Source organism: Lysobacter panacisoli (genome assembly GCF_009765165.1).
Lineage (GTDB): Bacteria > Pseudomonadota > Gammaproteobacteria > Xanthomonadales > Xanthomonadaceae > Lysobacter_J > Lysobacter_J panacisoli.
Window position 1 is genome coordinate 950,984 of the sequence record NZ_VLNU01000001.1, and the last position, 230,686, is coordinate 1,181,669.

A 230,686-nucleotide genomic window follows, 5' to 3' on the forward strand; every position below is an offset into this window, starting at 1 on the left:
TGCTCTTCCTCGTTCGATCAGCAGGGTCGCGGCCATCGCGACCGCATCGGGTTGTTCGACCAGCGACATGTGCCCGCAACCGTCGAGCATCACGCGCGTGGCCTGCGGAATCTTCTGCGCATACAGCGCCAGCGCACTGGCGTCGATCACCGCGTCCTGCCGGCACCACAACAGCAGCGCAGGCTGGCGGATGTCCGCTGCGACTTCGCCCGGAAGGAAGCGTTCGTCGCTGCGACCGATGCGGTCGAGCACGCGCTGCTCGAACGCCGCGTCCGCCTTTCGTCGCGCGATGTAGATGCGGTCCACCGGCCACGGAATCGTCGGCTTCGCCTTCGCGTCGTAGAACACCGTGTCGAGGTAGCGCGCGAGCGTCGCTTCGTCGCTCACGCCGAAGGGATTGCGTCCGGCCAGCACCTCGATGCCGAAGCGGTTGTCGCGGAAACGCACGCCGGCGGCATCGATCAGGCCCACGCGCGCGACGTCATCGGGATGGCGCGCCGCAGTCAGCGCGGTGATACCGCCCCCCATCGAATGGCCGAGCAGGACGACGCTGCGCCCCGGCGCGACAGTGCGGATGAAGTGGGCCACGCGCTCGCTCTGTGCGAGGAATCCGTAATCGGCGCCGGCGATGCGCTCGCTCTCGCCCCAGCCGGGAAGGTCGGGAATCACTAGCCGGTATCGCCCGCGCAGCTGGCGCGCGACGGGATACCAGTTCTCCTTGCTGCCGGTGAAGCCGTGCAGCATCACCACGACCGGTGCGTCGGCGGGCGCGTCGTCGTTGAAGGCGTACACCCATCGGTGATCGCCGACCTGCACGCTCGCCTTCGACAGATGCGCGGCGATGCGCTGGCGGGTGAAGTCGCCGGAGATGATCGCGTAGGGGTTGTGCCACAACAGTGCCGCGCCCGACAGCAACGCGGCCGCCACGAGGGCGGCCGCGAGCCTGGAACGCGTGATGCGCATGCGCGCTTACTTCGCCGGCGCAGGTCCGGTGGCGGCCTGCTTCGCCTTGGCGATGGTCTCCTCGACCGAGGCGGTGGTGATCGGGTGGTAGCCCGGTCGCGCCTTGGCGAAGGTCGTCTCGGCCAGCTTCAGACCGTCCGGCGTTTTCACCAGTTCGGCGTAGGTCGGCATGATCAGCTTGCGACGGCCGACGCGCGAGATGAACTCGGCCGCGGCAGTGTTGGCCTGCCCGTAACCGCTGCGCACCGCCAGCGGATACCAGCGCTGTGCGATCTCGCCGTTCGGCGTACCGGTGAAGTGGTAGGCCTTGTCGAGCGCGGCGAGCTGTTCGCTGCTCAGCTTCTCCGGCATGCCATCGATGAAGTGCACCCATTCCTGCGTGCTCCACTTCGCCGTGGCATCGGCGGCGGGCAGCGTGCCGTTGTCGAGCCACGCCTTGCGCGCGGCATCGACCGCGTCGAAACGCGGCGACAGGGTCTTCGGCGCGCTGGCCGGCACGCCCGGCTGGTAGATCCACTCGTCCAGCTCGGCCTCGGTGACCTTGCCCGGATGCTTGTCGAGCAGGTTGGCCTTGGCGTACTCGATGAACTTCGTCGTCGGGATCGACTGGAACGCGAAGTGGTTGAAGTATTCCTTCAGGAACGGATCGAACACGTCGCGGCCGTAGCGCTCCTCGAGGAACTGCAGGAACCATGCGCCCTTGGTGTAGACCGTCGAGCTGCTCGCGCCATCCGGATCGGCCAGCGTGCCCGGGCGCAGCGCCAACACCTGCAGCTTGGGATCGATTTCCTTGTACTCGGCGGCCAGCTCGTTGCGCGAGATGACCTTCTCCATGTCGGCCGCTTCCTTGCCGTACAGGTCCTCGACGATGCGGTTCTCGACGTAGCTGGTGAAGCCCTCGTTGAGCCAGCCGTCCTTCGGCGTGGAGAACGTCACCAGGTTGCCCGACCAGCTGTGCGCCAGTTCATGCGCCACCAGTGAGACCAGCGACTTGTCGCCCACGATCACCGTCGGTGTGGCGAAGGTCAGGCGCGGGTTCTCCATGCCGCCGTACGGGAACGACGGCGGCAGCACGAGGATGTCGTAGCGCTCCCAGCGATACGGACCGTACAGGCGCTCGGCCGTCTGCATCATCTTGTCGGTGTCGGCGAACTCGTCGGTGGCCTTCTTGACCATGCCCGGCTCGGCCCACACGCCGGCGCGATCGCTGATCGGCTGGAAGGTGAGGTCGCCCGCGGCGATCGCCAGCAGGTACGACGGGATCTTCTGCGGCATCTTGAACGTGTAGTCGCCGTCGCGCGCCGCCTTGGGATCGTTGTCGGCGCTCATCAGCACCATCGCGTCCTGCGGCGAGGTGACGTGCGCGGTGTAGGTGAAGCGCACCTGCGGCGTGTCCTGCAGCGGCACCCACGAACGCGCGTGGATCTGCTGCGACTGGCTGAACATGAAGGGCGTCTTCTTGCCCTGGGTCATCTCCGGCGTCAGCCACTGCAGGCCCGAAGCGTCGGGCGAGGTGTGGTAGGTGACGCGGATGCGCGGATTGCGCTGCGGCGTCTCGATGGTGAGCTTGCTGCCCAGCACCTTGTCCTTGTCGGCCAGCGCGAACTTCAGGTCGTCCCACTTGCCGTCGGCGCGCTCGCCCACGACTTTCTCGATCGTGATGTCGCGGGTGTCGAGGATCAGCTGGGTGGCCTTCGGATCGGTCCAGTCGAGCGTGTAGGTCGCGCTGCCGGCGAGTTCCTTCTTGTCGAAGTCGACCTTCAGCTCCAGCGCCAGGTCGTTGATGCGGACCTTGGCCGGCTCGGAGTACGAATACTCGTCGACTTCGGCGACGGCCTTCTGGTCGGCGGCGGCCACGGCGGCCTCCTTGGTGGCGGTGTCGGCCGGAGCCGTCGCGTCGCGCGAGCAGCCGGCGGCGGCCAGGGCAGCGACGAGGCAGAGGGACAGGATCGAAGGACGCATGCGGTAGACCAGGTCTGACGGGTGAGCGGCCGAGTTTAGCGCCTCCGCCGCGCCCGTTCTCGGGGGCCTGGCTCACAGTCCCGCAGGAGCCGGTGCCGGTCGTCGGCTCGCCGCGAAGTGCCGGATCGCGCCACACGTAGCCCGGGTAAGCGCAGCGCACCCGGGGCTTCGGCCGGCATGGAACAAGCCGGGTGCGGCGTGCCGCCTTACCCGGGCTACGAACCTGCCAGACGAGGGAAAGCTTGCCTGCGCTTACACCTTGTAGCCGGTATGGATCGCCACGATCCCCGCCGACAGGTTGCGGTAGTCGCAGCGCGCGAAGCCCGCCGCCTGCATCATCGACTTCAGTTCGTCCTGCGGCGGGTGCTTGCGGATGCTCTCGGCCAGGTACTGGTAGCTGTCGGCGTCGTTCGCGAACAGCTTGCCCAGGCGCGGCAGCACCTTGAAGGAATGGAAGTCGTAGATCGGCTTGAACCACTCCGCCTTCACTTCCGAGAACTCCAGCACGCGCGCCTGCCCGCCGACCTTGAGCACGCGATGCATCTCGCGCAGCGCGGCGTCCTTGTCGGTGACGTTGCGCAGGCCGAAGGCGATGGTCACGAGATCGAACGAGCCATCCGGGAACGGCAGCTTCTCGGCATTCATCTGCACGTATTCGAAGCCGCCGACCTTGCCCATGTCGGTCATGCGGTCGCGGCCGACGCGCAGCATCGCGCCGTTGATGTCGCCCAGTACGATGCTGCCCGCCCCGCCCACGCGGTCGCGCAGCAGCAGTGCGATGTCGCCGGTGCCGCCGGCGAGGTCGAGCACGCGATCGCCACGCTTCACCTGGCAGGTGCCGACGAAGTAACGCTTCCACACGCGGTGGACGCCCATCGACATCAGGTCGTTCATCAGGTCGTACTTGCCTGCGACCGATGAAAACACTTCGGCGACGAGCTTCTGCTTCTCGCCGGTGGGCACGTCGCGGAAGCCGAAATGGGTGGTGCCGGACGTGTTGCCGGAGTTGGCGTCTGACTTCGGGCTGGGGGCGTTCATGCGGCGATTATCGCACCCCGTGCGAGAATTCACCGCCGCCGGCCGCGGGCATTGCGCCGGAGCTTCATGCCCCAGGAGGTCCCCGCGCCGATGAGCCGCTACGCGCCGCGCGAATGGCAGCCGCACGAGCGGCCCGCCCTGCCGGGATCGCCCTCGACCCCGCTGCACTCGCCCTCGCGCCGCCTGGCGTTCTTCGTGGTCGGCGTGCTGGTGGGCATCACCGGCGGCCTCGGCAATGCGCTGGTCACCGCCAACCTGATCAACCTGCAGGGCTCGCTCGGCGCGACCCAGGCCGAGGTCGCGTGGCTTCCGGCCGCATACGTGATGACCAACGTGTCGGCGAACCTGATCCTGGTGAAGTTCCGCCAGCAGTTCGGATTGCGCGCGTTCACGGAGTTCTTCCTCACTCTGTACGCGCTGGTCGCGTTCGCGCACCTGTTCGTGCATGGACTGGGCTCGGCGATCGCGGCGCGCGCCGCGCATGGCGTCGCCGCCGCGGCGCTGAGCACGCTCGGCCTGTACTACACGATGCAGGCGTTCCCGGCTGCACACCGACTGCGCGGACTGGTGATCGGCATCGGCGTGTCGCAGCTTGCCTTGCCGCTGGCGCGCATCTTCTCGGCGGAGCTGCTCGAGTTCGGCGAATGGCGCGGGCTCTACCTCTTCGAGCTGGGCCTGGCGCTGCTGTCGCTGGCCGGTGTGCTGATGCTGCGGTTGCCACCGAGCGATCGCATGCGCGTGTTCGAGAAGCTCGACTTCGCCACCTTCGCCCTGTTCGCGCCCGGCATCGCCCTGTTGTGCGCGGTGTTGTCGCTCGGCCGCATCGACTGGTGGTTCGACGCACCGTGGCTGGGCTGGTCGCTGGCCGGCTCGATCGTGCTGCTCACCGGCGCGTTCGCGGTCGAACACTTCCGCGCCAATCCGCTGATCAACACGCGCTGGCTCGCGAGCGGGACGATGGTGCGGCTGGTCGTGTCGGTGGTCCTCATCCGCATCGCGCTGTCGGAGCAGAGCACGGGCGCGGTGGGCTTCCTGCAGGCGTTGGGCCTCACCAACGACCAGATGCACGGGATGTTCGCGATGGTGTTCCTGGGCTGCCTGATGGGCATCGTCGCCAGTGCGCTGACCATCCGTCCCAACCGCATGATCATTCCTTCGACGATCGCCCTTGGCTGCATCGCGGTCGGCGCGCTGCTCGACACGCATTCCACCAGCCTCACGCGCCCGGCGGACATGTACCTGAGCCAGTTCCTGATCGGCTTCGGCAGCACGTATTTCCTCGGCCCGGCGATGGTGCTGGGCATGGGCCAGGTGATCGGCCAGCCGCGCAACCTGATCACGTTCGTGGTGCTGTTCGGCATGGCGCAGAACCTCGGCGGCCTGTTCGGCAGCGCGGCGCTGGGCACGTTCCAGACCGTGCGCGAGAAGTTCCACTCCAGCCAGCTGGTCGAACACCTGACCCTGATGGACCCGCAGGTCGCCGCGCACGTGCAGTCGGGCGCGAACGCCTACGCGCCGGCGATCGTCGATCCCGCGCTGCGCAACGCGCAGGGAGTGCGCGCGCTCGGCGCGGCGGCTTCACGCGAAGCCAACGTGCTGGCCTACAACGATGTCTTCATGGCGATCGCCGCGGTCGCGCTGCTCACGATGGCGTGGATGCTCGTGCATCGACTGAGCCTGGCGCGCCGCGACCGGCTCGCCGCACGCGCGGCTGCCGCCGCTTCCCCAACGCCTTCGCCTGCCGCATGAACACAACGACGACCGACCCCGCCACTCCCGCTTCGCAAGCCCGCCAACGCCGACGGCGCTGGCAGATGGCGGGCTTCGCGGCGATCGCGGTGGTCGGCGCATTGGTGGTGCTGTACGCGTGGCACCTGCCGCCGTTCCGCACCACGATCCAGAGCACCGAGAACGCTACCGTGCGCGGGCAGGTGACGATCATCTCGCCGCAGCTCGGCGGCTACATCACCGCCGTGCCCGTGCAGGATTTCCAGCACGTGAAGAAGGGCCAGCTGCTGGTGCAGATCGACGACCGCATCTACCGGCAGCGACTGGAGCAGGCACAGGCGCAGCTGCAGAGCCAACAGGCCGCGCTCGCCAACGCGCAGCAGCAGCGACGCAGTGCTCAAGCGGGCGTGCTGCAGAGCGAGGCGTCGATCCGCGATGCACAGGCGCAGGCGCAAAAGACCCGCGCCGACCTCGCCCGCGTCGAGCCGTTGGTGACGCAACAGCTGCTGTCGCAGGCCGATCGCGACCAGGCGCGCGCGGCCAGCACGCAGGCGCAGGCGGGCGTCGCGCAGGCGCAGGCCGGGCTGGAGATCGCTCGCCAGAACGTGCAGAGCGTCGAGGTGAACATGGGCGCGCTGGACGCCGCGGTCGCCAATGCGCAGGCCGCGATACGGCTGGCCCGCATCGACCTCGACAACACCCGCGTGCGCGCGCCACGCGACGGCCAGCTGGGACAGGTGCCGGTGCGCCTGGGCGCCTACGTCAATCCGGGCACGCAGTTGATGGCGCTGGTGCCCGAACGCCTGTGGGTGGTGGCGAACATGAAGGAAACGCAGATGGCGCGCGTGCGCATCGGCCAGCCCGTCCGCTTCACCGTCGACGCGCTCGCCAACGCGGCATTGCGCGGACGCGTGGAGGAGATCTCGCCCGCGACCGGTTCGGAGTTCAGCGTGTTGCCGCCGGACAACGCGACCGGCAACTTCGTCAAGATCGCGCAGCGCATTCCGGTGAAGGTGTCGATCGACGCGGGACAACCGCTCAGCGCGCGGCTGAGCCCGGGCATGTCGGTGGTGGTGAGCATCGACACCGCGGGTGCGGACGATCCGTGATCCGTTGCCGGTGTCCGGCTGGCATGATGCGCGGATGAGCGCACCGCTTCCCACCATACGCTGGCAGGCCGTGCCCTTCCGCGAACTCGACATCGACACGCTGTACGCGCTGCTGCGCGTGCGCTCGGAGGTGTTCGTGGTCGAGCAGCAGTGCGTGTACCTCGATCCCGACGGCAAGGACCGCCATCCGGACACGCTGCACGTGCTCGGCTTCGCCGACGACGGTGCGATCGCCGGATACCTGCGCATCCTCGCGCCGGGACTGAGCTACCCGCAGGTGAGCTTCGGCCGCGTGCTGACCGCGCCGGCGTATCGCGGACGTGGCCTCGGCGATCCGATGATTGCCGCGGCACTCACGCACATCGACGCGCGCTGGCCCGGCGCCGATGTGCAGATCGGCGCGCAGGCGCATCTGCAGCCGTTCTACGCGCGCCACGGCTTCGCCCCGTCGTCTGAGCCCTACGTCGAGGACGGCATTCCCCACATCGACATGCTGCGCGCAGGCGCATCGACGGAGAACCCCGCATGATCGCCACGCCCGACTATCGCGCCCTGCTCGCCACCGCCGTCGAGGAAGCCCGCCAGGGACTCGCGGAGGGCGGCATCCCGATCGGCGCGGCGCTGTACCACGACGACGGACGCCTGCTCGGCTGCGGCCACAACCGCCGCATCCAGGAGAACGATCCGTCCGTGCACGGCGAGACCGACGCGTTCCGCAAGGCCGGACGCCAGCGCCGCTACCGCGACACGATCATGGTCACCACGCTCGCGCCGTGCTGGTACTGCAGCGGGCTGGTGCGGCAGTTCAACATCGGCACGGTGGTGGTGGGCGAATCGGTGAATTTCCGCGGCGGCATCGACTGGCTGCGCGAGAACGGTGTCAAGGTGATCGACCTGGAAGACGCGTCGTGCATCCGCATGCTCGGCGACTGGATCGCGACCAATCCAGAGGTCTGGAACGAGGACATCGGCGAGGATTGAGCCGCGCCGACGCCATGCCCGCCTGGACCTGCCCGGACTGCGGTCGCGTCTTCAACCGCGCCAACACGAAGCACCGCTGCGGCACGGGCGACCGCGCGGCGATGCTCGCACACAGGCCACCGCAGCTGGTGGCGCTGTACGAAGCGCTGGAGGACGCGGTGCGCGCGTTCGGCGGCGTCGAAGTGGTCACCCACGACCGCTACGCGCTTTTCCGCACCACGCGGGTCTTCGCCGACGTGGTGTTCATGAAGGACGCACTGCGGCTGGCGCTGCAGCTCGACCGCGCCTTCGACGACCCGCGCTTCTTCAAGACCGTGCAGGACGCGCGCGGGCGGGTCCAGCAGGTAACACTGCTGCGCGACGGGGCGGACCTGGCGGCCGTGTTGCCCTGCCTGTGCGCGGCGCACACGTTCGCGGGCGGCTGATTCAACCCGGGCCACGCGCGGCGCATCCATCGTTGCAGGCCCGACTTCCGTCACTGGCCCGCCCGCCCCTTCCGCGCGACGATCCCGCCATGCATCCCGCCTCCGGCTACCAGACCCGCCACGACGCCTGCGACGTGCTGGACACACACCGCCACGACGCCGCGTACGCGGCGCTGGTGCTCGACGGCAGCCACGTCGAGGCCAGTGCCGACGGCCCGATCGCCTGCACGCCCGGGACGCTCGTGCTGCACCCGCGCTGGCACGCGCATGGCAACCGGTTCGGCCGGCAGGGCGCGAAGGTGGTCAACGTCGAACTCGACACCGCGCCCGCAAGGCTGCACGTGTTGCGCGTGCCCGACCTGCGCGAGGCCGCGGAGGTGTTCGTGCGCGCGCCGCAACGACTGGCCGAACTGCTCGCCGCATGCGAGGTCGCATCCGCGCCGTCGTTGCCGGCGTGGCAGGTGGAATTCCTGTCCGCGCTGGAACACGACGAACTGGCGATGACCGAACTGGCACGCCGCGCGGGTGTCTCGCTGGCGCACGCCTCGCGCAGTTTCCTGAAGTCGCACGGCATGCCGCCGCAACTGCTGCGCCGCGAACTGCGCTGCCGGCGTGCGCTGGCGCTGCTCGGCGGCGACGCGTCGCTGGCACAGATCGCCGCCGATTCGGGCTTCGCCGACCAGAGCCACCTCAGCCGCAGCCTGCGCGAGGCTACCGGCAACACGCCTTCACGCCTTCGCCGGCAGATCAAATGCGTTCAAGACGCGAACCCGCGCGCGGCCGTCCAATAGCGGCAACGGTGGCATTCCGCCCGCCGAACGGAAGGATCCCGATGCGCTTCCCCCGCCTGAATTCCCTCGCCCTCGGCCTTGCGCTCGCCGCCACCGGCGCGCACGCCGCCACGCCCACCGAACCCGCCTCTTCGACCGAGGCGACCAAGGCCATCGCCGAATCGACCAGCGCCATCCTGCGCGGCGACAGCAGCGCTGCGGTGAAGGCGCTGGCGGCCGCGCCGGCCGACGGCTTCGTCGGCAAGGACGCGGACTATCGCGCCTGCATGGTGAAGCGCCTCGATGCCGCCGCGCCGGTGCACGCCACCGCCGACATCACCGATCCGTTCGCGCGCGGCGTGCTGGAGGACTACCAGGACTATTGGTGGCGTGCGATGGCCGTGCCGGCGCAGCGCGCGATGTTCGAGGCGATGCTGCTGCAGTCGCTACGCAAGCGGCTGGGCGTGTCCGCCGAGGCGGCGAAGGACATGGACGCGGTCGAACCGCTGCTGCAGCAGCGACTGCTCGATCGCGGCTACCACGCGCAACTCGGCCGTACGATGCCGCTGCGCGAACTGATGATGTGGCGCAAGCAGGAAACGAAGCCCTGGCGCGTTGAGCTGCCCGATGGTCCGTACACGGTGAAGGTCGAGCTACTCGACGATTTCGTCAGCCGCGGCTGGACCTCGTACGGACGTTGCGAGCGTGGCTCGGCCGGCGGCTGGGCCACGGCCGAGGCGCTGTACGCCGTGGTGCCGAGCTACACCGAGGGCCTGGACAGCGAAGCATTCCGCGTCGTGTTCCTCGGCCACGAGACGCAGCACTTCGCCGACCAGAATGCGTTTCCCGGCCTCGCGCCGTGGGAACTGGAATACCGGGCCAAGCTGGTCGAACTGGCGCAGGCGCGCGAGGTCAGCGCGAAGCGTCTGGGCTACATGGTCACGGCGCAGAGCGACGACATCGAATCGCCGCACACGTACGCCAACAAGCGCGTGGTCGCCGACCTGACCGCGCGACTGGGCGCGGCGCCGGACACGGTGGCGGTCGAGCGGTTGCAGCAGGCCGCTCGCGAGTTGCTGCTCGAGGACACGGCGCGACGCAAGGGCACGACTGCGCACGCGGATCCTGTCGCGCGATAAGGCGCTATGGCATGGTGGCGGCCCCACACCGCGAGCCGCCGCCATGTCCGAACACATCGCTTCGATCCGCTGGAACCGCAACGGCCAGGCGTTCGATTACGAACACTACCCGCGCGACCACGACATCCGCTTCGAACGCGGGCAGACGCTCAAGGGTTCAGCCGCTCCGGCCTACTTCGGTAGCGCCGATGGCGTGGACCCGGAGGAAATGCTGGTGGCGGCGCTGTCGTCCTGCCACATGCTCACGCTGCTCGCGGTCGCGGCGAAGAAGGGCTGGACGGTCGACACCTACGAGGACGATGCGGTCGGCACGCTCGGCAAGAACGCGGAGGGCCGCATGGCGGTCACGCACGTCACGCTGCGTCCGCGCATCGTGTTCGCCGACAAGGTGCCCGATGCACAGGAGCTGGAGAAGCTGCATGAATCCGCGCACCGCAACTGTTTCATTGCAAGCTCGGTGAAGACGGAAGTGGTGGTGGAGCCGCGCTGAGGCGCGCCCCCTCTCCCTGGCCGCTTCGCGGCCTGTCCCTCTCAGCTCTGCACTCCCTGCGGTCGCCGCAAGGGGAGAGGGACACACACATGCGTGTCGCTGCTGATCTGCTTTTCCTTCTCCCCTCGCGGGAGAAGGTGCCCGAAGGGCGGAAGAGGGGGACGCGCGAAACGCGTACTCAGCCCGTGCGCTTACAGAATGTACCGGCTCAGATCCGGATCCTGCACCAGCTCGCCCAGGTGCGTGTCCACGTAAGCGCGATCGATGGCGAGCGTCTGCCCGTCGCGGTCCGGCGCTTCGTAGCTCAGGGTGTCGAGCAGGCGTTCGAGCACCGTGTGCAGTCGACGCGCGCCGATGTTCTCCTGCCGCTCGTTGACCTGCGCGGCGATCTCGGCGAGGCGCTCCACCGCATCGGCGGTGAACGTCAACCCCACGCCTTCGGTGCGCAGCAGTTCGATGTACTGCGTGGTCAGCGCGGCCTTGGGTTCGGTAAGGATGCGCACGAAATCGTCCTTGCTCAGCGCCGTCAGCTCCACTCGGATCGGGAATCGGCCCTGCAGTTCCGGGATCAGGTCGCTGGGCTTGGCCAGGTGGAACGCGCCCGATGCGATGAACAGGATGTGGTCGGTCTTCACCGGGCCGTACTTGGTGCTCACGGTGGAACCCTCGACCAGCGGCAGCAGGTCGCGCTGCACGCCTTCGCGGCTCACGTCGCCACCGGTCATACCGGTCTCGCTGCGCTTGGCGACCTTGTCGATCTCGTCGATGAACACGATGCCGTGCTGCTCGCACGCTTCGATCGCGGCCTCGCGCACATCGTCCTCGTTGACCAGCTTGCCGGCTTCCTCTTCGGTCAGCTGCGAGCGTGCGGCGCGGATCGCGAGCGTCTTCTTGTGCGTCTTGGCACCGGCGACCTGCGAGAACATCTGGCGCAGCTGCTGGCCCATTTCCTCCATGCCGGGCGGCGCCATGATGTCGACGCCGACGTTCAACGCCGTCTCGATCTCGATCTCGCGGTCGTCCAGCGCGCCGCTGCGCAGCTGCTTGCGCAGCTTGGCGCGGGTCTCGTTGTCCTGCGAGGACGGCTCGTCCTTCGCCGCTTCGTGGGGATTGAACCCGAACACGCTCGGCGCATCGCCCTGGCGGCGTGGCAGCAGCGCATCGAGGATGCGCTCTTCCGCGCGTTCCTCGGCCTGCGTGCGCACGCGCTGCTTGGCCTGCTCGCGGTAGAGCTTGACCGCGGTGTCGGCGAGGTCGCGCACGATCTGCTCGACGTCCTTTCCGACGTAGCCGACCTCGGTGAAGCGCGTCGCTTCGACCTTCACGAACGGCGCGTTCGCCAGCGTGGCGAGGCGACGCGCGATCTCGGTCTTGCCGACGCCGGTCGGGCCGATCATCAGGATGTTCTTCGGCATCACTTCGTTGCGCAGGTCGGCGGGCAGCTGCATGCGCCGCCAGCGATTGCGCAGCGCGATGGCGACCGCGCGCTTGGCCGAATGCTGGCCCACGATGTGGCGGTCGAGCTCCTGCACGATCTCGCGCGGAGTCATGGTGGCGTTGGAGGTATCGGGCTTGATGGGCATGTCGTGGTTTGTCCGGTTCGCTTGCGTCTCAAGCATGCCTCGCGGCGGCGGAGTCGAAAGCGATGGGGATGGAATTCGGGTCCTTCGACGTCGCGCCTGTGGCGCCACGCACAGGACGAACGTGGCGGTCAGAGTTCCTCGACCACCACGTTCCGGTTCGTGTAGATGCAGACGTCGCCTGCGATGTTGATCGCTTCGGTCGCGATGGTGCGCGCGTCGAGCTGCGTGTGCGCGATCAATGCGCGCGCGGCGGACAGCGCATACATGCCGCCGGAACCGATCGCGATGATGCCGTCCTCAGGCTCGATCACGTCGCCGGTGCCGCTGATGATCAGCGATGTTTCCCGGTCGGCGACGGCAAGCAGTGCTTCGAGCTTGCCCAGGCGGCGTTCGGTCCGCCAGTCCTTGGCGAGTTCGACGGCGGCGCGGGTGAGCTGGCCGTGTTTTTCGAGCTTGGCTTCGAACAGCTCGAACAGCGTGAACGCATCGGCGGCGGCACCGGCGAAACCGGCCAGCACCTGGCCGTCGCGGCCGAGGCGTCGCACCTTGCGCGCGTTGGCCTTCATCACCGTGTGGCCGAGCGTGACCTGGCCGTCGCCGGCCACGGCCACGCGGCCATCGCGGCGCACCGACACGATCGTGGTGGCGTGGAAAACGTTGGGGTTCTGGCTCGGGTCCATGCGACCTCCGGGGGAATGCCCATTGGGGTGGGGGCGCGCGTGGACGGGTTCAAGCACCGCTGTCGCGAGCGAGGCGACGGCAGGCCGATGGGCGGTCAGAGCCGGGCGTTCTTCGGGCTGTCGGGCTCGGGTTCGATGCCCCAGTCGAGATACCAGTCCTCGCCCTGCGTCTCGACCGGATGCATCACGCGGCCGGAGCCGTTGCCGCAGGCGAGCGAATCGCCCGGGCAATAGCGGTCGCAGCCCCAGCAGATCCGCTCGGGGTGCTTCGGGTTCAAGGGAAACTTCTTCGCCATCGCCGCAACCTCCGGCCGTCTTTGCGATGAAGGCTAGCGAGCCGCAGCGGCATGGCCTTGATGCGCGTCAACCAGCGCCGTGCAGGCGGTGGCGAGGCCGCGTACGCGCGCTCGCGCGGCGGCGATGTTCAGTCGCGCGTCAGCCCTTGCGCTTCGCGCGCGGGTGCGCGGCGTCGTACACCTTGGCCAGGTGCTGGTAGTCCAGGTGCGTATAGATCTGCGTGGTGGCGATGTCGGCATGGCCGAGCAGTTCCTGCACGCCGCGCAGGTCGCCGGAAGATTCGAGGATGTGGCTGGCGAAGGAATGTCGCAGCAGGTGCGGATGCACGCGCTTGAACAATCCCTGCTGTTGCGCGAGATGGCGCAGGCGCAGCTGCACCGCGCGCGGCGTGATCGGCGTGCCGCCACGACCGGGGAACACCGGCGCATCGCTGGCGGCGCCGGTCGATGCACGCCATTCCGCCAGTGCGGCGCGCGCGTGCGAACCGACCGGCACGCTGCGCTGCTTGCTGCCCTTGCCGAGCACGCTGACGAGCGCGTCGGCCAGGTCGATGTCGCGCCAGCGCAGCGCGCACAGTTCCGACAGGCGCAGCCCGGAGGAATAGAACAGTTCGAGCAGCGCGCGATCGCGCAGTCCCAGCGGCGCGTCGGTCGGCACTTCGACCAGCGCCTTGGCTTCGTCGGGATCGAGCACCTGCGGCAGCTTGCGCGGTGCCTTGGGCGAGCGGATCGATGCGGCGGGACTTGCCGCAATGCGACCCTGCTTCACCAGCCATCCATAGAAGCTGCGACACGCGGACAGGCGACGCTGCAGGCTCTTGGGCGACAGGCCGCGACGATGTTCCGCGGCGACGAAACCACGCAGTTGTTCGACGTGCAGGCTCGCGACCTCACCGCCCTGCACCTGCGCCCAGCCTTCCAGCGCGACCAGATCGCGCTGGTACGCATCGAGCGTGTGCGCGGACATGCGCCGCTCGACCTTCAGGTGCGCGAGGAACGCAGCGACGTTCACGTCGCGCACGCTCGTTGCGTCGTCGGCGGGTGTGCTGGCAGCGTTCGCGGGCATGATCGCCGTGCGCAGGATCAGCCGAAGCGTTTGAGCGCCGTCGCCAGCGACTCGCCCATCATGCGCAGGAACAGCGTGCCCATGCCGGGGAAGAAACGGTTCGTGTCGCGACTGCCGACAGCGACCAGGCCCACCCCGCGCAGCGGCAACAGCGCGGTGGACTGCACTTCCTCGGCGCGCTCGCCGTACAGCAGTTCGTGCTTCTGCGGTTGCAGGCGGCCACACAAGGGTTCGCCATCGGTGAGGCAATCGCGGAACGGTTGCAGGCGCGCATCGTCCTGCGCGACGACCTGCAGCCAGTCGGCGTCCAGGCCTTCCACTGGATGGAACATCACCAGCCGCACCAGATCGCCATTGAAATCCTCCGCCAGGCTCGCGGCCATCGCGCGCAGCGTGTCGGCCGCACTGCCCTGGCGCATCAGCGCCAGCGTGAGCTGGTGCGTGCGCACGGACAGACGTTCGTTCTCCTGCGCGTTGGCGTACAGCTCCTGCAGGCGACGCGAGAGTTCGCGGTTCTTGTCGCGCAGCACTTCGAGCTGGTAACTCGCGAGCGAGGACGCCGACCCTTCCTCGCGCGGCACGACCAGGCTCAGCGCCAGGTCGGGGAACTGCTGCAGGAAGCGCGGGTGCCGGCGCAGCCAGGCTGCGACTTCGTGCGCGCCCAGCTTCTCCGTCGTCTCAGTCATGGGTCCATTCCCCTTCGAATACGAATGCAGTCGGCCCCGACATGGTCAGCGGTGCGTCATCGGCGGGCCACGCGATGCGCAGGTCGCCGCCCGGCAGTGCGACGGTGACTTCGCGATCGATGCGACCGCGTCGCATCAGCACCGCAGCCGCCGCACACGCGCCGCTGCCGCAGGCCAGCGTCTCACCGACGCCGCGTTCGTACACGCGCAGGCGGATGCGGTCGCGCGATTCCACGCGGGCGAAACCGACGTTCACCGATTCGGGGAACGCCGGATGCGACTGCAGCATCGGCGCGACGATCTCGACCGGTGCATTGTCGATGTCGTCGACCTCGATCACCGCGTGCGGGTTGCCCATCGACACCGCGCCGAAAGTGAACACCGCATCGTCGCGGTACAGCACGTACTCGTCCTGCGCGCCTTCGAAACCGTGCAACGGGATGCTGGCCGGCGAGAAGCGTGGCAGTCCCATCACGATGCGGTACGCACCGCCGCCGAGATGGGTCACCGCATGTGCGCCGACCGGACTGTCGAGGGTGAATTCCGCCGGCAGCGGCGCGTTGCGGCGGCGCGCATCGCGCACCACCCACGCGGCGATGCAGCGCGCGCCGTTGCCGCATTGCTGCGACGAGGAGCCGTCGGCGTTCCAGATGCGATAGCGCGCGACCGCGGTGCCGCCTTGAGCGTCCTCGACGGTGAGGATCTGGTCGCAGCCGACGCCAGTGTGCCGGTTGGCCAGCGCGCGGCACAGATCGGGCGAAGGCGCGCTCACGCCACCGCGCAGGTCCAGCACGACGAAGTCGTTACCGGCGCCGTGCATCTTGCTGAAGCGCACGCTCGCGCGCGGCGCCGGCGAGGAATCAACCGCGGCCGCCATCGTCATCACCCTTGGACGGTTCGTCCGTCGGTTCGGTCGGCACCGGCGTGGCCGGGGTGTCGCTCTCCGGTTCGGCGTCGCTGTCCGTCGCCTCGGCCGGCGGCATCGCGACGTTGGGGTTGTCGCCGGGCGGCAGCGTCGACGGATCGACCGGGATGTCCTTCGGCGGCAGGATCAACGGGCCCTTGTTGCCGCAACCGGCCAGCAACAGCGGCAGGGCGAGCAGCGAGAGGACGGCGACCGTGATTCTCTTGGCGGGGCGTGCATTCATGCCCGCAGTGTAGCCCGCACGGATGAACGATTCGACGCCGTCAGCCTTTCGGCGGCGGTTCCGGGCGTGCCCACAGCCAGATCGCGACGACGGTCATGATCGCGGTGCCGGTCGCGGCCATCCACCAGCGCGGCGCGGTGAGGAACATGATCACGGCGCACAGGGCCATCATCGTCACGGCCAGGCCCTTGGCGCGGCGGCTGACCGCACCGTGCGCTTCCCAGTCGCGGATGATCGGCCCGAACTGGCGGTGCGCCAGCAGCCAGTCATGCAGCTTGCGCGATCCGCGCGCGGCGGCGAACGCGGACAGCAGCACGAATGGCACGGTCGGCAAACCCGGCACGACGATGCCGATCAGGCCCAGCGCGAGGGCAGCGTAGGCGAGCAGCCACCAGGCCCAGCGGAAGCGGACCTTGGGTTGCGACGTCGTGGGTGGCGGGGAATTCGTGTTCACGTCAGATCGGATCGAAGTCTCCCTCCCCTGCTGCTGGGGAGGGTTGAGGACGGGAGCCGCATCGCGGCGAGCTCGGGCGCCGGCGCCTTCGTACCCCCTCCCAACCTCCCCCTGCGAGCAGGGGGAGGAGCGGATCACGCTTACTTCGCCGCCGCCGCGGCAGCGGGCGCGCCGGCCAGTCCAAGCTGGTCGAGCATGAAGGCGTACATCTCCGACAACTCGCGGTAGCGGCGGAAGCGGCCCGACTTGCCGCCGTGGCCGGCGTCCATGTTGGTGCGGAACACGACCGGCCCGGTACCCTGGTCCAGATCGCGCAGGCGCGCGACGTACTTGGCGGGCTCCCAGTACTGCACCTGCGAATCCCACAGGCCCGTGCCGACGAACATCGCCGGATAGGCCTGCTTCGACAGGTTGTCGTACGGCGAGTACGACAGCATGTAGTCGTAGTAGTCCTTCTTCTCCGGATTGCCCCACTCGTCGTATTCGTTGGTGGTGAGCGGGATGGTCGGATCGAGCATCGTCGTGACGACGTCGACGAACGGCACCTGCGAGAGGATCACGCGGTACCGGTCCGGCGCCATGTTGGCGATCGCGCCCATCAGCAGGCCGCCGGCGCTGCCTCCGTACGCGGCGACACGGTCCTTCGCGGCATAGCCCTGCTTCACCAGGTCGTCGGTGACGTCGATGAAATCGGTGAAGGTGTTCTTCTTGTGGAACAGCTTGCCGTCGTCGTACCACTTGCGGCCCATTTCCTGGCCGCCGCGGATGTGGGCGATGGCGTAGACCATGCCGCGATCGAGCAGGCTCACCACCGGCCCGTTGAAGCGCGGATCGGTCGAGGAACCGTAGCTGCCGTACGCGTACTGCAGCATCGCGGCCTTGCCGTTCTTCTCGAAGCCCTTCTTGTAGACCAGCGACACCGGCACCTTCACGCCATCGCGCGCGGTCGCCCACACGCGTTCGGTGACGTACTTTTCCGGGTCGTAGCCGATCACCGGCTCGCGCTTGAGCAGCTTGCGCTCGCCGGTGAGCACGTTCACTTCGTACGTCGTGCCCGGCGTGGTCAGCGAGGTGTAGCTGTAACGCAGCCACGGCGTGTCGTGCTCGGAGTTGACCGACAGGCCCATCGCGTAGGCCGGTTCGTCGGCCTTCACGTACTCGTCGCTGCCGTCCGCGCGCAGCACGCGCAGGCGCTCCAGGCCGTCGGAACGCTCGGCGACCACGTTGAAGCCGTCGAACAGTTCGAAGCCTTCGACGAACACGTCGTCGCGGTGCGCCACCCAGTCCTTCCACTGCTTGCGCGAGGTGGCGTCGCTCGGCGCGGTCATCAGCTTGAAGTTCTTCGCGCCGCCTTCGTTGGTGCGGATCACCCAGCGGCCGTCGAGATGGTCGGCCTGGTACTCGACGTCGCGCTCACGCGGGGCGAGCACGGTGAACTTGTCCGGGTTCGCGGCGGGCGCGCAGCGCATCTCGCTCGACACGGTGCTCTCCACGCCGATGCAGATGTACTTGTCGTCGCGCGAGCGGTCGATGCCCATGTAGAAGCTGTCGTCCTTCTCCTCGTACACCAGCACGTCCTGCGAGGACGGCGTGCCGAGCACGTGCTTCTTCACGCGCACGGTGAGCAGCGTTTCCGGGTCGTTCTCGACGTAGAACAGGGTGCGGTTGTCGTCGGCCCAGACCAGGTTGGGCGAGACGCCCTTGACCTCGTCAGCGTAGACCTCGCCGGTCTTCAGGTTCTTGAAGCGGATCGTGTACTGGCGGCGGCCGATGTCGTCCTCGGCCCAGGCCAGGATCGCGTTGTCCTGGCTGACCTCCCAGTCGCCGACGTTGAAGTAGTTCTTGCCCTTCGCCATCACGTTGACGTCGAGCAGGACCTGCTCGGGCGCCTCCATGCTGCCGGCGCGACGGCCGTAGATCGGGTAATCCTGGCCGGTTTCGAAGCGGCTGTAGTACCAGTGGCCGCGCTCGCGGTACGGCACCGAGCTGTCGTCCTGCTTGATGCGGCTGACGATTTCCTCGTACAGCTTGTTTTCCAGCGGCTTGAGCGGCGCCATCACTGCGTCGGCGTAGGCGTTCTCGGCGTTGAGGTAGCCGAGCATTTCCTTGTTCTCGCGCTTGTCGTCGCGCAGCCAGTAGTACTCGTCGTTGCGCTGCGCGCCGTGCGGCGCCTTCACGACGTGCGGCTTGCGCGCGGCGTCGGGCGGAGTGGCGGTGGAAGCAGCGAGGGAGGTAGCGGAGGTGCTCATCAAAAGGGCCGAAAGCAGCAGTTGGGTCGGTTTCATGGATGGGGTCCGGGTCGGGACAGCGCAATGCCTCGTTTCCCCTCTCCCTGGCCGCTTCGCGGCCTGTCCCTCTCCCGCAAGGGGAGAGGGAAGGCACCCACCTCTCCCCTTGCGGGAGAGGTCGACGCGCAACGCGCGGCGGGAGAGGGCGCTCTTACTCGCTCAACTCATTCCACAGGAACGTGAACGCCAGCGCGCTCATGTGCGCGGCCTGGGCATTGTTGGCCGAACCGCCGTGGCCGCCCTCGATGTTCTCGTAATAGCGCACGTCCTTGCCGGCGTCGAGCATCCGCGCCGCCATCTTGCGGGCATGGCCCGGATGGACGCGGTCGTCGCGGGTGGAGGTCATGAAGATGACCGGCGGATAGGTGCGCTTCGCGTCGAACAGGTGGTACGGCGAGAAGGTGCGGATGTAATCCCAGTCGGCGGTGTCGGGATCGCCGTATTCGGCCATCCACGACGCACCGGCCAACAGGTGGCTGTAGCGCTTCATGTCCAGCAGCGGCACCTGCACGACGACGGCGCCGAACAGGTCCGGGTACTGGGTCAGCATGTTGCCGGTGAGCAGGCCGCCGTTGCTGCCGCCCTGGATGCCCAGGTGCGGGGTCGAGGTGACCTTGCGCGCGATCAGGTCCTGCGCGACCGCGGCGAAGTCCTCGTAGGCCTTGTGGCGGTTGGCCTTGAGCGCGGCCTGGTGCCAGCGCGGGCCGTACTCGCCGCCGCCTCGGATGTTGGCGACCGCGTACACGCCGCCCTTCTCCAGCCAGCCCTTGCCGACGCTGCCCGAGTACGCCGGCGTCAGCGAGATCTCGAAACCGCCGTAGCCGTACAGCAGCGTCGGCGCGGTGCCGTCGAGCTTCAGGTTCTTCGGACGCACGAGGAAGTACGGCACGCGCGTGCCGTCCTTCGACGTGGCGAAGTGCTGTTCGATCGCGTTCTTCGTGGCATCGAAGAACACCGGCATGGTCTTGAGCACTTCCGGCTTCGAGCCGATCTGCGCCAGCGACAGCGTGGTCGGCGTCAGGTAGTCGGTGGCGGTGAGCCAAACCGCATCGCTTTCGTCGGCATCCACCGCCGACACGCCCAGCGTGCCGAAGGTCGGCGCGCCGGTGAACTCGCTGCGCTTCCACTCGCCCGGGCCCGGCGTGAGCACGCTCAGGCGGTTCTTGACGTCATCGAGCACGTTGAGCACCAGGTGCGACTTGGTCCAGGCGTAGCTCGACAGCGAGGTGCGTTCGGTCGGCGTGAACAGCGCGGTGAAGTCGCGCTTGCCGGCCATGAAGTCGTCGAAGTTGGTGGCGATGAGGCTACCGGCGGGCCAGGTCTTGCCGCCGGCCTCATACGGTTCGCGCAGTTCCAGCAGCAGCCATTCGCGATGCGTGTTCTTGCTGGCGGAGTTGGGCACGTCGATCTTCGCCAGCGTGCCGTCAGCCTTCCGCAGGTACAGCTCGTCGTTGTAGAAGGCCAGCGAACGGCTGACGAGATCGCGCACGTAGCCCGGCGTGTGGTCGCGCGCCGCGGCGATGTACATGTCGGTCGCCTGGCCTTCGTAGACCACGCGCGCCTGTTCGATTGGCGTGCCGCGCTTCCATTCCTTGACGATGCGCGGATAACCCGAGCTGGTCATCGAGCCCGCGCCGAAGTCGGTGTAGACGTAGACGGTGTCGCGGTCGATCCAGCCCAGCGCGCCCTTGGCTTCGGCACGGAAGAAACCATCCTTGACCCAGGTCTTCGTCGACAGGTCGAACTCGCGCGTGACGTCGGCGTCGGCGCCGCCGCGCGAGAGCGCGATCAGGCAGCGCGAATAGTCGGGTCGCAGGCAATCCACGCCATGCCACACCCAGTTCTCGTTCTCGGCCTGGTTCAGCGCGTCGAGGTCGATCACCGTTTCCCACTGCGGCTTGTCCTTGCGGTACTCCGCCAGCGTGGTGCGGCGCCACAGGCCGCGCTGGTGCTGCTTGTCCTTCCAGAAGTTGTAGTAGTACTCGCCGATCTTCTCCACGCCCGGGATCTTGGCGTCGGAATCGAGGATGCCGCGGATGTCGGATTCGAGCTGTTTGAACTGCGGCGTGGCGGCGAGTTCGCCCTCGGACTTCGCGTTCTGCTCGCGCACCCAGCCCAGCGGCTTGTCGCCGGTGACGTCTTCAAGCCAGGCGTAGGGATCGGTGGATGCATCGGCGGACACGGCGGTGGACTCCTTGGCGGGTGCGGCACCGGCCACGGATGCGGCCGCGAGGCCTGCGGAGATCAGCAAGGTCTGGCAGGCATGCGACAGCTTCGGCATGGGTGCTCCGGGCACGTTGGAAACGGACCCGAACGCTAGCACAGGGCACGGCGTCCCCCGCCGTGCCGGAGGTCCTCCGGCTGTGCCGGATGCGGGCGCTCAGGCCGCCTGCGAATGGCGGCGGCGCAGTACCGGCATGCGCCGGCGGCGGGCCTGGACGCCGGCGCGACGGCGCGTGCGCTGCGCGGACCCGGCTTCGTCGGCCTCGCGTCCCGGCAGGCGGAACCGGTGCAGCGCCCACCACGCGCAGGCCGGCATGGCCAGCAGCCACAGCGGCATCCAGCCGAAGGTCGGGCTGAAACCGCGCGCGGCGGGCAGCAGGACGATGAGCACCGCGCCGATGGCGACGGCATGGCGCAACAGGTGTTCGAGGCCGGGATCGATGTCGTGGCGGGTCGGCTTCATGGCGCGGCTCCAGTGGCGATGGAGCGAGCGTGCCGGCGGGGCATCTCATGGGCTGCGACGGCCCTGCCCCTCTCCCCTCTCCCGACGCGCTACGCGCGTCGACCTCTCCCGCAAGGGGAGAGGTGGAAGAACACCACCCGCCTCCCTGATTCACCCTCTCCCCTTGTGGGAGAGGGTCGGCCAGCGCAGCTGGCCGGGGAGAGGGGCCGAGCGGATCAGCGGTCGTAATTGCTCAACGCCAGCTGCAGCAGCGCGCGCGCCTGCTCGCGCAGCACCGGCGGCTCGATGATCTCCGCGTCGCTGCCGTAATGCATCACGTCCATCAGCAGTTCGCGGCCGGCGCTGTAGGGAATCTTCAGCTCGTAACGTCCGTCCGGCAGGAACCGCCCCTGCTGCTGCGAATGCCAGTGTTCGTCGGCGACCCAGCGCGCGGCCTTGGGAGTGAACACGATCGTCGCCCAGCCCTTCGGCGTGCCCGAGAAGATGCCGTAGCTCGAGGCCAGGTGCTTGTCGAGTTCCTCGTCGGGCACGTCGCGCGCGGCGTCCTCGCCGATCTTCGCCGCACTGATGCGGTCCACGGCGAAGCTGCGCAGCGCGTCGCGGTTGTGGTCCCAGGCGTCGAGGTACCAGTTCTCGCGGTAATGGGTCAGGCGCTGCGGCGACACATGCCGGCGCGTCTGTTCGTCGGTGGACCGCGCGCGGTACTCGAAGCTCAGCTGCTTGCGGTCGAGCACCGCGGTGGCGACCGTGCGGAACGCGGTTTCGTCCAGGCGACGGGTGCGGTGCGGGATCACACGCACGCGCTCGACCGGCACGCGGCGACCGCCTGCGTGTTCGTCGAGCAGCTTCTCGATCCGATGCTGCAACGGCGCCAGCGCGTTCGACAGCACACCGCCGCCGCTGCGTACCAGCAACTGCTGCGCGGCAAGCAGCGAATGCAGTTCTTCCGAACTCAGCCACAGGCCGGGCAGCTCGAAGCGTTCGCCCTCGCTGTGGTCGTAACGGAAACCGGCTTCGCCATTGCCGACCACCGGCGCCATCAGGTAATCGCGCAGGTAGGCCAGGTCTCGATAGACCGTGGCGCGGGAGCATTCCAGGTCTTCCTGAAGACGCTGCACCGTCACCGGATAGCGCGCAGCGCTGAGGATGCGGTGGAGAGCGTGGATGCGTTCGATGCGTTCCATGGCACGCGGGTCGGGAGAATCGGCAGGACAGCATCGCACTGCGACCTGAAGGCCGCCAGTCTCGGACGTGGGGTAACCGTTGTTTAACCCCCCGCACACGATACTGCCGCACCGGATCGGGGGGCTGTGATGGATTGCACGCAAGGATCGCGTTGGGACGCCGTGCTGGCGGCGGCCGTGGCAGTAGCGAGCACGACTGGGCTGATCTGGGGACTTTCCAAGGCGATGCGGCCGATCTGGCCGACACTGGCCGAAGAACCCGCGCGACCGATCCAGGTCGTGTGGCTGCCGCGCGAGGAACCGCAGGTTCCACGCGTTGAAACGGCGCCGGCTCGCACGCGGGCACGCGTCGCGCGCGACACCCCGTCGCCACGCCCGAGCGTGGCGTCGCCTTCCACGAGCAGCACGGCCACGACCGCCGCGCCCGAGCCCACGCGCGCGCTTTCAGCGGTGTACGTGATGCAGGGACGCGATGCGCTGAAGGACGCGGCGGCGCCCCCGGATCCCTTCGCCAATCGCAGCGTGCGCCTGCCCGGCGAGGGCAGCGAGCGCTTCCGCATGCGCAAACCCACGAGCGCCGCGAGCGTGGTCGCCGGCATCGGTCGCATGTTCGGTGCGCGCGATCCGGACGAACCCTGCCGAGAACACCGTCGCAACATCGGCGACCTGGCGCTCGACGGCGACAGCCGCGAGCTGCAGCAGCAGCTGGAATACGAACGCCGCTACTGCCGTCCCTGACCGGCGGCACGGCGCTTCGCATGCGCCGCCCGCGCAGGGCACAATGCCCGGATGCGCGCGCCCGCCGAGCCAGCCATCGATACCTCGCCCGTGATCGGCGACGAGGTCAAGACCACCACGTGCTACATGTGCGCGTGCCGATGCGGCATCAAGGTGTGGCTCAAGGACGGGCAGATCCGCTACATCCAGGGCAATCCCGACCACCCGGTGAACCGCGGCGTGCTGTGCGCCAAGGGTTCGGCGGGGATCATGCAGCACTACTCCCCGGCGCGACTGGACAAGCCGCTGCTGCGCGTGGGCGAGCGCGGCTCGGGCGAATTCCGCGAGATCGAATGGGACGAGGCGCTGCAGATCGCCACGTCCTGGCTGCGGCCGATCCGCGATCGCAATCCGGATGAACTCGCGTTCTTCACTGGACGCGACCAGTCGCAGGCACTGACGGGCTGGTGGGCGCAGCAGTTCGGCACCGTCAACTACGCTGCGCACGGCGGATTCTGCTCGGTGAACATGGCCGCGGGCGGGCTGTACACGCTCGGCGGCAGCTTCTGGGAGTTCGGCGAGCCCGACTGGGAGCATTCGCAGTACCTGATGCTGTGGGGCGTGGCCGAAGACCACGACTCCAATCCGATCAAGCTCGGGCTGGGCAAGCTCAAGGCGCGCGGGGCGAAGATCGTCGCGGTGAACCCGGTGCGCTCGGGCTACGGCGCGATCGCCGACGAATGGATCGGCATCCGTCCCGGCACCGACGGCCTGTTCGCGTTCGCGCTGATCCACGAGCTCCTCAAGGCCGACCGAATCGACCTGGATTACCTGGTGCGCTACACCAACGCGCACTGGCTGGTCGTGCGCAATCCGGGCGGTGCGGATGACGGCCTGTTCGCGCGCGACGCCGAGGGCCATCCGCTGTGCGCCACGCGCCACGACGCCGATGACACGCACTTCGCCCGCGCCGACGCCATCGAAGTCTCGCCGCGCGTCGTCGGCGAGTACGTGCTCGATGACGGGCGTCGTGCCATGCCCGTGTTCCACCTCGTCGTCGAACGCTACCTCGACCCGCAGTACTCACCCGACGCGGTGAGCGAACGCTGCGGCATTCCCGCCGACACGATCCGCCGCATCGCGCATGAACTCGCGGAAGCCGCGTTCGACCGCGCGTTCTCGCTGCCGGTCGCGTGGACGGACGCGTGGGGCCGTGAACACGCGCAGATGCAGGGACGTCCGGTGTCGATGCACGCGATGCGCGGCATCAGCGCGCACAGCAACGGTTTCCATACCTGCCGCGCACTGCATTTGCTGCAGTTGCTGCTCGGCGCGGTGGACGCGCCGGGTTCGTTCCGCTACCAGCCGCCGTTTCCCAAGCCGTTGCCGCCACCGAACCGTCCCGGCAAGGCGCGTCAGGCCAACGGCGTGCTCGACGCCGCGCCGCTGGGGTTCGTGCACGGGCCTGAGGATCTGGTCGTCGATGCCGACGGCGCGCCGCGCCGCATCGACCACGCGTTCTCGTGGGCCTACCCCCTGTCCGCGCACGGCATGATGCACACCGTGATCCGCAACGCCTGGGCCGGCGATCCGTACCGCATCGACACGCTGATGATGTTCATGGCGAACATGAGCTGGAACTCGTCGATGAACACCACGCAGACGATCGGATGGCTGACCGATCGCGGCGAGGACGGCGAGTACCGCATCCCGCGCATCATCTACGCCGATGCGTACGCGTCGGAGATGGTGGCCTACGCCGACCTCGTGCTGCCCGACACCACCTACCTCGAACGCTTCGATGCGATCAGCCTGCTCGACCGGCCGATTTCCGATGCCGACGGCGCGGCGGATGCGATCCGGCATCCGGTGCTGGACGCGGCGACGCAGTCGCCGGGCCGCGACGTGCGCGGCTTCCAGTCGGTACTGATCGACCTCGGCGCGCGCCTCGGCCTGCCCGGGCTGGTCAATGAGGACGGTTCGGCGAAGTACCACGACTACGCCGATTACATCGTGCGGCACGAACGCGCGCCGGGCGTGGGCCTGCTTGCAGGATGGCGCGGCGCGCACGGCGAGATCGAGGCCAAGGGCCAGCCGAACCCGGAGCAGTTGCAGCGCTACATCGAACACGGCGGTTTCTGGCGCAGCGAGATTCCCGAGGACGCGCGTTATTTCAAGATGGCCAACCGTGGCTATCTCGACTGGGCGCAGCGCATGGGATTCCTCGGCCACGCGGATCCGATCGTGCTGCAGCTGTATTCGGAGACGATGCAGAAGTTCCGTCTCGCTGCGCAGGGACACGGTGCGACGCAACCGCCGCCAGTGCATCGCGAGCGCGTCGCGACGTATTTCGATCCGTTGCCCATCTGGTATGAGCCCTTTGAAGGCGCGCAGATCGAACGCGACAACGCGGACGATCGCAGCGACGTTGACGCAAGTCAGACCCGCACGGCCATCACTCCCCCTCTCCCGCTTGCGGGAGAGGGATGGGGAGAAGGCAAAGCGCCCGCGTCGTTTGTCGATAAGGCTTCACCCCTCCCCAACCCTCCCCTGCAAGCAGGGGAGGGAGCAGGGCGGCGAGAGGGCGAAGCTCGCGACAGCGCGCCCGCACACCCCTACCCCCTCAGCGCCGTCACCCAGCGTCCGATGTTCATGTACCACGCGTGGGGTTCCCAAAACGCGTGGCTGCGGCAGATCGCCACGCGGAACTGGCTGTACCTGCATCCGGACACCGCGACGCGCTTCGGCATTGGCGACGAGGATTGGATCGAAGTGACCTCGCACCACGGCACCATCACCGTGCAGGCGAAGTTCGCCGCCAACGTGCAACCCGACACCGTGTGGACATGGAACGCCATCGGCAAACGCCGTGGCGCTTGGCGCCTGAGCAAGGACGCACCGGAAGGCCGCGAGGGCTTCCTGCTCAACCACCTGATCTCCGACATCACGCCGCGCGGCGATTACGCCAACGCCGATCCCGTCACCGGGCAGGCCGCATGGTTCGACCTGCGCGTGCGCATCGCCAAAGTCACGCAGGCGACGGAGACATCGCCGCAGTTCGCGCCACTGGAGCTGGGCACCGCCGACGACCAGCCGTTGCGCTACGGCGCGCAGTTCCGGAATTCCAAGGACACCAGGACCCGATGAAATCCATTCGACTCCTCGCCGGCTGGCTGTGCATCGTGCTCGGTTTCGCGGTGATGATCCTGATCAGCTTCGGTGCGTTCGATCCGGCCGCCACGCCCGGCACGACGACCACGCTGCTGCCGGTGCTGGTGAGCATGCTGCCGAGCGTGAGCCTCGGCATCGCGATCTTCGCGCTGGGCGTGTGGCTGATCAGCACCGGCCGACGCCGTTGAGCCGCGCATGACCGACCTGCCACCGCCCTCGAAGAAGAAGCTCGGCCTGGTGATCGACCTGGACACCTGCGTGGGCTGCCATGCCTGCGCGGTGAGCTGCAAAGAGTGGAACGCCGGCGGTTTCGCCGCGCCATTGACCGACGAGCAGCCGTACGGCAAGGATCCGTCCGGCGTGTGGTTCAACCGCGTGCACAGCTATGAAGTCGCTGCCGCGCCCGCGTGCGGCGACACACCCGCGCAGCCGGCGATGACGCTGCACTTCCCGCGTTCGTGCCTGCACTGCGAGCAGCCCGCATGCGTGACCGTGTGCCCGACCGGCGCAAGCTACAAGCGCGCCGAAGACGGCATCGTGCTGGTCGACGAGGACAAGTGCATCGGCTGCAAGCTGTGTTCGTGGGCGTGCCCGTACGGCGCGCGCGAGTACAGCCCGGTCGAAGGCGTGATGAAGAAATGCACGCTTTGCATCGACCGCATCTACAACGACAACCTCGACGAATCCGAACGCCAGCCCGCCTGCGTGCAGGCCTGCCCGACGCGCGCGCGTCATTTCGGCGACCTCGGCGATCCGGAGTCGGATGTGTCGAAGCTGGTCGCCGAACGCGGCGGCGTCGAACTATTGCCGCAGCTGGGCTACCAGCCGGTGAACCGGTACCTGCCGCCGCGTCCGCGTCGCGCCGGCGAAACCACCGCGCCCGTCGAACCGGGCGAATCCCTCGACACCGCCGCGCTGCCGCCCGTGCTGCGCTGGCTCGATCGCATCCTCAGCCGCTGACCGCATGCATCCCGCCTTCTCCGTCCTGTTGTTCACGACCCTCTCCGGTGCGGGCTACGGCCTGTTGATGTGGACGTCCGCGATCGTCCTGCTGCCGTACCTGCAGGGCCGCCCGCCGGCGCAGGCCGTGACCGCGCTGTTGTGGGCGACGTTGCTGCTGGTCGGCCTGCTGCTCACCACGGCCGGGTTGATCAGTTCGGTGTTCCATCTCGGCAAGCCCGCGCGCGCATGGCGTGCGTTCTCGCAATGGCGAAGCTCATGGCTGTCGCGCGAAGGCGTGTTCGCGGTGGCGACGGCGCTGCCGGCGCTCGCGCTGCTGGGCATGATCGCGGCGGTGTTCGTCACCGGCTCCTACGCGCCGCTTGCCGGCATCGCGGCGCCGCTGCTCGCCGGCGCGATGCTGCTGCTGTCGGTGGCCACGGTGGTGTGCACGGCGATGATCTACGCCTCGCTCAAGCCGATTCCCGCGTGGCGGCAAGTGCTGGTGGTGCCCGTGTACCTGATGTTCGCGGTGCTGACCGGCTGGCTGGTGCTGATGGCGCTGGCGAACTGGGCGACGCTGACCGACGAGGCGCTGGGCGTGATCGTGCTGGTGACCTTCGCGCTCGCGCTGACAGCGGCGGTGCTGAAGCTGGTGTACTGGCATCGCATCGATCGCATGCAGATGGGTGCGACGCGTGGCGATGCGGTCGGCATGCCGGGCCGCGAGGTCGAGGTCTTCGAACGTCCGAACACGCAGGACAATTACGTCAACCGCGAGATGGGCTTCGTGGTGGCGCGCAAGCATGCGCGCGCGCTGCGGGCGATCTCGCTGCTGCTGTTCGCAGTGGTGCCCGCGCTGGCCGCGTGGCTGGGCTGGGCGCAGCCGGATTGGGCCGGGCCGATCTTCACCGTCGCCGCGCTGCTGGCGCTGGTCGGAGTACTGGTCGAACGCTGGCTGTTCTTCGCCCAGGCCCGGCACGTCGTCACGCTTTACTACTGATGCCGGGCCGGCGACGGGCCGGTTCGCTGCCAATTCATCGATGATCTGGCAAACTGCCGCGGCTCGTCTGAAACCGTTTTCAGGCGCCCTTTTCCCGGATTCATCAACCTGACCATGCTCGGTGCACTTGGGCTCGCCCTTGGCGGTGCCTTCCTCACCCTGCCCTCGCCAGCGTTGAATGGCGACCCGACGTTGATCGCCATCGCGAGCGATCCGGCGAAGATGCGGCTGTACTGTTTTTCCACGCGTTGCGGCGATGCGGAGTGGCAGATGGCGATGTCGGCGCCCGCGCCGGTCGAACCGGTGGATCCGCGCCGCCGTACCCTGCGCCTCCCCGGCAGCCAGCGTTTCGCCTCATTGAGCGCGCCGGCCACTCCGCGCGACAGCAAGGCGCTGTACTCCAACGATTTCCGCATCGGCACGCGCTACAACGTGCAGGCGATGCGCGATGGCCCGACCCAGCTCGGCCTCTCGCTCGGCGCGGGTTATCGCCTCGCGCCGCTCTACGACGACGGCATCAACCAGGCTGGCCCGGTGCTGCGCGGCGAGCTCAATTTCGGCCAGCAGATCGGCGAACGCGCGACGTGGACGCAGCGCGTGCAGTTCGAAAGCGGCCGCGGCGAAGCCTTCGTCAAGCAGTCGCTGAGCCTGGACGTGAACCTGTGGCCGAACTGGACGCTGGAGAGCGATTTCGCGATCCGCCACGACAACCAGAACGGCGGCGGCAGCGAAACGGCCGAGAGCAAGATCGAACTGCGCCGACGCTTCTGAGGGCGTCGATCAGGCAGGCGGGAACGCCGCGTCAGTGCGATCCGGCGATGAGCTCACCCGCGCCCTGTTCCAGCAGCTTCTGCGCCACATCCAGCCCGAGCGCATCCGGCGCGTCGCCACGACCTTCGCCTTCGGCGCGCACGAGTCGGCCGTCGGCAGCCGAGCCCACCAGCCCGGACAGGTGCAGGTGCTCGCCGTCCAGTCGCGCGAAAGCCGCCACCGGTACGTGGCAGCTGCCGTGCAACGCGCGGTTCATCGCACGCTCGGCTTCCGCGCAGGTACGCGTGGCGCTGTCGTCCAGACGCGCGCACAGCTCGCGCGTGGCGAGATCGTCCTCGCGGCATTCGATCGCCACGGCGCCCTGTGCCGGCGCCGGCAACCAGTGCGGCGCCTGCATGCGCGAACGGATCCGCGCATCGAAGCCCAGTCGCTGCAAGCCCGCGCACGCCAGCACGATCGCGTCGTACTCTCCCGCATCGAGCTTGGCCAGGCGCGTGTTGACGTTGCCGCGCAGGTCGAGCAACTGCAGGTCCGGACGCAGCGCGCGCAGTTGCGCCTGCCGGCGCAGCGACGACGTGCCCACACGCGCGCCATGCGGCAGCGAAGCGACGTCGTCGTGGTGGTTGCTGACGAACGCGTCGGCGTAATCGGCGCGCGCCAGGATCGCGGGAAGCGCGAAGCCTGGTTCCAGTTCCATCGGCACGTCCTTGAGCGAGTGCACCGCGCAATCGGCCTCGCCGCGCAGCATCGCCAGCTCCAGCTCCTTCAGGAACAGACCCTTGCCACCGATCGCGGCCAGCGAGCGGTCGAGCACTTCGTCGCCACGCGTGCTCATCGGCACCAGTTCGACGACCAGACCGGGGAACGCCTCGCGGAGGCGATCGGCGACATGCTCGCTCTGCCACAGGGCGAGCGGACTCTTGCGGGTGGCGATGCGCAGCGTGTTCATCCGCGCATTATCGCCGATGCAGGCGCCTTCCCGGGATGCGGACGCCCCGGGGCATCACAGGTGCTTGAGCGTTTCCTTCAGGCCCGCCACGCAGCGGCGGCTGACTTCCAGCGGCTGCTTGCCGTGGCGCAGGACTGCCTGCACGTGGCCGTCGGGCGCGCGGCGCAGTTCGACGATTTCGTGGCGCGCGACCAGGCAGTTGCGGTGGATGCGCACGAAACGCTCGCCGAATTCGTCCTCGAGCGACTTCAGCGATTCCTCGATCAGGTCTTCGCCGCGCGCGTGGTGCACGACCACGTACTTCTCTTCGGCGTGCAGGTAGTGCACGTCCTCGATCGGGATCAGGCGCAGGCTGCCACGCAGTCGGGCGCACAAATGGCTGCGGCGCTGTCCGCTGCTTGGGACCACGCCGTCGCCACCGGTGCGTTCGCGGCCGGCAGCGAAGGTGCGTACGCGTTCCAGTGCGGCGGCGAGCCGTTCGGCGCGCACCGGCTTGACCAGATAGTCGATGGCCTCGGCTTCGAACGCCGACAGTGCGTGCGCATCGTAGGCCGTGCAGAACACCACCGCGGGGCGCGGCTCGAAGGCGGCGAGATGGCGCGCGGCCTCGAGCCCGTCGATGCCCGGCATGGCGATGTCGAGCAGGACCAGGTCCGGCCGGTGCTCGGCGCAGGCGTGCAGCGCATGCTGCCCGTCCGCAGCTTCGGCGACGACTTCGACGCCGCGCTGCTCGGCCAGCAATCCGCGCAGACGCTCGCGCGCCAGCGGTTCGTCATCGGCGATCACTACCCTCATCGGCGTCTCCATCCCCGGTGGGCTCGGCCAATGGGCTGATGGTAGCCCCGGGCCGGGCTGGCTACCAATCGTCGGCTGGACCGGGGTCAGCCGACGAACCGGGCGGCCAGCCAGTCGCCCAGGTCGCGGATCTCCTCGGCACAGACCTGGTGCGCCATCGGGTAGCGGTGCCATTCGACCCCGAAACCCAGCTGTTTCATGGTTTCGGCGCTGCGCTCGCCGACCGGGGCGGGCACCACCGGGTCGAACTGGCCGTGGGCCATGAACAGGGGCTGGGCGGTCGCCCCCGGCTGCAGGCTGGCGGCGGCGCGCTGCGGGTCCAGCGGCAGGTAGGTCGACAGCCCGGCCAGTCCGGCCAGGGGCCGGTCCCGGCGCAGGCCGGCCGCCAGGGCGATGGCGCCGCCCTGCGAGAACCCGACCAGCACGATCTTCTCCGGCGGAATCCCGCGCTCGCCCTCGCGCGCGATCAACGCCTCGACCTGCGCCACCGATTCGTCGACGCCGGCCGCATCGGCGCGGTTGCCGGCGTGCAGCGCGTCGAAGTCGAAGCTGACGATGTCGTACCAGGCGCGCATGCGCATACCGTTGTTGATCGTCACCGCGCGCACCGGCGCATGCGGGAACACGAAGCGCAGCGCCGGCCATTCGCGGCGCACCAGCTCCGGCACGATCGGCGCGAAGTCGTGTCCGTCCGCACCCAGGCCATGCAGCCACAGCACGGTCCAGGCCGGCTGCGGTGCGGTTTCGAATTCGACGGTTTCCAGCAACGAGGAGGCGGATGCGTTCATGCCGGCATTGTCGCCGCTGCATCGCGCGGCCGCCAGCAAGGACGATCGATCAGCCGCGCGACTCCGGCGGCAGGCGGAACGTCAGCGTGCGCGTGGTGGCGACACGGCGTCCCGTGGCCTCGAAGCGCCAGCGTGCGGCCGCGGCAAGCGCGGCTTCCTCGAACACGCCCGACGGTTGCGCCAGGAGCAGGCGCGCATCGCTGACGCTGCCATCGGGCTGGATGGTGAAAGCGAGCTGCACGCTGCCTTCGATGCGGCGGTTCTGCGCTTTCGCCGGATAGCGCGGCTGCGCATCGACGAGCAGGCGCGGCATGGCGTTCGCCACTTCCGGCGCGGGCGCGATCGGCGGTGCGATCTGTGCGACCACGGGTGTCGGCGCGGCTTCGTTCGCCTGCGTGGGCGGCGCGGGCGGTGGAGCGATGTTGGCTTGAACCGCGATCGCCGGCTTCTCCGGTGCGCGTTCCGCGACGCGCGGCGCGGGAGGCGGCAGGATCGACGGCGCCACGGCGGGCTTGGTTTCGACGACGCGCGCACCTTCGGCGCGATCGGCCGCCGCCTGTGCGATGCGCAGGGTGTCGCGCAGTCGCGGCAGTGCGGGCGCGTTCGCATCCATCCGCGCGAGCAGGGCCAGCAGGCGCTGCGATTCGTCCAGATCCTCGCGCGCCAACGCCTGCTCAGCGGCGATCAGCACGTAAGGCTGCAGCTCGCCGAGCGCCGTCGCGACACCCTCGGCCGCCGGTTCGCGTTCGCGCAGCGCGAGGTAATAGTCGACCGCGCAGTCGCCCGCAGGCGAATGGATGCGCTGTCGGCGCAGCGCATCCTCGGCACGCGCGCGCAGGTCGTTGCCATCGAGCGCATCGAGCACCGGCTCCGGCAGCGCCTGCGCGACATCCACCGCCGGCTCCGCCTCGCGCGAACCGGAACCGCACGCCGCCAGCGCCAGCACGCACGCCACCAGTGCCACCGTTCCCGTCCTGCGCATTGCCGTCCCCCTGAATGACGCGGCACAGGCTAGGCATGCTGTATGACGGGCGTGCGGCAGCCGCGCGAAAGGGGCGCAATTGTGTATCGCCGCCCGCGTTGCGTACCCTAGCGGCCATGTCGGCCTCCTCCGCCCTCGCCCTCGCCTTCCGGCTGCTCGTGCTCGGCCTGCTCCTGGCCGGCATCGTGCTCAAGCCGTCGCTGACGATCGCCGAGGAAATGCACGAACTGGTCTCGCACGCGCTCGTCGCCGGCGACGGCCACACGCACGAGGAAGGCCACGCGGTCGTGCAGCCGCCCGCACCCGACGGCGGCCAGCCACCGCACGACGACAACCACTTCCATCTGACCCATTGCTGCGGCCAGCAGGCCGCGGTGCTGCCGCGAATGGCGCTGACGATGGCCGTCGCGCCGACGACCTCGCCGATCCCGCTGCACGTGGTCGCCTTCGTGCCCGCACCGCGCGGCGCGCCGTTCCGTCCTCCGATCTCGGCCTGACGTCCGCCGGCGCTGCCGGCCCTTCGTTCGTCCACTCGGAGTCTTTTCATGTCCATGCGACCCGCGGCCTGTGCCGCGCTGGTCGCCGTGCTCGTGGCCTTGCCCGCGCGAGCCGGCGATCGTTTGACCCTGGACGACGCGTTCGCGCGCGTCGCCACCACCCATCCCGACCTGCGCCTGCCGGCCCTGCGCGAACAGGCGCTGTCGGCCGAACGCGACGCCGCCGCGCAACGTCCCGCGCTGCAGGGCACGCTCGACATCGAGAACGTGCTCGGCAGCGGCGATTACGCTGGCCTCGACGAAGCCGAAACGACGCTGAGCCTTGCCTCGATCCTCGAACGCGGCGGCAAGCGCGATGCACGCATCGCCCTCGCTCAGAGCCGGATCGACGCCAACGCGCTGCAGTCCGAAGCCGCCCGCCTGGACCTGCTGGCCGACGTCGCGCGGCGCTACCTCGCGGTCGTCGCCGCGCGCAGCGAGCGAGCGCTCGCCCAAGCCGACATCGAACAGCGCACGCGCACCGTGGCCGCGGCACGGCAACGCCTCCACGCCGGCGCGTCGCCCGAGTCGGTGGTGCTGACCGCGCAGGCCGCACTGGCGCGCTCGCAGCTCGACCAGCGCCGCAGCGCACAGGCGGAAGTCGCGGCGCGCCAGCATCTGGCCGCGCTCTGGGGTGAACGCGAACCGGCGTTCGACATCGTCGACGCCAACCCGCTTGCACTACCGGCCATCGCGGATTTCGACGCGCTCGCCGCATCGCTGGAACGCACACCGGAGCTGCTGCGCTTCGCCGATGAGCGCCGCATCGCCGAGGCACGCCTGCGCCTGGAGCGCACGCAGGCGACGCCCGATCTCGAATGGCAGATCGGCGCGCGCGCGTTCAATGCCAGCAACGACGTCGCGCTGGTCGGCAGCCTGTCCATGCCATTGGGCAGCGCGCGCCGCGCGCAACCGACGATCCGCGCGGCGGAGATCGAAGTCGCACAGGTCGAAGTCGAACGCGAGGCGCAGGGCCTGTCGCTGTACGCAACTCTGGTCGAGGCACACGGACGCTATCGCGTCGCGCAGCTGGAGGTCGAACGCCTGCGCAGCGACGTGCTGCCGATGCACGCGCGCGCCGAGGCGGCGGCCGAACGCGCGTTCCGCGCCGGCGCGATCAGTTACCTCGAATGGGCGCAACTGCAATCCGAGCGCAGCGCGATGCGCCGCCAGCAACTCGACGCCGCGCTGGACGCCCAGCGCGCGCTCATCGAAATCCAGCGCCTGACCGGCCACGCCTTCGTCGTGCCGGCACGCACCACGGAAAAGGAAGCCACACCGTGAACCGCAATCTCCTCCTCATCCCGCTCCTCGCTCTCGGCCTGGCCGCCTGCGGCGACGCATCGACGCCCGCCGAAGAAGACCACGACCACGCCGAAGGCGCGCACGCCGAAGAGCCCGCGCGCGGTGAACACGGCGGCCGACTGCTGCAACAGGACGGCTATACGGTCGAGCTCGCCATCGCCGAGGACGGCACGCCGCCGAAGTACCAGGCGTGGCTGTACCGCGGCGACAAGCCGCTGCCGGCCACCGCCGGAACGGTCGCCGTTGCGCTGACACGGTTGGGAGGCATCGCCGAACGCCACGTCCTCGCGCCGCGTCCCGACGGCAGCCTGATGGCGAACACCGTGGTCGGCGAGCCGCATTCGTTCGACGTCGTGGTCAGTGCGCGCATCGATGGGCGCGACCTGCGCTGGTCGTATCCGAGCTATGAAGGTCGCACCACGATCCCCGCGCACATCGCGCAGCAGTCGGGATTGCGTGTCGCGCCCGCCGGCCCCGGCACCATCGCCGACGAACACGAAGTGCAGGGCCTGCTGACGCCGGTCGAAGGCCGCGTCGCCAACGTCGCCGCACGCTTCCCGGGCCCCATCCGCGCGTTGCGCGCGAACGTCGGCGACACGGTCCGCGCAGGCCAGCCGCTGGCGACCGTCGAAAGCAACCTGAGCCTGACGACGTACACCGTGAACGCCCCCATCTCCGGCGTGGTGCTCGCGCGCAACGCGTCGGTCGGTTCGGTGGCGAGCGAGAACTCGACACTGTTCGAGATCGCCGACCTGTCGACGTTGTGGGTCGACCTGCACGTGTTCGGCGCGGACGCGCAGCACATCCGCGCCGGCGTGCCGGTGCAGGTGACGCGCCTGAGCGACGGCGTGGTCGCGCACACGACGCTGGAGCGCGTGCTGCCCGGCACCGCCACCGCCAGCCAGAGCACGGTCGCGCGCGCGAGCCTGTCCAACGCGGATGGATTGTGGCGTCCCGGTTCGGCGGTGAAGGCGCGCATCACCGTGGAGCAGCAGCCGGCCCGGTTGGTGGTGCCGCTGTCGGCGCTGCAGACGTTCCGCGACTGGGAAGCGGTGTTCGTTCGTGTCGGCGACGACTACGAAGTGCGTCCGCTCGAACTGGGCAAGCGCGACGCGCAACGCGTCGAAGTGCTGTCGGGCCTCTCCCCCGGTGACCAGGTCGTCGTCGAGCAGAGCTACGTGGTGAAGGCGGACATCGAGAAGTCCGGCGCTTCGCACGACCACTAAGGAGGCGGCCATGCTCGAGAAAATCATCCGATTCGCCATCGCGCACCGCTGGCTGATGCTGGTTCTGACGCTGGCCCTCGTCGCCGTCGGCGCGTGGAGTTTCACCAAGCTCCCGATCGACGCCACGCCGGACATCACCAACGTCCAGGTGCAGATCAACACGCACGCACCAGGCTATTCGCCTCTGGAAGCCGAACAGCGCGTGACCTTCCCGCTGGAAACCGGCCTGGCCGGGCTGCCGGGGCTGGACTACACGCGTTCGATCTCGCGCTACGGTCTGTCGCAGGTGACCGTCGTGTTCAAGGACGGCACCGATCTGTACTTCGCACGGCAACAGGTTGCCGAGCGGCTCGCTCAGGCGCGCTCGCAGATGCCGCCGGGACTGGAGCCGGAGATGGGCCCCATCGCCACCGGCATGGGCGAGATCTTCATGTACACCGTCGATGCGAAAGCCGATGCACGCAAACCCGACGGCACGCCGTACACGTCCACCGACCTGCGCACGCTGCAGGACTGGGTGGTGCGGCCGCAGCTGCGCGGCACGCCGGGCGTGACCGAGGTCAACACCATCGGCGGCTTCGCGCGGCAGATACACATCACGCCCGATCCCGCGCGGCTGGTCGCGCTCGGCTTCACCCTGCACGACGTCGTGACGGCCGTCGCGGCCAACAACCGCAACGTCGGCGCGGGCTACATCGAGCGCAACGGCCAGCAGTTCCTGGTGCGCGCGCCGGGACAGGTGGCCGACCTCGACGCCATCGGCGACATCGTGCTCGATCGCCGCGACGGCGTGCCGATCCGCGTGCGCGATGTCGCCACGGTCGGTGAGGGCCCGGAACTGCGCACCGGCGCGGCCACGCAGAACGGGCGTGAAGTGGTGCTCGGCACGGTCTTCATGCTGATCGGCTCGAACAGCCGCGAAGTCGCGCAGGCCGCGGCGGCGCGCCTGCAGGAAGCCAACCGCAGCCTTCCGCCCGGCGTGTCGGCGACGCCCGTGTACGACCGCACCGCGCTGGTCGATCGCACCATCGGCACCGTGGCGAAGAACCTCGCCGAGGGCGCGCTGCTGGTGATCGCGGTGCTGTTCCTGCTGCTCGGCAATTTCCGCGCGGCGCTGATCACCGCCGCGGTGATCCCGCTGGCGATGCTGTTCACTCTCACCGGCATGGTACGCGGCGGCGTGTCGGGCAACCTGATGAGCCTGGGTGCGCTCGACTTCGGCCTGATCGTGGACGGCGCGGTGATCATCATCGAGAACTGCCTGCGCCGCTTCGCCGAATTGCAGCACCGTCTGGGTCGATTGCCCACCGAGGAGGAACGCCTCGACGCCACCGCGACAGCCGCGGCGGAAGTGATCCGCCCGAGTCTGTTCGGGCTCGGCATCATCACCGCCGTGTACCTGCCGATCTTCGCGCTGACCGGAGTGGAAGGCCGCATGTTCCATCCGATGGCGATCACGGTGGTACTCGCGCTGACGGGCGCGATGGTGCTGTCGCTGACCTTCGTGCCGGCCAGCCTCGCGCTGTTCCTGCGCGGTCGCGTGGAGGAGAAGGAAACACGCCTGATGCAGTGGGCGCGTCGCGCCTATGCGCCGCTGCTGTCGCGCGCGATGACGCGTTCGCGCTGGGTGGTGGGCGGTGCGCTGGTGCTGGCGGTGGGTTGCGGGCTGCTGGCCACGCGACTGGGTTCGGAGTTCGTGCCGAGCCTGGACGAGGGCGACATCGCGCTGCACGCCATGCGCATCCCCGGCACCGGACTGGACCAGGCCGCGACGATGCAGTCGACGCTGGAGGCGCGCATCCAGCAGTTCCCGGAAGTCGAGCGCGTGTTCGGCAAGCTCGGTACCGCTGAAGTCGCCACCGATCCCATGCCACCGTCAGTGACCGACACCTTCGTGATGCTCAAGCCGCGCGAACAATGGCCCGATCCGCGCAAACCCAAGGCGGAGCTGGTCGCGCAGATGGAAGCCGCAGTGAAGGAGCTGCCCGGCAACAACTACGAGTTCAGCCAGCCGATCCAGATGCGCATGAACGAGCTGATTTCCGGCGTTCGCGCGGACGTCGCCATCAAGCTCAACGGCGACGACCTGGAAACGCTGCAGGAGGTCGGTGCGAAGATCGAGGAAGTCGCGCGGGCCATACCCGGCGCGGCCGACGTTCGACTGGAATCGACGACCGGCCTGCCGCTGCTGACGGTGACGCCGGATCGCGAGGCGCTGATGCGGTACGGCCTCAATCCGATCACGGTGCAGGATACGGTGGCGACGGCGGTCGGCGGCGAAACCGCCGGCCAGCTGTTCGAGGGCGACCGCCGTTTCGACATCGTCGTGCGCCTGCCCGAGCACCTGCGCAGCGATCCCGCCGCACTCGCCGACCTGCCGATCCCGCTCGACGACGACGACAACGCGGACGAGTCCAGTCGCGCGGCAGCGTGGATGTCGGGTGCGCCGCAGACGGTGCCGCTGCGCGAGGTAGCGCGGATCGAAACCACGCTCGGCCCGAACCAGATCAACCGCGAGAACGGCAAGCGGCGTGTCGTGATCACCGCCAACGTGCGCGGTCGCGACCTCGGTGGCTTCGTCGACGAGCTGCGCGAACGCGTCCGGTCGCAGGTGCCGCTGCCGCCGGGCTACTGGATCGACTACGGTGGCACGTTCGAGCAGCTGGTGTCGGCGAGCCGGCGACTGTCGCTGGTGGTGCCGGCGACGCTTGCGATCATCTTCGCGCTGCTGTTCTGGGCCTTCGGCTCCGGGCGCGATGCGGCGATCGTGTTCACCGGCGTGCCGCTCGCGCTCACCGGTGGCGTGATCGCGCTCGCCCTTCGCGGTATTCCGCTGTCGATCTCCGCCGGCGTCGGCTTCATCGCGTTGTCGGGCGTGGCGGTGCTCAACGGACTGGTGATGATCGCGTTCATCCGCAAGCTGCGCGAACAGGGCATGCCGCTGGAGCAGGCGGTGTTCGATGGCGCGCTGGGACGCCTGCGCCCGGTGCTGACGACGGCGCTGGTGGCTTCGCTCGGCTTCGTGCCGATGGCGTTCAACGTCGGCGCGGGCTCGGAAGTGCAGCGGCCGCTGGCGACGGTGGTGATCGGCGGCATCGTGTCGTCGACGCTGCTCACCTTGTTCGTGCTACCACTGCTGTATCGACGCCTGCACCGACCACGCGCCGCATAACAGGTGTCAGCCGCGCGCCGCCGCCTTCGGGCACGGCGCGCCGGCATCCATCCAGGTGCGGAACGCGGCGACGAACTGGTCGTGCGGCACCGGCACCGGCGCGCGACTGCCGCCGGGCGCCCAGCCCCAGAGCACCAGCTTGTCCTCGGCGACGTGCTTGAACATCGCGTCGAGGTCGCGATCGCCGTTGCGCTTGCGGTCCTGGATCATCGCGCACAGCTCGCTCGCGGGCACGCCGATCCACGCCATCTTCTGGTCCGGCGGCGGCAGCGACCAGTGCGGCGCGCCGGGCGGCGCGTTCGGTCCGTAGCTTGCGGGAAGATTCGCTTCGCCGTGGCAGGACGAACACGGCAATCCCGCCGCGCCCTCGCCCTTCGGCCCGCGCACCACGCCCATCATGTGCGCCGTCTGCGTGTCGAACTGCAACGGCTGGTCGCCGGGAATGTGGCAGTTGCTGCAGCGCGGATGCTGGAACACCTTCTCCACGGTGGCGAAGGCCTGCAGGCCCTGCGCTTCCTGTTGCGGGTCGACGCGCGGGGAGCAGGCGGCGAGCAGCACGGTGAGCGTCGCGATCGCTAGGCGCATGTGCGGGTCCTCAGGCGGTGGCGTCGGTGAGGCGCAGCGGCAGTTCGCGCAGGCGCTGTCCGGTGAGCGCGAACACGGCGTTCGCCACGGCCGGCGCGATCGGCGCGGTGCCGGGTTCGCCGGCGCCGCCCATCTTCTCGGTGCTGGGCACGATGTGAACTTCGATGTGCGGCATCTCGTCCAGGCGCAGCACCTGGTAGTCGTGATAGTTGGACTGCTGCACCTGCCCGTCGCGGAAAGTGACTGCGCTGTGCAGCGCCGCACCAAGGCCGAACGCGATGCCCGACTCCATCTGCGCGCGCACGCCTTCCGGATTCACCGCCAGTCCGCAATCGATCGCGCAGACCACGCGGTGCACGCGGATCGCCGGAGCGCCACCGGCCTTGTTGTCCACCGACACTTCCGCGATCTGTGCGAGGAAGCTGCCGAAGGATTCATGCACGGCGACGCCACGCGCGCGGCCCTGCGGCAACGGCGATCCCCAGCCGGCCTTTTCGGCGGCCAAGTTCAGTGCGGCCAGATGACGCGGATGCTTCTGCAGCAGCGCGCGGCGGTACTCGACCGGGTCCTGCTTCGCCGCATGCGCGAGTTCGTCGATCAGGCCTTCCATCACGAACGCGTTGTAGCTGTGGCCGACGGAGCGCCACCACAGCACCGGGATGCCGGTGCGCGGCGAATGCAGTTCGACACGATGGTCCGGGATGTCGGCCAGGTACGGCGAATCGGCGACGCCTTCGACGGACGTCGCGTCGATACCGTTCTTGACCATCGCCGCCTCGAACGGCGAACCGGCGAGGATCGACTGGCCGACCAGCACGTGCTGCCACGCCACCGGATGTCCCTGCGCATCCACGCCGATGCGCGCGCGCTGCAGGTACATCGGCCGGTAGTAGCCGCCGCGGATGTCGTCCTCGCGCGACCACACCGTCTTGACCGGCGCACCCGCGGCCTTGGCGACCTGCACCGCTTCGCTGACGAAATCGGAGGTCGGCGTGGCGCGACGGCCGAAACCGCCGCCAAGGAAGGTGGTGTGGATCAGCACTTGCTCGGGCTTGAGCCCGGTGATCTTCGCGGCGACCTGCTGGTCGAGCGTCTGGAACTGCGTGCCGGTCCAGATCTCGCAGCGGTCGGCGTCGATCTTCACCGTGCAGTTCAACGGTTCCATCGGTGCGTGCGCGAGGTACGGCACGTGGTACTCGGCTTCCAGCGTACTCGCGGCCTTCTCCAGCCCGCCCTTCACGTTGCCGGCCTGGCGGGCGACGGCGCCGTCGGTGACGGTCAGCGTGCGGAACTGCTCGCGCAGCGTTGCGGTGTCGAGCGTCGCCGCATTCGGTCCGGCGTCCCATTCGATCTTCAGCGCGTCGCGGCCGAGCTTCGCGGCCCAGTAGTGGTCCGCGATCACGGCGACACCGCTGGGCACCTGCACGACGTTGCGCACGCCGGGCACGGCCTTCGCCGCGGCGGCATCGAAGGATTTGACCGAACCGCCGAACACCGGCGCGCGCGCGACGACGGCGGTGAGCAGGCCGTCGAACTGCACGTCCATGCCGAACTGCGCGCGGCCGCTGATCTTCTCCGGCGTGTCCAGGCGTTTGGTCGGCTTCCCGATCAGCTTCCAGTCCTTCGGATCCTTCAACGCCACTTTCGTCGGCGCTGGCAATTTGGCCGCAGCATCGACGAGTTCGCCATAACGCGCACGACGATCGCCGGCGACGACGAAGCCATTCTCGGTATGCACCTGCGACACCGGAACGCCGAACTTCTGCGCAGCGGCGGCGACCAGCAGCGCGCGCGCAGTCGCGCCGGCCTGGCGATAGCGGTCGAACTCCGACCAGGTCGTAGTCGAGCCGCCGGTCATCTGCATGCCGAACGCGGTGTGCGCGTACGCGGGCGCGGCGGGTGCGTGCTCGACGCGGACCTTCGTCCAGTCGGCGTCGAGTTCATCGGCGACCAGCATCGCCAGCGTGGTCCAGATGCCCTGTCCCATTTCCGAATGCGCGATCAGCACGCTCACGCTGTCGTCGTTGGCGAGGCGCAGGAACGCGTTGGGCGCGAGGGCGGCCGATGCCGCGGCTGCAGCCTCCGGCGCGGCATGGGCGAAACGCCGCGCGCCGGGCACGATGAAGGCCACGACCAGTCCGGCACCAACGGTGGCGCCGGCCTGGAGGAAGCGACGGCGGGACGCGAGCTGTGGAGCGTTCACGTGGACCTCCGGAATGGGATGCGTGCGCAGGCGAGGCGTCAGGCCTTCGTCAGTTCCGCCGCGCGATGCACGGCGGCGCGGATGCGCTGGTAAGTGCCGCAGCGGCAGAGGTTGCCGGACAGCGCCTGGTCGATGTCGGTGTCGCTGGGCGCAGGCACCTTCGCCAGCAGTGCGGCGGCAGACATGATCTGGCCCGATTGGCAGTAGCCGCACTGGACCACGTCGAGTTCGGCCCAGGCGCGCTGCACCGGATGCGAAGCGTCCTTCGACAGGCCTTCGATGGTGGTGATCGCCTTGCCTTCGACGCTCGCCACCGGCGTCACGCAACTGCGTCGCGGCGCGCCGTCCACGTGCACGGTGCACGCACCGCACTGGGCGATGCCGCAACCGAACTTGGTGCCGGTGAGATGGAGCAGATCGCGCAGCACCCAGAGCAGGGGCATGTCGGGTGGCGCGGCCACGTCGTGCTCGGTGCCGTTCACAAGCAGCTTCATGGATTCCCTCGCGGCGGCTGGGGTGGGGTGAGCCTACTCCCGGGCGTGTGGTGCCGGCATCACGTCACGACGGATGGCGGCAAGGCCCGGTCGCTCCACGATAGGACCGTCGGGTGGCGACGGGCTCGCCCGTTCCTCGCCGATCCTTGCCCGATCCTCCGCGTCGTCCGCAACGCCGCGCTGGCACGCGCCGGGCATCGATTGCGCAACGCCATAATGGCCGCGACACAGCGGATGTGCTTCGATCTTCCCGTTCCGATCGCCCTCCGCCACCGGATCGCCATGAACCGAGCCCCGGCCATCGTCTCCCCGCTCGCCACCGTCCCGCCCGGCGCGACGCGCGCGGTGCTCGAAGCGTCCGCGCGCACGCTGCGCGATGGCGCCCCCGCGACGCTGGCGGTGGTGCTGGAAACCGACGGCTCGACCTATGTCGGTCCCGGCGCGCTCGCGCTGTTCGAAGCCGACGGCGCGCAGACCGGCTGGCTCAGCGGCGGTTGCCTGGAACCGGAGATCGCGCAGCGCGCCGAACAGGCCGCCCGCCTCATGCGGATCGAATGGATGGAAGTCGACACCCGCGGCGACGAAGACCTGCTGGCCGGTTCGGCGCTGGGTTGTCGCGGACGCCTGCGCATCGCGCTGTTGCCGTTGGCCGCGCTGGACGGCTGGCCGGTACAGGTGGACGCATGGTGCGAAGGGAATGCGCCGCTGCGCATTGCGGTGGAGGCGGATGGCGCGATCGCCGTATCGACGTCGACGACGGCCCTCGCGCAGCGACTGCCTGCGGACGCCGTGCCGTGGGCGCCGGCGCAAGCGCGCTGGACGATCGATGTCGCACCGCCACCGTCGATCCTCGTGCTCGGTGCCGGTCCCGAAAGCACGGTGCTGTTGCCGCTGCTGCGCGCGCTCGGCGCGGTCACGACGCTGGCCGAACGCCGCCCGCGCTGGCGCGACGCGGGCGTATTCGCCGATCGCGCACTGGATCTCACGCCCACGCAGGCCTTGCGCGAAGACACGCGCCGCCACGACATCGCGCTGGTCATGCACCACCATTTCGAACTCGACCGCGAGGCGCTGGAAGCGCTGGCCTCGTCGCCGATCGCGTTCATCGGCCTGCTCGGACCGACGCGGCGGCGCGACGACCTGTTCCGCGTGCTGCCCGCATCCGCGCGCGAATCGCTGCTGCCGCGCCTGCATTCGCCAGTCGGCCTGCATCTGGGCGGACGCGGCCCGGAGGCGATCGCGCTGAGCATCGCCGCGCAGTTGCAACGCCACCTGCACGGCGCGTCGGCGTGAGTTTCGAGCACGTCGCGGTGGTGCTCGCCGCCGGTGGCAGCCGCCGGCTCGGACGACCCAAGCAGCTGCTCACGCGCGACGGCGAGACGCTGGTGCATCGCGCTGCGCGGCTGGCCGCGATGACGAAACCGCGCCGCCTGCTGGTGGTGACGGGCGCGCACGCGCCGGCGATCGAGAGCGCGCTCGCGGACCTGCGCGCGACCGCGCCGCTGGAGTGCGTGCACAACGCACGCTGGAACGAAGGACTTTCGTCGAGCCTGCGCCTGGCCGCGCACGCGTTGCGCGACGGCACGGAGCCGGTGCTGGTCCTGGCCTGCGACCAGCCCGCGCTGGCTTTCGATCACCTCGACGCGCTGCTGCGCGGCGCGGCTTCATCGCCGTCGCACTGCGCCGCAACGCTGCACGCAGGACGACCCGGGGTTCCCGCGGTGATCGCGCCCACGCTGCTGGCAAGCGCATCACGCCTGCAAGGCGATCGCGGGTTCGGCGCGGCGCTGGCGACGCTACACGGCGTGTGGACGTTGCACGCGCCCGCACTCGCGCACGACCTCGACACGCCGAAGGACGTCGCCGATGCGGTGTCGCGGGGATGGCTGGATCGCTGAGCGCATCCGCGGCAATCGCGGAATGGCCTGTCTAGATGGGATTGGATAGCGACAAGCGCCTGTCCGGGTGCACACACCGGAGCGTTTCGCGGAAGACGGTGGCGTCCGCGGCGCCGGAAGGGATGCGGTGGCTTGCGCGCACCGCATCCCCGGCGGTCATCAGGCCGCAGCGTCCTTCAGCTTCTTCAGCGGACGGACCTTGACCTTCACCGAAGCCGGCTTGGCGGCGAACCAGACCTCTTCCTTGGTGAACGGGTTGATGCCCTTGCGGCGCGGCTTGGCCGGCACGCTGACGGCGGTGATCTTCAGCAGACCCGGCAGCGTGAAGGCGCCAGCGCCCTTCTTGCTGACCGAACCGTGCACGGCGCCTTCCAGCGCGGCCAGGACGGAACGCACGTCGCGGGCGACGACGCCCGTGGCCTCGGCGATGTGAGCGACCAGGCCCGACTTCGACAGCGCTTCCTTGATCGGCTTCGGAGCGGCCGGCTTGGCAGCGGCCTTCTTCGGCGCGGCTTTCTTTGCCACTTTCTTCGTCTTCGCCATATGTGTCTCGTAGTACTCGATGGTTGATGGGTGCCCGGTAACCGCAGCTAGGCAAGCGGAATGTAGGGCAAGGAATTCGCGCCGCCAAGTGGGTTTCGGCAAAAAACCCGGGGAAATTGCCTATTCGCGACAAAGAGACGGCGTGGAACGTGTTTTTCAGGCGTCCCGGGCGTCAATCGGCGGCGAGTGCGACCGCCTCGCGCGCGAGGTGCTGGATGCGCGCGAAGTCGCCCGCACGCACCGCATCGGCCGGCGTCAGCCACGATCCGCCCAGGCAGGCGACGTTGGATTGGCGCAGGTAGTCGCGGGCCAGGGCCGCATCTATACCGCCCGTCGGACAGAAGCGCGCATGCGCGAACGGACCGCGCCAGGCGGCGAGCAGTTCGAGCGCATTGATCGCCTGCGCAGGAAACAGCTTGAGCAGGCGATGGCCCGCGGCGAGCGCGGCCATGACTTCGCTGCCGGTGGCGACTCCGGGCAGATAGGCGATGCCCAGGTCGACCGCGCCGTGCAGGAGCTCCGCCGAACTGCCCGGCGACACCGCGAACGACGCGCCGGCGCGCTGCACATCGCGCAGCTGGGCGAGGTCGAGCACCGTGCCCGCACCGACCTTCATGCCGGGCACGTCGCGCGCGATCGCGGCGATGGCGTCCATCGCCACGGCGGTGCGCAGCGTGACTTCGATCGCGCCGATGCCGCCAGCGAGCAGCGCGCGCGCCACCGCGACCGCTTCCTCGACGCCGCCCGGCGTGTAGACCGGGACGATGCGGTGTCCCCGCAGCAGCGCCTGCGCGTCAACGGCGGACATGGAACCCCGCCTGCGAGGTGACGTCGGCGACCTCGGCCGCACTGGCCAGGCAGAAATCGCCCGGAATCGAGTGCTTCAGGCACGCTGCGCCCAGGCCGAAGTGCAGGCCGTCGGCCGGTGTCATGCCGGTCATCAGTCCGTGCAGCACGCCGGCGGCGAACGCATCGCCGGTACCGATGCGGTCGACGATGGCCTCCAGTTCGTAGGACGGCGTGCGATGGCGCGCGCCGTCGCGTTCGACCATCACCGCCGACAGCGTGTGGTGGTCGACGCTGTGCTGGGTGCGCAACGTGCAGGCCAGCGCGCGCAGGTGCGGGAAGGCACGGAGCGCATGCGCGGCGGCCTCGGCGACGGCGTCCTCGCCCTGCGCGGACGTCTCCTCGCCCAGGACCACGGCGATGTCGCGATGGTCGGCGAAGACGATGTCGGCCTCGGTGAAGATCTGCCGCAGCAGGCCGGCGGCATCGCCGTTCCATGCCTGCCACAGCTTGCCGCGGAAGTTGCCGTCGAAGGACACGCGCACGCCGCGGCGGCGCGCGGCGCGGGCGGCGTCGATGGTCGCCTGCGCGGTCGCCTCGCCCAGCGCCGGGCTGACGCCGGACAAGTGCAGCCACTCGGCGCCGTCGAGCAGCGCGTCCCAGTCGTAACCGGCATGGCGGACGAAGGCCGAGTCGGCGCGGTCGTACAGCACCTCGCTGGGGCGCTGCATCGCGCCGTGGGACAGGAAGTACAGGCCCATGCGGCCGGCCGCGGCGCGCACGCCGCGCGTGTCGACGCCGTGCCGGCGCAGTTCGCCAACCGCCGCTTCGCCCAGACCGTTGTCGGCCACGGTCGATACCACCGCCGCGTCGTGACCCATCCGGGCCAGCATCACCGCGACGTTCGCCTCGGCACCACCGACGTGGACATCCAGGCGATGGCTCTGCAGCAGGCGCTCCCGGCCGGGCGCCGACAGGCGCAGCAGCAGCTCTCCGAAACACACGATCCGTCGACTCACACCTAATTCCCCGAAAAGTGGAACACACCTATTGAAACAGCACCGCCCACAGGCGTCTGACCCCCAATGGCGCACCGCAGCATGCCATCGGCCATTCCATTTGCTAGGGTTTTGACCATCGGTGTCATTAGACCCGCGGGACCACCTTAGCAAGCGCCGCAACCCAGTCAACAAGCACCTTACAAGCTGTATATGTCATATGGGAGGGGAACCTATGCAATTTCAGCGTGCCACTAAAAAGACACCGGTTACCTTGCTCGCCGCGTCCATCGGCCTCGCACTGCAGCTGAGCGCGTACAGCGCGCTGGCGCAGGAGGCAACGACGTCGGCGACGAGTGCACCGGCCGCCGACAACGCGCAGTCGAGTCCGCAGACGCGTGAGGCAACCGACCTCGATACCGTCGTGGTGACCGGATTCCGGGGAAGCCTGCAGAAGGCACTGGAACTCAAGCGAAGCGAAACCGGCGTGGTCGACGCCATCGTCGCCGAGGATATCGCCGATTTCCCGGACCTGAACCTCGCCGAGTCGTTGCAGCGCATTCCGGGCGTGTCGATCGCCCGCGATGCCGGTGAAGGACGGCAGATCTCCGTTCGTGGTCTGGACAGCCAGTTCACCCGCGTGCGCATCAACGGCATGGAGGCGCTGACCACCACGGGCGGCACCGACAGCTCGGGCGGCGCGAACCGCGGCCGCGGCTTCGACTTCAACGTCTTCGCCTCGGAGCTGTTCAACAACATCACCGTGCGCAAGACCGCTTCGGCGGAAGTCGAGGAAGGCTCGCTCGGCGCGACGGTCGATCTGAACACCGCGCGTCCGTTCGACTACGACGGCTTCACCTTCGTCACCGGCGCGCAGCTGGGCTACAACGACCTGGCCGGCGACCTCGACCCGCGCGCAACGATGCTGGTCAGCAACACCTGGGCCGACAACAAGTTCGGCGCCCTGCTCTCGGTGGCCTACACCAAGCGCCGCCTGATCGAGGAAGGCCACAGCACGGTGCGCTGGGATACCGGCGCCAGCAACGGTGGCTTCTCCGGGACGCCGGCGGCGGAAAGCGCCAGCGTCTTCCACCCGCGCATTCCCCGCTACGGCGTGCTCGAGCACGAGCAAGAGCGCCTGGGCGTCACCGCGTCGTTCCAGTTCGATCCCACCGACAAGACCTCGATGGGCCTGGACGTGATGTACGCGGACCTCGATGCCACCCGCACCGAGAACTTCCTCAACGGCCTGTCCTTCAGTCGTGCGGCCTGTGTCGCGGGCACCAACGGCAACGCCTGCCGCGCCGCCGGCGCTGGCGGCAAGGCGGAGACGGTGGTGCTGGACAGCGTCATCGACGATCGCAACAACCTGGTCTACGGCCGCTTCAACAACGTCGACGTGCGGTCCGAAGCACGCTACGACGAGCTGGAGACCAAGTTCACCCAGTTCAACTTCTACGCCGACCACGAGCTGACCGAAGACTTCAAGCTCAACTTCCAGGCCGGCCGCGCCAAGTCCGAGTTCGCCAATCCGATCCAGACCACGATCACGATCGACCGGCTCAACGCGCAGGGCTACAGCTACGACTACCGCGGCGACGATCGCCTGCCGGTGATCATCAACGGCTTCGACGTCAACGACCCGTCGCAGTGGGCCTTCATCAGCGGCACCACCCAGAACCCGGGTTCGGAAATCCGTCTGCGTCCGCAGTACGCCGACAACACCGTCGACAACGGCCAGATCGGTTTCTCCTGGCAGCTGACCGACGCGTTCCGCCTGAAGGGCGGCGGCCAGTTCAAGGAGTACACGTTCGAGACGAGTGAGGAACGTCGCGCGTCCGAAGTCACGGTGCCGGTGCTGCCGGCCGGCGTGACCCTGGCCGACCTGACCAAGCAGATGAGCCTGGAGGACATCGGCGGCGTCGGCGACAGCAAGTGGCTGATCCCGGACATCGACGCCTTCAACCGCGTGTTCAACATCTACAGCGACAGCGGCCAGTTCGCGGTGAGCCAGGTGGCCGCGGTGCTGGGCAACAACCGCTCCGTGAAGGAACGCGACCAGGGCTTCTGGCTGCAGGCCGACTTCACCACGCAGATCGGCACCATGCCGCTGAGCGGCAACGTCGGCGTGCGCCAAGTGGATACGCAGCAGACCTCGACCGGTTACTCCACCGTCGGCACGACCACGCCGCAGCTGACCACGGTCACGCGCAGCTACGACGACACGCTGCCGTCGTTCAGCCTGGTCGCCGACGTGACGCCGGACTTCCTGATCCGCTTCGCCGCGGCCAAGGTGATGGCGCGCCCGGGCCTGGGCAACCTCACGCCCGGCGTGACGGTCAACGTCAGCGGCGGCAACCGCGTCGTGACCGGCGGCAACCCGCTGCTGGAACCGTTCCGCGCCAAGACCGCCGACCTGAGTTTCGAGTGGTACTTCGCCGAGGAATCGCTGCTGGCGCTGGGTCTGTTCTACAAGGACATCAACACCTTCGTCCTGACCTCTCGCGAAACCCGTCCGTACTTCACCTCGGGCCTTCCGGCCGAACTGCTGGCGGGCACCACGGCCACCGTCACCGACGAGTTCCAGTTCAACATCCCGGTCAACTCCAAGGGCGGTCCGCTCAAGGGTCTGGAATTCACCTACCAGCAGCCTTTCAGCTTCCTGCCGGGCTTCTGGAGCGACTTCGGCGTGCAGCTGAACTACACCTACGTCGATTCGCAGATCCAGTACGTGACCGCGACCGGCCTTCCGTCGCTGAACACCGACCTGACCGGCCTGTCGAAGAACGCCTACAACGCGACGCTCTACTACGAAGGCGACAAGTTCAGCGCGCGCGTGTCGGCCGCCTACCGCGACGACTACCTGACCACGGTGCCGGGTCGCAACGGCAACGACGTGGAAGGCACGGCCGAAACGCTGACCTTCGACATGTCGGCCTCGTACAAGATCAACGACCACTTCGAACTCACACTGGAAGGCCTGAACCTCACGGACGAGTTCCAGGACCAGTGGGTCGATTCGATCGGCGATCGCGCGTCGGTCTACCACCACACCGGGCGCCAGTACTTCCTCGGCGCACGTTACAAGTTCTGACCCTCGACCGCGGCGAGGCGGGCGCACGACGCGCCCGCCCGCCGCGGCTCCTTTTTTTGCAGTCCCGCAATACCCGGCCCGAGCCGGTTCCATCCGCAGTCGCAAGTCGTGATCGAGCCCCCGCGGGCGCCGCCTTCGCCGACGTCCGCTTCGTCCATACCACGAAGGAGCGGCACCGATGAGCACACGCAACCCCACGCATTACGCCCACGTCCTCACCGCACTGCTGCTGACTGCGCCCCTGTGCGCGCAGGCCGGCATCGCGCCGGAACGACAGACCATCGCCGAGAACGACGGCTGGGCCGCGATGCCCACCGCCGCGCTGCCGCAGGGCACCACCGGCGGTTCGGCGGCCGACGCCGCGCACGTTTTCACCGTCTCCGACCGCAACGCGCTGATCGCGGCGCTGGCCTTTCCCGATGCGACGCCGAAGATCGTGCGCATCGAGGGCATGATCGACGCCAACGTCGATGCCGAAGGAAATCCGTTGTCGTGCGACAACTACGCGCGTCCGGACCCGCAGACCGGCGAGATGTACTCGCTCGACGCCTTCCTGGCCGCATACGACCCCGCGACGTGGGGACGCGTGAACCCGAGCGGTCCGCAGGAGCGCGCGCGTGTCGCCTCGGCCGCGGCGCAGCAGGCGCGCGTGCGCATCCGTGTGCCGGCGAACACGACGATCATCGGCGCCGGCCACGGCGCAGGCCTGCGCGGCGCGTGGCTCGACATCCGGCCTTCGTCCACCAGCGGCAACCAGCCGATGAACGTGATCGTGCGCAACCTGTTGCTGATCGACAGCTACGACTGCTTTCCGCAATGGGCGCCGACCGACGGTGCGGAAGGCAACTGGAATTCACTCTACGACGCGATCTCGGTGCGCAACGCCACGCACGTGTGGATCGACCACAACGCCATGCTCGACGTCGCCACCGACGACGCGGATGCGCCGACGTACTTCGGTCGCCTCTACCAGCGCCATGACGGCCTCGTCGATGTGACCAACGAATCCGACAACGTGACCGTCTCGTGGAACCTGATGGCCAACCACGACAAGGCGATGCTGATCGGCTCGTCCGACGGCGCGACGGCGGATCGCAACAAGCTTCGCGTGACGCTGCACCACAACCTGTTCCACGACCTCGGCCAGCGCGTGCCACGTGTGCGCTTCGGCCAGGTGCACGTCTTCAACAACCAGTACAGCCTCACCAACGAAGGCGCGACGACCTACGGCTACCACTGGGGCGCCGGCATCGAGTCGCAGATCTTCGCGCAGAACAACCACTTCCTCGTGCCCGAAGTGGTCACACCGGACCTGTTCGTCGAACGCTTCAACGGCACCGCGTTGCACGCCGAAGGCACGATGCGCAACGGTATCAGCCGACACGCGCGGGTGGACGTGGTCGCCGCGTACAACGCGGTCAACGCGACGCCGCTGGACCCGAACGTGAGCTGGACACCGACGCTGTATCGGCGCCTCGACCCGACGCAGGCCGTGCCGATCCTCGTCATCCTCGGAGCCGGACCGTTCAAGTGATCGACGACATCGAACAGCTCCAACGGCGACGCCTGCTGCAGGCGTCGCTGTCCGCCGCGCTGCTGGCAGTGCCCGTGGCGCGCGCGGCGACCCCGTCGCGCTTCGATGCAGTCGTCGCCACCTCGCCCCGCGAGGGATTGCCGACATTCGCGACGATCGGCGAAGCCATCGCCACCGCCCCCACGCAAGGCACGCGACCGTTCCGCATCCTCATCACGCGCGGACGCTGGCGGGAGAAGCTGGTGGTCGATCGCCCGAACATCCGCCTGATCGGTGAAGACCGCGCCGGCAGCGTGCTGACCTACGACGCAGCGGCGGGCATGGCGCGACCGGATGGCGAGGCGTGGGGCACGTGGGGCTGTGCCAGCGTGATCGTGCGCGCGACGGACTTCCGTGCGGAGAACCTGACCATCGAGAACGCCTTCGACTACGTCGGCAACCTCGCCGCACCGAAGTTCGAACCCATCGGTCCGAACGGTGCGCAGGCGGTAGCGCTGATGCTGGACGCGGGCGCGGACCGTTGCGCGTTCGAGCGTGTGGACCTGATCGGTCATCAGGACACGCTGTTCACCGATGCGGGTCGCAGCTACTTCCGCGACTGCCGCATCAGCGGCAGCGTGGACTTCATCTTCGGCGGCGGCAATGCACTGTTCGAACGCTGCGAGCTGCATTCGCGTTTCCGCCCCGGCAAGGAACGACAGGGTTACGTGGCCGTGCCGTGCACGCCGTCCGCGCAGGCCTTCGGCCTGACGTTCCTCGAGTGCCGATTGACGCGCGACGCGGAGATTCCCGACGCCAGCGTGGCGCTGGGCCGCGCGTGGAAGCCCGGGCGCACGTTCCCCGACGGCAAGTACGGCGATCCCGATGCGGTCGGCGCGGCGACCTATCTCTCTTGCTGGATGGACGCGCACATCGATGCGCACGGCTGGGACGAGATGGGTTACACCGCGCGCAACGGCCAGCGGGCGATGTTCCAGCCGCTCGACGCGCGCCTGTACGAACACGACAGTCGCGGCCCCGGCGGGCGCCGATCATCGTCGCGCCGCACGCTCGACCGCGCCCAGCGCGCGCGTTACACCCGCGACGCGATCCTGGCCGGCTGGTCGCCGCGCTGATCGTCGCGACCCTTCTTCCTCATCTCTCGCATACGAACATGCCCAGGACGCTGCTCTCGCTGCTGCTCGCCCTCGTCGTACTGCCCGCCTTCGCCAGTGACGCAGCCGTGCCCACGATCCACCTCGCCGGCGATTCGACGATGGCGGAGAAGCTTCCAGAGAAGCGCCCCGAGACCGGATGGGGCGAGCTCCTCGCCGCGCGGTTCCGCGACGGCAGCGTGCGCATCGACAACCGCGCGAAAAACGGACGTAGCACGCGCACCTTCATCGAGGAAGGACGCTGGAGGGACCTGCTCGATGCGACCGTGCCGGGCGATGTCGTGCTGATCCAGTTCGGCCATAACGACCAGTCGATCGAGAAGCCGGACCGCTATACGCCGCCGGCCGACTACGTTCGCAACCTGCAGCGCTTCGTCGCCGACGTGCGCGCGAAGGACGCAACGCCGGTGCTACTGACGCCGGTGGCGCGGCGGCGCTTCGACGAGGCGGGCCACGTCCTGCCAAGCCACGGGGAATATCCCGACCTGGTGCGCGCGTTGGCTGCGCGCGAGAACGTGGTACTGATCGACATGGAACGGCGCAGCTCGGCGGTGTTGCAGGAACGCGGCGCGGAAGGATCGAAGGCGCTGTTCCTGTGGATCGCGGCGGGTGCGAATTCGAACTACCCGAAGGGTGCGGAAGACAACACGCACTTCTCGCCACTCGGCGCGGCGCGGATGGCGCGGGAGTTTGCGTTTGCGTTGCGGGAATCTGGGTTGCCGATCGCGGCGCGGCTACGAGAGGCCGAGGGCGCGCGCTGAGCGCGCGTCACCCCTCTTCCGCCCTTTGGGCACCTTCTCCCGCAAGGGGAGAAGGGAAGCGAAAAGCAACAACAGCAGCAACGACGCGCGTTGTGACAGCGACCACCGAGACGTCCCTCTCCCCTTGCGGCGACCGAGGGGAGTGCAGAGCTGAGAGGGACAGGCCGCGAAGCGGCCAGGGAGAGGGGTAGAGCCGCCTACTTCAACGGCTCGCGCCGCGGCAGCGGCTTCAGCGGCTCCATCGTGTCCAGATCCCAGTCGGCCGGTACGAACGCCTGCTGTGTTTCCTTCTGTTTCGGATAGCCACCGACCTGCTCCTGGCTGTCGATGATGCGGCCGCGACCCTCGATGGCGTCGGCGAGGATGCGGCGATCCACGTCGTCGCGATCCCACGGCCGTGCACCGGCGTTGGCGATCACCGCGTCCTGCACCTTCGCCGACGACAGCAGCGCCACGCCGGGCGGCAGCGCGGGCGCGCGCTTCATCGCGTCGATGTGGATCGGCGTGGTGGTGTAGCGGCCCTGCTGCGGCAACGGATTGCCGAGCCTGTCGACGGCGAGGTTGTCGTCGAGGAAGACATCGAGATCGCCCGAACCGCCGACACTGAAGAACGCGACCTCTTCCGTCGAGATGCCCGCGCGCATCACGTTGCCGCGCGCTACCACTTGGCCGCGTGAGTACGGATGGCCCAGCCATTCCTCGGCGATGAGGTTGTAGTGCACGCCGCGCTGGCCGGGGTCGTAGATCAGGTTGTTGAGCACCTGCCCACGCGCGCCGCCCTTGAACAGCGGATTGCGCTCGTAGTTGTGCGCGTAGAGATTGCCGACGATGAGCACGTCGTTGACGTGGTCGTGGATCAGCGTGCCCTTGGAGTGCTCGCCCTTCGCATGCGTGGCGTTGGCGAGCCCCTCGGCGATGATGTTGTTGCTGTAGGTGATGCGGCGCGAGGCCGCTTCCATCCACTGCTTCTCGCTCTCACCGTGGAAGCGCGTGCTCGATGCGGACAGGTTCTCGTCGGTGGCCCAGGTCAGCGAGCAATGGTCGACGATCACGTCGTGCGCGCCGCGCACGGTGGTGATCGCGTCGATGTCGCCGGACCACTTCGGCCTGTTGCCGTCGCCCGGACGCACACGCACGTGGCGGATCACCACGTCGTGCGTGGCGATGGTCAGTCCACCCTTGATGAAGGTGATGCCCGGCTGCGGGGCGGTCTGGCCGGCGATGGTGAGGAAGGGCTCGGTGATGCGCAGCTCCTTCATGTCCAGGTCGATTACGCCACCGACTTCGAACACGACGATGCGCGGCCCAGGCGTGTTGAGTGCTTCGGCGAACGAACCCGGGCCGCTGGCCGCGAGCGTGGTCACGCGCAGGATCTTGCCGCCGCGGCCGCCCGGCGTCCGCGCCGCCCAGCCCTCCGCGCCGGGGAACGCCAATGGGCCTGTCTCCCGGGACATCCCGGTCTGGGCGGCTTGGACCGCCAAGCTCCCGGTGCCGACCAGCGCACCGGCCAGCAATGCGCCGGTCGTGGCACGGATTACCCGCGAAAAAACGCCCCTTGTGTAACGCCTGGCCATCCGTCCCCTCCCCGAGTCGCGTGCCGAGTGTAGACCCCGATTGTCAATGACACCGGTTTCCTATACAACACCACGAACGAGTCAATATCACCAGGGGAAAGCCGCCGCATGGACAAAAACGCTCCCGACACGGGCGCCGACAGTGCAGCCATCGCCCGGCAGCTGGTGACGGCGCGTCGCCGCGCGCAGGCCCTGCCGGAGTATCCGGGTTCGTTGCCGCGGACGCTCGAAGAGGGCTACGCGTGCCAGGACGAAGCCATCGCGCTGTGGGGACGGCCGGTGGTGGGATGGAAGGTCGGGAAGATTCCCGCCGACTGGGAAGCGCGACTGGGGGAGGAGCGTCTGGTCGGTCCGATCTTCGAAGGCGCGGTGCAGGCGCCCGCGGCGAATGGCGTGGGTTCGTTCGCGGTGATTCCGGGGGGATTCGCCGCGGTCGAGGCGGAGTTCGTGTTCCGCATCGGCGCCGATGCGCCGGCGGACAAGACCGCCTACACGGCCGACGAGGCCGCCGCGCTCGTCGATGCGCTGATGGTCGGCGTCGAACTCGCCGGCAGTCCGCTGCCACTGATCAACGTGCTCGGTCCACCGATCGTGGTGTCGGACTTCGGCAACAACACCGGCCTGATCCTCGGTCAGAACGTGCCGGGCTGGCGCCGCCTCGCCGCCGAAGACCTGACCTGCGAGACCTTCATCGACGGCCATCTGGTCGGCGAAGGTGGCGCAGCGTCGATCAGCGGCGGCCTGCTCGCGGCGCTGGCGTTCGCGCTCGCGCGTTGCGCCAGTCGCGGCTATCCGCTGAAGAAGGGCATGCTGGTGACCACCGGCGCGGCGACCGGCATCCACGACATCGTCGCGGGACAGCGTTCGCGGATCAGCTTCGGTCCGTGGGGCGAGATCCAGTGCAATACCGTGGCCGCACAGGGGGAGTCCGCATGACCGATCGCCGACGCTTCCTCGCCGGACTCGCCGGCGTGTGTGCGGCGAGCGCGTTGCCCGTGTCGCGCGCCGACGATGGCATGCGCGTCCTCACCGCGACCGACGTGCACGTCAAGGATTATCCGACCGTGCAGGCGGTGCAGTGGATCGGCGAGCAGCTTGAGCGCCGCACCGACGGCCGCCTGCGCCTGCGCCTGTACCACGCCGGCCAGCTGGGTCGCGAGTCGGAAGCCATCGACATGGCCCGTTTCGGCGCGATCGACATCACGCGCGTGTATTCGGGCGCGCTGAACAACGCGTTCCCGCTGACCCAGGCGCTGTGCCTGCCGTACGTGTTCGATTCGGTGGCGCACCTGCGTCGTGCGCTGGACGGCGACGTCGGCGCGCAGGTGCTGCAGGGTTTCCAGGCGCGCGGACTGGTCGGGCTGGCGATCTACGACAGCGGCCCGCGCTGCTTCTACAACATCAAGCATCCGATCGTCGAACCCGGCGACCTGCACGGCCTGAAGATCCGCGTGCCGATGTCTGACATCTTCATCCGGATGCTGCGCCTGTTCGGCGCCAACCCGACGCCGCTGCCGCTGGGCGAAGTGTTCTCCGGCATGGAGACGCACATGATCGACGGCGCCGAGAACAACATCCGCAGTTTCCAGTCCAGCCGCCATTTCGAGGCCGCGCGCTACTGGTCGCACAGCGATCATTCCTACGCGCCGGACGTGCTGCTGATGTCGCAGCGCAGCCTGGAATCGCTGGCGCCGCGCGATCGCACGCTGGTGATCGAGCTGGCGCGCGAGTCGGTGCAGGTGATGCGCGGCCTGTGGGCGCACCAGGAAGAAGCCGCGCGCCGCACGGTGATGGAATCGGGCGTGCGCTCCAACGAATGCGACATCGCGGCGTTCCGCGCCGCCGCCCAGCCGCTGCTGGAACACTATCGCCGCGATCCGGCGATCGACCGGCTGCATCGCCGCATTCGCGAACTTGCCTGAGGACCTCATGGCGGATACAGGAATCGCGTACTCCCCTTCCCTCCTGCAGCGCGTAAGCGAACGCGTCGCCGGATGGACCATCGCCGTCGCCGCGGTCGCACTGCTCGGGCTGGTCGTGGTGCAAGGCTGGCAGGTCATCGCGCGCTACGTGCTCAACGATTCGCCGAGCTGGACCGAGCCGGTCACGCTGTTGTTGCTGAGCACGGCGATGAGCCTGGGCGCGGCGGCCGGCGTGCACACGCGCCGGCACTTCAGCTTCGCGCTGCTCGCCGAAGCGCTGTCGCCGCGCCTGCGCCACGCGGCACACCTGTTCCAGTCGGCCGTGGTCGTGCTGATCGGCCTGGTGTTGCTGTACTGGGGCGCGGTGCTGTTCGTCGATGGCGTGCACATCCCCACTGCCGGCGCGCCGCTGCCGGAGAGCATCGAGTACCTGCCGCTGGCGATCAGCGGCGCGCTGATGGCGCTGTTCGCCATCACGCAGATGACCGTCCACCCGGACGTGCCCGCCGCACCGGAGAGCGACTGACATGGCCATTGCGATCCTCTTCAGCCTCTTCGCGGTGCTGCTGGTCCTGGGCGTGCCGGTCGCGTATGCGCTGGCCGCCGCGTCGCTGGCGACGCTGGTATTCCTCGACGTTCCGTCGATCGTGATGGTGCAGCAGGTCTCGGCCGGCGCCGGTTCGGCCAGCCTGATCGCGATCCCACTCTTCATCTTCGCCGGCGAGATCATGCTGCGCGGCGGCATCTCCGAACGACTGATCGGACTGGCTTCGTCGCTGGTCGGACGCATGCGCGGCGGACTCGGCCAGGTCAGCATCCTGTCGTCGCTGTTCTTCGGTGGCGTGTCGGGCTCGGCGCTGGCGGACGTGTCCGCGGTCGGCGGCACGATGATCCCGCAGATGGTGCAGCGCGGTTACGACCGCGATTTCGCCGTCAATGTGTGCATCACGGCCGCGCTGGTCGCGCTGCTGGTACCGCCCTCGCACAACCTGATCCTGTACTCGGCCGCGGCCGGTGGCGGGTTGTCGATCGCGGACCTGTTCGCGGCCGGCATCGTGCCCGCGCTGCTGATGACGGGCGTGCTGATGGCCACCTGCTATCTGGTCGCGCGGCATCGCGGCTACGGCGTGGAGATCTTCCCCGGCTGGCGCGCGGTCGCGCTGCGCCTGGTCTCGGCGCTGCCGGGCCTGGGCCTGGTCGCGCTGATCTTCGTCGGCATCCGCGCCGGCATCTTCACCGCGGTGGAGAGCGCGGCGATCGCGGTGGTATACGCGCTGCTGGTGACCAGCGTGCTGTACCGGCAGCTGCACTGGCGCGAGTTCCTCGGCACCGTGGTGCACGCCGCACGCAGCGCCGGCGCGATCCTGTTCGTGATCGCGGCGGCGGCAGTGTTCGGCTGGCTGCTGGCCTACCTGCAGGTGCCGGCGGCGTCGGTGGACTTCCTCACCGGCCTCACCCAGGACCGCAACCTGATGCTGTTGCTGATGATCCTGGTGCTGCTGGTGCTGGGCACGTTCCTGGACCTGGCACCGATGATCCTGATCTGCACGCCGATCTTCCTGCCGGTCGCGCGCGCGATCGGCATCGACCCGGTGCATTTCGGCGTGATCCTCGTGCTCAAGGGCGGCCTGAGCCTGATCAGCCCGCCGCTGGGCTCGGTGCTGTTCGTCGGCACGGCGATCGGCAAGATCAGCATCGGCCAGAGCATGCGCACGATCTGGCCGTTCTGGCTGGCCGGCCTGCTGGTGTTGCTGGTGGTGGCATTCATCCCGGCGCTGTCGCTGTGGCTGCCGGCGGCGCTGAAGGCCTGATGGCGCCAGTTCCGGGAACGCTCGCCTGCCCGCTCCGGCCCTCGCGGGCGCCGTTCGGGCCGCGCGGAGCCCACCCTCGGGCCCGGCCATGAGGGCGGGCGGCTAGAATGGCTGAAATCCGCAGGCCGCCCATGACCGCTTCCAGCTCGCGCACCCGCCGCTCCCGCACTGCCGCCACGCCGACGCCCGCGCCGGAAGACGTGGTGCTGACCGGCAAGGCCACGATCAACGACATCGCCCGGCTGACTGGCGTGTCGAAGAAGACGGTGTCGCGGGTGATCAACCACTCGCCGCTGGTGCATCCGGAGACGCGCGAGAAGGTGCTCGCGCTGATGAAGCAGCTGGGTTACACGCCCGATCCGCAGGCGCGCGGCCTCGCCTTCCGGCGCTCGTTCCTGATCGGACTGGTGTACGACAACCCGACCGCGCAGTTCATCGTGAACATGCAGTACGGCGCGCTCGACGCGTTGCGCGACTCGGGCTACGAGCTGGTCGTGCACCCGTGCGACAGCTCGAAGGAAGACTACATCGAGAGCGTGCGCCGCTTCGCCCAGCAGCAGAAGCTGCACGGCGTGATCCTGATCCCGCGCGTGTCGGAGGACGAACAGCTCGCTTCGGCGCTGCGCGAGATCGGCGTGCGCTACGTGCGCATCGCGTCGATCCCGCTCGACCAGGCCGCGAGCATGGTCGTCACCCACGACCGCCTCGCCGGCACCGAAGCGGCGAACTACCTGGAATCGCTGGGCCATCGCACCATCGGCCTGATCACCGGCCCGCGCCGCTACCGCTCGACCATCGAACGCGGCGGCGGCTTCCTCGGTGGACTCGACGAGCGTGGCATCAGCCTGTCGCCGGACTACATCTACGAAGGCGGATACACCTTCGATTCCGGTGTCGCCGGCGCGGAATACCTGCTCGCCAAGTCGCCGCGCCCGACCGCGATCTTCGCCTGCAACGACGAAATGGCGGCGGGTGTCTACAAGGCGGCGATGCGCCGCGGACTGTCGATCCCGGGCGACCTGTCGGTGGTCGGCTACGACGACAGTCCGCTGGCTTCGCAGCTGTGGCCGGCACTGACCACGATCCATTCGCCGATCCGCGACCTCGGCCGCATGGCCGCGCAGATGCTGCTGACGGATGAGCCTTCACCCGATGCGGGCGCACAGCCGCGCACGGTCACGCCGCAGCTGGTCGTGCGCGATTCGAGCCAGCGTCCCAAGCCGTGAAGATCCGGCCGTGAAGATCCGGCCCTGATCAGGACGCGTCGGCGTCCAGCCATTCCATCGTGAACCAGCGCGCCAGCGATTCGCCCGGCGCGAGCCGCACCGGCATCAGGTTGAATGCATCCGGCGGCCCGCTCTGCGGTTCGACGCAGGTCGCGTGCGCAGGCATGTCGAACACGACCCAGTGGTCGCAATCCGACCCGAGGCGAATTCGACGGCCTGCGCGATGCAGCACCGGCGATTCGTCGTTGAGGAAGCAGTCGTCCCACGGCCCCGCCGGCGGCGCGATCGTGGGCAGCACCGCGATGCCATCGTCGTCGCGCGGATAGGCGGCGCGCGGCGCGAAATCAAGCCGTGCCGGCTTGAGGAACCACGGATGCCAGCCCAGCGAAACCGGCATCGCCTGCTCGCCGGCCGTGGCCGACAAGGTCATGCGCACGCGCCGATCCTCGACATCGATGCGCTGCCGCGCGATGCCACCGAACGGCCAACGCTCGTCCTGCGGAAGGCGAAGCGACAGTTCGACGTGGCGCGAAGACTGCGCATCGACCTGCCACGGCATCGCGAAACCGACGCCGTGGATCGCGTGGTCGCCGAGGTTGCGCGGGAGCTCGAACGCGCGGCCATCGAGATTGAAACGTCCGTGACGGATGCGCCCCGCCCACGGCACCATCGGATAACTGCCCCACGCGATCGCGGCGGCAGTGTCGTCTGCGTGACCGACCAGCTGTTCCACTCCATCGATGCGGATCTGCGCGATGCGCCCACCCGCCTGCGGCGCGAGGTCCACGCGCAACGCGCCCTCGCCCAGCGTGAGCAGCGGTCCGGGCGCCATCGGCAGCGTCGCGTCGTGCGACGCACTGCGCTCAGGCGCCATAGGGATCGATCGTCTCGATGCGTCCCTGCGCGTCGTGTCGCAGCGGCGCCACCTTGATCGAGCGGAGATGCGTCACGCCGCCGGACAGAATGGAGTCGTGATAGAACAGGTACCACTGGTCGCCGAATGCGCAGATCGAGTGGTGCGTGGTCCAGCCCACCACCGGCGTCAGGATGCGTCCCTGGTAGGTGAACGGCCCGTACGGGTTGTCGCCGACGGCGTAGCACAGGTAGTGCGTGTTGCCGGTGGAGTACGAGAAGTAATAGCGGCCGCCGTGCTTGTGCAGCCATGAGGCTTCGAAGAAGCGACGATCGTGGTCGCCGGCATGCAGCGGCTCGCCGTTCTCGTCGAGGATCAGCACTTCGCGCGGCGCTTCGGCGAATTCCTTCATGTCCTCGCGCAGACGCGCGATCTTCGGACCGAGCGCGGGCTCGTCGTCGGCCGGCTCGACGTGCGCCTCGTCGCGGACGTTGTCGCGGTACTTCTGCAGTTGCCCACCCCACAGCCCGCCAAAGTACATGTAGTACGCGCCGTCGTCGTCGCCGAACACTGCCGGGTCGATCGAGTAACTGCCCTGCATCGCGTCGGGCTCCGGCACGAACGGACCTTCCGGACGATCGCCCACGGCGACGCCGATCTGGAACACGCCGTCGGCACGCTTGGCCGGGAAGTACAGGTAGTACCTGCCGTCCTTCTGCGCGGCATCGGGCGCCCACATCTGTCGCTGCGCCCACGCCACGTCCTTCACGTGCAGCGCGACACCGCAGTCCTCGGCCTCGCCGTCGGGCGAGTCCATGCGCAGGACGTGGTAGTCCTCCATGCCGAAGTGCGAGCCCTCGTCGTCGAACGGAATGCCCGCGTCGATGTCGTGCGAGGGATAGATGTACAGCTTGCCCTCGAACACGTGCGCCGACGGATCGGCCGTGTAGATGTGGGTGACCAGCGGCTTGGAGATCGCGCGCTGTTCGAGCGTCTGCAGATCGGTGGTTTGGGAAGGATCGGACATGGGGGTCGTGTCGGTTCGAGGTGGGGGATCAGGCGCCCGAGGCGCTCGCCTGCAGGCGACGCGTGCTCAGTTCCTGCTCGATGCGCGATTCCATCGGCTTGTTGATCTCGTACAGGAACAGCAGCGCCACGCACAGCAGGAACGGCAGCGATGCGTACACGCTCACCGCCAGGCGGATGCCGGCGACGGTTTCCGTTGCCTGCGCCGGCGCACCGGCCTCGTAGCCGTAGTACGCGAGGATGCCTGCGACCAGCGCGCCGCCGACGCTGAGGCCGATCTTCAGTCCGCACAGCATCGCCGAGAAGATGATCGCGGTGGCGCGACGGTGGTTCCGCCACTCGGAGTAGTCGGCGACGTCGGCGATCATCGCCCACAGCAGCGGAATGGTGATGCCGTAGAAGAAGCCGTGCAGGATCTGCGAGACGAACACGACCCACGTCGCCTGCGGCGGGAACACGTAGAACACCAGCATGAACAGCGTCGACACCAGCAGCGCGCCGCCGAACACGTCACGCTTGCCGAAGCGGTCGGCCAGGCGCTTGGAGAAGCCGATGCCGATGATCATGAAGACGATGCCGCCGGCGTTGAACAGGCTCAGCGCGGACGTCGGCGCATCCTTTGGCCACTGGAACTCGGTCAGGCCCACGCCGGTGAGCACCGAGTTGAGTCCGGCGATGAAGCCATTGAAGCCGACCTGGTCGAGGAAAGCGGCGAGGTGCGGTTCGCTCAGGTAGTACTTGAAGTAGTACACGTACATGCCGCCCTTCAGGGCCAGCGTGACGAACACCAGGATGGTCAGCAGCAGCATCACCACCCACGGACGGTTGCGGGACAGGTCGCCCAGGTCCTGCGCGACGCTGGACTTCTGCTCCGGCGCGGGGACGATGCGCTCCTTCGTGGTGAAGAAGGTGATCAGGAAGAACACCGTACCGACGATGGCGAACAGCAGCATGGTGTTGTGGAAGCCGCGCACCTTGTCGCCATCGCCGAGGATCAGCACCAGCGGCAGCAGCAGCGCCTGGATGATGAACTGCGCGACCATCACCGCAACGAACCGGTACGAGGACAGGCTGTTGCGCTGGGCCATGCTGCCGGTCAGAACGCCGCTGAGCGCGGAGTACGGCAGGTTGTTGGCCGCGTACACCAGCACAAGCAGCGTGTAGGTCGCGAAGGCGTACGCGACCTTCGCCTGCGGGCCGAGGTCCGGCGTGCTGAAGGCCAGTAGCGAGAAGACGCCGAACGGAATCGCCGTCCACAGGATCCACGGTCGGAACTTGCCCCAGCGCGTGACCGTACGGTCGGCGGCGATGCCGATGATCGGGGTGAACACGAAGGCGCCGAGCATGCCGACGATGAGGATGATCGTCGCCGCGGTCGCCGGCGGGATGCGGTAGACGTCGGTGTAGAAGAACGCCAGGAACGTCACCAGGGTCTGGAAGATCAGGTTCGCGGCGAGGTCGCCGAGGCTGTATCCGACCTTTTCGGTGACCGACAACGTTTCAGGAGTGCTGTTCATGTGCCCCGGCATCGAGAAGTTCAAATGAAGCGGCCCGCCCGGTGTTTGCACCGGAACGGGCCGCAGGTTACCGCTGTTGGATCACGTGCGCGAACGATCAGAACGTGCCGCGGACGCCGAGCGTGTAGGTGGTGCCCGGATCGTACATGTCGTTCACCGCATTCGAGAACGCGAAGTTGGAACGACGCTCCTCGCCGGTGATGTTGGTCACGTTGAAGAAGATCTGCGGCTGGGACTTGATGTTGACCAGCGTGTAGCTGCTGGACAGGTCGAGCTGGCCGCGGTCTTCGCCGTACAGCTGCGCGAACGGAATGCCCTGCTGGTTCGCGCCGCTGCTCGCTGCGCCTTCCTGCCAGTTGTACGACAGGCGCGCGGCGGCGACGTCGTTCTCCCAGTAGATGGTCGCGTTCCACAGCGACGGCGACAGACCGTAGACGTTGGAAGCCAGCGCGTTCGCGTCCTTGCCGATGGTCGACAGGTCGATCTTGGAGTAGTTGGCCATGAAGCCCAGGCCGTCCAGCACGATGCTCAGCGGCTGCACCCAGATCGCTTCCCAGCCGCGGATCTCGAGCTCGGCGTCGGCGTTGACCTGCTGCTGCACGTTGACGGTCGCCACGTCCGGACCGCCGCGCGAGTTGATGGCGCGCTGCTGATCGACCGTCAGGGTCTCGAACGGAATGCCCAGGCTGGTGAACGGCTTGGTGGTGACGCCCTGGAAGGTGTAACCCTCGATACGCTTGCTGAACAGCGTCAGGCCGACGAAGCCTTCGCCGCCCGTGTACCACTCGCCACCGATGTCGAAGTTGGTGGAGATGTACGGGGTCAGGTCCGGGTTGCCCTGGTTGGCCACCTGCGCCGAGATGTCGGTGAAGGTGGTGGCCGGCAGCATCGAGCTCGGGTTCGGACGCGTCATGGTGCGCGAAGCCGACATGCGCACCACCACGTCCTCGGCCACGTCCCACGCCGCGCTGAACGACGGCAGCCACTCATCGTAGTCGCCGCTCAGCGTCTGCCACTGGCGCACGCCGCCGATGGTCACCGGGCCGCTGATCTCCTGGTCGGTCTGCGCGTAACGCACGCCCATGTTGAAGCGCATGTTGCGGTCCCAGATCTCCGTCTCACCATTGAGCATGATGAAGGCGGCGGTGTTGGACTCGTCGAAGCCACCGGTCGGCGCGCCGGTGTTGGCACCGCTCGCCTCGCCCGCCGCGTCGCGGTAGAACGAGTAGTTGGTGTCGGCCATGAAGCGGTCGAAGTCCACCGTCACGAAGCCGAACGGACCCGGGTTGATGTAGCCCGACAGTTCGGCATCGGGCACCTGCGACAGCGCGTACGGCTGCCAGCTGGTGCCGGTGTCGCCGAAGCCCTGGATGCGGCGCTCGTTCTCGTCCCACGCGATGCCGACGACGACGTTGTTGCGGTCGTCGCCCATCTGCAGGCTGGCGTTGAGGCCACGCGTCTCGGTCACGCGCTTTTCGTTCTGCGCCCACACGCGGCCGCCGGTCCAGGTCCAGCCGATGTTCGGATCGTTCAGATCCAGGCCGGTGGTCCAGGTCGGAATGTCGCCGTTGTTGGTGTACTGGATCGTGGTGAACGGCGAGTTGAACAGGATGGTCGGCGAGTCGCGGAACATCCAGCTGCGGCTCATGCTCGCCTGCACATCGAGCTTGAGGTTCTCGTCGAAGTAGAACGTGCCGCCCGGCGTGACCTGCCAGTACTTGACGTCCTCGGTGTACGGACGTGCTTCGAGGAAGTACTGCGCGTTGAGGAACGTGGCGCTGGTGACGACGTTGTTGCCGTCCAGCTGCATGTTCGTCGGGATCATCGCGCCGTTGCGGCCGATGAGGTTCATGTCGATGCGGTCGTTGGTACGGTGCGCCTCGGTGTAGAGGACGTCCATGTACACGTCGACGTTCTCGTTCGGACGCCACTGCATGGAGCCGAGGAACGCATCGCGGTCGCGGTCGCCGGACATGTGCACCGGACGGCCGAGGCGCGGGATCAGCGCTTCGCCGATCTGCGCGTTGGTCAGGCCCGGGTTGTGGTCGCGCAGCCACTGCGCGTCGATGGTCTGGCCCGCGATGCCGGCCGCGGTCGTGTAGGCGTTGGTCGCCACCGGGCTCGGGATGCGCCAGCCGTTGCCGCCGGTCGTGTTGCAGGGTGCGCCCATCGCCGGGAAGGTGCTGCCCGAGCCGCCGTCCACGCACTGCGCGTTGGTCAGGTTCGGGTTGGTCCAGCCGACGGTCTCGTAGCCTTCGACGCCGATGCTGCCGCGCTGCGAGGTGATGCCGCCGAGCAGGCCGAACGTACGGTCGGCGTTGATCCAGCTACCGATCACCGTGCCGCGCGGATTCACGTCCTCGGCGATGTCGTTGTAGTCGGCCTGCAGCGAGTAGGTGACCTGCGTTTCGGGATTGTCGAACGGGCGCACGTTGCGCATGTCGACCACGCCGGATGCGCCGCCTTCCGGCAGCGCCGCGGTCGGCGACTTGTAGACCTTGAGCTGGTTGAAGAACTCGGTCGGGAACAGGTTCAGGTCGACTTCGCGGTTCTGGTTGGTGCCGTCCAGGCCGATCGAGGCCGTGGCGACCGACTGGCCGTTGATCGTGGTCTTGGTGAAGCTGTTGGGCAGGCCGCGGATGGCGATGTTCAGGCCTTCGCCGTTGACGTCGCGGTTGAGCTGGATGCCCGGGATGCGGGCCAGCGACTCGGCGATGTTGGCGTCGGGGAACTTGCCGATGTCCTCGGCGAAGATCGAATCGGTGAAGCCGGTCGATTCGCGCTTGGCCTGGGTCGAGTACTCAAGGCTCTGGCGGAAGCCCGTGGCGACCACGCGGTCGAGCTCGGTCACTGTCTGTTCGCTGGCCGGGGTCTGCGCCGCCGGTTGTTCCGTCTGCGCCTGTGCGAGCGCCGCGCTGCTGGCCATGCCGAGCAGCACCACACCCAAGGCACGCGACAACGTCGTTCTTGCGATCTGCTTTTGCACCGTACTCCCCTCCCGTTTCTGGCGACCCGGGGCCCAAACCGTGCGGGCCGCCGGCTGTTCTATTGGTGGATGACGCGGGTGACGCATTGACCCCGATGCGAGTGCGGCGGATGGTAGCGCTACCATTTCAGGGCCGCACGCTGCGGAGCAACATGGAATCCCGCGGGATTCCCGTGGTCTTACGTTGCACTGCAACATCGCGCTACAGGCCCGGCCAGTGTTCATCCGACGCAATTCGCGGATCGACACGCGCGGTGATGACGCGTCGAGTTGGCACGTGATAATGATAGCGCTATCACTTTGATGGCCTGCGCAAGCAGGAGGGGAAGCGCGACGATGTGTTTCGAACAGCGGACGGCGAAGCCGCATCATCCAGCGCACCAATCGGCACGCGGCCACGCGCACGACTCGGCCCGGAGGCCGGCATGAACGACGCTTCCACCGCGAACGCGCAAGCGACCACGCGCGTCGGCCATTACCGCTGGCGCGTCTGCGCGATGCTCCTCGCGGCGACGACGATCAACTACGTCGACCGCCAGGTGCTCGGCGTGCTCGCGCCGTTCCTGCAGACCGAGATCGGCTGGAACGAGATCGAGTACGGCTACATCGTCACGTCCTTCCAGGCCGCGTACGCGATCGGCCTGCTCTGTGCCGGCGCGATCATCGACCGCTTCGGCACGCGCATCGGCTACGCCATCGCGATCAGCGTATGGAGCGTGGCCGCGATGGCGCACGCGCTCGCCGGCACCGTGGTCGGTTTCGCGCTCGCGCGTTTCGCGCTGGGCCTGGGCGAGGCCGGCAACTTCCCTGCCGCGATCAAGACCGTGGCCGAGTGGTTCCCACGTCGCGAGCGCGCGCTCGCGGTCGGTGTGTTCAACGCCGGCTCCAACGTCGGCGCCGTCCTCGCGCCGCTGCTCGTTCCGATCATCGCTGCAACGTGGGGCTGGCAGGCCGCGTTCCTGTTCACAGGCGTGCTCAGCGCGACGTGGCTGGTCGGCTGGCTGCTCACCTACCGCACGCCGGAAGACCAGCCGAAGCTGTCGGCCGCGGAACTCGCGCACATCCGCAGCGATCCGCCCGAACCGACGGTGAAACTGCCGTGGCTGCAGTTGCTGCGCCACCGCCAGGCGTGGGCGTTCGTCGCGGCGAAGTTCATCACCGACCCGGTGTGGTGGCTGTTCCTGTTCTGGCTCGGCAAGTTCCTCGCCTCGGAATACAAGCTGTCGCTGAGCACGATTGGTCTTCCGATGATCGTCGTCTACCTGATGGCCGACGTGGGCAGCATCGCGGGCGGCTGGCTGGCGGGTCGTTTCATCAAGCTGGGCTGGGACGTCAACCGCGCGCGCAAGGGCGCGATGCTCGCGTGCGCGTTGTGCGTCGCGCCGATCGTGCTAGTGACGCAGGTCGACAACCTGTGGGTCGCCGTGGCACTGATCGGCCTGGCGATGGCGGGCCACCAGGGCTGGTCGGCGAACGTGTTCACGCTGCCCTCGGACATGTTCCCGCGCCACGCGGTGGCGTCGGTGGTCGGCATCGGCGGCTTCGCCGGTGCGGTCGGCGGCATGCTGATGTCGGTGTTCACCGGCGCGCAGCTCGAATCCACCGGCAGCTACGCGCGCATCTTCCTGATCGCCGGCTCGGCGTACCTGATCGCACTGCTGGTCGTGCACCTGCTCGTGCCCAGGCTGCAACCGGCGGCGCTGCAAGCCAAGCCGGCTGTGTGATCGCGCCGGCAACCAAACAAACGAACGGATCCGTAGGAGGGACGGAATGAAGAAGAACCACGCACTGCTCGTCGCGCTGCTCGCCGCGCTTCCGCTGACGCTCCACGCACAGGGCGCGCCGCTTGCCGCCGGCCAGCAGAAGTTCCTCGGCAGCGTGCACAGCCCCACGCAGATCCGCGATTTCGCGACCTACTGGAACAAGGTGACGCCCGAGAACGCCGGCAAGTGGGGCGAGGTCGAGGCGGTGCGCGATCGCATGGACTGGCGCGGCCTCGACGCTGCGTACAAGTTCGCCAAGGACCACGGCTTCCCGTTCCAGATGCACGTGATGGTGTGGGGCAACCAGCAGCCGGAATGGATGGAGAAGCTGCCCGTCGCCGAACAGCGCGAGGAGATCGAGGAGTGGTTCGTCGCCGTCGCACAGCGCTATCCCGCGCTGGACTTCGTCGAGGTGGTGAACGAACCGCTCAACGATCCGCCCAGCAAGGACGACGAAGGCGGCGGTAACTACATCGAGGCCCTCGGCGGCAGCGGTGCCACGGGCTGGGACTGGATCGTCACCTCCTACAAGCTCGCGCGCCAGCATTTCCCGCACGCGAAGCTGCTGATCAACGACTACAGCATCACCAACAAGCCCGACGCGACCCGGCGCTACCGCGAGATCATCGAGCTGCTGCAGAAGGACCACCTGGTCGACGGCATCGGTGTGCAGGGGCATGCGTTCGCGACCAAGCCAGACGTGCCGATGTCGGTCCACAAGGCCAACCTCGATTACCTCGCCCAGACCGGCCTGCCGATCTACGTGACCGAACTCGACATCGACGGCGCCACAGATGCCGGGCAGCTGCGCGACTACCAGCGCGTGTTCCCGGTGTTCTGGGAACATCCGGCGGTGAAGGGCGTCACCCTGTGGGGCTTCCGTCCCGGCATGTGGCGCACCAAGGAGCGCGCCTACCTCGTGCGCAAGGACGGCAGCGAACGTCCCGCGCTCGCCTGGCTGCGCGGTTACGTACGTGGCGTGAACGGTCCGACCGCGGCAAGCCCATGAGTTTCGTGCGCGCGACCATCGCCATCGCGGCGCTGCTGGTCGCTGCGCCGCTGCACGCCGCGCAGCAGGACTGCATGCAGCCCGCGGCTGTGTGCGAACAAGCGGTTCCGCGCGCACTCACGCTGATCGATCACGGTCGCACCGCACGCGTCCTCACCGATGAAGCCGACTACCCTGGCGTGCTGCGCGCCGCGCGCGATCTTCAGGGCGACCTGTCGGCGGTCGCCGGCAGCGACGCTAAACCCGATGGCAAGTCGCTCTCCGTCGTCATCGCCGGCACACTCGGTCGCAGCGCGCGCATCGACCGTATCGTGCGCGAGAAGCGCATCGACACGAGCGAGGTCGCCGGACGCTGGGAAGGCTACCTGCTGCAGGTGGTCGAGCGCCCCGAACCCGGCATCGACCGCGCCCTGCTGATCGTCGGCGCCGACAAGCGCGGAACCACGTTCGGCATCTACGAACTCTCCCGCCGCCTCGGCGTGTCGCCGTGGACGTGGTGGGCCGACGTGCCGGTGCCGCGCCGCGACGCGCTGCACATCGCGCCCGGTCGTTTCGTCGATGCGCCGACCGTGCGCTATCGCGGTATCTTCCTGAACGACGAAGACCCCGCGCTCGGCGGTTGGATGCGCGCCACCTACGGCGGCCCGAACAGTCGCTTCTACGAGCGCGTGTTCCAGCTGATCCTGCGCCTGAAGGGCAACTACCTTTGGCCGGCGATGTGGGGTCGCGCATTCGCCGATGACGACCCGCGCAGCCCGCAGCTCGCCGACGAGTACGGCATCGTGATCGGGACCAGCCACCACGAGCCGATGATGCGCGCCCATGTCGAATGGGAGCGCTACGGCAAGGGACCGTGGGACTACTCGCGCAACGCCGATGCGTTGCAGGCGTTCTGGCGTCGCGGCATCGAGCGCATGGGCACGAACGAGAGCGTGGTGACGCTTGGCATGCGCGGCGATGGCGACGAGCCGATGACGCAGGGCACGGCGATCGATCTGCTCGAACGCATCGTCGGCGACCAGCGTCGCATCCTCGCCGACGTCACCGGCAAGCCGGCCGAGCGCACGCCGCAGGTGTGGGCGTTGTACAAGGAGGTGCAGGACTACTTCGACGCCGGCATGGACGTCCCCGACGACGTCACCCTTCTGTTCTCGGACGACAACTGGGGCAACCTGCGTCGCCTGCCGAAACCCCGCGACCGGCGCGCCGGCGGCTACGGCATCTACTACCACTTCGACTACGTCGGCGGGCCGCGCAACTACAAGTGGCTCAATACCGTGCAGATCGAGCGCGTCTGGGAACAGATGCACCGGGCGCACGAGGCCGGAGCCGACCGGCTGTGGATCGTCAACGTCGGCGATCTCAAGCCGATGGAGTTCCCGATCTCGTTCTTTCTGGACTACGCGTGGAATCCCGATGCGATGCCGCTCGATGCGCTCGCGAGCTATCCAGCGCAATGGGCCGCGCAGCAGTTCGGGCCGGAACATGCGCCGGAAATCGGCGAGCTCCTCACGCGCTACACGCAGTACAACGCGCGGCGCAAGCCGGAGCTGATCGATGCCGGCACCTGGAGTCTGGAGCATCACCACGAAGCCGAACGCATGATGGCCGACTGGAATGTCCTGTCCGAGCAGACCCGACGTGTGGGGGCCGCATTGCCCGCACGGTACCGTGATGCGTACTACCAGCTCGTCGAGTATCCGGTGCTGGCCAGCGCCAATCTCAACGCGATGTACATCGCGATCGCGCGCAACCGCTTGCATGCCGCGCAGGGCCGCGCCTCGGCCAACGCGCAGGCGGTGCTCGCTCGCCAGCTGTTCGATCGCGATGCCGAGCTCGCCCGTGTCTACGAGCAGGACATCGCCGGTGGCAAGTGGATTCACATGATGTCGCAGCCGCGCATCGGCTACACCGGATGGCAGCAGCCGGACCGCAACGTCATGCCGGAGCTGCGTACGATCGACGTGCCGGCGGAGGCGGCGCTCGGCGTGGCGGTCGAGGGCGACACACGTGCATGGCCGGGTTCACCCGGGACCGCACGCGTGCCGGTGCTCGATCCGTTCGGCGCATCGTCGCGCGACGTGATCGTGTTCAACCGCGGCGGAAAGCCGTTGGGCTACACCTCGTCCACGTCGAAGGCATGGCTTCGCCTCGAACCCGCATCCGGCGCGATCGCCGACGAGCGCACGCTGCGCGTCGCAATCGACTGGAACGCGGTGCCGGTGGGCGAACACCTCGCCACGCTCACCGTGCGCGGTGGGCGTGAGGAGGTGGTCGTCGAGGTGCCAGTACGCAAACCCGCGTCCGATGCCGATATCCGCGGCTTCATCGAAAGCGTTGGTCGTATCGTCATCGAGGCGCAGCACCATTCGCGCGCCGTCGATGGTCCGGACCAGCGCTGGACCACGATCCCGAACCTGGGACGCACACTCTCGGGTGTGACCACCCTGCCCTCGAACGCGCAGCCCCGCCTGCCGGAAGCCGGCGCGGCACGTCTGGAGTATCCGGTTCACCTGCAGGCATCCGGCGAGGTCGAAGTCCGCGTCACGATGTCGCCCGCACTCGATGTCCAGAATCGCGGCGGCCTGCGCTATGCCGTGGCCGTAGGCGATGAGCCACCGCGCATCGTCACCGTGAAGGCCGATCCAACGCCCGGCCATGCAGACTTCGCCGCATGGGAAGACGCCGTCCGCGACAGCGTGCAGGTCGCCCGCTCGCGCCATCGCGTGGATGGCGGCAACCAGACCCTCACGCTGTGGGCGATCGATCGGGGGCTGGTCTTCCAGCGCATCGAACTGGTGCGCGGCACGCCTCGCGAGAGTTACCTCGGAACGCCCGAAAGCCAACGCCGCTGACACCACCGCCCACCGATCCACGAATCGACATCCGCACAAGACACCGCCGTCATGAACGCAACCCCACAACCGCTGACGCTGCACGAAGACCGTTTGTTTCCGTCCGATCCGACGCAGCGCGAGATTGCGCGCCGACTGTACGCGCAGGTCGCGCACCTACCGATCGTCAGCCCGCACGGCCACACCGATCCCGCGTGGTTCGCCGGCAACGCGGCGTTCGCCAACGCGACCGAGCTTCTCCTGGTTCCCGATCACTACGTGTTCCGCATGCTCCATAGCCAGGGCATCGCGCTGGATGCGCTTGGAATCACGCGTCGCGATGGGTCGCGTGCGAACGTGGATCCGCGCGCGGCGTGGCGCCTGTTCGCGGAGAACTTCCACCTGTTCCGCGGCACGCCATCGTCGATGTGGCTCAACCATGTCTTCCACGACGTGTTCGGTCTGCGCACGAAGCTGGACGCGGGCACCGCCGACGACTACTACGACCGCATCACCGCGGCGCTGCAGACGCCGCAGTTCCTGCCGCGCGCCCTGTTCGAGCGCTTCAACATCGAGGTCATCGCCACCACCGAGTCGCCGCTGGATCCGCTGGAACACCACGCGACGATCCGCGACAGCGGCTGGAATGGCCGCGTGATCACGGCATACCGCCCCGACCCGGTCGTCGATCCGGAGCATGAAGAGTTCGCCGCCTCGCTCGAACGCTTCGGCGAGATCACCGGCGAGGACGTTCACAGCTGGGACGGCTACCTGCGCGCGCATCGCCAGCGTCGCGCGTTCTTCGCGTCGATGGGCGCGACGTCGACCGACCACGGCCATCCCACCGCCGCCACCGCCAACCTGTCCACGGACGAGTCGCGCCGGCTGTTCGACAAGGTCGTGCGCGGCGCGGCGAGTGCCACGGAAGCCGAACTGTTTCGCGCGCAGATCCTCACCGAGATGGCCGCGATGAGCCTGGACGACGGGCTCGTCCTGCAGATCCATCCGGGTTGCTTCCGCAACCACAACGCCGGGCTGTTCGAACGCCACGGCCGCGACAAGGGCGCGGACATCCCGTTGCGCACCGAATATGTGCATGCGCTCAAGCCGATGCTCGACCGCTTCGGCAACGATCCGCGTCTGACCGTCATCCTGTTCACGCTGGACGAAAGCACCTACAGCCGCGAGCTCGGTCCGCTCGCCGGCCACTATCCATCGCTGTTCCTCGGCCCGGCGTGGTGGTTCCACGATGCGCCGGAAGGCATGTGGCGCTTCCGCGAGCAGACGCTGAGCACCGCCGGCTTCTACAACACGATCGGCTTCAACGACGACACGCGTGCGTTCCTGTCGATTCCCGCACGCCACGATGTTGCGCGTCGCATCGACTGCGCATTCCTCGCCAAGCTGGTCGCCGAACACCGCATGGACGAGGACGAAGCGATGGAAGTCGCGACGGATCTCGCGTATCGCTTGCCGAAGCAGGCGTATCGGCTGTGACGAAATGGACGGCGATGGAGCTCATTGCTGTCATGCCCGCGAAGGCGGGAATCCAGCCATCCGGGCCCTCACGGTTGGATCCCCGCCTGCGCGGGGATGACAGCTTCATGCAACGGGATTCCGTGGCGATGCATCGGGACAGTTGGTGGAAGGCACTGTCGATCGTCTGTGTTTCGTTGCTGGGACTGCTGCCAATCGCCGCAGCCATCGCCAGCGACGTTCCTCGTGAGCGCCTTTCGATCAACGACGACTGGCGCTTCCATCGTGGCGATCCCGCCGGTGTTGCCGGCCTCGACTACGACGTACGCCCCGAGATCGCCGCGAGTACCGACAGCAAGGATGCCGATGCAAAGCCGGAAGAGGCCGCGAAGGTGCGCGCGCGCGGCGAGCGGGTGCTCAAGCCGTGGATCCTGCCGAGCGCGAACGCGCTGATCCGCGACCCCGCGCGTCGCCACGTGCGGCCTGCCGCTGATCCCGGCAGCGAATCCGCATTCGTGCAATCCCGTTTCGACGACAGCGGCTGGCAGCGCGTCACGCTGCCGCACGACTGGGCCATCGCCGGCCCGTTCCTGAAGGACGGTCCGTACGGCGGCATGGGTCGCCTGCAGACCTGGGGTGCGGCGTGGTATCGACGCACGCTCGACATTCCCGCGAGCGATCGCGGTCGTTCGATCTTCCTCGACATCGACGGTGCGATGTCGTACGCGACGGTGTGGCTCAACGGCCGCCTCGTCGGTGGGTGGCCTTACGGCTACAACTCGTGGCGCGTGGACCTCACGCCTTATGCGGTGCCTGGCGGAACGAACCAGCTCGCGATCCGCCTCGACAATCCGCCGGATTCGGCGCGCTGGTATCCCGGCGCGGGCCTCTATCGCAACGTTTGGCTGGTGAAGACCGGCCCGGTGCACGTCGCTCACTGGGGCACGCGCGTTAGCACGCCGCAGGTGTCGAAGGAGCGCGCGACGATCGCGATCGATGTGTCCATCGACAACGACTCGCACGAAGGCGCGGACGTGTCCGTCGCGACCGAGCTGTTCGCGCTGGACGATGCGGGCCGCCGCAGCGGGCACGCCGTCGCACGCATCGACGGCGGACGTGCCCGAGTCGCGGGACGATCGAGCGCGACGCTTTCCGCGTCGACCACCCTCGCCCGCCCACGGCTGTGGGGTCCGCCACCGACGCAGCACCCGAACCGCTACGTCGCCGTCAGCACCGTCACGCGCGACGGTCGCGTCGTCGATCGCATGGAGACGCCGTTCGGCATCCGCTCGATCCGCTTGGATGCGAACGAAGGCCTGTTCATCAACGGCGAGCGCATCGTCATCCGCGGCGTGAACAACCACCACGACCTCGGTGCGCTCGGCGCGGCGTTCAACGTGCGCGCCGCGGAGCGCCAGCTGGAGATCCTGCGGGACATGGGCGCGAACGCCGTGCGCATGGCGCACAACCCGCCGGCGCCTGAACTGCTCGAACTCACCGACCGCATGGGCCTGCTCGTGGTCGATGAAGTGTTCGATTCGTGGGAACGCAGGAAGACGCCGCTCGACTTCCACCTGATCTTCCCCGACTGGCACGAGCCCGACCTGCGCGCGATGCTGCGCCGCGACCGCAACCATCCTTCCATCGTGCTGTGGAGCGTGGGCAACGAGGTCGGCGAGCAGTACACCGGAGAGGAGGGCGCAGCGATCGCACGTCGCCTGCACGCCATCGTGCGCGAGGAAGACCCGACGCGTCCGACCATCAATGCGATGAACTGGGCCAAGCCCGACATGCCGCTGCCGGGTGCGCTGGACGTGATCGGCCTGAACTACCAGGGTGAAGGCATCCGCCAGGATCCGGAGTTCGAAGGCACCGAGCGCATCCGCACGCCGCCTCAGTACCCCGGTTTCCACGCCGCGTTCCCCGACAAGGCCATCGTCAGCACAGAGACCGCATCAGCGTTGAGCAGTCGCGGCGTGTATCTGTTCCCCGTCGAGAAGGCGATCAGCGCGCCGGTGCGCGATGGCCGCGGCGGCGACTCGTCGATCCGTCAGGTCAGCGCGTACGAGCTGCATGCGGTGGATTTCGGATCCAGCGCCGACAAGGTGTTCGCCAGCCTGGACCGCCATCCCTACGTTGCGGGCGAGTTCGTGTGGACCGGCTTCGATTACCTCGGCGAACCCACGCCGTACTACGACTCGCGCAGTTCGTACTCCGGCATCGTCGATCTGGCCGGTTTCCCGAAGGATCGCTACTACCTCTACCAGGCGCGCTGGCGACCCGATCTGCCGATGGCGCATCTGCTGCCGCACTGGACGTGGCCGGGCCGCGAGGGCCAGGTCACGCCGGTGCATGTGTTCACGTCGGGCGACGAAGCGGAACTCTTCGTCAATGGCGTCTCGCAGGGACGCAGGAAGAAGGCCCCGTTCGAATATCGTCTGCGCTGGGACGACGTGGTGTACCAGCCCGGCGAGTTGCGCGTGCAGGCCTACCGTAACGGCAAGCCGTGGGCTGGCGCGAGTACGCGCACGGCGGGCGCGGCCGCAAAGCTGGAGATGTCGGCCGACCGCCGCGCGATCGCGGGCGACGGCAAAGACCTGTCGTTCGTGAGCGTGCGTGTGCTCGATACCGCGGGACGCGTCGCACCGACGGCAGCCAACCGGATCGCCTTCACCGTCGACGGCCCGGCAGAGATCGTCGCCACCGACAACGGCGATCCGACCGACATGGAAGCATTCCCGTCGCACGAACGTCGCGCCTTCAGCGGTGCGGCACTGGTGATCCTGCGCGCCATTCCCGGCCGCAGCGGCAAGGTCACGCTGCACGCCACAGCGTCTGGCCTGCAGGGCGACGACATCGCGTTGGAGGTCCGGTGATGAACACGACATTCCGCACCCTGCTGCTTGCTACTGCCTTGGTCGCCGCCACTGCATGCGCACCGGCGATCGATACGCGCAACCACGAGGCGATCGGACGCGTGAGTTCGTACGACCCTGCGTTCGACGCCATCCTTGCGTCCAATGTGCGCGTCGAGCGGATCGCCGAAGGATTCGCCTGGGCCGAAGGTCCGCTGTGGATGCGCGACGGCTACCTGTTGTTCAACGACGTGCCCGGAAACACCATGTACCGCTGGTCGCCGCGCGAGGGCACGTCGGTGTTCCTCAAGCCTTCGGGCTACGCGGGTAGCGACGTGGAAGGCCTGCGCGAGGCGGGGGCTAACGGACTCGACGTCGAACCGCAGGGCACGGTGCTGCTCGCCGACTCGGGCACGCGACTCATCGCGCGGCTCGACCCGGCGACGAAGCGCAAGACCACGCTCGCCGCGATGTACCAGGGCAAGCGCCTCAACAGTCCCAACGACGTCATCCGTCGCAGCGACGGCGCGGTGTTCTTCACCGATCCGCCGTACGGCCTGAAAGGCATCAACGAGTCGCCACTGAAGGAGCAGCCGGTCAATGGTGTGTACCGGCTCGATCCGGACGGTTCGGTCCACCTCATCGACGGCGAGCTGCGCTTTCCCAACGGCGTCGCGCTCTCGCCCGACGAGCGCACGCTGTACGTCGCGAACTCCGATCCGAAACGACCGATCTGGAAGGCCTATCGGCTCGACGCGCGCGGGGATGCGCTCGACTCGCGCGTGCTCGCGGATGCGTCCGACCTGATCGCCGCTGGCGCGTCCGGCGCACCGGACGGGTTGGCGGTGTCGAGCGACGGACACCTGTTCGCCAGTGCACCGGGTGGGCTGCTGGTGATGGATGCGAACGGCAAGCGCCTTGGCTTCATCGAAACCGGCGCACGCGTGTCCAACTGCGCCTTCGGCGACGACGGCATGCTGTACCTGACCTCACACACCTTCGTCGCGCGCGTGCAAACGAAGGTGCGCGGCATCGGACGCTAGGCGCCGGTACCGCACCGGAAGGAAAAATGGATCGCGCGGCCGGAAGAGGAGCGAACCGCGCGACCCTGAACCGTCATGCGTTGGACAGCGCCCGCGCCACCGTCGCTGGCGATGCATCGCCGAGCGTCAGGTACGCCGCGCGCAGCGGCGCAACGAAGGCCTCATTGCGCGCCAACGGGCCGAACACCGTGTCGAGCGCAAGGAATACCCCGACATCGCCCGCATCGCCGTTCGCCGCCCGCCCGATGCGCGAGAGCACCGCGTTGAGCGGATCGACCAGCGCGACGCCATCGCGCGACTGGCGCCGCACGAAGTGCATCCACCCGGCGACGGGAAGGCACAGCGCGTCGATCGAACGTCCTGCAGCGAGCGCATCGGAGATCGTGCCGAGCAGTCGTACCGGCAACTTCTGCGAGCCGTCCCACGCGATCTGCGACAGGCGGTGCTGGATCGCCGGATTGCGGAAGCGTTCCAGAATCGCACCGATGTAGGCCTGCGCATCGAAGCCGCGCGGCGCGGCGACATTCGGCGCGATGGATCCGCGCATCAGGCGCTCGACGAAGTCCGCCAGCACCGGCGTCGCCATCGCCTGCGCGACGGTGTCGATGCCGAGCAGCGAACCGAGGTAGGCGAGCGTCGAATGCGGCGCGTTGAGCAGGCGCAGCTTGGCCTTGTCGTAGCCGGCGATCTCGTCGCTCATCGTCACGCCGACGCGCTCGAACTTCGGGCGGCCGTTGCAGAACGCGTCCTCCACCACCCATTGCGTGTAGCGCTCGCGCTGCACCGGCCACGCGTCGTCGCATCCGAGTTGCGCACGGAGGCGTTCGCGCAGCGCGTCGTCGGTGGCGGGCGTGATGCTGTCCACCATCGAACGCGGGAACGTCGCATGGCCAGCGATCCACAGCGCCAGCTCTTCATCGAGGCGCTCGGCGAACTGCAGCACCGCGCGACGCATCTTTCCGCCGTTGTCGGCGAGGTTGTCGCAGCTGAGCACGGTGTATGCCGCAACTCCGCGCTCACGACGCAATCGCAGGCCTTCGACGACGTAGCCGACCGCGCTGATCGGCGTACGCGGCGAGGCGAGGTCGCTGGCGATGTCCGGATGCATCAGGTCGAGGTTGTCGCCGGCGAGGCAGTATCCCTTCTCGGTGACCGTGAGCGTGACGATGCGGACGTTCGGATCGGCTAGGCGCTCCAGCACCTGCGCACCCTGCTCGCGCGCGGCGAGCACTTCACGGATGGACCCGATAACGCGCAACTTCGGCTGTTCGTCCAGCAGCGCCAAGGCGTAGAGGCCGTCCTGCGGCTGGAGGGCATCGCGTACGTCGCGGCTGTTGAGCGAGACGCCACAGATCGCCCAGTCGGGCTCGTCGGCCAACAGGTCGTCGACATACACCGCCTGGTGCGCGCGATGGAACGCGCCCGCGCCGAGGTGGACGATGCCGATGCGCGTCGTCGTGCGGTCGTAGGCTGGACGTGCGATGGTGGAAGGGAGCTGCGGAAGCGTGGCGTTGCTGAGGCGTTGCATCGGGATTTCGGTCTGGGTCGTTCGTGATCGGGTGGGTGTCGCTGTAGCAGCTGTCATTCCCGCGCAAGTGGGAATCCGGGGTGATGCGCCGTCAGGCTGGATCCCCGCCTGCGCGGGGACGACAGCCTGTGCGACCGAAGGCGGCGCACGCCTCCGTTGCGACGGTCATTTCGTCACGGTCAGGGTTTTCGTCGCGCGCACGTCCGCGCTCGACGCACCGACCTGCACCTCGTACCTGCCCGGGTCGACCGAGTACGCGTCGCGGTTCTCGTCCCAGGTGCGCAGATCCTTCGCCGGCGTGATGTCGAACGTGACGGTGCGCGACTCGCCCGGCGCGAGGTGGATGCGCTGGAAGCCGCGCATCTCCTTGCGTGCGCGTTCATGCTTCGGATCGACCGGCTTCAGGTAGAGCTGCACGACCTCGTCGCCTGCACGCGTGCCGGTGTTCTTCACGTCCAGCGTGACCTTAATCGCCTGCGACGACGCAGCGCGCTCGCGGTCGAGCTTGAGGTTGCCGTAGTCGAACGTGGTGTACGACAGGCCGTGGCCGAACGCGTACAGCGGTTCGCCTTCGAAGTAGCGGTACGTGCGTCCGCGCATCGCGTAGTCGTCGAATGCCGGCAGCTTTTCGTCCGCCTTGTAGAACGTGACCGGCAGACGACCCGCCGGATTCGTATCGCCGAACAGCACGTCGGCCACCGCGTTGCCGCCACGCTGGCCTGGATACCAGGCGACCAGGATCGCGGGCAGGTTCTGCTTCGCCCAGTCCACGGCCAGGGCCGAACCCGTGGTCAGTACCATCACCACCGGCTTGCCGGTCGCGTGCAGCGCTTCGAGCAGCTTGCGCTGCGTTTCAGGCAGGCGCGTGTCGGTGCGATCGCCGCCGGAGAAGCCCGGATAGTTGACCGTCATTTCCTCGCCTTCGACGTCGCCGGTGAGACCACCAACGAAGACCACCACGTCCGAATCGCGCGCGGCCTGTACCGCTTCCTCGAACGGCGGCTTCGCGCCCGGCATGCGCCACGCCAGGCGGACGCCCGCGTCGCGCTCTTCTTCGTAGTACTCCAGGCGCAGGTCGTACGCACGGCCAGCATCAAGCTTCACGCTGACGCTGTCGGCACGCAGGCGATCGCTCTTGTCCCAGTGGTCCAGCAGCAGCTTGCCGTCGACGTACAGACGGAAGCCGTCGTTCGCGGCCGCTTCGATCTGGTACGTACCCGACACCGGTGGCAGCAGCTGTCCGCTCCAGCGGATGCTGAAGTTGTCGGCCGGCACGGACTGGCCACCGTGCGCTTCGCCACGCGCCATCAGGTTGTCGGTCGGCGAACCGCGATCCCAGCGGAAGCCGATCTGCGAATCCACGCGCACCAGCGCGGGCGCGCCCGACAGATCGCGCGAGCGGAAGTATTCGCCGCGCAGGCCACGCTCGGTCGAGCCCTTGGCCGGGCGCAGGTATTGCGGCTCGATCAGCGGCGTCGCGGCGGGATCGTCGCGGCCTTCGACCAGGTCGACGCCGCGCGCATGCACGACCTGCGCGTTCGGCGCGGCGTCGCGGATGCCTTGCAGGATCGTCACCGGCGCGGCCGGCGTGCCGTAGTAGTTACCCAGCAGCGCCATCGTGTCGTCGGCGGTCGGGCCGACGACGGCAATCCGCTTCGTCTCGCGCGACAGAGGAAGCACGCCGTCGTTCTTCAACAGCACGATCGATTCCTGAGCGACCTTGCGCGACAGCGCGTCGTGCTCGGGTGCCTGGTTGACCGAGTACGGGATGCGCGCCCAGCGCACCTGCTCGGGCGGGTCGAACATGCCCAGGCGCATGCGCGCGGTGAACAGCTGGACCAGCGCCTTGTCGACTTCGGATTCGGCGATCAGTCCCTTGCGCACCGCGACCGGCAGCGACGGCGCATAGGTGTCGCCGCAGTCCAGTTCGGTACCGTTCTTCACCGCGAGCGCGGCGGCCTCCTCGGGCGTCGCGACGATCTTGTGGTGCTTCCAGATGTCGACGATGGCCCAGCAATCGGACACGACGTAGCCCTTGAAGCCCCAATCGCGGCGCAGCGTGTCTTGCAGCAAGAACTTGCTCGCGCTGGCCGACTCGCCATAGACGCGGTTGTACGCGCCCATGACCGCATCGACCTGGCCTTCCTTCACCAACGCTTCGAAGGCCGGCAGGTAGGTCTCGCGCAGGTCGCGCTCGCTCGGGCGCGCGTCGAACGTGTGTCGGTCGGCTTCCGGACCACTGTGCACGGCGAAGTGCTTGGCGGTGGCATCGAGCTTGCGGTACTTCGGATCGTCGCCCTGCAGCCCCTTCACGAACGTCACGCCCATGCGTGCCGTCAGGTAGGGATCCTCACCGTAGGTTTCCTGTCCACGGCCCCAGCGCGGGTCGCGGAAGATGTTGATGTTCGGCGACCAGAACGTGAGGCCCTGGTAGCGGCCGTGCTGACCGTTGCGGAAGAACTCGTGGTGCTTGGCGCGCGCTTCGTCGCTGATGACGGTGCTGATCTGCGCCATCAGCGGCGTGTCGAACGTCGCCGCCATGCCGATCGCCTGCGGAAACACCGTCGCCGCGCCTGCGCGTGCGACGCCGTGCAGCGCCTCGTTCCACCAGTCGTAGGCGGGCACGCCCAGGCGCGGGATTGCCGGCGCGCCGTTCGCCATCTGCGCGGCCTTCTCTTCCAGCGTCATGCGCGACACCAGGTCCGCGGCGCGCTGTTCGAAGCTGCGCGACGTGTCGAGCCAGGGCTCGCTTCCCTTCGGCGGCGGCGGAGCTGGCTGCGAACTCGTAGCAGCGCTGGATGCGATCAGCAGCGCGACCGCGATTGCCGTGCGCAGCGGGCGCGTGTTCGTACGAGGTGTTCCGTTCCGCATGTCCCTCTCCTCACTGGTCGTCGCGCACGATGCGCGCATAGGGCCCCACCGTTGCACCGATGAAACCGCCGGCGACGTCGGTGCTCAGCACCGTGCCGTCTTCGTCCTGCTTCAGCCACGTCCATCCCGATCCACCGTCGTAGGCGAACGAGTAGTCGCCTGCATCGGCCTGCACTTTCAGCTTCAGTTCGCGCGTCGTCGCGGGCAGCGTCGCGCTCGCGAGCGTGGTCGTCGCTTCGCCCTTCCGCTTGCGCAGCGACACGTGGACGCCGTCGGCGGCGCGACGCGCGACGAAGGTGAACCAGTGACGCTCGTTCTGGAACGCAGCGAGGCCCGCTTCAACACCGTCGTCCTTCGGTACCGCCATCGCCGTGCTCGCCTCGAATGCGAGATGCTGCTGGCGGCGCGCGAGGTACGACGGATTTCGCAGCGTGTCCAACCTTTCGCCCAGCGGATGGATCGCGAGCCGGCCCGGATGCGCGGCGACGTCCGCCCACGGCTGCTTCGGCACGCGCGCGAACATCCACGTCGCATCGAGCGACTTGCTGTCGAAGTCGTCGCGCCAGGTGAAGTTGCCCGACAGCGGTGCCTGCGTCGCATCGCTACGGGCGAATACGGGCGACGGCGCAACCTGCGGAATGCGCTTGCCGTAGTCGAGGATCGTCGGCCAGCCATCCTTCCACGTCACCGGCAGCAGGAAGGTTTCGCGACCGGTGTTGTAGTGCACGCGGTCGTACGCACGACTGGCCAGGAACACGGCCCACCAGCTGCCATCCGTACCCTCGACCAGATCGGCATGGCCGGCGTTGGTGATGGCATCGGCACGATCGTCGGGAAGGTCGCGCTGGGTGAGGATCGGGTTGCCCGCGTACGGCTGGAACGGCCCCCACGGCGAACGGCTGCGCGAGACGACCTGCGAGTGTTGCGGTCCGGTGCCGCCTTCGGCGCAGACCAGGTAGTACCAGCCCTCGCGCTTGTACAGGTGCGGCCCTTCGATCCAGATCGGTTTCGTCGACAGGTCGACGCCGCCGTTGAGCAGCACCTTGCGCGGCCCGACGGGCTTGAACGTCGTGCGTTCGAGTTCCTGCATCCAGATCGCGCGATGTCCGTCGTACAGCGGCGTGCCTTCCGGCGCGTCGTTGTTGAGCAGGTAGACCTTGCCGTCGTCGTCGAAGAACAGCGAAGGGTCGATGCCGTCGATGGTCTTCAGCCATATCGGATCGGACCACGGACCGGCCGGATCCTTCGCGGTGACGATGAAGTTCCCGCCGTTGTCGACCGCGGTGTTGACCACGTAGAAGGTGCCGTCGTGATACTCGATCGTCGGCGCGAACACGCCGCGCGACATGCCCAGCCCATCGAAGTCGAGCTGCGACGGCCGGTCGATGACGTGGCCGATCTGCGTCCAGTGCACCAGGTCGTCGCTCTCGAACACCGGAATGCCCGGGAAGTACGAGAACGTGGAGTTCACCAGGTAGAACTTGCCGCGCGCGCGCACGATGCTCGGGTCCGGATAGAAGCCGGCGAGGATCGGGTTGCGGTAGTGGTGCGGCGGAAGCGGTTGTTCGAAGGCGCGATCGTGGCCGCGATACTCGAACCAGTCGAACAGCACGGGCTCGGCCGCCGTCGCGGGCAGCGCGATGGCGAGCATCAGGGACAACACCGTTCCGATCCGCTTCATGCGTACCTCACCAGTCCCACATCGAGCCATCTTCCAGCCGCGCGATCGGCAGTTGCTTCGGCGCGTATGGGTAACGGGCGGCCAGCTTCTCGTCGATGTCCACTCCGTGGCCCGGCGCTTCGCCGCAATGCAGGCGGCCGTCGCGGAACGTGTAGTCGTGCGGGAAGACCTCGTTGGTCTCGTCGGAGTGGAACATGTATTCCTGGATACCGAAGTTCGGCACCCACGTGTCGAAGTGCAGCGCCGCGCCCATGCACACCGGCGACAGATCGGTGGCGCCGTGGAAGCCGGTGCGCACCTGGTGCAGCGCGGCGAAGTCGGCGATGCGTCGCACGTGGCTGATGCCGCCGCCGTGCACGATGGTGGTGCGGATGTAGTCGACCAGCTGGTTCTCGATCAGGTGCTTGCAGTCCCAGATCGAGTTGAACACCTCGCCCACCGCGAGCGGCGTGACCGAATGCTGGCGGATCAGTTCGAAGGATTTCTGGTTCTCGGCCGGCGTGGAATCCTCCAGCCAGAACAGACGGTACGGCTCGAGGCTGCGGGCAAGCCGCGCGGCTTCGATCGGGCTGAGGCGATGGTGGACGTCGTGCAGCAGTTCGACGTCGTTGCCGTGGTCGGTGCGCAGGCGCTCGAACAGCTTCGGCACGACGTCGAGGTACTTCGGCGTGTTCCACACGGTTTCGGCCGGCAGTTCGCTCTCGGCCGGTTCGTATGGCTTGCCACCGGTGGAGATGCCGTAGGCCTTCTTCACGCCCGGAACGCCGCATTGCGCACGCACCGCGAGGAAGCCCTTCTCGATGTACTTGCCGACTTCGTCGCTGGCCTCTTCGATGTCGCGGCCGTTGGCGTGGCCGTACACCAGCGCGCCTTCGCGCGAGCGTCCGCCGAGCAGCTGGTACAGCGGCAGGCCCGCCATCTTGCCGAGGATGTCCCACAGCGCCACGTCGACCGCAGCGATAGCGGTCATCGTGACCGGACCGCGACGCCAGTAGGCTCCGCGATAGAAGAACTGGAAGATGTCCTCGATGCGACCGGCGTCGCGGCCGATCAGGTTCGGCACGAGGTGGTCCTGCAGGTACGACGCGACGGCGAGTTCGCGGCCGTTGAGCGTGGCATCGCCCAGGCCGGTGATGCCTGATCGCGTGGTGATCTTGAGCGTGACGAAGTTGCGGCCCGGGCAGGTGACGATGACCTTCGCATCGACGATCTCGCGATCGCGTGCGGAACCGTGGCGTGACTGTTCGGAAGCAGTGGGGGCGTTCATCGTGCGTGGTCGTCGGAAGAGGCGGTGGGAAGGTTGAGTTCGAAGGGTCCGGCGGGCAGGTTCGCGCCGTCGAACAGCGTGCACACCGGACCATCGGCCCAGCAGTAGCGCACGCGTGTGGCGTCGTGCGCATTCGGCGCACGCAGGGTGACGGTGTTGCCCCATGCCTTCGCTTCGGCGTAGGCGCACGAGCCCGGCTGCGCGCCGCACAGTTCGAAACCGATGGGGCCGTCGGCGCCCTGTCCGACGAGATCGCCGGTGTTGTCGCCGAACGTCACCACGACCGCATCGTCCGCACGACGCGCGGACAGCGGCACCGGACCCGACGGCGGAAGCTTCTCGCCGTAAACGACATGGCGCGCGACACGCGCGAGGCGACGACCGACTTCCTGCTTGTTCGGCGGATGGATGTCGTAGTGGTCGCCGATGTCGATGGTGACGACGAGACCGCTGTGCGCATCTTCATTGGCGACGATGCGCTGCGATTCGCGCAGCGACGCCCAGCCGCTTTCGTCGGGCTTCGACTTCGGCCAGCCGTAGCCGGCGAGCTGCACGATGGTCAGCGGCGTGTCCTTGCCGAAGCGGCCGCGCCAGTCGTCGCGCAGCGTGCGCAGCAGGTCGCGATATCGCTGCGCTTCGAAGGTGTTGGATTCGCCCTGGTACCAGAGCATGCCGCGCAGGTTGTAGCGGCCAAGCGGCGCGATCATGCCGTTGTATAGCGTGGACAGACCCGCCGCGGTCTGCCACGGCGCGCGCGGCGGCGAATCGCTGCCGGGAACCGTGCGGTACTTCCACGGGCTCGACAGCGGTGCGGTCGAACCGTCCTTGAAGCGCAGCAGGTGCACCGACGCCGGACCGGACAGGCCGCCATCGCGGTACGTGTCAAGCACGTTGACGACGACGCTGTTCTCGCCCGCCTTGAGCAGGCCGCGCGGCAGCACGTACTCGCGACCGCTGCCGGCGCCGTAGGTGCTGCCGACGGCGGTGCCGTTCACCCACGTCATGTCCACTTCGTCGGCAGGGCCGAGCGCGAGCGTCGCCTCCTGTTGCGCCTGCTGCGCGGTCAGCTTCACCGTCGTGCGGTACCAGACCATGCCGTCGAACGCCGCGAGGTCGGCAACGCCCCAGCGCTCCCACGCGCCGAGCTCGCGCGGTGCGGTGCGCCACTCCTTACCAGGGACGTAGGACGCGCTCCACGGCTCGTCACCGGGCTTCGCGTCAGCGCGTGCCTTCCACCAGCGCGTCCAGATGTCGCCCCAGCGACCCACTGCGCCGACTTCATCCGTCGCGTACTGCGCGAGCACGTCGAGTTCGTCGTTGTACAGGCCGGTCGAACGCAACGCGTCGCCGCTCGTCCAGGCCTGGATGCGCGAACCGCCCCACGCGGCATTGACCAGGCCCATCGGCACGTTGACGGTCTTCTGCAGTTCGCGCGCGTAGTAGTAGCAGGCCGCGGAGAAGTCTCGGATCGTGTCGGGGCTGGTGGCCGTCCACTTCACCGGCGTGGCGAAGGTCTCCTGCGGCGTCGACGCGCCGTTCTGCGGAACGGTGAGCAGGCGGATCGTGTCGCTGGAGGCGCCGGCGATCTCCGCGCGCGCATCGAGCGAGCGCCATACCTGCAGTTCCATGTTCGACTGACCCGAGCACAGCCACACGTCGCCGACCAGTACGTCGCTGACGTTCTGCGTCGTGCCCGCTGCGCTCGCACTGAGCGTGTACGGGCCGCCGGCTTTCATCGCCGGCAACGTGGCGCTCCAGCGACCGTCGGCGTCGGCGCGCGCACGCGCGCGCTTTCCGGCGAGCGCGACGGTAACTTCCTCGCCAGCCTTGGCACGGCCATACACACGGATCGGCTGTTCCCGCTGCAGCACCGCATGGTCCTGGAACATCGTGTGCAGCAGCGGCGTACCCTGCCCTTCGGCTGCGGGCGCGGCTAAGGCGGTGGCGGCGAAAAGTGCGCCGAGCAGTGGCGCGAGACGTGCGGTTCCCATGTCAGCCATTCCCCGGGGCGAACGGAAATTCGAGGGATTCGTAGTATTCGAGCGGATGCTCCGGCGGCGCTTCGCCTTCCGGCAGCGGACGCTGCGAAAACGTCTGGAAGTAGGCGATGCTTGCGTCGCGCCACCACTTCGCTTCCTTCTCCTGGATCGCGAGGAATGTGGCGACCTGTGCGTGGCGCTCGGCGTCGATGCGACCGCGCAGACCGTTCCAGGTATGTCGCATGCCGCCGACGTAGCCGACGCCTTGCGAATAGCGATGCACCAGTTCGTCCCACAGCGGGCGACCGGACTTCGTCGTGTAGTCCCACGGGACGTGGTGGAACCACAACAGGAACTGCTCCGGCGTCTTCGCCGCGTCGTCGAACGCGCGCGCGACCGGTGGCGCGTACTGCGACACCGCATCGCTGCCATGCGTGGTGCGATCGAAGCCGATGCCGTCCTTCGTCGCGCGGTGGTAGTACACCGAGGTCCAATCCGCGCGCGGGCCGCCTTCGACCCACGGGCCGGGACCGTAATGGTGACTGCGGCCCATCAGGTGATGCAGGCCGAGCGGCGTCATGTAATCCACGACCGCCTCGCGCGATCCCATCATCATGCCGACGATGGGCTGCACGACGTCGGCGTCGTTGGAGAACGTCATCCGCGTCCATTCCTGCGCGATGTCGCGGGCCGACAGGTGCGGATTCCATGCGAGCCTGCCGTACACGTACCAGTTGGCCTGGTCGAAATGGGAGCCGCTCCAGTTGCGGTCGCTGCCGATGTTGGCGACGCCGGCCATGCCTGTCAGTGCGTACTTGTGCAGCGAGCCGTCGACGACCTTCGCCACCGTCGAGCCCAGGCCGCGCACCTGCGTGTCGGCTTCCAGCGTTTCCTCGAACAGCGGGCCAAGGTACGCCAGGTGCGTGGCGAAGCCGAGGTACTCCTTGGTGATCTGGAATTCCATCATCAGCGGTGTCTTCGGCATCGCGCCGAACAGCGGATGGAACGGTTCGCGTGGCTGGAAGTCGATGGCGCCGTTCTTCACCTGCACCATCACGTTGTCGCGGAACTTGCCGTCGAGCGGCACGAACTCGTTGTATGCCTGCTTGGCGCGGTCGTCCGGCGTTTCGTGCGAGTACACGAACGCGCGCCAGATGACCTTTCCGCCGTGCGGCTTCACGGCGTCGGCCATCATGTTGGCGCCATCGGCGTGGGTGCGGCCGTAGTCCTGCGGACCCGGCTGGCCTTCGGAGTTGGCCTTGACCAGGAAGCCGCCGAAGTCGGGGATCGCGCGGTAGATCTCGTCGGCCTTGTCGGCCCACCACTTGCGCACGGCAGGATCGAGCGGGTCCGCCGTCTTGAGCCCGCCGATCTCCACCGGCGCGCTGAAGCGCGCGCTCAGGAACACGCGGATGCCGTAGGGACGGAACACGTTCGCCAGTGCCGCCGCCTTGGCGATGTACATCGGCGTCAGCTGCTGCGCGCTCGCATTGACATTGTTGAGCACGGTCGCATTGATGCCGATGGACGCGTTGGCACGGGCGTAGTCGGTATAACGCGGGTCGAGATAGTCGGGCAGCTTGTGCCAGTCCCAGATCGATTCGCCGGCGTATCCGCGTTCGACGTGGCGATTGAGGTTGTCCCAGTGGTTGAGCATGCGCAGCTGCGTGCGCGGCGCTTCACGGATGTCGAGCGCATCGACCGGCGCGCGCGTCTGCAACAGGCGCAGGTAGTGGAACGCGCCGTACATCGCACCGATGTCGTCGTTGGCGGCGATGACCGTGGCCGGACGTCCGTCCACGCGCACGCTGCGGATGAGGTAGCCCTCGCGGCCAAGGTCCTTCGTCTTCAGCTTCAGGGCAGCGATCGGCTTCGATGAGGCCGGCGTCCCGACGATGAGCGTGCCATCGCCGTCGACGCCCGCTGCCACGACCGGTTCGGTGCCGAGCAGGCCGGACAGGCCGCGCAGCAGTTCTGCACGCGTCGCGGCCTGGGTCGGCGTGGCATCGCCGGCGACGAGCCGGGTCGCGTGAGCGCGGTAACCGGTGGACTCCGCGCCCGCGATGGGGCGGTAGCGCAGCCACAGGTCGTAGCCGTCCTCGGCGTGGGCGGCGAACGCGGGCAGCAGCGTCGTGCACAGGCACAGCACCATCGCCGCGGCGGCGCGTCGGAACGGGCCGGCCAGCCGGCGCGGGATCGCCCCCTTGGCCTGACGTACGCTGTCGCCGGCCGGGCGGTATGCCCGTACCATGTGCAAAGCTCTCATGCGCAATCCTGTTTCACGGTATTGATGGGGGTGCATCGCACGCGCGGCGCATCCTGCTTGGCGCGCTGCGTTCTGCCGCAGGCCGACAGAAGGAAGGAACGTTGGAGAAGACCAGGAAATCCATTCGCCGCAAGGGACACGCCGTCACCATCGACGAAGTGGCCGCGCTGGCGAACGTTTCGCCGATGACGGTGTCCCGCGTCGTCAATGGCCAGGGCAAGGTCCGCGACACCACGCGCGAACGCGTGATGCGCGCGGTGAAGGAGCTGGACTACACGCCCAACCTCGCCGCCAGTTCGCTCGCCGCGGCGCAGCACACGCGCATCGCGCTGATCTACACCAACCCCAGCTCGGCCTATCTGCGTGAGTTGCTGGTCGGCGCACTGCGCGGCGCGGCGCGCACGGCGGCGCAACTGATGATCGACAGCTGGGACAACTACAACGCCGAAGCGCAGCGCAACGCCGCGCGCGCCCTTGGCAAGAGCGTGGCCGGCGCGATCCTGCCGCCGCCGCTGTGCGAATCCAAGGCGGTGGTGTCGGAGCTGGTGGCGGCCGGCATCCCGGTAGTCGCGATCGCATCGGGCCGCTTCAGCCAGGAAATCTCCAGCGTGCGCATTGACGATTTCCGCGCCAGCCAGGAGATCACCGCGCACCTGATCTCGCTCGGCCACACGCGCATCGGCTACATCAAGGGCCATCCGAACCAGACCGCCAGCGCGCGCCGTTACGAAGGGTTCCAGGCCGCGCACTCGCAGGCCGGGATCGAGGTCGACCATTCGCTGGTGCAGCAGGGTTACTTCACCTACCGCTCGGGCCTCGAAGCCGCGGAGAAACTGCTCGCGCACAAGAAGCCGCCGACCGCGATCTTCGCCAGCAACGACGACATGGCCGCGGCTGTTGTATCGGTCGCGCACCGGCGCGGACTGGATGTGCCGCGCGACCTGTCGGTGGTCGGATTCGACGATACGTCCGCCGCGACCACCGTGTGGCCGGAGCTCAGCACGATCCACCAGCCGATCGCCGCGATGGCGGACTCGGCCGTCGACATCCTGCTGCGCAACATCCGCCGCAAGGACAAGAGCACGCGCGTGGTCGTCGACCACGTCATCGCGCATCAGCTGGTCACGCGCGATTCGGTCGCACCTCCGGCCAGGCGCGGCGGATGAAACGTCGTCGCGCCTGGCGGCGGTGGCCTTTCGCATGTTGCGTCAGCCTTCCATCTGCTCCAGTTCCTTGCCCTTGGTCTCGTAGACGTACTTGAGGACAAAGAACACCGACACGATCGCGGCCACGGTGTAGATGCCGTAGGCGCCCGCCAGGCCGATACCGGCCAGCAGGATCGGGAAGGTCACGGTGATGGCGAAGTTGCTGGTCCACTGCGCGGCGCCGGCGACAGCCAGGCCCGAGCCGCGGATCTGGTTCGGGAACATCTCGCCGAGCATGACCCACATCACCGGGCCCCACGAGGCGTTGAAGAAGATCACGTAGACGTTGGCCGCGACCAGCGCCAGCGTGCCCATGCCGTCGGACAGCACCAGCTTGCCGCCCGCGTCCAGCGATGCGGTGGCGAAAGCGAACGTCATCAGCGCCAGCGACACGGCCATGCCGACCGAGCCGATCCACAGCAGCGGCTTGCGGCCGATGCGGTCGATCAGCAGCACCGTCACCAGGCACGCGCCGATGCTCAGCGCACCGGACAGTACGTTGATCAGCAGCGCGTCGCTTTCGGAGAAACCGACCGCCTGCCACAGCACCGCGCCGTAATAGAACACGACGTTGATGCCGACCAGCTGCTGGAACGTCGCCAGGCCGATGCCGATCCACACGATCGGGCGGATCTTGCCGGTCGCCTTGTTGACCAGGTCCGACAGCTGCGGACGGTGGTGGTCCGAGGACAGCGACGCATCGATCTCGGTGAGCTTGGTCTGCGCTTCCGTTGCGCCGTACAGGCGCGTGAGCACCGCCAGCGCGTCAGCCTTGCGCTTCTTCACGACCAGGTAGCGCGGGCTTTCCGGGATGATCAGCAGCAGCACCAGGAACAGTGCCGACGGAATGGCCATCATCCAGAACATCCAGCGCCACGCTTCATGGCCCATCCACAGCGGTTGCGTGGACGCACCGGCGGTCTTGGCCAACAGGTAATTGCTGAGGAATGCGCTGAACAGGCCGCCGATGATGGCGATCTGCTGCACCGTCGCCAGCCGTCCGCGATAGCGCGCGGAGGCGACTTCGGCGATGTAGGCCGGCGACATCACGCTCGCCGCGCCGACGGCGAAGCCGCCGATCACGCGCGCGATGACGAACATCGTCGAACTGCTCGCCGCACCCGAGCCGAGCGCGGAGATCAGGAACAACACGGCCGAGATGATCAGCACCGAGCGTCTGCCCCAGCGGTCGGCCAGACGGCCGGCGAAGAACGCGCCGATCGCACAGCCCAGCAGCATGGAAGCGACTTCGAAGCCGAGGCCGGCCTTGGTCGACTGGAACGCCTGCTGCAGGCCGTCGACGGTGCCGTTGATGACGCCACTGTCGAAACCGAACAGGAAGCCACCGATGGTGGCGACGCAACTGACCAGGATGATGAAACGGGTGTTCTCCGCGTTGTTCGCGGACGTGGCACTTTCGAGCATGGCGCTGTTCATTCGCTTGCACTCGTCGTTTGTGGCCGGACCCCTCACCGCGCACTGCGGTGCCCCTCGACTGCGCCTTCCCGCTCCGGCGGCGGGAAGGCACCCGTCACATCATGCGGCTTCCAGCACCGTCAGCGCAGCAGATGCTGATTGAATAGGTTTTCGTAACGCTCCTGCTTGCCGCTGACCTGCGCCGGCTCGCCGTTCTTGAGCGCCAGCGCGTGCAGGTCGGCCAGGCCGAGCTTGCCCTTGGCGAAGTCCAGGCCCGCGCCGCCGTCGAAGCTGGCGTAGCGTTCCTTGCGCCACTGTTCCCACGGCGAGGCGGTGAGCAGCGAGTGGGCGACTTCCAGTCCGCGCGCGAACGCGTCCATGCCGCCGATGTGGGCGATGAACAGGTCTTCCATGTCGGTCGACTCGCGACGCGCCTTGGCGTCGAAGTTAAGGCCGCCGACGAGGCCGCCCTGGCGCAGCACGACCATCATCGCGCCGACGGTGTCGTACAGGTCGGTCGGGAACTGGTCGGTGTCCCAGCCGTTCTGCGGATTGCCGCGGTTGGCGTCGATGCTGCCGAGCAGGCCGTGGTCGGACGCGACCTGCAGGTCGTGCTCGAAGGTGTGGCCCGACAGCGTGGCGTGGTTGGCTTCGATGTTGAGCTTGAAGTCCTTCTCGAGGCCGTGCTGCTGCAGGAAGCCGGCGACGGTGGCGCTGTCGAAGTCGTACTGGTGCTTCATCGGCTCCATCGGCTTGGGCTCGATGAGGTAGTAGCCCTTGAAGCCGATGCTGCGGCCGTAGTCGCGCGCCATCGTCAGGAAGCGGGCGAAATGGTCCAGCTCACGCTTCATGTCGGTGTTGACGAGGCTGGCGTAGCCTTCGCGGCCGCCCCAGAACACGTAGTGCTCGCCGCCCAGTTCGACGGTCGCGTCGATCGCGGCCTTCACCTGCACCGCGGCGCGCGCGACGACGTTGAAGTCCGGGTTGGTCGACGCACCGTTCATGTAGCGCGGATGCGAGAACAGGTTGGCCGTGCCCCACAGCAGCTTCACGCCGGTGGCGTTCTGGCGCTCCTTGGCGAGCGCGACCATGTGCTTGAGGTTCTTCTCGTACTGGCCGATGTCCTCGGCATCCGGCGCCAGGTCGACATCGTGGAAGCAGTAGTACGGCACGCCAAGCTTGGTGATGAACTCGAACGCGGCGTCGACCTTGTTCTCCGCCGTCTGCATCGGCGTCGCGCCTTCCCACGGGAACCTGCGCGTGCCCGGGCCGAACGGATCGTGGCCGGCGTTGGTGAAGGTGTGCCAGTAGCACACCGCGAATTTCAGGTGCTCGGCCATCGTCTTGCCGCCGACCTTCTTGTCGGCGTCGTAGACCTTGAAGGCCAGCGGGTTGTCGGAATCGCGTCCCTCGAACGGGATGCGGCCAATGCCGGGGAAGTATTCCTTGGCGCCGATGAAGTGCTTGCTCATGTTCGTGGGAGTCGTTCGTCGATGAAGTGGAAGGGGCGTTGGCGTGGGGGGCGTCAGCGCGGCGCGGTCGCGGACGACGCAGGCCCGTAGAGCTGCTGCGCCGAACCGAGGTGTCGGAGGAACTGCCGGTAATGCGTGGCGTAGGCGGCGACGGCGTCGGCCTGCGGCTTCGCCGAGGCGGATTCGTCGACGCCCACGTGTTCGCGTGCGATGGCAGCGATGTCGGAGGCCGCACCGGTCGCGCGCGAATGCGCCCACAGTGCCTGCAATGCGGCACCGAACGCGGCGCCTTCGGCCTGTTCGGGCACTTGCACGGGCAGATCGAACACGTCGGCGACCATCTGCCGCCATGCCGCGCTCTGGCTGCCGCCGCCGGTGAGGCGGATCGAGTCGAAGCTCAGACCCTTGGCCTGCAGCGCGTCGAAGCCGTTGCGCAGCGCGTACGTCGCACCTTCCATCGCGGCGCGATACATGTTGCCGCGGGTGAGGTTGCCCATGTCCATGCCGGACAGACTGGCGCGCGCGTTCGGCAGATCGGGCGTGCGTTCGCCGTTGAAGAACGGCAGCATCACCAGCCCGTCGGCGCCCGGCGTCGTGCCGGCCATCACCGCATCGCCATCGCGCGTGCTGAAACCGAACAGCTTCGCGACGTTCTCGGTGGCGACGGTGCAGTTCATCGTGCAGATCAGCGGCAGCCAGCCGCCGGTGGACGAGCAGAACGCGGCCCAGCCGGCGTCCTCGTCGACGACCGGCCGGTCCGCGTGGGCGAACAGCGTGCCCGAAGTGCCCAGGCTCATCGTCAGCACGCCATTGGCGACGTTGCCGGTACCGATGGCGGCCATCATGTTGTCGCCGCCGCCGGCCGCCACGCGCACGTCGCGCGGCAGGCCGAGTTCCTCGGCGATCGCGCGCGAGATGAAGACGCTGCTGTCGGCCTCGACCAGCGGTGGCAGCATCGCGGAAAGATCGGTGCGCGCATCGGTCGCGGCGAGCATGTCGCGCGACCAGGTGCGCGTGCGCACGTCGAGCCAGCCCGTGCCGGAGGCGTCGCCGTATTCCATCCAGCGCTCGCCGGTCAGCCAGAAGTTGACGTAGTCGTGCGGCAGTAGGATCGACGCGAGCTTCGCGTAGACCTCGGGACGATGCTTGCGCGTCCACGGCAGCTTGGATGCGGTGTAGCCGGCGAGGATCGGATTGCCGGCGAGTTCGACGCTGCGGCGTGCACCGCCGACGGCGGACATGATCTCGTCGCATTCGGCGCTGGTGCTGGTGTCGCACCACAGCTTGGCCGGCGCGAGCACGTTGCCGTCGCGGTCCACCGGCACGAAACCGTGCTGCTGGCCGGACACGCCGATCGCCGCGACGCGCGTGCGCAGGGCGGGATCGAGACGGGCGAAGCAACTGCGGATCGCATCGATCCACCACTGCGCATGCTGCTCACGGCTGCCATCGTTGCCGGCGATCAGCTCCAGCGGCTGGCCGTGGGTGGCGACGATGCGGCGCGCCTGCGGGTCATAGGCGACCAGCTTGACGCTCTGGGTTCCGACGTCCAGACCGACGAACAGACTCACGAGGACACGCTCATGGTGGTGTGAACCCGGGCTCCAAAAAAGTTAGCGCTACCATTTCGGTGGCAGGAGGGACCATCACTGGAAGTAGCGACCAGCATTGTCATGAGTGGCGATCTGGGCCCGGCGGGTAGGACGCACTCTACCAGCGATGCGGAAAAAGCCTTGCTGCAGTGCGGAAATGTGGAATCGCGATCGCTTTCGCTCCTTGGCTGGTGAGGCGCCTGCGGAGAGGATCCAGGAGCGCCGAACCCGGTCCCCTGAACGCCCTTGGATCGAAGAAGTAAAGGTAGCGCTAACTTTTCGGCCGCCTGAACAGGGCTTTTCGATGCCTGCAGCAGCCCGCTTCCCGACCCCGTCGCCGGGATGGCGATCGGGTCAGGATCGGGGCGACACGGAGGTCGCCCGCAATGGGCCGGAACGCGCATCAGCGCGGGCAGGCGACCACGTGCTTGGCCTCGTTCGAAGCCCCTAGCGCGATGCGCGAGATCGACAGCTGCAGCTTGCCGGCGGTTTCCAATTGCAGCACCGCGTCGAGCTTGGCCGTGTCCGCGCCCGCCTGCGCGAAGCACTTGAGCGGTACGCCCACCGTGGTCCACTGCCCCACCGGCAATCCGGCCAGCGTCTCGCGCATCGGCACCGCGGCCTTGCAGGTGCCGCCACAGGTGACGCCGATCGCGATGTCCGACGCGGGCACCTGCTCGGGCCTCAGCGTCAGCACCAGCATGACGTCGCCGTTGGTTTCGCGTGCGAGGTCGAGCGGCGTCTGCGACGCCAGCCACAGCGTCGCCGCCTGCGCACCGGACCACGTGAAGCGGCGCGCATCCTCCTGCGCTTCGTGATCGACCGCGACCACCTTGAGGCTGTCGTCCTGCAACGCCGCCGGCAGCGTCGTCACCTGGATGACCTGGCCGGCCGCATTGGTCAGGCGCATCGCCATTCCGTCGGTGACGCGACCGCGCGCGTAGAACGTGCCGGGCTCGGTCAGCCCGCCCGTCACGCCGGAATCCTCCGACAGCGGCGCAAGGTCGCCCTTGGTTGCGTAGGTCAGGCCGAAGCCGAACGGGAACAGCGGGTTGTAGTCCTTCTGCCCGACGTTGTTGGCGTACTGGACCGCGGTGCGCGGCCAACTGAAGCTGAGCTTGCCCTTGAAGTCGTACTGCACGCCGCCGTCGGGCTTGCGCAGCAGCACGTCGGCGATGCCCGCGCCTTCCGAACCCGGCAGCCATGCCGCGACGAAAGCATCGGCGGCATTGATTTCGCGATTCATCCACAGCGGACGGCCGCTCAGGAACACCGCCACGACCGGGATGCCCTCGCCTTTCAGGCGCTTGATCATCTCCAGGTCCGAGTCGTTGCCCGGCTTGTACAGCAGGTGCGGGATGTCGCCCTGGAATTCGGCGTACGGATTCTCGCCGAACACCACGACCGCGACATCCGGCTTGTGCTTGTACTTGCCGTCGATCGACAGCGTCGCTTCGCCGCCGGCGGCCTTGGCCTGCGCGGCGATGCCTTCGTAGATCGAGTCCGCGTTCGGGAAGTCGGCACGCTTGGTGCCCGTGCCCTGCCAGTTGAGCGTCCAGCCGCCGGCCTGCTTGCCGACATCGTTGGCGCCGTCGCCGGCGACGAGGATGCGCTGCTTCGGCTGCAGCGGCAGCACGCCGCCCTGGTTCTTCAGCAACACCAGCGATTCGCGCACCGCCTGGCGCGCAACGGCGCGATGTTCGGGCGAACCGAGCAGTTCGAACTTTCCGCCGACCGCACGCTGCGAAGGCTTGCCGGCCTCGAACAGACCGAGGCGGAACTTCACCCGCAGGATGCGGCGCACCGCATCGTCGAGCCGTGCCATCGGGATCGTGCCGGCCTTCACCGCCGCAAGGGTGGTGTCGTAGAAGCCACGCCAGCTGTCGGAGGCCATCGCCATGTCGAGCCCGGCGTTGATCGTGGCCGGGCAATTGGTGCTGGTGCAGCCCGGCACCAGGCCGTGGCCGTTCCAGTCGCCGACGACGAAGCCGCCGAACTGCATGCGCCCCTTGAGTACATCGGTCAGCAGCGTCGTGTTGCCATGCATGCGCACGCCGTTGACGGAGTTGAACGAGGCCATCACCGACTGCGCGCCGGCCGCGATCGCCGGCGGATAACCCGCCGCGTGGATGCGCACCAGTTCGGCTTCCGACAGCTGCGTGTTGCCCTGGTCCTTGCCGTCGGTGGTGCCGCCATCGCCGAGGAAATGCTTGACGGAGGAAATCACATGGCGGCCGTCGAGGAAGTCCTTCGAACCGACCTTGCCCTGCAGGCCTTCGACCACCGCGGCGGAGAAACTCGCCACGACGTCGGGCGATTCCGAATAGCCTTCGTACGAGCGGCCCCAGCGATCGTCCTGCGGTACCGCGACGGTCGGCGCGAACGCCCATTCCATGCCGGTGACGCGGGTTTCCAGCGCGGTGATCTCGCCGATGCGGCGCAGCAGCTCCGGATTGCGCGTGGCGCCCATGCCGATGTTGTGCGGGAACAGTGTCGCGCCGACGATGTTGCTCTGCCCGTGCACGGCGTCGATGCCGAAAATCACCGGGATCGCCTTGCCGCCCTGCGCGGTATCCATCGATGCTTCGTAGAACGCGTCGGCGAGCGCGAGCCATTCCGCCGGCGACGCGTCGTAGCGGCCGCCCGGATCGGAGTTGCCGCCGGCGAGGATCGAACCGAGGCGATACTTGCGCACGTCGTCCGGGGTGATGCTGCCGATGTCGCCCTGCACGATCTGACCGACCTTCTCCTCGACGGTCATCGTCGCCAGCAGGTCGTCGATGCGCTTCTCCAGCGCCGGATCCTGCTTGAGCGGCCACGTCACCTTCGGCCAGGGCGAGCTGTCCGCCTCCTCTTTCGCCGCCTTGCGGTCGTCGCCACGGCAGGCGACAAGCGCCAGCACGATCGACACCACCAACACCCCGCCACCGATACGCTTGAGCCTGCTTCCGTTCGTCACGTCGTGATCCTCTTGAGCGTTGCGTCCACGGCCGCGAACCCCTCGCGGCGCGCGCGAATCAGACCATCGCCGGCTTTCGTCCCGCCCAGACTTCCGGCGACGCCTTGCAATAGCGGTCGATGAACTCCTGCTGCGACGGCATGCCCGCGACGGCTTCCTCGATCGGCTTGCGCACGCCCGCGAACAACCGGCGCATGTCCTCGTCGGACAGCGTGTCGGACAGCGGATGGTGCTGCTGCGGCACGATGCCCTGACCGAGCATCACGTGCGTCCACGAGTCGACACGGAACAGCTCGTTCGCGCCCTGCCATGCGTGCGCGCGCTCGCGCCATGCGCGCAGGCGGATCGACAGCGAATCGGGAAGCTCCATCTCGCGGCACGTCTTCCACATCGCACCGTCGCGCTGGTTGGCGTGGTAGTGCAGGATGATGAAGTCGCGCACGTGCTCCATCTCGATGCGGCCGGTGTGGTTGTACACATCGACCAACGACTGCGGGATGCCTTCGAACGGGAACAGTTCGACCAGTCGGATGATCGACGTCATGCACAAGTGGATGCTGGTCGATTCCAGCGGTTCGATGAAGCCGCTCGCCAGCCCCAGCGACACCACGTTCTTGTTCCACGCCTGCAGGCGGCGTCCGCTGCGGAACGGCACCAGCCACGGATCGCGGATCGGTTTGGCGGCGGCGTCGTTCAACAGGCGCGACGTCGCCTCGTCGTCGGACATGTGGCGACTGGAGAACACCCAACCGGTACCGACGCGGTGCTGCAGCGGAATGTGCCAGCGCCAACCGGCGTCGTGCGCGATCGCGCGCGTGTACGGCACGGGCGGGCCGACCGACTCGGTCTGCACCGCGACCGCGCGGTCGCACGGCAGCCACTGGTTCCAGTCTTCGTAACCGGTCTTGAGCGTCTGTTCGATCAGCAGGCCGCGGAAGCCGGTGCAGTCGATGAACAGGTCGCCAGCGACCACCTGCCCGTCTTCCAGCAACAGCGATTCGACGAAACCCGACTCCGGGTTCTGCCGCACTTCGCGGATCTTGCCTTCGATGCGCTTGAGTCCGTAGCCCTCGGCCTTGCCACGCAGGAAGCGCGCGTACAGGCCCGCGTCGAGGTGGTACGCGTAGTTCACCTGCGGTGACGGCGGCAGCGCGAAGCGATCCGCGCGCGCGGCCAGCGTTTCCAGGCAATAGTCGCCGAGTTCCGACTTCATGCCGCGGCGCAGGCTGTCCAGCCAGAAGTGGTGGAAGCCGCAGACCAGCGTGCTTTGGCCGGTGATGCCGAACGGGTGGATGTAACGATCGCCGGGGCGCAGCCAGTTCTCGAACGAGATCGCCAGCTTGAACGTACCCGCGACCGCGCGCAGGAATTCCTGCTCGTCGATCTGCACGAAGCGGTGGAAGTTGCGGATGGGCGGCACCGTCGATTCGCCGACGCCGACCGTGCCGATCTGTTCGGATTCGATCAGCACCACTTCCAGCCGTTCGCGAAACTGATGGGTCAATGCGATCGCCGCGAGCCAGCCTGCGGTGCCGCCGCCTGCGATCACTACCTTGCGTACCTTGCCGTTCTCCACTTGCCCCTCCGGTCTATGCGCGTACTTCGCCGATGCCCCGGCCTCAACGATTCAGTTTTGCGATCAGCATCGCGCGCAGCTGCCGCGCGAGCGTCTCGTCGACCGGACCGAGCACGTTGCGCGCGGCTTCCGGCAGGTGTTCGCCCGCGCGTTCCGCCGCGCCGAACACGTAGTAGTCGAATACCTCGCGCCATGCCTGCTTCTCGCGCTCGGGCCGGTCACGGATCGCCCACATCGCGTGGTACAGCGCGTGCATCGGCGTCGGCACATAGGCGGGCACGCTGCTCCACCAGTAGTTCACCAGGACGTTGAACGCCTCCAGTCCCTGCACGTGGTGCCACCACAGACTCGGGATGAAGATCGCGTCGCCCGGCTCCAGCACCGCGCTCTGCCCGCTGGCGAGCGCATCGCGGAAGCGTGGATGGCGCTGGAAGTCGGGCGCGTCGAAATCGACCACGCTGACCGCCTGCCCGCCGGGCGTGGGCTCGAGTGGCCCGGGATACAGGTTGCCGATCTGCTCCGGCGGGAACAGCGTGAAGCGACGGCGTCCGACCGCGCAGCAGGCGATGTTGTTCATCGCGTCGTAATGGCAGGACGCGGTGACGCGGTTGCCGATCCAGATGCTCGGCGGCGCGTCGATGCCATGCGCGCGCAGGCCGAGGTCGTTGGTCGCGCGCATTCGCGGGAAGCGCGTGTCGATCAGCAGCGACGCGACGTAGTAGGTCGGCGGCCGCGGGTCGTCGGCACAGGCGGCGATCTCGTCGAGCACCTGTTCGAGCCGGCCGCGGCGGACTTCGAAGTTCAGATCGGTGAACGCGTCGTTGTAGAACGGGCGACCCGCGACGTCGCGATCGCCCCACGAGTACGTCACCGCCTCGCCGTTGTACTCACCGCGAAGGTAGTCCATCGCCTCGTGCGTCGAACGCAGGCCGGCCTGCACCAGCGCCCAGTCGCGCGCGACGCCGCGCAGCACGGCCGGCTCAGCCGAGGCGATCAGTTCATCCAGCGGCAGCGCGTCCGCGCGGACGTCGTCGATGACGCGGACGCGGGCGGCCACTTCGGCCACTCAGGCGTTCTCCATCCCGCGCAGGCGGCGCTGCTTCTCGGCCATCAGCCGGCGCAGGTTGTGCAGCGAGGCCAGCATCAGGAATGCGCCTTCCAGGTAGCCGGCGCGGTGCAGTTCGTGCAGCGCCGCCGCGTCGAGCGTCGCGAGGCGTTCGCGATCGATGCCGTACAACCCGTCCAGGCTCACGCGATGGTGCTCGTCCAGTTGCAGGTCGAGCTTCACCGGCTCGATCAGGCCATGTGCGTCGAACGCGGCGTACATCGCCCTGCCCGCCTCGACACCGTCGCGGATGCCGCGCAGCACCGCCGAGACGTGTTCGAGGTACGCACTGTTGCCGCCGTGCGGCATGAACACGCGCTCGCCGTCGTCGGTGCCGATGCGCGGATGGTCCATGTCGACGTGGATGACCGGTTCGCGGCGCAGTTCACCGTCGATGCGCTGCTCCTGGAAACCGATCAGGAACGGCCCGCGCGCCATCGCGCCGGGAAGGTACGCCGCGTTCCAGCGGTCGCCCTGCAGGAACAGGTTCTCCTTCGTGTCCAGGCCGAGCAGCGCCACCGCCTGCCATTGACCGTCCTCGCGATCCTTGCGGAAGAAGATGGGGTACTCACGTTGCAGCTCGGCGAACTCGGTCGGGAACGCCGGCACCATGCCGGTGTCGTCGCCGTACTCGCGACCGAAACGGGTGACGACCCGCAGATCCTTGTGCGTGATGTTGTTCAGCAGTTCGTATCGGGCCATGACGATCGCGATGGATGGATTCGCCTGATGTTATGCGCGTTCCCGCGTCCGCGGGCAACCGTCAAAGAAAGGGACCGCTGCTTCCGCAGCGGTGAACCACCTTCAAAAAAAGGGGACCACTGCTTTCGCAGCGGCCCCCACCTTTCGCGACACAGCCGGGAGGGTATCGCTCACCTTCAGAACTTGTAGCGCACGCCGAGCATGTAGCGCGGGCTCTGGTCGACCAGCTTGATGATCTGCTTCTCGGAGCGGCCGTGCCAGCGCACGTCCTCGCCGGTCAGGTTGATCGCCTCGAGCCCGAACGACCAGTTGTCGTTGAGCGTGTAGTTCACGCTCAGGTCCCACTGGTAGTACTCCTCGACGTAGTACGGGTTGCGGTTGGAGCCGTTCTCGTTCGCCGAGATCAGGTACTCGTCGCGCCAGTTCCACGCCAGTCGGGCCGACCAGCCGTACTTCTCGTACATGAGCATCACGTTGGCCGTGTCGCTCAGGCCGAGCAGGGCGAACTGGTCGCGCTCGATCACGGTGTTGTCGAAGGCAACGTCGCCATCGACGAGCGTGTAGTTGGCGAACACGCCGAAGCCCGTATCGCCGAAGAAGTACTGGCCGCCCATTTCCCAACCGTGCAGGTTGGCGCTGTTCTGGTTGACCGGACGCTGGACATCGAACTCGTACAGCGGATCGTCCGCCTCGCCGACCAGGTCGTACGCGTTCTCCATAGCGAGCGACTGCGCCGAGCTGCCGTTGTACGCCGCAAGGCCCCCGGTCTCGGGATTGCGCAGCATCGCCAGCGCGGCGAACAGCGCGGTGTCGTTCGACGAGCATGCCTGGGCGAGATCGCCGCCCGCCGCCGTGACCTGACTCACGCATGCTGCGCTGTTGAGGAACGCCAGCGCCGCCTGCGCATCGGGTCCGGACGTCGGATCGGTCAGGCCGTACAGCGGTTCGCGCACCACCGTGGTGCCGATGAAGTTCTTCACGTCCTTGTTCCAGAACGTCACCGAGATGAAGCTCGCGTCGGCGAAGTACCACTCGATCGCCAGATCGAGATTGTCCGATTCCAGCGGATCCAGGGCCGGGTTCTGCGCTTCACCGTCGGCGCGTGCGGACGGGTTCACGAGGATCGAGCCGGTCGGCTGGTTCGGCGTCGGGCCCGCGTAGAGGCTGCCGTACGGCGCACGTGCGATGGTCTTGCTGAACGAGGCACGGCCCTTGATGTCGTCCGTCAGGTCGATGCTGAAGTCCAGGTTCGGCAGCACGTAGTCGTAGCTGTGCGACTCGCTGAAGGGCTGCTGCTCGTCCGAGCGGATGATGCGGAAGTCGTTGTTCGCCTGCCACTGGATCGCGCTGGGCGTGGCCACGGCCGAAGTCGACGTCACGTACGTCTTCTCGTAGCGCACACCGATGCGGGTGTGCGTGGTCATGCCGCCGAGCGTGCCGTCCAGGTCGACCTGCGCGTACGCCGCATCGGTGTCTTCCTTGATGCGGTTGTCCGCCGCGAGCTGCGGGTTGTAGCGGGTGGCGGCGCCGTAGAAATCGCCGGCCCACAATGCGCCCGCGGTGGCATCGCCACGCCAGGCCCCGGTGGCGGCACCGTTGGTGCTGTAGTCGTCGAACATGCCGACGATGTTCACCGGTCGCAGCAGCGCGGCGAGTCCCGGCTCGTTGCCCGTGTTGGCCACGCCCCAGTCGCCCAGCGTCGAGTACGCCTCGGTCGCCTGCTTGCGGGTCATGGTCACGCGCGACGAATCGACGCCGAACTGCAGGCGCCCCTCGTCGAAGCTGTACTCGCCGTCGATCCGGCCCTGCTTGATCTCGGTTTCCTGGCGCTGGTAGTTGATGCGCAGCACCTGCGAACCGATCTGCTCGACCGGGAAGTCCGGGTTGACCGTGCCGCCGGTGTTGGCGGCAGCCGCGATGGCATTCGGATACCACGTGCGAGCGCCGATCGGCAGACCGTTGTTGAAGAACAGCTCCTGCGCCCAGTTGCCGCCGCAGTACGGGCCGACGGTGCAGTTGTTGGTGCCGGCGATCGAGAAGAACGTCGAACTGCCGCCGGTCGTCGGGTCGTTGGGCAGGCTCTCGGAGGTCGTGTCGTGTCCGTCAAAGGTCAGGCGGAAGCGATCGGTGACGTCCCACTTGGCGTTGAAGCCCAGCGAATCGAGCTTGTATTCCTGCTCCTGGCGCTGCTGTTCGTAGCCGAAGTCCTTGGTGCCGACGATGTCGCGCAGGTAGATAGGAGTAGCGACCTGCTCATCGGTGTCGAAGGTGAGATGGGTGAAGCTGTTGGCGCGCTGCAGCCAGATGGTCTGCTCGCCGCGGTTCTCGGTGATCTCGTTGCTGGAATACGTGTAATCGAGGGTCAACGTCACCGCGTCGGTCGGCGCGAACTGCAGCACCGCCTGGCCGTTGATGCGCTCGCGTTCGAAATCGGCGAAGGCATAGCGCAGGTCGTTCGGCATGCCATAGAGCTGGCCGATCGCCGGCGCGTTCACGACGATCGCATCGGGGCGCAGGGCCGGATCGGTGCCGGTCCAGCGCTGCATGTTCCAGGCGTTTTCGGTCGACTGCACCGAACCGCCGTGGCGCTTCTGGTAGCTGGCCGACAGGCCCACGCCCCAGGTCTTGTCGTCGTTGGTGTAGCTGAAGATGCCCGAGACTTCGGGCGTGATGTCGTTTTCGAACGGCTGCGACTCGTCGTACACCGCCTTCGCACCCGCACTGGCGACCAGGCCGGTGTGGTTGAACGGACGCGCGGTCTGGATGTCGATGGTCGCGCCGATGCCGCCGCTGGGCACGTTGGCCTGGCCGGTCTTGTAGACCACCAGCGTGTCGATCGCCTCCGACGCAAGCTGCGCGAAGTTGAAGGCGCGCGTACCGCCGTCGACGCCGCCGATCGGCACCTGGCCGGGCGCGCCGAACGCGTCCGCGCCCGGGATCTGGCGACCGTTGAGGGTGACCATGTTGAACTGCGGGCCGAAGCCGCGCGCGGTGATCTGCGCGCCTTCGCCGTCGCGGCGCTCGATCGAGATGCCGGTGATGCGCTGCAGCGATTCGGCGAGGTTGGTATCGGGGAACTTGCCGATGTCCTCGGAGCTGATCGCGTCGACGACACCCGCCGATTCGCGCTTGAGCTCCATCGACTCGGAGAGGCTTCCGCGGATGCCGGTGACCACCACCGAATCCAGCGTGGTCGCATCCGTGGACCGTTGTCCCTGTTCTGCCGTCTGCGCCTGCGGTGCCTGGGCGACCGCGGCGTCCTGCGCGAAGGCGGGATTGATGACGAGCACGCCGCCCACGAACGTGAACATGGCGCGCGACTTCAGGCGCTTCATTCGTTGGTTCATGAGCTGGCGCTCCCGTTGTTCGGAGAACTGCTGTCGCGCTGCGCTTGCGACACGGCTGACGCCTTCGTCCAGGACGCCTTCACTGCGTGGGACTGAAACCAGATCATGTGGTCTGCCCTCTCACCTTCGATCGATGGATGTATCGCCCCTCCCCAGGGCACCCCGCAGGCCCGTGCCTGCTACTTCCAACCGGACGCGCCCAATCAGCGGACACGCCCCGCTTGCAGCACTGCTGTGACGCAAAGCTTTCGATACGAATGCATGAACAACGAACGAAGCGGCAGCGAGCCCCCCTGATGGCCCGTGATCCGCCGCTGAGCTTGGTAGCGCTACCATTTCGGCTCACCGCAAACTAATCACGCTTTGCCGAATCTGTCACCATGCAGTGCAGCAATTGTGAGTAGAGCGCGATTAGAGGCGTTTTCGAGGGAGAAACCGTTTCATTCGAAACGGATTCGCGGGATGTCGGATAGCGCGCATGGCGACGCCAGCGACAACGGAGAGTCGTCGCTGGCGTAGCGATTTGCGTTCGTGGCGCCTGTATCAGCGGCGGCAGGCCGCAAAGGCGCTGGCGGTGGACTTGAACCTCACCGCCCCTCCATTACAGCTGGCAAGCCGAGCCGTCGTCGTAGTCGGCAAGGCGCTGGCCGTTCACTTCGACGAGCCGGTCGAGCCGCACGGTCTCGCCTGTGTCCAGCGCCACGTACTCCGAGCCTTCACGGGCGAAGACGTCGGTGATCACGGCATCGCGTTGCTGATCGGCGCCGCCTTCGTCGCGGAAGCCGATGGCCGTGCGCTTGCGCAACGTCGACAGGTCCTCGAGCAGGTCGTGGAATTCGCAGCTGATCGGGTGGTAGGGGTTGCGATCGTCGTTCATGGCTGAAGTCCAGTCTGTGCATGCGGCTCGTCGCATCCGACGGCCGCGGGGGTAGTGAACGGGCCGACGCCGGGGCGAACCCCGGCGACCGGCCGTTTCGTCACGACGTGGCGACGTTCACCGACACGTCGATGTTTCCGCGCGTCGCCTTGGAGTACGGGCAGATCTCGTGCGCGGTATGCGCGATCTGCTCGGCGACATCCTGGTCCAAGCCCGGCAGACGCACGTCGAAGCGCGCCTGGAGCAACCACTCGTTGCCGCTCTGGCCCACGTCGACCTCGATGTCGACCGAGGCATCGGCAGGGAGCGTGACCCGCTTCTGCGCGGCCACCAGGCCAAGCGCCGTGATGTAGCAGGCCGACCAAGCGCCCGCGAACAGTCGCTCGGCGAGCGGATGGGGCTCCACGGCCGCGAAGCGCTGCTCTTCCTCGGCCGAACCGGGCGTGGAAAGCTGCAGGTTGACGTTGCCGTGGTGGCGGGCCGAAGGCGCCTGGGCGACGGTGGTGTGGGTCTTGCCGGTGAAAAGAACCTTGTCGATCTTGCTCATGGTGGGATGCTCTACGTTGGAGGAAAGTGAACTGGTTGAACTATTTATATCGTGTGCGTTTAAAGCGTATGCGATCTTTATGGCATGAAAGAACCCCTACTCCTTGATGACGGCCCCGCCCTGATGGGCGAGGAAGAACAGGGAATCCTCGAGCGCCTCCGCGTCGTGCTCCTCACCGGGGCCGATGCGCATGTAGTCGCCGGGGGCGAGGATGAGGTCGCCGAAGCGGATCCGGCCCGACAGCACCAGGATCTCTTCCGGGCCTTCGTGGTCGTGGCGGGGGAAACGGGCGCCCGCCTCGAACTCGATCAGGTCGGAGCCGTTACCGTTTTCGCCCCAGAACGTGGAGAAGCGGACGCCGGGGATGCCGGTGTCCTGGAAGTGGTGGGCCGCCTTCGGGAAATGGATCATGATGGTGTCTCCTGGTAGTGATTAACATCGCATTCGATTAGATCGCATGCGATGGATTGCATCGTAGGGAGGGCTGTCTGGATCGTCAACCCGGCGGAACGTTCTCGTTCTGCGTTCGTTCATCGAATGCGATTAAATCGCATGCGATTCACACAGGTTCCACTCGGGGCCGCTTACTGTCAAGTGCCACCCGCCCTTTTTCTTCTCTGGGCGGCGCCGCGCCCCATTCAGGGACCGCCAATATCTAGCGGTTCCGATTAACTCGCATGCGATGTATGATGGCAGCGAGCCATTACGAGGTCAACGGATGAAATCCCCTTCCAATGCACGCCCCGACGCGAAGCTGGCGGACTTCCTCTGCTTCGCCGTCTATTCCACCAACCTCGCCTTCGGCAAGGTCTACCGGCCCATGCTCGAGGCGCTCGGCCTGACCTACACGCAGTACGTCACCGTCGTGGCGCTGTGGGAGGAGGACGACCAGACCGTGAGCGGCCTGGGCGAGAAGCTGTTCCTCGAGTCGAACACGCTCACGCCGATCCTCAAGAAGCTCGAAGGCATGGGCCACGTGGAACGCACGCGCGACCCGCAGGACGAGCGACAGGTGCGCGTGCGCCTGACCCGAAGCGGCAAGCGCCTGCGCGAGCGGGCGTTAGGGACCGATCTGGTCGACGCGTGCGGCATCTCGACGGGCGAGTTCAAACGCCTGCAGAAGGAGATCGTCGCGCTACGCACCAACCTGCTGCGGGCCGCCGGGCAGGAGTAAGTACGGACCGGGCATCGCGCCCGGTCGTCATCTCAGCGTGCTGAAGCCCGCGCGCACTTCCTGCGAGTACAGCGCCGGCTGTTCCCATGCGGGGAAATGCCCGCCTCTGGGCAGCCGGTTGTAGTGCACCAGGTTCGGATACGCCTTCTCCGTCCAACTGCGCGGTGCCTGGTACAACTCCTCCGGGAAGACGCTGACCGCGACGGCCAGTTCGACGCCCTTCACGCTGAAATACGGCGTCCTGTTCTCCCAGTACAGCCGCGCCGCGGAAATGGCGGTGTCCGTGAGCCAGAACAGGGTGATGTTGTCGAGGATGTCGTCCAACGTGATGCCTTCCGGTGCTCCATCGATCGAGCGGGCGAACAGCTCGTACAACCTGGGCACGTTGTCTAGCATGAAGGCGGCCAGGCCCACGGGCGAATCGACCAGTCCGGTCAGCGTCTGCGGACGGTCGCCCAGCATCTGCGCATAGCCGATATGCCGGTAGGCGAAGGCGAGCTCCTCGCACGCCTGCCGTTCTTCGTCCGTGAGGTCCGCAGGTAGCGGATCGCCACGGGAGACCGCCGCGTCGATCTCCGGCGGTACCACGCCCGGCATGTTCGTGTGGATGCCGATCAGGCCGGGCGGTTTTCCGAGCGCCATCTGCTCAACGATGATCGCGCCCCAGTCGCCACCCGACGCGCCCCACTTCATGTATCCGAGGCGCCTCATCAGTTCGTTGTACGCGCCAGCGATGCGCGGTGGATTCCAGCCGGGCGATGTCGGCTTCGCGGAGAATCCATAGCCGGGCATCGAGGGAATCACGAGGTGGAACGCGTCCGCCGCGCTTCCACCGTGGGTCGTGGGATCGGTGAGCAGACCGATGATCTTCATCCGTTCGATGATCGAGGCCGGCCAGCCATGCGCCACGAGGAGCGGTAATGCGTCCGGGTGTTTCGATCGCACGTGGATGAAGTGGAAGTCGATCCCGTCGAGGCGCATGACGAAGTTCGGCACGGCGTTGATCCTCGCCTCGGCCTTGCGCCAGTCGTACGCCGTCACCCAATGCTGAGCGAGCTTCCGGACGGTCGCCTGCTGCGCACCCTGGCTCGCGTCGGCTACGGTCTCGGGATCGGGCCACCGCGTCGCTTCGATTCGCGCGCGCAGGTCGGCGAGCCGGTCTTCCGACGCCATGAACGTGAACGGGCGAGCATCGCCGGTCGATCCGCTCGCAAGTCCCGCGGTGCCGCTCATGGCGTCGATCCTCCGCGTGCGTTCCGTTATCGCAGCGTCTTGAACCCGGCGCGCACATCCTTGCAGAACAGCTCCGGCTGTTCCCACGCGGCGAAGTGACCGCCCTTTGGTGGTGCGTTGTAATAGACCAGCTTCGGATATGCCTTCTCCGACCAGCTCTTCGGCGCCTGGTAGAGCTCGTCCGGGAATGCGCTGACCGCCACCGGGATCGTGACGCCCTTGACCGAGAAGTACGGCGTCTTGTTCTCCCAGTACAGGCGCGCCGCCGAGAGCGCGGTGTTGGTCAGCCAGAACAGCGTGATGTTGTCGAGCACGTCGTCGGGGGTGAGCCCTTCGGGCTTGCCGTCGATGGAACGCGCGATCATCTCGTAGCTCTTGGGATCGTGATCGAGCAGGAACGCCGCCAGGCCCACCGGCGAATCGGTCAGACCGGTCAGCGTTTGCGGACGATCGCCCATCATCACCGCGTAGCCGATGTGCTTGTAGGTGAACACGAGCTGCTCGCAGCAGCGCTGTTCTTCCGGGCTCAGGCCGGCCGGCGGCGGGTCGCCGCGGAACAGCGCCTTGTCGATTTCCGGCGGGACCACGCCGGCCATGTTGGTGTGGATGCCGACCATTCCGGGCGGCGTCTTCAGCGCCATAAGATCGACGACGACCGCGCCCCAGTCGCCGCCCGAGGCACCCCACTTCGTATAGCCAAGCCGCTTCATCAGTTCGTTGTATGCGTCGGCGATGCGCGGTGGATTCCATCCGGTCGTGGTCGGCCTTTCGGAGAATCCGTAGCCCGGCATCGACGGGATGATCAGGTGGAACGCATCGGCCTCGGTGCCGCCATGCGCTGTGGGATCGGTCAGTGGTCCGATGATCTTCATCTGCTCGACGATGGAGCCCGGCCAACCGTGCGCGACCAGCAAAGGCAGCGCGTTCTCGTGCTTCGACTTGATGTGCATGAAATGGAAATCCAGCCCATCGATCTTCGTCAGGAAGTTGGGGACGGCGTTGATCCTCGCCTCCGTCTTGCGCCAGTCGTACTTGGTCGCCCAATGCTGGGCGAGCTTCTGGATCGTCGCGAGCTGAACGCCCTGGGTGGAATCGTTGACCGTCTCGCGTTCCGGCCACCTGACGGCATCTATTCGCCTGCGCAGGTCGGTCAGGTCCGCATCGGATGCCTTGTACTGGAAGGGACGGATCTCGGTCGAGCTCGCGCTCGCCGGCTTTTTTTCTGCGACTTCGTTCATGGCTGTGGTCCTGTCTGAGCAGCTGAGCAGGCCCAACGGCGCGGCGGCGAGCGTGGCTGCCGCGGCACCGCAGAACCGGCGTCTTGCCAGGAGATCGGGGTGAGGCATCTTCTGCATACGGCCTCCTTCGGGACGCAACACCACGTCACGTGGAGTGCGCTCCACATGGGGAACTGGTTCGAAAACGCTCACTTCAACGGGCTGTCACCAGGCGGCAACGCACCGCACGCAGCCTGTGTGGCCGCGCGGTCGGTTCGATCCATCGAGGCGTGCGTACTCCGTACGCGACACGTCGGCATCATTCGCCTGGAATCGCTGCAGCGCCTCCGTTCCTGTGCAGCCGTTGCGGCCGCCGGTGGCGCTCTACGTGTCTGCCAGCATGTTTTTTACTTCAGCGTCTCATCGGATCGCAACTGCCATTCGTCGGGTATGTCCATTCGATGTACGGCACGCCATTGCAAGCGCGGCGCCCGGCCCTACACAGGGATACAAATCGCCGAGGGCGCGACACACCGCCGATACACGCGCCGTTCCTAATGCGTGCAACGCAGCAAAAGGAGACCGTCCCACATGAACAAGATCCATGCCATCGCGGCCGCAACGCTCGTGCTCGGCTCGACACTGATCGTGCCATCCGCCCAGGCGCAACAGAAGGGCATCACGCGCACCGATCTTCAGCGCAACGACCTGTCCGTACCGGGACGCGAAGTGGTCCAGGTGCTGGTGGGAATCGATCCCGGCGTCGTCGCGGCCAACCACCACCATCCGGGCGAGGAGATCGTCTATGTGGTCGAGGGAACCCTGGAGTACCGCCTGGAAGGCCGCGCGCCCGTGGTGGTCAAGGCAGGCGAAGTGTTGTTCATTCCGTACGGCGTGAACCACGAAGTGGCGAACGTGGGCAACGGCAAGGGCGCGGAGCTGGCGACGTACATCGTCGAGAAGGGCAAGCCGCTCGTGGTGCCGGCGAAGTGAACGCGTCCGCAAGGCTCATCATCGGCGCGATGCTGTTGGCGGGCTTCGTCTGTGCGCCTTCCCTCGCGAGAGCGCAATCGCGTGACCTTGCCGTGGCGAGCGTCGCGACAAGCGATCGCACCGAGGCGGAGACGACGCGCGACGTCAATGCCCCCGTCGACGATGCATGGGCGCTTTCGCGAGCGGAGTCGCCGCGCATCGGCGCGCCCGATGGCGAGCCTGCGGACGTGTCGACGACCACGAATGTCGGCACGGACGCAAGGCAGCGCATGAAACTCAACTTCACCAGCGAGCAGCCGATCAAGCCGGGCATGTTCGACGTCCCGACCGTGTGGGAAGACGAGCCCTGAGCACGCACCCGGACCAGAACGAATGAAGCCCCGCACCGCGGGGCTTCATTCGCAGCGCGCGTGACGACTCAGAACGTCGCGCGGATGTTGACGCCGGAGAACGCCGTGACGCCGACGATCTTGATGTAGTACAGGCCAGCCACCGTTGTCGGCACCGTCAGCGTCTGGTTGGTGCCGGGTCGCTGCGAGGACGCGTCGTAGCTCTGCGCGGTCGGCGCATCTCCCGCCTTGGCGAAGACCTTGATCTGTCCCGTGCCGCCGTAGGTCAGCACCGACAGCTTCGCGCCGGCGGGCACAGCGACCATGTACATCAGCTCGTCGCCCGCCGCGCCAGTGATACCGGCGCGCGCCACGCCATTGGACAGCAGCGTCGCGGGCACGGTGCTCGTGGCGGCCGCGACCGCGGCATTCGCATCCACGATGCCCGCACCCAGCGGCCTGTCGGTCGGCGCCGGGAACGGCCGCGCGGTCTGCTTGAGCAGGCTGGCGACCTGTGCGGGCGTCATCGGCGTGCCGACCGCGCTCTGCACGAGGGCGACGACGCCGGCCACGTGCGGCGTCGCCTGCGAGGTACCGACCATGCCCATGTAGGTTTCCTTCTCAGGCACCGTCTTGCCCTCGTTACCCGCCGACCAGATGAAGTTCTCCTGGTTGTTCGCACCGTCGTTGTAGCCACCGCCCGGCGCGGCGATGTCGATGCGCGTGCCGTAGTTGGAATAGAACGCGCGACGCGCCGAGATTCCGGTCGCGCCAACGGTGATCACGTTTCGGCAGTTGGCCGGGGTGTGGTTCATCGCGTCGTCGTTGTCGTTGCCGGCGGCGATCACGATGGTCGTCCCACGGGACACCGCGCCGTCGATGGCCGACTGCATCTCGGGGCTGCAGGTTCCGCTGCCGCCCAGACTCATGTTGATGACCTCGGCGGGTTGGGTATTGTCCGGCACGCCGTCGACGTGCCCGCCCGACGCCCATACCACGGCGTCGGCGATGTCGGAGTCGTAACCGCCGCAATGGCCGAGTACGCGCACCGGCAGGATCTTCGCATTGTGGGCAACGCCAGCCATGCCGATGCCGTTGTTCGTCACTTCGGCGACGGTGCCGGCAACGTGCGAACCATGCCAGGAGCTGTTCTTCGCCGCGCTGTTGGCGCCGCACATGCCAGCGGTCGTCCAGTCGCCAAGGTCGGCGCCACCGGGCGCGCGTTCGTCGGTCGCGCGTCCGGACACGAAGGCGTCGCTGATGAAGTCGTAGCCCTCCAGCGCGTTGGCGTCGAGGTCGCTGTGCTTGGTGATGCCCGTGTCCAGCACGGCAACGACGATGCCGCCGCCCTTCGCGCCCGCGTCCCATGCGCTCGGCGCATTGATGCCGCCGACCGGGTTGAAGTAGTCCCACTGATAAGTCGTGTAGTACGGGTCGTTCGGTGCGGCGGTGTGCTGCAGAAGACGATCGATGCGGACCGATTCCACCGCCGGATCGGCGGCGATGGCGGCCATCAGCGCCTTCGCCTCGGCCATGTCGAGCTTGCGCGAGGTCCGCACGACATCCGCACCGTTGGCGCTCAGTCGGCGCACGTGGCTGGTGCGGATCGCCTTGTTCGCACCGAAGACATTCGCGACGCGCGTGTTGAGCGATGACGTCACCTTGCGACTGTCGGAGCGCTGCGCGGTACCGCTGCGGTATTTGACGATGAAGCGACCGAAGGTCTCCTGTTCGGAGGAGGACGACGGGCCCTGGAAAGGAACCACACGTGTGGCGGCAGTGGCGGTGCCGGCGATGAACGCCATCGCACCAATCAGGGCGAGACAGAGGGACTTGCGCTGCATTGCGTTTACTCCGTGAACGAAGTGGGACGTTGAAGGACACGGCTGCGCGGACGGACGTCGCGCGCGGCCTGGGTGGAAGTCATCGGGAGGGAGCGGACGCCGGTCGCACCAGCGTCCGCCGCGAGTCACCAGCTGAACCCGGCACCGGCACCGACGCTGGAGTCGTCACCGGTGAAAGCCGCACCGAGCGATACGCTGCCGCGGCTGTTGCCAAGGGCGCGCTGGTAGCCGAACGAGATCGCCGCTTCGCTGCCGTAGGTTCCGACACCGACGCCGACGCGATTGACGCCCGACAGGCCGGACGTGTTCGACGTCATCTGCGCCATCGCCGCACTCATCGCGCCGACACGCTGGATGCGCGCATCGGTGCGGATGAAGCGGTCGTTGACCTGGCCCTTGTAGGCGGCGAAGTCGTCCTGCATCTGACCGAAACCGGCGTTCATCGCGCGCATCTGCGCATCGGTGTACGCATTGGCGTCGGTCAGCGTGCGCGCGTTGCGCTCATTGAGCTGCGCCACGTTTACCGCATCGGTGTCGGCGGTGCCGGCGGCAACATTCGTCACCTGCCGTTCCGCACCGGCGTTTCCGACCGACACGCTGTTGTCGCGATCGGCCACAGAACCCGCACCCAGCGCCACCGCATTCGACGCCGTGGCCTGCGCACCGGTGCCCAGCGCCGTGGCCAGACTGCCGCTGGCCTGCGCGCCCGCGCCGCCCGCGGTGGAACCCGCACCGCTGGCGACCGGCGCCGGCGAGGTGTTGGCCGGATCGACCTGGAACATGCCGGCCGTGCCGTTACGCAAGGCTTCGGTGGTGTCGCTGAGCTGGTTGAGCGTGTTGCTGATGCCACCGACCGTTCCGGTGATCGCGCCGATCTGGCTGTCGGTGTAGGCATTCGCTTCCTGCACGGCGCCGGCGAGCTGGCGCAGGTTCACGGCATCGGTCGCCTCCCTGGCGTCGGCGACGTTGCTGATGGTGCGTTCGCCACCCGAAGTGCCTACCGACACCGTGCCGACGCTGTTGTTGTCCGCGCCGGAATAGCGACCCACGTACTGCTCCGCGCCGCGACCGCCGTCGTTCGAACCGGCGCCGAGCGCGACGCTGCCCGCACCGCTGGCCTGCGCACCGGCTCCCATCGCGACGCCGCCCGCGCCGGTGACCTGCGAGTCGATCTGGCCGGCGCCGCCATCGGCGTGGAAGTACTTCACGCCACCACCGTCGACCATTCCACCGACCGTGCTGCTCAATGCACCAAGCGCACTGCCGACGTCGTGATAGAGGTTGCCGCCAATGAGGTAGTTCGGTGCGGCGACGGTGCCGTCCGGATTCAGCGCGGCGCCCGCGCCGAACAAACCCAGCGTCTGTTGCAGCTGGCTGACGTTCACACCATCGGTCGGATTGAATCCCGCTGTGACGTTGGTGATGCGACGCGTGAACGCGGTGGTTCCCAGCGAGCCGTCGCTTCCCACCGACACGGTGTAGGACTGGTTGGCGAGCGAGTTGGCACCAAGCGCGACCGACATCGTCGTCGGAGCGACGCCGTAGACGCCCTTGCCATCGACATTCGTCACACGCGCGCCATCGCCCAGCGCAACCGACCAGCTTGGCCCGTACTCGAAGATGTTGGTGCCGGTAACCCACTTCTTGACGGTGGCACTGACGGCCGCATTGTTGCCGACCGCCACGTCGTGCACGCCCATCGCCACCGACCCGCGTCCGTAGGCCGCACTGTCGTCGGCGGCTGCGGCGCCCGCACCGACAGCGGTGGCGTTGACGGCATAGACACGCGTCTGCATGTCCGCCAGGAAGTACTGGCCCAAGCGCGTCTTGTTGCCGATGGCGACGCTGTTGTCGCCACCAATGCCGCCCGCCACGTCGTCGAAGAAGCCGCTCTGATAGCCGATCGCCACCATGCCGAGTCCGCGCGAGCGCGCGCTGTGGCCCATCGCGATGGAACCTTCGCCGGACGCGCCGTTGTACGCGCCGATGGCGATCGCCGCCGGACCCGTGGCCGAGACGAAGTAGCCTTGCGCGATGCTGAAGATGTTGGTCGCGCTGGCGCGCCCGATCGCGATCGAGCTGGAGCCCGCCGCGATCGCGGCACTACCGAGCGCAGTGGCGCCCACGTCGCTCGCCCGGGACAGGTTACCGAGCGCGACGCTGTTGTTGGCGGTTGCCTGTGCACCGTTGCCTGCAGCGATTGCCCGGGCTCCCGTGGCTTGCGCGTTGGCACCGATGGCCGCGCTGTCGTTTCCGGTGACGAATGCGGCATTGCCCATCGCGATCGAGCGTTCACCGCGTGCAATCGCATCCGCACCTACCACGGTGCTGCTCGGCCCGGTGGCCTGACTGCGTGCACCGAGCGCCGTGCCGTTCGCACCTTCCGCGACAGACGACGTACCCATCGCGACGCTGTCATCGCCGATGGCCGATGCGCCAGCACCGTTGGCCGTGCTGCGCGCACCGATAGCGAACGCGTTCTGCCCGACGGCCGTACTCTGCATCCCCTGCGCGAAGCTGTACGCGCCCAATGCAGTGCTGCCGTCCCCCGCCGCCTGCGCTACCGCGCCGTACGCGGTGCTGCGCTCACCGTCGGCGCGGGTGACTTCCTCTGCATCGACCACGCCGTCGCCGTTGCTGTCCACCCACGTACCCGTCGCCACGGCGGCGGTTCCCGAGGCCTGCGTCGCCGGACCGACCGCGACGCTCGCGACACCGATGGCCTGCGAGTCGGCAATCGGCGTCGAACCACCGTTGGCATGGAAGTACTTGATGCCGGCGCCTGTGCCGAGTCCGCTGACGGTGCTTTCCAGCGTGCCGACGCGCTGGTTGGTGGCGAACAGCTGGCTGCCGTTGACCGCTTCGGTACTGGTGGGTGAGAGCGTCGCCGCGGCAAGGTTCACCAGCTTGCGTTCCGCGCCAACCTTGCCGATGGAGACGGTGTTGTTCACCGTCGCCACCGAACCGGAGCCGATCGCAACGGCCTGCGTCACGCCCGCGTTGACGATGGCATTCGCACCCAGCGCCATGCTGTCGACGCCGTTGATGCTGACCTTGGCATCCTTGCCCATCGCGATGGCGGTGTCGGCGCGCGCCTGAGCGTTGTTGCCCAGAGCGACGCTGCTGATGCCGGTCGCGTACGAGTTGAAGCCCTGCGCCATCGCGGCCTGCTGCGTGGCCCAAGCGCTCTGCCCAACCGCGATCGCCTGATCGAGCAGGGCTTTCGAGCCGGCGCCGATGGCGATGTTCCCGACCGAAGGCGTTGCACCGTTGGAGGTCGCCGACGCGCGCTGGCCGATGGCGATACTGCTCGACCCCAAGGCGGCGGCTTCGGAACCGACGGCCACGGAGTAGCCCAGGCTTGGCAGCGCAGGGTCATGGTCCGTGGCCGAATACCCCAGCACCACCGAACGGGTGTGCAGCGCGTTCGCGCCGGAACCGACCGCTATCGCGTTGTCGCCCGCGGCCGTCGTCTGCACCGGGGGCAACTTCGTGCTGCTGGACGGACGGAAGGTGCCGATGGCGATACTGTTGGCACCCGAAGCGATCGATGCATAGCCCGTCGCCACGCTGTAATTCCCGCTGGCGGTGGAGTAGCCGCCGTTCGCGACCGAACCGAATCCCGTCGCATAGGCCTGCGTGCCGTAGGCCGACGACTGGCTGCCGGTCGCCTTCGCGCCGTTGCCTCCGGCGATGGCGTACGAGGCCTGTGCCGATGCGTGTTCGCCCAGTGCGACTGCGGAAGTGCCGGACGCGTACGCGCCGGTGCCGATGGCGGCGCTGTCCTTTCCGATGCTGGCCGCCGTCAGGCCGATGGCCGTGCCGTTCTCGCCGGTGGCGGAAGCCGACCTGCCAAGCGCAAGGCTGGCGGTTCCTCCTGCGACGGCGCCCGTGCCAGCCGCGAGCGAATCGTCGCCCGCGGTGCTGGCGCCCATGCCGAACGCGGCGCTGCCCACGCCTTGCGCCGATGCGCCCGTGCCAATCGCAGTCGCGTTGTCGGCCAGGGCAGCTGCATTGTGACCGGTGGCGGTGCTGTTCGCGCCCAGCGCGAACGCGTCGACACCGACTGCCGTACTGCCCTCGCCCGTGGCCAGGCTGTAGGCACCCAGCGCGGTGCTGTTTTCGGCCGTCGCTGCGCTGTAAGCACCCAGCGCGGTGGTGTTGCTTCCCAACGCCTGCGCGAGCGCGCCGAATGCCGAGGCGTTCTCGCCATCGGCGAACGTCATTTCGTCGGGATCGACCCCGCCATCACCGTCGATATCGACCCACGCGCCACAAGCGATCGCACCTTGCCCGTTCGCGCTGGCGGTCGCCGCGGGAACGAGCGAGCCCGATGCGTCGCGCGTCACGCACGTCTCGGCCGCCGTGGCCACGTTGGAAACCAGCACGGCGCAGATGACGGCCGGCAACAAGCGTCGGCGCAGCGCGGATGGCTGCGAATCGTGTACGAACATCGTGTTACTCCGAAGGCACGCGGGAGGGGAGCGCGACCGCAGTCGCACGAGGCGTGCCGACGTTTCGCCGCGCCGGCTTCTCCCGCGAACCGCGCGAAAAACGCGGTACGAAGCGAACCGGAACTGAACGTTGCATGCCCCGGTTTCAAACTAGGCGTGCGTGGATGCGGCGGCTTTGTGGAGACATCCCGGTCGATTGATCATTCGTCTCGATCGATTCGCGAAACCCGCGCGCGATCAAGACGATGCGACGGCGTACGGACTAGCGCGGCGGACGCGCCTGTCCCGGCGTGATGCCGAAGCGACGCTTGAACAAGCGAGTGAACGCATGCAGGTCGCCGAATCCGTGCAGGAATGCGATCTGGCCGATGTTCGCGTCCGTCGATCCACAACGCAGTGCCTCGTGGCATCGCACCAGGCGCAGTTCGCGAAGATGTCCGCTGACGGTGAGCCCACGCGCGGCGAACAGGCGATAAAGCTCGGTGCGCGAACAGCCGGCCGCGCGCGCGATCTCGACGACGTCGAGTCCCGCGCGATGCAGGTTGGCTTCGATGTGGCGAAGTGCGCCATTGAATCGACGCTGCGACATCGACTGTCGCGACGACGGCAGCAGGTTGATGCGCATCGTCGCGCGAAGCGCATCGGCTGCGAACTTCGCCGTGCTGTCGACCAGCGTCGAAAGTTCACCCGCATCCAGCCGTTCGGCGAGCGTGTCGAGCAATTGCAGTTGCGCCGTCAACATCCGTGCCAGTTCCGGCTGTTCGATGCGGCGGACCGGCGATCCCTGCAACAGCGCGCGACACGCGATCGGCATGCGCAGCGACAGGTGCACATGCGCGGTCCAGTCGGCGATGCCGGTCGCCTGCGTGTCGAACAGGAACAGGTCGCCGGTGCGAACCTGTTCCTCGACGGCGCGGTCGACCCCCTGGATACGTGCTTGTCCCGAGAGCAGCAGCATCAAGCGCAATTCGCCGCGCTCGCGCGAACAGGGGCGCGCACGTGCCGCGCCCGCCTCGCTGCGCAGGAACGCGATGTTTCCGGTATCGCAGACGAGCAGTCGCGCGCGGTAGTCCTCGCGACCCAGTGCAGCGGGAGCGAACAGGTCCCAGTTGAATCGATGGCGGACCAGCCGCCGCCAGTACTCGAAGCGATCGCTGGCGGCGTCGTCGTCGGTGGAGAGCGACAGCAGGGTCGGGTTTGCATCGCATGGCGTCGCGTCGGCGGCCTCGTCCTTCGCCTCGCCGACGATGCTCAACCGCGACCGCATGGGACGCAGTGGCAAAGGGAGGAGGCGGCGGCTGGGCGAACGGGGGACAGCGCCGTGAACACCGCATCAACCTAAGGCGCTGCGGCCGGGGCGCTGTTGGGCATTTGTCCCGCCGCATTGTCCAGGCGTCCCCGGATTCCTATCCCGGGCCCGGATGTTGAGGCCACGGGGCGGCAGGACATACGCTATATAGGAGAGTACATATTGCCAGACCCCGTGTCGGAGCAAGCCCATGCGTGCCTGGATCCACCGCGTCTTCCTGCTGCTCGTCCTTGCCCTGTCCGGCCCGGCCCTGGCCGAGGAACCGGTGCGGGTGTTCGCCGCGGCCAGTCTGACCAACGCCCTCAACGACATCGGCGCGGAGTGGGAAAAGGCCGGCCACCCCAAGCCCAGCCTGGCCTATGCCGCGTCCTCGGCGCTCGCCAAGCAGATCGAAGCCGGCGCGCCGGCCGACGTCTTCGCCTCGGCCGACCTCACCTGGATGGACTACCTCGACCAGCGCGGCAAGGTCCAGGCAGGCACGCGCACCAACCTGCTGGGCAACTCGCTGGTGATGATCGTCCCGCAGGGCCGACGCTTTCCGGTCCAGACCAAGCGCGGCTTCGACCTGGCCGGCGCCTTCACCGGCAAGCTGTGCACCGGCGAGCCCGGCGTCGTGCCGGTCGGCATCTACGCGCGCGAGGCGATGCAGAACCTGGGCTGGTGGGATTCGCTCAAGGGCCGCGTGGTCGGCACCGACGACGTGCGCACCGCGCTGACCTTCGTCGAACGCGGCGAGTGTCCGCTCGGCATCGTCTACGCGACCGACGCGAAGATCAGCCAGAAGGTCGAGCTGCTCGCCACCTTCCCGGCCAACACACACAAGCCGATCGTCTACCCGTTCGCCGCGGTCGAAGGCGCGCGTCCGGAGACGAAGGCCTTCCTGCGCTTCGTGCAGACGTCGCCGGCCGCGGCCGCGATCTTCGCCAAGTACGGCTTCACCCTGCTCAAGCGCTGAACCGACGATGTGGCTTTCGCCCGAAGAATGGGATGCGCTCGCGCTGTCGGCGAAGGTCGCGCTGTGCGCCACCGCGGCGTGCCTGCCGTTCGGGATCGCGTTGAGCTGGCTGCTGGAGCGGCGCGAATTCCGCGGCAAGGTGTGGATAGACACGCTGGTGCAGTTGCCGATGGTGCTGCCGCCGGTGGTGCCGGGCTACCTGCTGCTCCTGCTGCTGGGCACGCAGGGCCCGCTGGGCGGCTGGCTGCAGGACGTGTTCGGCATCGTGATCGCCTTCACCTGGAAAGGCGCGGTGATCGCCTCGGCGGTGATGGCCTTTCCGTTGATGGTGCAGCCGATCCGGCTCGCGATCCGCCTGATCGATCCGCGCCTGGAGAAGGCCGCGGCCACGCTCGGCGCGAAACCGTGGGACACCTTCTTCAGCGTGACCCTGCCGTTGTCGGCGCCGGGTCTGATCGCCGGCTGCATCCTGTGCTTCTCGCGCAGCTTGGGCGAATTCGGCGCGACGATGGCCTTCGTCGGCAACATTCCCGGCGAAACGCGCACGCTGCCGCTGGCGATCTACAGCCTGACCCACCTCCCCGACGGCGAAGCGGCGGCGTTGCGCCTGTCGCTGCTGTCGATCGCGCTGGCGGTCGCGGCCCTGCTGGTGAGCCGCTGTATCAGCCTGCGCGCGGAGCGCCGACTCGGGTATCTCGACCGGGGTCCGCATGCTGAGCTTTGACCTGCAGTTCGCACGCGGCGGTTTCGAGCTGAGCACGCGCGCCACCGTCGGCGCGGGGGTGACCGGCGTGTACGGCCCGTCCGGTTCGGGCAAGAGCACGCTGCTGGCGTTGCTCGCCGGACTGCTGGCGCCGTCGCGCGGCGAGGTGCGGCTGGGCGATCGCGTGCTCGTCGACACCGCGACGCGCCGCTTCGTGCCGACCTGGGATCGCCATGTCGGCCTCGTCTTCCAGGACGGCCAGCTGTTTCCGCACCTGACCGTGCGCCAGAACCTGCTTTACGGTCATTCGCGCATCGCCACTGACATGCGCCGCTTCGATCTCGCCGGCGTGGCCGGCCTGCTGGAGCTCACGCCGCTGCTCGACCGGCGTCCGACGCTGCTGTCGGGCGGTGAACGCCAGCGCGTCGCGCTCGGCCGCGCGTTGTTGTATTCGCCGCAGCTGCTGCTGCTCGACGAGCCGTTGTCGTCGCTGGACGACCGGCTGAAGCAGCAGATCCTGCCGTTCCTCAAGCGCATCAAGGACGAAACACGGATCCCGATGCTCTACGTCACCCACGCGCATAGCGAGCTGGACTATCTCGCCGACCGCGCCTTGGGCATGGAGCGCGGCCGGCTGCTCGCCGACGTCACGGACTGACCGCTAGGATCACGCTCGACGCCTTGAACAACGCGGTGGCCTTTACGCCTTCCGCGAGCTTCAGCTGTTCGGCCGACATGTTGGTGATGATCGCGGCAATCGAGTTTCCGCCCGCGATCTCGATCACCACCTCGGTGTTCACCGCACCCGGCGTCACGCGCGTCACCGTGCCCGGCAACTGGTTGCGCGTGGACAGCCGCACGCCGTCGAGGTCGGTACCGACGATCACGCTGGACGCCTTCACCAGTGCGATCGCGCGACCGCCTTCGGCCAGTTCCATGCGCTCGACGCTTTCGTGCGTGACGATCGCGACGATCCTGCCGCCACCGGAGAGTTCGAGCTCCACCTCGTCGTTCACCGCGCCGTGGGTCATGCGCGCAATGCGGCCGGACAGATGATTGCGGGCACTGGTCAGCATGGCGAACCTCCCGAGGATGTTGAGATCGTGGCTGGCGGAAGCGATGCGTGCGTTGAGCTGTTCGATGAAGCGGGCGTTCTCGGCCTCGACCTCACGCCAGGTGGCGACCAGTCGCTGTCCGTCGGGCGTCAGCTGCGCACCGCCGCCGCCCCTGCCGCCCACCACGCGCGTCACCAGCGGCGAATCGGCGAGATTGTTCATCGCCTCGACCGCGTCCCACGCGGCCTTGTAGCTCAACCCGACCTGTCGCGCCGCCGCGGCGATCGATGGCTCAGTACCCAGCGCGGAAAGCAGCTCCATCCATCGCCGGCTGCCGAATGCGCCGTGCGTGGCCTCGACGGTCAACGAGCTGAGGATGCGCATGGGCCTGGCGTCGGTGGTCTGGGTGCAGCTTACCGCAGCACCGCGGCGGATCTCCGTGACACGTTCAATCCGCCAAGACGCGCCCGGCGCGATCGAACATGAAACGCGCCCGCTTCTTGCCGAGGTAGAAGCTCGCGCGCCATGTGCCTTCGTCCTCGCCGGTGCCGCGTTCGCACAGCACGGCGATGCGCTTGTCGTCCATCAGCTGCCGTAACTCCGACACCTCGATGCCCAGTTCGTGCGCGACGCGGGCGCCGTCGATCTCCAGCGCGGGCGGCGCCGGCTGTCTTGCTCCATCGCTCACAGCGCGTGCGTGCTCGGTACCGTGCCCGACGACTGCCCGGCGATGGCGTGGTTCACGTCGCGGTGTCCGGCTTCGTCTTCGCGCACGGCGATGACGACCTCGCGCAGGCGCGCGTTCGCCGGCAGCTTCCAGTAGTCGATGGCGATCTGTGGCGCGGGCACGTTGTCGATGCGGCCGGCATCGATCTCCTCAAGATAGCGCGTGTAGCTGACCACCGCCTCTTCCTCGAAATAGCCGACCAGCCGGTGCGCGGTGCGCGACGACACCACGTACAGCAGGAGGTAGAAGGTGAAGAACAGCGCCTGCGCGATCAGCACCATCATGCGTTCGAACCAGCTCGGCCGCGCGATCTCCATGAACGTCATCAGGTGCATGCGTTCGTTGTCGGCTTCGTCGAGCAGCGTGCGGATCCAGCCTTCGTCGTCGCGCATCCAGCGCAGGCAGCGCAGGTGCAGCAGCGCGCCGCCGACCATGCCCGGCACGGCCGCGACGGTCTCCAGCACGATCGCGCGATTGCCGTAGCGCTTGGCGAACAGCGTGTCGGCGAAGAAGCGCAGCACGCGCGTGGTGCCGTAGGCGACGCGATCGGACAGGTTGCGGACCGGGTGATGGAGGTCCACCGGAATGGCGTGTCCAGCGTTCATCTGGAATCTCCGGGCCGAACGGGGAGCCGGCCGATGCGCAGACGATAGGTGCGGCATCGGCGCTTTCAATTGACCTATGTCAACGCGATGGCGATGCATTGTTGCGCGCCGGGCAACACGGGATTCCGCGATCGCACCTTCCGTGCGGCAACGGGCGGCCGTATGGTCCCGACGGTGCGAAGCGATGCGCCATGCATCGGCGATTCGCTGAATGGGCCCACGAAGGAGTCGAACATGAAGGTCGTCGTCGTCGGTGGGCATGGCCTCGTCGGATCCCGACTGGTGACGCGCTTGCAGCGCGACGGTCACGACGTGCTCGCCGTATCGCGCCGCTCCGGCGTGGACGCGGTCACCGGTGCCGGCCTCGACGACGCGCTGCGCGGCGCGCACACCGTGGTCGACGTGACCAATGCGCCGTCGTTCGAGGAACCGGACGTCACCGACTTCTTCCGCCGTTCGAGCGACAACCTGCTCGCGGCCGGCGAACGCGCCGGCGTCTCGCACCACATCGCGCTCTCCGTGGTCGGCACGCAGCGCCTGCAGACCAGCCCCTACTTCCGCGCGAAGCAGGTGCAGGAGCGCCTCGTTCAGCAGGCGGCCGTGCCGCACACGCTGGTGCGCGCGACGCAGTTCTTCGAGTTCATGGCCAGCATCATCCCGCCCCACAGCGGTCAGTCGATCGTGCACCTGCCGCCCGCACAGGTGCAGCCTGTGGCGGCAGACGATGTCGCCGCGGAGCTGGCCGGGCTGGTGGCGAGCCCGCCCTCGCGCGAGCCGGTGGAGATCGCCGGTCCCGATGCCTACAAGCTCAACGAACTGGTGCAGTGGGCCATGTACAGCTACCAGGACGACCGCGCCGTGGTGGCGGACCCGGAGGCGCGCTACTACGGCGCGATCCTCGACGACCACGTGCTGACGCCCCAGGGCGAAGCGCGTATCGCACCGACCCACTTCCGCGACTGGCTGCACGAAGTCCAGTCCGGTTCGATCGAGATGCCGCACGTCCATCATCCCGATCCGATCGCGCGGGTGCGATAACCCACGCCGGGCCGGGTAACGCCCCGGGCGATCCGGGGAAGCGCCGCAACCGCCCTGCGGTGGGCCACCGCCCGCTCGCGTTCGCTCCACGCATCCCCCGCTTCGTCGCCCCGCCCCCCGGTTCGTCGCAATCCCGGCCCTTTCCGGCCGCGGCTCGCTATGCTCCGCCGCAATCCATCGAATCCGGGCGCGCCACGTGTTCAAGAGTCTGGCCTTCATCCTGCGCATCGCCATCGCCTGGATGCTCGTGGTCCTGCTGGCGGCCGCGATCTGGTCCGACATCCCCCTGCTCGGCCGGATGGAATGGCCGATGATCATCGCGGGGATGCTGACGATGGCGCTGGTGGTGACCGGCGCGTCCTCGCACCTGGGCCGGGTGAAGCTCATCGCCGGCCGCATCGACAAGGAAGCGCTCGGCAATCGCCAGCGCCGGCAGATCGAGATCCCGTTCGAAGCAGGCGAAGCGTTCGACCTGATCGATGCCGCCGTGCGCGAACTGCCGCGCATCCAGCAGGTCGAAAGCGCGCGCGACAGCCTGCAGCTGCGCGCCAAGGTGACCCGCCCGGACAACTACGCGCAGGTTCCGCTCGGCCGCTGGAACCCCATGCGCTGGTTCGGCACGCCGCAGAACCAGATCCACGCGACGGTCCTGCCCGGCCGCGACAGCGCCAGCGTCACGCTGATCTGTGAACCGGAAAGCCCCGCGTGGACCGACTGGTTCCTGGTCGACGACGGCACCAACTTCGAGAACGCCGAAGCGATCACGCGCGCGATCAGCCGCCGCGTCGCCGAGCGCCGTCGCAACGAGAAGAACGCCGCCGCGCAGACCGCGACCGAGAAGGAACTCACCGTCGCCAAGCTCAGCCTGCTGCACGCGCAGGTCGAGCCGCACTTCCTCTACAACACGCTCGCCAGTGCGCAGCTGCTGACCCGCAGCGATCCTCTGCGCGCCGACGAGATGCTCGGTCACCTGATCCAGTACCTGCGCCGCTCGCTGCCGAGTGCCGACAACGAGATGTCGACGCTGGGCGCGGAGCTGGAACGCGCGCTCGCCTACCTTGAAATCCTCAAGATCCGCATGGGTCCGCGCCTGTCGGTGCAAGTCGACGTACCGGAGAACCTGCGCGCCACGCCACTGCCGCCGATGGTGCTGCAGACGCTGGTCGAGAACGCGATCAAGCACGGTCTGGAACCGCGTACGGGCGGCGGCACCGTGTGGGTTCGTGCACGCCGCAGCGACGACGTCGTGGCGATCACCGTGGCCGACGACGGCGACGGCTTCAGCACCAAGAACAGCGGCACCGGCATCGGCCTGAAGAACGTGCGCGAACGCCTGCGCCTGATCTACGGGGCGAACGGCGCGCTGTCGGTGGTCGCGAATTTCCCCAGCGGCGTCGCGGCGACGCTCTCCGTCCCGCCCGCCCTGCCGCCCGTCCCCGGACAGGAGGCCCGCCATGTCTGACACCGTCTTCACCTGCGTCATCGCCGAAGACGAAACGCTGCTGCGCGAAGCGCTGGTCCGGCAACTGCGCCAGGCCTGGCCCGAACTGCAGATCGTCGCCGAATGCGAGGACGGCGCCAGCGCGCTCGAAGCGCTGGCCGAACACAAGCCGCAGGTCGCGTTCCTCGACATCCGCATGCCGGGGCTCACCGGACTGGAAGTCGCCGCCGCCGCTGTCGAGGAAACGCCGCACACGCAGATCGTGTTCGTCACCGCGTACGACCAGTACGCGATCGACGCGTTCGAACGCGGCGCGGTCGATTACCTGCTCAAGCCGATCACGCCCGCGCGCCTGGCCACGACCGTACAGCGCCTGCAGGCACGCACCGGCAACAACGATGCGGCCGCGCTGGCGGCCCTGCTCGAACGCCTCGGCGCGCGCCCGGCCGCGGCGGCGACCACGCCACCGCTGACCTGGATCACCGCCAGCGCCGGTCGCGAGACGCGTCTGATCCTGGTCGATGAAGTCGCGTACTTCCGCGCCGACAACAAGTACACGACGGTCGTCACCGCCGACGGCGAAGCGTTGCTGCGCACGCCGATCCGCGAACTGCTCGCGGTGCTCGATCCGTCCACGTTCAAGCAGATCCACCGCTCGACGATCGTGAACCTCAAGGCGATCGCGGGCATCGTCCGCGACGACACCGGCCGCGGCACGGTGCGCCTGAAGACGCGCCCGGAAACGCTCGCGGTCAGCGCGCCGTTCATGACCCTGTTCCGCCACATGTAGCCCGCAACGCCTGGTTTCCGGCACCGGACCGCCACCCTCTTCGAGGTGAACCATGAAGCTCTCGGCACTGCTTTACTTCGTACTTTCGTTGTTCGGCTGCGACGTCGGCCGCAGCACCTTCGTCGACCGCGTCGGCATCGACGGCGTCTACTCGCTCTACAGCAAGGCCACGGTGGAGGCCGGCGTCGCCCGCTTCGAATGCCTGCGCAGCGCCAGCGGCCACTGCTACTACACGCTGTTCCCGCGCGAATGCGACACGAAGAACGGCCCCTGCGCGACCCAGCCGATCGAACACTTCGCCGTCGCCAACGGCGACAGCCGCCAGATCGCGGGCCTGAAGGATTTCCGCCTGTGCGTCAGCGACGAGGACGCGACTGCAGGATCGGGCTGCGAGATGCCGGCGCCGAAGGCGGGGCAGTGAACCCCGCCATCATGGAGGCAGGGGCACCGTTCGTGGAGACCACACGCTGTCCGCATGTCCCTTCATCATGCGACGCCGACTATGCGCGGCGATCAGCAGGAACACCGGCACGGCAACCGTCGCGCTGAGGTCGATCACCCAGCCGGCTCCGGCATGGTTCCACGTACCACCGACGCCCCACACGCCGGCGAGGCTCGACAGCGGAATGGCGAGCGTTAGCGCCGCGCAGAGCCACAGCAGTTCGGCGGCACTGCGCGCGGCACCGCGCAGGAACGACCATGCGATCGCGAGCGTGAACACCGCGAAGTAGATGCCCTCGTGCCAGGCCGCAAGATCCGCCACGCGCGCAGGCAACCACTTGGTCGCGGCGATCGTCGCCGACATGCCCGCCACGCAGCCGAGTGAGACGCCGACGGTGAGGTTCGCCATCACCCGCGTCGAACGCTTCTGCACCACTGGCGCGGTACCGCGCTCCTTGCGTCGGCGTGATTCCAGCCACAACAGGTTTCCGGTGTAGAACAGCATCGCGCCTGCGAGGCCGAGCAGCAGGTACATCCAGCGCACGGTGTTGCCGCCGAAGCTGCCGAAATGGAGCATGAAGAACGCGTTGACCGCGGTATCCCAATCGTCCATATGCCCGGGGAGGTCGTGCGTATCCACTTCGCCCGTATACGGATCGAAGTGCGTGCTGGAGTACGTCCGCGCACGTGTGCCGTAACGGATGTCGAGGCCGGTCACGCGGCCTTCCAGTCGGCCTTCGTGCTGCTCGAAGCTGAAGCCATACACGTGGAACGCCGGCAGCTGTTCGTTGACACGGCGCAGCAGCTCGGCGGGCGGCAGCGGCGTGCTGTTGGTCGGCTGCGCGGGGGCGTGTTCCTCGCCCCACTGGATTCCGTTCGGATACACGATCTTGTCCTGAAGGGCGTAGACCGGATCGTGGAAGGCGAAGATGACGCAGGTCAGTGCCATCACCAGATGGAAAGGCAGGCTGACGATTCCGAGCGCGTTGTGCACGTCGAGCCACATGCGCTTGATGTTGCGACCGACACGCAGCGCGAACAGGTCCTTCACGAGCGTCGGCAACAGAACGATCACGCCCGATACCAGAGCAACGGCGTACAGCAGCGCGACAACGCCCATCATGTTGCGCGACACGACGTCCGGGAATGGCAGGCCGACGTGCTGGTGCAGGGTGTCGATCAGCTGCGCGACGGGCGTCTTTCGCACGCGTTCGACCTGCAGCTTTCCGTCGGCGTCGAAACTCGCAGCGTACTCGGTGAACTGGCGGCGGATCTCGCCCGGCACGCGCCACATCACGCGCGCGGGCGCGTCGGGTGCGGTCTCGACCATGACCAGGTAATGCCTGGCGGCTTCCGGATGCGCGGCGAGAACGGCACTCACCAGCTCCGGCGCGCGCTCCAGAGGCGGCGGCGCGGCGAGCGAGGAAGGCGGCGTCGCCCACCGCTCCAGCGGCTTCTCGAACATGGTGATCGCGCCACCGTAGAACGCGACGAACAGCATCAGCCCGGCGACGATGCCCACCCAGATGTGCACGTCCTTGTAGACCTTGACGATGTCGCTGCCGATCTTCATGCACGATTCCTCACCACATCGCGCTCCGTACCAGCCACAGCAGTCCGAACGCCGCCACATTGGCCATACCGAGCCAGCACCACGCGCGCAGGCTGTCGCGGAACAGGAACACGAACGAGAGCACGCCGCACCAGATCGGGGCGATGAGCCACATGGTGAACTGGATCTTGCCCGCACCCCCGTCGATACCGTGGGGGCTGAGCCATGCGAACAGACCCGACAGCGCCAGCGACAGGCCGAAGCCCAGCACGAGGCCGGCCACGCTCTTGCCGGCCCAGTGACGGCTTTGCAGGCGGATGCGTGCGTCGCTCATCGCGCATGCTCACGACGACGCGCGCACCACGCGCCCGCGAACGGGATCAACGTCCACACCAGCATCAGCAGCGTGAACCACGTCGCCACCGCGGCAGCCGATCCCATCCGTGGCCAAAGCAGCGCCAGCGAGGCCAGCACGCACAGCGTCCCCGGCCATCCGTGTGCGCGCGTTGGCCACGGTCCGCGTCGCAGTAGTTGCTGTTGCGGCGATGCGATGTACAGCAGTATCGCGCCGAGTATCGCCAGCGCGGCCGACGCGGACAGGGACCAGACGATCACGGCGAGGCGCCCGCGATTTCTTCCAACAGCAGAGGCAATGAAGCGCCGAGCGTCTGCCCATGCGACATCCCGGGCAGTGTCGTGAGCGCTACCGGTAATCCGCGTTCGCGCAGGCGCTGCGCCAGCTGAGCCGTCGCATCCGGCGGCACGCTGGCCCGCGCCTCGCGCATCGCCTGCACTGCTGCGGGATCGCGTCCCGGCAGTGGGCGCCGTGCGTCATCCGCCTGAGCGCCCTCACCGACCCACAGCCGCACGTTCGGCCGGGCGCCAGCCTTCATCGACGCCTCCTCCTTCAGCAGGTAGCCGCTGCCCCACCACAGCGACGGATCGGCTGCGGCGTAGACATCGAAGGCATCCGGCCTGGTGAACAACGCGTGCAGCACGAACACGCCGCCGTACGAATGCCCCCACAGCGCGCGCGCGTGTGGATCGACCTTTGCCATCGCCTCCACACGTGGCGCGATGGTCTGCTGGATCAACCCGAGGAACGCATCGGCGCCGCCGTTGCGGCGTTCGCCGATCGGATCGCGCTGCGCGTCGTCGCCGCCCGGACGACGCGGCGTGTAGTCGAACGCGCGATTGTCCGGATCGATGCGCAGATCGTTGTCGTAGCCTATGAACGCGATCACCGGCGGTCGTGGCGCGTCCGCGAGCCGCGCCAGTAGCGCGGCATCGACTTCCATCAGCGCGGCGTTCCCGTCGAGCAGGTACGCGACGGGAAATCCTTGACCCGGCGCATCCCGTGTCGGCACGGCCACGCGAACGCGGTAGTGCCGTTGCCCGTCGGTCGAGTCGATGCGGAGCTGCTCGAAGCGGTAGCCCGGCGCGCCCGTGTCGGCCACGGTCACGCCGATGCGACGCGACGGATCGGGCTGCGCCGCGACGGGCGCAACCAGCATGGCGAAGGCGACGAGCGCAAGCGCGAACCGCACCAGCACAGCACGCATCACCACGCGAACCTCAGCGTCGCGGTCACGGTACGACCGGTGCCGTAGAAGCACGACGACACGCCGCTGCAGGTGGATACGTAGGTCTTGTCCGAGAGATTGCTGACATTGAGCGCCAGCTGCGCGGCGCCCGCGCCGATCTCGCCGAGGTCGTAGCGCAAGGCAGCATCGAACAGCGTGTAGGATGGGATCAGGAACTGGTTGGCGCTGTCGCCGAAACTCTCGCCGTTGTAGCGTGCGCCCGCTGCCACGCCCAGGCCGGCCAGTGCGCCACTCTGGAAGGTGTAGTCGGCCCACAACGAGGCGGTGTAGTCGGGCACCATCGCCAGTTGCTTGCCCTGCACTGCCGCATTACCGCGCGTGACCTTCGAATCCATCCACGTCGCCGCGCCGATCACGCTGAAGCCGCTGAGTGGTGTGATGCGTCCTTCGATCTCGACGCCACGCACGCGCCCTTCGCCGCTCTGAACCTGGCAGCGAGCTGCGCCGGTGGCGCCACAGTTGACGTGGGTCGCATCCGGGTCGTCGGTGAGGATGTTCTGCTGCCGGAGGTCGTAGGCGGCGAAAGTCACCAGGCCATCGACACCCGACGGCTCGAACTTCACGCCGGTCTCCCACTGCTGGCCTGTGATCGGATCGAACGGCGTGCGCGTGAAGCTCTGGTTGACGTCGGTGGTCGACGGCTGGAACGACTCGGCGTAGCTCAGGTACGGCGACCAGCCACCCTCACCCGCGTACAGCACGCCGGCGCGGCCGGTGAAGGCTTCGTTCTTCAGTCGCGTGCGCGCCCACGGCGTGGTCGCGCCGGTGGCGACTGTGGTGGTGGCGGTGGCGGTGTCGTCCTCGGTCCAGTCGTAGCGGCCGCCGAGCAGGAAGCGCCAGTTGCCCAGTGCGATCTGGTCCTGCAGGTACGCGCCGGTCTGTTCGTTGGTGCCGCGCGACAGGCCGACAGTGCGCGTGACCGGCACGTAGCCGGTGTAGACCGGATCGAAGATGTCGATCGGCGCCGGATTGGTCATCGCGCCGCGACCGCTGTCCCAGTCGGCCTTCTGCCAGTCCACGCCGAACAGCAGCGTGTGCATGAGCGCGCCCGTGCGGAAGTGGCCCTGCACGCGGGTGTCGATGGTGTCTCCGTCGGAATCGCCTTCACCCCAGGTCGCGCGGCGGTTCTGTGTCCGTCCGTCGGGATTGAGGGCGCCGTTGGTGACGACCGTGCGGAACAGCGAATCGACATGGGTGCGGCGCGCGCTCTGGCTCAGCGTCCAGTCCGCGTTGAAGCCGTGTTCGAACAGCCAGCCCGCGGTCCACACCGTGCGGTCGAACGTGTTCCAGTCGGGTTCACCGATGAAGGTGGTGTTCTTCATGCGTCCGTACTGCGTGGGCCGCAGCGTGCCGTCCATCGGCAGGAACTGGTAGGTCGAGCCGCCGTCGTCGCGCTGGTACAGACCCAGCAGCGTCAGCCGCGTGCGCTCGGCCATCTGCCACGTGTAGCTCGGCGCGAGGAACCAGTGTTCCTGCTGCGTGTGGTCGATCTGCGTGTCGCCATCGCGGTACAGGCCGACCAGACGCATGAGGTGCGCGTCGTCGTCCGTGCCAGCGCCCAGATCGAACGCCGCGCTGTACTGGCCGTTCGCATCCATGCCGAGCCGCGCGGTCTGCTCCTGCCCCGGCGTCGGCGTCTTGCTGACCTGGTTGACCATGCCGCCCGGAGCGACCTGGCCGTACATCACGGCCGACGGGCCTTTCAGCACTTCGACACGCTCGAGATTCCAGCTGTCGAACATGGTGCGGTTCCACTGCCCACCCTGCGGCGCGCGCATGCCATCAAGGGTGACGTTGTTGCTCCAACTGCCGGCGTCGTAGCCGCGGATGCGGAAGTCGTCGACGCGGTTGTCGATGCCGGTGCTTTCCAGCGACACGCCGGCGACATAGCGCATCGCCTCGTTGAGGTTCTGCACGCCGCGTGCGTCGAGTTCCTCGCGCGCGATCACCGATACCGACTGCGGCGTTTCGTCGATTCGCGCATCGGTCTTGGTCGCGCCCTGGGTGTGGGTGGTGGTGCGATACGCGTTGACCTGGACCGTATCGAGCGTCACGGCATCGGCCGTGCCGCCAGCGGATTCGGCCGGTACAGCCTGTGCGAATGCAGCCGGCGGAGTGGTGAGGGCAAACGCGAGGCAAAGGGGGAGCGCGCGGCGCGCAAGGCCGCGGAAGGAAGGATTCGAGGACACGGGCCAACCGTAACGAGAGGGAGGGTTGGCTGACTGCAGGCGCAGCGGCTGATGAACAGGATGTTATCAGATGAGAACTATTCTCAATTGACTTGGATCAAATGATGGGCGGACGCCCGCAATCATCAAACCCACAACCGCACCGGCATCAGGCCCCAGCAGGCCAGCACGAGCGTCCATTGCAGGACTCCCGCCATTGCCAGTGCATCGACCACGGCCGTCGCGGACCACACGCGACGACGCAGGATGAGGATCAGGCCCGCCGCCATCGTCACCGGCAAGAGCGCGCTGACAACTGCGAGCGTGCCGCTGGCGAGCGTGAGATCCCCCATCGCGAGGAACGACTGGCGCAGGAACAACGGGAGCGGAAGCAGCAAAGCAACGATGCCAAGGAACGGGACCATCACGGGCTGCTTCACGAACGCCCTGGTGCCTCCGGCGATGCGCGCCAGTCCCACGACGAGCAGCCACGCCATCCCCAGCAGGCCCGCGACCAGGCTGGTCCAGAGCGCCAGGAGCTTCACCCGCGGAATGCGCTCGTAGGTTTGCAGGCCCGTGCTGATCGCGCGATTGCCGTTCGCGGCGACGAACACCGCGTGCGATGCGATCGTCCGATCGTCTGCGCGGAACAGCGCGCCGCCCATTGGCGCGAGCGTCAGTGCCGGGGACTGCAGTGGCTGGAAGCGCAAGGCCGCGCCATCGCTGCCGAGCCGCGCGAAGTTCAGCGTGGTGTCGATCCATTCCAGGCGGGCGAAACGGTTTGGCGCGGGCACGTAGTAGCCCTCCCATGCCGATGCGTCCGTAGCACTGGACGCATCCGGCGGGATGGATGGTCGGCTCACGTCGAGCGACTGGATCAACAGGCGATCGAGCCGCCCGTAGTCGGCACTCTCGTGGTCGGCGTTGATGGCCACGAAGAACGCGCGTCGATGCTCGGGAAACAGGCAGAACATGGCGCGGTAGCCCACCGTGCTTCCGCCGTGGCACACGCCGACGGCGCCGTGCCGGTCGCGCGTGGCCATGCCGAGGCCGTAACCCACGCGCAGTCCGGAGCGCGCCGCTTCCGTTCCGTGCGGACGACCCATCGCACGCAGGAGCGCGGCGTCGACCAGTCGCCTGCCGTCGATGGTTCCGTCGCCCATCAGGAAGCGGGCGAAGCGGCCCATGTCCGCTGCCGTAGTCGTGAACTGACCCGCCGGGCGCAGGAACATCGGCACCGCCGCGTGTGCGGCGCCATCTTCGAAGTGACCCATCGCCAGGCGCGGATCCGCGTGCGGCCCCGCCTGCGTGGTGAAGGCGAAGGTGCTGTCGTGCATGCCGAGCGGGTGCAGCAGTTGGTCGCGCAGGTACGTTTCGTAGCGCGCACCCGTGGTCGCCTCGATCACCATGCCGAGCAGCGCATAGCCGGTGTTCGAGTACGAATGGCGACTGCCCGGACGACTGCGCACGCGCAACGTTCGGCCATCGAGGAACGTCGACAGTGGAGCGTCGGCGCGCGCACGCAGACTGAACATGTCGGCCAGCCGTGCATCGTCGAGGCCGGCCGTGTGGTCGAGCAGGTGCCGGATTCGCACGGGACTGTGCGCTGCCCAGGGATTGTCGAACGCGACGCCTGGCAGAAGTTGCGACACCGGGGTATCGAGCGCGAAACGTCCTTCGCTGACCAGTTGCAGCACGCCGGTCGCCAGCACGGTCTTGGCCACCGAGCCGACATGCACCCGGTCCTGTACGCGTAACACCGCGCCTGTCGTCGCGTCGCGCGTTCCTGCGGCATCGACGGCGACGGTTCCGTCGGACGAGACGGTCGACCACACCGCCCCCTGCAATCCCTGCAACGTCAGCGCCTCCGCCATCGACTCGTGCAAGGTCGCGTCCGTGCGCGATGCACCCGCCGATGCGAGCAGTGGCACCAGCGAGAGCAGCAATGTGAACGGAACGTGGCGAACCCGCCGGAGCGCGCCGCAAGCCTTGCGAGCAGGAGTCACCACGACGATCCCTGTCTGGACGATGCCCGCAGTATCGGGTCGGCATGGCACGAGGTCGTGTGTCGATGGTCACCGGAACCCCGCAAATCGCCGGTCCGGTGCCGATCACGTCCCGGGGACGGGCTGTTTGCGATGATCGGATCACCCACATGGAGTACATCCATGCAGGAAGCCTCTCCTACCTCGCCGATCACCGGCGAGCTGTCCAATCACAAGGTCGCGGCCGTATTCACTTCGGCAAGCACGGCGAAGCAGGCGGCGGACGCGGTATTCACCGAACTCTCGCTCGGCCCGGCGCAGGTCCAGTTGATCCGCCCCGGCGAGCCGCGTTCCAGTCGCAAGCTGGAACCGGAAAGCCAGGGCATCTGGCGCACGATCGTCGTCGCGCACATTCGACTCGGCATCATCGGTGCGGTGCTCGGCGCGATCGCGTTCGGCGTTCTCTACGCGATCGGATTGCCGTTCATCGTCAACTCCTGGCTGGCGGCGTTGCTGATCCTGATCTTCTTCGGTGCTGTCGGCGGCCTGATGCTGGGCGGCCTCGTTTCGCTGCGGCCCGACCACGATCGCTACGTCGAAGCCGCCCACGACGCGATGGACGCCGGCAACACGACCGTCGTCGTGCATGCGCTCACTGCGGAACAGCGCGCGCATGCGGCGGAGTTCCTGCGCGCGCGCGGAGGCGATGTCACTTCGACCCTGTGAGATCAGGCCGGCGCGGTGCGCGACATCGCATCGTCACCACGCCAGCCAATCGCCCGGCGTGATGGGCTGCACCTGCACGGACGTCCCGCGTGCCGCGGCGCGCAGGCGGCCGATCGGATCCTCGACTTCCACGTACTCCGCCATTCCCGACACGCCGTAATGGATCGGCACGAGGCGGCGCGCGCCTAGAATGTTCGCGGCCGCCACCGCCTGTTCCGGCGTAAGCACGCCGGGCTGCCCGCTGACCGGTTTGCGCCAGCCGAAGCGCGCGCCGTTGACCGGCAGGAAGGCCGCGTCGAAGGGACCGAACTGGCGACCGATCCGCCACCAGTGCCCGTGCCAGAGCGTGTCGCCACCGTGGAAGATGCGGCGGCCTCCCGCCGTCACCACCCACGACACCTGTGGATCGCCATAGCCATCCGACGCAGGCACCGCGGTCGCGGTGAAGTCGCCGAGCAGTTGCGGCTCCCACGATGCGGCCGCGCGCGCACGCGCGCCCGGCGGGATCGGCAAGGGATTGGTACCGCTCGGAAAGATCAACGCACCGCCCTTTCCGAGCGCATCCGCAGCAGCCTTCGCATCGAAGTGGTCGGGATGTGCGTGCGTGACCAGCACGTAGGTGTCGCCAACCGCGTCGTCCACCGGCACCAGCGTGTCCTTCAGCGCGGGTCCCCATGCGTCCGGATTGACCAGTGGATCGAGGAACAGCGTCGCCTCCGGCAGTTGCAGGCGGATGCCGGCCCAGGCGAGGCGCTGGACGCGCAGGCTCGCCACGCCAGGCGCCGCGAAGGCGCGCCCGCCCGGAATGAGCGACGCGACCGACATCGCGGCGCAGGCCGACAGGAACGTGCGCCGGTGCATGTTCGTCGCGTTCGGCCCGCCGCTCATGCGCGGCGTTCCCGCGTCGCCAGTGCCGCATCCAGCGCGAACGTCGACTGCGCGACGATGGCCTCGAGCGTGTGCCGGTGCCATTCGCGCTCGAACGCGGCAGGCACGACGCCCGGCGCGACGCAGTCCTCGATGGGGATCGCAGCGATGCGATCGTCGATCTCCATCGGCGGCGCCTCGTTGCGGATGCGCACGACGATGTCCTTGACGTGGTCGAGGTAATGGATCGCGTTGTCGAGCACGACCGCAGGAAACCGGCCCATGTGCCCGCCCACGACGGTGCCGCGCCCGAACTGGCGAATCCGCCCGATCGCCGCGCGCATCAGCGCGGGATCCGCCTTCGATAGATAGACGATGTTGCCGACGATGTTGTCGCCCGCGCAGACCAGGTCCGCGGTCGGCACATCCACGCTGACGTGGTCCATAGTCTTGCCGGGATTGTGCAGGAAGCGCAGTTCGTGCCGCCCCCAGCGCATCGCCATGTTGTCGAACACGATCTTCGGATCGCGATAGAGCGCCTCGACCGGGCGGTTCTGCGACAGGAAGGCGTGGCGATGATGGCGATGCGCGAACACCAGCGCATCGGGGAACATCGACAGACCGGCCATGTGGTCGCTCATGTAGTGGGTCGCGGCGACCACGCGCACGGTCTTCCGCATCTCGTCGCACAGCACCTCGCGCATGCGGCGCGCGTCGTCCACGCCGGACAGCGAATCGACCAGCACCACGTCGTCGCCGTCGATGAATGCGGTCGCGACGGACTGGAGCTCGTCGCCGACGAACATCAGCACATCGCGGGCCAGTTCTTCCGTTCTCATTGGGAAGCCTCCGTCAGGATGGCGTCATCGTCACGAACGTCGCGCGGCGCGACAAACGAAATGTTTTGCGGTTCGCCTTAGAAAATCTGAGTTGATAGGATGCAATCCGCATCCGCCACGCCGAAGGCGCTCGTGAAGCCCCGCCATCCCGCCCCGCTCAACGCGCTGCGCGCCTTCGAAGCGGCCGCGCGATGCCTCAGCTTCCAGGACGCGGCGGCGCAGTTGTTCGTGACGCCGGCCGCGATCAGCCACCAGGTCAAGCACCTGGAAAGCTACCTGGGCGTGAAGCTGTTCCATCGCGGCAACCGCGCGATCCAGCTGACCGCGGAGGGCGAAGCGCTGTCGGCATCGTTGACGGAGCTGTTCGGCCAGCTGGATCTCGCACTCGACCGCGCGATGGTGCAAACGACCACGCACCTGCGCGTGAGCACGATGGAATCCTTCGCCGCGAAATGGTTGGCACCGCGACTGCACCGCTTCCACCGCCGGCGTCCCGACCTGAAGGTACGCATCGAGACCGGCAACGAGCACGCCGATTTCGTGCACGGCGGCATCGACGTCGCCATCCGCTACGGCGCCGGTGGCTACGCCGGCGTGCGCGCGGAGCGTCTGATGGACGCACCGGTGTTTCCCGTGTGTGCGCCGTCGTTGCTGGACAATGCGGCATTGCCGCTCGCGCGTCCCGACGATCTGCGCCATCACACGCTGCTCCACGACGAGAGCGCCGTTGGTCGTCCCGGCGTACCGGACTGGGCCGCATGGCTGCAGACGGTCGGCGCAAGCGACGTGGATGCGAGCCGCGGCCCGGTCTTCGCCAGCATTTACCTTGCGCAGGAAGCGGCCGCCGCGGGGCACGGCGTCGCGCTCGGCATCGCGCCGCTGGTCGAGGAAGACCTGCAGCGCGGGCGTCTCGTCAGGCTGTTCGACGCGGTTCTGCCCAATGCGTACGCCTTCTGGATCGTCCGCCGCGAGGGTGCGGACAACGCCGCTGCCGAGGCGTTCTGCCGCTGGTTGCGCGAGGAAGCCACCGCTGATGCGGTCAACGCGCCGAGTTAGCGACGCATTCGATCGCGACATCGGTTCTTTCACGCAGACCCAAGAAACCTCGCGCTAGGGTGTGGCTCCCTTTCTCAAGGTCGCCCGCCATGCTTCCCAAGCTGCAGCCCTGCCTCTGGTTCAATGGCGACGCCGAGGAGGCCGCGCGCTTCTACGCCGACACCTTTCCGGACAGCCGCATCGACGCCGTCATGCGCGCGCCCAGCGACTATCCCGCGGGCAAGGAGGGTGACGTGCTGACCGTGGAAATGCACATCCTCGGCATGCGCTTCGTCCTGTTGAACGGTGGCCCCGAGTTCAAGTTCAACGAGGCGGTGAGCTTCCAGGTCGCGACCGACGACCAGGCGGAGACCGACCGCTACTGGAACGCCATCACCACCAATGGCGGCGAGGAGAACGTGTGCGGCTGGTGCAAGGATCGCTACGGACTGTCGTGGCAGATCACGCCGCGGCGCCTGACCGACCTGATGGCACAGGGCGGCGAAACGGCGAAGCGCGCGTTCCAGGCGATGATGGAGATGAAGAACATCGACATCGCTGCACTGGATCGCGCCGTCGGCAGCGCCAAGGGCTGATCGCGGGCATCCCGCGGCACGCAGCCGCGGGAAGCGCGAAGTGTTACTCGGCGCTCGCGCGCGCGAGCACCTGGGCATCGCCATACGCGGCGTCGGCGAGTTTCCCGTCGCGGATCCAGTCCACCAGCATCGGAATGTAGCCGTCCGACATGCGCGTGCCGATGCGCTCGCCGTCGACTTCATCGAACTTGATGATGCCGTGGTCGGTTCCCGGGAACTCCACCACGGTGGCGTTCGGCTTGTCCTTCGCGACGACCAGCAGGCGACGACGGGTTTCCTCCGGCGGCGCCTCGCGGTCGGCGCCGGCGATGATCCATAGCAGCGGCTGCTTCACCGACTGCAGTACCGGCATCGGTTCGTACTCCCACGACGTGCCTTCGTCGTGCATCGGTCCGAACATGCGCAGCGCGAAGCCCGGATAGCGGACCAGCTCGCCGGTGAACTCGCCCTTCATGTCCTTCCACCACGGCTCGCCGGCGTACTTGGCCTTCACCGCGTCGAGGCGGTCGTAGCCGTCCTTGAAGCGGGCGACCATCACCGCACCGGTCGCGTCGGTGACTTCACGCGCCTTGGCCAGCACGTCGGGGCCGTGGCCGGCGGCGATCAGGTCCAGCTTCACCTGATCGCGATCCTCGGCGAGCGGCGTGTCGGCCAGTCCATAGGCAACGGCAACGAATTCCGCGTCGCTCTGCGTCGCGGCCAGCGGCTCGATCCATCCGGCCTGACTGCCACCCATGAAGCCCACGCGCGCGGCGCGCGCGCCGGCGAGGCGACGCGCTTCCTTCAACGCGGCGACGGCGTCGTCGGCCAGCAGGTGGAAGTCCTGGCTGTACGTGCCGGTGCTGTCGCCGGTGCCGCGCTTGTCGTAGACGAACACGCCAATGCCGTTGGCCGCGAACAGGCGCTGGAAGTAGTTGAAGGTGCGCGCGGAGTAACGCTCCGACCCGTGTACCAGCACTGCGATCGGCACCGGCGCGTCGCCCGGTGGCATCACCAGTCGGCCGGCGAGCATTTCGCCGTTGCCCTGGAAACGCGTTTCGGTCGCGACGAACGTAAGCTTCTCGCCGCGATGGCCTTCGAACGTCATCGCCGGAGCGCTGCACGTGCCGAGCTGCACGACTGTCGGATCCGCACGATCGCTCCAGCCGATCGTGCCGTTCCACTTGCCGGCGTCATCCTGCTGCAAGCGGCCGGTGCGTCCGTCCATCGCGCGCCAGCGCAGCCCGCCATCGCTGGTCGGCGAGATGTCGACGATGCGTCCGTCGTCGAGACGGTACGGAGCGACATGGCACGCCATGCGCGGGTCGATCGGCTTGTCCTTCTCCGGACGCGTCCACCAGTAGCCGGCCACGGCGATGGCCGCGACGGCCACCAGCGAGACGACCAACACCTTGCGCGCTTTCGATGCCATCGTGCGATTCCCTGCCTGTGCGTGGCGACGACGATAGCGAATGCACGCGCGCGGGTCAGTGCCGATGGTCAGGGTTGGGCATCACAGCGCCGGCAACAGGTCGCGCGTCAGCAGCTTGAAGGTCAGTGCGTGCGGCTGGCGTTCGTTGTAGTTGGTCGTGGTGATCACCACGACCGCGTGTTTCTCAGGCACCAGGAACACCGCATTGCCGCCCATTCCCGCCATCGCCGGCACGGTGATCGTCGAAGCGTCGACCGGCACCTTCATCAGCCACCACAGGTAGCCGTAGTCGGCGTCGTCGCGTGCCATCGCCTGCGGCGACAGCGACTGGCGCACCCAGTCCTTCGGCACGATCTGGCGGCCGCCCGCGCGGCCATCGTCCAGATACAGCTGGCCGAGCTTCCACAGATCGCGCGTGCGCAGGCCCAGGCCGCCACCGGCCTGCGCCAAACCGAGCGGCGAGAACTGCCACTCCGGTGCGGCGATGCCCAGCGGATCGAATAGGCGCCGTTGCGCGTATGTCTGCAGCGGCTCGTGCACAGCGGTCTGGATGACCTCGCCCAGCGTGGTCACGCCCGCGGTGCAGTAGCGGAAGCTGCGGCCGTGCGGCGAATCCGCCGGCTTCGGCATCCACCCCGGAAATCCCTGCACCGGAAGGTCCGCGTAGAACTGCACCCAGTCCTCGACCAGGTACATGCGCTCTTCGTTGCCGCGCGAGTACTGGTTTCCGTCGTCGCATTCCACGAGCGAGGACATCGTCAGCAGGTCCTCCACGCGGATCGCGCCCTTGCGCGGGTCGGGGTTCTGCATCGCCTGCCGGCGCGTCGGCGGGAGCACGTCGAAGATGCGGGCGGACGCGCTCGGCAAATGTCCGTCCGCGATCGCCAGACCAGCCAGCATGCCGGCCACGGTCTTGGTGGCCGAGCGCGTGTTGCGACGCGCTTCCGCGCCTCCGGCGTCGAAGTAGTGCTCGTAGATCACCTTCCCGTCCCGGGCGACCAGGATGCTGGTGATGGCCTTGAACTCGCCCTGTTCGACGGCCTTTTGGGCCTGTGCGAACCGGCCGGCGTCCGCTGCCGCGGCGGTGAGCGGCGCGATGGCCATACTGATCGCAAGAAGTGCGCGTTTCATCGTCTCTCCCTTTGTCATGGTGGCAACGCTAGCGCCGACGCAGCCGCGCATCTTGTATCCGCGAAACCTCGGCGCGACCCAGCGCCAGGCGACGGAACGCGCCCGGCGTCATCCCGAATTCGGCGACGAAGCTGCGATGCAGGTGGCATTCGTCGACGAAGCCGAGTTCGGCGGCGGCTCTCGCGAGGCTGCGCCGCTGCGCGATCAGCGACACGGCTTTGTGCAGCCGACGCTTGCGGAGGTAGTCGCTCGGCGCGACGCCAAAGCGCTTGCGGAAGACTCGCGCAAGGTAGACCGGATGGTGTCCGACGATATTGGCAAGCTCGCGGATCGACGGCGGCGCGCGGGTGTCGTCCTCGATCCGTTCCACGGCGCGCTGAAGCGAATCGGACCCGCCCGCGTCCGGCGCACGCGCCACGGTGTCGGCCACCAGCTCACTGAAGATGGCCTCGATGGCCAGCGGCGAGGCGCTGTCTTCCCAACTCCGCAGCTCGCGCAGCAGGCCCAGCGCGGTCGCGAGCGAGGGACGCGGCATGCGCGTGGCGTGCTCGCTCGGCCGCACGCCATCGCAGAGCCGGGCATACCGCGCCTCGGGCATCGCCAGCGTCAGGAACAGACCGTCGCGCGAGCGGAAGCGGTCGCGATGTTCCGTTCCCGGCGGATTGAAGACAAGCGCCGGCTCGGCGCATATCCGCGGCATGCCGACCGCATCGCTCACGTAGTGCCCGGCCAGCAGCACGACCAGATGCATGTCGTCGTGCTGATGGTGTCGGATCTCGTGCTCCGGGATCGACGGCCGCAGCTGCGCGATCGCCAGGTCGCCGCTCGTCCGCTGGCAAAGTACGTGCCCTTTGACCCCGACGCCGGTCGATCCAGGCGTCCGTTCGTCATCGCGCGCCATCGTCCCTTCCTCCCTGAACCATGCGCCGCAGCGTAGCCGGTGAAGATCAGGGCAAGTCCGGTCCTGCGACGAACGCCCGGCATCGGCGACGAACCGCTGCCCGGGCGGCGCGAATGGAGGGGGATGGGCGCCGGACCACACCCACTCGCCTCCTGCTCGCCGGACAAGGCCAGAAAGGAAACCGGGCGCCCAGGGGCGCCCGGTTCAAAGCATGGAGCTGATTGTGCCGCGTCTAGGGTTCCACACAATGCGGCGTCGGACACGGCGGCGGCTCGTACGGCGGTTCCGCGGACGGCACGCCAAAGACATCCACGTAGGTGATCGGCGCGCCGCCGGATTTCAGCGTGAAACGGAGCGTGCCGGTGCTGATCCACGGGGCGTTCTGAGCGCCGTTCTGCGCACGCGCGAACAGTTGCGCACCGCTTCCATCGGTCGCCGACACCCACACTTCCGCGTCGCCCCGGTTCGAGTTCCAGCTCAGCCGCGATATGCAGGTACTGCCGCCGTAAGGGATCGAACACGGGTTCGGGCTGGCGCTGATGGAACCGGAAGGCGGCGACACCACGTTGATGGTGAGCGGCTGGGATTCCGTACCGAACCAAGCCATGCCGTCGGCCACCATCTTCCACTGGAAGTTGTAGTAGCCCGGGGCGGAAGGCGCACGAACGGTGAAGTTGAACGTGACGTTCTGGTAGGGACCGACGTTGTGCGGAAGTGCGACGCGGCCGAGGCCCCAGGTCGTGTTGTCGTTCGGACCGAACGAACCCAGGCTGATGTTGCTGCCGGCGGGCCAGGTCTTGTCACTGTTGTTGTTGAAGGTCGCACTGACGTTGTAGTAGTGGCCCGTGTACATCGTACCCGGCACGCTGATGCCCACCGGGCCGCCGTAGAGGCCGTACTTCACCTGGTAGCCGATCGCCGTGTACGAGTTGCGCAACGACGGAATCGCCCGCGTGCCCGTCATGGCCGAATGCCCCCACAGGAACGGCATGAGCATGATGGTCTGGCCGTAGGCCTGCGACAGGAAGTGCATGTATTCCGGGTTGTGCCAGGTGTCGTCCAGATCGCCACCCCGGCCCGCCTGCGGCACGATGATGAGCTTCTGCTCCGGACGCATCCGGTTGGTGAAATCCGTCAGCGCATTGCGGTAGTCGCCGTCGTTGCCGGGATAGTGATCCAGGCCCGCCCAGTCGAACAGGCGCATGCCCTGCATCGACACTTCGTAGTCCTGGCTCTCGATCGCGGAGGTCGGGAAGTTCGCGGTCGCCGGGTTGTTCCGGATCACGTTCACCGCATACACCAGCGCCGGATGCGGCCCGCCGGCGACGTCGGACAGCCCATGCATCTCGGGCTCGTCGATGACGTAGAACGAGGCGACCGTGCTCGCCTCCGGGTTGCCCGGTACCAGATAGCCGCCCGCGACCAGCTTGTCGACCAGCGCGGCGAACTGCGCTGTCGCGAACGGGTCGGTCTTGTACTGGGCGTCGAGGCGGGTGTCGAGCAGATGCGACGTCACGATCACCACGGCTTTGGTGCCGTATCCCTTCGCCTGCGCGAGTTCGGACAGGATCAGGTTGTCCCACGTCGAGAGGGGATGGTCGTCCCCACCCGTCCAGATCAGCGTGATGTTGGTGTGCGCCTGGGTTTCAGGCTGGTAGGTGTTGTTGGCGAAGTATCCGAAGTACTTCGGGAGTGCGAGCGCGGGCCCGCAGCAGAGCATTGCGATCAGTAGCACCCATATCCTGTAGTGCATAAATGTCCTTATTGGATCGTCGGAATGTGAGCGTCCTTGGGCACGAATCTTCGTGACTGTTCCGGTTTCTTCCTCCTTGAAGATGTGGTCGATTGATCGTGCGGCCCGGCGAAACGCATCACGCGCGCGCGGCGACAGCGTCAGGCGGCGTCATGAAGCGCTCCGACGGTGTGGGCAGGTATCCCGAGTAATCCCCGCGGCCACAGTGCCTTCGTCCGTGGCGATGAATTGAGATGGATGTCGCAGTTCGCTGAGCGCGGCTGGGCGGATGTCCGTCCCCGGGCGCCAGGACCCGGACTCGGCGCGGGGCTGCCGGACGCGCTACTGCACCGCACCGACGGCTTCAGGCCGCCACCGGCCAAGAGCGCATCCCGTGAGATCGATCGGCAGCTTCTCCGCTACGGCGCACTTGCATACAAGACGGCCCTGCCCGGCCGGCCGACCATCTCGCCTCGACCTTGCACCCGCCAACGGCATGCACCGCTGGCACGGCCATCTAGGGAGGCACAGATGAAGCGTTCGTCGTGGTGGCGGGTCGCCATCGTGCTGATGATGTGGCCGCTGCAGATCGTGGCCGCACCGGCAACCACCCGCGGTCCCGTGCTGATCGAGGTCGAACGGTTCGCCGAGCTTCCACCGAACGTGCGTCATCCGGAGGGACTCGCGGTCGATCCGGACAGCGGCGAGTTCTTCGTCGGCACCTTCGATGCGCGCGCGCCGGAGTCCGCGCGCAACAACCAGCTCCTGCGTTACTCCGCGCAGGGCAAGTTGCTGGCGCAGCGCAGTTTCGGCGCGACGCCGCTGACCGGCGTGGCGTTCCGCGACGGCCGGGTCTACGTGCTCAACTTCGGCGCTTCGAAGCTGCAGCGCATTGCGGCCCGGTTCGACGCGAAGACACCGGTCGAGGACGTCGCCACCTTCGCCGCACTCACACCCGCCGCGCCGACCGAGCGTCGCATCGACAATCCCGATGGCAGCCAGGATCGCATCGTCTACGGCGCGTCGGGCCTGCCCGCAATCAACGGCATGGTGTTCGATCGCGCCGGCGATCTATACGTGTCCGATTCGTTCCAGGGTGCCATCTACCGCATCGCCCGGGCCACGCAGTGCGCGCCGTGCGAGGTCGAGGTGATCTCGCGCGATGCGCTGCTGGGCACTACCGGTGCGCTGCCGTTCGGCGCGAACGGCCTGGCGTTCAGTGCCGACGAACGCGTCCTCTACATCAACAATGCCGGCGATGGCCGCGTGTTGCGGATGACGATGCCGACAGGGCCGGTCACGGTGCTGGCCGAAGGCGTGTATGGCGCCGATGGACTGCTGTTCGACCGTGGGCTGTTGTGGGTCGCGGCCAACCAGATCGACAGCATCGTGGCGCTGGACGAGAAGGGCCGCGTGCGCGCGCGTGCCGGCGGGTTCCAGGGCATCGATGCCGACGGCGCACCGCGTGGCCTGCTGTTTCCCGCCGCCAGCGCCGTGCAGGGAGACTGGATGCTCGTCATCAACCTCGCGCTCCCCCTCACCGCGGCCGAAGGCGACGAGTGGGAGGAGGACGTCACGCGCTGGACGATCTCGCGCTTCCGCATTCCGGACATGAAGTAGGCGATGGGACGAAGGCGTACAGTCGGGCCCTTGGCCGGCCGGCCAAGGCCACCACGTCATCGGAGGACGGAACATGACGGCACGCACCCTGCAGGCGACTAAGTCCGCGAATGAGCGCGGCGCGAATCCCGCCCCTCCCTTGCCCTGCACGAACGTGCGCCACTTCGGGCTTTCCCGCATCTGGCTCGCACTCGTGCTGGCCGCACTGCCCGTCCTCTGCGCAGCCGCGCCGCCACCGCCGCGCGACCCGCTGGTTCCCGACACGACGCTGGCGATCCCGCCGCTGCATTTCGACGGCAACGGGACGCTCGCGATTTCGCCGTCTGCGACGTCCTCGCGACACGACTTCGATTACCTCGTCGGCAACTGGAACCTCAGGAACCGCAAGTTGAAATCGCGCCTCACGGGTTCGACGGAATGGATCGCCTTCGAATCGCGGGTGGAGATGCACCAGATCCTCGACGGCCTGGGCAACATCGACAAGTACACCGAACAGTCGACGGGGAAGCCGTACGAAGGCGTGGCGCTGCGGCTGTTCGATCCCGCGACGCGGCTGTGGAGCATCTACTGGGCCGATGGCAACTCCGGCAAGCTCGACCCGCCGGTCGTCGGATCGTTCGAGAACAAGATCGGCCACTTCTTCGCGCGGGACACCTACAAGGGCAAGCCCATCATCGTGGTGTTCCGCTGGGACGTCCGGAATCCGCAGCTCCCGATCTGGAGCCAGGCGTTTTCCACCGACGAGGGGAAGAGCTGGGAGTGGAACTCGATCAACGTGTCGGAGCGGGCCAAGTAGCCACGATGCGCGGACGCTCCCTCAGGCCGCGCGCAACGACCGGAACGAAGCGCCGAACACGCGGATGGCCGAACGCAGGAACAGGATCAACAGCGCGATGGCGATCAGGAGATCCGGCCAGCCCGCGCCGAACAGTCCCACCAGAACGGCGGCTGCCAGCACCGCGAAGCCCTCGAAGATGTCGTTGCGCGCGCACTCCCATGCCGACGCGAGATTTACGTCGCCGCTGCGGTAAGGCGTCAGCAGCCTGAGGCACACCAGGTTCGCGCCAAGGTTCAACAGTGCCGCGATGCCCATGCCCTCGAACAGCGGAAGCGTGGGGTTTCCGATGCGCCACACGATCTGCACGCCGACCGCGCAGGCCGCCGCCAGGATCAGCGCACCCTTGAGCAGCGACACCTGTGCCTTGGCGCGCGCGCTCGCACCGACGACCGCCAGACTCAACGCATAGGTGAGTGCGTCGCCAATGTTGTCCAGGCCACCCGACAGCAGTGAGGACGAGTGGCTGTACCACGCCGCGCCGACCATCATCACGAAGGTGGCCAGGTTGATGACGAGCACGGTCGTCAGCACGCGACGTTGCCTGGCCTGCATCGCCGCCACGTCGATCGTGCTACCGCATCCGCAACACTCGCTCATCCCGGACCCTTGTTCGTATCGTCAGCGCAAAGCATAGCGTGGCGCGGCAAAGCACTCAGCTGAACAGGCTGCGGGGCTCCGCTCGACCCGCGAGAATCGGCATACACTTCCGTCCATGACCTGGCGCCGCATCCAACGCGTGGCAATGCATCTGCTGCTGGTGGCATTCCTTGCCATTCCCGCAGTCGCAGCGCCTGCGCAGGCAGTCGCGGAAGCACTGCAGGTGGTCGCGACTGCCGCGTCAGATGCTGGGGTGCAGACTGATGGCCCGTGCGACGCGATGCCTGCATCGTCCGATGACCAGCAGCCCTGCGATTGCTGCGTCCCCCACACCTGCGACATTTCGGCGTGCCTGGGAACGGGCTGCCTGCCTGAGTTGCCCCGCGTGATCGCCAGCATTCCTCCGGTCGCTGCAGCGGCGCCGTGGCAACAGCCGTCTGTTCCGACGGGCACGATCGAAACGCCGTTCCGGCCGCCCATCGTCTGACCCCTCCGTAGCAAGACCGGGCGCATCGCGCCTCGCGCCGCCCTGTGCGGCGATCACGGAGATTTGCAGTGAACACTCACAAACAGTGGGCAGCATTCGTGCTGCTCGGGCTGCTGCCTGTCGTGGCGGCGGCCAAACCCATCGCTTTCGCCAAGGGCACGACCGTGATGGTCGAGCACGGCGCCGGCACCATGAACGAGGCGCAGGTGTTCCATGCGCCGCGCTACTGGTACTCGGTAGGCGGCGGCTGGCTGGAACTCGACAGCGAGGACGGCCTCAAGCAGCGGCACATCGCTTACCTGCGCGGGAACCTGCTCGCCAAACGCTGGAACATGCCGGCAGCCCAGGCGAACGTGTTCGTCTGGGGCGGCCTGGGGCGAGCAACGGGCAACGATTTCGATGGCAGCGACCTGGCCCGCAACGTCGGCTTCCAGGCCGATTACGAAACCCGGCGCGTGTACGGCGCGTTTCGCTCCGACCTGCAGGAAAGCGACCACTTCTCGCATCGCATCGACACGCTCCAGCTCGGCTGGGCGCCGTACAAGCACGACTACGACACGCTGGCGACCTGGTTCGTCGTGCAGGGCCGACGCTATACCGGCGACCTCTTCGATGGCACCGAGACCGCCTTGCTCGTCCGGTTCTTCAAGGGCGGCACCTGGGTCGAGATCGGCGCCACGACCGACGGCAAGGTGCAGGCGATGGCCATGTTCAACTTCTGACGGATCACACTCCATGAACCTCTTCAAATCCAAGCGCTTCAAACTTCTGGTCGCGGCAGCCCTGCTCGCCGTCTCCTCACTGGCGTCCGCTCGCACCATCGAGATGGATGTAAACGGACTGGTGTGTGCGTTCTGCGCGCAGGGCATCGAGAAGTCGCTCAAGGCGTTCCCGGCGACGGAGGCCGTGTTCGTCAGCCTCGAGCACCGCATCGTCGCCGTGCACCTGAAGGACGGCAGCGATATCGACGACGACGCCTTGCGCAAGGCGATCACGGACGCCGGCTACACGGTCGTCGCGATACGCCGCACCGACGAGTCCCTCGATGCCATTCGCCAGCGGGTCAAGGCCCATGACTGACATCCCTGCGCAGGCCCCGCTCAGACGCAATCTCGGCGTCGCGTTCCTGACCCTGCTTGCGAGCAGCGGCACGCTGGTGTGCTGCGTCCTGCCGGCGGTGATGGTCGCGCTGGGCGCGGGTGCGGCACTGGCAGGACTGGTGACCGCCGTGCCGCAGCTGGTCTGGCTGTCCGAGCACAAGGCGGGCGTGTTCGGCATCGCGTCGGCGATGCTCGCGATATCCGGCGTGCTGCTGTGGCGAGCGAGGCGCCTTCCCTGCCCTTCCGATCCGTCGTTGGCCCGCGCCTGCACGCGCCTGCGTACGGCCAGCGTCGTGTTGTGGTGGGCGGCAGCGGTCTGCATGCTGGTGGGCGCGACGTTCGCGTTCGTCCTGCCGGCACTGGTGTAGCGCATCGCGGAGGGACGGCGTCGCCCCTCCGCTCACGGAGTTGTCATGGACGTGCTTCAACTGGAAAGCAGACTGACGTGCCCGCACTGCGGGCACGAGCAAGTCGAGACCATGCCCACGTCGGCGTGCCAGTTCTTCTATCAGTGCACCGTTTGCGACGTCGTACTGAGCCCGAAGGAAGGCGATTGCTGCGTCTTCTGCTCCTACGGCACCGTGCCGTGCCCACCGGTCCAGCAGCAGAAAGGGTGTTGCGGCTAGCGGCGGATGGCTGCCGGGGAACGCCGGCGAGCTGATGCGTCGCCGACCCGCTTCACGCATGCGTCGAATCACATGGCGCGCCGGGCTTCGAGCCTGGCGCGCCATTCTTTCTGGCCGGCTTGCGGTGCATGGAGCACGGCGGTCGTCGCACCAAGCTCGACACGCGATGTGTGGGTGCTCGGTGATCGAGTGCTGGCGCTCGGAACGCGTGGCACGCTGCCCGGTGAACCGAGCTCCGAGCTCGGCGCGCGTGGCTCCATTGCCCGGACATCCGGGCTCCGAGCCCGGCGCGTGGTGCTTCGTGCTCGGCGATCCGGGCTGACGAACCCGGCGCACGGGGCATTTTGCCCGGCGATCCGAGCTGCGGGCTCGGCGTTCGGAGTTCCCCTGCCCGGCGTTTCGAGCCCTGATATCGGAGAGCGGGGCTCAGCGCTCGGCCATCGGGGCTCGGAGCTCGGCGCGCGGGGTTCAAACGCTGGCGCTCCGGACAACGAGCCCGGAACGCCGTGCCGGGCCCTGTGGTATCCGGCGAGACAGGCCGCTTGCGCTGCGACGGGTTACGGCGGCGAAGCGGCTTTGGCGGGAGTGACCTGTCAGGCCCCGTACTTGAGCAAGGACAAGACCACCACTACGAAGTAACCCAGGACAAGCCGATTCATCCACTTGATCTCGATGGGGCCAGGCTTTGACATCAAAGCTGAAAGCATGCCGGCAGCAAGGAGTACTAACGACACAATGGTGTGAATGCGGCTGTACTGGAACGTGGCTGGACTGACCTTCGTCAACTTGCCGTGCCACGAAAGGTAGTGCTGTCCGTCAGCAATGTGTCCATTCAATGCATCGCCGCCCAGGAAGATCATGCCAAGGATAAGCGCGAAGAAGTTGGCAACGGCCAGATAGCGAACAACGACTGCAACACGTTTCATCTACACCCCCGTTGGTCCACCCGCATGTCCACTATCGGCCAGAAGTGGAGGTTGGGGATCGCAGGCCCCACCAGAACCAGAGGGCGAGCCCACCCTTGCGATCACCGATCGAATAATCTCCGCGGCCGGCTTGAATTCCAGTGATACCTGTCCGGAGCGGACCGAGCCAAGTCGAGTCGACGGTCAATGCCCCTGGATGTAGATCCGAGGGAAAGACCCAACCGTCGGGTTCCGGCGAGAGTGTGATGCGCCACTTTTCAGGAGCCACCCAGGCAGCCAAGCCCCGCATGTTGTTGGGGACTTGCAGTTGCCCTGACGTCGGCGGTGTCAATGCGATCGCTCGCGTGCCCGATCCTTCGAAGGACAAGGCATCGAGCAGCTCCAGCAGCGATCGACAACCAGCCTCGTCCGCGTTGAGGTGCCAGCCTGGGTAGTTGCACTCATTTTCGGTGTACCGCCACAAGGAGATTCGGCCAGACTGCTTCCATGAATTCACTCGCTGGACCTGTTGGAACGACACTCGGATTTCCTTCCTGTGTTGAGCGGATAGGGCCACGGGATGCAGTTGGGGAGAGCGGCGGCGCAGCTAAATCCCGCGTGCACTTCGCTTACCGTGGCTGCGCTGGCCGTCCGCTACCCTTCCGGCCGATTGGGCGGCCATGCAGCGAAGAAGAGTAAGAGCAGCCCAAGGAGAAAGGGGACAGATGCTGCGGCATCGTGACCGAAGCTCTCGCAGATCTTGCCGATCGTTGCGCCGATGAGCTTCCTCCCCTCGGGACATGTATCTGACCGGAGGATGTCATCAACAGCAACCGTTGTCCGTCCAGCGCTGGCGCGTACGACGGAAATGAGACACGCGCGTCTGCAGGAATCGATTCGCGCCACTGCGTCAGGCGGATCAGGTCGAGGTAGCGACCCAGCAACCAGCCTTCCGAAGCGAGCCATTGGTCGACCGATTCGGGATGGTGTTCCAGTTCATCCAAGCAGGCCTGATCCGGCTCGCGACATGCTTCGATCAGCGTGCTCGTCGACGGCGCTCGATGTGCCGCGAAATCGTGGTCCTGTCCGGGGAAATCGGCGTCATCCGCTGCAGGGCCCGGGAAGGCGTCGAGGAACGCCATCCGCTTGCGTCCCCATGCGAGCGGATCCTGGTCCTCGGGAACGGCCAGACCCAGCAGGAAGACATAGGCGTTATCGGCGTCGCCCACGACCGGGCGATCATCGATGATGCGTTGCATCTGTAGCGCCTGAGCCGATGGCGCCTCGTCGCGCCAGTTGATGGCGACCAGCACGACGTATAGGACCACCGCCAACAGCACGACCGCCGCCAACGTCCATGCAATGGCTCGCGCCACACGTCTGATAAGCATGTGCATCCCCTGATTCGTCGCTCGCCTCAAGCGCCGCGCTCATCCATTGCTGACGAACCCGACAGCAAGCGTAGCCGGATAAGGCCACTGGCCGCACCCGGGTGGATCGCTCGCGACACCTGAGACCCCGGGTGCGCTTAGCTTACCCGGGCTACGCTTGCGGCAGCCTCAGCGTTACGGACGAGGCACACCCCAGATCCCGGCATACAGCTGGCGAATCGCAGTCGCGATATGGGGCCATGCCCAACGTCTGGCGTCAGCATCGATGCCGAAGAGGATGTTCTCGGCGAACGCAACATCGATGATGTGTTGGACTGCGGCGGAACCTTCGCGATACTCCACCGCGAAGAACCCGGTCAACTCGATCACGTTCGCGCTGCGGCGATCCCGCACAGCGTCGGTGACACGGCCTGCAAATGCTTCAATCCAGAGGTAGCCCGACTGGGGGAGGTCGGCCGATCCTCGCTCCTCCAACCACAGGTCCGTTCGCGACGCTTCTTCCGGAAAGCGACGACGGACTCGGCTTGCCAGTTCCATTGCTGCCTGGTCGTAGTTCATCGGATGGAGAATATCCGGGATGGACCTGCTGCAAGGATCGAGCATTCGACGCAGCTCGGTACGGCTGGAAGCCTAGTCAAGGTCCTCGATGCCCGTCGGCAGGGTTACCCACGGGTGCTTTCGGATGCCGTAAACCGACACGCGTGGCGGCGGGAAATCCGGATCCGCAAACGCACCTACGGGAATGACCACGACATCGGGAATGGCCTCCGGCACATAGAAGACGGTGCAGCCGCATTCCGGACAGAAGTGGAACCGGGCCGACGTGCCCTCGTCACCGACGCGCACGTATTCCTTGCTTTCGCCCTCCACGACGACGGCATCGGCCGGGAATCTGGCCTGCGCGGCGAACACACTGCCGGTACGTCTCTGGCACGCCAGGCAATGACAGATCGAAACGCGCGTCGGCTCGCCGCGCGTGGTGGCGGTGAGCTTTCCGCAGCTGCATGAGGCTCTACGTTGGGTCATGACGTGCCACCCGTCGGCACCAGATCGATATCCAAGTCAGCGTCAATATCAGTTAGCGCAGCTATCAGGGCACGATCCAAATAGACCCCTGCAGGCGCCCCACCTTCCGAAAGATAGCGCGCTATGACAGCCGTAATGGATATCGCGCCAGCCAGCCCGCTGTCGCGTAACCCCTTGGCGAAAAGCCTCACATCGTCGACTCGTCCTTCAGGGCTTGCATTCTTCGGCGTGAGAACGGCTGGCACGAATCACCCTATCGGCCAGGAGCGGACGCTCACATGGCTGACGTGCTCACTGTTTCCGCCCGAACCGCCGACCGTACCGGAAGGGCCTTGCCGCTCGCCTGTCGTTCAATCAGGACTATGGAACCGATTGAAACGATTGACTGTATCTACTCGGTAAGAGGGCATAACGTTCCACTGGCCTAGCCATGGAGCGATACCGATGAGCGACGAAGCGAAGTGCCCTGTCATGAGCCACCGCAAGACGCGCAACAACTCGCACTGGTGGCCTGATCAACTGAACCTGGACGTCCTGCACCAGCATTCGTCGCTGTCCGACCCGATGGTCGAGGACTACGACTACAAGAGCGAGTTCAAGACGCTCGACCTCGACGCCGTCATCAAGGATCTGCACGGCGTGATGACCGATTCGCAGGACTGGTGGCCCGCCGACTTCGGCCATTACGGCCCGTTCTTCATCCGCATGGCGTGGCACGCGGCGGGCACCTACCGCATCTTCGACGGACGCGGCGGCGCGCGTTCGGGCGAACAGCGCTTCGCACCGCTCAACAGCTGGCCGGACAACGGCAATCTCGACAAGGCACGCCGCCTGCTGTGGCCGGTGAAACAGAAGTACGGACGCAAGTTGTCGTGGGCCGATCTCATGATCCTGGCCGGCAACGTCGCCCTGGAATCGATGGGATTCAAGACCTTCGGCTTCGGCGGCGGCCGCGAGGACGTGTGGGAGCCGCAACCGATCGACTGGGGCCCGGAATCGACGTGGCTGGGCGACGAGCGCTACAGCGGCGAGCGCGAGCTGGCCAATCCGTTCGGCGCGGTGCAGATGGGCCTGATCTACGTGAATCCCGAAGGCCCGAACGGCAATCCAGATCCGCTGGCGTCCGGCCGCGACATCCGCGAAACCTTCGCGCGCATGGCCATGAACGACTACGAGACCGTCGCGCTGACCGCGGGCGGGCATACGTTCGGCAAATGCCACGGCGCGGGGCCGGCGTCGCATGTCGGCGTCGAGCCGGAGGGCGCGAACATCGAGGAGCTCGGACTGGGCTGGAAGAATGCGTTCGAAAGCGGCATGGGCTCGCACGCGATCACCAGCGGCCTGGAAGGCGCGTGGACGCCCACGCCAACGAAGTGGGACATGAGTTACTTCGAAACCCTCTTCGGTTTCGAGTGGGAACTGACCAAGAGTCCGGCCGGCGCGAACCAGTGGAAGCCAAAGGGCGACGCCGGCAAGAACGTCCCCGACGCGCATATCCCCGGCAAGTTGAACCAGCCGATGATGACGACCGCCGACATGGCGATGCGCATGGATCCGGTGTACGAGAAGATCTCGCGCCACTTCCTGGCCAACCCGGAGGAATTCGCCGACGCGTTCGCGCGCGCGTGGTTCAAGCTCACCCACCGCGACATGGGCCCGAAGGTGCGTTACCTCGGCAAGCTCGTGCCGAAGGAAGACCTGATCTGGCAGGACCCGGTGCCTGCGGCCGAACACGGGCTGGTGGACAAGGACGACATCGCGGCGCTGAAGAAGCAGGTGCTCGATTCGGGCCTGTCGATCCCGCAACTGGTGAAGGCCGCCTGGGCCTCGGCCTCGACGTTCCGTGGCAGCGACCTGCGCGGCGGTGCGAACGGCGGCCGCATCCGCCTGGAACCGCAGAAGAACTTCGAAGCCAACGAACCTGCCGAACTCGACAAGGTGCTGGCCAAGCTCGAGGCAATCCGCGGCGACTTCAATGGCAAGCAGAACGGTGGCAAACAGATCTCGCTCGCCGACCTGGTCGTGCTGGCCGGCAGCGCGGCCGTGGAAGCGGCTGCGCAGAAGGGCGGGCACAAGGTCACCGTGCCATTCACACCGGGTCGCACCGATGCCACGCCGGAGCAGACCGACACCGATTCGTTCCTGGTGCTGGAACCGGCGCTGGACGGCTTCCGCAACTACGTGCGCGAGGGCGCGGAGAAGCTCGCGGCGGTGGCGTTGATCGACCGTGCAAGCCTGCTGACGCTGACGGCGCCGGAAATGACCGTGCTCGTCGGCGGCCTGCGTTCGCTTGGCGCCAACACCGGCAACACGAAGCACGGCGTCTTCACCGATCGCCCGGGCACCCTGTCGACGGACTTCTTCCGCAACCTGCTCGACATGCGCATCGCGTGGAAGCCGTCGGAAAGCGAAGCGGGCGTGTTCGAAGGCCGCGACCGCAAGACCGACCAGGTGCGCTGGACCGCGACGATGGCCGATCTCATCTTCGGCTCAAACTCCCAGCTGCGTGCGCTGGCCGAAGTGCACGCCGCCAACGATGGCGAGGCCAACTTCGTGCAGGACTTCATCAACGCGTGGACCAAGGTGATGGAGCTGGACCGCTTCGACCTGCGGTACAGGCAGCAGGCGATCTGACAACCGCCAGGAGCGGACAACATAAGTTGGCCATAACGGTCAACTTATGGTTTCAGAGCACTTCTTGCGGGATCCGCGAAAGTTTGTCGCCGCTGCCTACCAAACATTGACGTTGATCGAGTGCAGACGCATTTGTAGCTCTGCGAGGGCGCGCGACTCGACGCCCATCGACCAGATGTATGAAGCCGTGGTGCCGCGCGTGGCTTCGTGGCGATGAGTAGAGGCTCCGTCGCTGCGGACAGTTCCCTATTCGATGACTCGCGCGTAAGGCAGTCGCAACTTCACCTCTGCCTCGCAGCCAAGCGCAGCAGCAATACGCACGAGCGAAGTCAATGTATCGCGCTGTACCGCCTGACAACGTTCACGGTTGCTGGCGTCGCTTCCCGCACGGCCGGGGCAAAGGCCGCTTCATCCTTCACACAACTCCGGGTGCTCCGAGCGCTAGAGCGGCGACAGCACCGAATTTGGCCTCCGGCTTCTTATCGAGAAGCTCATGTCTCGCTGACCGTCCGGTGGACAACCGGCCGTGCTGAGCTGAACACGGCCAGCGCGCTGCGAACGCCATGGCATAACAAGCTCACGCTTGGATCACCCGGATTAGCGCAGCTTGGACTGGCACTACGACGCAATGTCGTAACAGCCGCACAGCCGCGCCGTACCACCTGCCTCTCGCACAGAGCCTGATGCCCCTGTCGCACGGAGGCAACCCCGCAAAGCAGCGCGGCCGGTGCTTGCCTCCGTCGCTCTCAACAGCGTCCGGGATCCATTGGAAGGTTCGCCACGACAGCGCCCCCAGCCTCAAGCAGAGCAGCAGCTCAACCGAGAACACCATGAACGCCTCCAGCAGCCCCCTACTCACGGACACTCTCAAATCGATCCCTGGATTCTTTGGTATCCGACTCGATACCCAGCCTGCGTACCACATGGAGGGTCTCATTGGTAAGGTTGAGATCAGACGATACGCGCCGTCGTTACTTGCCCAGGTCTCCGCCGACGGGAGCCACGATGCTGCAGTTGCTTTAGCGCGTGAGAAGCTGACTGATTACGTCTATGGCGACAACGAGAGCCGCGAGAAGATGGAGATGACATCGCCGAACTTTCAGGTAGAGGGCGACTCAAAGATGTTCCCAGTCTTACTGAGCAGGCATAAGGAATCGAGCAGGCGTAAGGAGTCGGACAGCTGGAGGGTCGCATTCTTCCTCTCGAACAGTCTGGTTGCTGCCGAGGCACCGCTTCCCGATGATCCAGCGATCCGGATTCGCCGGACTCCAGAAAACCTTGTTGCGACGCTCCGGTATCGGGGGAGCAACACGGAAGAGCGCCGCGCTCTTGCAAAGCGAGAGCTGCTCCAGGCTCTGTCGGGATCAAAGTGGACGGCCGACGATCACGTGTATTGGGCGAGCTACGACCGGGCATTCGCAATCCCTTATCTCACACGCAACGAGGTTCATGTGCGCGTAGTGGGCTCTTCCAGGTCACGGAGTACTGGACCCTAAGGAAGGAGGACAGCGGCGATCATCCGTTGCCTGTAATCCTTGAGCGGACGATGACTATTTCATCTCGATCTAGCCGTTCACACGACGCACCCCTCTTCGACGCAGGCGGTGCGCTACTAGAGGTGGCGCTTACCAAAGGATGCTTCGGCATCTTCTGCAGTGCTGCTGAACGCGCGGGCTTGTCCGATCTCCTCGATGCGAAGGGAACATACACAGCATTTATGCCCACCGATGCAGCGTTCGGAAAGTTGCCCTACGGCATGCTGGCGAACCTGCTTCTTCCTGAGCATCGGGAGCAGCTCGCGCACATTTTAAGTTCACACATCGCGCCTGTTCACAGGTTGGTCGCGGAGTTCTCGCGGTGGGACTCATTAACTACTTTAAGCGGACGGATTGTCGCCATTCAGTCCGTGAACACGCAGGTCTCGTTCGGGATCGGAAAGGTTGTTCTCCCCGATATCGTTACAAGCAACGGCCTGATTCATGGCATCGATCGCGTCAACATTCTGAGAGAAGCTTGAACGACGAACCTGCTCTGTCCGTATGCTGGAGTAGCTCGGACTTACGGACAAGGCTTGTCCCGGGGCGCGGGATGGCCCCCTTTGAGGGACTGCGGAAGGCCCTCGCTATAGCGGCCTTGGCGCCCGTTTCGGGTCTAAAGCGGCCATTGGCACCAGCCCAGCCCTCCGCCGGCCCAATGTCCGCTGACGGCCAGAAGCAATGGGATGGACTCCTCTCCGTCTTCGGCATCGAGTGCCAGACTGGAAGCGAAAGAACCAGTCGCGACGAGGAGGAGTCCACCATGAACGAGCTTACGCGCATTGGAGTCGACGTGGCCAAGCAGGTGTTCCAGGTCCACGGAGTCGATCGGCACGAGCAACCGGTGTGGCCTCGCCGTTTGCCGCGAGATCGGTGGCTCAGGGCCGTCGCGGAGGCCGCGCCGCCGGGGTGTGAAATCGGCATGGAGGCGTGCGGCAGTGCGCACCATTGGGCGCGACAACTGCAGGCCCGGGGGTTTCGCGTGAAGCTGATCGCGCCACAGTTCGTGTAACCCACTTTCCATGTCGCTTCAAACAGTTACAGGTGTCGCGTATCCGATTGGTGCGCCGGACGAATGCCCGCTTCGGGTCGAAAGCGGACATTATCACCCGTGGCCGGCCCTTCTTCCGCGCCCCCGCGCTCGGGCAGAACCGCCATACCAGGCGATTCTCGACCAGTGCCGTAGCCCGGCTGAGGCCACAGGCTGCCTCCGGGATACCTCGCCGCCAAATCAAGCTCCCGGGTGCGCTACGCTCCGGGTCGGAAGTAGGCGTTAGATCCACAGCGCCAAAATAGCCTCCGTCGGGACGCCAAGCGCAACTTGAGAGTGCTAACGGCCGACACGACGCGGCGACCGTCCATCTTGATGAACGAACTCTCCCTGAGGAGTCTGCAATGACTGCCTACCCTGCCAGTGAGACCGGCCTGCTTGTCATCGACCCTTACAACGACTTCATGAGCGAAGGCGGCAAGCTCTATGAGGCGACGAAGGAAACTGCGATGGCGTCGGGCTTCTATGACAATCTGCCGCGCGTCCTCGCGGCCATTCGCTCAGCGTCGATCCGGGTCTTCATCGTCCCTCACCGACGCTGGCGCCCGGGTGACTATGACGGCTGGCTGCAGATCAACCATTCCCAGGAAGGCGTCAGGAAGACGCAGCTGTTCGCCGAAGGCAGCTGGGGAGGTGAATTTCATCCGGTGTTCGGCCCAAAATCTGGCGACGTCGTCGTCCACCAACATTGGGGCCAGAGCGGCTTCGCCAACACCGATCTCGACGCCCAGCTCAAGCTGCACGGGATACGCAAGATCATCCTGGTCGGCATGGTCGCCAATACGTGCGTCGAATCCACGGCCAGGTTCGGGATGGAGCTGGGCTATCACGTGACCCTGGTGAAGGACGCGACCGCGGCATTCAGTGCTGCCGGCATGGACGCTGCCCACACGGTGAACGCTCCGACATACGCCCATGCCATCGTCACCACTGATCAGCTGCTAGAAGCCCTGCCGAGGGGTTGAGAAGGCCGGCCGCAATGAGGCGAAAGGGGGCATCAGGATCGCGTCGGCTGGTGCTAATGTCCGCTTCCGACCCAAAGCGGACATTGGCCATTGCGTCGTGGAGGTGCTTATGAGGTGGTTCGCGGCGGTTCTGTCTGGACTGATCCTTGGCGGCGCTGCAGGTCTTTGGCTCGCAATGCGCCTTGGGGGACTACTCTCCGCGACCGAGGCGGGCGGTTACATCAGGTCTCCTGATATCGGTCATTCTGGTGCCGCTTTGCGCGCTCCTTGTCGGTGGCGCGACGGCGGCGCTCGCAGTCAGATCACGCACGACCGCTTCTGGCCGATAGCGGACATTCGGCCGATCGAAGCGAGCCGGCGGTGCTAATGTGCGCTTCCGTTCCGAAGCGGACATCCGGCTGATAGGGAGATGGATGGAGTACGTCGAGAGCGTTCAACTCTCGCCATGCAGCCAACCATCGCGCCGCCACAGCTCGGCCAACTACGACGGCCGCAACGTATGCGCTGAAGTCGCTGAATCGGTTATCCGAGAGGCGTCCCAGGACGCGGAGATAGTCGCTCTTTAAACCATCGATAGCCGCCGCAGTTGCAATCCCGCTTACCTTGGATCGTGCTGGACCATACGGAAGCGGCCCTACACCTCCACCATCCGGCGCCGACGGACGGTAGCGGGTACGACACTTTGTCTACCCGTTACAGCGTACGGTGCAATGATGATGCATCGCTTCCTAATCGCTAATCGGGATGAACTGGCAGCTCGATGCAGGGTGAAGGTGGAGGCGAGATCAGTACGTGGCCTGTCCGGCGCGGAGCTGGAACACGGCATCTCCGTATTTCTCGATCAGGTGATCCGGACGCTGGAACTTGAGCGGACCGCAGCTCCGCTGCAAAGCCGACGCATTTCGGGCCGCGCCGGCGGCGGCAAGCCGGCCCTGTCAGAGATTGGCGACACCGCGGCCCAGCATGGCAAGGAATTGATGCAGCACGGCTTCACTGTCGAGGAGGTGGTCCACGACTACGGCGACCTGTGCCAAGCCATCACCGATCTGGCCTTCGAGCTGGATGTGCAGATCGAAGTGGACGAGTTCCGGATTCTTAATCGCTGCCTGGACAATGCGATCGCCAATGCAGTCACCGAGTTCGGGTATCAACGCGATATCGTGGTCGCGGACCAGCACGCTCATGATCTGAATGCGCGGCTTGGCTTTCTCGCCCACGAACTGCGTAACCAGCTGTCGACGGCGACGCTGGCACTTTCCGTGATCAGGAATGGCAGCGTGGGCATCTCCGGTGCGACCGGTGGCGTACTTGAGCGATCCCTGGTCAATCTGGGTAACCTGATCGATCGCTCCCTGGCCGAGGTCAGGATGACCGCTGGCCTGCCACTTCAGAGCCGACTGTTCTCTGTCCACGACTTCCTGGCGGAGCTCAAGCTTTCCGCCTCGCTGGAGGCCAATGTGCGCGGGTTCACTCTGAAGGTGTCTGACGTGGATCCCTTGCTAGCCGTTGAGGTGGATCGCGATCTTCTGCTCTCGGCAGCCGGGAACCTGCTCCAGAATGCCTTCAAATTCTCGCACCCACACGGCGAGATCAGCGTCAATGCCTATGCTGTGGCCGATCGAATCCTCATCGATGTTGAAGACCAATGTGGCGGCCTGCCTTCGGGTGATGCGGAGAAGATGTTCCTGCCCTTCACCCAAGCAGGCCAGGACAGAACTGGATTGGGCCTGGGACTGTCCATCTCACGCAGCAGCATCGAAGCCAACTCGGGTGTGCTGAGCGTACGCAACGTGCCTGGCACCGGATGCGTGTTCACCATCGACCTTCCCCGGCATGCGCTGGGCGATGAGTCCGCGAACGCGGAGCAGTAACCAGAATCGCATCGCAATGTGCGGTTCGAGACGGCTTCCGGACCCGCCGATAGCGGCAATTGCTGCGACGAGTTGCCTAACGCAGCTTGAGCATTGATACCTCGCCCACCGAGGCGGAGTCACGAACCAGACTTCTTCTGAGGCTAGTCACTCGAATTGGGTGCGTGCGACACCGCGTAGTCGACCAGCTCAGCCGTCCAATCCTCCGCAAAGGCCTGGCATCGATCAGCGATGTAGTCGCTGCCTCGAGCATACGAAGGCACCATCGGTTTGCTTATCGACGCGTCGTCCAACACCGCCTTCCAAGATGCGAGTGCGACGCTCGGATCAGGATGGGTGCGAAGCGTCGCGCGCAACGCCTGTCGCAGAATGTAAACCTGCGCTTGCAGGTCACACAGGGCCTCTTCCGTTACTCGATCCATAGGCACCTCGATCAAGAGGCGGCTGCCCGCCAAACGACGGGCAGCCGCACAAAGGCTACTGACTGATGACCGAACCGACTTGAATTCGCCGCGGCGTTGTCTCGGGCCGCTTCGGAATTACGATCTTTAGGACGCCGTTATCGCCCGAGGCGGAAATGACTTCCGGATCCGCGCTTTCAGGCAACGCAAATCGGCGGTGAAAGCTGCCTTGACGCCTCTCAATACGGGAGAAGCTCTCGGTATCCGACGTGGCTTCGCTGCGCCGTTCGCCCTTGATCGTCAGAATTCCCTTGTCCATCTGCACCTCGATGTCCTGAGGCGGCACCCCGGGAAGATCCGCGTAGAGGACGAACTGGCCGGCCTCCTCCTTGATGTCAACGAGGGGTATCCATTGGCTGGTGACAATCGACGACTCATCGGAAGATCCGTTCTCGAACATGCCCCGTTCGATTAGACGGTCGAGCATTTGCCGGAGCGGATCCTGGGACAGGCCTTGGTTGGGCCACTGGGGAATGCGAACCATCGTGTTCATGGCTAGGTCTCCAATTGGCGGTATGGACGGTAGCCCCGTCCGAAACGCAAATAGGAGCGCAGGAAGGCGATTCAAGGGGCCCAATTGCAGCACAAGGCGCCACTCAGGGTTCGTTTAGAGAGGATGGGCGCCCCGCTGCGCTAAGGGGATTGCGCGAGCGAGGATGCGGCAACATCACCGTTGGAGATTGGTGAATGCAGCTAGGTCGTGACGAAGCTGAGCTGGACCGGCGCTTGGCCGCGTTGGACGAGGCCATGGTCATGTTGCGCGCCGAGTATCCCGGCCAGGAACAACTCAGGGCGGCGCACCGGCAATAGGTGCCAAGGGAGAGCCCGTCACTTTCCCCTGGCACCCCTCCCCCACCTAACCTTGGAACTAGAGACCCGGGGTTGGCACACCGTAGCGGTGCAGTATTTCGTCCACCTCGATCCGGACCTCGTTCGGGTCCTCCGCGCTACTAATCATTGGCCCGATGTAACACGTGAACGCCGACAGGATGTCCTCCTGGGGCACCGCCTCGATGATCACCGGCACCATGGCTTCGAACGCTTCGAGATCGTGGCTATGCGCGTCAGTCATGACCCTCATCTCCCATTGAAGGTTGATCTTGGGGCAGTAAATTTTCCGCGGGGATCGTTAATCGCGCGTCAAATCGCGGCGGATTCCGCGTGCTGCGAATCGGCCAGCAGCGCTAGTATTGAGGCGCCCTCACGGACCTATTCCTATGTGCTACTCCGCCCAGATCTGGGCAGACTGCTAGTAGTTCTGCGTCACCGCCGAACCCAAAGGCCCCGGTTCCCCGGGATGCGGCCCCTCTACCCCGACGCGTGCCCGTCCTACCGCGCTCGGGCATCCAAGGGCTCGATGCGTCCCCGCCTGCCTCTTCGGCCAGCTTGCGCCAAACAGCAGCCTCTTCCTCATTGGGCGCATAGGCCGCGCCGATCGTTCCCAAGACCAAGCCCAAGGGGAGGTCCGCCAGCTCGGCAAGTCGCATGCAGGTCATCGGACTCGGCTGGCTGTTCCCCTACCGCCAGTTGGAAACGGCCGGCGATCCAACGTTCAGAGCGCCTGCGAGCTCTCGATCCGAGTCCCGAGACTGAAGCATTTCCCGGACCTCAGCTTCATATCCGTTTAGCTGCGGGCAGCGACATCTGCGCGATCGCGCGCGAGAAGCACTTAGTCAGGGCTCCCGTCACCTGCCATGGGATGGGCGTTCTGTGGTCAGGATGCTCGCACACCGTGCGGATCAAGAGGACAAGCCAGCCGCGCTGGCACTTCGAGGATGTGCGCGGTCGGTCACTTCACGGCCACTCAGGAGCGTCGTCCCTGGATGTCCGCTCACGCCCAGAAGCAGCTCGCGGGACCACTGTGTGACGAAAGCGGACGTCAGCATTGCCGACCACCGTGTCTCATGTCCGCTATCGGCCATAAGCGGCCCCCCCACGCGCCGCCAGTCCCGGTGCTTACCTGAAAAGCAGGATGAGATGCGTCACCCGCCAGAAGAGCACCACATAGGCGGCGATAAGCAGCGTCTGCCACAAACGCGGCAGACCTGACTTCGAGAGGCGGTGTATGCCATCGGCGAGGTTCAGTAGCACCAACCCCGTGCCCAACACAGCAACGACATAGCCGGTCGATCGGAAGGCCAGCGGCCCGATGTCGCGAGGGTCGTGCTCTATCGCTTCCAGCCCCGCGGCCAGGACCAACGTGGCGACGACCAGATTGCGCGTGTGCTCGAAGATCGTGCGTGAGACGTCGCGCTCGAAAAGCACATCCCGCATGCGACGCAACCAGTCAGCGTTCCATAACGTCACATCCAATGCTCCGCGTCAGAACGCGAATCCATATCCGATTGCCGGCCCCTTGATCACCAAATCCGTGGAGACGCTTCGCGCCTGCGCGTCTACGTCGAGGTAGCGGTAGCCGAAGTACCACGCGCCAGATTTCATTTTGTAGTTCGCGACGATGCTCGTGTTCCACGTGCCATCCGTGTCGCCCCAGGATCCGTCAGCTCGCAGCGTCAAGCCCCAGCGCCCGCCAAAGGCCCATGTGTAGCGCGCGCCGAACATGAAGTCGTTGAACGACTCGTCCAGTTCCACGCGAAACTGCGGAACGCCGAGGGGCCCGGTCGGCGTGATCGTGCTGGCGATGTCAAGATCGAGGTAACGAAGCCCGGCGAAGACCTCGGTTCCCGTGAAGCGTTGCCCGCCCGGGCTCCACACGGCAGCCGCCTCGAAAAGGCGCGTGTCCAAGTCGGAATCGGCCTGGAAAATGCGCCGCGTGGCGTCCTGCGATAAGCCCAGATAGGTGAAGTCGGCGAATAGTCCGAAGTGCTCGCCCTGTCCCTCGGCATGCATCTGGAACGCGCCGTCGAGCTTGTCCACGACATCGCCGAAGCTCAGTCGCCGCGAAACCACCGCCGAGGCCGGCGGCGGGGTCTCGAGGTCCGTGCTGATGTCGACCGCCCATACGTACGGCGCCACGATCCAGTCCCAGCGACCCTGGGCACCCGCGGCGCCGCACGGAATGAGCAGCGCGACTGCAACCGGCGTGATCCGGGCATAACACTTCATCGCGAGCACGGCCATCTCCTCTTCGTAGGCGATGCGCGAGCGCACCGCACGATGCTACTTGAGGTACTTCACGTCGAGCCGGTCGATCTCGCCGTTATAGGCGAAGGGTTTCCGGTCGAAGTACGCCAGCGATACCGGCGAATAGCTGTCGCGGCCCACGTCGAACGCATCGTTGGCCGTGAACGTCAGCGGCGCCGAGCGCGGCACGCGGCCCTGCGCCACGGCCTTGCCATTCACTCTTACTTCCACATCGAGCGGGCCGGCGTGCTTGTCATCCGCCTTGCGCGTTTCGACCTCGATCCTGACCTTGCCGGACGGAAGCGGCGCCGACGAAGCCAGGTTGGTGCGTTCGACTTCGAACAGGTTGTACTCGTAGTTCAGCTTGCCCTGGTCGACCCACAGCGCCACCCCTCCCGAGAACGCGCCCAGTGCGTACAGCACGCCTTGCGAATCCGGCTTCAGTTCTGTTTCGATGGTGACCAGGTTGCTGCGTGCGCCCACCTTTGGTGCGGTGAACTCGGGTACGGCGACCACTTCCTGCGTATAGCTGAACTCGGTGGCCGGGTTCGACGGCGCGTCTTCGGGATGGAACACGACCGACCAAAGGCCGCCACCGACGGGCCAGACCTTATTCGCTTGTGCCTGCGCGTCGAACGACGCCTTGAGCGAGGCCACCTTGTCGGGATGCTGCGATGCGACGTCCTTTGCCTGCGAGTAATCCGTGCGCAGATCGTGCAGCTCCCACGCATCCTGGTCGGGCGACCATTTGAAGATCGCCGGATCCACGCCCGCCTTCCACGGCGTACGCGGACCGAACACGGAGGCGATCCACTCGTCCTCGTAGTATGCGCGACTGCCCATGATCTCGAAGTACTGGCCCTTCTTTCGACCGGGTGCCTTCGCCGAATCGAAGGTGTAGGCCATGCTCACGCCGTCAAGCGGGTCCTGCGAGACTCCGTCGACGAGCTTCGGCGGCGTGATGTCGAGCACGTCGTAGATCGTCGGCACGATGTCGTTGACGTGGTGGAATTGCGAGCGCGGGGTCTTGTCAGGCTTGATCGTTCCCGGCCAGGAAACGACCAGCGGAGTCCGCGTGCCACCAAAATGCGCGGCGACAAGTTTGGTCGAACGGTGCGGAGTCGAACCGGCCCACGCCCAACCGGCGTGATACATGTTGTCGGCCTTCGGCGATCCCAGCACGTCCATTCCGCCGAGCTCGTTCATCGTGCGGATGTGATCCTTGATTTCCGTAGCGATGCCGTTCTGCGCCAGCAGCTCGCTGATGGTGCCGTTCTGGCCCTCCGCGCTGGATCCGTTGTCGCCCCACACATAGAAGACGAGCGTGTTGTCGCGGATGCCCATCTGGTCGAGTGCATCGATGATGCGCCCGGCCTGCGCGTCGGCGTGCTCGGTGTAGCCGGCGAACACTTCCATCAGGCGGCGCTGGAACGGCTTCTCGTCATCGGGAATGTCGGACCACGCGACGAGTGTGTCGGGTCGCGGCGTCAATTCGGTGTTCTTCGGGATCCATCCCAGCTTCTTCTGTCGCGCGAACACGTCTTCCCGCATCTGGTCCCAGCCACCGTCGAACTTGCCCTTATACCGGTCGGCCCAGTCGTTGAAGATGTGATGCGGCCCGTGCGCGGCGCCGGGCGCCCAGTACATGAAGAATGGACGGTCCGGCGTGAGCGCGTGCACCTGCTTCATCCAAGCCACGGCCTTGTCGGTCATGTCGACGGTGAAGTGGTAACCCTCCTTGCCGTGCGAGGGATCGATGCGCACCGTGTTCTCCACGACTGCCGGCTCCCACTGCGACGATTCGCCGGCGAGGAACCCGTAGAAGTAGTCGAAGCCGATGCCCTCGCCCGCGGGCCAGTCGGTGTATGGTCCGACGGCTGTGGTTTCGTTCGCCGGCGTGTTGTGCCATTTGCCGAAGGCCGCCGTGGAGTAGCCGTAGTAGCCCAACACTTTCGCGGCGGTGGCCGACGTGCGCGGAATTCGGCCCGTGTAGCCGTCCCAGTCGTTGGCCAGTTCGGCGATCTGCCCGTTGCCAACGCGATGGTGATTGCGCCCGGTCAACAACGATGCGCGCGTGGGCGAGCACATCGCTGCGTTGTGGAAACGGTTGTAGCTCACGCCCTGCTTGGCCAGCCGGCTCAGCGTCGGAGTATTGATGACGCCGCCGAAGGTGCCGGGCAACGCCGGCCCGACGTCGTCGAGCATGATCACCACGATGTTCGGCGCGTTGGCCGGCAAATGCGGTTTCGCTGGGAGTGGGCTGTAGCTGGATTGTGCGATTGTCGGCCCCGCCTTGCTCCCGGACGGCTTTCGCGGGAAAGGCAGCGACTCCTGCGCGAATGCTGGCGCTGCGAAAAGCAGCGAGCCCAGGGCGAGAGCGAGGTGGCGGACCTTAAATCGGCTGCGACTGGCGGGCATTCGAACCTCCGTCGGCACGCAGAGCGGGGGCTCTGCGCAGGTCTCATGGACGCTGCCGCCAAGCTTTTGAACCGGGACCGCGGAACGCTCGGTACCGGCGCTTACGACCGCGTTCAAGCGGCGGTCAGCCTTATCAACTCGGCGTGAACAGTCAGTGAAAAGGCTCGTCAGTCCCACCGACGGCTGCTGAAAAACGCACTTGAGCTGTCCAAGTGGCCAGATGCCCGCTATCGGCCAGAAGCGGTCATTTGCCAATGCAGAACCAACTGGATCAGGCCAGCACTTTAGGCTTGCGAAAACACAGACAGGCGATCGCTATGCCACACCCGACGAGGCAAACGCCCATGCCGTACAGCATTGCGATTGCAGCCCAGTACTGGAGCGGTTGGTGCGCCTCCAGATAGTTGAAGTCCCCGAGTTTCCGACTCGCGACATGGAATGCGCCGGAGTGGACGAATTTCTGGGCCACTAGTACAGCCCCTGCGCCGAAAGCTGCAAAGAAGATGAAGCCGACGACGAAGAGCATGGGGCGGTGCTTGGGCGGCCTGAACGAAGGAAGCAGGCGCGAGGCAACAAGCGCGGAAAGCGGTGTAAGCGCGATCCATAGTGTCCAGCCGACAGCGTTTTCCATCAGATCTTCAGCCCTTGAAGAGAGAGATCGAAACGTCGGAGCCACGATCGATGTCCGCTTTGGATCGAAAGCGGACATTAGCATCGTCCCGGCGGGCCAGGTCGGACGGATGTCCGCTATCGGCCAGAAGCGGACATCGAACAAGGCAAATCCTTAGACTGGGACGCTCCGTGAATCGCGGTTCGTAGATTGCGTCGGTCAGACTTGGCGCACGTCGCAGCTGGAAAGGCTTCAGTCTGCTTTTCGGCAGGATCGCTCGACGACTGATCAACGCGGTTCGTCGGGAAGCCCTTGCGGACTCCCCGACAGACCCTGTTGGCAGGATTACTTCGCGGCCGCGCGCGCTGCCTCGATAATCACCTTCGCCACCGCTTCCGGGCTCGACACCATCGGCACGTGGCTAGTCGCCACTTCGATGGTGGTGGCGCCGATCTTCTTCGCGAGCGCACGCTGAGCGCCCGGGTCGATCATGCGATCCTGGCCGGCGACGATGTACCACGACGGCTTCGCGGTCCACGCGGCCACGGTGACGGGCTGTTCGAAGTTCGCACCGCGCACCGGACCCTGGGTGGCGTGGATCAGGTTGGCTTCGGCGGCGCTCACGTCCTGAGCGAAATCGCGGGCGATGGCGTCGGCGGGCAGAGTGAGGAAACCGTCGGCGTCGGCGATGAAGTGCGCGAAGCCCGGAGGCGCCGGGAAGCCGGTGGTGTCGGCGGCCGAGTGGGCCCCGAGCGTCGGTGCGAAGGCCGCGACGTAGACCAGCGACTTCACCTTGGCATTGCCGCCGGCCTGGGTGATGACCGCACCGCCCCAGGAATGGCCGACCAGCACGACCGGACCTGTCTGGGCGTTGATGATGCGGTTGGCGGCGGCGACGTCGTCTTCCAGCGAGGTCAGCGGGTTCTGCACCGCGACTGCATTCAGGCCCTGGGCCTGTAGCAGCGGGATGACCTTGTTCCAGGACGAACCGTCCGCGAAGGCGCCGTGCACCAAGACCACGGTCGGGCGGGTGGCGACGATCGGGTCAGGGGTCGCGGCGGTGGCGGCGGCGCTCAGGCCGAGGGCGGAGGCGAGGACCAGCGGGGCGAGCAAGTTCATGGCGGAGTTCCTTGGGAGTGTGTCGGCCGGGTCGTTCCCGGTGAGGCCACTATCCCGGAGTCGCCCGCACGTCATGTGCTGTAAAGTCCAGAAAACTTGCCATGGAGTCCAAACATGACCGACAGGCTCGATGCCCTGCTGGGCAATTTCTCGGTGCGGGCCACGGTCCGCAACACCGGCATCATCTGCGGCACCCATGAATTGGCGGCGGAAGATGGCCTGGGCCAGCTGCACCTGGTCAGGCGCGGCACTGTGGTGGTGCGCCACGCCGTGGGCAAACCGATCACCATCGATACGCCCAGCCTGCTGCTGTACCCGCGGCCCTGCGGCCACCGCTTCGTGGTGGAAGGCGAGGAAGGCGCCGACCTGGCCTGCGCGGCCCTGAGCTTCGAATCCGCCACCGAAAATCCGCTGGTGTCCGCGCTGCCGGCCTGCTTGTGCCTGCCGCTGGACCAGCTGATGGGTGCCCGCCTGCTGCTGGACCTGCTGTTCGAGGAAGCCTTCGAGCAGCGCTGCGGCCGCCGCGAAGTACTGGGCCGCCTGTTCGAACTGGTGCTGATCCAGGTGCTGCGTCACCAGATGGAAAGCGAGCAGCTGCAGACCGGCCTGATGGCGGGCCTGGCGCATCCGCGCCTGCGGCGCACGATCACCGCGATGCACGAACGACCGCGCGAGGAGTGGACGCTGGAAGCGTCGGCGGCGGTGGCGGGCATGTCGCGCAGTTCGTTCGCGCAGACATTCCGCACCACGGTCGGATGCACGCCGGGCGAATACCTGCAGCGGTGGCGGATCCTGCTGGTACAGAAGGGGTTGCGCGGCGGCAAGCCCTTGAAGTTGCTGGTCGATGACGCCGGCTATGCCAGCGAGTCGGCGCTGTCGCGGGCGTTCAAGGCGCAGGTGGGGGTAACGCCCAGGGAGTGGAGGGCGCGAACTCATGTGCAGCGCAGGCCTGACTAGTCCGCTATCGGCCAGAAGCGGTCATGACGGAAACCAGCCGACCAGCGCAATGCGAAGGGATCGCGGCCCAATTGCTGCGGCGAGCAGGAACACGACTGCCGCTGCCGAGAGGGCCCAAAACCAACCGCTGCGACCGGCAGCGTGATCACACTCCGCACGTTTAGCCCGCGCCGTAGCAATGCGCCTTCCTGCAGTCTCCTTCGGGTGGTCATACATGGCGCCTCAATGTCGTACGTTTCAGGCCGGCGGGCGTCACCGGGGAACGCGCTTCAGGGTCACGGTCTGGCTGGAACAGGACAAGACGCCCTATGTGCACCACATCGATATCGATGGAATGACTGCAGTCTCGAAGCCAGTCGTCGATGGCACGCCGGCAACTGTCAACGACGCGCTCGAAATGGGATTTCGCCTAGCCCGAGAAACCATCGCCGTCAGTACTCGCCCTTCTAGGTAGGTTACGAGGCACCACATGGCGTGTGGCCGGTCGCGTTACGGCAACCGGCGCAGTAATGCGATGCGCTTACTTGAGTCGGCCCAGCAATTCCCGGGCGACGCCGACGGCCGACGCCGGGTTCTGTCCCGTGATCAATTCGCGATCGACGACCACGTTCGCGGTCCACGGCGCCGTGTTGCTGCTGTACTGCGCGCCGGCCTGCTGCAAGGCGGTCTGTGGGTAGAACTTCATCTCGCCACCGCCGAGTTGCGGCTTGGCCTGCAGTTCTTCCTGGTTGCTGATGACCGTAACCTTGTAGCCGCTGTAGATCCACTCCGGCGCTCGCGCGGCTTTGCCAGTGTTCTCCATCGAAGCGACAAATCCATTCGCGTCGGGTACACGAACAGCGAGTATGAGTACATCGAGGGCTACCTGACCACCGTGACGGACTGGCCGGCGTCTTACTCACCGCCTCGCATCCCTACCTCGAGGTCCCGCCTTGACTGGTTGGCGCCCATCTTTCGCGTTCTTCGTTGAATTGGGCGTGGCGATGTTTGGTTGATGGCTCAAGACCTTCTTCGTTGGCCAGCCCTCGTTCTCCGCAGCCTCTAGGGCCGCTTTGGCCGGTCGGTGACTGTCCGGAGTCGCCGACGATGTGCAGATTGGTCGGTTGTGACTGAAGGCGCACATTCGATCTCCCTCCCACATACGACATTGGCGAAGCTATGAAGCTTCGCCAATGGCTCCGTTCGACGCGAATCGTATTGGCTTAGGTCATTTACCGCGGCACCTACTGCGCACAGGGTGCGCGTTGCACTGATGATCCGGTCAGGAGTTCTGGCGATCGCTTCATGATCAGATTGCACTTGGCGGCGTTACGGCACTGTTACGACTAAAGATGATGTGATGCCTGTGAGCCTAGATCGTGAATGCTCATTTCAGTGATGTCACGGGTAAGTAACAGCAGTAAGCGCAAGCTGCAATGACACTGCGACGCAATGTCGCACGACCAACAGGTTCTGCACGCCTCCCCTCACTGCGCGCCGACTATCGCTATGTCGATGGCAGGAGTTGTGTTTGTCTGTTTGCAAGAGGCGTCAACGCACGCTGGTGAACTCGAGTCACTGGCGGATAGGAGAACAGCATGAACGGCTCATATCGACACTCATACTTGGACTTCCTCAAATCTATACCTGGATTCTTCGGTATCCGATTTGACTCTGCGCCCACGTACCACATGGAGGGCATCGTCGGGGAGGTCGAGATCAGGAGGTACGCGCCGGCATTGATCGCTCGTGTCTTCTCTATTGGAGAGCATCGAGTGGCCGTCGCGGCGGCTCGAGGGAAGTTGGTCGACTACATAGACGGTGAAAACGACAGCAGAGAGCGTATGGGGGTAAAGTCACCTCTCTTTCAGATCTACGGGAAATCAAGGTTGTTCAATGCCCCGATACGAAAGCGCGAGAGTCCAGACGGATGGACGGCGGCATACTTCCTCTCGAACTCTATGGCCCTGGCGTCTGCGCCGCTGCCTGATGATCCTGCGATTACTATTCTGAGGATTCCAGAGGCTCTGGTGGCGATTCTGAGATATCGCGGAAACGATACGTGGCAGCACCGGGATGTAGCTAGACGCGACCTGCTCGATATCCTATCTGGGTCGAAGTGGGTGGCGGACGACAAGGCGTACTGGGCCGTCTACGATCAAGAACTGTCCGTCCCGTTCCTCAAGAGGAATGAGGTGCATGTTCCAGTGGCAAGCACGTGTTGACCGGGCGCGTCGCAAAAGGGGGGGCGCTCAGTAGAGCGACGCCTCCACGAGCTCTCCTTTGGAACTAGGCTGATCCAGCGCTCGCGCCGCGTCAGGGGCTGGCAACAGGTGACGTCGATGCGACTCTCTAGTTTAGGCACTCGAGGGCGATGATATCGCGCGCCACGCCATCACGAATTCGGTGCACGCCATCGCGGTGGGTGCCAAGAGGCATGGTCATTTCCGCGTTCCTGAGTAGGCACCAGAGTTCGCGCAGCAATGGGCAGTTCCCCGCTGACTTGGCTGTTGCAATGATCTTGGTGGCCCGTTTTTCGACGAGGTCGAGATCATGTCCAACTGGCAGGTTCAACATGGCGTTCTCCGATGTATGACGTCCATCTTCCACAATAGATCAAGTGGTTGGTATCGGGCGTGACAGCTTGTGCGTGATTTCATCATCTTGAGGTAACAGGCTGCGTGATTTCGGCGCTGGATGACTGTGGTTTCTGCGCATTCGATACGGCGGTGACGGTCATGTCGGACGCATCCTTAAGTGTTCATCATGCTCATGGTTCAGGCGATGTTCGTGTTGTCTGTTGGTCGCCAGCAGTGCACACGCAGTTAACGTCGGAGCGCCTAATGGTGATTACTCATATCGTTGATGGAGTGGGACATGGCAAAGAAGACGTCCGTTGATATCGCGCAGGTCCATGAGCTTCTGTATCAGGCCTTAGAGACTGAAGTTGGTGGAATTGATATCTACACAACGGCGATTAAGTGTGCCGTCAATGATGATCTCCGCAAGGAGTGGGGCGAGTATCTTGGGGAGACGAGGACCCATCGCGCGGTCTTGCTCAATGTCTTTGAGATGCTTGAGCTCGATCCTGATACGCGGTCACCAGGTCGCGATGTCGTGGCGCACATCGGCGCTTCGTTGGTGGAGGCGATGAACTTGGCCAAGAGATCCGGCGACGCCCGAGCCGCGGAGTTGGTTGCTACCGAGTGCGTGGTGCTCGCCGAAACAAAGGATCACGGAAACTGGGAGCTGATAGGGAAAGTCGCCGAGCAAGCTACCGGGGAAATGGCCCGCGTGCTAAAGCAGGCCCATGACGCCGTTGAGCAGGATGAAGACCATCACCTGTATCACACAAAGGGCTGGAGCCGTGAGCTTTGGTTGCAATCCCTGGGTATTCCTGCGGTGCTCCCGCCGCCTGAAGAAGTCAAGCAAGTTGAGACCGCAATTGGCGCTTCGCGCGCTGAGCAGTCCCGCGACAAGATGCTAAAGCACTAGAGATTTCGAGGTGTCATCATGAGCAATCAAGACCGAAAAGATCCTTCAATCGAACGCGGGAAGGAAGGTCGGGAAGAGCGCCCCGTCGATCGTGAGAAGCGAAAGCAGCACGAGAGTGACAACCATGACGAGGCTTTAGAGGAGACATTTCCGGCGAGTGATCCCGTGTCTCCTTTCGTTCCAGCTAAAGCTCCGGATTGATATGTTGTTGGCAACCGTGACAAATGCGATCCGGGCGCATCACGCTCCCAGCACGCCCGTTTTGGGATAGTTGATGTCCCCACATGGAGATATTCCATGCTGGCTTCCTCTCCTACATCATCGATCACCGGCGAGTTGTCCAATCACAAGGTCGCTGCCGTGTTTGTATCGGCCACCGAAGCGCAGCGGGCAGCGGACGCAGTGCATGCCGAACTATTTCTTGGTGGCGCGCAGGTTCAGCTAATCCGTCCTGGTGATGCGCGTACCAGCAAGAAGTTGGAGCCGGAGAGTCAAGGCATATGGCGCACGATAGTAGTCGCGCATGTCCGCCTTGGCGTTTTCGGCCTGATCCTGGGTGCTGTGGCGTTCGGCGTGCTCTATGCGATAGGTCCGCCCTTCATCGTCAACTCGCCGATCGCAGCGCTGCTCGTCCTTTTGTTCTTTGGGACGGTGGCTGGTCTGCTCCTGGGCGGCCTGGTGTCCTTGCGGCCGGATCACGATCGTTATGTGGAAGCTACTCGGGACGCTATGGAAACAGGGCGCACGACAGTCGTAGTGCATGCTCTGACGTCGCAACAGAGGTCGGCGGCGGCCGAGTTTTTGCGCGCGCATGGTGGTGAGGTGACCTCCACGCTGTGAGTCGCGAACTTTGTCGTCTCTGTGCCTCTATTGGGGGAAGCTGAGTCGACGGCAGGACTCGATCTCCAGGAGGACCGAGCGGAACGCATCAGCTGAGGCAGATTCTGGATTCACTGATTGCAGGAGTTCGAGAACGTCAGCCTCGTGCTTGTCGAGTTGGAGATGGGTTGTGAAGGCGATGGCCCGCGCGAGGCAGGTCATGAGCGCGCCGAACAACTCATGGGTGGAGTTTTCACTGGTCGATGTGCGTACGTCTTCGGGCGTAGAGGTATGCACGACGGTTGGATCGCGGCTCTGGGTTGATGGCAGTTACCATCCGTAGAGTGCCAGTGTCGTGAGTGCCGCGAAGCCCGTAATCGCTGTGAACCAGTACGCGACGAGCATGACGGTTCGATAGCGATCGCAGTAGTCGATACCATCTCTATCCAGGCTGTAGGAGTACTCGCGCTGGTGCAGATACAGCATCGTGCTGCGCGCGCTAAGTACTGTGCGGTCTTGCCAGATGAGGGGCTGTTCTGCGTGCAGCCATTGCCGCGGATGTCGTGCCCTAAGGTGATGCAGGAACGCCAGGCAGACCACGGTTTCCACCACGATCGCGACTGCGAACAACGCGCCGGCGATTGCGGTGATCTGGTTCATGACAATCCGGCAGCAGCGGGAAGGGTCGTCGGCTCTTGTGCCTTGGCAAACTGTGTTTGTTCGCGAACGTGTGGCTTGGCCGTCGGCCAGCCCTCGTTCTCCGCCGCCTCGATAGCCGGCTCGAAGCCGACACGTTCGGGGCGTTCTGCTCGCCACGACGGCGCATGTTGAACAATTCTGTGGAGTTTGATCGGTTGCACGGGTGTGGTCTCGAAGTGGCGGAATCGGAGTTTCTGACTGCGCGTATGGCAGTTTGATGGATGGCAAGTCCATGCGAAACGGAGTGAGCGCCGACTCCAGCAGGCCTCTAGCCAGCTCGGCGGCTAACGATATGCGTCGCTGTGACGGCTAAATGCCGCGGGCCTTGAGCAGAAAGCTCTTCAGCGCCTGTGCGTAGGTGTAATCGACGAGTGACAGGCCGGGCTGCAACTGCTCAAGCCGAGCGCGGAACTCCCAGCAAAGATCGAGCATCTTTCGGCGATTTTCCGCTTCGACCAGCCCGGTCTGGCGTCGAGCTTCACTCATGGTGTCCATGAAGGCCTGTCCAAGCAGGCGCTAGATCGCCCGCATTCGCGGAGCAAATTTCACTATAGCACTTTCGATGTAGGGTCAACTTTCGCATGAGTCAACGGCGCGCAGGCGCGTAGGACGCACCACCAAGCGCCAACGATGCTGCCAGGTGAACAGAATTGCGAGGCGGTCTTCAGATCACGAATAAGTAACAGTCAATGGCGCACAGTCCGCTGGCACTGCGACGCAATGTCGTAACGGCCACTCAGCCGCGCAGCACTTCCCACTCCCCACCCGCACTGAGCCTCTCTTGCCCCTGCCGTCGGCAGGGGACTGGCTTCGGCCACTCTCGATTCCGTGAACTTCGGATCGCATTAAAGGTAATCATCTTCATGAGCACCATGACCAACACCAATTCCAAGAACCTCCTCGACACGGCTACGGCCAATGGGTCGTTCAAGACCTTTGGCAAAGCCATCGAGCGCGCAGGCATGAGCGACACGCTGCGTGGCGTGGGCCCGTACACCGTCTTTGCCCCCACCGATTCGGCGTTTGAAAAGCTGCCGGCTGGGAAGCTGGACAACCTCTTCAAGCCTGAGAACAAGGAAGAGCTCGTCTCGTTGCTGAACTACCACCTCGTTAGCGGTCGCAAGACCGTGGCCGACATCGGCAAGTGGGAGTCGGCCAGGACGGTCAACGGTCAGCCGGCTCCGATCACCGTAGCCAATGACAAGGTCAGCATCGACGGTGCGCAGGTCACTTCGGCCGACATCAGCTCCAGTAACGGTGTCATCCATGGCATCGACAAGGTCAACATTCCGACCAAGCAGTAATGTAGTCGGGTTGACCTTGGGAACGGCGGGGCTTGCCCCGCCGTTCTTCTTTCAGGGGATCCAACGCTTCCCGCAGTTGCGAGGCTGTCGGCCAGAAGCGACTTCACGCGGTTGTCACTTCATCAGGGGCATTAACGGCTGGCTCGCTATTCGCCCTTGCCAAAGGGGCGGGCACTTAATGCCACCGCAGGGGGGCTTCCGCGTTGGCCGTCATCTGCTTGAGGAGTAGTGCATGCGCTTGCTGCACATCGCTATGGCTGCATTGGTGTCGAGCACCGGTCTTCTCGCAAGTTGCCAACGGACTGAGCCAGCCCCGGCAACCAGTGCCGCGCCTGTGAAGCCTGCGCCCGTGGAGGCGGTGTCGTCGACTCAGGTGCCTCCACCGGCTTCCGCCGCCGACATCGCCGGAACACCCTCCGGGACGGTGATGACGCCTGGCTATGTGGAGACGGCGGGGCGCATGATTTACGTATGGGGTTGGCCGCTGGTGAATCATTACAACCGTTCCCTGGCGATGGCCGATGTGCCCGAACCTGGCCGCAACGGCGGGGTGCTGCCAGTGGCGCCACCGGGTTCGATCAGCATGCTCACCGACTACATCCAGGCTGATCAGAAGTTCGTGACTTGCCCGAACCAGGACACTGTCTACGGCGCAGGTTACCAACACCTCGACACGCAGCCGGTCGTCATTCAAGTGCCGGATTTCGGAGAGCGTTTCTTCGTCTACCAGATGGCTGACTCGCGCACTGAATCATTCTGCTCGATCGGGCGGCAGTACGGCACCAAGCCGGGCTTCTACCTGCTGGTCGGGCCGAACTGGAAGGGCGAAGCCCCCAAGGGCATCAGCGCTGTGTGCCGCGCATCAACCGACCTTGTCGCGGTGTTGCCGCGCATCTTCATGGACGACACGCCCAAGGACCGCGACGCGGTGCGGCCGCTTGTGAACCAGGTGGTGCTGTACCTGCTCGATCAGTTCGACGGGACGATGAAAACCAAGGACTGGTCCAAGACACCGCAGTTTCCCGCGCCGAAGACCGAAGGCCAGGGCGAGATGAAGTTCGTCTTGCCCGAAAAGTTCTTCGACGAACTTCCCGTTGTGATGAAAGGCGTTCCGCCGCTTCCAGGCGAAGAGGCGATCTATTCAACCGCCCAGTCACTGCTTGATGCGGCCGCGAAAGACCCGAAGGTCAAGGAGCAGCTCGTTCGCATCGCCGTAGCGACCGAGAACGACGTGATCGCACCGCTATTCGAGTTCCGCAACAACGGCCGGCCGGTCGGCAACGGCTGGACGTCGCCGCCCAACGGTGCGCGGTGGGGGTTCGATTACCTCTCGCGCACGGCGTCGGCAAAATCAAACATCTACGACAATGCGCCCAATGAAACGCGGTACATCTACACCGACGTCGACGCTGGAGGAATGCGATTGAACGGCGCGGGTGGTCGCGCATACACCGTGACCTTCCCCAAGGGGCAGACGCCCCCGGTGAAGGGCTTCTGGTCGCTGACGCTGTACAACAAGCACCATCTGTTCGAGCCCAATGCGCTGAACCGCTTCGGCATCGGCACCAAGAACAAGGGCCTCAAGCTCGGCGAGGATGGTTCATTGACGCTGTACGTCCAGCACGCCTCGCCCGGCCCTGACAAGGAAAGTAACTGGTTGCCGGCCCCGGCTGACGAGTTCTCTCTGTACATACGTGCGTACTGGCCAGACGCAGCGATCACTGAAGCTCGCTGGGCGCCGCCGGCCGTCACTCTGGCCCGCTGATGCCACCATGCAATGTCCGCATTGGGCCGAAAGCGGACGTAAGCCGATTTATAAGGTGGCCGCAGAAGGGGTGATCGCGGCCGCAAGGGATCTCAGTTTTGACACGGCAATCATGTGCTTGTTGTCGCGTCCCGAGAACCTTGCGAGTTGCTTCACTGGGAGATAAGGACCGAAGTAGATCTCCTCCCAGGAGCCATCGAGCTTGATGCCGAGGACCAGGAGTAGGTCCGCCTCGCCGCGGAAGCCAATCTGGCTGGATGCAAAGTTTGTCTTGATCTGCACCGATCGACCGTCCGCTGTGCGGGCATCGTAGTCGCCCGAACCCGAGGGCGCCTTGTTGAGCTTGTAGTGATCGGTTGCCAGCAGTTCGCCAAAGTCGCCGAGCAGATTGCCTAGGCCGGCCCAAGAGTGTTCAGGGGCGAGGGCGCGCAGTGCCTTTTGTGAAGCAAAGATGCTGGCGAGGATTGCCTGGGCGGCGACGATTCGGTCCCGCGCGAAGGTGTCTGGCATGGCTTGCTAACCCCTGTGCAGATGCTTGGCATCGTACTATCGAGACCGGAATGCCAGAAACGACATTGGCGAAGCTCTCCAGCTTCGCCAATGGCTCCGATCCGAGGCCTCTGTACGCCGTTACGGAGTCGAACAAGCGATGTGGCTACTGCAGGCCTACCGCTAGGTGTTGCGATGCTTAACGGAAGACCGGAGGCGCGCGGGCCATCGGTATGTGGGCACGTTGGTTAATGCGGGTTTCGGCCAGCCGGATCGTATTGGGTCCGGCGAAGGCGGCGAACGTTCCGCCCTAAGCGATGCGAGCGCGGTACAGGCGTGGCGCCAGAGCCTTTCGATGAGTATTTTCATTTGGGATCCGTCCATGCCCCCCTAGGATTGTTCCTTCAAATAGAAGGCCGCAGAGGGCGGAGGGGAGGAGCCGCAGGCTGAGGCGGGCCGACATTAGCGTCGTCGCTTAAACACTATGGACCCTTCGCCAGTGCAAAGGGCATTCGAGGGGATTCTGTTCACCACAGGTACTGCAAAGCTGGGTCCTGAGCGGCGATCGGCCCGGATCCTAGGTGAACCCCAACCTCTTGATGGCGGGCGCGATAACGTAGCCTCTGATGTACTCGTGATGGACACTGAATTCCAGGTCCACCCACTTTTCTCCAGATTGCTCTTCAATCACCATCCGAAAGTAGGGCCCCTCCACATTGACCGACTTGCAGTTGACGCAGGGGCCAAGCACCGGATTTTCATTGATCCAGAACTGAAGCGCGGTGCCCAAGTCAGCTACGCCAGCTGAGCTCAGAAGAACAACTACGGGTCTAGTGGACATTTCGATTCCTCCCGAGCCCTGATTGGGGTAGGAGTCTGCGATCGGTAGGCGCGAACGCGTGACGCACTCGAATAGCAGCATGCGCTTCGCGGTGTTAGCCCCCTGTAAGGGATGGCCATCGACTAACGCCGCCGCCTGCGAGCGAGTTGCTCGGGTCGAAAGCGGACGTTAGCCAGTCCGCCCGCCTCGCCTGCCCCTAATGTCCGCTAACGGCCATCAGAGGCCATCAGAGGCCATCAGAGGCCATCAGAGGCATCTCAGCGTGTTCTCGCAGCAGCCAAAGACAGTGTGCCCCCTGTGAAACTCATCTTCCCTCCCGGTCCAATCGTTTCACTAGGTCCTCGGCGCGTAGGTGGGTGTAGCGCTTGAGCATCTGCATAGATTTGTGTCCACTGATCGCGGATACCTCCTGATCGCTGAAGCCAGCCTCCACGAACCGGCTAACCGCTTCATGGCGGAGGTCGTGAAAGCGAAGATCCGCGATCCCTAGCTCCTTCTTCAGCTCGATCCAGGCCTTGTTGAAGTTGTAGGGGCGGCGCTTACCATCCCGCCCAGGTTCACCGAAGAACACCAGGTCACAGCCCTTCTGGCGCGTCGGGTTCTCAATCGCGCCTCGCAGTGCCTCAACGGCAGCCTTAGACAATGGGACCGTACGAGCGCCATCGCTCTTGGTCTGCGTGAGTCGGGCAATTCGACGGTCCAGATCGACCTGCCGCAGCTTTAGCCCCGTGATTTCCGCTGAACGCATCCCAGTCTCGACAGCGATTCTGAATATCCAGCCCAGCATTGGATTCGAGTACTTGGTGAGCGCAGCCGTCAGCTCCCGCTCCTCATCTGACGTAAGCCGTCGATCGCGTCCCGCTCCAACGCGCGGCTTCCGAATGTTGGCAACTGGGTTTTGGATAAGCCCCAGCTGCCACTCCTTGATGGCCATGGTGAAAAGATGGCTCAGCAAGGCAAGCTCAAACGGTAGGGAACGCTGCAGACGCATTTGTAGCTCTGCGAGGGCGCGCGACTCGGCGCCCATCGACCAGATGTATGAAGCCGTGGTGCCGCGCGTGGCTTCGTGGCGATGAGTAGAGGCTCCGTCGCTGCGGACAGTTCCCTATTCGATGACTCGCGCGTAAGGCAGTCGCAACTTCACCTCTGCTTCGCAGCCAAGCGCAGCAGCAATACGCACGAGCGAAGTCAATGTAAGCGCGTGAATACTGCCCTTTCTGACCGCAACCAACTCTTCGGGACTAAGGTTTCGAAGCGCGCCTCCGGCCGCTCGTTCCTCGAGCAGCGTCTGAAGCTGCATGAGAAGTTGGGAACGGAGCTCCAAATCTAGCGCCTCGCCCGGCGTGTCAGTCAGATCGCGCCATACCGATTTGGGAGGTCGGGAAGTCATATCTCGATCCGGCTGTGCCAGCCCATAGCGTAGCGCATTCGGCCACGGCCACAGGTAGTTTATAGCCTATAAAATCAATTAGTTACGCTGCACCGCAGCGTGCCTGAGCGGCTAGCCCGTGCGAAATTCCGGGAATGGCGGTCTTTTACCGCCTGATGCTTGCCAGTGGAGGTTCAATGCCCGCCACGCGAGTAATGCCGAGTCCCGGTGAGTACTTCCCGGACAAGCCGCTACTCACCTCCGCGGAAGTTGCGCGGCTGATGGGCTTCAGGTCTGTCGAGGCCCTTGCCAAGACGCGCGCGGCAGGTCGACTCCCCGTCCGAATGTTCCAGATCCCCGGCCGCCGCGGGTGGTACGCGGCAACGAGCTCAGTGCGCGCGTGGGTCGAGACTGCAATCGCCCAAGGCGAGGTCGAACCAGACGCGGTGACGACAGAGATCCCTTAAGCGGCACCCGACCGCCTCTCGAGGAGGACCAGTCATGACCTAGCTGCCACGTGGGACTGCCATCTGGGCAGCAGAAACGCGAAAACCCCGGGGACTAGCCGGGGCTTCGCGTAAGGCCGAGCACTACTACTTGTAGGCCCAACTCTGCTCCCGATTCCTGCAGATTTCAAGCCCTTCCATTAACAGGGAGGGACGACTGCTGCTGCGCCTATTCCGTCTAGGAATGGGGCAAGAGCGAGGAGCTTCTCATGCCTTCGAATACCGTCAACGCAACGATCCTTACTAACTTCGGCCTTACCGAGGAAGGAGTCCAGTACGTCATCAGGGCTCAGGACGAAGGTCCGTCACGCAGAGTTGGCGCGCACCGCGCCGGAAACCTGGTCTTGGATGTACCGATCCATCGCCTAGGTGTGACCCTCCAGGCCGAATCTCTCTCAGGAGAGTATCTATTCCTCGTTGAGCAGGAGCTCAACGACGGACTCATCGCCATATTTGACCAGCCGCCACCGGTCCCGCTTCGGATCACGGATATCAGGGGAAGGCGAACGCGCGTGTCATACACGCCTGACTTCCTGGTAGTCGACGCCACTGGCGTTTCCGTGAAGGAGATCAAACCAGATGCGGTGCTAGCAAGGCTGCTCGAGAGCCATCCCCATGACTGGCACCGCGACGAGGATGGCTACATCTACAAGCCGGCCAAGGCAATCTTTGCCTCAGTAGGGATCCGTCACGAAGTACTCCCAACGAGCTCGTTCAACTACGTGCGGGCTGCCAACTATCGAATGCTGGCCGTTGCGGCACGCGCGCCACTGACATCGATCGACCTCAGGCACGAGGCACTGGCAAGACGGATCGTAACCGCTGAGCGGGCGATTAAGATCGGTGAGGTCCTCAAACGCCTTGAGCGCGCAGACATCACGCCCATCCTGAGATTGATACACCAGCACGAACTGTTCGTCGACATCGACCACGTTCTTCTATCTGATCCCACAAATACTTGGATCGCGACGAACGCCACCGACGCGAGCTCGATGCAACAGTCGGACCAGACCATCCACCGACTCGTCTCCTCGAGTGCGATCGTCAGAGATGAAACTATCTGCCATCCCCGACATGAAGTCGAGTTCGTCAGGCGGCTAGAGGTCCTGAGTGGGACTGCGACGAAGGTGCATGCCCGGAGCCTTAGAACACTTCAACGTTATCGGAAGCGCGTTAGGGAGGCGCAGGGCAAGGCTTCGGCACTCATTCCGCGGTGGTCACGGTGCGGATGCAGAGAGCCTCGTATCGGCCCGACCCACCGTTCCTTCCTGTCGCAGCACATCCGGTGCCACAGGCGCGAGCCCAGTCACCCGTCAATCAGACAGGCATATAGCAGTTATCGCAAAGCCATAGGCGAGCTTTGCAACGAGACAGGGCAGACAGAAACACCGGTCTGTAGATCGACCTACTACAAGATGTGGAATGAGGTACGACTTCGGGCCCTTGACGCGGCTAGCAAAGGTGGCAGACGCCTCCGCGCCCGGCTCTCGGACAGCCATGACCCGGCCAAGCGCAGTCTACTTGCAACGCGACCGTTTGAAGTTGCACATGTCGATCACTGGAAGGCAGACATACATATTGTTGTTCGCGATTCACCCAAGGTGACGAAGCGTCCTTGGCTGACTGCGATGGTTGACTCCTACAGTGGCGAAGTCCTAGCAACCTGGCTTGGCTTCAGAGATCCCGGCAAGACGGCTTGTTCAATGGTCATACGCGACTGCATGCGACGGCACGGGCTTCTCCCGGAGATGCTGATTACCGATAGCGGAGCAGAGTTCCGCAGCGTCCACTTCTCGGCGATGCTCGCGTCATTCGGCATTACGCATGCTGAGCGTCCGCCCGAGGAGCCAAGGTTCGGCAAGGAGGTTGAGCGTCTATTTGGACAGTTCAAGGAGCGCTTTGTAAGGGGAATGCCGGGGTTTGGCCTAAGCATTCACGAATCACGCGCTGTCTCGTCGGGGTTTCAGGCCGCGCATCGGGCGGTCCTACGCCTCGCAGAGCTCCACCGGGCTCTTACGTTCTTCGTCGATGGGTACTACAACCTCTCACACAAGCCGGGCAGCCTCAGCTCGCGCGTCACCTTGCGAAACGAAGGGCTCGCAAGGTTCGAGCACAGCGGCAGACACGCAAAATGGGATCAGACGTTCTTGATTGCCACCTCCATTGAAGCCCCGACAGGGAAATACAACCTATGGCCTGGCAAAGGCGTTCAGGTGCTCGGCCGCTGGTACTCCAGCCCTGAGCTCCTCAGCTTCTCGGGGCCAAAGAAGCTGCTAACCGTTCGGGTCGAACCGTACTGTGCAGCAGTCGTTTATGTCCACTGCGGCAGCGCTTGGTTCGTTTGCCATTGCTCCGACTCAATGCGTTACTCCACCATGTCCGACGCCGAGCTGCTCACTCGCACATCCGAAACGAACGACCTAAAGAAGCTCGCCAGAAAGCTTGCAGAAGAGGAGGACCGCACCCTCGGCTATGCGCTCGGCTTAATCCAAGACGAGCCCCCACAGGAGGCGAAATCGCCGCCCCTGGACGACACCGACGTCATTGAGGAGCCGCGTGGTATCCGCTATCGCTTTGAAGACGTTCGCGAAACGGATGAGGAAGGTGGGGAGGACGAGTCATGAAGCCTCTAATCACCAAGGGCCTTCTGCTTCACAGAAATTTCGTTAGCGCGGAAAACGCGCTTAGGAGCCTCGTTCTCGCGTGCGGCGGCGACCAGGTCATCGCGCTTGTTGGATGCACGCGTGCAGGGAAATCCACGATATTCAAGCGACTCGTGCAGGAGGTCACAAGATCCACCGTTGACCATGCCAAAGGGACCTTGCCTCTCATTCAGCTCAATATCGAAACTAGCCAGGACGGCCGTATCTCTCCGAAGTACCTGACATTACAGATGTTAAAGGCCCTAGGCCACGCAAAGTACATCCACTACGGCGAGATGGATGAAGCGAACCATTACATCCCAAGTCGCGGCTTCGACGAGAGCTCGATGCGATTGGCGCTGAACTCCGCGCTAAATCATCGCCAGACCAGGTTCGCGTTCGTTGACGAAGCGCACCACCTGACACACACCAAGAGCGCGCAGCTCCGTGCGAACGTGCTTCAGTCTATCAAGTGCTTATGCGCGGTGGATCGTACGCTCGTACTCGTTGGCGGGTATGAACTGGCGTATCGCGGGATGTTCGATTCCGCTCACTTCGCAGGGCGCTTGCATGTAATGGACCTGCCACCGTACGAGGACACCAGTGAAGACATGGATGTTTGGGTGGAGATTTCGAAACGCATGGGCAGGCACCTGCCTCTTGCAAACCCGAAGCTGCTGGTGAACGAGGCCGAGTGGCTCAGGCACGCAACGAACGGATCCGTAGGCCTCCTGGAGAAGCTTCTCTTCGATTGCAAGGTCAAGTCGCAGACCACTTCCAGTCGCATTGACAGAAAGATGCTCCTAGCACACGCCCCATCCGCTAGTGAGAACGCTGTTATCCGGAAGGATATCGACCTGGGGAAGGAGGCCCTCACAAGATTTGCCGTGATCAAGCCGCTGCTCCATCAAGCTCCCACGAGGAAGGGACGTCGCCCGTTCCAGCAAAAGCCCACTAGGCGGCCCCTCGGGCTAGAGGAGGCGTGATGGACAGTCTCTTTCCGCTACAGCCACTAGGTGTGGGCTCCGCCGAGATTGAGTCGTTCAATTCGTACTATATGCGCTTGGCGTTGGCCCACTCACTGACTGCGGGACAGCTCTCTCGCATGCTGCTTCCTTGGCGAGTCGGCGCTGCGGGGACGACACTGCAGCACCTACGCCACGACGGTCATGGGGTTAGTCTTTGCGGGCTGACGGAGCAGACAAAAGCGCACGTGCGCCTAGTTGCGACTCTTACCGGTGTCGATGATCTCGACCGCACGACCTTTCTTTCCCTGCGTAAAGTGGTCACCACCTCCCAGCGGCACTCCCTTCGCACTAGTCGTGCATGGTGCTCTGCATGCATCGCGGAGGCACGCGCCGCAGGCGATCCGCCCTATGACAGGTTGGCCTGGACGGTGCAAGCTCTCAGGAGATGTCCTTACCATAAGATCCTTTTGTCCGCGTGCTGCCCATCGTGTGCGGCGTCCCAGCCATTCTTCTCACGTGCCACCCCACTTCATATCTGCCACGAGTGCAGGAACGACTTGATGCAGCCTCCGAGTATGTGGACCTATCTGGCGGAGCCGGGGTACGCCGAACGCGATACCTACGAGCTGGTTGAAGCTATAGCGAGCGGCCAGCTCTTCTTTAAGGGAGGGAACCCTATGCGCCGGTTCGCTCGGGAGCTTCATCGCCACTTTCCCTCTTCAAAGATGAATCCTGCTTCCGCTCGCATCGCGCTAGATATGGCGGACCGCGGTCTATCCACACTCTTTACATTGTTCAAGGCTGCACACGTCGCGCAAGTTCCGCTTGTCATGCTACTTAGCGAGCCAGAAGCTGCAGCGAGAGCCGCGGCAAATCTCGGGTTCCGAGGCTATGAAGAGCCGAGCTACCCACACCCTAGGCAGCAAGCCGGTGTCGCGCGACGAGTTCAGCAGGAGCTTAGTCGGGCACTCGGACGGCCTCCTGAGGATGAGATCGAGCCCTTCATTGTTTTCGCACGACGCTTGGGAGTGACCTGCGGTTTTGTTCGCGGCAGACAGCCGGCGCTTTGTAGGCAGTACGCGATCCGGAGAGAACAGTTCAGGTTAGCGAGAACGGCTGCCAACGTTGAGCGTGTTCGTCTAGCGCTTCAAGGAGGACTTCTTGACGACCTAATCTGTCGTCGGATACGACGGCAGCGTCACTTAGTTGATATCGTTAGGCAACGATGCAATGTCGGAAAGGCCCTTGCGGCGAAGGAGGTCAGCGCCGCACTGGATAGCCGACTAGGGCGTCAGCGCCATTCAAGGAGCGGAACCGGTTGGCCTTGGAAGCGTCGCAGCGCAGCGGCGCGCGCTTCCTCTGGACGAAGCTAGCTCAAGCCGCGGATGTCCGCTCCGCTCGAGAGCGGACATCACTATCGCGTAGCGAGCGCTTCGGCCAAATGTCCGCTATCGGCCACAAGCGGACATTCGCATCGGGCATGAAACAACAGTTAAGAGGCAGGCTTGGCTTGCGGGAACTTCCATGTGCCGTCAAGGATGGCCTGCTTGGGGCGGTAGAGCCGCACCCAGTAGTTCCAGCCTTTCACGATCGGCAGGCAGTTTGGCACCTTGCCGTCACAACCGCCGAACTGGATTGTGACCGAACCGTCGGCTGCCTTCTTTGCCGTGACGTCATTGACCGAGTACGCGTCCAGATCGTTCTTATGGAAGTAGCCATCCGGCCCGTACACGCTGACCGACCAGAAGGCGTTGACGGGCACACCAGGCGGGACCTTTATCGTGTGCACTGTCTCCCCGTCGTTCTTCGGTGGCACGACCGTCAGGTAGAGCGCGTCCCTCTCGTTGTTTCCGCCCCAGCCGCTGGCGGCGCCGATCAAGTGCTTTTCCGGATCCACCAGTCCCCTCGGACCAAACATTCCGCGGCTGTCGGTCAAGGTCGAGGCGCGCTGGATCAGCTGTGCACGGACATTGTTCTGGCTCGCCGAATCCCAACGAGGGACTTCCCAGGAACCTGTGGCGGCCTGCTCCACCTTGACCTGATCCTGCAACGCGTGGGCTGCTTTCATGTCCTCCGGATTGTTCGGATCGGCAAACGTCCGGACGCCGATCAGTACATGCCGCGTATCGGCGTCGCCCTTCGATACTGTGAATGTCGCCGGTGCGTACACCGTCTTCAGCGCGTACTCATCCTGGTCGATGACGAGGGCCGACATGAAACGCTTGCCCGGATCGGGCAACGTGACCGTTACCGGGCCTGCTTCGAGGTCGAACACCCCTGGCGAATACAGCGTGTCACGGTTGGAACGGATAACCGACTGGTTGTCGATCGGCATCAACTCGCGCAGCACCCCGAGCTTGCCGATGCCACTGCTCGCAACCCGAGTATTGAAATACTTGTCGCTCTCTGCGCGGACGAAGTTCTCTTCGGTCACCGGTGTCAACTGCGAAGCAGAGGCCGGCGTCGAAGTCCCGGAATCCGGCGGTTGGGATGCGGCAGTCGCCGCCGGCTCGGAAGGAGTCTCGGAACTGGTCGGCTTCTGGCACCCTGCAGTCGCTACGACGATGCCGACGACGAAAGCAGCGCGCATATTGGCTGCATTGTTTCTAGCATTCATAAGATCACCATCTTCTCCATGTGGGGAAGCATCGTGCCTCGACGAAGAGCGGCAGTTTTGTTCTGGTCGCGTTTAGTCAGTGTGAGGGGGCCAGTGTCCGGCCTTGGGGCGGATGCTATCCGAAGTCGACCGACCTGCTCCGGACGCAGGGCGCAGCAGACATCAATCCCGCCGTAACCGGGTAGCTCACCAATCAATACGGCGTCGATGCGCTCACGCCTGAAGCAGTCCAGGGCAGAAGCGGCATCGGAGAAATCCAATGCCTCCCAGCCCGCGCGCGCGAGGATCGTTCGCGCCAACTGCCGGCTGGCCAGGTCCTCATCGACGATCAGCACGCGTAGCATCCCTGTCACCAGTTCGCCCTGAGCCCGAGCTTCCCTTCCCACGCACGCCGATCATCGTCCGTACCCATGGCGTAGCCGACGTTGCCGTAGAGGAACACGTTCCGGTCAAGCTCCCGCGTCAGCCCTAGCTCCGCTTCCCACCAAGTTCCACCTAGGTCCGCATGGAAGCCGATCGGACCGCGAGCGGACGAGAACTCCGTGATCGGATCGCCTTTGAACTCGTGCCACAGGCTCAATCGCCCCCATCCGGCGGTATGTAGTTCGGCTTGCGTATCGGTTTGGCGCAGCCAGTCGCGGGACAGCCGCAAACTGAGGCGACCGACAAGGGAATCGGTGTCGTCGAAACTAACGCCTGCGGCGAGATCGTTGCTGTCGTCCAGGTCGAGCCAGCCGTAGATCAGCTGGCCCTGCGGTTCCCAGACCCAATGGTCGCCACGATCGCGCAGCGGATAGCCGCCCTCGATCGAAGCGGCGAACCCCCAACCATCAGTCTCCATTCGCGGCAAGTCATGTGTTGCAGCCCCTGCGGCCGCTTCGTACCACGTGGCCTGCAGAACTGTATCGAAATACCAGTCGCGCTGATCTGCGCCGTAGCGCGTCCAGTATCCGCCCAGGGAATACCCATCGACGCGCTCGTCGCCTGCGCGGGTTCCGTCGAAATGGTCCACCTCACCTTCGGCATAGCCGACCGCGCCATAGAGGCCGCCGTGGTCGCGGTGTTCCCCGGGCTCTTCGTGGCGGTACATGTCGTAACCGATCTGCACGGCGGCGAACTCATAGTCGTAGCTCGGGCCGCGGCCGAAGATGCCGTCGCGTGAACCGTCACGCTCGCCATCGATGTACATCAAGCGGCCCCACATTCCGTCGATGCGCCCTTCCTCGTCGAGGTCCGATCGCGCGATCAACTGCTCCTGCTCGCCGACGCGCTCGTGCAGCGTGTCGATCAGCGAACGACCATAGTTGAGTGCGGTCGGCGCAAGCGCGGCATACACCGATACTTCTGCGCGATAGTTCGGAACGGGCGGCACCGGGGGGGCTGGGGGGACTGGGGGTACCGGTGGAGCCGGCGGACTGGGCGGTGTCGGAGGCTCCGGCGTTGGCGGACACGGAGGACTGGGCGCGTTCGGCGTATTGCAATCGATGGTTGAGCGCAGGAACCAGCTCTCCGGCGCGCTGGCATCAACACTGCTCCGCTGCAGCGTGTACTCGTACGGTCCGGCCACGACGCGCCCCGTCAACGCGAAGGTATCCGGTGCCGTGGTCGCCGCGTTGATCGCGTCCACGACGAGGATGCCGTTCGCTACAGTCAACGCGCCATCGCCGCCTGCCGGCTTGATCTGGATGGAACCGGGTCCGGTGCCCCGACCGCCATCGATCACGAGAAGATCCGACGGCGAGCTGTCATCGTCCAGCACGGTATTCAATGCGAGCGTTCCGTCGCCGCTGTAGTTCACCACCGTAAGCGTTTTGAACACGCCTCCTACGGGCGCGGAGAAGTCGATGGTGCTCGGGTCGTTGACTAGGTTCGTGATGTTCGAGTCGCCCGTGAGGTTCCACAGCGAATCGATCAGCGTCAGGTGGGACACGCTCCCAGGGGCCGTGAAGGCGGAGCCGGTGGCCGTCGTACGGGTCAGCGTGATGTTCGCCAGGCCCGGCACGATCGGGATGGGCGACGGCGCCGCCGGGGGCGGCTCAACAGTCGGTAGGTTGCCGTCGTCGTCGGGGAAGTCGGCCGGTCCGGTAAGCGGCGGCTCGGCCGACAGCAGCGGAAAGTCGTTGCCGGTGCCGACTCGCAACCACTGCACATCGCCGGACACCGTCGAATCGGTCAATTCGACCGTGCCATTGCCCGCCACGCCGACGATGTTGCCGCTGGTATTGGTCAATGTGCCACGCGTGAACCGCGCCTGCGATACCGCCGCGGGAATCCCCTGCACGTACAGCGCCATCGCGTTCTGGCCAGTGGGTGCCACCGTCGTGTCCGTCCCGACGATCAGGCCACCGATCGCCGACACCGCGCCGTGCGCCTGCGCGCCTGAAGGCCGCAGCGATCCGCGCGTCATCAACACCGACGTGGGCGCATCACGCGACAGCGCGCCGTGCGCGGCGGCGCCAGACGTGATGACGGGTACGTCCGTGGCTATAACAGTGGATTCGCCGCGTCCGGTCGGCGTCGCGCCGTAGTCTGCCAGCACCGATCGCAGGCCGACGGCACCGTCACCGTGCGTGGTGATCGGGACGCTGTTGAGCGTGATGCTCGCCAGTTCGACCGCCAGGTCGTTTCGCGCCTGTGCTGCTGCGCCGTGGGCGTTGAGTCCGAAGGTCTCGATGCGCCCGCGCGTTGCCGTGACGGATGCCGGGAACTGAACACCCACCTGTTCGGCGACAGCGAAGATGCCGATGCCGTTAACGCCTTCCGTCGTGACGTTGACGTCGGTCGTCGTTGTCGTGCCGCCGTCGTCGGCCCAGATGCCCATGGCTGTAAGGCCCGTGGTGTGCGCTGTTGTACTTTGCGCAACCAAAATGGAGCCCGGATTGCGGGCCCCCAGGGCATGCGCATAGGCCGCGGCACGCACCTGATTGCCACTTGTCGTAATGCTGCCTCGCGTCAGTTGAACAGTGGAACCCAGATCAGCGAGGACGCCCATCGCATTGTCATTGCCGGTGGTGACCACGGTGAAGTCGGTGGCACTAAAGGTGGAACTGGCGGCTGAGATCCCCGCTGCATCAACGCCGGCCGTTGAAATCGCAGTGCCGGTCAGCGTGACGTTTGCCCCGGTCAACGCTCGGACGCCGGACGAGGTCGCCGGTTGCGCACTGATCTGGCCACCGGTGATCGTGGCGGATGCACCCGTCTCCACCAGCACAGCAGGCGCCCACGGCCCCGTCGGCGTACTGGCCAGCACTTGGATCGACGCATTGTTGAGCTGTGCGCTCGCCCCATCCTTGACCGACACACCGATGGAACGCGGGCCCTCCACGGTGACCGCGGTGTCGGTGACGAATGCTTGCGAGCCCGCGCCTTCCACCAGAACGCCTGGACCGAACAGCCCCGTGGCGCGTAGCGTGCTGCTCACTCCGCTGATTCGAAAGATGCCACCGCTGGTGATGCGCGCCGCCGCAGCCGGGTTCAGCACGTTGCCCGCGCCGTTGTTGGTCAACTGGCTGCTGATGAGTTCGACGGTGCCGCCCGCATCGGCCCGCGCCAGATTGGCGAGCGTGCCGGAAGTCGTTGCGACAACGTTGGTGCCCGCGATCCGGCTGTTGGGGCCGGTAGCGGTCATGGCATGACTGCCGGCGTTCGTCGTCGTGTTTTGCGCGCCTGCGGTGGTGATCTGCGTGCCGCTTAGCGTGATGAGGCCACCATCCTGGGCCAAGGCACCGAAGGCTCCGCGTGACGACGTGTCGATGGATCCACCCGTCATCGTCAGTGAACTGCCGGCCCCGATGGCCTGCACGCCGTAGTTGCCTAGACCGTTGACGCCGCCGCGGACGAGGACGCTGGTGTTAATGAGCGCCACTGCCCCACCACTCTCGGCGCTCGCACCGCGCATGTTCGACGTCGTGCCTGATGCCGGAGCAAGCGTCAGCGTCGCGCCACTCGCGAGCACCTCGCTGCCCGTGCCACTCGCTCGCGAGCCGATCTGTCCGTTGGCAGCAGCACCCACCGCGGTCGTCGCGAGCGTGCTGCTGTTGAAGCTGATGGATGCATCGGACTGGGCCCAGGCGCCGGAGGTATTGGCCGCGCCGAGATTGACGGTGATCCCATTGCCCACTATCTGCCCGGTGGCACCCGACGCTGCAAGCCCCGTCGCACCCGCGGTTGAAATGGTCACTGTGGTGCCCGGCGTGACGGTGCACGCCGAATCTGTGGCTATCGGGGGTGTTGGGCACACCTGCGCGTATGCAGGCGACGCCAGCAGACCGGCCACCGTGGTGCCGATCTGCAGTGCGCTGCGACAGCTTGTCGAGAGGATGTGGATACGTGGAGAAATTGCACGGCGTCGAACTTCAGGAAGCCTCCTGTCCATGGCTACAACCTGATTTGCGGGGAGTGCTAATTCCGGACCGGAAAGTGGTACCCCTACGGAAGTTAGGTGCGCGTGAAGCTGGCAGAAGCGTCAGTGTCCACTATGGGTCGGAATTACCAGCGTCTGCGCGACCGTCCTTCCCGACCGCCCGCTACCGGCCAGGAGCGGACATAGCCAGCCTACCTTCTTCCGCGCCGCACCCTGGCCTTAGCCCAAGCGCGTGTTGCTGACGAACCAGTTTGAGTGACAACTCATAACCGGAGTCGGCCTTCGTTCTTGGAACTTGGGAAACGGAATGGCAACTTTCCACGCTACCGCACGCGTCAACGCCTAGCGGATCGCCGGGACGGGGCGGCAGACCCCGAGCGCACGAGCGGCAGCTCGTCGGCTGACTACACCTTCGCGTTGAGGTAGTGGAACAAGGTGCGCGTGACGTTCACCATCAGCATCGCTTCCGCCTCATCCAGAAGATTGTCGTTGGGGTGCGCGACCGACGCGTGATTCCGGATCGTGTTGAGCGCATCAACTACGTTGGAGAGCGAGTTAAGCACCCGCACAATGTCTTTGTCTTGGCTGCCGAGGTGCTGGAACTTGGGGTGGCTGGCGCGGAGCAGCTTGAAGAGCTGAGTGAGGGATGCTTGGTCATCGACGGCTACCCCAGCGCGAACAGCCAATTCCTTCAAGTACCCCTGGAGCGCGGTATGCAAGCGGTCGATGCAGCTGATGGGGCCGCTCTTCGCTAGCAGATGGTCCGCGTCTGCCAGTGCGCGCTCGACAACTTGCGACGCCGTGATGCTGCCGGACGGCATTGCCGGTACATGCGACTCGGTCAGTCCCAGCCCTTGCAGCAATTCCGGAGCGTCATTCTCCAGCGCAAATCGAATCTTCTTCCGCTTGAGAAGCGCCTCAATGGTAGCCGTGTTGTGGTCTGCGAAGTATCGGAGTGCTTGGAAGACGCAAGCACCATAATCCTCATCGCCAAAATACAGGCTCCGCATGAGGCGCTGGTGCCCGGTAATGTAGTCGTGCTCGCCCGTTTCGTAACCCAATTCTTCCCAATCAGTTTGAGTGAACTGGTCTGAAACCGCACGTTGCAAGGCAAGCATCAGCTTGCCGGACATGCTGGGGTCTCGCAAAGCGTCGCGAATGTTCAAGATCACGTACTCAGTTGGGAAGGTCGCGCAGGAACGTCGCAAACAAGCGGCTGTCAGCGCTGCTAGTGGCGAACCGCGAGAGTTGCTGGATGTTCTGCCGCGTCAGCAAACGCCTTCCGGCAGCAACCACATTGCGAAGGCGCCCGAGGTTGGCATCAAGCTCACCACCTACCTTCGACAGTTCCCGGAGCTGTTTGTCCGACAGGCTCTCAATGTCAGCTTCCGAAAGGGCCGTTAGGAAGGGCTCAATGCTCCCAATGATCTCCCGTAACCCATTGCCAGGAGCAAGTGCGGGGAATCCATCAAGCTGGCCCGCGCGATCCTCTACAACAAATGGGACGTTCCGACGCAGGTGTTCAAGACCCTTGACATCCACCGCTGCGGATCGCTCTTCGCGCTCTTGCTCGGTTGCTGCGCGCTCAATTATCAGGGTGCCATCGCCGCGCCGGACTGCTTGGCGAACCGCATTGATGATCGGCATCGGAAGAGCGGTTGATTTGCCAGTGAGCTGATTAACGCGAGTGTTGATCCATGCTGCGCCGTGCTGTTCTGTCTTGATGGTGGCGACTTCGGTTGTGATGGTGGCAAGTCGATTCCGCAGCTCACCTAGAAACTCGCGGTTCTGCTGCGCCCTGACGGCGGCAAGGAAGACGCGGCTCATCTGAGTGAACTCCACGTCGAAGTGCTTCTTGCCACAGATGCGCCCGATATTTGTCACTCTGCCGTCTGCCGCCGCAACAAGGAATCCGTTGCCGTGGGGCTGGTGACAGGTCGAAAGGCCACATGGGATCAAGGCGTCGAACGTGTAGCTGCCAATGATCTCTTTGAGCTTGACCGTCTTGGGGTCTATGTCCGCAGTGAATCCGGGGACAGACTCGATGTCATCCCAAGACGCAATGCGGACAAGCCCCCGTTCGCTGTTGAGTGTGATCATGACTTACCAAGCTCCCGAAATCCGCGGCGCGCTCAAGGTCAGCTTGTGCACTTCACCGAGGTCATTCAAAAGACTCAGGTCATCTAACTTCTTGGGGTACTTCTTGAACCACCGGTCAACTGCCTTCAGAAGATCCACGTTTCCAGCTCGATCAAACAGTGAATCTACAAGTTCGTCAGTCAGCTCAACGTTGGGCATCGTGAAGTAGTCACCGGGCGCGTGTAGTTCGTCGATGGACTCTGCTTCCGCAGACAACGGGCGCTGAAACATCTTGCGCGGCACGCTGCTGGGATAGCCCTTGCCCGCAATGGATTCGTTGAAGATCGGCGCCATGAAGTCAATCACATGGGTTTCGGTCTGAACCCACATATGGAACCCATCTCGATCAGACGTAACCATGCCATCTTCGTTCTTCGCAATGCTGATGACCGAAGGCGTAGGATCAGTACACAGCAAGAAGGCGCCTGCTACCGCGCGAGCTGGAATCTTGTAGTGCTTGCTAAGGAGCAGCGCCCCAGCGGCAGCAAAGAACATGCACGCGAAAGGCGTGTTTGCCCTTCCTTCAAGGATGGAATAGATGATTTCGTAGATGCGGTTGTATTCAGGCAGCGTGAGCTGAAGCTTGGGCGAAGCCACCTTGTCCTTGGCCATGTCGTCTTGCCCCCGGTTGTGCCGTCCCCTGCGGCATTAACCGAGTATTGGGGCGTGCCGGGCCGGACTCAAGCCACCCCTCCCAGACGAAGTTGAGCTCAGTCGCCCAGCCCGAGGGAAGATGCGGGCCGCCGACGGGCTGCATGGGCTACAGATTCCTTAAATCATGCCGTTATTGGCTTGCCACTCCGGCAGCCAAGCGGACCAGAGTCGAACGGCCCTTACAGATGCCCCTCTTAGCGGATTCTTGGTCCACCGCACAGCCGCATCGGAGCGACAAACTCCGTGGACGTCCACCATTGATTGGCGCAGAACGACAATCTTTAACGGATCCCGCACTTCTATTCGAGAACGGACTTCGATGGTGGGCCCACCAGGATTCGAACCTGGAACCAAGGGATTATGAGTCCCCTGCTCTAACCGTTGAGCTATAGGCCCGTGGGCTGCGGAGTTTAGCAGCCCGAGGGTTTGGGCCCGCCCCGGCGCGGGCGCGGCTGGGACGAGGGATTGCCGCGTTGCTCAGCGCTTGCTCATCGAATAGGGGCGCTGCTCGGGCGCGGTGGCCCACTGTTTGTTCGGTTCGGCCTGCATGACGAAGTGCAGTTCGCCGCCGGCGACGATCTCTTCGTGGCGAAGGAAGGCGCGATCGAGCGGCTTGCCGTTGAGCGTGGCGCGGCCGATGTAGAGGTGCGCGTCGTCGAGGCCTTCCGCAGTGACGGTGAATCGCTTGCCGTTGGGCAGGTTCAGCGTGGCGCGCGGGAGGAACGGGCGGCCGATGATGTATTCGTTGCTGCCCGGCGCGACGGGGTAGAAGCCGAGCGAGGTGAACACGTACCACGCCGACATCTGGCCGAGGTCGTCGTTGCCGGCGAGGCCGTCGGGTCGCGGTGCGTACTGCGTCGCCATGATGCCGCCCAGGCGCGCCTGCGTGCGCCACGGCTGGCCGGCGTACGCGTAGAGGTAGGCGACGTGGTGGCTGGGCTCGTTGCCGTGCGCATACCAGCCGATCAGGCCGGTGATGTCTTCCATGTGCGCGAAGATCGACGGATCGACCTTGGCGTTGAAGACCTGGTCGATGCGTTCGAGCAGTTTCTCCTCGCCACCGTGGACGGCCGCGAGGCCCGCGACGTCCTGCGGCACGTACCACGAGTACTGCCACGCGTTGCCTTCGGTGTAGTCGGTGCCGTAACCGCTGGCGCTGGGATCGAACGGTTCGCGGAAGCTGCCGTCGCGCTTGCGTGCGCGCATGAAGCCGGTCTTGTCGTCGAAGGCATGGCGCCAGTTGGCAGCACGCTTTTCGAACGTCGCGGCGACGTCGTTGCGTCCCATCGCGCCGGCCATGCGTGCGATCGTCCAGTCGTCGAATGCGTATTCCAGCGTCTTCGACGCGGCCTCGCCTTCTTCGTCGATCGGTACGTAGCCGAGCTGCATGTACTGCGCGACGCCGTCGTACGGGCCGTAGCTGGCGCTGGCGACCATCGCCTGCAGCGCTTCGTCGGCGTCGTAACCGCGGATGCCCTTCATGTACGCGTCGGCGATCACGGGCACGGCGTGGTAGCCGATCATGCACCACGTCTCCAGCCCGTGGAACGACCACACGGGCAGCACGCCGTACGCGCTTTCGCGACGCGAGGCGAGCAGCGAGTTGACGAAATCGTTGGTGCGCTGCTCGGGCTGCACCAGCGTCAGCAGCGGATGCAGCGCGCGGTACGTGTCCCACAGCGAGAACGTCGAGTAGTTCGTGAAGCCCTTCGCCTGGTGCACGGCGTTGTCCGGACCGCGATAGCGGCCGTCGCTGTCCATGAACAGGCTCGGCCCCATCAGCGTGTGGTACAGCGCGGTGTAGAAGCTGCGGCGCATCGGTTCCGGGCCGTCGATGTCGACGGCCGACAGAGCCTGCATCCACTGCGCTTTCGTGTCGCGGCGCACGCCATCGAAATCCCAGCCCGGCACTTCGGCATCGAGGTTGGCGATGGCGCTGTCTTCGCTCACCGGCGAGATCGCGACCTTCACGATCATCGACTGCCCGGCGGCATCGGCGAAGTCGAGCGCACCGACCAGCTGGCGCCCTTCGATCTGCGCACGCTTGCGCGGATCCTTCTCGCCCGGCGGCGGGAAACCCTTGTAAGGAACGTCCTGTTCGGTGTCGTGGAACTGATGGCCGCTGACCGGACGCGAGAAGCGCATCGCGAAATACAGCTGGCGCCCCGGCGCCCAGCCGCGCGTTTCGCGGAAACCGGTGACGGTGCCGTCCTCACGCAGGCGCAGGCGCGACCACTGCACCTTGCCGGGGTAGTCGTACATGCTGGTGCGCAGGTCGACGACGACGTGCGCGTCCTTGCCCTTCGGAAACTGGTAACGATGCACGCCGACGCGCGCGGTCGCGGTGAGTTCGGCGCGCACGCCCGGATCCTGCAGCGTCACCGCGTAGTAGCCCGGCTCGGCCACTTCGTCCTCGTGGCGGAAGCGCGAGGTGTAACCGCTGTTCGGCTTGGCGATGTCGCCGCGTTCCAGCTTTACGTCACCCGTGGTCGGCATGACCAGCACGTCGCCGAGATCGGAATGACCCGTGCCGGAGAAGTGCGTGTGCGAGAAGCCGACGATGGTGCGGTCGTCGTACCGGTAACCCGCGGCCCAGCCGTAGCCTTCCTTGCGCGACTTGATCTGCGTGTCCGGGCTCAGCTGGACCATGCCGAAGGGCACCGTCGCGCCGGGGAAGGTGTGCCCTTCGCCGCCGGTACCGATGAAGGGATCGACCGATGCGTAGGCGCGCGCACCGCCATCGCCCTTCGGCGGCGCGGACAGTGCGAGGGCGCTCACGGCCCACAGACACAGCGCCGACCAGGCGAGCCGACGGGTCGAAGCGACGAGGGATCCAGCAGGGGCACGACGGGACATGGGAGCTCCTGGAAGGCGGACGGGACAGTTGGCTGGCCCGATTTAGATCGTTATAAATCGCGGCAACCTAGCACGCTCCGCCTGCCCGGCTCATGCTGCACCGCAGAATGCGCGATGACGGTCCAGCCCGCAGGATGCGGGAATTTAGAACGATCTAAATTCAGATGCCGACCACCCGCCCCGGACCGCCGCGATGACCGCCCCTGCCGCCAGGCCGAGGGTCACGCTGGCCGACATCGCCACGGCCTGCGACCTGTCGCGGGCGACGATCTCGCTGGTGCTGCGCGGCAGCCCGCTGGTCAATGCGGAAACGCGCGCGCGTGTCGAAGCCGAGCTCAAACGGCAGGGTTACGTCTACCACCGCGGCGCAGCCAACCTGCGCCGCAAGGTGTCGTCGGCGGTCGCACTGGTCATCAACGACCTGTCCAATCCGTTCTTCGCCGAGTTCGCCGCGGGCGTCGACGAAGCGCTGGCCGACGCGGGCTACGTCACGCTGCTCGGCAGCACCGGCGAGTCCGTGGAGCGGCAGCAGGCGGTGCTCGCCTCGCTGCTCGAACACGATCCCGCTGGCGTGATCCTCTCGCCCGCAGAAGGCAGCGATGCCGCACGACTGCGTACTCTGCTCGGCACGCGCACGCCGATGCTGGTGTTCAACCGCGAACTCGGCCAGGACTGGGATTTCCTGTCGCTCGACAACGTGCGCGGTGCGCGCCTGGCGACCGAGCACCTGATCGCGCAGGGCCATCGCCGCATCGCGTTCTTCGGCGGCCATCAGGATTCGTCGTCGTGCCGGCAGCGTCGCGAAGGCTATCGCGCCGCGCTTGCCGCCGCCGGCATCGCCCTCGAACCGCAGTGGCAGATCGAATGCGCGCCGACGCGGCTCGAAGCGGCGGGACAGACCGCGGCGCTGTTCGTGCGCGATCCCGCGCCGACCGCGGCGGTCTGTTACAACGACGCGGTCGCGCTCGGCCTGATGGCCGGATTGTCCTCGCGCGGACGCCGCGCCGGCCACGATTTCGCCGTCACCGGCTTCGACGACATTCCCGAAGCCTCGGTCAGCGCACCGCCACTGACCACCATCGCCGTCGATCCGCGCGCACGCGGTCGGCAGGCCGCCGAGCTGATCCTGCGGCGCCTGCACGATCCGTCCACTTCACCCATCGCCACCGTCGCCCCTGCCCGCCTGCTTGTGCGCGCGAGCAGCCTGGTCGTCCTCTCCGGAGACGCTGCATGAGTCGTCGCCATCTGTCTTCCACCGCGGCGATCGCGGTACTCACCACCATCTTCTTCACCTGGGGCGCGCTCACCAGCCTCAACGACGTGCTGATCCCGCACCTGAAAGCCGTGTTCGAGATGAACTACGCGCAGACGATGCTGATCCAGTTCACGTTCTTCAGCACCTATCTGTTGATGTCGATCCCGGCCGGCAAGGTCGTGTCGCAGTACGGCTACAAGCGCAGCATCGTGATCGGCCTGGTGGTCGCCGGCATCGGTGCGCTGCTGTTCTTCCCGGCGGCGAAGATCCCGTCGTATCCGTTGTTCCTGTTCGCGCTGTACGTGCTGGCCAGCGGCATCACGCTGCTGCAGGTATCGGCCAATCCGTACATCGCGCTGCTCGGCGATCCGCAGACGGCGTCGAGCCGGCTCACGCTCGCGCAGGCGTTGAACTCGTTCGGCCACACCATCGCACCGGCGCTGATCGGACCGCTGATCCTGTCGGTCGCGGTGATCGGCAGCACCGAGCTGGCAGCGATGCCGGAAACGCAGCAGGCCGCATACCGCGTCGCGCAGGCGGAATCAGTGCAGCTTCCGTACCTCGGCCTCGCGGTCGGACTGTTCCTGCTCGCCGCATTCGTGCTGCTGTTCCGCCTGCCGGCACTTACCGAAGCCACCGAACAGGCGGACCATCGCAATCACACCTTTGGCGAGGCGCTGCGACATCGCCACCTGCGCCTGGGCGTGATCGCGATCTTCCTCTACGTCGGCGCCGAAGTCGCCATCGGCAGCTTCCTGATCAACTACATCGCCGACGCGCGAATCGGTGCGATGGACGAGGCCAGCGCCGCACGTTACGTCTCGTACTACTGGGGCGCGGCGATGGTCGGCCGCTTCATCGGCTCGGCGCTGTTGAAGAAGATCGAACCACGCGTGCTGCTTGGTCTGTTCGCGATCGCGGCGATCGCGCTGCTGGGCACGACGATGCTCAACGACGGCCCGGTGGCGATGTGGGCGGTGATCGCGGTGGGCCTGTTCAACTCGATCATGTTCCCGACCATTTTCACGCTCGGCATCGAAGGCCTTGGCCCGCTCACGAGCAAGGCATCGAGCCTGCTGGTGATGGCCATCGTCGGTGGCGCGGTGGTGCCGCTGCTGCAGGGCGTGCTCGCCGACCGCATCGGTGTGCAGCCCGCGTTCGTGCTGCCGCTGCTGTGCTACGTCTACATCTCGTGGTACGGATTCCGCGGCGCCCGCCGCGCACTCGTCGTCGGCGCGCCGGCACCGGTGGCGCAGCCGTGAGCGAAGCGATGTCCCGTACCGCCATCGTCTGCTTCGGCGAAGCATTGATCGACTTCCTCGCCCTGCCCTCCGCGTCGGGCCAGCCGCGTCATTTCGTCGAGTACGCCGGTGGCGCGCCGGCCAACGTCAGCGCGGCGGTCGCGCGACTGGGCGGCAATGCGCGTTTCGTCGGAATGCTCGGCGTCGACATGTTCGGCGAATTCCTGATGTCGCAGCTCCGCACGTTCGGCGTCGACACGCGTTACACCGCGCACACCTCGGCGGCGCGCACGGCGCTGGCGTTCGTGTCGCTGGACGAAGAAGGCGAACGCAGCTTCAGCTTCTATCGTCCGCCGGCGGCCGACCTGCTGTTCCGCGAGGACGACTTCGATCCGCAATGCTTCGCCGATGCGGCCGCGATGCACGTGTGCTCCAACAGCCTGACCGAGGCCGACATCGCGGCGACGACGCTGGCCGGCATGCGCATGGCGCGCGAACACGGCGCGCTGGTCAGCATGGACCTGAACCTGCGTCCTTCGCTGTGGCCCGCGGGCTTCGATCCCGCGCCGCGCTTGTGGGAAGCACTGGCGGAAGCCGACGTGGTGAAGCTCTGCCGCAGCGAAGCCGACTTCCTGATCCGCCGCGCCGGCCATCACGACGCGATGCTGCAGCGGCTCTGGAAGGGCAAGGTGCGTTGCGTGCTCATCACCGACGGCGGCCAGCCGATCCGCTGGTACACGCGCAAGGCGCAAGGCGAGGTGCCCGCGTTCCGCGTCGCGGCGATCGACACCACCGCCGCTGGCGACGCGTTCGTCGGCTCGCTGCTCACGCGCCTGGTCGAACGCGGCGTCACCGCGGCGACGTTCGATGCATGGCTGTCGGATGAGGCCGCCATCGTCGACACGCTGCGTCACGCCGCCGCGGCCGGCGCGCTGGCGGCCACGCGCAATGGCGCGTTCGCGGCGATGCCGGACCGCGCCCAGATCGACCAACTCCTGCGCCCGACGCCATGAACCTTCCATCCGATCCGCTGCCCGATTTCCGCAGCGAAGCATTCCTGCACGCGCACATCGCCGACACGATGGCGTTCTACCGCCCGAGCGAGCTGGATCCGCGCGGCGGCTTCTTCCACTACTTCCGCGACGACGGCAGCGTCTACGACGCGTCGCATCGCCATCTGGTCAGCAGCACGCGCTTCGTGTTCAACCACGCGATGGCGGCACGCGAGTTCGGCCACGCCGAGGATGTCGAGCGCGCGCGCCACGGCCTGCGTTACCTGCGCGACGTCCATCGCGATCCGCGTAGTGGCGGTTACGCCTGGACGATCCGCGACGGCGTCGCCGAGGACCGCACGAACCACTGCTACGGCGTGGCGTTCGTGCTGCTCGCCTATTCCACCGCACTGAAGGCCGGCATCACCGAAGCGGCGCCGTGGATGGACGAGACATGGGCGCTGCTGGAATCGCGCTTCTGGGACCCGGCGGCCGGTCTCTATCGCGACGAAGCCGACGCCGACTGGAACTTCAGCGACTACCGCGGCCAGAACGCCAACATGCACATGTGCGAGGCGATGCTCGCGGCATTCGAAGCGAGCGGCGAAGCACGCTACCTCGAACGCGCCCGGACGCTGGCCGACCACATGACGCGTCGCCAGGCGGCCAAGGCCGGTGGGCTGGTGTGGGAACACTACGACCGCGACTGGAACGTCGACTGGGACTACCACCGCGACGATCCAAAGCACCTGTTCCGTCCGTGGGGTTTCCAGCCCGGCCACCAGACCGAATGGGCGAAGCTGCTGCTGATCCTCGACGGCCATCTGCGCAGGCGCGGCACACCCGCCGACTGGATGATCGACACCGCGAGACACCTGTTCGATACCGCCGTCGCGCACGCATGGGACAACGAGTTCGGTGGATTGAGCTACGGCTTCTCGCCGGCGCCGGAGTTCGCCGTCTGCGACGACGACAAGTACTTCTGGGTGCAGGCCGAATCGATCGCCACCGCCGCGCGGCTCGCCGTCGCGACGGGCGATGCGACGTACTGGGACTGGCACCAGCGCCTGTGGGCGTACGCGTGGCGGCATTTCGTCGACCACGAACACGGCGCGTGGTATCGCATCCTCGATCGCCGAAATCGCAAGTACAGCGACGAAAAGAGTCCCGCCGGCAAGACCGACTACCACACGATGGGCGCCTGCCACGACGTGCTGCAGGTGCTGCGCGAACACGGAGAACGTTGACCATGCGTCCCACTGCGTTGCTGCTGTCCCTGTTGCTGGTCCCCACGATCGGCGTCGCGGCCGAACCTCCTCACCTCCCCGATGCCGCGGCGCCGATCGTCTTCAGCGATGCACAGGCGGCGCGCAGCGCGGAACGGGTGAAGGCGGAGTTCCTGCACGCGTGGCGGGGTTATCGCATCCATGCCTGGGGACACGACGCGCTCAAGCCGCTGAGCAACGCGTCGCACGACTGGTACGGCCAATCGCTGCTGATGACGCCGGTGGACGCGCTCGACACGATGATCCTGATGGGCCTGGATAAGGAGGCCGCGGACGCGCGTGAACTGATCGCGACGCAGCTGTCGTTCGATCGCGATGTCGATGTGAAGCATTTCGAGATCGTGATCCGCCTGCTCGGTGGATTGCTGTCGGGCTATCAGCTCACCGGCGATGCACGCCTGCTTGCTCTGGCGGAGGACCTCGGCACGAGGATGCTGCCGGCGTTCGACTCGCCGACCGGACTGCCCTACGTCTACGTCAACCTGCGCACCGGCAAGGCGCATGGCAACGACAGCAACCCGGCCGAGTCCGGCACGCTGCTGCTCGAGTACGGAACGCTGAGCAAGCTCACCGGCAAACCTGTGTTCTACGAGAAAGCCAAGCGCGCGCTCGTGGAAACCTACAAGCGCCGCTCGAAGATCGGCCTGGTCGGCGAACGCTTCGACGTGACGACCGGCGAATGGACGCAGACGCGCAGCCACGTCGGCGCGCGCATCGATTCGTACTACGAATACCTCTGGAAGTGCTGGACGCTGTTCGGCGACGAGGATTGCCACGCGATGTGGAAGGAGAGCATCGCCGCGGCCAATCGCTATTACCCGGAAGAAGTCGACGGCGCGTTGTGGGTCGGCCATGTCGACATGCATACCGGGGCGCGCGTCTCCAGCCGCTACGGTGCGCTCGATGCGTTCTGGCCGGGGCTGCTCGCGCTGTCGGGCGACGTCGCGCAGGCACGGCGACTGCAGGATTCCTCGTTCGCGATGTGGCAACAGGACGGCATCGAACCGGAGGCCTACGACTACCGCAAGCGCGAGGTCACCTCGCCCGGGTATCCGTTGCGTCCGGAGATCGTCGAGTCGGCGTGGTACCTGCACCGCCTCACCGGCGACGCGCGCTATCGCGCGATGGGCGAAACGATATTCGACGACTTCGTGCGTTACACGCGCACCGATTCCGGTTTCGCCACGCTCAAGAGCGTGGTGACGAAGGAGAAAGCCGACGACATGGAGAGCTTCGTGCTGGCCGAGACGTTCAAGTACTTCTACCTGCTGTTCGCGCCGCCGCAGACGCTGGATCCGGCCAAGGTGGTGCTGACCACCGAGGCGCATCCGCTGCGTCGTACGTGGAAGTGAGCGTGGCGGCTCAGGCGATCACGCCGGCCATCGTCAGCGGCATCACGATCGCAAAGGCGACAAGCAGGAACGCCGGGATCGCCAGCAGGCTGATGCCGAAGGCGCGCCAGTTCGAGTAGGCCTGGTCGGCCGCCTCGTACTCCGCGATGCGGTCGCCCTGGTAACGTCGTGCGAGCTGCGTCAACGCGATGAGTTGCGGCACGATGAAGGCCATGTTCGGGACTTCGTCGGGCAGCAGTAGGGCCAGCAGCACCACGACGACGGCCGCCACCACCGAATAGCCCAGCGCGCGGCGCGCCTTGTCGTGCTCGCCGAGTGCGCGGTAGTTGCGCGCCATCAGCCAGCCGCCGGCCAGCACGCTTCCGAAGAACGTCGCCAGGCCGATTCCCGACACCTTGTAGAGCCGCGCGCCGGGGGCCGGCGCGGTGGTGGTCGGCACGACAGCCTCCGGGCTGCGATACGGGTTGAGCTCTTCCACGGCGATCCCCTGATTGCGTGTTCCCCGCGGCGGAGCTTACGGCACGCGACGGGCCGCGAGTCATTCGCAGCCTCCTGACAGCACGCTGTCAGGGGCCGGGCGTAGGCTGGCTGCTTCCCAACAAGGAGTGGTAGCGATGGAAATCCAGCAGGTCGCGCAACGTCTGGTCGAACTGTGCCGGGCCGGAAAGTACGAGCAGGCGCACGAGGAGCTGTACGCGCCGGATGCGGTAAGCATCGAAGGCGATGGCCGTCAGGCCGACGGAGTCACCATCGGCATGGAGGCGATCCGCCACAAGGGCCGCGAGTGGGCCAACAACATCGTCGAAGTCCACGGCGGCAGCGTCGGCGATCCCATCGTCGCGCAAGGCTGGTTCAGCGTGGTCATGGGCATCGATGCGACCTACAAGGACATGGGCCGCATGGCGATGCAGGAAATCTGCGTCTACCGCGTGCGCGACGGCAAGATCACGCACGAACAGTTCTTCTACGACACGGACAAGTCGTAACGCATCGGGGCACGTCGCCCCGTGGAGGCCGCCATGAACGCGTCGCCATCCACCCGGAGCACCAGCAACGGCTGGAAGACCTGCAGCCGCGGGCACAAGTACCGCGGCCCGGGGCCCTGCCCGAAATGCTGGCCCGGTGGCGCGGAACGCAAGCGCGGAACGACGGCGGCGAAAACGACGAAGCCCCGCTGAGCGGGGCTTCGTGGTCGAACCGGTGCGGCAGGAACCGCGTCAGTCGATGTCGAGGAACGAACGCAGCTGTTCCGAACGGCTCGGGTGACGCAGCTTGCGCAGCGCCTTCGCTTCGATCTGACGGATGCGCTCGCGCGTCACGTCGAACTGCTTGCCGACTTCTTCCAGCGTGTGATCGGTGTTCATGTCGATGCCGAAGCGCATGCGCAGCACCTTCGCCTCCCTCGGGGTGAGGCCGGCGAGCACGTCGCGCACGGTCTCGGTGAGGTTGATGTTGGTGGTGGCTTCCACCGGGGACTCGATGTTCGTGTCCTCGATGAAGTCGCCCAGGTGGGAATCCTCGTCGTCGCCGATCGGGGTTTCCATCGAGATCGGTTCCTTGGCGATCTTCATGACCTTCCGGATCTTGTCCTCCGGCATGTCCATTTCCTTCGCCAGCTCTTCCGGGGTCGCCTCGCGGCCGTACTGCTGCAGCATCTGGCGGCTGATGCGGTTGAGCTTGTTGATCGTCTCGATCATGTGCACCGGGATACGGATGGTGCGCGCCTGGTCGGCGATCGAACGCGTGATGGCCTGGCGGATCCACCACGTGGCGTAGGTCGAAAACTTGAAGCCGCGGCGGAACTCGAACTTGTCCACGGCCTTCATCAGGCCGATGTTGCCTTCCTGGATCAGGTCGAGGAACTGCAGGCCACGGTTGGTGTACTTCTTCGCGATGGAGATCACCAGGCGCAGGTTCGCCTCGACCATCTCCTTCTTCGCCTTGCGCGCCTTGGCCTCGCCATAGGCCATCTGGCGGGAGATGTCCTTGATGTCGGCCAGGCTCAGGTGCTGCGCGCTCTCGGCCGCGATGGTGGCTTCCTGCTCGACGATGATCCGGTCCTTCACGTCGCGCAGGCCCGACGACCACTTCTGCTTGCGCTTGAGCAGTTCGTCGACCCACTCCAGGTTGGTCTGGTTGCCTTCCCAGGCGCGGATGAAGTCCTTGCGCGGCATCTTGGCTTCGCGCGTGGCGAGGTCGAGGATGCGGCGCTCGTGGTCCTTGATGCGGTTGACGACGTCGCGCAGGTTCTTCACCAGCACGTCGGTCAGCGGCAGCGGCAGCTTGAAGGTGACGAACACGGCGGCCATGTCCTCGCGCAGCTTCAGCACGCTCTTGTGTGCCGGGCCGTGCTTGGCGTACGCCTTGAGGAACTTCTGGTAGTCGCCCGAGAGCTGCTCCATGCGCGCAGCGACTTCGACCGGATCCGGACCGCTCACGACTTCTTCGGTGTCGCCGTCGGCGACCTCGTCCTCGTCCTCGTCGGCCTCGGCATCGGTGTCGGCGGCTTCGACCACGACCGGCGCCGGCGGCTCGGCCGCTTCGTCCAGGTGGTCGTTGAAGCCCACGATGATCTCGGCCAGGCGCTTCTTGCCGGCCTTGTGCTGCTCGTAGTCCTCGAGGATCGAGGCGACGGTCGCCGGGAACAGGCCCAGCGATGCCTGGACCTGGCCCAGACCTTCCTCGATGCGCTTGGCGATGGCGATTTCGCCTTCGCGGGTAAGCAGTTCGACCGTACCCATCTCGCGCATGTACATGCGCACCGGGTCGGTGGTGCGGCCGCCTTCGCCGTCCAGCGCGGTGAGCGCGGCGGCGGCTTCTTCGGCGGCGGTGTCGTCGACTTCACGGTTGCCCGTGCCGCCGTCGGCGAGCAGCAGCGTTTCGGCATCGGGGGCCACTTCGTGGACCTCGATGCCCATGCCGTTGATCATGCCGATGATGTCTTCGATCTGCTCGGCATCGACCAGGTCGTCGGGCAGGTGATCGTTGACCTCGGCATAGGTCAGGTAGCCCTGCTCCAGGCCCTTGCTGATCAACTGCTTGATATCGGAGGAGGGGGGCTGACGTTCGTTGGCCATGGGCTGCGCCACCGCGCTATGAGAGAGGATGGGGAACGTTCCAGTATATCAGGCCGGCCCGGTCGGGACGGGCCTCAGGACCGCAAGAGGAAGGTGACCGGGCCGTCGTTGACCAGGCTGATCACCATATGGGCACCGAATCGGCCCGTTTCCACCCCCCCGCTATGTTTTTGTCTGCACGTTTCGACCAGCCGACTGAACAAGGGTTCAGCCAGTCCGGGCGCGGCGGCGGTGCTGAAGCCCGGGCGCATGCCGCTGCGGGTGTCGGCCGCCAGGGTGAACTGGCTGACCAGCAACAACCCGCCGCCGGTATCCCCCAGGCCCAGGTTCATGCGTCCGGCCTCGTCGGCAAATACACGGTAACCGAGGAGCCGGTCGGCCATCCGCGCGATCTGCGCGTCGCCGTCGTCGGGTTCGACCCCAACCAGCGCCAGCAACCCGGGGCCGATCGCGCCGACGATTTCGCCTTCCACGCGGACGGTGGCTTCAGTGACGCGCTGGATGAGGGCGAGCATGCGGGTCCGTCGAAGGGGCGAGCGCCGATGCTGGTCGCTGCGACCGCGGCGGGTCAACACCAGCCGCCGCCGACACCGCCTGTTTGGACCAAGGGCGGCCAACCACGGCCCGTTTAGACTGGCCGGCATGGATCGATTCGCCGCGCGCCTGCTCCACGCCTTCGCTTCCCTCATCGGCCGCCTGCCCTGGTCCTGGCTGATGCGCCTGGGCGATCTCCTCGCCGCCTGGTGGCGCTGGCGCGACGTGCGCGAGAGCCGGGTCGCGCGGATCAACCTCGAACTGGCCTACCCCGACCTGCTGCCCGCCGAACGCGAGGCGATGCACGCCGCGATCCTGCGCACCACCGCGCGCCAGGTGCTGGAAACGGTGCGCCTGTGGACCCGCCCGCACGAGGAGAACCTGCGCCTGCTGCGCGAACGCCACGGCACCGAACTCATGGACGCCGCGATCGAAGCCGGGCGTGGCGTCATCATCGCCGCGCCCCACCACGGCAACTGGGAGCTGCTGAACCAGTGGCTGGCCTGGCGCACGCCGCTGGCGATCCTGTACCGGCCGCCGGAATCGGCGGTGGTCGAGGCCTTCCTCAATCTCGTCCGCGCCGACACCGATGCCGCGCGCGTGACCCAGGTCCGCGCCGAAGGCCCGGCCATCCGCCAGCTGTTCAAGCGCCTGAACGACGGCGGCGTGGTCGGCATCCTGCCCGACCAGCAACCCAAGGCCGGCGACGGCGAGTTCGCGCCGTTCTTCGGGGTGCAGGCACTGACGATGACCCTGCTCGGCCGGCTCGCCTCGCGCACCGGCGCGACGGTCCTGTTCGCGTGGTGCGAGCGGATGGACACGCATCCCGACGGTCCCGGTTTCGCGCTGCACCTGCAGCCGGCGCCCGCAGCCGTCTCGGACCCGGACCCGAAGGTCGCGGTGGCCGCGCTCAACGACGCGCTGGAGCAGATCGCCCGTCGCGACCCCGCCCAATACCAGTGGACGTACAAACGCTATACGCTGCGACCGCCGGGTTCAGGGGAACAGAACCCGTACTGGAATCGCTGACAGCCGGCGCGCACTCGCGGGGCCGGATGCCCTCACATCCCGAGGCCGAGTGGAACCATGACCGAGCCGTTGAACGCGCACGCCGACACCGTCGCCTGGCAACCGCTGCCCACACGCGCGCGACTGCTGTTCGTGCTCGCCCCGACGCTGCCGCTGTTCTTCGTCAGCCTGTTCCCGGCGTTCACGCTGTCGCGGCTGCTCGACGTCTGGGCGATCCTGCCGGCGCTGCCGCTGTTGGCCGCGGCGCTGGGCGCATGGATCGGGACCAAGCAGTATCGCCACACCTGGTGGCGCCTCGACGACGACGGCCTGGCGATCCGCCGCGGCCGCCTCTGGCAGCGGGAGACGCGCGTGCCCGCCACGCGCGTGCAGCACCTGGACATCAAGCGCGGCCCGCTGCAGCGCAGTCGCGGACTGGCGACGCTGGTCGTCCACACCGCCGGCACGCGGCACAGCGCGGTGACCGTGCCGAACCTCGACGCCGGCGACGCCGAACGCCTGCGCGATCGCCTCGGCCGCCAGATCGACCACGATGACGACGCCTGAGTCCACGCCTGCAACGACCGACAGCGTGGCGGCGGACCACCGCCTGCATCCGATGTCGTGGCTGTTCGTGCTGCTGCAGCAGCTGAAGCAGTTCATCCTGCCGCTGATCGTGCTGCTGTTCTTCGGTCGCGGCGATCGCAACGAGCTGTGGCCGCTGATCGGCGTCGGCGTGCTGGTGGTGCTGTCGCTGTGGCAGTACTTCACGTACCGCTACGGCGTCGCCGGCGACCACCTGGTGATCCGCAGCGGTCTGCTCGAACGCAGCCTGCGCGTGATTCCGTTCGCGCGCATCCACAACGTCGCGCTGCAGCAGTCGGTGCTGCACCGCGTGTTCGGCGTGGCCGAAGTGCGGCTGGAATCGGCCGGAGGGCGCAAGCCGGAAGCCGAGATGCGGGTGCTCAAGCTCGACGACGCGCTCGCGCTGGAATCGCTGGTGCGGCGCCGCGGCGCCGCCGTGGTCGAGTCCGCGGACGCCGAGCCCGATGCACGTACCCTGCTCTCGCTGCCGCTCGGCGAAGTGCTGCGCGTGGGACTGGTGTCGAACCGCGGCATGATCGTCGTCGGCGCGGCCGCGGCAGCGGTGTCGCAATACAGTCCGCGCGCGATGCCGAACCTGTTCGGCGAAGTCAGCGGGCGCATGTTCGGTTACGCGGGTTCGCACGGCTTCGGCATGGTCGAGTACGGCGCATCCGCGCTCGCACTGGTCGTGCTCGTAGTCGGCGCGCTGCGCCTGTTTTCCGTGCTGCTGGCACTGCTGCAGTACTACGGCTTCCGCCTGAGCGAGCACGGACGGCGCCTGACCGTCGAACGCGGCCTGCTCGGGCGCTGGCGCACCAGCGCGTCGCGGCGGCGCATCCAGGCGTGGACGCTGCACGAAGGCGTGCTGCATCGCCTGCTGCGGCGGCGCAGCCTCGATGTCGACACCGCGGTGGCCGAGGACGGACGCCAGCAGCGCGCGCTGCGCGAACTGGCGCCGATCGCCACGCCCGCTGCCTGCGATGCGCTGATCGAACACCTCCTGCCGCGTGCGGGATGGTCGCGATTGCAGTGGCGTGCGCTGTCGACGTCGGCAGCGTGGCGGATGTTCCTGCCGTCGGTGCCGTGGGTGCTGGTGGTCGCGGCCGCGCTGTCGTGGCGCTTCGGCGCATGGGGCTGGCTGGCGCTGGCGTGGTTGCCGTGGGCCGCGTTCAAGGCCCAGCGACGTGCACGACGCGCGGGCTACGCCTTGAGCGACGAACTCATCGCAGTACGTGAGGGCTGGTGGAGCCGGCACTGGCGCTTCGCCGAGCTGGACAAGCTGCAGGCGCTGCACCTCACGCGCTCGCCGATCGACCGTCGCTGCGGCACCGCGACGCTGTGGCTGGACACGTCCGGTGCGGGCGCGATGACACCGCCGCTGCGCATTCGCTTCCTGCCAGAGGCGGAAGCCGTGGGACTCTACGACAGCCTCTCGCGCACGCTTGCACAGCGCCCGCTGCGCTGGTGAGGCGTCAGCCCGCCGGGCCCCAATACTTCAGGCGATTGCGGATCTGCAGTGCGCGCAGCTTCGCCGAGACGGGCTTGGGCTTCAGCGTTCCCAGGCGGCCCGCCAGCAGGTCCTCGACGGCCTTGATCACGCGCTCGGACGAATGCCCGTCGCGGTACGGATGGATCGAGTTGGCGTAATCGGCGATGGCGCGCATCAGCTCCGGTGTCGGCGCGAATGCACGCTCGAGCATCTCCGGCAGGCGATCGGCCTCGGTGAAATCGAGCATGTAGTTCTGCGGCATCCGGTGGCGGAACGTGACCACGGGCTTGTGCTGCACCGCGAACTCCGGAACCACCGAGGTCGTGTCGGACAGCAGCACGTCGGCCGCGCGCTGCGCCGTGACGATGTCCTCCGGCTCGACGAAGGACGCGTTGTCGCAGGCGAGCGCGCGATAGCGCTCGAACAGCTCCGGCGGGCACTTCGGATGCAGGGTCAGCAGCCAGTAGCGGTCGCCGCGCGCGATCTGTGCGGCGATGGCGTCGTACAGGTGCGGTGCGGCGCTGACGCGCTCGGTGAAGGTCGAGGCGAACATCGCCACGGGTCGGCCCTGCGCGCGGGCACGCATGCGCGCGGCCGCACCACCGTCGTCGCGGAACAACGGATCCAGCTTGGACCAGCCTGTCTCGACTACGGCGAAGTGACCGAGCTCGCGCGACAGCGCCTGGAACGGCAGCGTGGTCGCCGGACCCTGTGTGCAGTACAGGTCGAACAGGTTGCGGATGCGGAAATGCCCGCGGTTGTCCGAATGCTTGCTGGTGTTGAAGCCGTGGAACAGCTGGACCTTGGCGCCGCCGAAGAACGGCGGGATCCAGTCCATCGCGCACAGCACGGCGGCGGGCTTGAGCGCGACGACGCCCCGCAGGTCGAGCATCCGCACCGGGCCGGGCATCGACTCGCCGGCCTGTGCCAGCGGTCCGTCGAACCACGCATGCACCGCGTACCCGGCCGCGGCGTACGCCTGCGCCAGCGGTTGCAGGATCGGAAGTGCATACCGCTCGCGGGCGGCCAGCAGGACGTTGGGCATGCTCATGGGATGGGGTTGGATGGCGTGGCGGTGATCAGTGCTCGAGCCCGTGCTTCACGAGCTGGCTGCGGGCTTCGTCGATCGTCTGCGGATCGCGCTGCATCTCGTAGTAACGCATGCGCTTGTAGATCGCGTAGCTGGCCGCGACCTGCGACAGGATGAAGCCGCGCCAGCCGTCCATGAAGCCGAGTCGGAACACGTAGTCCTTGATGAACGATCCGACGAACACCAGCGGCGCGCTCCACATCGACACACCGCGCTTGTGTTCGAACCAGTCCAGCGCCTTCAGTTCGGAGTAGCGCAGCACCTTCAGCTGCTTGTGCACCAGCGTGGGGTTGTTGCGGTGGCTGAAAGGCGCGGACAGCGATGCGGCCTTGCCGTCGAACTCCAGCGACTCGTGCACGCGCGCGTTCGTCCACTTCGCGCGATCACGATGGTAGATGCGCGCCTTCACCTCACCGCGCAGCGGCCGGTACCAGCGCATCGGCGCGCCCATGTACCAGGTCTCGCGGCGCAGCCAGACCGCGGCGTTGTCGGACGCCATGATCGCGGGCAGCTCGCGCGCGCACTCGGCGATCAGGGCATCGGTCATGAACTCGTCGGCGTCGAGCACCACGATCCAGTCGTGGCTGGACAGGGTCGAGGCGAAATTCCGTTGCGGTCCGAAGCCCAGCCATTCCTGCTGGACCACGCGCGCGCCGCACGCCTGCGCGATGTCCTGGGTGCCATCGGTGCTGCCGCTGTCGACCACGATCTTCTCGGCCGCGAACGGCACGCTGTCGAGGCACCGGGCGATGTTGGAGGCCTCGTTGTGCGTGATGACGATGAGCGAAATCGGGAGCGCGGCCATGCGCGGCATCTTAGCCGATCCGTCATGGGCTCCCGCGCGGCAGCGACGGGTTCACCCACGACGCACGTCTTGCCGGCGCCATGAACCCCGCCTGAGCCGGCCGGCTCGCGACGCGCGCTGCGTCACAGTCCTGAAGCCCCGTCCTTCGACGTTGCTGGCTGGGGCATGACCGCGTCGGAGGACTCCCCTCCCGTACGCGGCCGGAACGCTGTCAGGCCCCCGGCGACCGCGTACGATACTGGCGCTCTCGCCCGGCGAGGCAACGTCTCCCGCGTGCGGGAAGGCAGGATGCCCCCGAGCGACCCCAGGACTTCCTCAGGCCCACGCATGTCCGGAACCTCATCGCCCACCGTCTCGCTGGTGATCTGCACCTACAACTGGAAGGAAGCTCTCGCGCTTGTGCTGAGAAGCGTCGCCGCGCAGAGCCGCCTGCCGGACGAAGTGATCGTCGCCGACGATGGTTCGCGCGATGACACCGCGCGCATGCTGGCCGAACTGGCGCAGGATTTCCCGGTGCCGCTGCGCCACGTCTGGCAGGCCGACGAGGGCTTCCGCCGCGCACGCGCGCTCAATCGCGCCTTCGCCGCCGCGCGCGGCGATTACGTGATCCAGCTCGACGGCGACATGCTGCTGCATCCGGAGTTCATCGCCGACCACCTCACGCTCGCGCGCCCGGGCCGGTTCCTGCAGGGCACGCGCATCCGCACGACCGCGGCCGAAGCCAAACGCCTGCTCGCTGGCGGTGCGCCGCGCTTTGGCTGGTTCGTCGACGCGTACTACCGCGACGACAACGACCGCGGCACCTACCACTACGGCCGCCGCCACCATTCGGTGCGCGCGCTGTGGCTGGCGCGATTGAAGGCGCGTGCGAGCGGGCATCCGATGGGCTGCAACGTCAGCTTCTGGCGCGACGATCTCGTCCGCGTCAACGGCTACGACGAGCGCATGGTCGGCTACGGCAGCGAGGACCTTGAACTCGACGCACGCCTACGCCACGCCGGCCTGCGTCGCAGCCAGATCAAGTTCGCGGCGCTGACCCTGCACCTGGAGCACGGCAGCTCCGGCCTGGTCGATCCGGCCGATCCCGAACTGCCCAACAACAAGCTGCTCGCGCAGACCCGTCGCGATGGCCGCACGCGCGCCGAGTTGGGGCTGTCGCAGCATGCCGACGAGTTCGCGCAGCCGCCGGCCGACCTGAGGACGCAGGCCGGTTGAGCAACATGAAATGGAATCTGCACTCCCGCCTGTCGCCCACGTGGGTGGACACCGCGTCGACCGACGCGATGTTCGGCGCATGGCTGCGCGTGGGACTGGCATGGCTGGTGATCGGCATGGCGATCATGCCGGCCGGCCCTTCGCTGAACCCCGGCAAGCCCTACCAGTACCTGGTCGGCTTCGCCCTGTACCTGCCGGCGCTGATCTGCCTTTTCCGTCCGGGCCAGGCCGCCGCGTTCTGGCGCCAGCCCCTGGTGCCGGCCGTGCTCGCGCTGCTCGGCTGGGGCGTGCTGTCGCTGCTGTGGAGCGAAGCGCGCCGGCCCGATGACGAGATCGCGCGCAACCTGAGCATCGCGGTGTTCCTGTTCGCCTGGTTCCGCGGGACCGGCAACGACGAAACCCACATCCGCCGACTGCTGACGCTTTGCGCATTCGTGCTCGCGACGATCGCGGCGGCGGCGATCGTCTGGTACCAGTTCTTCCCGAACCCCGACTCGCGCCAGGCCGGTTTCGGCGTTATGGCGAACGCCAACCTCGCCGCCGCCGCGATGGGCGCCGCCCTGCTGTGGCTGAGCGTGTGGCGTACGCCGGAGCGCGGGCTGCGCCTGGCCAAGGCGATCGCCTGGACGGTGCTGGCGCTGTTCGTCCTGCTGACTTTCACCCGCAGCGCGTGGGCGGCGATGTTCGCTTCGCTGCTGGTGCTGGCGATCACGCGCAGCCGGCGCCCGTGGCGCGCGGGCATGATCGTGGCCATCGTCGGCATCGGCTGCGTGCTGCTGTACCTGCCGGCGATGATCCAGCGCGGCTGGTCGCTGCGGCCGGCGATCATGCAGGGCGCGTGGGACCTGTTCCGCACCGATCCGCTGATCGGGCTGGGACAAGGCTCCGACATCCTGATCCACGTCGGCAAGGAAACGCTCACCCACGCGCACAACCTCTTCAGCCAGCTCGCGATCGAGCTGGGGCTGGTCGGGCTGCTGCTGTGGTCGGGGATCTGGCTGGCCGTCGCGTGGCGCGGCTGGGTGCATCGCACCGAACCGCTGGGCCGGCTGGTGCTGTCGACCTGGGTATTCGCGATGGTGATGGTGCAGTTCGACCTGCCGCATCTGCTCGACAGCCCGCGCCCGGGCTGGCTGGTGCTGTGGCTGCCAGTCGCGCTGTGCTTCGCGCTCAAGCGTCCGACCGGCGTAGCCGAGGTCGAGAACTCGCGATGAAGATCTCGCTGGTCGTCCTCACCTACAACTGGCACGACGCGCTCGACCGCGTGCTCGAAAGCGTCGCGCGCCAGGTGCGCATGCCCGACGAGGTGCTGGTGGCCGACGACGGTTCCGGCGCGGACACCGCGCAGGTGATCGCGCGCCACGCCGCGACGCTGCCGGTGCCGCTGCGCCACGTGTGGCAGGAAGACGCCGGCTTCCGCGCCGCGCGCTGCCGCAATCGCGGCATCGCCGCCGCGCGTGGCGACTACGTGATCATCATCGACGGCGACATGATCCTGCATCCGCAGTTCATCGCCGACCACGAAGCGCTCGCCGAACGCGGTTTCTTCCTGCAGGGCGGGCGGATCAAGGCCAGCCGCGCCGAATCGCAGCGTCTGCTGGCCGGCAAGTCGCCGGTGTTCGCGCCGTGGGCGGATGCGGACTTCGACGAATTCGACGGCACGCGCAGGCTGTACGCGTTCCACCAGCCGTGGCTGGCGCGCTGGAAGTCGCGCTCGCGCAGCGGCGGCCGGGTGATGAGCTGCAACATGAGTTTCTGGCGCGACGACCTGCTGCGCGTCAACGGCTTCGACGAGCGCATGGAAGGCTATGGCGCGGAGGATCGCGAACTGGCCGCACGTCTGGAGAACGCCGGAGTGAAGCGCCGCGCACTGAAGTGGGCGGCACTGGCCGCGCACCTTTGGCACAACTCGCGCGCGCCGGTCGATGTCGATGACATGGATCTGCCCAACAACCGTCTCTACCACGAGACGCGCGTGCGAAAGGTCACTCGCTGCGAGCGCGGCATCGACACCCACGCCGACCTGCTCGAAGGCGCGACGCCGCGCGCATGAAGATCCTCTACACAAATTTCCACGACGCTGACGGCGGCGGCCACACCACTTACCTCCGAACGCTGGCGCAGGGACTGTCCGCGCGCCATGAGGTCCACGTGGCCGTACCGGCGTCGAGCCGCCTAAACCGCGAAGCGCGCGCGATCGAAGGCGTGCACGTGCTCGACCAGCCGTTCCCGAACGGCCTCAAGCGCCTGCCCGCGCGCCTGCGCGCAAAGCGCCAGCTGCGCGATTACCTGCGCACGCAAGCGTTCGACATCGTCCATGTCAATGGCTCGGCCGACCAGCGCCTCGTCCTGTCGGCATTGTCCGGCGTGTCGCCGCGACCGCGTGTGGTGCTGACCAAGCACAACACCAAACCGATGCAGGGCCTCGGCCACTGGCTGCGCGCGCGCCGCACCGATGCGGTGATCGGCGTGTGCGAGTTCACCCGCCGCGAACTGATGGATACGCCGTACCGCCGTTGCCGGATCGAGGTTGTGTACAACGGCATCGACGTCGCGCACTGGCGACCGTGGCCGGTCGATCGCGCCACGACCGAACGCGAACGCTGGACCGGCGGCGCGGACGATGTGCTGCTGCTCGGCAGCAACGCGGGCACCGCCGATTACAAGGGCTGGACTGATCTGGTCGAGGCGCTCGCACGGCTGCCGCAGGACGCGCGCGAACGCTTCCGCGTGGTGCTGGCCGGCCGTCTGCCCAACGAAGCGCAACGCCAGCGCATCGCCGCGCTGGGCCTGGATTCGCAGGTGCAGTTCGCCGGCGTGCTGGCCGACACGCGGCCGATGGTCGCGGCGATCGACCTGGGCTTCGTGCTGTCGCACGCGGTGGAGACGATCTCCTTCGCCTGCCGCGAAATGATGGCGATGGGCAAGCCGGTCCTGCTCAGCGACTACGCCGGCCTGCCGGAGAACATCGACGACGGCCGCGAAGGCTGGATCACGAAGACGCGTGACATCGACGCGCTGGCGCAGCGGTTGCTGGATGTCCTTGCGCAACGCGATCGCCTTCCCGCGATGGGCGCGGATGCGCGCGCGCGTGCCGAACGCGAGTTCGACGTGGGCCTGTTCGTCGAACGCACCGAAGCGGTGTATCGACAGCTGTTGCCGCGCTGATCCGCCCGATCAGCGACACGACGCCGCGGCCACGCCGGGCACCAGCGTCCAGCCACGACGGTTCGCATTGCCCATGTGCTGCGTGCGCGCGACATCGACGCACGGCGCGAGCGCGATGTCCTGCACCAGCAGCCAGCGCGTGCCCGGCGATCGCCGCTGCCATTCCAGTCCGCGTCGCATCTGCTCGTCGAACGGCACCTTGAAACCGAACTCCGCGACCTCGCGATCGGCCATCAGCAGGTTCTGCTCGCGCCACGCGACCAGTCCGAGTTCCGCGTCCGGGCCGATGCGGCGGCCGGTCTCGGTCATCAAGCCGCGCGATGACGAGGAATCGTTGAGCAGCGGCGCGATCGCCAGGCCGAATACGACCCACACTGCGGCCAGCGTCGCGGCCATCGCGACTTCGGGGCGACGCCGTCCAGACCAGAGCAGGCAGGCGACGCCGAACAATCCGAGCGCGGTGATGGCGATCGCGAATGCATGCGCTTCCGCTTCGATGCCGCGTGCGGCGACGAAATTGCGCTCAAAACCCGGATTGCCGAACCACATCGCCAGACCGCCGACGAGCATCGCGCCCACGAAGATCCAAGTGAAGGTCGACACCGTGCGGCGCACGCCGCGACGGCGGAGCAGGCCCGGCAGCAGCGGGCCGAGCGCCAGCGCCATCATCGGCAGCGCGGGCAGGATGTACATGTCGCGTTTGCCGCCGGGAATGCTGAAGAACACCAGCACCAGCAGCCACCACGCCAGCGGCAGCAGGTAGCGCGGATCGCGCCGGCGCAGGCGGCGCCACCACGCGGGAATCGCCCACGGCAGCACGAGCACGGTGGGCAACCACATCGTCGCCATCACTTCCAGGAAGTACCACGCCGGCTGGCCGTGATCCCACGACGAGCCGTAACGCTTTGCCGTCTGCCGCACCAGGATGTCGTGGACGTACGCACCGTATTCCGGGCTCGTGTGGCCAAGCGCGGCCACGAGCATCGGCACCAGCCACACGCCCGCGGCGAGCACGAATGCGAGCGGACCGAGCCAGAATTTCGGATCGCGCACGTGCACTTTCACGTCCCAGCCGCGCAGCGACGCAATGCCGGCCGGGATGAGCATCAGCAGCACGAGGATGCCCACGCCCTTGGTGATGAGACCCAGCGATGCGGCGGCCCAGCCGAGCATCCACATCGGCCAGTCGGGCCCACGGTTGCGTGCGACCTGCAGCACGTGCCGCAACAGGCCGTAGTTGCCCAGCGTGATCCAGAACACCACCAGGGGATCGATCTGCGCCTTCTTCGCCTGCCAGGTGAACTGCAGCGCGAACAGCAGCGCGTAGCCCGCGTACAGTCCAACCCGGCGCGTCCACAGGCGCGATCCGAGGTCGACCACGCACCACAGCGTGCCCAGCGCGGCAAGCAGCGACGGCAGCAGGAACGCGACGCGCCAGTTGCCGAACAGCGAGTAGAAGATCGCCTGCAGCCACATGAACAACGGTGGCTTGTCCGAATACAGCTCCTGGCCGCGATGCGGGAACAGCCAGTCGCCGCTCTCCACCATGTGCCTGGCGACGAGGGCGAAGCGCGGTTCGTCGGCGGGCCAGGGATCGCGCAGGCCGAGGCCGGCGCCGAGCACCAGCAGGGCGATGATCCAGAACAGCCAGGTATCGCGGGGACGGGGGGACGTCGGCATGCGCGGATGGTAGCCGCCGCGTGTTGAAACTTTGTCAGAGCCCGCGGACGTCAGCGGGCCCGGGTGTCAGCGGACCTGCCTGCGCAGGCGGGCGTAGAAGAACCCGTCGCCGCCGCGCTCGCCCGGCAGGCGCTGACGACCCGCGCCAGCGGTGCGGCCGAAGCGTTCGTCGAGCGGGTCGACCACCGCGTCCGGCGTACGTGCGAGGAACGCCTCGATCTGCGCTTCGTTCTCGACCTTGAGGATCGAGCAGGTCGCGTAGACCAGCACGCCGTCGGGCGCGAGCGTGGACCACAGCGCGTCGAGCAGGCGCGCCTGCGTGGCGACGAGTGCGTCGAGGTCCGACGCGCGCCGGTGCTGCAGCACGTCGGGCTGGCGGCGCACGATGCCGGTCGCCGAGCACGGCGCGTCGAGCAGCACTGCATCGAAGCGCTCGCCATCCCACCACGCCGCGGTGTCGGCGGCGTCGGCGGCGATCAGTCGCGCGTCGCCGAGCCTCAGGCGCTGCAGGTTGGAACGCACGCGTTCGAGCCGGCGATCGTCCACGTCGATGGCGGTGATACGCAGCGACGCCTCGCGCTCGAGCAGGTGCGCGGTCTTGCCGCCGGGTGCAGCGCAGGCATCGAGCACGCGTGCGCCGCTTGCCGGTGCGAGCGCATCGGCGACCTGCTGCGCGGACAGGTCCTGCACGGACACCGTACCGTCGGCGAAACCCGGCAACGACGCGACCGGCAACGGCGTTTCCAGTTGCAGCGCATCGACGCAGGCGTCGTCGGCCTGCGCCTCGATGCCCGCCGCGGCCAGTGTCGCGAGATACACATCGCGCGACTGCACGCGCGGATTCACGCGCAGCCACATCGACGGCGTGGCGGCGCTCGCCTCGAGCACGCGCGCTTCATCCTGCGGCCAGTCGGCGACGATGCGTTCGCGCAGCCAGCGCGGCCAGTGCGCGTGCGGGTCGCCGGGCGGAATGCCGTCGCGCTGCGCGCGGCGCAGCAGCGCATTGACCAGTCCGGCCTGGTGGCGGCGACCGATCGTGCGTGCCGCTTCGACCGTCGCGCCGACCGCGGCGTGCGCGGGCAACTGGAGTGGATCGAGCTGGGCGAGACCGACGAACAGCAGCGACTTGAGTTCGCTGTCGCGACGCGGCAACGGTCGCGGCATCCACGCATTGAGCGCGGCTTCGTAGCGCATGGGCTGGCGCAGCACGGCGAAACATATGGCTTCGACCAGCGCGCGATCGCGCGGGTCCGGCAGCGTCACCAGCACCTGGGCGAGTTCGGCCTTGAGCGAACGGCCGTGGTGCAGGACTGCGTCGAGCACCCGCGCCGCGACGGCCCGTGGTGCGGCGCCCGTGCTCATGGCGTCCTCAGGTCGGGACGGCCGTTGAGGTAATCGGCAGCAGTAACCGCCTTGCCACCGTCGCGCTGGAGCACGCGGATGCGCAGCACACCGCGACCACACGCGACATCGAGGCCATCGCGCGAGGCGCGCAGCAGCGTGCCCGGCGTCGCGTCGTGCCCTTCGTCGAGCGCGACCGCGCCGTGCAGGCGCAGGCGTTCGCCAGCGACCACGGCTTCTGCCATCGGCCAAGGATTGAACGCGCGCACTTTGTTCGCGAGCGCCACCGCCGGTTGCGACCAGTCCAGTCGCGCTTCGGCCTTGTCGAGTTTGTGCGCGTACGTCACGCCCTCTTCCGGCTGCGGCTGCGGCACCGGACGGATGCCCGCACGCAACAGGCCGAGGCCGTCGGCCAGCACCTGCGCGCCGAGCTGCGAGAGGCGATCGTGGAGTTGCCCGCCGGTCTCGTTGTCGCCGATGTCCAGCGCCTGCGACAGCAGCACCGGACCGGTGTCCAGGCCCTTCTCCATCTGCATCAGGCACACGCCGCTGCGGGCGTCGCCGGCTTCGATGGCGCGCTGGATCGGCGCCGCACCGCGCCAGCGCGGCAGCAGCGACGCATGCACGTTCCAGCAACCGTAGGTGGGGATGTCGAGCACCGATTGCGGCAGGATCAGGCCGTACGCCACCACGACCATCAGGTCAGGCTGCAGCGCGCGCAGCGCGTCCTTCGACACGACGCTCTTGAAGTTCTCCGGCTGCACCACGTCGATGCCACGCAGCAGTGCCTCGCGCTTGACCGGCGACGGCGTGAGTTCGCGGCCACGGCCGGCAGGGCGATCGGGCTGGGTGTACACCGCGACGACCTCGCCACGCTGCGCGGCGGCGCGCAGGCACGGAACGGCGAAGTCGGGGGTACCGGCGAAGACGATGCGCATGGGCGTTCGTGACTCGTGATTCGTGCGTGGTGGTTCGTGCGAGCGGCGCAAGGCGATGCGTGGCCGGACAGGTCCGGATCACGCACCGCGAATCACGAATCGCCGCAGGTCAGGCTGCGGCCTGGCGACGTGCCTTGGCGAGCTTCTTGCGCACCATCTCGCGCTTGAGCGGCGAGAGGTAGTCGACGAACAGCTTGCCGGCCAAGTGGTCCATCTCGTGCTGGATGCACACCGCCAGCAGGCCATCGGCGTCCAGCGTCTGCGGCTGGGCGTTGCGGTCGAGGAACTTCACCGTGATCTGGTTGGCGCGGGTCACATCGGCGAAGATGCCCGGGACCGACAGGCAGCCCTCCTGGTACACCTGCTCGCCGTCGCGGGCGACGATCTCCGGATTGATGAAGACCATCGGCTGGTCCTTCTCCTCGCTCACGTCGATCACCATGAAGCGCTGGTGCACGTCCACCTGGCTGGCGGCCAGGCCGATGCCCGGGGCTTCGTACATCGTCTCGAACATGTCGTCGACGAGTTTCTGGAACTCGGGCGAGGTCACGCGCGCGGCATCGACCGGCGCGGCGACGGTGCGCAGGCGCGGATCCGGGAATTCGAGGATGGGAAGCTGAGCCATGTCGGGGAAATGGGGGCGTGTGTCACAACCGCAAGAAGTAGCGTGATTGTAACCCCGTTATGGGGCGACGAGGCTTGCAACCCTGTGGTTCTTCTGGGCTATATTGCCGCGGGGCCCCGCTCACCACGCGTGTGGGGAAGCTGCCCGCGGGGCAGCGGTTCAGGGGCAGTAAGGGGATTGCCGATGGTCATGTTCAAACCGCTGCGCACGGTGATGGCCGCTGCGCTGCTCACGGTCGCCGCTTACGGCGTTTCCGCCCAGGTCGCGGGGGATCACCCCGACACCTACGTGGTGAAGAAGGGCGACACCCTCTGGGATATCGCCGGCCGATACCTCAAGAAGCCGTGGCTGTGGCCGGAGATCTGGCAGGCCAATCCGCAGGTCAAGAACCCGCACCTGATCTACCCGGGCGACGTCCTGTCCCTGGCCTACCTGGACCGCGTCGCGCTGCAGGAAGGCCCGCGCCAGGAAGCCCCGATCAACGCGATCCCGCTGTCCGACGTGGAGGCCTTCCTCAAGGACCTGCGCGTGGTCGACGAGTTCGAGAGCCTGCCGTACGTGGTCGGCCTGGAAGAAGACCGCCTGCGCAGCAGCCTGAACCAGGTCGCCTACATCAAGGGCCTGCCGGACGCACAGCCGGGACAGCGCTACATGGTGGTGCGCCCGACCCAGCGCTACATCACGATCGACCCGGACCGCTGCTGCGAGAACTCCGGCCGTCGCGCCGAGTCGCTGGACTTCCGCGGCCAGCGCAGCTGGGGCACCGAGAGCCTGTGGGCGTACCAGATCCCGCCGAGCGGCGGCGAACCGCTGGGTTACGAGCTGGCCCGCCAGACCACCGGCACCATCAGCCGCGGCCTGGTCGGCGACGCCGAAGCCGCCACGCTGGTCATCGACAGCACCGGCAATGAAGTCCGCGTCGGCGACCGCCTGATCCCGGTCGACGCGCAGTCCTACGACCTGCAGTTCATGCCGCACGCGCCGGCCCAGGAACTGCCGGTGGAGAAGGCACGCGTGATCGCCGTGGCCGACATGGTCACCAGCGGCGGCACTCGCGACGTCGTCGCCCTGTCGGTCGGCACGGCCGACGGCGTGGACAACGGCACCGTGTTCTCGACCTGGCGCCAGGGCAATGTCGAAGTCGACCGCGTGCAGGCCGGCATCGACCGCAGCCCGGACGCGCATGGTCGCGGCAGCAAGGTGAAGCTGCCCGACGAGTTCGCCAGCCACGTCATGGTGTTCCGCACCTTCGACAAGGTCAGCTACGCGCTGGTGATGGATGGCGTACGTCCGACCCGCCTGGGCTACCGCCTGAAGCATCCGGACGCGAGCAACTGACCGGCCGGAACTTTCCGATACGATCTCGCGACGGCGCCCTAGGGCGCCGTCGTCGTTTGCGGGCCAGCATGGCGGGATGCCGTCCGACGATGCCTGCGCCCTGCTCACCCTCATCGCCGCCGCAGGCGCCGCCGCGCCGCGCAGGACCCTGCTCGAACGCCACGGCAACGCCATCGCCGCGCTAGATGCCGGACCCGCTGCGTGGCGCGACGCGGGCCTGTCGCAAGCGCAGATCGAAGCACTGTCGCGACCCTGCAGGATCGCAACGCTGACGCGCGAATGGCTCGACAGCCCCACCCACCATCTCCTCGGCTGGAACGACCCGGACTATCCGCCGCAGCTGCGACGCAGCCCGGACCCGCCATTGGCGCTGTTCGTCGCGGGCGATCCGGCCCTGCTCTGGCATCCGTCGGTGGCGGTGGTCGGCAGCCGCTCCCCCACGCCGGCCGGCCGCGAGAACGCCCGCGACTTCGCCCGCGCGCTCGCGGCGTCCGGACTGTCGGTCGCCAGCGGGATGGCCGCCGGCATCGACACCGCGGCGCATGAGGCAGCGCTGGCGATCCACGGCATCACTGTCGCGGTGCTCGGCACCGGGCCGGACATTCCCTACCCGCGCACCAACACCGGATTGCACGCGCGCATCGCGGAAAGCGGCGCCGTGGTCAGCGAGTACCCGCCGGGCACGGGCCCGCTGGCGTTCCAGTTCCCGAGCCGCAACCGCATCCTCGCCGGGTTGAGCCTGGCCACGCTGGTGATCGAGGCCGCCGAGCGTTCCGGTGCGCTCATCACCGCGCGCCTGGCAAGCGAGGCCGGACGCGACGTGTTCGCCGTACCCGGCTCGATCCACAACCCGCTTGCGCGCGGCTGCCACCGGCTGATCCGCGATGGCGCGGCGCTGGTCGAGACCGCCGATGAGGTCATTGCCGCGCTCGCGCCACAGGCAACGCTGCTGGCGCGGGACTTGCAGACCCGTCTCGGCGCCCCCATCCATGCCGGCCAAGGGGTCGCCGACCAAGTCGGACGCGGTTCCGGACGGGACGATCCCGACTACCAGAACTTGTGGAACGCCCTCGGTCACGACCCAACCGCTATGGATCAGCTGGTCATGCGGACTGGATTGACGGCCGCTGCAGTGTCCTCCATGCTGCTGCTCATGGAGCTTGATGGTCGTGTCGCTTCACAGCACGGCCGGTACTTCCGCAGCCGCTGAGGACGCGATCCCGGGCGGCGGCGGGTCACCCGCAAGTTCTGCCCACCGCGCCGCGAGCGGCGCAGGCCGAGGGAAATGAAAGAGAGCATCCTGGACGTCCTGCTGTACCTGTTCGAGCATTACTTCACTGACGATGCGGACCTCGTCCGCGACCGGGATTCGCTCCGCAGCGGCCCTCTCTTCGACGAACTCGGCAAGGCCGGCTTCAGTCCCGCGGAGATCAACAAGGCATTCGAATGGCTCGACGCGCTGGCCCAGCAACGGCCCAGCGCCAGTGCCCCGCGCGCGAACGGTCCGGTCCGGGTGTTCTTCGGGCCGGAGCTGGACAAGCTCGACGTCGAATGCCGCGGCTTCCTGCTTTTCCTGGAACAGCACGGCGTGCTCGACGCGGACCAGCGCGAGCTGGTGCTCGACCGCGCAATGGCGCTGGACCAGGACGAAATCGACGTGGACGACCTGAAGTGGGTCGTGCTGATGGTGCTGTTCAACCAGCCGGGGTCCGAAGCGGCCTACGCCTGGATGGAAACGCAGATGTTCGAGGACGAGCCCGAGTCGGTGCACTGAGCGTCGGGGGACGCTGCACCGCGCCCGGGAGGCGCAAGGCGGGCCGCCGACGGTCCGCGCAACGGACGTAAGGGGACGACATGACGGAGTGGTACTACCACCTGCCCGGCCAGGGCCGGGTCGGACCGATGGCGGCTGACGACGTGCGCACGGCCTACCGCGATGGCCAGGTCCAGCGCGACACGCTGGCGTGGCATTCCGGCGCCCGCGATTGGCAGCCCCTCGACCGCTTCTCCGAGGAGCTCGAACTCGACGGCATCCAGCCCGCCCGCCGCGCACCCGAGCCCCCGGCCATTCCGGCATCGCCGGCGTACGCCGCCACCGCGGGCGCCAGCGCCGCGCAGGCGTCCGTGTACGCCGCATCCACTGCCTACGCCGAGCCGTCCTCGCCGTACGCGCCGCCACGCGCCAGCGTGAGCGATACCGGCACCTACGCCGCGCTCGATGCCTCCGACGTCGTCTACGCCGGTTTCTGGCGCCGCGTGGCGGCCCTGGTGATCGATGCGATCGTGGTGAGCATCGCGTACTACATCGTCATGATCGTGATGTTCATCTTCGTCGGCGCGGCTGCGTTCGGGGCGATCGGCTCCAACAACGCAGGCGCGGCGGCCGGTCCCATCATGGCGATGTTCGCGGTGATCTACCTCGCCTATCCGGTCATCAGCGGCCTGTATTACATCGGCTTCGAGTCCTCCACCGCGCAGGCGACGCTGGGCAAGATGGCCGTGGGCATCAAGGTCGCCGACGCCGACGGCCGGCGCCTGAGCCGCATGCACGCGTTCGGGCGCTGGGCTTCGCACCTGCTGTGCTACTTCACGCTCTACATCGGCTACGTCATGGCCGCCTTCACCGAGCGCAAGCGTGGCCTGCACGACATGGTCGCCAGCACCCTGGTCGTGGACCGCTGGGCCTACACCTCGCGGCCGGACAGGCAGCAGCGCGGCCTGGGCACGGTGGCCATCGTGGTGCTGGTGCTGGGCGCCCTGCTGGCGGTGGCCTACGTCGGCCTGATGATGGCCGTCGCGATCCCGGCCTACCAGGACTACCTCCAGCGCGCGGCGGCAGCCAGCGCGGGCTGACCGGGCGAACCTGAATGGCCGTCGCCGTGGGGCGCCGGTCACGGGCTTCACACGGTCGTGCTTGACAGGCGCTGCCGGCGCATGGCCTCAATAAAAAAGGAAGGTCCCTCGACGCCCGCGGTCGGATGCCGCGGGCGTAGCCTTCTCTAGCCCACCATCCGCCCCCATCGCAGCACCGGGACAGGTACTGCGGAGCCCCCATGGCCAAGAATCTCCTCATCGTCGAGTCGCCTGCCAAGGCCAAGACGATCAACAAATACCTCGGCAAGGACTTCACGGTCCTGGCCTCCTACGGCCATGTCCGCGACCTGGTGCCCAAGGAGGGCGCGGTCGATCCCGAGCGCGGCTTCGCCATGCGCTACGACCTGATCGACAAGAACGAGAAGCACGTCGACGCCATCGCCAAGGCCGCCAAGACCGCCGACACCCTCTACCTGGCGACCGACCCGGACCGCGAAGGCGAGGCGATCAGCTGGCACATCGCCGAGATCCTGAAGGAACGCGGCCTGCTCGAAGGCAAGCCGCTGCACCGCGTGGTGTTCACCGAGATCACGCCGCGCGCGATCAAGGAAGCGATGGCCCAGCCGCGCAGCATCGCCAGCGACCTGGTCGATGCCCAGCAGGCGCGACGCGCGCTCGACTACCTGGTCGGCTTCAATCTCTCGCCGGTGTTGTGGCGCAAGGTGCAGCGCGGCCTGTCCGCCGGCCGCGTGCAGTCGCCGGCGCTGCGCATGATCGTCGAGCGCGAGGAGGAGATCGAAGCCTTCGTCGCGCGCGAGTACTGGTCCATCGAGGCCGAGTGCGCGCATCCGTCGCAGGCCTTCACCGCCAAGCTCAACAAGCTGGACGGCAAGAAGTTCGAACAGTTCACCGTCACCGACGGCGACACCGCCGAGGACGCGCGCAAGCGCATCACGGCCGCGGCCAACGGTGCGCTGCACGTCACCGACGTCGCCAGCAAGGAGCGCAAGCGCCGTCCGGCCGCGCCGTTCACCACCTCGACCCTGCAGCAGGAAGCCGCGCGCAAGCTCGGCTTCACCACGCGCAAGACCATGCAGGTCGCGCAGAAGCTGTACGAAGGCGTGGCGATCGGCGAGGAAGGCACGGTCGGCCTGATCACCTACATGCGTACCGACTCGGTCACGCTGTCGGTCGATGCGGTGTCGGAGATCCGCGACGTGATCGCACGCGACTACGGCACGCGCGCGCTGCCCGACAAGCCCAACACGTACCAGAACAAGTCCAAGAACGCGCAGGAAGCGCACGAAGGCGTGCGCCCGACTTCGGCGCTGCGCACGCCGTCGCAGGTGGCGCGCCACCTCACCGACGACGAACGCAAGCTCTACGAACTCATCTGGAAGCGCGCCGTCGCCTCGCAGATGGTGCCGGCCACGCTCAACACGGTGTCGATCGACCTCGCCGCCGGCGCCGAGCACAGCTTCCGCGCCTCGGGCACGACCGTGGTCGATCCGGGCTTCCTCGCCGTGTACGAGGAAGGCAAGGACAGCAAGGCCGCTGAGGACGAAGACGAAGGCCGCAAGCTGCCGTCGATGAAGATCGGCGACCGCGTGCCGCTGGACCGCATCCACGCCGACCAGCATTTCACCCAGCCGCCGCCGCGCTTCACCGAAGCGGCGCTGGTCAAGGCGCTCGAGGAATACGGCATCGGCCGTCCCTCGACCTACGCCTCGATCATCCAGACCCTGCTGTTCCGCAAGTACGTGGAAATGGAAGGTCGCAGCTTCCGTCCCTCCGACGTGGGCCGCGCGGTGTCGAAGTTCCTCAGCTCGCACTTCACCCGCTACGTGGACTACGACTTCACCGCCAAGCTCGAGGACGAACTCGACGCCGTCTCGCGCGGCGAGGAAGAGTGGGTCCCGCTGATGGAGAAGTTCTGGGGCCCGTTCAAGGAACTGGTCGAGGACAAGACCGAATCCGTCGATCGCAGCGAAGCCACCGGCGCGCGCGAACTGGGCACCGATCCCAAGAGCGGCAAGCCGGTGAGCGTCCGCCTGGGCCGCTTCGGGCCGTATGCGCAGATCGGCGACAAGGACACCGACGAGAAGCTCGATTTCGCCTCGCTGCGTCCCGGCCAGTCGATGCACACGATCACGCTGGAAGACGCGCTGGAGCTGTTCAAGCTGCCGCGCAAGCTCGGCCTGAGCAACGACCATGAAGTCAGCGTCGGCATCGGCCGCTTCGGTCCGTTCGCCAAGCGCGACAGCACCTACGCCTCGCTGACCAAGGAAGACGATCCGTACACGATCGAGCTGGCGCGCGCGGTGTTCCTGATCGAGCAGAAGGAAGAGATCGCGCGCAACCGCATCATCAAGCAGTGGGACGACAGCGACATCCAGGTGCTCAACGGCCGCTTCGGTCCGTACATCAGCGACGGCAAACTCAACGGCAAGATCCCGAAGGATCGTGAGCCGGCGTCGCTGACGCTGGAGGAAGTGACGCAGCTGCTCGCCGATACAGGCAAGCCGGTGCGAGGCCGCTTCGGCCGCAAGGCGGCGGCGAAGAAGGCGCCGGCGGTGAAGGCGAAGAAGGAAACCGCGAAGAAGGAGCCCGCGGCGAAGAAGGTCGCCAAGAAGGCGCCGACCAAGAAGGCCGCAAAGAAGACGACCAAGACCGCCGCCAAGAAGACCGCGACCAAGGCGCCGGCGAAGAAGGCGGCGAAGAAGGCGGCGAAGAAGGTCGCCAAGAAAGCCGCGAAGAAGGCGGCGAAGGCCTGACGGAAACCGTCGTGCCCGCGCCGCTCGCCCCATCCGATGCCGCCGCCGCGCTCCGCCGCGGCGGCATCGTCGTCTATCCGACCGAGGCGGTCTGGGGGATCGGCTGCGATCCGTTCGATGAGGCCGCGGTGATGCGCCTGCTGGCGATCAAGCAGCGTCCCGTCGACAAGGGTGTGATCCTGATCGCCGCGGCGCGCGCGCAGTTCGACGGACTGCTCGACTGGGACGCCCTCACCATCGCGCAGCGCGACGCCGTGCAGTCGAGCTGGCCCGGCCCCAACACCTGGATCGTCCCGACCACGGCACGCGTGCCGCGCTGGATCACCGGCGCGCACGACGGCGTCGCGGTACGCGTGAGCGCGCATCCGGACGTGGTCGCGCTATGCGAGGCCTTCGGCGGCCCGCTGGTGTCGACCAGCGCCAACCTCGCCGGCGAACCGCCGGCGTTCGCGCGCGACGCGCTGGACCCGCGCGTGCTGGCGCAGGCCGATGGCGTGCTCGCGGGCGAGACCGGCGGCCTGGCCTCGCCGACCGCGATCCGCGACGCCCGCACGGGCGCGCAGATCCGCGCCTGAGCGCAGGCACGCGGCCTTAACGCGGGCGGTCGTAGCGTCGCCGCGCCGGCGTTGATCGGCAACGCCGCGTCACCGGGAGGACCCCATGAACACTTTGCACGTGCCGCTGTGCGCGCTGGCCTTGCTGGTCGCGCTGCCGCTGGCGGCGAAGGAACCCAAGACGGCCAAGCCGCCGCAGCTCACCGCCGAACAGCAGGCGATGATGCAGGCGTGGGAGAACGCGGGTAAGCCGGGCGAACAGCACAAACAGCTGGCCGCGATGGTCGGCAACTGGACCACGAAACAGACGATGTGGATGGATCCGAAGACGCCGCCGATGGTGCAGAGCGGCTCGGCCACCAACACGCTGGTCCTGGGTGGCCGCCATGTGCGCATGGATTACCACGGCCAGTGGATGGGCCAGCCGTTCGATGGCCTGGGCTACACCGGCTACGACAACGTCACCGGCAAGTACTACAGCAGCTGGATGGACAGCGGTTCGACCGGCCTGTTCGTCTCGCACGGCGATTACAACCCGGCCACGCACAGCTACACCTTCACTGGCGAGATGGCCGATCCGGCATCGGGCGGCGCGAAGATCCCGGTGCGTCAGGTGGTGCGCATCGTCGACAACGACCACCACGTCTTCGATATGTACGAAACCCGCGGCGGCAAGGAAGCGCAGACCATGAAGATCGAATACACGCGGGCCAAGTGAGTATGCGATGGCATTCCGCCCCGGCGCTTCCGTCCGCGCCGGCGGCGGCGCAAGATGCGCGCATGATCCGCCGCCTCGCCCTGCTCGCCGCCCTGCCGCTGTTGCTGGCCGGCCACGTCGCGCGTGCGGAGATCACGATCTACCGCTGCACCGCCGCCGACGGCAAGCTCACGCTGCGCGACACACCTTGCCGCAAGGGCGAGACGCAGCAGACACGCGAAATGCAGCGACCGAAGGACGCACCACCCAGTCGCGCCAAGCCGGCGAAGGCGGCACCGGCGGCCGCTGCGTCCGATGCGCCACCGACGCGCTACGTCGTGATGGCGCCCGCGCAGCCGATGTACGAATGCACCACGCCCGACGGCAACCAGTACCTGAGCGATACCGGCCAGGGCAATCCGCGCTGGGTGCCGCTGTGGACCCTGGGTTATCCGGTCGTGGTACCGCGCGGCGTACGCGAGGACAGCGGCTTCTATGCACGCGCCGGTGGCAGCTTCAACGGTGGCGACGGTCGCTACGACGTGCGCGTCGGCGACAGTCCCTCGCCGCGACCACCGCCGCAGCACCCTGAATTCCCCGTCAGTTACGGCGCCGGCACGTGGATCTACGACGAGTGTCATGCATTGCCGCAGGAAGAAGTGTGCTCGCGCCTGCGCGATCGCCGCTGGACGCTCGATCGCCGCTACAACAGCGCGCTGCAGAGCGAACGCCACCAGATCGACGAGGAACAGCGCGGCATCGACGCGCGCCTCAACCGCGACTGCGGGGACAGCTGATGCGGTTCGTGCATCGCGCACGGATGCGTGCGCTGTGGTTCGCGCTGTCGATGGCAAGCGTCGTATCGATCCCGACCGCCGCCGCGCAGATCGTGATCTATCGCTGCACCGATGCCAGCGGCGCGGTCACGCTGCAGAACGGCACGCCCTGCCCCAAAGGTACGCGCCAGCAGAAGCGCGTGCTGGACACGCCTGCGCCATCCGCGCCGCCGATCATGCCCGTGGCCGCCACACCGCCGGTGGCCGTACCCGCGCCCGTCGCACTGCCCGCGGAACCGGCGCCCGCGCCGGAGCCGGAACCCGAACCCGTCGTCGAAGCGCCGCGCCAAACGCCTCCGGCACTTTTCCAGTGCACGACCTGGGACAAGGAACGCTACTTCGGTGAGAACGCGCAGCCACCGCCGCGCTGCGCGCCGTTGCAGGTGACCGGACTGGATGGCACCGGTGCGAACGCGGGCGGCCTCGCCTGCCAGATGGTCGAGGACCGCTGCCAGCCCGTGATCGAGTCACGCCTTTGCGATGCGTGGCAGCAACGCCTGCGCGACGCGCAGTCGACCGCCCAGTTCGGCGATCTCGACAAGCGCGCGCAGGCTGCCGCGGACGCCGAACGCAGCCGGCAGGTGCTGGACGAAAGCACCTGCCCACGCTGACCGCCTGAGCCCGCGCGCTGGCCGTTCAGCGTCGCGGCGCACGTTCCAGCCAAGGGGCGGGATCCGATACAGGCGCTCCGCATGTCCGGCGGCGTCGTTGCCCTGCACGCCGCCCATCCACACCGGCGCTTCAGGGAACGACCTTTGGAGATGGACTTGTCCGCACTGCGCCCCGCGCTGGCCTGGTGGATCGTGCTCGTCGTGGCGTTGCTCGCGCTCGCCGCATGGGTGTTGCGCGAACGAATCCCTGCGCACTGGCAGCAGCCGCTGCGCGCGCTCGCGTTCGGCGTTCGCATCGACAACGACGTCCGCATCGCGATGCCCGACGGCACGGAGCTGGCGGGCACGCTGTATCGCCCGCGCGGCAACCAGGGTGCGCTGCCGACCGTCTACGTGCGCCTGCCCTACGACCGTCGCCGCTACGGCGAGGCGCTGGGCGAAGGGATGTTCTTCGCGCGCAACGGCTACGCCGTGCTGGTGCAGGACGTGCGCGGCAAGTTCGAATCGCAGGGCGACGACTTCGTGCCGTGGCGCCACGCGACCGGCGACGGCGTTGCCACGCTCGACTGGATCGTCCACCAGCCCTGGTCGAACGGAAAGGTCGGCACCATCGGCTGTTCCGCACTGGGTGAACTGCAGTACGCACTGGCGCGCGCCAACCATCCCGCGCACGCGGCGATGATCCCGATGGCCGCTGGCGGCGCGGCCGGCGATGTGTCGGGGCATGCGGGCTACTTCGGCGCGTTCGAAGGTGGCGTGTTCCAGCTCGCCAGCGCGGCGGGGTGGTTTTCGAAGCACGGCATGAAGGCGTACCACGGCGCCTGGCCGGAATCATTGGACATGGCACCGGCGCTACCGACGCTGCCAGTGCTGGATGTCGTCCAGCGCGTGCGCCCCGGCGCGAACGCCTACCAGGATTTCCTGCAGACCTCGCTCGGCGATCCGCGCTGGCGCGATCTCGACTACATCGCCGAGGGCGATCGTCCGCGCGTACCGTCGCTGGTGATCGACACCTGGGGCGATCCGAGCCTGTCCGGCACGCTCGCGATCAGCGAATCGGTGCGCCGGCATTCGCCCGACGCCGCGACGAACCAGCACGTGGTGATCGCGCCCGGCAACCATTGCGAACACGAACTCGTCAACGGCATGGGTCGCTTCGGCGAACTGCCCGTGTACAACGCCGACCGTCCCTACCGGCAGTGGTACCTCGCGTGGTTCGATCATTGGCTGCGCGGGCGCGGCGACGGACTGGCTAAGCTGCCGCCGTACACGTTCTTCGTGCTCAACGAACAACGCTGGCTCACCGCCACGCAGTGGCCACCAGCCGAAGCGCAGATGCAGGCTTGGTACCTCGGCAGTCGCGGCCGCGCGCACGGACGCGACAGCGATGGCGTGCTGTCGCTGCAAGCCTCGCGCGATACGCGTTCCGACGAATACCTCTACGACCCGCTCAAGCCCGTGCCGTCGCGCGGCGGCCCGTTGTGCTGCACGGGCGATCCGAAACAGGTTTCCGGTCCCGCCGACCAGCGCGAGATCGAAGCGCGCGACGACGTGCTCACCTACACCACGGCGCCGCTGGCCGCACCGCTGCGCATCGCCGGACCGCTACGCGCACAACTCGTCGTGTCGTCGTCGGCACCCGATACGGATTTCGTCGCGCGCCTGGTGCACGTATGGCCCGACGGTCGCGCCACCAGCATCCAGGAAGGCGCCTTGCGTGCGCGATATCGCGATGGCGTGGAGCGTCCCGCGCTGATGACGCCGGGCAAGCGTTACGTGCTCGACGTACCCATGCGTTCGATCGCCTACCTTGTGCCGCGCGGGCATCGCCTGCGACTGGACATCACCAGCAGCAGCTTCCCGCGACTCGAACGCAACCTCAACACGGGCGGACGCAACTACGACGAAAGCGTTCCGGCGCAGGCACTGAACCGCATCTTCCACGGCGGCGACGCGTTGAGTTTCGTCGAGCTTCCAGTGCTGGAAACGCCGGTGCCGGAAGCGCATCCGTTCGCAGCCAAGCGCTGAAGGATTCGTCGCGTGTTACGACCGCATCACGCACGAGGCGCGACGCCTTCACCGACTCGTATCGTGGCGCGCGCTACGCTCCAACCCTGCCTTGAGGGGTGATCCGAGCTTCGGGCTCCGCACGATCCTCAATGGCAGTACAGCAGGCGTTACGTCTGCTATGGCCGCCGAGCGATTCAGCACCGCTCGGCGGCTTCTTGTTGGCTGTTCGCCGCGCGCGATGCGCCGGCATACGCAGTCAGAATCCGTAGCGCAGGAATCCGCCGTCCACCGCGATGCATTCGCCGGTGATGTAGCCCGATGCGGGCAGGCACAGGAACGCCACTGCCGCGG

Annotated in this window: 195 protein-coding genes, 1 tRNA gene and 1 pseudogene (2 of these 197 cut by a window edge); 94 read left to right on the forward strand and 103 right to left on the reverse strand. The window is 66.6% G+C overall.

Annotated elements, in window-relative coordinates; translation table 11 throughout:
• The 3 genes from FOF45_RS04750 to ubiE all read right to left on the reverse strand — a co-directional run.
• On the reverse strand, positions 1-963 hold the 5' portion of the coding sequence (locus FOF45_RS04750; protein WP_158982848.1) for an alpha/beta fold hydrolase. The gene continues 6 nt to the left of window position 1, outside the view; the window shows 963 of its 969 coding nt (coding positions 1-963); its start codon is at positions 961-963; its stop codon lies beyond the left edge, outside the window.
• A 6-nt stretch (positions 964-969) separates the two neighbouring features.
• The gene (locus tag FOF45_RS04755; protein WP_158982849.1) at positions 970-2,925 is read right to left on the reverse strand and encodes a M1 family metallopeptidase; all 1,956 of its coding nucleotides are present in this window, start codon (positions 2,923-2,925) and stop codon (positions 970-972) included.
• 252 nt (positions 2,926-3,177) lie between these two features.
• On the reverse strand, positions 3,178-3,963 hold the full coding sequence (gene ubiE / locus FOF45_RS04760; protein WP_158982850.1) for a bifunctional demethylmenaquinone methyltransferase/2-methoxy-6-polyprenyl-1,4-benzoquinol methylase UbiE: 786 nt from the start codon (positions 3,961-3,963) through the stop codon (positions 3,178-3,180).
• 66 nt (positions 3,964-4,029) lie between these two features.
• On the opposite strand from ubiE, the gene FOF45_RS04765 reads away from it, so the two are divergent.
• From FOF45_RS04765 to FOF45_RS04800, 8 genes are all read left to right on the forward strand, one after another.
• On the forward strand, positions 4,030-5,712 hold the full coding sequence (locus FOF45_RS04765; protein WP_325063844.1) for an MFS transporter: 1,683 nt from the start codon (positions 4,030-4,032) through the stop codon (positions 5,710-5,712).
• Positions 5,709-6,800, forward strand: coding sequence for an HlyD family secretion protein (locus FOF45_RS04770; protein ID WP_158982851.1), 1,092 nt, complete (start codon positions 5,709-5,711; stop codon positions 6,798-6,800). Before FOF45_RS04765 ends, FOF45_RS04770 begins: the two co-directional genes overlap by 4 nt.
• A 34-nt stretch (positions 6,801-6,834) precedes the next feature.
• The gene (locus FOF45_RS04775; RefSeq protein ID WP_158982852.1) at positions 6,835-7,329 is read left to right on the forward strand and encodes a GNAT family N-acetyltransferase; all 495 of its coding nucleotides are present in this window, start codon (positions 6,835-6,837) and stop codon (positions 7,327-7,329) included.
• Positions 7,326-7,781 carry a nucleoside deaminase gene (locus FOF45_RS04780; protein ID WP_158982853.1) on the forward strand — a complete coding sequence of 152 codons (456 nt, stop codon included), beginning with the start codon at positions 7,326-7,328 and terminating at the stop codon, positions 7,779-7,781. Before FOF45_RS04775 ends, FOF45_RS04780 begins: the two co-directional genes overlap by 4 nt.
• A 14-nt stretch (positions 7,782-7,795) precedes the next feature.
• Entirely contained in the window at positions 7,796-8,206 is a 411-nt protein-coding gene (locus FOF45_RS04785) for a DUF5655 domain-containing protein (RefSeq protein WP_158982854.1), read from the forward strand.
• 89 nt (positions 8,207-8,295) lie between these two features.
• On the forward strand, positions 8,296-8,997 hold the full coding sequence (locus tag FOF45_RS04790) for an AraC family transcriptional regulator (protein ID WP_158982855.1): 702 nt from the start codon (positions 8,296-8,298) through the stop codon (positions 8,995-8,997).
• 41 nt (positions 8,998-9,038) lie between these two features.
• On the forward strand, positions 9,039-10,115 hold the full coding sequence (locus FOF45_RS04795; protein WP_158982856.1) for a hypothetical protein: 1,077 nt from the start codon (positions 9,039-9,041) through the stop codon (positions 10,113-10,115).
• Positions 10,116-10,158: 43 nt separating this feature from the next.
• Positions 10,159-10,605 carry an OsmC family protein gene (locus FOF45_RS04800; protein ID WP_158982857.1) on the forward strand — a complete coding sequence of 149 codons (447 nt, stop codon included), beginning with the start codon at positions 10,159-10,161 and terminating at the stop codon, positions 10,603-10,605.
• A gap of 191 nt (positions 10,606-10,796) precedes the next feature.
• Here FOF45_RS04800 and hslU read toward each other — a convergent pair whose 3' ends face one another.
• From hslU to FOF45_RS04860, 12 genes are all read right to left on the reverse strand, one after another.
• On the reverse strand, positions 10,797-12,188 hold the full coding sequence (hslU, locus tag FOF45_RS04805) for an ATP-dependent protease ATPase subunit HslU (RefSeq protein ID WP_325063845.1): 1,392 nt from the start codon (positions 12,186-12,188) through the stop codon (positions 10,797-10,799).
• A gap of 128 nt (positions 12,189-12,316) precedes the next feature.
• Complete coding sequence (gene hslV / locus FOF45_RS04810) at positions 12,317-12,868, reverse strand: ATP-dependent protease subunit HslV (RefSeq protein WP_158982858.1); 552 nt, start codon at positions 12,866-12,868, stop codon at positions 12,317-12,319.
• Positions 12,869-12,963: 95 nt separating this feature from the next.
• On the reverse strand, positions 12,964-13,164 hold the full coding sequence (locus FOF45_RS04815; protein ID WP_158982859.1) for a DUF3079 domain-containing protein: 201 nt from the start codon (positions 13,162-13,164) through the stop codon (positions 12,964-12,966).
• 139 nt (positions 13,165-13,303) lie between these two features.
• On the reverse strand, positions 13,304-14,230 hold the full coding sequence (gene xerC, locus FOF45_RS04820) for a tyrosine recombinase XerC (RefSeq protein WP_158982860.1): 927 nt from the start codon (positions 14,228-14,230) through the stop codon (positions 13,304-13,306).
• A 17-nt stretch (positions 14,231-14,247) separates the two neighbouring features.
• Positions 14,248-14,916: a DUF484 family protein gene (locus tag FOF45_RS04825; protein WP_158982861.1), complete on the reverse strand. Its 669-nt coding sequence runs from the start codon at positions 14,914-14,916 to the stop codon at positions 14,248-14,250.
• Positions 14,909-15,793, reverse strand: a complete 885-nt coding sequence (dapF, locus tag FOF45_RS04830; protein WP_158982862.1) for a diaminopimelate epimerase — start codon at positions 15,791-15,793, stop codon at positions 14,909-14,911. The genes FOF45_RS04825 and dapF overlap by 8 nt, the downstream gene beginning before the upstream one ends.
• Positions 15,777-16,064 carry an LPS translocon maturation chaperone LptM gene (gene lptM, locus FOF45_RS04835; RefSeq protein WP_158982863.1) on the reverse strand — a complete coding sequence of 96 codons (288 nt, stop codon included), beginning with the start codon at positions 16,062-16,064 and terminating at the stop codon, positions 15,777-15,779. The genes dapF and lptM overlap by 17 nt, the downstream gene beginning before the upstream one ends.
• 40 nt (positions 16,065-16,104) lie before the next feature.
• A complete protein-coding gene (locus tag FOF45_RS04840; protein WP_158982864.1) occupies positions 16,105-16,518 on the reverse strand; it encodes a YbaN family protein in 414 nt (137 codons plus the stop codon).
• Positions 16,519-16,658: 140 nt separating this feature from the next.
• Entirely contained in the window at positions 16,659-18,803 is a 2,145-nt protein-coding gene (locus tag FOF45_RS04845) for a S9 family peptidase (protein ID WP_158982865.1), read from the reverse strand.
• Positions 18,804-18,957: 154 nt separating this feature from the next.
• A complete protein-coding gene (locus FOF45_RS04850) occupies positions 18,958-21,087 on the reverse strand; it encodes a prolyl oligopeptidase family serine peptidase (RefSeq protein ID WP_158982866.1) in 2,130 nt (709 codons plus the stop codon).
• 99 nt (positions 21,088-21,186) lie between these two features.
• Positions 21,187-21,492 (reverse strand): hypothetical protein, encoded by a 306-nt coding sequence (locus FOF45_RS04855; protein ID WP_158982867.1) that lies wholly within the window; start codon positions 21,490-21,492, stop codon positions 21,187-21,189.
• 215 nt (positions 21,493-21,707) lie between these two features.
• The gene (locus FOF45_RS04860; protein WP_158982868.1) at positions 21,708-22,676 is read right to left on the reverse strand and encodes a helix-turn-helix transcriptional regulator; all 969 of its coding nucleotides are present in this window, start codon (positions 22,674-22,676) and stop codon (positions 21,708-21,710) included.
• Between the two features lie 177 nt (positions 22,677-22,853).
• Between FOF45_RS04860 and FOF45_RS04865 the strand changes: the two genes are divergently transcribed.
• The 6 genes from FOF45_RS04865 (at position 22,854) to FOF45_RS04895 (ending at position 29,277) form a co-directional block, all read left to right on the forward strand.
• Complete coding sequence (locus tag FOF45_RS04865) at positions 22,854-23,414, forward strand: hypothetical protein (protein WP_158982869.1); 561 nt, start codon at positions 22,854-22,856, stop codon at positions 23,412-23,414.
• A gap of 51 nt (positions 23,415-23,465) precedes the next feature.
• A complete protein-coding gene (locus tag FOF45_RS04870; protein WP_199244430.1) occupies positions 23,466-26,540 on the forward strand; it encodes a molybdopterin oxidoreductase family protein in 3,075 nt (1,024 codons plus the stop codon).
• Complete coding sequence (locus tag FOF45_RS04880; RefSeq protein ID WP_158982870.1) at positions 26,537-26,752, forward strand: hypothetical protein; 216 nt, start codon at positions 26,537-26,539, stop codon at positions 26,750-26,752. The genes FOF45_RS04870 and FOF45_RS04880 overlap by 4 nt, the downstream gene beginning before the upstream one ends.
• 7 nt (positions 26,753-26,759) lie before the next feature.
• Positions 26,760-27,524 carry a 4Fe-4S dicluster domain-containing protein gene (locus FOF45_RS04885; RefSeq protein ID WP_158982871.1) on the forward strand — a complete coding sequence of 255 codons (765 nt, stop codon included), beginning with the start codon at positions 26,760-26,762 and terminating at the stop codon, positions 27,522-27,524.
• 4 nt (positions 27,525-27,528) lie between these two features.
• Positions 27,529-28,506 carry a dimethyl sulfoxide reductase anchor subunit family protein gene (locus FOF45_RS04890; protein WP_158982872.1) on the forward strand — a complete coding sequence of 326 codons (978 nt, stop codon included), beginning with the start codon at positions 27,529-27,531 and terminating at the stop codon, positions 28,504-28,506.
• A 114-nt stretch (positions 28,507-28,620) separates the two neighbouring features.
• Positions 28,621-29,277: a DUF481 domain-containing protein gene (locus tag FOF45_RS04895; RefSeq protein ID WP_158982873.1), complete on the forward strand. Its 657-nt coding sequence runs from the start codon at positions 28,621-28,623 to the stop codon at positions 29,275-29,277.
• Positions 29,278-29,308: 31 nt separating this feature from the next.
• Here the strand turns inward: FOF45_RS04895 and hemC are convergent, their stop codons facing one another.
• The 4 genes from hemC to FOF45_RS04915 all read right to left on the reverse strand — a co-directional run bounded on the left by hemC (position 29,309) and on the right by FOF45_RS04915 (position 32,791).
• On the reverse strand, positions 29,309-30,226 hold the full coding sequence (gene hemC / locus FOF45_RS04900) for a hydroxymethylbilane synthase (protein WP_158982874.1): 918 nt from the start codon (positions 30,224-30,226) through the stop codon (positions 29,309-29,311).
• Positions 30,227-30,280: 54 nt separating this feature from the next.
• Positions 30,281-31,021, reverse strand: a complete 741-nt coding sequence (locus tag FOF45_RS04905) for a LytR/AlgR family response regulator transcription factor (protein ID WP_158982875.1) — start codon at positions 31,019-31,021, stop codon at positions 30,281-30,283.
• Between the two features lie 86 nt (positions 31,022-31,107).
• Positions 31,108-31,809 (reverse strand): alpha/beta hydrolase, encoded by a 702-nt coding sequence (locus FOF45_RS04910; RefSeq protein WP_158982876.1) that lies wholly within the window; start codon positions 31,807-31,809, stop codon positions 31,108-31,110.
• A 49-nt stretch (positions 31,810-31,858) separates the two neighbouring features.
• Positions 31,859-32,791 (reverse strand): TonB family protein, encoded by a 933-nt coding sequence (locus FOF45_RS04915; protein ID WP_158982877.1) that lies wholly within the window; start codon positions 32,789-32,791, stop codon positions 31,859-31,861.
• Positions 32,792-32,907: 116 nt separating this feature from the next.
• On the opposite strand from FOF45_RS04915, the gene FOF45_RS04920 reads away from it, so the two are divergent.
• From FOF45_RS04920 to FOF45_RS04935, 4 genes are read left to right on the forward strand one after another with little or no spacing between them, the layout of a single operon-like run.
• Positions 32,908-33,288: a DUF2946 family protein gene (locus tag FOF45_RS04920; RefSeq protein WP_158982878.1), complete on the forward strand. Its 381-nt coding sequence runs from the start codon at positions 32,908-32,910 to the stop codon at positions 33,286-33,288.
• Between the two features lie 48 nt (positions 33,289-33,336).
• The gene (locus FOF45_RS04925) at positions 33,337-34,611 is read left to right on the forward strand and encodes a TolC family protein (RefSeq protein WP_158982879.1); all 1,275 of its coding nucleotides are present in this window, start codon (positions 33,337-33,339) and stop codon (positions 34,609-34,611) included.
• Entirely contained in the window at positions 34,608-35,858 is a 1,251-nt protein-coding gene (locus tag FOF45_RS04930) for an efflux RND transporter periplasmic adaptor subunit (protein ID WP_158982880.1), read from the forward strand. Before FOF45_RS04925 ends, FOF45_RS04930 begins: the two co-directional genes overlap by 4 nt.
• A 10-nt stretch (positions 35,859-35,868) precedes the next feature.
• Positions 35,869-39,030, forward strand: coding sequence for an efflux RND transporter permease subunit (locus FOF45_RS04935; protein ID WP_158982881.1), 3,162 nt, complete (start codon positions 35,869-35,871; stop codon positions 39,028-39,030).
• 6 nt (positions 39,031-39,036) lie between these two features.
• On the opposite strand, the gene FOF45_RS04940 is transcribed toward FOF45_RS04935, so the two are convergent.
• Genes FOF45_RS04940 through FOF45_RS04950 form a run of 3 tightly spaced genes read right to left on the reverse strand, consistent with a single transcriptional unit; the run spans position 39,037 to position 42,312 of the window.
• Complete coding sequence (locus FOF45_RS04940) at positions 39,037-39,615, reverse strand: hypothetical protein (RefSeq protein ID WP_199244431.1); 579 nt, start codon at positions 39,613-39,615, stop codon at positions 39,037-39,039.
• Positions 39,616-39,625: 10 nt separating this feature from the next.
• Entirely contained in the window at positions 39,626-41,818 is a 2,193-nt protein-coding gene (locus FOF45_RS04945) for a xanthine dehydrogenase family protein molybdopterin-binding subunit (RefSeq protein WP_158982882.1), read from the reverse strand.
• A 38-nt stretch (positions 41,819-41,856) separates the two neighbouring features.
• Positions 41,857-42,312 (reverse strand): (2Fe-2S)-binding protein, encoded by a 456-nt coding sequence (locus FOF45_RS04950; protein ID WP_158982883.1) that lies wholly within the window; start codon positions 42,310-42,312, stop codon positions 41,857-41,859.
• Positions 42,313-42,594: 282 nt separating this feature from the next.
• Here FOF45_RS04950 and FOF45_RS04955 point away from each other — a divergent pair, with 282 nt between their 5' ends.
• Positions 42,595-43,605 (forward strand): XdhC family protein, encoded by a 1,011-nt coding sequence (locus tag FOF45_RS04955; protein ID WP_158982884.1) that lies wholly within the window; start codon positions 42,595-42,597, stop codon positions 43,603-43,605.
• Positions 43,602-44,210 (forward strand): nucleotidyltransferase family protein, encoded by a 609-nt coding sequence (locus FOF45_RS04960; protein WP_158982885.1) that lies wholly within the window; start codon positions 43,602-43,604, stop codon positions 44,208-44,210. The genes FOF45_RS04955 and FOF45_RS04960 overlap by 4 nt, the downstream gene beginning before the upstream one ends.
• Before the next feature lie 159 nt (positions 44,211-44,369).
• Here the strand turns inward: FOF45_RS04960 and FOF45_RS04965 are convergent, their stop codons facing one another.
• The 3 genes from FOF45_RS04965 to FOF45_RS04975 form a co-directional block, all read right to left on the reverse strand.
• Positions 44,370-44,753, reverse strand: coding sequence for an HU family DNA-binding protein (locus tag FOF45_RS04965; protein WP_158982886.1), 384 nt, complete (start codon positions 44,751-44,753; stop codon positions 44,370-44,372).
• 172 nt (positions 44,754-44,925) lie between these two features.
• Positions 44,926-45,561 (reverse strand): bifunctional 4-hydroxy-2-oxoglutarate aldolase/2-dehydro-3-deoxy-phosphogluconate aldolase, encoded by a 636-nt coding sequence (eda, locus tag FOF45_RS04970; RefSeq protein WP_158982887.1) that lies wholly within the window; start codon positions 45,559-45,561, stop codon positions 44,926-44,928.
• Positions 45,548-46,558 carry a sugar kinase gene (locus FOF45_RS04975; RefSeq protein ID WP_158982888.1) on the reverse strand — a complete coding sequence of 337 codons (1,011 nt, stop codon included), beginning with the start codon at positions 46,556-46,558 and terminating at the stop codon, positions 45,548-45,550. Before FOF45_RS04975 ends, eda begins: the two co-directional genes overlap by 14 nt.
• A 214-nt stretch (positions 46,559-46,772) precedes the next feature.
• Between FOF45_RS04975 and FOF45_RS04980 the strand changes: the two genes are divergently transcribed.
• From FOF45_RS04980 to FOF45_RS04995, 4 genes are all read left to right on the forward strand, one after another.
• Positions 46,773-49,631 (forward strand): TonB-dependent receptor, encoded by a 2,859-nt coding sequence (locus tag FOF45_RS04980; RefSeq protein WP_158982889.1) that lies wholly within the window; start codon positions 46,773-46,775, stop codon positions 49,629-49,631.
• Between the two features lie 178 nt (positions 49,632-49,809).
• Positions 49,810-51,165: a pectate lyase family protein gene (locus tag FOF45_RS04985; RefSeq protein WP_158982890.1), complete on the forward strand. Its 1,356-nt coding sequence runs from the start codon at positions 49,810-49,812 to the stop codon at positions 51,163-51,165.
• Positions 51,162-52,280 carry a pectinesterase family protein gene (locus tag FOF45_RS04990; RefSeq protein WP_158982891.1) on the forward strand — a complete coding sequence of 373 codons (1,119 nt, stop codon included), beginning with the start codon at positions 51,162-51,164 and terminating at the stop codon, positions 52,278-52,280. The genes FOF45_RS04985 and FOF45_RS04990 overlap by 4 nt, the downstream gene beginning before the upstream one ends.
• A 38-nt stretch (positions 52,281-52,318) precedes the next feature.
• Positions 52,319-53,080: a rhamnogalacturonan acetylesterase gene (locus FOF45_RS04995; protein WP_158982892.1), complete on the forward strand. Its 762-nt coding sequence runs from the start codon at positions 52,319-52,321 to the stop codon at positions 53,078-53,080.
• 197 nt (positions 53,081-53,277) lie between these two features.
• On the opposite strand, the gene FOF45_RS05000 is transcribed toward FOF45_RS04995, so the two are convergent.
• Positions 53,278-54,513, reverse strand: a complete 1,236-nt coding sequence (locus FOF45_RS05000; protein WP_199244432.1) for a pectate lyase family protein — start codon at positions 54,511-54,513, stop codon at positions 53,278-53,280.
• A 249-nt stretch (positions 54,514-54,762) separates the two neighbouring features.
• Between FOF45_RS05000 and FOF45_RS05005 the strand changes: the two genes are divergently transcribed.
• The 5 genes from FOF45_RS05005 to FOF45_RS05025 all read left to right on the forward strand — a co-directional run bounded on the left by FOF45_RS05005 (position 54,763) and on the right by FOF45_RS05025 (position 59,613).
• Complete coding sequence (locus FOF45_RS05005) at positions 54,763-55,590, forward strand: 2-keto-4-pentenoate hydratase (protein WP_158982893.1); 828 nt, start codon at positions 54,763-54,765, stop codon at positions 55,588-55,590.
• Positions 55,587-56,576 carry a TRAP transporter substrate-binding protein gene (locus FOF45_RS05010; RefSeq protein WP_158982894.1) on the forward strand — a complete coding sequence of 330 codons (990 nt, stop codon included), beginning with the start codon at positions 55,587-55,589 and terminating at the stop codon, positions 56,574-56,576. Before FOF45_RS05005 ends, FOF45_RS05010 begins: the two co-directional genes overlap by 4 nt.
• A gap of 7 nt (positions 56,577-56,583) precedes the next feature.
• Positions 56,584-57,102, forward strand: coding sequence for a TRAP transporter small permease (locus tag FOF45_RS05015; protein ID WP_158982895.1), 519 nt, complete (start codon positions 56,584-56,586; stop codon positions 57,100-57,102).
• 1 nt (position 57,103) lies between these two features.
• Positions 57,104-58,387 carry a TRAP transporter large permease gene (locus FOF45_RS05020; RefSeq protein ID WP_158982896.1) on the forward strand — a complete coding sequence of 428 codons (1,284 nt, stop codon included), beginning with the start codon at positions 57,104-57,106 and terminating at the stop codon, positions 58,385-58,387.
• Positions 58,388-58,518: 131 nt separating this feature from the next.
• Positions 58,519-59,613, forward strand: a complete 1,095-nt coding sequence (locus tag FOF45_RS05025; RefSeq protein ID WP_158982897.1) for a LacI family DNA-binding transcriptional regulator — start codon at positions 58,519-58,521, stop codon at positions 59,611-59,613.
• 28 nt (positions 59,614-59,641) lie between these two features.
• Here the strand turns inward: FOF45_RS05025 and FOF45_RS05030 are convergent, their stop codons facing one another.
• The 4 genes from FOF45_RS05030 to FOF45_RS05045 form a co-directional block, all read right to left on the reverse strand.
• Complete coding sequence (locus tag FOF45_RS05030; RefSeq protein WP_158982898.1) at positions 59,642-60,487, reverse strand: aldose 1-epimerase; 846 nt, start codon at positions 60,485-60,487, stop codon at positions 59,642-59,644.
• Entirely contained in the window at positions 60,477-61,493 is a 1,017-nt protein-coding gene (locus FOF45_RS05035) for a glycoside hydrolase family 43 protein (protein ID WP_158982899.1), read from the reverse strand. The genes FOF45_RS05030 and FOF45_RS05035 overlap by 11 nt, the downstream gene beginning before the upstream one ends.
• Positions 61,494-61,521: 28 nt before the next feature.
• A complete protein-coding gene (locus tag FOF45_RS05040; protein WP_158982900.1) occupies positions 61,522-63,009 on the reverse strand; it encodes an MFS transporter in 1,488 nt (495 codons plus the stop codon).
• A gap of 97 nt (positions 63,010-63,106) precedes the next feature.
• A complete protein-coding gene (locus FOF45_RS05045; protein WP_158982901.1) occupies positions 63,107-65,995 on the reverse strand; it encodes a TonB-dependent receptor in 2,889 nt (962 codons plus the stop codon).
• Between the two features lie 425 nt (positions 65,996-66,420).
• On the opposite strand from FOF45_RS05045, the gene FOF45_RS05050 reads away from it, so the two are divergent.
• From FOF45_RS05050 to FOF45_RS05075, 6 genes are all read left to right on the forward strand, one after another.
• Positions 66,421-67,719: an MFS transporter gene (locus FOF45_RS05050; RefSeq protein ID WP_158982902.1), complete on the forward strand. Its 1,299-nt coding sequence runs from the start codon at positions 66,421-66,423 to the stop codon at positions 67,717-67,719.
• 46 nt (positions 67,720-67,765) lie between these two features.
• Entirely contained in the window at positions 67,766-68,767 is a 1,002-nt protein-coding gene (locus FOF45_RS05055) for an endo-1,4-beta-xylanase (protein ID WP_158982903.1), read from the forward strand.
• Positions 68,764-71,622, forward strand: a complete 2,859-nt coding sequence (locus FOF45_RS05060) for a glycosyl hydrolase 115 family protein (RefSeq protein ID WP_158982904.1) — start codon at positions 68,764-68,766, stop codon at positions 71,620-71,622. Before FOF45_RS05055 ends, FOF45_RS05060 begins: the two co-directional genes overlap by 4 nt.
• Positions 71,623-71,673: 51 nt before the next feature.
• A complete protein-coding gene (gene uxaC, locus FOF45_RS05065; RefSeq protein ID WP_158982905.1) occupies positions 71,674-73,098 on the forward strand; it encodes a glucuronate isomerase in 1,425 nt (474 codons plus the stop codon).
• A gap of 128 nt (positions 73,099-73,226) precedes the next feature.
• On the forward strand, positions 73,227-75,953 hold the full coding sequence (galB, locus tag FOF45_RS05070; protein ID WP_233264204.1) for a beta-galactosidase GalB: 2,727 nt from the start codon (positions 73,227-73,229) through the stop codon (positions 75,951-75,953).
• Positions 75,953-76,975 (forward strand): SMP-30/gluconolactonase/LRE family protein, encoded by a 1,023-nt coding sequence (locus FOF45_RS05075; RefSeq protein WP_158982907.1) that lies wholly within the window; start codon positions 75,953-75,955, stop codon positions 76,973-76,975. Before galB ends, FOF45_RS05075 begins: the two co-directional genes overlap by 1 nt.
• 73 nt (positions 76,976-77,048) lie before the next feature.
• Here the strand turns inward: FOF45_RS05075 and FOF45_RS05080 are convergent, their stop codons facing one another.
• The 6 genes from FOF45_RS05080 to FOF45_RS05105 all read right to left on the reverse strand — a co-directional run bounded on the left by FOF45_RS05080 (position 77,049) and on the right by FOF45_RS05105 (position 88,453).
• Positions 77,049-78,509, reverse strand: coding sequence for a mannitol dehydrogenase family protein (locus tag FOF45_RS05080; protein WP_484502620.1), 1,461 nt, complete (start codon positions 78,507-78,509; stop codon positions 77,049-77,051).
• Positions 78,510-78,668: 159 nt separating this feature from the next.
• Positions 78,669-81,374, reverse strand: a complete 2,706-nt coding sequence (locus tag FOF45_RS05085) for a glycoside hydrolase family 3 protein (RefSeq protein ID WP_158982909.1) — start codon at positions 81,372-81,374, stop codon at positions 78,669-78,671.
• A gap of 10 nt (positions 81,375-81,384) precedes the next feature.
• Entirely contained in the window at positions 81,385-83,055 is a 1,671-nt protein-coding gene (locus FOF45_RS05090; protein WP_158982910.1) for a glycoside hydrolase family 43 protein, read from the reverse strand.
• Between the two features lie 7 nt (positions 83,056-83,062).
• Positions 83,063-84,322 carry a D-mannonate dehydratase ManD gene (gene manD, locus FOF45_RS05095; protein WP_158982911.1) on the reverse strand — a complete coding sequence of 420 codons (1,260 nt, stop codon included), beginning with the start codon at positions 84,320-84,322 and terminating at the stop codon, positions 83,063-83,065.
• Positions 84,319-86,313, reverse strand: a complete 1,995-nt coding sequence (locus FOF45_RS05100) for a sialate O-acetylesterase (RefSeq protein ID WP_158982912.1) — start codon at positions 86,311-86,313, stop codon at positions 84,319-84,321. Before FOF45_RS05100 ends, manD begins: the two co-directional genes overlap by 4 nt.
• Before the next feature lies 1 nt (position 86,314).
• Positions 86,315-88,453, reverse strand: coding sequence for an alpha-glucuronidase family glycosyl hydrolase (locus FOF45_RS05105; protein WP_158987235.1), 2,139 nt, complete (start codon positions 88,451-88,453; stop codon positions 86,315-86,317).
• Positions 88,454-88,668: 215 nt separating this feature from the next.
• Here FOF45_RS05105 and FOF45_RS05110 point away from each other — a divergent pair, with 215 nt between their 5' ends.
• Positions 88,669-89,733, forward strand: coding sequence for a LacI family DNA-binding transcriptional regulator (locus tag FOF45_RS05110; protein ID WP_233264054.1), 1,065 nt, complete (start codon positions 88,669-88,671; stop codon positions 89,731-89,733).
• 42 nt (positions 89,734-89,775) lie between these two features.
• On the opposite strand, the gene FOF45_RS05115 is transcribed toward FOF45_RS05110, so the two are convergent.
• The 11 genes from FOF45_RS05115 to FOF45_RS05165 all read right to left on the reverse strand — a co-directional run bounded on the left by FOF45_RS05115 (position 89,776) and on the right by FOF45_RS05165 (position 105,776).
• Entirely contained in the window at positions 89,776-91,209 is a 1,434-nt protein-coding gene (locus FOF45_RS05115) for a sugar porter family MFS transporter (protein ID WP_158982914.1), read from the reverse strand.
• A 119-nt stretch (positions 91,210-91,328) separates the two neighbouring features.
• Positions 91,329-92,660, reverse strand: coding sequence for a xylose isomerase (gene xylA, locus FOF45_RS05120; protein ID WP_158982915.1), 1,332 nt, complete (start codon positions 92,658-92,660; stop codon positions 91,329-91,331).
• A gap of 53 nt (positions 92,661-92,713) precedes the next feature.
• Positions 92,714-94,231 (reverse strand): xylulokinase, encoded by a 1,518-nt coding sequence (xylB, locus tag FOF45_RS05125; protein WP_158982916.1) that lies wholly within the window; start codon positions 94,229-94,231, stop codon positions 92,714-92,716.
• A gap of 424 nt (positions 94,232-94,655) precedes the next feature.
• A complete protein-coding gene (locus FOF45_RS05130) occupies positions 94,656-97,211 on the reverse strand; it encodes a glycoside hydrolase family 3 protein (protein WP_158982917.1) in 2,556 nt (851 codons plus the stop codon).
• 58 nt (positions 97,212-97,269) lie between these two features.
• Positions 97,270-98,787 carry a tryptophan halogenase family protein gene (locus FOF45_RS05135; RefSeq protein WP_158982918.1) on the reverse strand — a complete coding sequence of 506 codons (1,518 nt, stop codon included), beginning with the start codon at positions 98,785-98,787 and terminating at the stop codon, positions 97,270-97,272.
• Between the two features lie 43 nt (positions 98,788-98,830).
• Positions 98,831-99,853, reverse strand: coding sequence for a cupin-like domain-containing protein (locus FOF45_RS05140; protein ID WP_158982919.1), 1,023 nt, complete (start codon positions 99,851-99,853; stop codon positions 98,831-98,833).
• Entirely contained in the window at positions 99,854-100,594 is a 741-nt protein-coding gene (locus FOF45_RS05145) for a SapC family protein (RefSeq protein ID WP_158982920.1), read from the reverse strand.
• Positions 100,595-100,770: 176 nt separating this feature from the next.
• The gene (locus FOF45_RS05150) at positions 100,771-103,941 is read right to left on the reverse strand and encodes a TonB-dependent receptor (RefSeq protein ID WP_158982921.1); all 3,171 of its coding nucleotides are present in this window, start codon (positions 103,939-103,941) and stop codon (positions 100,771-100,773) included.
• A gap of 601 nt (positions 103,942-104,542) precedes the next feature.
• Entirely contained in the window at positions 104,543-104,818 is a 276-nt protein-coding gene (locus tag FOF45_RS05155; RefSeq protein ID WP_158982922.1) for a hypothetical protein, read from the reverse strand.
• 100 nt (positions 104,819-104,918) lie between these two features.
• Positions 104,919-105,365 (reverse strand): Ohr family peroxiredoxin, encoded by a 447-nt coding sequence (locus FOF45_RS05160; protein ID WP_158982923.1) that lies wholly within the window; start codon positions 105,363-105,365, stop codon positions 104,919-104,921.
• Positions 105,366-105,461: 96 nt separating this feature from the next.
• Complete coding sequence (locus tag FOF45_RS05165; protein ID WP_158982924.1) at positions 105,462-105,776, reverse strand: cupin domain-containing protein; 315 nt, start codon at positions 105,774-105,776, stop codon at positions 105,462-105,464.
• Between the two features lie 307 nt (positions 105,777-106,083).
• Here FOF45_RS05165 and FOF45_RS05170 point away from each other — a divergent pair, with 307 nt between their 5' ends.
• Positions 106,084-106,539, forward strand: coding sequence for a MarR family winged helix-turn-helix transcriptional regulator (locus FOF45_RS05170; protein ID WP_158982925.1), 456 nt, complete (start codon positions 106,084-106,086; stop codon positions 106,537-106,539).
• Between the two features lie 27 nt (positions 106,540-106,566).
• Here FOF45_RS05170 and FOF45_RS05175 read toward each other — a convergent pair whose 3' ends face one another.
• Positions 106,567-107,772: an epoxide hydrolase family protein gene (locus FOF45_RS05175; RefSeq protein ID WP_158982926.1), complete on the reverse strand. Its 1,206-nt coding sequence runs from the start codon at positions 107,770-107,772 to the stop codon at positions 106,567-106,569.
• A 26-nt stretch (positions 107,773-107,798) separates the two neighbouring features.
• The gene (locus FOF45_RS05180) at positions 107,799-109,010 is read right to left on the reverse strand and encodes an epoxide hydrolase family protein (protein ID WP_199244433.1); all 1,212 of its coding nucleotides are present in this window, start codon (positions 109,008-109,010) and stop codon (positions 107,799-107,801) included.
• Between the two features lie 570 nt (positions 109,011-109,580).
• On the opposite strand from FOF45_RS05180, the gene FOF45_RS05185 reads away from it, so the two are divergent.
• Together FOF45_RS05185 and FOF45_RS05190 are read left to right on the forward strand one after the other, a co-directional pair.
• Positions 109,581-109,982: a cupin domain-containing protein gene (locus FOF45_RS05185; RefSeq protein WP_158982928.1), complete on the forward strand. Its 402-nt coding sequence runs from the start codon at positions 109,581-109,583 to the stop codon at positions 109,980-109,982.
• A complete protein-coding gene (locus FOF45_RS05190; protein ID WP_158982929.1) occupies positions 109,979-110,332 on the forward strand; it encodes a hypothetical protein in 354 nt (117 codons plus the stop codon). The genes FOF45_RS05185 and FOF45_RS05190 overlap by 4 nt, the downstream gene beginning before the upstream one ends.
• A gap of 68 nt (positions 110,333-110,400) precedes the next feature.
• Here the strand turns inward: FOF45_RS05190 and FOF45_RS05195 are convergent, their stop codons facing one another.
• The 3 genes from FOF45_RS05195 to FOF45_RS05205 form a co-directional block, all read right to left on the reverse strand.
• Positions 110,401-112,155 carry a S8 family peptidase gene (locus FOF45_RS05195; RefSeq protein ID WP_158982930.1) on the reverse strand — a complete coding sequence of 585 codons (1,755 nt, stop codon included), beginning with the start codon at positions 112,153-112,155 and terminating at the stop codon, positions 110,401-110,403.
• A 125-nt stretch (positions 112,156-112,280) separates the two neighbouring features.
• Positions 112,281-116,609: a YadA-like family protein gene (locus FOF45_RS05200; protein ID WP_158982931.1), complete on the reverse strand. Its 4,329-nt coding sequence runs from the start codon at positions 116,607-116,609 to the stop codon at positions 112,281-112,283.
• Between the two features lie 262 nt (positions 116,610-116,871).
• Positions 116,872-117,876: a helix-turn-helix domain-containing protein gene (locus FOF45_RS05205; RefSeq protein WP_158982932.1), complete on the reverse strand. Its 1,005-nt coding sequence runs from the start codon at positions 117,874-117,876 to the stop codon at positions 116,872-116,874.
• Between the two features lie 232 nt (positions 117,877-118,108).
• On the opposite strand from FOF45_RS05205, the gene modA reads away from it, so the two are divergent.
• The 3 genes from modA to FOF45_RS05220 are packed head-to-tail and all read left to right on the forward strand — an operon-like array spanning position 118,109 to position 120,234.
• Positions 118,109-118,873: a molybdate ABC transporter substrate-binding protein gene (gene modA / locus FOF45_RS05210; protein ID WP_158982933.1), complete on the forward strand. Its 765-nt coding sequence runs from the start codon at positions 118,109-118,111 to the stop codon at positions 118,871-118,873.
• Between the two features lie 7 nt (positions 118,874-118,880).
• Positions 118,881-119,597, forward strand: a complete 717-nt coding sequence (gene modB, locus FOF45_RS05215) for a molybdate ABC transporter permease subunit (RefSeq protein ID WP_158982934.1) — start codon at positions 118,881-118,883, stop codon at positions 119,595-119,597.
• Positions 119,584-120,234, forward strand: coding sequence for an ATP-binding cassette domain-containing protein (locus FOF45_RS05220; protein WP_158982935.1), 651 nt, complete (start codon positions 119,584-119,586; stop codon positions 120,232-120,234). Before modB ends, FOF45_RS05220 begins: the two co-directional genes overlap by 14 nt.
• Here the strand turns inward: FOF45_RS05220 and FOF45_RS05225 are convergent.
• The 3 genes from FOF45_RS05225 to FOF45_RS05235 form a co-directional block, all read right to left on the reverse strand.
• Positions 120,224-121,015: a TOBE domain-containing protein gene (locus FOF45_RS05225; protein ID WP_158982936.1), complete on the reverse strand. Its 792-nt coding sequence runs from the start codon at positions 121,013-121,015 to the stop codon at positions 120,224-120,226. The two genes, FOF45_RS05220 and FOF45_RS05225, sit on opposite strands and share 11 nt — an antisense overlap.
• Positions 121,016-121,079: 64 nt before the next feature.
• Entirely contained in the window at positions 121,080-121,319 is a 240-nt protein-coding gene (locus FOF45_RS05230; protein WP_158982937.1) for a DUF6522 family protein, read from the reverse strand.
• Positions 121,316-121,963 (reverse strand): alternative oxidase, encoded by a 648-nt coding sequence (locus FOF45_RS05235; RefSeq protein WP_158982938.1) that lies wholly within the window; start codon positions 121,961-121,963, stop codon positions 121,316-121,318. Before FOF45_RS05235 ends, FOF45_RS05230 begins: the two co-directional genes overlap by 4 nt.
• Before the next feature lie 234 nt (positions 121,964-122,197).
• Here FOF45_RS05235 and FOF45_RS05240 point away from each other — a divergent pair, with 234 nt between their 5' ends.
• The 4 genes from FOF45_RS05240 (at position 122,198) to FOF45_RS05255 (ending at position 125,653) form a co-directional block, all read left to right on the forward strand.
• The gene (locus FOF45_RS05240) at positions 122,198-123,001 is read left to right on the forward strand and encodes an SDR family oxidoreductase (protein ID WP_158982939.1); all 804 of its coding nucleotides are present in this window, start codon (positions 122,198-122,200) and stop codon (positions 122,999-123,001) included.
• 196 nt (positions 123,002-123,197) lie between these two features.
• A complete protein-coding gene (locus tag FOF45_RS05245) occupies positions 123,198-124,463 on the forward strand; it encodes a sensor histidine kinase (protein WP_199244434.1) in 1,266 nt (421 codons plus the stop codon).
• A complete protein-coding gene (locus FOF45_RS05250) occupies positions 124,456-125,232 on the forward strand; it encodes a LytR/AlgR family response regulator transcription factor (protein ID WP_158982940.1) in 777 nt (258 codons plus the stop codon). Before FOF45_RS05245 ends, FOF45_RS05250 begins: the two co-directional genes overlap by 8 nt.
• 52 nt (positions 125,233-125,284) lie before the next feature.
• Positions 125,285-125,653, forward strand: coding sequence for a hypothetical protein (locus tag FOF45_RS05255; RefSeq protein WP_158982941.1), 369 nt, complete (start codon positions 125,285-125,287; stop codon positions 125,651-125,653).
• 9 nt (positions 125,654-125,662) lie between these two features.
• On the opposite strand, the gene FOF45_RS05260 is transcribed toward FOF45_RS05255, so the two are convergent.
• From FOF45_RS05260 to FOF45_RS05285, 6 genes are all read right to left on the reverse strand, one after another.
• Positions 125,663-127,246, reverse strand: a complete 1,584-nt coding sequence (locus FOF45_RS05260) for a PepSY-associated TM helix domain-containing protein (protein ID WP_158982942.1) — start codon at positions 127,244-127,246, stop codon at positions 125,663-125,665.
• Between the two features lie 10 nt (positions 127,247-127,256).
• Complete coding sequence (locus FOF45_RS05265; protein WP_158982943.1) at positions 127,257-127,559, reverse strand: hypothetical protein; 303 nt, start codon at positions 127,557-127,559, stop codon at positions 127,257-127,259.
• The gene (locus tag FOF45_RS05270) at positions 127,556-127,840 is read right to left on the reverse strand and encodes a hypothetical protein (RefSeq protein WP_158982944.1); all 285 of its coding nucleotides are present in this window, start codon (positions 127,838-127,840) and stop codon (positions 127,556-127,558) included. Before FOF45_RS05270 ends, FOF45_RS05265 begins: the two co-directional genes overlap by 4 nt.
• Positions 127,837-128,787 (reverse strand): alpha/beta hydrolase, encoded by a 951-nt coding sequence (locus FOF45_RS05275; RefSeq protein ID WP_158987238.1) that lies wholly within the window; start codon positions 128,785-128,787, stop codon positions 127,837-127,839. Before FOF45_RS05275 ends, FOF45_RS05270 begins: the two co-directional genes overlap by 4 nt.
• Positions 128,787-130,883 (reverse strand): TonB-dependent siderophore receptor, encoded by a 2,097-nt coding sequence (locus tag FOF45_RS05280; RefSeq protein ID WP_233264056.1) that lies wholly within the window; start codon positions 130,881-130,883, stop codon positions 128,787-128,789. Before FOF45_RS05280 ends, FOF45_RS05275 begins: the two co-directional genes overlap by 1 nt.
• 260 nt (positions 130,884-131,143) lie before the next feature.
• Entirely contained in the window at positions 131,144-132,928 is a 1,785-nt protein-coding gene (locus FOF45_RS05285; protein WP_158982946.1) for a serine hydrolase domain-containing protein, read from the reverse strand.
• Positions 132,929-133,165: 237 nt separating this feature from the next.
• Between FOF45_RS05285 and FOF45_RS05290 the strand changes: the two genes are divergently transcribed.
• Positions 133,166-133,708, forward strand: coding sequence for a riboflavin biosynthesis protein RibA (locus FOF45_RS05290; RefSeq protein WP_158982947.1), 543 nt, complete (start codon positions 133,166-133,168; stop codon positions 133,706-133,708).
• Between the two features lie 33 nt (positions 133,709-133,741).
• On the opposite strand, the gene FOF45_RS05295 is transcribed toward FOF45_RS05290, so the two are convergent.
• Positions 133,742-134,596: an MBL fold metallo-hydrolase gene (locus FOF45_RS05295; protein ID WP_158982948.1), complete on the reverse strand. Its 855-nt coding sequence runs from the start codon at positions 134,594-134,596 to the stop codon at positions 133,742-133,744.
• Positions 134,593-135,414: an MBL fold metallo-hydrolase gene (locus tag FOF45_RS05300; RefSeq protein ID WP_158982949.1), complete on the reverse strand. Its 822-nt coding sequence runs from the start codon at positions 135,412-135,414 to the stop codon at positions 134,593-134,595. The genes FOF45_RS05295 and FOF45_RS05300 overlap by 4 nt, the downstream gene beginning before the upstream one ends.
• Before the next feature lie 99 nt (positions 135,415-135,513).
• On the opposite strand from FOF45_RS05300, the gene gcvA reads away from it, so the two are divergent.
• Both gcvA and FOF45_RS05310 read left to right on the forward strand, forming a co-directional pair.
• Positions 135,514-136,470, forward strand: a complete 957-nt coding sequence (gcvA, locus tag FOF45_RS05305) for a transcriptional regulator GcvA (protein ID WP_158982950.1) — start codon at positions 135,514-135,516, stop codon at positions 136,468-136,470.
• 89 nt (positions 136,471-136,559) lie between these two features.
• Positions 136,560-137,045, forward strand: a complete 486-nt coding sequence (locus tag FOF45_RS05310; protein WP_158982951.1) for a VOC family protein — start codon at positions 136,560-136,562, stop codon at positions 137,043-137,045.
• A 43-nt stretch (positions 137,046-137,088) separates the two neighbouring features.
• On the opposite strand, the gene FOF45_RS05315 is transcribed toward FOF45_RS05310, so the two are convergent.
• From FOF45_RS05315 to FOF45_RS05330, 4 genes are all read right to left on the reverse strand, one after another.
• Positions 137,089-138,456, reverse strand: coding sequence for an alpha/beta hydrolase family protein (locus FOF45_RS05315; protein WP_158982952.1), 1,368 nt, complete (start codon positions 138,454-138,456; stop codon positions 137,089-137,091).
• Positions 138,457-138,537: 81 nt separating this feature from the next.
• Positions 138,538-139,587 carry a serine hydrolase domain-containing protein gene (locus FOF45_RS05320; RefSeq protein WP_158982953.1) on the reverse strand — a complete coding sequence of 350 codons (1,050 nt, stop codon included), beginning with the start codon at positions 139,585-139,587 and terminating at the stop codon, positions 138,538-138,540.
• Positions 139,588-139,615: 28 nt separating this feature from the next.
• Complete coding sequence (locus FOF45_RS05325; RefSeq protein ID WP_158982954.1) at positions 139,616-140,488, reverse strand: helix-turn-helix domain-containing protein; 873 nt, start codon at positions 140,486-140,488, stop codon at positions 139,616-139,618.
• 232 nt (positions 140,489-140,720) lie between these two features.
• A complete protein-coding gene (locus tag FOF45_RS05330) occupies positions 140,721-142,223 on the reverse strand; it encodes a hypothetical protein (RefSeq protein ID WP_158982955.1) in 1,503 nt (500 codons plus the stop codon).
• Between the two features lie 528 nt (positions 142,224-142,751).
• Here FOF45_RS05330 and FOF45_RS05335 point away from each other — a divergent pair.
• Both FOF45_RS05335 and FOF45_RS18135 read left to right on the forward strand, forming a co-directional pair.
• Positions 142,752-143,840, forward strand: a complete 1,089-nt coding sequence (locus FOF45_RS05335) for an SMP-30/gluconolactonase/LRE family protein (protein ID WP_158982956.1) — start codon at positions 142,752-142,754, stop codon at positions 143,838-143,840.
• Between the two features lie 73 nt (positions 143,841-143,913).
• Positions 143,914-144,636: a hypothetical protein gene (locus FOF45_RS18135; protein ID WP_199244435.1), complete on the forward strand. Its 723-nt coding sequence runs from the start codon at positions 143,914-143,916 to the stop codon at positions 144,634-144,636.
• Positions 144,637-144,657: 21 nt separating this feature from the next.
• On the opposite strand, the gene FOF45_RS05345 is transcribed toward FOF45_RS18135, so the two are convergent.
• Positions 144,658-145,275, reverse strand: coding sequence for a cation efflux transmembrane domain-containing protein (locus tag FOF45_RS05345; RefSeq protein ID WP_158982957.1), 618 nt, complete (start codon positions 145,273-145,275; stop codon positions 144,658-144,660).
• Between the two features lie 115 nt (positions 145,276-145,390).
• Here FOF45_RS05345 and FOF45_RS05350 point away from each other — a divergent pair, with 115 nt between their 5' ends.
• The 5 genes from FOF45_RS05350 (at position 145,391) to FOF45_RS18245 (ending at position 147,488) form a co-directional block, all read left to right on the forward strand.
• Positions 145,391-145,762: a hypothetical protein gene (locus tag FOF45_RS05350; protein ID WP_158982958.1), complete on the forward strand. Its 372-nt coding sequence runs from the start codon at positions 145,391-145,393 to the stop codon at positions 145,760-145,762.
• A 68-nt stretch (positions 145,763-145,830) separates the two neighbouring features.
• On the forward strand, positions 145,831-146,484 hold the full coding sequence (locus FOF45_RS05355; protein ID WP_199244436.1) for a hypothetical protein: 654 nt from the start codon (positions 145,831-145,833) through the stop codon (positions 146,482-146,484).
• A 13-nt stretch (positions 146,485-146,497) separates the two neighbouring features.
• Complete coding sequence (locus tag FOF45_RS05360; protein WP_158982959.1) at positions 146,498-146,842, forward strand: heavy-metal-associated domain-containing protein; 345 nt, start codon at positions 146,498-146,500, stop codon at positions 146,840-146,842.
• On the forward strand, positions 146,835-147,230 hold the full coding sequence (locus FOF45_RS05365) for a hypothetical protein (RefSeq protein ID WP_158982960.1): 396 nt from the start codon (positions 146,835-146,837) through the stop codon (positions 147,228-147,230). The genes FOF45_RS05360 and FOF45_RS05365 overlap by 8 nt, the downstream gene beginning before the upstream one ends.
• Before the next feature lie 45 nt (positions 147,231-147,275).
• Positions 147,276-147,488 (forward strand): phage terminase large subunit family protein, encoded by a 213-nt coding sequence (locus FOF45_RS18245; RefSeq protein WP_233264057.1) that lies wholly within the window; start codon positions 147,276-147,278, stop codon positions 147,486-147,488.
• A gap of 593 nt (positions 147,489-148,081) precedes the next feature.
• On the opposite strand, the gene FOF45_RS05370 is transcribed toward FOF45_RS18245, so the two are convergent.
• From FOF45_RS05370 to FOF45_RS05385, 4 genes are all read right to left on the reverse strand, one after another.
• Positions 148,082-148,414: a hypothetical protein gene (locus tag FOF45_RS05370; protein WP_158982961.1), complete on the reverse strand. Its 333-nt coding sequence runs from the start codon at positions 148,412-148,414 to the stop codon at positions 148,082-148,084.
• A 608-nt stretch (positions 148,415-149,022) separates the two neighbouring features.
• A complete protein-coding gene (locus tag FOF45_RS05375) occupies positions 149,023-149,790 on the reverse strand; it encodes a hypothetical protein (RefSeq protein WP_158982962.1) in 768 nt (255 codons plus the stop codon).
• A gap of 168 nt (positions 149,791-149,958) precedes the next feature.
• A complete protein-coding gene (locus FOF45_RS05380) occupies positions 149,959-150,342 on the reverse strand; it encodes a DUF7674 family protein (protein WP_158982963.1) in 384 nt (127 codons plus the stop codon).
• A 72-nt stretch (positions 150,343-150,414) separates the two neighbouring features.
• A complete protein-coding gene (locus FOF45_RS05385) occupies positions 150,415-150,810 on the reverse strand; it encodes a GFA family protein (protein WP_158982964.1) in 396 nt (131 codons plus the stop codon).
• A gap of 444 nt (positions 150,811-151,254) precedes the next feature.
• On the opposite strand from FOF45_RS05385, the gene katG reads away from it, so the two are divergent.
• The 6 genes and pseudogenes from katG to FOF45_RS05415 all read left to right on the forward strand — a co-directional run bounded on the left by katG (position 151,255) and on the right by FOF45_RS05415 (position 158,866).
• Positions 151,255-153,444, forward strand: a complete 2,190-nt coding sequence (katG, locus tag FOF45_RS05390) for a catalase/peroxidase HPI (protein ID WP_158982965.1) — start codon at positions 151,255-151,257, stop codon at positions 153,442-153,444.
• An 830-nt stretch (positions 153,445-154,274) separates the two neighbouring features.
• On the forward strand, positions 154,275-154,940 hold the full coding sequence (locus tag FOF45_RS05395; protein ID WP_158982966.1) for an SOUL family heme-binding protein: 666 nt from the start codon (positions 154,275-154,277) through the stop codon (positions 154,938-154,940).
• Between the two features lie 50 nt (positions 154,941-154,990).
• Positions 154,991-155,461 (forward strand): fasciclin domain-containing protein, encoded by a 471-nt coding sequence (locus tag FOF45_RS05400; protein WP_158982967.1) that lies wholly within the window; start codon positions 154,991-154,993, stop codon positions 155,459-155,461.
• 281 nt (positions 155,462-155,742) lie between these two features.
• A pseudogene (locus tag FOF45_RS05405) lies at positions 155,743-155,988 on the forward strand (IS110 family transposase); the annotation flags it as partial.
• Between the two features lie 386 nt (positions 155,989-156,374).
• Positions 156,375-156,995 (forward strand): cysteine hydrolase family protein, encoded by a 621-nt coding sequence (locus FOF45_RS05410; RefSeq protein WP_158982968.1) that lies wholly within the window; start codon positions 156,375-156,377, stop codon positions 156,993-156,995.
• 713 nt (positions 156,996-157,708) lie between these two features.
• Positions 157,709-158,866, forward strand: coding sequence for a sensor histidine kinase (locus FOF45_RS05415; protein ID WP_199244438.1), 1,158 nt, complete (start codon positions 157,709-157,711; stop codon positions 158,864-158,866).
• Between the two features lie 477 nt (positions 158,867-159,343).
• Here FOF45_RS05415 and FOF45_RS05420 read toward each other — a convergent pair whose 3' ends face one another.
• From FOF45_RS05420 to FOF45_RS05450, 7 genes are all read right to left on the reverse strand, one after another.
• Entirely contained in the window at positions 159,344-159,811 is a 468-nt protein-coding gene (locus tag FOF45_RS05420; RefSeq protein WP_425481951.1) for an Hsp20/alpha crystallin family protein, read from the reverse strand.
• 384 nt (positions 159,812-160,195) lie between these two features.
• Positions 160,196-160,399 (reverse strand): hypothetical protein, encoded by a 204-nt coding sequence (locus FOF45_RS05425; RefSeq protein WP_158982970.1) that lies wholly within the window; start codon positions 160,397-160,399, stop codon positions 160,196-160,198.
• An 884-nt stretch (positions 160,400-161,283) separates the two neighbouring features.
• Complete coding sequence (locus FOF45_RS05430; RefSeq protein ID WP_158982971.1) at positions 161,284-161,634, reverse strand: hypothetical protein; 351 nt, start codon at positions 161,632-161,634, stop codon at positions 161,284-161,286.
• A 15-nt stretch (positions 161,635-161,649) separates the two neighbouring features.
• Positions 161,650-162,438: a hypothetical protein gene (locus FOF45_RS05435; RefSeq protein ID WP_158982972.1), complete on the reverse strand. Its 789-nt coding sequence runs from the start codon at positions 162,436-162,438 to the stop codon at positions 161,650-161,652.
• A gap of 9 nt (positions 162,439-162,447) precedes the next feature.
• Entirely contained in the window at positions 162,448-164,649 is a 2,202-nt protein-coding gene (locus tag FOF45_RS05440) for an arylsulfatase (RefSeq protein WP_199244439.1), read from the reverse strand.
• Between the two features lie 451 nt (positions 164,650-165,100).
• Positions 165,101-165,604, reverse strand: a complete 504-nt coding sequence (locus tag FOF45_RS05445) for a hypothetical protein (RefSeq protein WP_158982974.1) — start codon at positions 165,602-165,604, stop codon at positions 165,101-165,103.
• 180 nt (positions 165,605-165,784) lie between these two features.
• Positions 165,785-166,558 carry an alpha/beta fold hydrolase gene (locus FOF45_RS05450; RefSeq protein WP_158982975.1) on the reverse strand — a complete coding sequence of 258 codons (774 nt, stop codon included), beginning with the start codon at positions 166,556-166,558 and terminating at the stop codon, positions 165,785-165,787.
• Positions 166,559-166,672: 114 nt separating this feature from the next.
• On the opposite strand from FOF45_RS05450, the gene FOF45_RS05455 reads away from it, so the two are divergent.
• Positions 166,673-167,515: an AraC family transcriptional regulator gene (locus tag FOF45_RS05455; RefSeq protein ID WP_158982976.1), complete on the forward strand. Its 843-nt coding sequence runs from the start codon at positions 166,673-166,675 to the stop codon at positions 167,513-167,515.
• A gap of 520 nt (positions 167,516-168,035) precedes the next feature.
• On the opposite strand, the gene FOF45_RS05460 is transcribed toward FOF45_RS05455, so the two are convergent.
• On the reverse strand, positions 168,036-168,317 hold the full coding sequence (locus FOF45_RS05460; protein WP_233264058.1) for a type 1 glutamine amidotransferase family protein: 282 nt from the start codon (positions 168,315-168,317) through the stop codon (positions 168,036-168,038).
• Between the two features lie 775 nt (positions 168,318-169,092).
• Here FOF45_RS05460 and FOF45_RS05465 point away from each other — a divergent pair.
• On the forward strand, positions 169,093-169,719 hold the full coding sequence (locus tag FOF45_RS05465; RefSeq protein WP_158982977.1) for an SOUL family heme-binding protein: 627 nt from the start codon (positions 169,093-169,095) through the stop codon (positions 169,717-169,719).
• A gap of 127 nt (positions 169,720-169,846) precedes the next feature.
• Here FOF45_RS05465 and FOF45_RS05470 read toward each other — a convergent pair whose 3' ends face one another.
• Positions 169,847-170,071 carry a hypothetical protein gene (locus FOF45_RS05470; protein ID WP_158982978.1) on the reverse strand — a complete coding sequence of 75 codons (225 nt, stop codon included), beginning with the start codon at positions 170,069-170,071 and terminating at the stop codon, positions 169,847-169,849.
• Positions 170,072-170,371: 300 nt separating this feature from the next.
• Here FOF45_RS05470 and FOF45_RS05475 point away from each other — a divergent pair, with 300 nt between their 5' ends.
• The gene (locus tag FOF45_RS05475; protein WP_158982979.1) at positions 170,372-170,989 is read left to right on the forward strand and encodes a hypothetical protein; all 618 of its coding nucleotides are present in this window, start codon (positions 170,372-170,374) and stop codon (positions 170,987-170,989) included.
• A 297-nt stretch (positions 170,990-171,286) separates the two neighbouring features.
• Positions 171,287-171,829 (forward strand): riboflavin biosynthesis protein RibA, encoded by a 543-nt coding sequence (locus tag FOF45_RS05485; protein ID WP_158982981.1) that lies wholly within the window; start codon positions 171,287-171,289, stop codon positions 171,827-171,829.
• 309 nt (positions 171,830-172,138) lie between these two features.
• Here the strand turns inward: FOF45_RS05485 and FOF45_RS05490 are convergent, their stop codons facing one another.
• The gene (locus FOF45_RS05490; RefSeq protein WP_158982982.1) at positions 172,139-172,468 is read right to left on the reverse strand and encodes a hypothetical protein; all 330 of its coding nucleotides are present in this window, start codon (positions 172,466-172,468) and stop codon (positions 172,139-172,141) included.
• A 348-nt stretch (positions 172,469-172,816) separates the two neighbouring features.
• Positions 172,817-173,002, reverse strand: a complete 186-nt coding sequence (locus FOF45_RS05495) for a hypothetical protein (protein ID WP_158982983.1) — start codon at positions 173,000-173,002, stop codon at positions 172,817-172,819.
• A gap of 368 nt (positions 173,003-173,370) precedes the next feature.
• Between FOF45_RS05495 and FOF45_RS05500 the strand changes: the two genes are divergently transcribed.
• Together FOF45_RS05500 and FOF45_RS05505 are read left to right on the forward strand one after the other, a co-directional pair.
• Complete coding sequence (locus FOF45_RS05500; protein WP_158982984.1) at positions 173,371-173,811, forward strand: fasciclin domain-containing protein; 441 nt, start codon at positions 173,371-173,373, stop codon at positions 173,809-173,811.
• Between the two features lie 232 nt (positions 173,812-174,043).
• Positions 174,044-175,576: a DUF1254 domain-containing protein gene (locus tag FOF45_RS05505; RefSeq protein ID WP_158982985.1), complete on the forward strand. Its 1,533-nt coding sequence runs from the start codon at positions 174,044-174,046 to the stop codon at positions 175,574-175,576.
• Positions 175,577-175,624: 48 nt separating this feature from the next.
• Here FOF45_RS05505 and FOF45_RS05510 read toward each other — a convergent pair whose 3' ends face one another.
• Positions 175,625-176,086 (reverse strand): DUF6998 domain-containing protein, encoded by a 462-nt coding sequence (locus FOF45_RS05510; RefSeq protein WP_158982986.1) that lies wholly within the window; start codon positions 176,084-176,086, stop codon positions 175,625-175,627.
• 1,124 nt (positions 176,087-177,210) lie between these two features.
• A complete protein-coding gene (locus tag FOF45_RS05515) occupies positions 177,211-177,933 on the reverse strand; it encodes a site-specific integrase (RefSeq protein WP_158982987.1) in 723 nt (240 codons plus the stop codon).
• 1,057 nt (positions 177,934-178,990) lie between these two features.
• Here FOF45_RS05515 and FOF45_RS05520 point away from each other — a divergent pair.
• Genes FOF45_RS05520 through FOF45_RS18500 form a run of 3 tightly spaced genes read left to right on the forward strand, consistent with a single transcriptional unit; the run spans position 178,991 to position 183,764 of the window.
• Positions 178,991-181,405, forward strand: coding sequence for a DDE-type integrase/transposase/recombinase (locus tag FOF45_RS05520; RefSeq protein WP_158982988.1), 2,415 nt, complete (start codon positions 178,991-178,993; stop codon positions 181,403-181,405).
• A complete protein-coding gene (locus tag FOF45_RS05525; RefSeq protein WP_158982989.1) occupies positions 181,402-182,409 on the forward strand; it encodes an ATP-binding protein in 1,008 nt (335 codons plus the stop codon). Before FOF45_RS05520 ends, FOF45_RS05525 begins: the two co-directional genes overlap by 4 nt.
• The gene (locus FOF45_RS18500; RefSeq protein WP_158982990.1) at positions 182,409-183,764 is read left to right on the forward strand and encodes a TniQ family protein; all 1,356 of its coding nucleotides are present in this window, start codon (positions 182,409-182,411) and stop codon (positions 183,762-183,764) included. The genes FOF45_RS05525 and FOF45_RS18500 overlap by 1 nt, the downstream gene beginning before the upstream one ends.
• A gap of 119 nt (positions 183,765-183,883) precedes the next feature.
• Here FOF45_RS18500 and FOF45_RS05535 read toward each other — a convergent pair whose 3' ends face one another.
• The 8 genes from FOF45_RS05535 to FOF45_RS05570 all read right to left on the reverse strand — a co-directional run bounded on the left by FOF45_RS05535 (position 183,884) and on the right by FOF45_RS05570 (position 195,020).
• On the reverse strand, positions 183,884-184,981 hold the full coding sequence (locus FOF45_RS05535; protein WP_158982991.1) for a DUF1254 domain-containing protein: 1,098 nt from the start codon (positions 184,979-184,981) through the stop codon (positions 183,884-183,886).
• Positions 184,982-185,004: 23 nt separating this feature from the next.
• Positions 185,005-185,343 carry a PleD family two-component system response regulator gene (locus FOF45_RS05540; protein WP_158982992.1) on the reverse strand — a complete coding sequence of 113 codons (339 nt, stop codon included), beginning with the start codon at positions 185,341-185,343 and terminating at the stop codon, positions 185,005-185,007.
• Between the two features lie 14 nt (positions 185,344-185,357).
• Positions 185,358-189,188, reverse strand: coding sequence for an autotransporter outer membrane beta-barrel domain-containing protein (locus FOF45_RS05545; RefSeq protein ID WP_158982993.1), 3,831 nt, complete (start codon positions 189,186-189,188; stop codon positions 185,358-185,360).
• A gap of 587 nt (positions 189,189-189,775) precedes the next feature.
• Positions 189,776-190,504 (reverse strand): abortive infection family protein, encoded by a 729-nt coding sequence (locus FOF45_RS05550; protein ID WP_199244440.1) that lies wholly within the window; start codon positions 190,502-190,504, stop codon positions 189,776-189,778.
• A 43-nt stretch (positions 190,505-190,547) separates the two neighbouring features.
• The gene (locus tag FOF45_RS05555) at positions 190,548-191,471 is read right to left on the reverse strand and encodes a hypothetical protein (RefSeq protein ID WP_158982994.1); all 924 of its coding nucleotides are present in this window, start codon (positions 191,469-191,471) and stop codon (positions 190,548-190,550) included.
• A gap of 3 nt (positions 191,472-191,474) precedes the next feature.
• Entirely contained in the window at positions 191,475-192,122 is a 648-nt protein-coding gene (locus FOF45_RS05560; protein ID WP_158982995.1) for a DUF2026 family protein, read from the reverse strand.
• Between the two features lie 362 nt (positions 192,123-192,484).
• A tRNA-Ile gene (locus FOF45_RS05565) sits at positions 192,485-192,560 on the reverse strand.
• Positions 192,561-192,641: 81 nt separating this feature from the next.
• Positions 192,642-195,020, reverse strand: coding sequence for a GH92 family glycosyl hydrolase (locus FOF45_RS05570; RefSeq protein WP_158982996.1), 2,379 nt, complete (start codon positions 195,018-195,020; stop codon positions 192,642-192,644).
• A gap of 193 nt (positions 195,021-195,213) precedes the next feature.
• Between FOF45_RS05570 and FOF45_RS05575 the strand changes: the two genes are divergently transcribed.
• From FOF45_RS05575 to FOF45_RS05595, 5 genes are read left to right on the forward strand one after another with little or no spacing between them, the layout of a single operon-like run.
• The gene (locus FOF45_RS05575; RefSeq protein ID WP_158982997.1) at positions 195,214-196,254 is read left to right on the forward strand and encodes a LacI family DNA-binding transcriptional regulator; all 1,041 of its coding nucleotides are present in this window, start codon (positions 195,214-195,216) and stop codon (positions 196,252-196,254) included.
• Complete coding sequence (gene fucP, locus FOF45_RS05580) at positions 196,251-197,537, forward strand: L-fucose:H+ symporter permease (RefSeq protein WP_158982998.1); 1,287 nt, start codon at positions 196,251-196,253, stop codon at positions 197,535-197,537. The genes FOF45_RS05575 and fucP overlap by 4 nt, the downstream gene beginning before the upstream one ends.
• An 8-nt stretch (positions 197,538-197,545) precedes the next feature.
• Positions 197,546-198,529 (forward strand): carbohydrate kinase family protein, encoded by a 984-nt coding sequence (locus tag FOF45_RS05585; protein ID WP_158982999.1) that lies wholly within the window; start codon positions 197,546-197,548, stop codon positions 198,527-198,529.
• On the forward strand, positions 198,526-199,755 hold the full coding sequence (locus tag FOF45_RS05590; protein WP_158983000.1) for an AGE family epimerase/isomerase: 1,230 nt from the start codon (positions 198,526-198,528) through the stop codon (positions 199,753-199,755). Before FOF45_RS05585 ends, FOF45_RS05590 begins: the two co-directional genes overlap by 4 nt.
• A gap of 2 nt (positions 199,756-199,757) precedes the next feature.
• Complete coding sequence (locus tag FOF45_RS05595) at positions 199,758-201,146, forward strand: glycoside hydrolase family 47 protein (RefSeq protein WP_158983001.1); 1,389 nt, start codon at positions 199,758-199,760, stop codon at positions 201,144-201,146.
• Between the two features lie 10 nt (positions 201,147-201,156).
• Here FOF45_RS05595 and FOF45_RS05600 read toward each other — a convergent pair whose 3' ends face one another.
• Positions 201,157-201,624 (reverse strand): hypothetical protein, encoded by a 468-nt coding sequence (locus FOF45_RS05600; protein ID WP_158983002.1) that lies wholly within the window; start codon positions 201,622-201,624, stop codon positions 201,157-201,159.
• A 136-nt stretch (positions 201,625-201,760) separates the two neighbouring features.
• Here FOF45_RS05600 and FOF45_RS05605 point away from each other — a divergent pair, with 136 nt between their 5' ends.
• Positions 201,761-202,132 carry a SnoaL-like domain-containing protein gene (locus tag FOF45_RS05605; RefSeq protein ID WP_158983003.1) on the forward strand — a complete coding sequence of 124 codons (372 nt, stop codon included), beginning with the start codon at positions 201,761-201,763 and terminating at the stop codon, positions 202,130-202,132.
• A 231-nt stretch (positions 202,133-202,363) separates the two neighbouring features.
• Here the strand turns inward: FOF45_RS05605 and rpoD are convergent, their stop codons facing one another.
• On the reverse strand, positions 202,364-204,223 hold the full coding sequence (gene rpoD / locus FOF45_RS05610) for an RNA polymerase sigma factor RpoD (RefSeq protein ID WP_158983004.1): 1,860 nt from the start codon (positions 204,221-204,223) through the stop codon (positions 202,364-202,366).
• A 74-nt stretch (positions 204,224-204,297) separates the two neighbouring features.
• Positions 204,298-204,738 (reverse strand): D-aminoacyl-tRNA deacylase, encoded by a 441-nt coding sequence (dtd, locus tag FOF45_RS05615; RefSeq protein ID WP_158983005.1) that lies wholly within the window; start codon positions 204,736-204,738, stop codon positions 204,298-204,300.
• Between the two features lie 127 nt (positions 204,739-204,865).
• Here dtd and FOF45_RS05620 point away from each other — a divergent pair, with 127 nt between their 5' ends.
• From FOF45_RS05620 to FOF45_RS05630, 3 genes are read left to right on the forward strand one after another with little or no spacing between them, the layout of a single operon-like run.
• The gene (locus FOF45_RS05620) at positions 204,866-205,786 is read left to right on the forward strand and encodes a lauroyl acyltransferase (RefSeq protein ID WP_233264059.1); all 921 of its coding nucleotides are present in this window, start codon (positions 204,866-204,868) and stop codon (positions 205,784-205,786) included.
• 57 nt (positions 205,787-205,843) lie between these two features.
• Complete coding sequence (locus tag FOF45_RS05625; RefSeq protein ID WP_158983007.1) at positions 205,844-206,332, forward strand: PH domain-containing protein; 489 nt, start codon at positions 205,844-205,846, stop codon at positions 206,330-206,332.
• Positions 206,319-207,818: a PH domain-containing protein gene (locus tag FOF45_RS05630; protein ID WP_158983008.1), complete on the forward strand. Its 1,500-nt coding sequence runs from the start codon at positions 206,319-206,321 to the stop codon at positions 207,816-207,818. The genes FOF45_RS05625 and FOF45_RS05630 overlap by 14 nt, the downstream gene beginning before the upstream one ends.
• 4 nt (positions 207,819-207,822) lie before the next feature.
• On the opposite strand, the gene FOF45_RS05635 is transcribed toward FOF45_RS05630, so the two are convergent.
• Both FOF45_RS05635 and FOF45_RS05640 read right to left on the reverse strand, forming a co-directional pair.
• The gene (locus FOF45_RS05635) at positions 207,823-208,884 is read right to left on the reverse strand and encodes a CDP-glycerol glycerophosphotransferase family protein (RefSeq protein ID WP_158987248.1); all 1,062 of its coding nucleotides are present in this window, start codon (positions 208,882-208,884) and stop codon (positions 207,823-207,825) included.
• Positions 208,885-208,918: 34 nt separating this feature from the next.
• Complete coding sequence (locus tag FOF45_RS05640) at positions 208,919-209,734, reverse strand: glycosyltransferase family 2 protein (RefSeq protein WP_425481893.1); 816 nt, start codon at positions 209,732-209,734, stop codon at positions 208,919-208,921.
• A gap of 327 nt (positions 209,735-210,061) precedes the next feature.
• On the opposite strand from FOF45_RS05640, the gene FOF45_RS05645 reads away from it, so the two are divergent.
• Genes FOF45_RS05645 through FOF45_RS05660 form a run of 4 tightly spaced genes read left to right on the forward strand, consistent with a single transcriptional unit; the run spans position 210,062 to position 214,117 of the window.
• Complete coding sequence (locus tag FOF45_RS05645) at positions 210,062-210,949, forward strand: glycosyltransferase family 2 protein (protein ID WP_158983010.1); 888 nt, start codon at positions 210,062-210,064, stop codon at positions 210,947-210,949.
• A 5-nt stretch (positions 210,950-210,954) separates the two neighbouring features.
• Complete coding sequence (locus FOF45_RS05650; protein WP_158983011.1) at positions 210,955-212,163, forward strand: O-antigen ligase family protein; 1,209 nt, start codon at positions 210,955-210,957, stop codon at positions 212,161-212,163.
• The gene (locus tag FOF45_RS05655) at positions 212,160-213,002 is read left to right on the forward strand and encodes a glycosyltransferase family 2 protein (RefSeq protein WP_158983012.1); all 843 of its coding nucleotides are present in this window, start codon (positions 212,160-212,162) and stop codon (positions 213,000-213,002) included. Before FOF45_RS05650 ends, FOF45_RS05655 begins: the two co-directional genes overlap by 4 nt.
• Positions 212,999-214,117 (forward strand): glycosyltransferase family 4 protein, encoded by a 1,119-nt coding sequence (locus tag FOF45_RS05660; RefSeq protein ID WP_158983013.1) that lies wholly within the window; start codon positions 212,999-213,001, stop codon positions 214,115-214,117. Before FOF45_RS05655 ends, FOF45_RS05660 begins: the two co-directional genes overlap by 4 nt.
• Positions 214,118-214,126: 9 nt before the next feature.
• Here the strand turns inward: FOF45_RS05660 and FOF45_RS05665 are convergent, their stop codons facing one another.
• The 4 genes from FOF45_RS05665 to def form a co-directional block, all read right to left on the reverse strand.
• Positions 214,127-215,797: an ArnT family glycosyltransferase gene (locus tag FOF45_RS05665; RefSeq protein WP_158983014.1), complete on the reverse strand. Its 1,671-nt coding sequence runs from the start codon at positions 215,795-215,797 to the stop codon at positions 214,127-214,129.
• A gap of 66 nt (positions 215,798-215,863) precedes the next feature.
• On the reverse strand, positions 215,864-217,159 hold the full coding sequence (gene rsmB, locus FOF45_RS05670; RefSeq protein ID WP_158983015.1) for a 16S rRNA (cytosine(967)-C(5))-methyltransferase RsmB: 1,296 nt from the start codon (positions 217,157-217,159) through the stop codon (positions 215,864-215,866).
• Complete coding sequence (gene fmt / locus FOF45_RS05675) at positions 217,156-218,076, reverse strand: methionyl-tRNA formyltransferase (protein WP_158983016.1); 921 nt, start codon at positions 218,074-218,076, stop codon at positions 217,156-217,158. The genes rsmB and fmt overlap by 4 nt, the downstream gene beginning before the upstream one ends.
• 109 nt (positions 218,077-218,185) lie before the next feature.
• Positions 218,186-218,701, reverse strand: a complete 516-nt coding sequence (gene def / locus FOF45_RS05680; RefSeq protein ID WP_158983017.1) for a peptide deformylase — start codon at positions 218,699-218,701, stop codon at positions 218,186-218,188.
• 189 nt (positions 218,702-218,890) lie between these two features.
• Here def and FOF45_RS05685 point away from each other — a divergent pair, with 189 nt between their 5' ends.
• From FOF45_RS05685 to FOF45_RS05730, 10 genes are all read left to right on the forward strand, one after another.
• A complete protein-coding gene (locus FOF45_RS05685) occupies positions 218,891-220,039 on the forward strand; it encodes a LysM peptidoglycan-binding domain-containing protein (RefSeq protein WP_158987250.1) in 1,149 nt (382 codons plus the stop codon).
• A 76-nt stretch (positions 220,040-220,115) separates the two neighbouring features.
• A complete protein-coding gene (dprA, locus tag FOF45_RS05690) occupies positions 220,116-221,249 on the forward strand; it encodes a DNA-processing protein DprA (protein WP_158983018.1) in 1,134 nt (377 codons plus the stop codon).
• Between the two features lie 75 nt (positions 221,250-221,324).
• Entirely contained in the window at positions 221,325-221,813 is a 489-nt protein-coding gene (locus FOF45_RS05695) for a DUF494 family protein (RefSeq protein ID WP_158983019.1), read from the forward strand.
• An 80-nt stretch (positions 221,814-221,893) separates the two neighbouring features.
• Positions 221,894-222,892, forward strand: a complete 999-nt coding sequence (locus FOF45_RS05700; RefSeq protein WP_158983020.1) for an RDD family protein — start codon at positions 221,894-221,896, stop codon at positions 222,890-222,892.
• 200 nt (positions 222,893-223,092) lie between these two features.
• Positions 223,093-225,627, forward strand: coding sequence for a DNA topoisomerase I (locus tag FOF45_RS05705; protein ID WP_158983021.1), 2,535 nt, complete (start codon positions 223,093-223,095; stop codon positions 225,625-225,627).
• Positions 225,628-225,638: 11 nt separating this feature from the next.
• Positions 225,639-226,202: an L-threonylcarbamoyladenylate synthase type 1 TsaC gene (gene tsaC / locus FOF45_RS05710; RefSeq protein WP_158983022.1), complete on the forward strand. Its 564-nt coding sequence runs from the start codon at positions 225,639-225,641 to the stop codon at positions 226,200-226,202.
• An 85-nt stretch (positions 226,203-226,287) separates the two neighbouring features.
• Positions 226,288-226,899: a DUF1579 domain-containing protein gene (locus FOF45_RS05715; RefSeq protein ID WP_158983023.1), complete on the forward strand. Its 612-nt coding sequence runs from the start codon at positions 226,288-226,290 to the stop codon at positions 226,897-226,899.
• 62 nt (positions 226,900-226,961) lie between these two features.
• Entirely contained in the window at positions 226,962-227,675 is a 714-nt protein-coding gene (locus FOF45_RS05720; RefSeq protein ID WP_158983024.1) for a DUF4124 domain-containing protein, read from the forward strand.
• On the forward strand, positions 227,675-228,325 hold the full coding sequence (locus tag FOF45_RS05725; RefSeq protein WP_233264060.1) for a DUF4124 domain-containing protein: 651 nt from the start codon (positions 227,675-227,677) through the stop codon (positions 228,323-228,325). The genes FOF45_RS05720 and FOF45_RS05725 overlap by 1 nt, the downstream gene beginning before the upstream one ends.
• Positions 228,326-228,481: 156 nt before the next feature.
• On the forward strand, positions 228,482-230,353 hold the full coding sequence (locus tag FOF45_RS05730) for a CocE/NonD family hydrolase (RefSeq protein ID WP_158983025.1): 1,872 nt from the start codon (positions 228,482-228,484) through the stop codon (positions 230,351-230,353).
• Positions 230,354-230,591: 238 nt separating this feature from the next.
• Here FOF45_RS05730 and FOF45_RS05735 read toward each other — a convergent pair whose 3' ends face one another.
• Positions 230,592-230,686, reverse strand: the final stretch of a protein-coding gene (locus FOF45_RS05735) for an SDR family oxidoreductase (protein ID WP_158983026.1). Its footprint extends 682 nt past the window's final position; 95 of the gene's 777 nt are visible here — the last part of the coding sequence; its start codon lies off the right edge, out of view; it ends in the stop codon at positions 230,592-230,594.

Excerpts from the sequence above, each read along its gene's own strand:
- FOF45_RS05240 (WP_158982939.1), top strand. The coding sequence starts at position 122,198 with ATGAAGGTCGTCGTCGTCGGTGGGCATGGCCTCGTCGGATCCCGACTG.
- FOF45_RS05700 (WP_158983020.1), top strand. The coding sequence starts at position 221,894 with ATGACGGAGTGGTACTACCACCTGCCCGGCCAGGGCCGGGTCGGACCG.
- katG (WP_158982965.1), top strand. The coding sequence starts at position 151,255 with ATGAGCGACGAAGCGAAGTGCCCTGTCATGAGCCACCGCAAGACGCGC.
- FOF45_RS05030 (WP_158982898.1), bottom strand. The coding sequence starts at position 60,487 with ATGGCGCCTGAGCGCAGTGCGTCGCACGACGCGACGCTGCCGATGGCG.
- FOF45_RS04855 (WP_158982867.1), bottom strand. The coding sequence starts at position 21,492 with ATGAAGCCGACCCGCCACGACATCGATCCCGGCCTCGAACACCTGTTG.
- ubiE (WP_158982850.1), bottom strand. The coding sequence starts at position 3,963 with ATGAACGCCCCCAGCCCGAAGTCAGACGCCAACTCCGGCAACACGTCC.
- FOF45_RS05265 (WP_158982943.1), bottom strand. The coding sequence starts at position 127,559 with ATGAGCGACGCACGCATCCGCCTGCAAAGCCGTCACTGGGCCGGCAAG.
- eda (WP_158982887.1), bottom strand. The coding sequence starts at position 45,561 with ATGTCCGCCGTTGACGCGCAGGCGCTGCTGCGGGGACACCGCATCGTC.
- FOF45_RS05310 (WP_158982951.1), top strand. The coding sequence starts at position 136,560 with ATGCTTCCCAAGCTGCAGCCCTGCCTCTGGTTCAATGGCGACGCCGAG.
- FOF45_RS04910 (WP_158982876.1), bottom strand. The coding sequence starts at position 31,809 with ATGAACGCATCCGCCTCCTCGTTGCTGGAAACCGTCGAATTCGAAACC.
- FOF45_RS05150 (WP_158982921.1), bottom strand. The coding sequence starts at position 103,941 with ATGAACCAACGAATGAAGCGCCTGAAGTCGCGCGCCATGTTCACGTTC.
- FOF45_RS05510 (WP_158982986.1), bottom strand. The coding sequence starts at position 176,086 with ATGCCAGACACCTTCGCGCGGGACCGAATCGTCGCCGCCCAGGCAATC.
- FOF45_RS05060 (WP_158982904.1), top strand. The coding sequence starts at position 68,764 with ATGAGTTTCGTGCGCGCGACCATCGCCATCGCGGCGCTGCTGGTCGCT.
- FOF45_RS05685 (WP_158987250.1), top strand. The coding sequence starts at position 218,891 with ATGTTCAAACCGCTGCGCACGGTGATGGCCGCTGCGCTGCTCACGGTC.
- xylA (WP_158982915.1), bottom strand. The coding sequence starts at position 92,660 with ATGAGCAAGCACTTCATCGGCGCCAAGGAATACTTCCCCGGCATTGGC.
- FOF45_RS05375 (WP_158982962.1), bottom strand. The coding sequence starts at position 149,790 with ATGCACATGCTTATCAGACGTGTGGCGCGAGCCATTGCATGGACGTTG.
- FOF45_RS04905 (WP_158982875.1), bottom strand. The coding sequence starts at position 31,021 with ATGAGGGTAGTGATCGCCGATGACGAACCGCTGGCGCGCGAGCGTCTG.
- FOF45_RS05500 (WP_158982984.1), top strand. The coding sequence starts at position 173,371 with ATGAGCACCATGACCAACACCAATTCCAAGAACCTCCTCGACACGGCT.
- FOF45_RS05650 (WP_158983011.1), top strand. The coding sequence starts at position 210,955 with ATGAAATGGAATCTGCACTCCCGCCTGTCGCCCACGTGGGTGGACACC.
- FOF45_RS04880 (WP_158982870.1), top strand. The coding sequence starts at position 26,537 with ATGAAATCCATTCGACTCCTCGCCGGCTGGCTGTGCATCGTGCTCGGT.
- FOF45_RS18245 (WP_233264057.1), top strand. The coding sequence starts at position 147,276 with ATGGACGTGCTTCAACTGGAAAGCAGACTGACGTGCCCGCACTGCGGG.
- rpoD (WP_158983004.1), bottom strand. The coding sequence starts at position 204,223 with ATGGCCAACGAACGTCAGCCCCCCTCCTCCGATATCAAGCAGTTGATC.
- FOF45_RS05625 (WP_158983007.1), top strand. The coding sequence starts at position 205,844 with ATGACCGAGCCGTTGAACGCGCACGCCGACACCGTCGCCTGGCAACCG.
- modA (WP_158982933.1), top strand. The coding sequence starts at position 118,109 with ATGCGTGCCTGGATCCACCGCGTCTTCCTGCTGCTCGTCCTTGCCCTG.
- FOF45_RS05145 (WP_158982920.1), bottom strand. The coding sequence starts at position 100,594 with ATGGCCCGATACGAACTGCTGAACAACATCACGCACAAGGATCTGCGG.
- FOF45_RS05205 (WP_158982932.1), bottom strand. The coding sequence starts at position 117,876 with ATGCGGTCGCGGTTGAGCATCGTCGGCGAGGCGAAGGACGAGGCCGCC.
- FOF45_RS04895 (WP_158982873.1), top strand. The coding sequence starts at position 28,621 with ATGCTCGGTGCACTTGGGCTCGCCCTTGGCGGTGCCTTCCTCACCCTG.
- FOF45_RS05705 (WP_158983021.1), top strand. The coding sequence starts at position 223,093 with ATGGCCAAGAATCTCCTCATCGTCGAGTCGCCTGCCAAGGCCAAGACG.
- FOF45_RS05350 (WP_158982958.1), top strand. The coding sequence starts at position 145,391 with ATGACCTGGCGCCGCATCCAACGCGTGGCAATGCATCTGCTGCTGGTG.
- FOF45_RS04850 (WP_158982866.1), bottom strand. The coding sequence starts at position 21,087 with ATGCCGAAGCTGTCGCATGCCTGCCAGACCTTGCTGATCTCCGCAGGC.
- FOF45_RS05290 (WP_158982947.1), top strand. The coding sequence starts at position 133,166 with ATGCAGGAAGCCTCTCCTACCTCGCCGATCACCGGCGAGCTGTCCAAT.
- dapF (WP_158982862.1), bottom strand. The coding sequence starts at position 15,793 with ATGGCGGCCGCGGTTGATTCCTCGCCGGCGCCGCGCGCGAGCGTGCGC.
- FOF45_RS04790 (WP_158982855.1), top strand. The coding sequence starts at position 8,296 with ATGCATCCCGCCTCCGGCTACCAGACCCGCCACGACGCCTGCGACGTG.
- FOF45_RS04985 (WP_158982890.1), top strand. The coding sequence starts at position 49,810 with ATGAGCACACGCAACCCCACGCATTACGCCCACGTCCTCACCGCACTG.
- FOF45_RS05035 (WP_158982899.1), bottom strand. The coding sequence starts at position 61,493 with ATGTCCGATCCTTCCCAAACCACCGATCTGCAGACGCTCGAACAGCGC.
- FOF45_RS04885 (WP_158982871.1), top strand. The coding sequence starts at position 26,760 with ATGACCGACCTGCCACCGCCCTCGAAGAAGAAGCTCGGCCTGGTGATC.
- FOF45_RS05535 (WP_158982991.1), bottom strand. The coding sequence starts at position 184,981 with ATGCGCGCTGCTTTCGTCGTCGGCATCGTCGTAGCGACTGCAGGGTGC.
- FOF45_RS04845 (WP_158982865.1), bottom strand. The coding sequence starts at position 18,803 with ATGAAACCGACCCAACTGCTGCTTTCGGCCCTTTTGATGAGCACCTCC.
- FOF45_RS05585 (WP_158982999.1), top strand. The coding sequence starts at position 197,546 with ATGTCCCGTACCGCCATCGTCTGCTTCGGCGAAGCATTGATCGACTTC.
- FOF45_RS05450 (WP_158982975.1), bottom strand. The coding sequence starts at position 166,558 with ATGAACTTGCTCGCCCCGCTGGTCCTCGCCTCCGCCCTCGGCCTGAGC.
- FOF45_RS05345 (WP_158982957.1), bottom strand. The coding sequence starts at position 145,275 with ATGAGCGAGTGTTGCGGATGCGGTAGCACGATCGACGTGGCGGCGATG.
- FOF45_RS04800 (WP_158982857.1), top strand. The coding sequence starts at position 10,159 with ATGTCCGAACACATCGCTTCGATCCGCTGGAACCGCAACGGCCAGGCG.
- FOF45_RS05590 (WP_158983000.1), top strand. The coding sequence starts at position 198,526 with ATGAACCTTCCATCCGATCCGCTGCCCGATTTCCGCAGCGAAGCATTC.
- FOF45_RS05195 (WP_158982930.1), bottom strand. The coding sequence starts at position 112,155 with ATGCAGCGCAAGTCCCTCTGTCTCGCCCTGATTGGTGCGATGGCGTTC.
- uxaC (WP_158982905.1), top strand. The coding sequence starts at position 71,674 with ATGAACGCAACCCCACAACCGCTGACGCTGCACGAAGACCGTTTGTTT.
- FOF45_RS05115 (WP_158982914.1), bottom strand. The coding sequence starts at position 91,209 with ATGAACAGCGCCATGCTCGAAAGTGCCACGTCCGCGAACAACGCGGAG.
- FOF45_RS05335 (WP_158982956.1), top strand. The coding sequence starts at position 142,752 with ATGAAGCGTTCGTCGTGGTGGCGGGTCGCCATCGTGCTGATGATGTGG.
- FOF45_RS05595 (WP_158983001.1), top strand. The coding sequence starts at position 199,758 with ATGCGTCCCACTGCGTTGCTGCTGTCCCTGTTGCTGGTCCCCACGATC.
- FOF45_RS04995 (WP_158982892.1), top strand. The coding sequence starts at position 52,319 with ATGCCCAGGACGCTGCTCTCGCTGCTGCTCGCCCTCGTCGTACTGCCC.
- FOF45_RS05715 (WP_158983023.1), top strand. The coding sequence starts at position 226,288 with ATGAACACTTTGCACGTGCCGCTGTGCGCGCTGGCCTTGCTGGTCGCG.
- FOF45_RS05395 (WP_158982966.1), top strand. The coding sequence starts at position 154,275 with ATGAACGCCTCCAGCAGCCCCCTACTCACGGACACTCTCAAATCGATC.
- FOF45_RS05575 (WP_158982997.1), top strand. The coding sequence starts at position 195,214 with ATGACCGCCCCTGCCGCCAGGCCGAGGGTCACGCTGGCCGACATCGCC.
- FOF45_RS04860 (WP_158982868.1), bottom strand. The coding sequence starts at position 22,676 with ATGGAACGCATCGAACGCATCCACGCTCTCCACCGCATCCTCAGCGCT.
- FOF45_RS05235 (WP_158982938.1), bottom strand. The coding sequence starts at position 121,963 with ATGAACGCTGGACACGCCATTCCGGTGGACCTCCATCACCCGGTCCGC.
- FOF45_RS04765 (WP_325063844.1), top strand. The coding sequence starts at position 4,030 with ATGCCCCAGGAGGTCCCCGCGCCGATGAGCCGCTACGCGCCGCGCGAA.
- dtd (WP_158983005.1), bottom strand. The coding sequence starts at position 204,738 with ATGCTCGCCCTCATCCAGCGCGTCACTGAAGCCACCGTCCGCGTGGAA.
- rsmB (WP_158983015.1), bottom strand. The coding sequence starts at position 217,159 with ATGAGCACGGGCGCCGCACCACGGGCCGTCGCGGCGCGGGTGCTCGAC.
- hemC (WP_158982874.1), bottom strand. The coding sequence starts at position 30,226 with ATGAACACGCTGCGCATCGCCACCCGCAAGAGTCCGCTCGCCCTGTGG.
- FOF45_RS05200 (WP_158982931.1), bottom strand. The coding sequence starts at position 116,609 with ATGTTCGTACACGATTCGCAGCCATCCGCGCTGCGCCGACGCTTGTTG.
- fmt (WP_158983016.1), bottom strand. The coding sequence starts at position 218,076 with ATGCGCATCGTCTTCGCCGGTACCCCCGACTTCGCCGTTCCGTGCCTG.
- FOF45_RS05695 (WP_158983019.1), top strand. The coding sequence starts at position 221,325 with ATGAAAGAGAGCATCCTGGACGTCCTGCTGTACCTGTTCGAGCATTAC.
- FOF45_RS05275 (WP_158987238.1), bottom strand. The coding sequence starts at position 128,787 with ATGCGTGCTGTGCTGGTGCGGTTCGCGCTTGCGCTCGTCGCCTTCGCC.
- FOF45_RS05020 (WP_158982896.1), top strand. The coding sequence starts at position 57,104 with ATGGCCATTGCGATCCTCTTCAGCCTCTTCGCGGTGCTGCTGGTCCTG.
- FOF45_RS05495 (WP_158982983.1), bottom strand. The coding sequence starts at position 173,002 with ATGGACACCATGAGTGAAGCTCGACGCCAGACCGGGCTGGTCGAAGCG.
- FOF45_RS04755 (WP_158982849.1), bottom strand. The coding sequence starts at position 2,925 with ATGCGTCCTTCGATCCTGTCCCTCTGCCTCGTCGCTGCCCTGGCCGCC.
- FOF45_RS05570 (WP_158982996.1), bottom strand. The coding sequence starts at position 195,020 with ATGTCCCGTCGTGCCCCTGCTGGATCCCTCGTCGCTTCGACCCGTCGG.
- FOF45_RS05725 (WP_233264060.1), top strand. The coding sequence starts at position 227,675 with ATGCGGTTCGTGCATCGCGCACGGATGCGTGCGCTGTGGTTCGCGCTG.
- FOF45_RS04780 (WP_158982853.1), top strand. The coding sequence starts at position 7,326 with ATGATCGCCACGCCCGACTATCGCGCCCTGCTCGCCACCGCCGTCGAG.
- FOF45_RS05090 (WP_158982910.1), bottom strand. The coding sequence starts at position 83,055 with ATGAAGCGGATCGGAACGGTGTTGTCCCTGATGCTCGCCATCGCGCTG.
- FOF45_RS05460 (WP_233264058.1), bottom strand. The coding sequence starts at position 168,317 with ATGGAGAACACTGGCAAAGCCGCGCGAGCGCCGGAGTGGATCTACAGC.
- FOF45_RS05660 (WP_158983013.1), top strand. The coding sequence starts at position 212,999 with ATGAAGATCCTCTACACAAATTTCCACGACGCTGACGGCGGCGGCCAC.
- FOF45_RS05325 (WP_158982954.1), bottom strand. The coding sequence starts at position 140,488 with ATGGCGCGCGATGACGAACGGACGCCTGGATCGACCGGCGTCGGGGTC.
- FOF45_RS05075 (WP_158982907.1), top strand. The coding sequence starts at position 75,953 with ATGAACACGACATTCCGCACCCTGCTGCTTGCTACTGCCTTGGTCGCC.
- FOF45_RS05555 (WP_158982994.1), bottom strand. The coding sequence starts at position 191,471 with ATGATCACACTCAACAGCGAACGGGGGCTTGTCCGCATTGCGTCTTGG.
- FOF45_RS05105 (WP_158987235.1), bottom strand. The coding sequence starts at position 88,453 with ATGGTGCTGTGCCTGTGCACGACGCTGCTGCCCGCGTTCGCCGCCCAC.
- FOF45_RS05320 (WP_158982953.1), bottom strand. The coding sequence starts at position 139,587 with ATGAAACGCGCACTTCTTGCGATCAGTATGGCCATCGCGCCGCTCACC.
- FOF45_RS05155 (WP_158982922.1), bottom strand. The coding sequence starts at position 104,818 with ATGAACGACGATCGCAACCCCTACCACCCGATCAGCTGCGAATTCCAC.
- FOF45_RS05250 (WP_158982940.1), top strand. The coding sequence starts at position 124,456 with ATGTCTGACACCGTCTTCACCTGCGTCATCGCCGAAGACGAAACGCTG.
- FOF45_RS05465 (WP_158982977.1), top strand. The coding sequence starts at position 169,093 with ATGAACGGCTCATATCGACACTCATACTTGGACTTCCTCAAATCTATA.
- FOF45_RS05640 (WP_425481893.1), bottom strand. The coding sequence starts at position 209,734 with ATGGCCGCGCTCCCGATTTCGCTCATCGTCATCACGCACAACGAGGCC.
- fucP (WP_158982998.1), top strand. The coding sequence starts at position 196,251 with ATGAGTCGTCGCCATCTGTCTTCCACCGCGGCGATCGCGGTACTCACC.
- FOF45_RS05455 (WP_158982976.1), top strand. The coding sequence starts at position 166,673 with ATGACCGACAGGCTCGATGCCCTGCTGGGCAATTTCTCGGTGCGGGCC.
- FOF45_RS05025 (WP_158982897.1), top strand. The coding sequence starts at position 58,519 with ATGACCGCTTCCAGCTCGCGCACCCGCCGCTCCCGCACTGCCGCCACG.
- FOF45_RS04870 (WP_199244430.1), top strand. The coding sequence starts at position 23,466 with ATGCGCGCGCCCGCCGAGCCAGCCATCGATACCTCGCCCGTGATCGGC.
- modB (WP_158982934.1), top strand. The coding sequence starts at position 118,881 with ATGTGGCTTTCGCCCGAAGAATGGGATGCGCTCGCGCTGTCGGCGAAG.
- FOF45_RS05470 (WP_158982978.1), bottom strand. The coding sequence starts at position 170,071 with ATGTTGAACCTGCCAGTTGGACATGATCTCGACCTCGTCGAAAAACGG.
- FOF45_RS04795 (WP_158982856.1), top strand. The coding sequence starts at position 9,039 with ATGCGCTTCCCCCGCCTGAATTCCCTCGCCCTCGGCCTTGCGCTCGCC.
- FOF45_RS04955 (WP_158982884.1), top strand. The coding sequence starts at position 42,595 with ATGAACCGAGCCCCGGCCATCGTCTCCCCGCTCGCCACCGTCCCGCCC.
- FOF45_RS04920 (WP_158982878.1), top strand. The coding sequence starts at position 32,908 with ATGTCGGCCTCCTCCGCCCTCGCCCTCGCCTTCCGGCTGCTCGTGCTC.
- FOF45_RS05005 (WP_158982893.1), top strand. The coding sequence starts at position 54,763 with ATGGACAAAAACGCTCCCGACACGGGCGCCGACAGTGCAGCCATCGCC.
- FOF45_RS04775 (WP_158982852.1), top strand. The coding sequence starts at position 6,835 with ATGAGCGCACCGCTTCCCACCATACGCTGGCAGGCCGTGCCCTTCCGC.
- FOF45_RS05620 (WP_233264059.1), top strand. The coding sequence starts at position 204,866 with ATGGATCGATTCGCCGCGCGCCTGCTCCACGCCTTCGCTTCCCTCATC.
- FOF45_RS05085 (WP_158982909.1), bottom strand. The coding sequence starts at position 81,374 with ATGCGGAACGGAACACCTCGTACGAACACGCGCCCGCTGCGCACGGCA.
- manD (WP_158982911.1), bottom strand. The coding sequence starts at position 84,322 with ATGAACGCCCCCACTGCTTCCGAACAGTCACGCCACGGTTCCGCACGC.
- FOF45_RS04965 (WP_158982886.1), bottom strand. The coding sequence starts at position 44,753 with ATGGCGAAGACGAAGAAAGTGGCAAAGAAAGCCGCGCCGAAGAAGGCC.
- FOF45_RS05605 (WP_158983003.1), top strand. The coding sequence starts at position 201,761 with ATGGAAATCCAGCAGGTCGCGCAACGTCTGGTCGAACTGTGCCGGGCC.
- FOF45_RS05475 (WP_158982979.1), top strand. The coding sequence starts at position 170,372 with ATGGCAAAGAAGACGTCCGTTGATATCGCGCAGGTCCATGAGCTTCTG.
- FOF45_RS05255 (WP_158982941.1), top strand. The coding sequence starts at position 125,285 with ATGAAGCTCTCGGCACTGCTTTACTTCGTACTTTCGTTGTTCGGCTGC.
- FOF45_RS05220 (WP_158982935.1), top strand. The coding sequence starts at position 119,584 with ATGCTGAGCTTTGACCTGCAGTTCGCACGCGGCGGTTTCGAGCTGAGC.
- FOF45_RS05100 (WP_158982912.1), bottom strand. The coding sequence starts at position 86,313 with ATGGGAACCGCACGTCTCGCGCCACTGCTCGGCGCACTTTTCGCCGCC.
- FOF45_RS05040 (WP_158982900.1), bottom strand. The coding sequence starts at position 63,009 with ATGAACAGCACTCCTGAAACGTTGTCGGTCACCGAAAAGGTCGGATAC.
- FOF45_RS05315 (WP_158982952.1), bottom strand. The coding sequence starts at position 138,456 with ATGGCATCGAAAGCGCGCAAGGTGTTGGTCGTCTCGCTGGTGGCCGTC.
- FOF45_RS05655 (WP_158983012.1), top strand. The coding sequence starts at position 212,160 with ATGAAGATCTCGCTGGTCGTCCTCACCTACAACTGGCACGACGCGCTC.
- FOF45_RS04940 (WP_199244431.1), bottom strand. The coding sequence starts at position 39,615 with ATGCGCCTAGCGATCGCGACGCTCACCGTGCTGCTCGCCGCCTGCTCC.
- xerC (WP_158982860.1), bottom strand. The coding sequence starts at position 14,230 with ATGCCCGCGAACGCTGCCAGCACACCCGCCGACGACGCAACGAGCGTG.
- gcvA (WP_158982950.1), top strand. The coding sequence starts at position 135,514 with ATGCAATCCGCATCCGCCACGCCGAAGGCGCTCGTGAAGCCCCGCCAT.
- def (WP_158983017.1), bottom strand. The coding sequence starts at position 218,701 with ATGGCTCAGCTTCCCATCCTCGAATTCCCGGATCCGCGCCTGCGCACC.
- FOF45_RS05550 (WP_199244440.1), bottom strand. The coding sequence starts at position 190,504 with ATGTCCGGCAAGCTGATGCTTGCCTTGCAACGTGCGGTTTCAGACCAG.
- dprA (WP_158983018.1), top strand. The coding sequence starts at position 220,116 with ATGCCGTCCGACGATGCCTGCGCCCTGCTCACCCTCATCGCCGCCGCA.
- FOF45_RS05015 (WP_158982895.1), top strand. The coding sequence starts at position 56,584 with ATGGCGGATACAGGAATCGCGTACTCCCCTTCCCTCCTGCAGCGCGTA.
- FOF45_RS05050 (WP_158982902.1), top strand. The coding sequence starts at position 66,421 with ATGAACGACGCTTCCACCGCGAACGCGCAAGCGACCACGCGCGTCGGC.
- FOF45_RS05300 (WP_158982949.1), bottom strand. The coding sequence starts at position 135,414 with ATGAGAACGGAAGAACTGGCCCGCGATGTGCTGATGTTCGTCGGCGAC.
- FOF45_RS18500 (WP_158982990.1), top strand. The coding sequence starts at position 182,409 with ATGGACAGTCTCTTTCCGCTACAGCCACTAGGTGTGGGCTCCGCCGAG.
- FOF45_RS05490 (WP_158982982.1), bottom strand. The coding sequence starts at position 172,468 with ATGAACCAGATCACCGCAATCGCCGGCGCGTTGTTCGCAGTCGCGATC.
- FOF45_RS04785 (WP_158982854.1), top strand. The coding sequence starts at position 7,796 with ATGCCCGCCTGGACCTGCCCGGACTGCGGTCGCGTCTTCAACCGCGCC.
- FOF45_RS05410 (WP_158982968.1), top strand. The coding sequence starts at position 156,375 with ATGACTGCCTACCCTGCCAGTGAGACCGGCCTGCTTGTCATCGACCCT.
- FOF45_RS05520 (WP_158982988.1), top strand. The coding sequence starts at position 178,991 with ATGCCTTCGAATACCGTCAACGCAACGATCCTTACTAACTTCGGCCTT.
- FOF45_RS05415 (WP_199244438.1), top strand. The coding sequence starts at position 157,709 with ATGATGCATCGCTTCCTAATCGCTAATCGGGATGAACTGGCAGCTCGA.
- FOF45_RS05665 (WP_158983014.1), bottom strand. The coding sequence starts at position 215,797 with ATGCCGACGTCCCCCCGTCCCCGCGATACCTGGCTGTTCTGGATCATC.
- FOF45_RS04815 (WP_158982859.1), bottom strand. The coding sequence starts at position 13,164 with ATGGCGAAGAAGTTTCCCTTGAACCCGAAGCACCCCGAGCGGATCTGC.
- FOF45_RS05525 (WP_158982989.1), top strand. The coding sequence starts at position 181,402 with ATGAAGCCTCTAATCACCAAGGGCCTTCTGCTTCACAGAAATTTCGTT.
- FOF45_RS05370 (WP_158982961.1), bottom strand. The coding sequence starts at position 148,414 with ATGAAACGTGTTGCAGTCGTTGTTCGCTATCTGGCCGTTGCCAACTTC.
- FOF45_RS04935 (WP_158982881.1), top strand. The coding sequence starts at position 35,869 with ATGCTCGAGAAAATCATCCGATTCGCCATCGCGCACCGCTGGCTGATG.
- FOF45_RS05645 (WP_158983010.1), top strand. The coding sequence starts at position 210,062 with ATGTCCGGAACCTCATCGCCCACCGTCTCGCTGGTGATCTGCACCTAC.
- FOF45_RS05010 (WP_158982894.1), top strand. The coding sequence starts at position 55,587 with ATGACCGATCGCCGACGCTTCCTCGCCGGACTCGCCGGCGTGTGTGCG.
- FOF45_RS05720 (WP_158983024.1), top strand. The coding sequence starts at position 226,962 with ATGATCCGCCGCCTCGCCCTGCTCGCCGCCCTGCCGCTGTTGCTGGCC.
- FOF45_RS05185 (WP_158982928.1), top strand. The coding sequence starts at position 109,581 with ATGAACAAGATCCATGCCATCGCGGCCGCAACGCTCGTGCTCGGCTCG.
- FOF45_RS04890 (WP_158982872.1), top strand. The coding sequence starts at position 27,529 with ATGCATCCCGCCTTCTCCGTCCTGTTGTTCACGACCCTCTCCGGTGCG.
- FOF45_RS04950 (WP_158982883.1), bottom strand. The coding sequence starts at position 42,312 with ATGAAGCTGCTTGTGAACGGCACCGAGCACGACGTGGCCGCGCCACCC.
- FOF45_RS05400 (WP_158982967.1), top strand. The coding sequence starts at position 154,991 with ATGACTATTTCATCTCGATCTAGCCGTTCACACGACGCACCCCTCTTC.
- FOF45_RS05380 (WP_158982963.1), bottom strand. The coding sequence starts at position 150,342 with ATGAACTACGACCAGGCAGCAATGGAACTGGCAAGCCGAGTCCGTCGT.
- FOF45_RS05515 (WP_158982987.1), bottom strand. The coding sequence starts at position 177,933 with ATGGGCGCCGAGTCGCGCGCCCTCGCAGAGCTACAAATGCGTCTGCAG.
- FOF45_RS05175 (WP_158982926.1), bottom strand. The coding sequence starts at position 107,772 with ATGAGCGGCACCGCGGGACTTGCGAGCGGATCGACCGGCGATGCTCGC.
- FOF45_RS05420 (WP_425481951.1), bottom strand. The coding sequence starts at position 159,811 with ATGGTTCGCATTCCCCAGTGGCCCAACCAAGGCCTGTCCCAGGATCCG.
- FOF45_RS04915 (WP_158982877.1), bottom strand. The coding sequence starts at position 32,791 with ATGCGCAGGACGGGAACGGTGGCACTGGTGGCGTGCGTGCTGGCGCTG.
- FOF45_RS05635 (WP_158987248.1), bottom strand. The coding sequence starts at position 208,884 with ATGCCCAACGTCCTGCTGGCCGCCCGCGAGCGGTATGCACTTCCGATC.
- FOF45_RS04925 (WP_158982879.1), top strand. The coding sequence starts at position 33,337 with ATGTCCATGCGACCCGCGGCCTGTGCCGCGCTGGTCGCCGTGCTCGTG.
- galB (WP_233264204.1), top strand. The coding sequence starts at position 73,227 with ATGCATCGGGACAGTTGGTGGAAGGCACTGTCGATCGTCTGTGTTTCG.
- FOF45_RS05560 (WP_158982995.1), bottom strand. The coding sequence starts at position 192,122 with ATGGCCAAGGACAAGGTGGCTTCGCCCAAGCTTCAGCTCACGCTGCCT.
- FOF45_RS05365 (WP_158982960.1), top strand. The coding sequence starts at position 146,835 with ATGACTGACATCCCTGCGCAGGCCCCGCTCAGACGCAATCTCGGCGTC.
- FOF45_RS05360 (WP_158982959.1), top strand. The coding sequence starts at position 146,498 with ATGAACCTCTTCAAATCCAAGCGCTTCAAACTTCTGGTCGCGGCAGCC.
- hslV (WP_158982858.1), bottom strand. The coding sequence starts at position 12,868 with ATGGACCCGAGCCAGAACCCCAACGTTTTCCACGCCACCACGATCGTG.
- FOF45_RS05170 (WP_158982925.1), top strand. The coding sequence starts at position 106,084 with ATGAAATCCCCTTCCAATGCACGCCCCGACGCGAAGCTGGCGGACTTC.
- FOF45_RS05505 (WP_158982985.1), top strand. The coding sequence starts at position 174,044 with ATGCGCTTGCTGCACATCGCTATGGCTGCATTGGTGTCGAGCACCGGT.
- FOF45_RS05385 (WP_158982964.1), bottom strand. The coding sequence starts at position 150,810 with ATGACCCAACGTAGAGCCTCATGCAGCTGCGGAAAGCTCACCGCCACC.
- FOF45_RS05165 (WP_158982924.1), bottom strand. The coding sequence starts at position 105,776 with ATGATCCATTTCCCGAAGGCGGCCCACCACTTCCAGGACACCGGCATC.
- FOF45_RS05260 (WP_158982942.1), bottom strand. The coding sequence starts at position 127,246 with ATGAAGATCGGCAGCGACATCGTCAAGGTCTACAAGGACGTGCACATC.
- FOF45_RS05160 (WP_158982923.1), bottom strand. The coding sequence starts at position 105,365 with ATGAGCAAGATCGACAAGGTTCTTTTCACCGGCAAGACCCACACCACC.
- FOF45_RS04825 (WP_158982861.1), bottom strand. The coding sequence starts at position 14,916 with ATGACTGAGACGACGGAGAAGCTGGGCGCGCACGAAGTCGCAGCCTGG.
- FOF45_RS04770 (WP_158982851.1), top strand. The coding sequence starts at position 5,709 with ATGAACACAACGACGACCGACCCCGCCACTCCCGCTTCGCAAGCCCGC.
- hslU (WP_325063845.1), bottom strand. The coding sequence starts at position 12,188 with ATGCCCATCAAGCCCGATACCTCCAACGCCACCATGACTCCGCGCGAG.
- lptM (WP_158982863.1), bottom strand. The coding sequence starts at position 16,064 with ATGAATGCACGCCCCGCCAAGAGAATCACGGTCGCCGTCCTCTCGCTG.
- FOF45_RS05295 (WP_158982948.1), bottom strand. The coding sequence starts at position 134,596 with ATGAGCGGCGGGCCGAACGCGACGAACATGCACCGGCGCACGTTCCTG.
- FOF45_RS05225 (WP_158982936.1), bottom strand. The coding sequence starts at position 121,015 with ATGCGCATCCTCAGCTCGTTGACCGTCGAGGCCACGCACGGCGCATTC.
- FOF45_RS04980 (WP_158982889.1), top strand. The coding sequence starts at position 46,773 with ATGCAATTTCAGCGTGCCACTAAAAAGACACCGGTTACCTTGCTCGCC.
- FOF45_RS05485 (WP_158982981.1), top strand. The coding sequence starts at position 171,287 with ATGCTGGCTTCCTCTCCTACATCATCGATCACCGGCGAGTTGTCCAAT.
- FOF45_RS05180 (WP_199244433.1), bottom strand. The coding sequence starts at position 109,010 with ATGAACGAAGTCGCAGAAAAAAAGCCGGCGAGCGCGAGCTCGACCGAG.
- FOF45_RS05630 (WP_158983008.1), top strand. The coding sequence starts at position 206,319 with ATGACGACGCCTGAGTCCACGCCTGCAACGACCGACAGCGTGGCGGCG.
- FOF45_RS05425 (WP_158982970.1), bottom strand. The coding sequence starts at position 160,399 with ATGACTGACGCGCATAGCCACGATCTCGAAGCGTTCGAAGCCATGGTG.
- FOF45_RS05055 (WP_158982903.1), top strand. The coding sequence starts at position 67,766 with ATGAAGAAGAACCACGCACTGCTCGTCGCGCTGCTCGCCGCGCTTCCG.
- FOF45_RS18135 (WP_199244435.1), top strand. The coding sequence starts at position 143,914 with ATGACGGCACGCACCCTGCAGGCGACTAAGTCCGCGAATGAGCGCGGC.